The sequence below is a fragment of the Shewanella sp. MF08487 genome, from assembly GCF_050848685.1.
GTDB lineage: Bacteria > Pseudomonadota > Gammaproteobacteria > Enterobacterales > Shewanellaceae > Shewanella > Shewanella glacialipiscicola.
On the sequence record NZ_JBOZPB010000004.1, the window covers coordinates 1 to 230,686 of the forward strand.

190 protein-coding genes, 18 tRNA genes and 4 pseudogenes (1 of these 212 cut by a window edge) are annotated in these 230,686 nt (G+C 44.7%); 76 read left to right on the forward strand and 136 right to left on the reverse strand.

The genetic code is table 11. The annotated features are described in order from the left end of the window. From ACRN9H_RS03800 to ACRN9H_RS03810, 3 genes and pseudogenes are all read left to right on the forward strand, one after another. A pseudogene (locus ACRN9H_RS03800) lies at positions 1-91 on the forward strand (IS5/IS1182 family transposase); the annotation flags it as partial. A gap of 173 nt (positions 92-264) precedes the next feature. Continuing rightward, positions 265-900 carry a DUF2913 family protein gene (locus ACRN9H_RS03805; protein WP_432312535.1) on the forward strand — a complete coding sequence of 212 codons (636 nt, stop codon included), beginning with the start codon at positions 265-267 and terminating at the stop codon, positions 898-900. 134 nt (positions 901-1,034) lie between these two features. Then, complete coding sequence (locus ACRN9H_RS03810; protein ID WP_432312536.1) at positions 1,035-1,787, forward strand: substrate-binding periplasmic protein; 753 nt, start codon at positions 1,035-1,037, stop codon at positions 1,785-1,787. A gap of 241 nt (positions 1,788-2,028) precedes the next feature. Here ACRN9H_RS03810 and ACRN9H_RS03815 read toward each other — a convergent pair whose 3' ends face one another. The 3 genes from ACRN9H_RS03815 to ACRN9H_RS03825 are packed head-to-tail and all read right to left on the reverse strand — an operon-like array spanning position 2,029 to position 5,339. Next, positions 2,029-2,550 carry a hypothetical protein gene (locus ACRN9H_RS03815; RefSeq protein ID WP_432312537.1) on the reverse strand — a complete coding sequence of 174 codons (522 nt, stop codon included), beginning with the start codon at positions 2,548-2,550 and terminating at the stop codon, positions 2,029-2,031. Positions 2,551-2,555: 5 nt separating this feature from the next. Then, complete coding sequence (locus tag ACRN9H_RS03820) at positions 2,556-4,679, reverse strand: aldehyde ferredoxin oxidoreductase (protein WP_432312538.1); 2,124 nt, start codon at positions 4,677-4,679, stop codon at positions 2,556-2,558. 15 nt (positions 4,680-4,694) lie between these two features. Beyond that, the gene (locus ACRN9H_RS03825) at positions 4,695-5,339 is read right to left on the reverse strand and encodes a 4Fe-4S dicluster domain-containing protein (RefSeq protein ID WP_432312539.1); all 645 of its coding nucleotides are present in this window, start codon (positions 5,337-5,339) and stop codon (positions 4,695-4,697) included. A gap of 354 nt (positions 5,340-5,693) precedes the next feature. On the opposite strand from ACRN9H_RS03825, the gene ACRN9H_RS03830 reads away from it, so the two are divergent. The 6 genes from ACRN9H_RS03830 to ACRN9H_RS03855 all read left to right on the forward strand — a co-directional run bounded on the left by ACRN9H_RS03830 (position 5,694) and on the right by ACRN9H_RS03855 (position 11,758). Continuing rightward, positions 5,694-8,048 (forward strand): OmcA/MtrC family decaheme c-type cytochrome, encoded by a 2,355-nt coding sequence (locus tag ACRN9H_RS03830; RefSeq protein WP_432312540.1) that lies wholly within the window; start codon positions 5,694-5,696, stop codon positions 8,046-8,048. Between the two features lie 385 nt (positions 8,049-8,433). Further along, a complete protein-coding gene (locus tag ACRN9H_RS03835) occupies positions 8,434-9,942 on the forward strand; it encodes a carboxypeptidase M32 (protein WP_432312541.1) in 1,509 nt (502 codons plus the stop codon). A 150-nt stretch (positions 9,943-10,092) separates the two neighbouring features. Beyond that, positions 10,093-10,590, forward strand: coding sequence for a GNAT family N-acetyltransferase (locus ACRN9H_RS03840; RefSeq protein ID WP_432312542.1), 498 nt, complete (start codon positions 10,093-10,095; stop codon positions 10,588-10,590). Next, complete coding sequence (locus tag ACRN9H_RS03845; protein ID WP_432312543.1) at positions 10,587-10,937, forward strand: DMT family protein; 351 nt, start codon at positions 10,587-10,589, stop codon at positions 10,935-10,937. The genes ACRN9H_RS03840 and ACRN9H_RS03845 overlap by 4 nt, the downstream gene beginning before the upstream one ends. 29 nt (positions 10,938-10,966) lie before the next feature. Then, complete coding sequence (locus tag ACRN9H_RS03850) at positions 10,967-11,224, forward strand: DUF2960 domain-containing protein (protein WP_432312544.1); 258 nt, start codon at positions 10,967-10,969, stop codon at positions 11,222-11,224. Positions 11,225-11,248: 24 nt separating this feature from the next. Next, positions 11,249-11,758 carry an RDD family protein gene (locus ACRN9H_RS03855; protein WP_432312545.1) on the forward strand — a complete coding sequence of 170 codons (510 nt, stop codon included), beginning with the start codon at positions 11,249-11,251 and terminating at the stop codon, positions 11,756-11,758. Between the two features lie 73 nt (positions 11,759-11,831). Here ACRN9H_RS03855 and lptG read toward each other — a convergent pair whose 3' ends face one another. Further along, complete coding sequence (gene lptG / locus ACRN9H_RS03860) at positions 11,832-12,890, reverse strand: LPS export ABC transporter permease LptG (protein WP_432312546.1); 1,059 nt, start codon at positions 12,888-12,890, stop codon at positions 11,832-11,834. Continuing rightward, positions 12,887-13,999 carry an LPS export ABC transporter permease LptF gene (lptF, locus tag ACRN9H_RS03865; protein WP_263187752.1) on the reverse strand — a complete coding sequence of 371 codons (1,113 nt, stop codon included), beginning with the start codon at positions 13,997-13,999 and terminating at the stop codon, positions 12,887-12,889. Before lptF ends, lptG begins: the two co-directional genes overlap by 4 nt. Positions 14,000-14,242: 243 nt before the next feature. On the opposite strand from lptF, the gene pepA reads away from it, so the two are divergent. The 3 genes from pepA (at position 14,243) to ACRN9H_RS03880 (ending at position 19,400) form a co-directional block, all read left to right on the forward strand. Continuing rightward, positions 14,243-15,751 (forward strand): leucyl aminopeptidase, encoded by a 1,509-nt coding sequence (pepA, locus tag ACRN9H_RS03870; protein ID WP_432312547.1) that lies wholly within the window; start codon positions 14,243-14,245, stop codon positions 15,749-15,751. A 236-nt stretch (positions 15,752-15,987) separates the two neighbouring features. Further along, a complete protein-coding gene (locus ACRN9H_RS03875; protein ID WP_432312679.1) occupies positions 15,988-16,491 on the forward strand; it encodes a DNA polymerase III subunit chi in 504 nt (167 codons plus the stop codon). 20 nt (positions 16,492-16,511) lie between these two features. After that, the gene (locus ACRN9H_RS03880; protein ID WP_432312548.1) at positions 16,512-19,400 is read left to right on the forward strand and encodes a valine--tRNA ligase; all 2,889 of its coding nucleotides are present in this window, start codon (positions 16,512-16,514) and stop codon (positions 19,398-19,400) included. Between the two features lie 587 nt (positions 19,401-19,987). Here the strand turns inward: ACRN9H_RS03880 and ACRN9H_RS03885 are convergent. From ACRN9H_RS03885 to ACRN9H_RS03995, 23 genes and pseudogenes are all read right to left on the reverse strand, one after another. Next, positions 19,988-20,064 (reverse strand) — tRNA-Arg (locus tag ACRN9H_RS03885). Positions 20,065-20,166: 102 nt separating this feature from the next. After that, positions 20,167-20,258 (reverse strand) — tRNA-Ser (locus ACRN9H_RS03890). Positions 20,259-20,303: 45 nt separating this feature from the next. After that, positions 20,304-20,380, reverse strand: a tRNA-Arg gene (locus ACRN9H_RS03895). A 49-nt stretch (positions 20,381-20,429) separates the two neighbouring features. After that, positions 20,430-20,506, reverse strand: a tRNA-Arg gene (locus ACRN9H_RS03900). A 49-nt stretch (positions 20,507-20,555) separates the two neighbouring features. Then, positions 20,556-20,632 (reverse strand) — tRNA-Arg (locus tag ACRN9H_RS03905). A gap of 87 nt (positions 20,633-20,719) precedes the next feature. Continuing rightward, positions 20,720-20,796 (reverse strand) — tRNA-Arg (locus ACRN9H_RS03910). A 38-nt stretch (positions 20,797-20,834) separates the two neighbouring features. Continuing rightward, positions 20,835-20,911 (reverse strand) — tRNA-Arg (locus ACRN9H_RS03915). Positions 20,912-20,933: 22 nt separating this feature from the next. After that, positions 20,934-21,025: transfer RNA gene (locus tag ACRN9H_RS03920), tRNA-Ser, on the reverse strand. A gap of 204 nt (positions 21,026-21,229) precedes the next feature. Beyond that, positions 21,230-21,427, reverse strand: a complete 198-nt coding sequence (csrA, locus tag ACRN9H_RS03925; RefSeq protein WP_076496509.1) for a carbon storage regulator CsrA — start codon at positions 21,425-21,427, stop codon at positions 21,230-21,232. 118 nt (positions 21,428-21,545) lie between these two features. Continuing rightward, positions 21,546-22,802: an aspartate kinase gene (locus ACRN9H_RS03930; protein ID WP_432312549.1), complete on the reverse strand. Its 1,257-nt coding sequence runs from the start codon at positions 22,800-22,802 to the stop codon at positions 21,546-21,548. A 9-nt stretch (positions 22,803-22,811) separates the two neighbouring features. Continuing rightward, a complete protein-coding gene (gene alaS / locus ACRN9H_RS03935) occupies positions 22,812-25,436 on the reverse strand; it encodes an alanine--tRNA ligase (RefSeq protein WP_432312550.1) in 2,625 nt (874 codons plus the stop codon). Positions 25,437-25,944: 508 nt separating this feature from the next. Beyond that, entirely contained in the window at positions 25,945-26,415 is a 471-nt protein-coding gene (locus ACRN9H_RS03940; protein WP_432312680.1) for a regulatory protein RecX, read from the reverse strand. Positions 26,416-26,432: 17 nt separating this feature from the next. Next, positions 26,433-27,311, reverse strand: a pseudogene (recA, locus tag ACRN9H_RS03945) (recombinase RecA); the annotation flags it as partial. Between the two features lie 453 nt (positions 27,312-27,764). Further along, entirely contained in the window at positions 27,765-28,472 is a 708-nt protein-coding gene (locus tag ACRN9H_RS03950; protein WP_432312551.1) for a hypothetical protein, read from the reverse strand. A gap of 176 nt (positions 28,473-28,648) precedes the next feature. Beyond that, positions 28,649-31,762: an HsdR family type I site-specific deoxyribonuclease gene (locus tag ACRN9H_RS03955; RefSeq protein ID WP_432312552.1), complete on the reverse strand. Its 3,114-nt coding sequence runs from the start codon at positions 31,760-31,762 to the stop codon at positions 28,649-28,651. 63 nt (positions 31,763-31,825) lie between these two features. Further along, the gene (locus tag ACRN9H_RS03960; RefSeq protein WP_319867732.1) at positions 31,826-32,827 is read right to left on the reverse strand and encodes a Fic family protein; all 1,002 of its coding nucleotides are present in this window, start codon (positions 32,825-32,827) and stop codon (positions 31,826-31,828) included. An 88-nt stretch (positions 32,828-32,915) separates the two neighbouring features. Then, complete coding sequence (locus ACRN9H_RS03965) at positions 32,916-34,163, reverse strand: restriction endonuclease subunit S (RefSeq protein ID WP_432312553.1); 1,248 nt, start codon at positions 34,161-34,163, stop codon at positions 32,916-32,918. Further along, entirely contained in the window at positions 34,160-35,731 is a 1,572-nt protein-coding gene (locus tag ACRN9H_RS03970; RefSeq protein WP_319867736.1) for a type I restriction-modification system subunit M, read from the reverse strand. The genes ACRN9H_RS03965 and ACRN9H_RS03970 overlap by 4 nt, the downstream gene beginning before the upstream one ends. Positions 35,732-35,786: 55 nt before the next feature. Continuing rightward, positions 35,787-35,984 carry a hypothetical protein gene (locus ACRN9H_RS03975; RefSeq protein WP_227257087.1) on the reverse strand — a complete coding sequence of 66 codons (198 nt, stop codon included), beginning with the start codon at positions 35,982-35,984 and terminating at the stop codon, positions 35,787-35,789. A 1-nt stretch (position 35,985) separates the two neighbouring features. Further along, positions 35,986-36,303 (reverse strand): PIN domain-containing protein, encoded by a 318-nt coding sequence (locus ACRN9H_RS03980; protein ID WP_227257086.1) that lies wholly within the window; start codon positions 36,301-36,303, stop codon positions 35,986-35,988. Then, positions 36,284-37,387 (reverse strand): helix-turn-helix domain-containing protein, encoded by a 1,104-nt coding sequence (locus tag ACRN9H_RS03985; RefSeq protein ID WP_014620969.1) that lies wholly within the window; start codon positions 37,385-37,387, stop codon positions 36,284-36,286. The genes ACRN9H_RS03980 and ACRN9H_RS03985 overlap by 20 nt, the downstream gene beginning before the upstream one ends. A 164-nt stretch (positions 37,388-37,551) precedes the next feature. Next, on the reverse strand, positions 37,552-38,145 hold the full coding sequence (locus tag ACRN9H_RS03990; protein ID WP_012588474.1) for a tyrosine-type recombinase/integrase: 594 nt from the start codon (positions 38,143-38,145) through the stop codon (positions 37,552-37,554). A 225-nt stretch (positions 38,146-38,370) separates the two neighbouring features. Beyond that, positions 38,371-38,577, reverse strand: coding sequence for a helix-turn-helix domain-containing protein (locus ACRN9H_RS03995; protein ID WP_432312554.1), 207 nt, complete (start codon positions 38,575-38,577; stop codon positions 38,371-38,373). A 131-nt stretch (positions 38,578-38,708) separates the two neighbouring features. On the opposite strand from ACRN9H_RS03995, the gene ACRN9H_RS04000 reads away from it, so the two are divergent. The 3 genes from ACRN9H_RS04000 (at position 38,709) to ACRN9H_RS04010 (ending at position 41,174) form a co-directional block, all read left to right on the forward strand. Continuing rightward, positions 38,709-39,254: a response regulator gene (locus ACRN9H_RS04000; RefSeq protein WP_432312555.1), complete on the forward strand. Its 546-nt coding sequence runs from the start codon at positions 38,709-38,711 to the stop codon at positions 39,252-39,254. Then, positions 39,255-40,664 carry a DEAD/DEAH box helicase gene (locus tag ACRN9H_RS04005; protein WP_432312556.1) on the forward strand — a complete coding sequence of 470 codons (1,410 nt, stop codon included), beginning with the start codon at positions 39,255-39,257 and terminating at the stop codon, positions 40,662-40,664. A gap of 135 nt (positions 40,665-40,799) precedes the next feature. After that, positions 40,800-41,174 carry a hypothetical protein gene (locus ACRN9H_RS04010; RefSeq protein ID WP_432312557.1) on the forward strand — a complete coding sequence of 125 codons (375 nt, stop codon included), beginning with the start codon at positions 40,800-40,802 and terminating at the stop codon, positions 41,172-41,174. A 323-nt stretch (positions 41,175-41,497) separates the two neighbouring features. Here the strand turns inward: ACRN9H_RS04010 and ACRN9H_RS04015 are convergent, their stop codons facing one another. The 6 genes and pseudogenes from ACRN9H_RS04015 to recA (ACRN9H_RS04040) form a co-directional block, all read right to left on the reverse strand. Further along, positions 41,498-42,889 carry a hypothetical protein gene (locus ACRN9H_RS04015; RefSeq protein WP_432312558.1) on the reverse strand — a complete coding sequence of 464 codons (1,392 nt, stop codon included), beginning with the start codon at positions 42,887-42,889 and terminating at the stop codon, positions 41,498-41,500. A 9-nt stretch (positions 42,890-42,898) separates the two neighbouring features. After that, positions 42,899-43,441, reverse strand: a complete 543-nt coding sequence (locus tag ACRN9H_RS04020; protein WP_432312559.1) for a hypothetical protein — start codon at positions 43,439-43,441, stop codon at positions 42,899-42,901. Positions 43,442-43,446: 5 nt separating this feature from the next. Beyond that, positions 43,447-45,657 (reverse strand): hypothetical protein, encoded by a 2,211-nt coding sequence (locus ACRN9H_RS04025; RefSeq protein WP_432312560.1) that lies wholly within the window; start codon positions 45,655-45,657, stop codon positions 43,447-43,449. After that, entirely contained in the window at positions 45,654-47,762 is a 2,109-nt protein-coding gene (locus ACRN9H_RS04030) for a hypothetical protein (RefSeq protein WP_432312561.1), read from the reverse strand. Before ACRN9H_RS04030 ends, ACRN9H_RS04025 begins: the two co-directional genes overlap by 4 nt. Before the next feature lie 73 nt (positions 47,763-47,835). Then, entirely contained in the window at positions 47,836-48,897 is a 1,062-nt protein-coding gene (gene recA, locus ACRN9H_RS04035; RefSeq protein WP_432312562.1) for a recombinase RecA, read from the reverse strand. 134 nt (positions 48,898-49,031) lie between these two features. After that, positions 49,032-49,283: pseudogene (gene recA, locus ACRN9H_RS04040) on the reverse strand (recombinase RecA); the annotation flags it as partial. 399 nt (positions 49,284-49,682) lie between these two features. Between recA (ACRN9H_RS04040) and mutS the strand changes: the two are divergent. Continuing rightward, positions 49,683-52,253, forward strand: coding sequence for a DNA mismatch repair protein MutS (gene mutS / locus ACRN9H_RS04045; protein WP_432312563.1), 2,571 nt, complete (start codon positions 49,683-49,685; stop codon positions 52,251-52,253). 152 nt (positions 52,254-52,405) lie between these two features. On the opposite strand, the gene rpoS is transcribed toward mutS, so the two are convergent. The 11 genes from rpoS to mazG all read right to left on the reverse strand — a co-directional run bounded on the left by rpoS (position 52,406) and on the right by mazG (position 62,835). After that, a complete protein-coding gene (rpoS, locus tag ACRN9H_RS04050) occupies positions 52,406-53,383 on the reverse strand; it encodes an RNA polymerase sigma factor RpoS (protein WP_220773576.1) in 978 nt (325 codons plus the stop codon). 80 nt (positions 53,384-53,463) lie between these two features. After that, positions 53,464-54,360, reverse strand: coding sequence for a peptidoglycan DD-metalloendopeptidase family protein (locus ACRN9H_RS04055; protein WP_432312564.1), 897 nt, complete (start codon positions 54,358-54,360; stop codon positions 53,464-53,466). A gap of 91 nt (positions 54,361-54,451) precedes the next feature. After that, positions 54,452-55,087, reverse strand: a complete 636-nt coding sequence (locus ACRN9H_RS04060; protein ID WP_432312565.1) for a protein-L-isoaspartate(D-aspartate) O-methyltransferase — start codon at positions 55,085-55,087, stop codon at positions 54,452-54,454. After that, complete coding sequence (gene surE, locus ACRN9H_RS04065; RefSeq protein ID WP_432312566.1) at positions 55,084-55,833, reverse strand: 5'/3'-nucleotidase SurE; 750 nt, start codon at positions 55,831-55,833, stop codon at positions 55,084-55,086. Before surE ends, ACRN9H_RS04060 begins: the two co-directional genes overlap by 4 nt. Beyond that, a complete protein-coding gene (gene truD, locus ACRN9H_RS04070) occupies positions 55,830-56,963 on the reverse strand; it encodes a tRNA pseudouridine(13) synthase TruD (protein WP_432312567.1) in 1,134 nt (377 codons plus the stop codon). Before truD ends, surE begins: the two co-directional genes overlap by 4 nt. Positions 56,964-56,983: 20 nt before the next feature. Continuing rightward, on the reverse strand, positions 56,984-57,469 hold the full coding sequence (gene ispF, locus ACRN9H_RS04075) for a 2-C-methyl-D-erythritol 2,4-cyclodiphosphate synthase (RefSeq protein ID WP_432312568.1): 486 nt from the start codon (positions 57,467-57,469) through the stop codon (positions 56,984-56,986). Positions 57,470-57,506: 37 nt separating this feature from the next. Continuing rightward, a complete protein-coding gene (ispD, locus tag ACRN9H_RS04080; RefSeq protein WP_432312569.1) occupies positions 57,507-58,253 on the reverse strand; it encodes a 2-C-methyl-D-erythritol 4-phosphate cytidylyltransferase in 747 nt (248 codons plus the stop codon). A 12-nt stretch (positions 58,254-58,265) separates the two neighbouring features. Continuing rightward, on the reverse strand, positions 58,266-58,565 hold the full coding sequence (gene ftsB / locus ACRN9H_RS04085; protein WP_432312570.1) for a cell division protein FtsB: 300 nt from the start codon (positions 58,563-58,565) through the stop codon (positions 58,266-58,268). A gap of 99 nt (positions 58,566-58,664) precedes the next feature. Further along, positions 58,665-59,960 (reverse strand): phosphopyruvate hydratase, encoded by a 1,296-nt coding sequence (gene eno / locus ACRN9H_RS04090; protein WP_432312571.1) that lies wholly within the window; start codon positions 59,958-59,960, stop codon positions 58,665-58,667. Positions 59,961-60,184: 224 nt separating this feature from the next. Further along, on the reverse strand, positions 60,185-61,822 hold the full coding sequence (locus ACRN9H_RS04095) for a CTP synthase (protein ID WP_432312572.1): 1,638 nt from the start codon (positions 61,820-61,822) through the stop codon (positions 60,185-60,187). Between the two features lie 116 nt (positions 61,823-61,938). Beyond that, the gene (gene mazG / locus ACRN9H_RS04100; RefSeq protein WP_432312573.1) at positions 61,939-62,835 is read right to left on the reverse strand and encodes a nucleoside triphosphate pyrophosphohydrolase; all 897 of its coding nucleotides are present in this window, start codon (positions 62,833-62,835) and stop codon (positions 61,939-61,941) included. Between the two features lie 544 nt (positions 62,836-63,379). Here mazG and aguA point away from each other — a divergent pair. Continuing rightward, a complete protein-coding gene (gene aguA / locus ACRN9H_RS04105; protein WP_432312574.1) occupies positions 63,380-64,492 on the forward strand; it encodes an agmatine deiminase in 1,113 nt (370 codons plus the stop codon). Between the two features lie 73 nt (positions 64,493-64,565). Beyond that, complete coding sequence (locus tag ACRN9H_RS04110) at positions 64,566-66,272, forward strand: amidase (protein WP_432312575.1); 1,707 nt, start codon at positions 64,566-64,568, stop codon at positions 66,270-66,272. A gap of 193 nt (positions 66,273-66,465) precedes the next feature. Here the strand turns inward: ACRN9H_RS04110 and ACRN9H_RS04115 are convergent, their stop codons facing one another. After that, positions 66,466-67,545: a methionine synthase gene (locus tag ACRN9H_RS04115; RefSeq protein WP_432312576.1), complete on the reverse strand. Its 1,080-nt coding sequence runs from the start codon at positions 67,543-67,545 to the stop codon at positions 66,466-66,468. 55 nt (positions 67,546-67,600) lie between these two features. Beyond that, positions 67,601-68,575, reverse strand: a complete 975-nt coding sequence (locus tag ACRN9H_RS04120) for a DUF1852 domain-containing protein (protein ID WP_432312577.1) — start codon at positions 68,573-68,575, stop codon at positions 67,601-67,603. 859 nt (positions 68,576-69,434) lie between these two features. Here ACRN9H_RS04120 and ACRN9H_RS04125 point away from each other — a divergent pair. Beyond that, a complete protein-coding gene (locus ACRN9H_RS04125) occupies positions 69,435-71,033 on the forward strand; it encodes a hypothetical protein (protein WP_432312578.1) in 1,599 nt (532 codons plus the stop codon). 531 nt (positions 71,034-71,564) lie between these two features. Here the strand turns inward: ACRN9H_RS04125 and relA are convergent. Together relA and rlmD are read right to left on the reverse strand one after the other, a co-directional pair. Then, positions 71,565-73,778, reverse strand: a complete 2,214-nt coding sequence (relA, locus tag ACRN9H_RS04130) for a GTP diphosphokinase (protein WP_432312579.1) — start codon at positions 73,776-73,778, stop codon at positions 71,565-71,567. Between the two features lie 149 nt (positions 73,779-73,927). Next, positions 73,928-75,280 carry a 23S rRNA (uracil(1939)-C(5))-methyltransferase RlmD gene (rlmD, locus tag ACRN9H_RS04135; protein ID WP_432312580.1) on the reverse strand — a complete coding sequence of 451 codons (1,353 nt, stop codon included), beginning with the start codon at positions 75,278-75,280 and terminating at the stop codon, positions 73,928-73,930. Positions 75,281-75,380: 100 nt separating this feature from the next. On the opposite strand from rlmD, the gene barA reads away from it, so the two are divergent. The 3 genes from barA (at position 75,381) to ACRN9H_RS04150 (ending at position 79,133) form a co-directional block, all read left to right on the forward strand. Then, entirely contained in the window at positions 75,381-78,185 is a 2,805-nt protein-coding gene (gene barA / locus ACRN9H_RS04140; protein ID WP_432312581.1) for a two-component sensor histidine kinase BarA, read from the forward strand. After that, positions 78,160-78,759: a YjaG family protein gene (locus ACRN9H_RS04145; RefSeq protein ID WP_432312582.1), complete on the forward strand. Its 600-nt coding sequence runs from the start codon at positions 78,160-78,162 to the stop codon at positions 78,757-78,759. The genes barA and ACRN9H_RS04145 overlap by 26 nt, the downstream gene beginning before the upstream one ends. Positions 78,760-78,899: 140 nt before the next feature. Continuing rightward, positions 78,900-79,133 carry a DUF3319 domain-containing protein gene (locus tag ACRN9H_RS04150; RefSeq protein WP_432312583.1) on the forward strand — a complete coding sequence of 78 codons (234 nt, stop codon included), beginning with the start codon at positions 78,900-78,902 and terminating at the stop codon, positions 79,131-79,133. 17 nt (positions 79,134-79,150) lie between these two features. Here ACRN9H_RS04150 and ACRN9H_RS04155 read toward each other — a convergent pair whose 3' ends face one another. Next, positions 79,151-80,050, reverse strand: a complete 900-nt coding sequence (locus ACRN9H_RS04155; RefSeq protein ID WP_263187729.1) for a LysR family transcriptional regulator — start codon at positions 80,048-80,050, stop codon at positions 79,151-79,153. A 318-nt stretch (positions 80,051-80,368) separates the two neighbouring features. Here ACRN9H_RS04155 and ACRN9H_RS04160 point away from each other — a divergent pair, with 318 nt between their 5' ends. Next, positions 80,369-81,331, forward strand: coding sequence for an AEC family transporter (locus ACRN9H_RS04160; RefSeq protein ID WP_432312584.1), 963 nt, complete (start codon positions 80,369-80,371; stop codon positions 81,329-81,331). A 128-nt stretch (positions 81,332-81,459) separates the two neighbouring features. Beyond that, positions 81,460-83,118, forward strand: coding sequence for a DNA repair protein RecN (recN, locus tag ACRN9H_RS04165; protein ID WP_432312585.1), 1,659 nt, complete (start codon positions 81,460-81,462; stop codon positions 83,116-83,118). 69 nt (positions 83,119-83,187) lie between these two features. On the opposite strand, the gene ACRN9H_RS04170 is transcribed toward recN, so the two are convergent. The 9 genes from ACRN9H_RS04170 to glyA form a co-directional block, all read right to left on the reverse strand. Beyond that, positions 83,188-83,682, reverse strand: a complete 495-nt coding sequence (locus tag ACRN9H_RS04170; protein ID WP_432312586.1) for a phosphatidylglycerophosphatase A family protein — start codon at positions 83,680-83,682, stop codon at positions 83,188-83,190. Positions 83,683-83,697: 15 nt separating this feature from the next. Further along, positions 83,698-84,654, reverse strand: coding sequence for a thiamine-phosphate kinase (gene thiL / locus ACRN9H_RS04175; protein ID WP_432312682.1), 957 nt, complete (start codon positions 84,652-84,654; stop codon positions 83,698-83,700). A gap of 78 nt (positions 84,655-84,732) precedes the next feature. Beyond that, complete coding sequence (gene nusB / locus ACRN9H_RS04180; protein WP_076496480.1) at positions 84,733-85,137, reverse strand: transcription antitermination factor NusB; 405 nt, start codon at positions 85,135-85,137, stop codon at positions 84,733-84,735. Between the two features lie 11 nt (positions 85,138-85,148). Further along, positions 85,149-85,628: a 6,7-dimethyl-8-ribityllumazine synthase gene (gene ribH, locus ACRN9H_RS04185; protein WP_006082639.1), complete on the reverse strand. Its 480-nt coding sequence runs from the start codon at positions 85,626-85,628 to the stop codon at positions 85,149-85,151. 130 nt (positions 85,629-85,758) lie between these two features. Continuing rightward, entirely contained in the window at positions 85,759-86,862 is a 1,104-nt protein-coding gene (gene ribBA / locus ACRN9H_RS04190; protein ID WP_432312587.1) for a bifunctional 3,4-dihydroxy-2-butanone-4-phosphate synthase/GTP cyclohydrolase II, read from the reverse strand. Between the two features lie 66 nt (positions 86,863-86,928). Next, positions 86,929-87,585, reverse strand: coding sequence for a riboflavin synthase (locus ACRN9H_RS04195; RefSeq protein ID WP_432312588.1), 657 nt, complete (start codon positions 87,583-87,585; stop codon positions 86,929-86,931). Between the two features lie 11 nt (positions 87,586-87,596). Beyond that, on the reverse strand, positions 87,597-88,751 hold the full coding sequence (gene ribD / locus ACRN9H_RS04200) for a bifunctional diaminohydroxyphosphoribosylaminopyrimidine deaminase/5-amino-6-(5-phosphoribosylamino)uracil reductase RibD (RefSeq protein WP_432312589.1): 1,155 nt from the start codon (positions 88,749-88,751) through the stop codon (positions 87,597-87,599). Between the two features lie 132 nt (positions 88,752-88,883). Beyond that, entirely contained in the window at positions 88,884-89,333 is a 450-nt protein-coding gene (gene nrdR, locus ACRN9H_RS04205) for a transcriptional regulator NrdR (protein ID WP_076496475.1), read from the reverse strand. Between the two features lie 269 nt (positions 89,334-89,602). Beyond that, positions 89,603-90,856: a serine hydroxymethyltransferase gene (gene glyA / locus ACRN9H_RS04210; protein WP_432312590.1), complete on the reverse strand. Its 1,254-nt coding sequence runs from the start codon at positions 90,854-90,856 to the stop codon at positions 89,603-89,605. A gap of 189 nt (positions 90,857-91,045) precedes the next feature. Between glyA and ettA the strand changes: the two genes are divergently transcribed. Then, the gene (gene ettA, locus ACRN9H_RS04215) at positions 91,046-92,713 is read left to right on the forward strand and encodes an energy-dependent translational throttle protein EttA (protein WP_107948641.1); all 1,668 of its coding nucleotides are present in this window, start codon (positions 91,046-91,048) and stop codon (positions 92,711-92,713) included. 204 nt (positions 92,714-92,917) lie between these two features. Here the strand turns inward: ettA and ACRN9H_RS04220 are convergent, their stop codons facing one another. Then, complete coding sequence (locus ACRN9H_RS04220; RefSeq protein ID WP_432312591.1) at positions 92,918-93,859, reverse strand: LysR family transcriptional regulator; 942 nt, start codon at positions 93,857-93,859, stop codon at positions 92,918-92,920. Positions 93,860-94,132: 273 nt separating this feature from the next. Here ACRN9H_RS04220 and ACRN9H_RS04225 point away from each other — a divergent pair, with 273 nt between their 5' ends. From ACRN9H_RS04225 to ACRN9H_RS04260, 8 genes and pseudogenes are all read left to right on the forward strand, one after another. Beyond that, positions 94,133-95,056 (forward strand): MBL fold metallo-hydrolase, encoded by a 924-nt coding sequence (locus ACRN9H_RS04225; protein WP_432312592.1) that lies wholly within the window; start codon positions 94,133-94,135, stop codon positions 95,054-95,056. Between the two features lie 219 nt (positions 95,057-95,275). Next, the gene (locus ACRN9H_RS04230; protein WP_432312593.1) at positions 95,276-95,968 is read left to right on the forward strand and encodes a DsbA family protein; all 693 of its coding nucleotides are present in this window, start codon (positions 95,276-95,278) and stop codon (positions 95,966-95,968) included. Positions 95,969-95,970: 2 nt separating this feature from the next. After that, a complete protein-coding gene (locus tag ACRN9H_RS04235; protein ID WP_432312594.1) occupies positions 95,971-96,441 on the forward strand; it encodes a nuclear transport factor 2 family protein in 471 nt (156 codons plus the stop codon). 311 nt (positions 96,442-96,752) lie between these two features. Continuing rightward, positions 96,753-97,955 carry a metallophosphoesterase gene (locus ACRN9H_RS04240; protein WP_432312595.1) on the forward strand — a complete coding sequence of 401 codons (1,203 nt, stop codon included), beginning with the start codon at positions 96,753-96,755 and terminating at the stop codon, positions 97,953-97,955. Positions 97,956-98,157: 202 nt separating this feature from the next. Next, positions 98,158-98,364, forward strand: a pseudogene (locus ACRN9H_RS04245) (hypothetical protein); the annotation flags it as partial. Between the two features lie 195 nt (positions 98,365-98,559). Further along, a complete protein-coding gene (locus ACRN9H_RS04250) occupies positions 98,560-99,687 on the forward strand; it encodes an efflux RND transporter periplasmic adaptor subunit (RefSeq protein ID WP_432312596.1) in 1,128 nt (375 codons plus the stop codon). Continuing rightward, entirely contained in the window at positions 99,687-102,827 is a 3,141-nt protein-coding gene (locus ACRN9H_RS04255) for a multidrug efflux RND transporter permease subunit (RefSeq protein ID WP_432312597.1), read from the forward strand. Before ACRN9H_RS04250 ends, ACRN9H_RS04255 begins: the two co-directional genes overlap by 1 nt. Positions 102,828-103,037: 210 nt before the next feature. Continuing rightward, entirely contained in the window at positions 103,038-103,511 is a 474-nt protein-coding gene (locus tag ACRN9H_RS04260) for an NYN domain-containing protein (RefSeq protein WP_220773339.1), read from the forward strand. A gap of 89 nt (positions 103,512-103,600) precedes the next feature. Here ACRN9H_RS04260 and ACRN9H_RS04265 read toward each other — a convergent pair whose 3' ends face one another. The 5 genes from ACRN9H_RS04265 to ACRN9H_RS04285 all read right to left on the reverse strand — a co-directional run bounded on the left by ACRN9H_RS04265 (position 103,601) and on the right by ACRN9H_RS04285 (position 112,057). Beyond that, entirely contained in the window at positions 103,601-104,056 is a 456-nt protein-coding gene (locus ACRN9H_RS04265; RefSeq protein WP_432312598.1) for a group I truncated hemoglobin, read from the reverse strand. Beyond that, positions 104,053-104,919 carry a DUF3034 family protein gene (locus ACRN9H_RS04270; protein ID WP_432312599.1) on the reverse strand — a complete coding sequence of 289 codons (867 nt, stop codon included), beginning with the start codon at positions 104,917-104,919 and terminating at the stop codon, positions 104,053-104,055. The genes ACRN9H_RS04265 and ACRN9H_RS04270 overlap by 4 nt, the downstream gene beginning before the upstream one ends. A gap of 77 nt (positions 104,920-104,996) precedes the next feature. Further along, positions 104,997-107,303 carry an EAL domain-containing protein gene (locus tag ACRN9H_RS04275; protein ID WP_432312683.1) on the reverse strand — a complete coding sequence of 769 codons (2,307 nt, stop codon included), beginning with the start codon at positions 107,301-107,303 and terminating at the stop codon, positions 104,997-104,999. Positions 107,304-107,646: 343 nt separating this feature from the next. Next, positions 107,647-110,805, reverse strand: a complete 3,159-nt coding sequence (locus ACRN9H_RS04280; protein WP_432312600.1) for an efflux RND transporter permease subunit — start codon at positions 110,803-110,805, stop codon at positions 107,647-107,649. 13 nt (positions 110,806-110,818) lie between these two features. Next, a complete protein-coding gene (locus ACRN9H_RS04285) occupies positions 110,819-112,057 on the reverse strand; it encodes an efflux RND transporter periplasmic adaptor subunit (RefSeq protein ID WP_432312601.1) in 1,239 nt (412 codons plus the stop codon). Between the two features lie 392 nt (positions 112,058-112,449). On the opposite strand from ACRN9H_RS04285, the gene ACRN9H_RS04290 reads away from it, so the two are divergent. Continuing rightward, positions 112,450-113,076, forward strand: a complete 627-nt coding sequence (locus tag ACRN9H_RS04290) for a TetR/AcrR family transcriptional regulator (protein ID WP_220773345.1) — start codon at positions 112,450-112,452, stop codon at positions 113,074-113,076. Positions 113,077-113,190: 114 nt separating this feature from the next. Here the strand turns inward: ACRN9H_RS04290 and ACRN9H_RS04295 are convergent, their stop codons facing one another. Together ACRN9H_RS04295 and ACRN9H_RS04300 are read right to left on the reverse strand one after the other, a co-directional pair. Then, positions 113,191-113,619 carry an OsmC family protein gene (locus ACRN9H_RS04295; protein WP_432312602.1) on the reverse strand — a complete coding sequence of 143 codons (429 nt, stop codon included), beginning with the start codon at positions 113,617-113,619 and terminating at the stop codon, positions 113,191-113,193. A gap of 383 nt (positions 113,620-114,002) precedes the next feature. Continuing rightward, positions 114,003-114,893, reverse strand: a complete 891-nt coding sequence (locus tag ACRN9H_RS04300) for a LysR family transcriptional regulator (protein ID WP_432312603.1) — start codon at positions 114,891-114,893, stop codon at positions 114,003-114,005. A 140-nt stretch (positions 114,894-115,033) separates the two neighbouring features. Here ACRN9H_RS04300 and ACRN9H_RS04305 point away from each other — a divergent pair, with 140 nt between their 5' ends. Together ACRN9H_RS04305 and ACRN9H_RS04310 are read left to right on the forward strand one after the other, a co-directional pair. Continuing rightward, complete coding sequence (locus ACRN9H_RS04305; protein ID WP_432312604.1) at positions 115,034-116,290, forward strand: adenylosuccinate synthase; 1,257 nt, start codon at positions 115,034-115,036, stop codon at positions 116,288-116,290. A gap of 132 nt (positions 116,291-116,422) precedes the next feature. Further along, the gene (locus tag ACRN9H_RS04310) at positions 116,423-116,854 is read left to right on the forward strand and encodes a thioesterase family protein (protein ID WP_263187713.1); all 432 of its coding nucleotides are present in this window, start codon (positions 116,423-116,425) and stop codon (positions 116,852-116,854) included. Between the two features lie 59 nt (positions 116,855-116,913). Here ACRN9H_RS04310 and ACRN9H_RS04315 read toward each other — a convergent pair whose 3' ends face one another. After that, positions 116,914-118,407 (reverse strand): putative bifunctional diguanylate cyclase/phosphodiesterase, encoded by a 1,494-nt coding sequence (locus ACRN9H_RS04315; RefSeq protein WP_432312605.1) that lies wholly within the window; start codon positions 118,405-118,407, stop codon positions 116,914-116,916. A gap of 87 nt (positions 118,408-118,494) precedes the next feature. Beyond that, entirely contained in the window at positions 118,495-119,337 is an 843-nt protein-coding gene (locus ACRN9H_RS04320; RefSeq protein ID WP_432312606.1) for an HDOD domain-containing protein, read from the reverse strand. 299 nt (positions 119,338-119,636) lie between these two features. Here ACRN9H_RS04320 and yegQ point away from each other — a divergent pair, with 299 nt between their 5' ends. Together yegQ and ACRN9H_RS04330 are read left to right on the forward strand one after the other, a co-directional pair. Then, complete coding sequence (gene yegQ, locus ACRN9H_RS04325; RefSeq protein WP_432312607.1) at positions 119,637-121,004, forward strand: tRNA 5-hydroxyuridine modification protein YegQ; 1,368 nt, start codon at positions 119,637-119,639, stop codon at positions 121,002-121,004. 4 nt (positions 121,005-121,008) lie between these two features. Next, on the forward strand, positions 121,009-121,263 hold the full coding sequence (locus tag ACRN9H_RS04330; RefSeq protein WP_432312608.1) for a YfhL family 4Fe-4S dicluster ferredoxin: 255 nt from the start codon (positions 121,009-121,011) through the stop codon (positions 121,261-121,263). Between the two features lie 71 nt (positions 121,264-121,334). Here the strand turns inward: ACRN9H_RS04330 and ubiT are convergent, their stop codons facing one another. Next, positions 121,335-121,868: a ubiquinone anaerobic biosynthesis accessory factor UbiT gene (ubiT, locus tag ACRN9H_RS04335; protein WP_432312609.1), complete on the reverse strand. Its 534-nt coding sequence runs from the start codon at positions 121,866-121,868 to the stop codon at positions 121,335-121,337. A gap of 137 nt (positions 121,869-122,005) precedes the next feature. Here ubiT and ubiU point away from each other — a divergent pair, with 137 nt between their 5' ends. Together ubiU and ACRN9H_RS04345 are read left to right on the forward strand one after the other, a co-directional pair. Beyond that, the gene (gene ubiU, locus ACRN9H_RS04340; protein WP_432312610.1) at positions 122,006-123,007 is read left to right on the forward strand and encodes a ubiquinone anaerobic biosynthesis protein UbiU; all 1,002 of its coding nucleotides are present in this window, start codon (positions 122,006-122,008) and stop codon (positions 123,005-123,007) included. Between the two features lie 35 nt (positions 123,008-123,042). Beyond that, entirely contained in the window at positions 123,043-123,924 is an 882-nt protein-coding gene (locus ACRN9H_RS04345) for a U32 family peptidase (protein ID WP_432312611.1), read from the forward strand. 125 nt (positions 123,925-124,049) lie between these two features. Here the strand turns inward: ACRN9H_RS04345 and ACRN9H_RS04350 are convergent, their stop codons facing one another. Continuing rightward, positions 124,050-124,751, reverse strand: a complete 702-nt coding sequence (locus tag ACRN9H_RS04350; RefSeq protein WP_432312612.1) for a DUF998 domain-containing protein — start codon at positions 124,749-124,751, stop codon at positions 124,050-124,052. Between the two features lie 696 nt (positions 124,752-125,447). Here ACRN9H_RS04350 and ACRN9H_RS04355 point away from each other — a divergent pair. Together ACRN9H_RS04355 and ACRN9H_RS04360 are read left to right on the forward strand one after the other, a co-directional pair. Next, positions 125,448-126,806, forward strand: a complete 1,359-nt coding sequence (locus ACRN9H_RS04355; protein ID WP_432312613.1) for a YjiH family protein — start codon at positions 125,448-125,450, stop codon at positions 126,804-126,806. 383 nt (positions 126,807-127,189) lie between these two features. After that, positions 127,190-127,621, forward strand: a complete 432-nt coding sequence (locus ACRN9H_RS04360; protein WP_432312614.1) for a CBS domain-containing protein — start codon at positions 127,190-127,192, stop codon at positions 127,619-127,621. A gap of 41 nt (positions 127,622-127,662) precedes the next feature. On the opposite strand, the gene ACRN9H_RS04365 is transcribed toward ACRN9H_RS04360, so the two are convergent. After that, complete coding sequence (locus tag ACRN9H_RS04365; RefSeq protein ID WP_432312615.1) at positions 127,663-129,015, reverse strand: NCS2 family permease; 1,353 nt, start codon at positions 129,013-129,015, stop codon at positions 127,663-127,665. Between the two features lie 479 nt (positions 129,016-129,494). Here ACRN9H_RS04365 and torE point away from each other — a divergent pair, with 479 nt between their 5' ends. The 4 genes from torE to torD all read left to right on the forward strand — a co-directional run bounded on the left by torE (position 129,495) and on the right by torD (position 134,142). Next, positions 129,495-129,671: a trimethylamine N-oxide reductase system protein TorE gene (torE, locus tag ACRN9H_RS04370; protein ID WP_220772877.1), complete on the forward strand. Its 177-nt coding sequence runs from the start codon at positions 129,495-129,497 to the stop codon at positions 129,669-129,671. 44 nt (positions 129,672-129,715) lie between these two features. Beyond that, entirely contained in the window at positions 129,716-130,894 is a 1,179-nt protein-coding gene (torC, locus tag ACRN9H_RS04375; protein ID WP_220772876.1) for a pentaheme c-type cytochrome TorC, read from the forward strand. A 15-nt stretch (positions 130,895-130,909) separates the two neighbouring features. After that, positions 130,910-133,399 (forward strand): trimethylamine-N-oxide reductase TorA, encoded by a 2,490-nt coding sequence (gene torA / locus ACRN9H_RS04380; protein WP_432312616.1) that lies wholly within the window; start codon positions 130,910-130,912, stop codon positions 133,397-133,399. A gap of 122 nt (positions 133,400-133,521) precedes the next feature. Next, positions 133,522-134,142, forward strand: a complete 621-nt coding sequence (gene torD, locus ACRN9H_RS04385) for a molecular chaperone TorD (RefSeq protein ID WP_432312617.1) — start codon at positions 133,522-133,524, stop codon at positions 134,140-134,142. Between the two features lie 143 nt (positions 134,143-134,285). On the opposite strand, the gene torS is transcribed toward torD, so the two are convergent. Then, entirely contained in the window at positions 134,286-137,339 is a 3,054-nt protein-coding gene (torS, locus tag ACRN9H_RS04390) for a TMAO reductase system sensor histidine kinase/response regulator TorS (RefSeq protein ID WP_432312618.1), read from the reverse strand. Between the two features lie 58 nt (positions 137,340-137,397). Here torS and torT point away from each other — a divergent pair, with 58 nt between their 5' ends. After that, positions 137,398-138,489: a TMAO reductase system periplasmic protein TorT gene (torT, locus tag ACRN9H_RS04395; RefSeq protein ID WP_220772872.1), complete on the forward strand. Its 1,092-nt coding sequence runs from the start codon at positions 137,398-137,400 to the stop codon at positions 138,487-138,489. Here the strand turns inward: torT and torR are convergent. After that, positions 138,486-139,196, reverse strand: coding sequence for a two-component system response regulator TorR (torR, locus tag ACRN9H_RS04400; protein WP_220772871.1), 711 nt, complete (start codon positions 139,194-139,196; stop codon positions 138,486-138,488). The genes torT and torR overlap by 4 nt on opposite strands. A 208-nt stretch (positions 139,197-139,404) precedes the next feature. Between torR and ACRN9H_RS04405 the strand changes: the two genes are divergently transcribed. Continuing rightward, positions 139,405-139,776 (forward strand): PilZ domain-containing protein, encoded by a 372-nt coding sequence (locus tag ACRN9H_RS04405; protein WP_432312619.1) that lies wholly within the window; start codon positions 139,405-139,407, stop codon positions 139,774-139,776. A 74-nt stretch (positions 139,777-139,850) separates the two neighbouring features. On the opposite strand, the gene radA is transcribed toward ACRN9H_RS04405, so the two are convergent. Continuing rightward, positions 139,851-141,215, reverse strand: a complete 1,365-nt coding sequence (gene radA, locus ACRN9H_RS04410) for a DNA repair protein RadA (RefSeq protein ID WP_263187697.1) — start codon at positions 141,213-141,215, stop codon at positions 139,851-139,853. Positions 141,216-141,315: 100 nt separating this feature from the next. On the opposite strand from radA, the gene ACRN9H_RS04415 reads away from it, so the two are divergent. Continuing rightward, the gene (locus ACRN9H_RS04415; protein ID WP_432312620.1) at positions 141,316-143,688 is read left to right on the forward strand and encodes a PilZ domain-containing protein; all 2,373 of its coding nucleotides are present in this window, start codon (positions 141,316-141,318) and stop codon (positions 143,686-143,688) included. Positions 143,689-143,693: 5 nt separating this feature from the next. On the opposite strand, the gene ACRN9H_RS04420 is transcribed toward ACRN9H_RS04415, so the two are convergent. Together ACRN9H_RS04420 and serB are read right to left on the reverse strand one after the other, a co-directional pair. Further along, positions 143,694-144,689, reverse strand: coding sequence for an alpha/beta fold hydrolase (locus ACRN9H_RS04420; protein ID WP_220772867.1), 996 nt, complete (start codon positions 144,687-144,689; stop codon positions 143,694-143,696). Positions 144,690-144,815: 126 nt separating this feature from the next. After that, positions 144,816-145,799, reverse strand: a complete 984-nt coding sequence (gene serB, locus ACRN9H_RS04425; protein ID WP_432312621.1) for a phosphoserine phosphatase SerB — start codon at positions 145,797-145,799, stop codon at positions 144,816-144,818. Positions 145,800-145,863: 64 nt separating this feature from the next. Here serB and ACRN9H_RS04430 point away from each other — a divergent pair, with 64 nt between their 5' ends. Then, entirely contained in the window at positions 145,864-146,874 is a 1,011-nt protein-coding gene (locus tag ACRN9H_RS04430; protein WP_432312622.1) for a YtjB family periplasmic protein, read from the forward strand. A 124-nt stretch (positions 146,875-146,998) separates the two neighbouring features. Here ACRN9H_RS04430 and deoD read toward each other — a convergent pair whose 3' ends face one another. The 11 genes from deoD to pnp form a co-directional block, all read right to left on the reverse strand. Next, a complete protein-coding gene (deoD, locus tag ACRN9H_RS04435; protein WP_006086929.1) occupies positions 146,999-147,709 on the reverse strand; it encodes a purine-nucleoside phosphorylase in 711 nt (236 codons plus the stop codon). Positions 147,710-147,801: 92 nt separating this feature from the next. Then, complete coding sequence (locus tag ACRN9H_RS04440) at positions 147,802-149,016, reverse strand: phosphopentomutase (RefSeq protein ID WP_432312623.1); 1,215 nt, start codon at positions 149,014-149,016, stop codon at positions 147,802-147,804. 9 nt (positions 149,017-149,025) lie between these two features. Further along, entirely contained in the window at positions 149,026-150,357 is a 1,332-nt protein-coding gene (deoA, locus tag ACRN9H_RS04445) for a thymidine phosphorylase (protein WP_220772863.1), read from the reverse strand. A gap of 183 nt (positions 150,358-150,540) precedes the next feature. Further along, positions 150,541-151,311, reverse strand: a complete 771-nt coding sequence (gene deoC / locus ACRN9H_RS04450; protein ID WP_220772862.1) for a deoxyribose-phosphate aldolase — start codon at positions 151,309-151,311, stop codon at positions 150,541-150,543. A gap of 420 nt (positions 151,312-151,731) precedes the next feature. Next, entirely contained in the window at positions 151,732-152,571 is an 840-nt protein-coding gene (locus ACRN9H_RS04455; protein WP_432312684.1) for an outer membrane protein OmpK, read from the reverse strand. Positions 152,572-152,903: 332 nt separating this feature from the next. Next, a complete protein-coding gene (locus tag ACRN9H_RS04460; protein WP_432312624.1) occupies positions 152,904-154,202 on the reverse strand; it encodes a NupC/NupG family nucleoside CNT transporter in 1,299 nt (432 codons plus the stop codon). Positions 154,203-154,378: 176 nt separating this feature from the next. Further along, positions 154,379-155,143 carry a TatD family hydrolase gene (locus ACRN9H_RS04465; RefSeq protein WP_432312625.1) on the reverse strand — a complete coding sequence of 255 codons (765 nt, stop codon included), beginning with the start codon at positions 155,141-155,143 and terminating at the stop codon, positions 154,379-154,381. Positions 155,144-155,152: 9 nt separating this feature from the next. Then, a complete protein-coding gene (locus tag ACRN9H_RS04470) occupies positions 155,153-155,353 on the reverse strand; it encodes a hypothetical protein (protein WP_432312626.1) in 201 nt (66 codons plus the stop codon). Positions 155,354-155,434: 81 nt separating this feature from the next. After that, positions 155,435-157,015 carry a peptide chain release factor 3 gene (gene prfC / locus ACRN9H_RS04475; RefSeq protein WP_432312627.1) on the reverse strand — a complete coding sequence of 527 codons (1,581 nt, stop codon included), beginning with the start codon at positions 157,013-157,015 and terminating at the stop codon, positions 155,435-155,437. Between the two features lie 99 nt (positions 157,016-157,114). Further along, positions 157,115-158,017: a lipoprotein NlpI gene (gene nlpI, locus ACRN9H_RS04480; RefSeq protein ID WP_220773228.1), complete on the reverse strand. Its 903-nt coding sequence runs from the start codon at positions 158,015-158,017 to the stop codon at positions 157,115-157,117. A gap of 192 nt (positions 158,018-158,209) precedes the next feature. Next, positions 158,210-160,306: a polyribonucleotide nucleotidyltransferase gene (pnp, locus tag ACRN9H_RS04485; protein WP_076496420.1), complete on the reverse strand. Its 2,097-nt coding sequence runs from the start codon at positions 160,304-160,306 to the stop codon at positions 158,210-158,212. A 370-nt stretch (positions 160,307-160,676) separates the two neighbouring features. On the opposite strand from pnp, the gene ACRN9H_RS04490 reads away from it, so the two are divergent. Beyond that, complete coding sequence (locus ACRN9H_RS04490) at positions 160,677-162,722, forward strand: EAL domain-containing protein (protein WP_432312628.1); 2,046 nt, start codon at positions 160,677-160,679, stop codon at positions 162,720-162,722. 188 nt (positions 162,723-162,910) lie between these two features. Here the strand turns inward: ACRN9H_RS04490 and rpsO are convergent, their stop codons facing one another. The 14 genes from rpsO to rlmE form a co-directional block, all read right to left on the reverse strand. After that, a complete protein-coding gene (gene rpsO / locus ACRN9H_RS04495; protein ID WP_006082713.1) occupies positions 162,911-163,180 on the reverse strand; it encodes a 30S ribosomal protein S15 in 270 nt (89 codons plus the stop codon). 145 nt (positions 163,181-163,325) lie between these two features. Beyond that, positions 163,326-164,291: a tRNA pseudouridine(55) synthase TruB gene (gene truB / locus ACRN9H_RS04500; RefSeq protein ID WP_432312629.1), complete on the reverse strand. Its 966-nt coding sequence runs from the start codon at positions 164,289-164,291 to the stop codon at positions 163,326-163,328. Then, the gene (gene rbfA, locus ACRN9H_RS04505; RefSeq protein WP_432312630.1) at positions 164,291-164,749 is read right to left on the reverse strand and encodes a 30S ribosome-binding factor RbfA; all 459 of its coding nucleotides are present in this window, start codon (positions 164,747-164,749) and stop codon (positions 164,291-164,293) included. The genes truB and rbfA overlap by 1 nt, the downstream gene beginning before the upstream one ends. A gap of 57 nt (positions 164,750-164,806) precedes the next feature. Next, on the reverse strand, positions 164,807-167,449 hold the full coding sequence (gene infB, locus ACRN9H_RS04510) for a translation initiation factor IF-2 (RefSeq protein WP_432312631.1): 2,643 nt from the start codon (positions 167,447-167,449) through the stop codon (positions 164,807-164,809). Positions 167,450-167,475: 26 nt separating this feature from the next. After that, a complete protein-coding gene (gene nusA, locus ACRN9H_RS04515) occupies positions 167,476-168,975 on the reverse strand; it encodes a transcription termination factor NusA (protein WP_432312632.1) in 1,500 nt (499 codons plus the stop codon). 26 nt (positions 168,976-169,001) lie between these two features. Beyond that, on the reverse strand, positions 169,002-169,457 hold the full coding sequence (gene rimP, locus ACRN9H_RS04520) for a ribosome maturation factor RimP (protein WP_220773221.1): 456 nt from the start codon (positions 169,455-169,457) through the stop codon (positions 169,002-169,004). A gap of 172 nt (positions 169,458-169,629) precedes the next feature. After that, a tRNA-Met gene (locus ACRN9H_RS04525) sits at positions 169,630-169,706 on the reverse strand. 81 nt (positions 169,707-169,787) lie between these two features. After that, positions 169,788-169,874 (reverse strand) — tRNA-Leu (locus ACRN9H_RS04530). A gap of 11 nt (positions 169,875-169,885) precedes the next feature. Further along, on the reverse strand, positions 169,886-170,221 hold the full coding sequence (gene secG / locus ACRN9H_RS04535; RefSeq protein WP_220773220.1) for a preprotein translocase subunit SecG: 336 nt from the start codon (positions 170,219-170,221) through the stop codon (positions 169,886-169,888). A 1-nt stretch (position 170,222) separates the two neighbouring features. Continuing rightward, positions 170,223-171,005, reverse strand: a complete 783-nt coding sequence (gene tpiA, locus ACRN9H_RS04540) for a triose-phosphate isomerase (RefSeq protein ID WP_432312633.1) — start codon at positions 171,003-171,005, stop codon at positions 170,223-170,225. Between the two features lie 194 nt (positions 171,006-171,199). Further along, positions 171,200-172,537, reverse strand: coding sequence for a phosphoglucosamine mutase (glmM, locus tag ACRN9H_RS04545; RefSeq protein ID WP_432312634.1), 1,338 nt, complete (start codon positions 172,535-172,537; stop codon positions 171,200-171,202). A gap of 80 nt (positions 172,538-172,617) precedes the next feature. Next, positions 172,618-173,451, reverse strand: a complete 834-nt coding sequence (gene folP / locus ACRN9H_RS04550; protein ID WP_432312635.1) for a dihydropteroate synthase — start codon at positions 173,449-173,451, stop codon at positions 172,618-172,620. A gap of 217 nt (positions 173,452-173,668) precedes the next feature. Beyond that, positions 173,669-175,642 (reverse strand): ATP-dependent zinc metalloprotease FtsH, encoded by a 1,974-nt coding sequence (gene ftsH / locus ACRN9H_RS04555; protein ID WP_432312636.1) that lies wholly within the window; start codon positions 175,640-175,642, stop codon positions 173,669-173,671. Between the two features lie 29 nt (positions 175,643-175,671). Next, positions 175,672-176,301: a 23S rRNA (uridine(2552)-2'-O)-methyltransferase RlmE gene (rlmE, locus tag ACRN9H_RS04560; RefSeq protein WP_432312637.1), complete on the reverse strand. Its 630-nt coding sequence runs from the start codon at positions 176,299-176,301 to the stop codon at positions 175,672-175,674. Positions 176,302-176,391: 90 nt separating this feature from the next. Between rlmE and yhbY the strand changes: the two genes are divergently transcribed. Further along, on the forward strand, positions 176,392-176,691 hold the full coding sequence (gene yhbY, locus ACRN9H_RS04565) for a ribosome assembly RNA-binding protein YhbY (protein ID WP_076496407.1): 300 nt from the start codon (positions 176,392-176,394) through the stop codon (positions 176,689-176,691). Positions 176,692-176,784: 93 nt separating this feature from the next. On the opposite strand, the gene secF is transcribed toward yhbY, so the two are convergent. The 7 genes from secF to ACRN9H_RS04600 all read right to left on the reverse strand — a co-directional run bounded on the left by secF (position 176,785) and on the right by ACRN9H_RS04600 (position 183,478). Further along, the gene (gene secF, locus ACRN9H_RS04570) at positions 176,785-177,714 is read right to left on the reverse strand and encodes a protein translocase subunit SecF (protein ID WP_432312638.1); all 930 of its coding nucleotides are present in this window, start codon (positions 177,712-177,714) and stop codon (positions 176,785-176,787) included. 2 nt (positions 177,715-177,716) lie between these two features. Next, positions 177,717-179,531 carry a protein translocase subunit SecD gene (gene secD / locus ACRN9H_RS04575; RefSeq protein WP_432312639.1) on the reverse strand — a complete coding sequence of 605 codons (1,815 nt, stop codon included), beginning with the start codon at positions 179,529-179,531 and terminating at the stop codon, positions 177,717-177,719. Between the two features lie 224 nt (positions 179,532-179,755). Continuing rightward, positions 179,756-180,373 carry a hypothetical protein gene (locus ACRN9H_RS04580; RefSeq protein WP_432312640.1) on the reverse strand — a complete coding sequence of 206 codons (618 nt, stop codon included), beginning with the start codon at positions 180,371-180,373 and terminating at the stop codon, positions 179,756-179,758. A gap of 373 nt (positions 180,374-180,746) precedes the next feature. After that, positions 180,747-181,223, reverse strand: coding sequence for a transcription elongation factor GreA (gene greA / locus ACRN9H_RS04585; protein WP_076496403.1), 477 nt, complete (start codon positions 181,221-181,223; stop codon positions 180,747-180,749). A 265-nt stretch (positions 181,224-181,488) separates the two neighbouring features. Beyond that, positions 181,489-182,307: a DUF4198 domain-containing protein gene (locus ACRN9H_RS04590; protein WP_432312641.1), complete on the reverse strand. Its 819-nt coding sequence runs from the start codon at positions 182,305-182,307 to the stop codon at positions 181,489-181,491. 45 nt (positions 182,308-182,352) lie between these two features. Next, entirely contained in the window at positions 182,353-182,865 is a 513-nt protein-coding gene (locus ACRN9H_RS04595; RefSeq protein WP_263187675.1) for a DUF2271 domain-containing protein, read from the reverse strand. Between the two features lie 16 nt (positions 182,866-182,881). Then, on the reverse strand, positions 182,882-183,478 hold the full coding sequence (locus ACRN9H_RS04600; RefSeq protein ID WP_432312685.1) for a PepSY-associated TM helix domain-containing protein: 597 nt from the start codon (positions 183,476-183,478) through the stop codon (positions 182,882-182,884). Positions 183,479-183,941: 463 nt separating this feature from the next. Between ACRN9H_RS04600 and ACRN9H_RS04605 the strand changes: the two genes are divergently transcribed. After that, positions 183,942-184,730 (forward strand): hypothetical protein, encoded by a 789-nt coding sequence (locus tag ACRN9H_RS04605; RefSeq protein WP_432312686.1) that lies wholly within the window; start codon positions 183,942-183,944, stop codon positions 184,728-184,730. Positions 184,731-185,119: 389 nt separating this feature from the next. Here ACRN9H_RS04605 and ACRN9H_RS04610 read toward each other — a convergent pair. From ACRN9H_RS04610 to ACRN9H_RS04655, 10 genes are all read right to left on the reverse strand, one after another. Then, a tRNA-Gln gene (locus ACRN9H_RS04610) sits at positions 185,120-185,194 on the reverse strand. 40 nt (positions 185,195-185,234) lie between these two features. Then, positions 185,235-185,319, reverse strand: a tRNA-Leu gene (locus tag ACRN9H_RS04615). A gap of 75 nt (positions 185,320-185,394) precedes the next feature. Next, a tRNA-Met gene (locus ACRN9H_RS04620) sits at positions 185,395-185,471 on the reverse strand. Between the two features lie 2 nt (positions 185,472-185,473). Next, positions 185,474-185,548: transfer RNA gene (locus ACRN9H_RS04625), tRNA-Gln, on the reverse strand. A gap of 26 nt (positions 185,549-185,574) precedes the next feature. Next, positions 185,575-185,649 (reverse strand) — tRNA-Gln (locus ACRN9H_RS04630). A 58-nt stretch (positions 185,650-185,707) separates the two neighbouring features. Continuing rightward, positions 185,708-185,792: transfer RNA gene (locus ACRN9H_RS04635), tRNA-Leu, on the reverse strand. Positions 185,793-185,881: 89 nt separating this feature from the next. After that, a tRNA-Met gene (locus ACRN9H_RS04640) sits at positions 185,882-185,958 on the reverse strand. Positions 185,959-186,166: 208 nt separating this feature from the next. Next, positions 186,167-187,258 carry a redox-regulated ATPase YchF gene (gene ychF / locus ACRN9H_RS04645; RefSeq protein WP_432312642.1) on the reverse strand — a complete coding sequence of 364 codons (1,092 nt, stop codon included), beginning with the start codon at positions 187,256-187,258 and terminating at the stop codon, positions 186,167-186,169. A gap of 128 nt (positions 187,259-187,386) precedes the next feature. After that, positions 187,387-187,974: an aminoacyl-tRNA hydrolase gene (gene pth, locus ACRN9H_RS04650; RefSeq protein ID WP_432312643.1), complete on the reverse strand. Its 588-nt coding sequence runs from the start codon at positions 187,972-187,974 to the stop codon at positions 187,387-187,389. A 165-nt stretch (positions 187,975-188,139) separates the two neighbouring features. After that, the gene (locus tag ACRN9H_RS04655; RefSeq protein ID WP_432312687.1) at positions 188,140-189,372 is read right to left on the reverse strand and encodes an FAD-dependent monooxygenase; all 1,233 of its coding nucleotides are present in this window, start codon (positions 189,370-189,372) and stop codon (positions 188,140-188,142) included. A 367-nt stretch (positions 189,373-189,739) separates the two neighbouring features. Between ACRN9H_RS04655 and miaB the strand changes: the two genes are divergently transcribed. The 6 genes from miaB to ACRN9H_RS04685 all read left to right on the forward strand — a co-directional run bounded on the left by miaB (position 189,740) and on the right by ACRN9H_RS04685 (position 195,927). Further along, a complete protein-coding gene (miaB, locus tag ACRN9H_RS04660; protein WP_263189631.1) occupies positions 189,740-191,164 on the forward strand; it encodes a tRNA (N6-isopentenyl adenosine(37)-C2)-methylthiotransferase MiaB in 1,425 nt (474 codons plus the stop codon). Between the two features lie 252 nt (positions 191,165-191,416). Next, positions 191,417-192,466 (forward strand): PhoH family protein, encoded by a 1,050-nt coding sequence (locus tag ACRN9H_RS04665; RefSeq protein WP_432312644.1) that lies wholly within the window; start codon positions 191,417-191,419, stop codon positions 192,464-192,466. Further along, positions 192,456-192,917 (forward strand): rRNA maturation RNase YbeY, encoded by a 462-nt coding sequence (gene ybeY / locus ACRN9H_RS04670; protein WP_432312645.1) that lies wholly within the window; start codon positions 192,456-192,458, stop codon positions 192,915-192,917. The genes ACRN9H_RS04665 and ybeY overlap by 11 nt, the downstream gene beginning before the upstream one ends. A 39-nt stretch (positions 192,918-192,956) precedes the next feature. Further along, complete coding sequence (corC, locus tag ACRN9H_RS04675; RefSeq protein WP_220772992.1) at positions 192,957-193,832, forward strand: CNNM family magnesium/cobalt transport protein CorC; 876 nt, start codon at positions 192,957-192,959, stop codon at positions 193,830-193,832. 6 nt (positions 193,833-193,838) lie between these two features. Continuing rightward, complete coding sequence (gene lnt / locus ACRN9H_RS04680) at positions 193,839-195,413, forward strand: apolipoprotein N-acyltransferase (protein WP_432312646.1); 1,575 nt, start codon at positions 193,839-193,841, stop codon at positions 195,411-195,413. 10 nt (positions 195,414-195,423) lie between these two features. Further along, positions 195,424-195,927, forward strand: coding sequence for a type II secretion system protein (locus ACRN9H_RS04685; RefSeq protein ID WP_432312647.1), 504 nt, complete (start codon positions 195,424-195,426; stop codon positions 195,925-195,927). A 109-nt stretch (positions 195,928-196,036) separates the two neighbouring features. On the opposite strand, the gene ACRN9H_RS04690 is transcribed toward ACRN9H_RS04685, so the two are convergent. Continuing rightward, positions 196,037-196,537, reverse strand: coding sequence for a zinc ribbon-containing protein (locus tag ACRN9H_RS04690; RefSeq protein ID WP_432312648.1), 501 nt, complete (start codon positions 196,535-196,537; stop codon positions 196,037-196,039). A 121-nt stretch (positions 196,538-196,658) separates the two neighbouring features. Between ACRN9H_RS04690 and leuS the strand changes: the two genes are divergently transcribed. The 14 genes from leuS (at position 196,659) to lipA (ending at position 210,752) form a co-directional block, all read left to right on the forward strand. Then, positions 196,659-199,238 carry a leucine--tRNA ligase gene (gene leuS / locus ACRN9H_RS04695; protein WP_432312688.1) on the forward strand — a complete coding sequence of 860 codons (2,580 nt, stop codon included), beginning with the start codon at positions 196,659-196,661 and terminating at the stop codon, positions 199,236-199,238. A gap of 19 nt (positions 199,239-199,257) precedes the next feature. Continuing rightward, positions 199,258-199,752, forward strand: coding sequence for an LPS assembly lipoprotein LptE (gene lptE / locus ACRN9H_RS04700; RefSeq protein ID WP_220772995.1), 495 nt, complete (start codon positions 199,258-199,260; stop codon positions 199,750-199,752). Between the two features lie 17 nt (positions 199,753-199,769). Then, entirely contained in the window at positions 199,770-200,801 is a 1,032-nt protein-coding gene (holA, locus tag ACRN9H_RS04705; protein WP_432312649.1) for a DNA polymerase III subunit delta, read from the forward strand. Positions 200,802-200,825: 24 nt separating this feature from the next. After that, positions 200,826-201,467, forward strand: a complete 642-nt coding sequence (gene nadD, locus ACRN9H_RS04710) for a nicotinate-nucleotide adenylyltransferase (protein ID WP_432312650.1) — start codon at positions 200,826-200,828, stop codon at positions 201,465-201,467. 107 nt (positions 201,468-201,574) lie between these two features. Further along, entirely contained in the window at positions 201,575-201,904 is a 330-nt protein-coding gene (gene rsfS, locus ACRN9H_RS04715) for a ribosome silencing factor (protein WP_220772998.1), read from the forward strand. After that, complete coding sequence (gene rlmH / locus ACRN9H_RS04720; protein ID WP_220772999.1) at positions 201,904-202,374, forward strand: 23S rRNA (pseudouridine(1915)-N(3))-methyltransferase RlmH; 471 nt, start codon at positions 201,904-201,906, stop codon at positions 202,372-202,374. The genes rsfS and rlmH overlap by 1 nt, the downstream gene beginning before the upstream one ends. Positions 202,375-202,435: 61 nt before the next feature. After that, positions 202,436-204,292, forward strand: coding sequence for a penicillin-binding protein 2 (mrdA, locus tag ACRN9H_RS04725; protein ID WP_432312651.1), 1,857 nt, complete (start codon positions 202,436-202,438; stop codon positions 204,290-204,292). After that, entirely contained in the window at positions 204,289-205,395 is a 1,107-nt protein-coding gene (rodA, locus tag ACRN9H_RS04730; protein ID WP_432312652.1) for a rod shape-determining protein RodA, read from the forward strand. Before mrdA ends, rodA begins: the two co-directional genes overlap by 4 nt. A 16-nt stretch (positions 205,396-205,411) precedes the next feature. Beyond that, complete coding sequence (mltB, locus tag ACRN9H_RS04735) at positions 205,412-206,488, forward strand: lytic murein transglycosylase B (RefSeq protein WP_432312653.1); 1,077 nt, start codon at positions 205,412-205,414, stop codon at positions 206,486-206,488. After that, complete coding sequence (locus ACRN9H_RS04740) at positions 206,472-207,338, forward strand: septal ring lytic transglycosylase RlpA family protein (RefSeq protein WP_432312654.1); 867 nt, start codon at positions 206,472-206,474, stop codon at positions 207,336-207,338. The genes mltB and ACRN9H_RS04740 overlap by 17 nt, the downstream gene beginning before the upstream one ends. A gap of 141 nt (positions 207,339-207,479) precedes the next feature. After that, the gene (locus ACRN9H_RS04745; protein WP_432312655.1) at positions 207,480-208,655 is read left to right on the forward strand and encodes a serine hydrolase; all 1,176 of its coding nucleotides are present in this window, start codon (positions 207,480-207,482) and stop codon (positions 208,653-208,655) included. Between the two features lie 121 nt (positions 208,656-208,776). Continuing rightward, a complete protein-coding gene (gene ybeD / locus ACRN9H_RS04750; protein WP_432312656.1) occupies positions 208,777-209,043 on the forward strand; it encodes a DUF493 family protein YbeD in 267 nt (88 codons plus the stop codon). Between the two features lie 93 nt (positions 209,044-209,136). After that, positions 209,137-209,790 (forward strand): lipoyl(octanoyl) transferase LipB, encoded by a 654-nt coding sequence (gene lipB / locus ACRN9H_RS04755; RefSeq protein ID WP_107884126.1) that lies wholly within the window; start codon positions 209,137-209,139, stop codon positions 209,788-209,790. Further along, entirely contained in the window at positions 209,787-210,752 is a 966-nt protein-coding gene (gene lipA, locus ACRN9H_RS04760) for a lipoyl synthase (RefSeq protein WP_432312657.1), read from the forward strand. The genes lipB and lipA overlap by 4 nt, the downstream gene beginning before the upstream one ends. 133 nt (positions 210,753-210,885) lie before the next feature. Here lipA and ACRN9H_RS04765 read toward each other — a convergent pair whose 3' ends face one another. Next, positions 210,886-211,431 (reverse strand): GNAT family N-acetyltransferase, encoded by a 546-nt coding sequence (locus tag ACRN9H_RS04765; protein ID WP_432312658.1) that lies wholly within the window; start codon positions 211,429-211,431, stop codon positions 210,886-210,888. Between the two features lie 46 nt (positions 211,432-211,477). After that, entirely contained in the window at positions 211,478-211,843 is a 366-nt protein-coding gene (locus ACRN9H_RS04770; protein ID WP_432312659.1) for a hypothetical protein, read from the reverse strand. 253 nt (positions 211,844-212,096) lie between these two features. On the opposite strand from ACRN9H_RS04770, the gene dpsA reads away from it, so the two are divergent. Then, positions 212,097-212,564 (forward strand): DNA starvation/stationary phase protection protein DpsA, encoded by a 468-nt coding sequence (gene dpsA / locus ACRN9H_RS04775; RefSeq protein ID WP_076496359.1) that lies wholly within the window; start codon positions 212,097-212,099, stop codon positions 212,562-212,564. An 87-nt stretch (positions 212,565-212,651) separates the two neighbouring features. On the opposite strand, the gene ACRN9H_RS04780 is transcribed toward dpsA, so the two are convergent. The 4 genes from ACRN9H_RS04780 to ACRN9H_RS04795 form a co-directional block, all read right to left on the reverse strand. Further along, on the reverse strand, positions 212,652-213,908 hold the full coding sequence (locus ACRN9H_RS04780) for a DUF1624 domain-containing protein (protein WP_432312660.1): 1,257 nt from the start codon (positions 213,906-213,908) through the stop codon (positions 212,652-212,654). Then, on the reverse strand, positions 213,898-216,069 hold the full coding sequence (locus tag ACRN9H_RS04785; protein WP_432312661.1) for a TonB-dependent siderophore receptor: 2,172 nt from the start codon (positions 216,067-216,069) through the stop codon (positions 213,898-213,900). Before ACRN9H_RS04785 ends, ACRN9H_RS04780 begins: the two co-directional genes overlap by 11 nt. An 86-nt stretch (positions 216,070-216,155) precedes the next feature. Further along, a complete protein-coding gene (locus ACRN9H_RS04790; protein WP_432312662.1) occupies positions 216,156-216,446 on the reverse strand; it encodes a DUF2946 domain-containing protein in 291 nt (96 codons plus the stop codon). A 423-nt stretch (positions 216,447-216,869) separates the two neighbouring features. Further along, positions 216,870-216,946, reverse strand: a tRNA-Trp gene (locus tag ACRN9H_RS04795). Positions 216,947-217,283: 337 nt separating this feature from the next. Between ACRN9H_RS04795 and ACRN9H_RS04800 the strand changes: the two genes are divergently transcribed. Beyond that, on the forward strand, positions 217,284-217,622 hold the full coding sequence (locus ACRN9H_RS04800; protein ID WP_012089999.1) for a PBPRA1643 family SWIM/SEC-C metal-binding motif protein: 339 nt from the start codon (positions 217,284-217,286) through the stop codon (positions 217,620-217,622). Between the two features lie 106 nt (positions 217,623-217,728). Here ACRN9H_RS04800 and ACRN9H_RS04805 read toward each other — a convergent pair whose 3' ends face one another. Genes ACRN9H_RS04805 through ACRN9H_RS04820 form a run of 4 tightly spaced genes read right to left on the reverse strand, consistent with a single transcriptional unit; the run spans position 217,729 to position 220,826 of the window. Next, a complete protein-coding gene (locus ACRN9H_RS04805) occupies positions 217,729-218,691 on the reverse strand; it encodes a hypothetical protein (RefSeq protein WP_432312663.1) in 963 nt (320 codons plus the stop codon). A gap of 48 nt (positions 218,692-218,739) precedes the next feature. Continuing rightward, entirely contained in the window at positions 218,740-218,898 is a 159-nt protein-coding gene (locus ACRN9H_RS04810) for a hypothetical protein (protein WP_432312664.1), read from the reverse strand. Then, positions 218,895-219,842: a 3'-5' exonuclease gene (locus ACRN9H_RS04815; RefSeq protein WP_432312666.1), complete on the reverse strand. Its 948-nt coding sequence runs from the start codon at positions 219,840-219,842 to the stop codon at positions 218,895-218,897. Before ACRN9H_RS04815 ends, ACRN9H_RS04810 begins: the two co-directional genes overlap by 4 nt. A gap of 48 nt (positions 219,843-219,890) precedes the next feature. Continuing rightward, positions 219,891-220,826 carry a DUF808 domain-containing protein gene (locus ACRN9H_RS04820; RefSeq protein WP_432312667.1) on the reverse strand — a complete coding sequence of 312 codons (936 nt, stop codon included), beginning with the start codon at positions 220,824-220,826 and terminating at the stop codon, positions 219,891-219,893. A gap of 237 nt (positions 220,827-221,063) precedes the next feature. On the opposite strand from ACRN9H_RS04820, the gene rpiA reads away from it, so the two are divergent. Then, entirely contained in the window at positions 221,064-221,726 is a 663-nt protein-coding gene (gene rpiA / locus ACRN9H_RS04825; protein ID WP_432312668.1) for a ribose-5-phosphate isomerase RpiA, read from the forward strand. Positions 221,727-221,854: 128 nt separating this feature from the next. Here rpiA and ACRN9H_RS04830 read toward each other — a convergent pair whose 3' ends face one another. The 6 genes from ACRN9H_RS04830 to dapB form a co-directional block, all read right to left on the reverse strand. After that, complete coding sequence (locus ACRN9H_RS04830; RefSeq protein WP_432312669.1) at positions 221,855-223,045, reverse strand: class I SAM-dependent rRNA methyltransferase; 1,191 nt, start codon at positions 223,043-223,045, stop codon at positions 221,855-221,857. Positions 223,046-223,263: 218 nt separating this feature from the next. Then, positions 223,264-224,427, reverse strand: a complete 1,164-nt coding sequence (locus ACRN9H_RS04835) for an endonuclease/exonuclease/phosphatase family protein (RefSeq protein ID WP_432312689.1) — start codon at positions 224,425-224,427, stop codon at positions 223,264-223,266. 158 nt (positions 224,428-224,585) lie between these two features. Beyond that, the gene (locus ACRN9H_RS04840; RefSeq protein ID WP_432312670.1) at positions 224,586-225,323 is read right to left on the reverse strand and encodes an RluA family pseudouridine synthase; all 738 of its coding nucleotides are present in this window, start codon (positions 225,321-225,323) and stop codon (positions 224,586-224,588) included. A 124-nt stretch (positions 225,324-225,447) separates the two neighbouring features. Next, positions 225,448-228,672: a carbamoyl-phosphate synthase large subunit gene (carB, locus tag ACRN9H_RS04845; protein ID WP_432312671.1), complete on the reverse strand. Its 3,225-nt coding sequence runs from the start codon at positions 228,670-228,672 to the stop codon at positions 225,448-225,450. 21 nt (positions 228,673-228,693) lie between these two features. Next, positions 228,694-229,842, reverse strand: coding sequence for a glutamine-hydrolyzing carbamoyl-phosphate synthase small subunit (gene carA, locus ACRN9H_RS04850; RefSeq protein ID WP_432312672.1), 1,149 nt, complete (start codon positions 229,840-229,842; stop codon positions 228,694-228,696). A gap of 178 nt (positions 229,843-230,020) precedes the next feature. Continuing rightward, on the reverse strand, positions 230,021-230,686 hold the 3' portion of the coding sequence (gene dapB, locus ACRN9H_RS04855) for a 4-hydroxy-tetrahydrodipicolinate reductase (RefSeq protein WP_432312673.1). It continues 147 nt past the right edge of the window; 666 of the gene's 813 nt are visible here — the last part of the coding sequence; its start codon lies beyond the right edge, outside the window; it ends in the stop codon at positions 230,021-230,023.

Here is a 230,686-nt window from a genome sequence, read left to right on the forward strand (position 1 = left end):
AATATCAACAAGATATGACAAGCTAGCAAGAAATTACGCCAGTATGGTGTCACTGGCGTTTATGTTAATGTGGCTGCCGATGTATTGCTGAGCAACATTTGTACAGCAAAGATCAACAGACCCTAGTCATTGCAGAATAATCAATATCGGTTTTAGTGGCACTTTGCTAAACTAGCCCCGCCGCAATCCAAGCGTTCGAGCTCAGCATCATTTATGCTGATGGTTCAAACAGATAACATCACTTCAGCCCGCGGCGGAGCCATAATGAATTCTCAAACCTATAACCAAGTTGTGCTAGAACTCGCCATGGCGGGCCTTGCCGATTTAGCCACCTCAGCACAAACGAAAAAAGCCCAGCGCACACCTGCGCAGGAAAGCCATTTTTTGTGTAATTGGATGGTCGAATCCTTAAAAGAAAAACGTTTTTCTAAACTGGTTGCTGACGACCTAACAGCGTGGATCCGCTTAGCCCGCAGCCAAGGTGCTGGCGCTGAACTCAAACATTTATTAGAAAGAATTGTGTATCAATATCAGGCTATTGAACAAACTGAGCCCGCCTTAGGAATAGGTTTGAATGCCATGATTGAGGAACTAAAACAGGCACAATGGCTAGTCTTTACGGATACTGACATTACTGCAAAACTTAAGCTCGATGGCGATGGTCAATCCAGCTTAGTGATTGATGCAAAAGAATTTAGCCAACATATCAAAGATAATCAGCTGGTAAAGCCAATTAACTTATATGTCCGTGCCGACGAACAACAACTGACGCGAATTGCGTTATCCCATGGCTTACTGCTTAGCCAAAGCAATAAGAAAACCAGCTTAATTAAACATCATAAAACCTATCGAATTTATCCCCACAATCAACAACCTGCCCTATGCCAACTATTAGCGTAAAGTACAATTGCTTAACCTGTTGAACTGCTTGAATATGACTTGTGTGACTTAATAAACATTTTAATCACATAAGTCAGGTAAGATAGCCACAAAATAATGCTGAGAGACATCAAGATAACAGGGATGAGGACAAGATGGTTAAGCGAGGTTTACAGTATAAACACCTAATTCAATTCGCTTTATTGATCCTTTTTTTGACTCAGCAACAGGCCTTCGCACAGTCGCTTAAATACAATATCACTGGCTCTTACTCTTGGTATCCTTACTTTATTGATCATCAAGCAGAGGCACCGGGGATGATCGCAGAACTGATCCCAATGATTTTATCATTAGCTAAAGTTGAAGCTGAAATCCTCGACTTACCACCTAAGCGCACCAATAAGGCCCTCGAAACGGGTCTACTCGACTTTGATATTGTCAGTCCGAGCTGGTTTGCAAAACAAGATTTGGGGCCGCTATTTGTTAAATCTACGCCCATCATTCAAATCACCGAATATGTGGTCACATTGCCCGAAAACGTGAGTCAATATCGTGATATCAACCAGATAAAAGGTAAAGAAGTGGGTACAGTACGCGGCTACTTATACCACGACGCTCAACATTTTATCCGTACCGACTTTGCTTCCGAACAGGAGCTAATCAAGGCGTTAGGCAAACACAGAGTTAAAGCCATTATTGCGGGTAATTATCCTGCTCTGTATTGGTCTGCTCAGCTAGGGATCCCTGTGGCACTTGCGGCGGTACATTCCGATGGTGATTTAGTATTTCGATTACGTAAAGAACACGCAGCTCTACTTCCTGCTATCAATCAAGCTATAGCGACCCTTAAGGCCAATGGTAATATTGACGAGATCATCAAAAAGTACACTCAACCCCAGATAAGTTAATATAAACAAATGAATAGGGTGAAAGATAAGGCTAGCTCACCCACAATATCTGGCTCAAATTGTAGGTTAAACCACTCACGATAAAAGCTATTTGATATGTTAATAGCCAAAATATACCCACGATAAGATTATCCCAGCAATGCTGCATCAATAACGTTATCGATTCATGTACCTTTGAGTACAACGTTCTCTTAATAACAAAAAAGCGCCCGAAGGCGCTTATTAGTAGAGTAATTTAACCTTAGTTTGACCATTCACAGGGATCGTAATTGGCAAGCACGGCTGCATAGCTATGACTTAACCCTTGAGTCGAGTAATAGTAACCTTGCCCCTGGTTATCCTGCGCATAATGGATATCCTCAGCACCTGGCTGCTGGGGTAATTGTTCCCGTAAATGGCATAGTTTCGGCTCATCATAAAAATAAGGCGCAAACGTTAATACGCTCTCTAGGTATACCTCAGTATGGCGGCAACTATTGCGACGAATTTGCGCGATAACCGCCTCAAAAGCCTCACCTCGCTCGAGCGCCAACCACTGCTCCGCATAGCGTTCAACAATACTCCTATCAGAATAAAAGAAATGTTTTTCATCCGATAAACGCATCTGCACATCCACATAATCTTCTGTAAGGATGAGGTTAATATAGCGATGAATCGTCTGCTCGCTATCCCACTCCAGTCCAGCTACGGCGGCGATTTGCTCCGCCGTAACCAAACGTCCGTGTTGACTAAATACCCTGATATAACCCACTAGTTCAATCATTGTTTTCAACCGGGTAATAGGCCTCGCGCTGCTAATCTATCAGCGACAAACCCTAAACTAAACTTATCAAGCGTGGCTCGAGTCGGCGCACCAGTCTGGATATCCCAACCAAAGGCTTCATAGAACATATCTAATGAAGTTTGCATATCCGCACGATCCATCTTGATGGTGCCCTCTTGGCCAAAGTTTTTATCTGGATCCATATCATAAACCCAGTCGCTGAGCACATCGTGTTCTTCACGCATATTACTTTCATTCATCTGCAATATGGTTAAGGCACGGTGTAAATGTAAAACTCTCTCGGCCTTGAAATCTAACTCAGCCTCACTGGTTTCAATCCCAGTGACTAAGCTAAACATTTGCGACTCGATAGTACTATCACCCTCATAATTCCGGTTTTTATCGGGCGAGGCTAATAACGGGAACATCCAGTTACACAGTGTCAACGAATCATGTAATACGTTTTTCACCAAAGACCATTTGGCAAAACGCACCTTTGCAGCATTGATTGGGGTATACCAGTTAACCTTATCAAAGGCACCCTCGCCCCATTTTTTCTCGGCAATAGCAGCCGTCATATCATGGGGTAGCCCACTGTTAACAATGTTAATGTGGGAATGGCACTGAGCATCACGGTTAAACACTACGTTGATTAATGTGCCTACCTGCCCCGCGGTTTCACTCGCATGGTGCACCGCTGCGTTAGTTTTTTTATTAAAAACCTTGGTTTTACTTTCTTTATGTATGTCCCAATAACCTAATGCGGGATTAGTACCATCCAAGCCCCAACGTTCAATTAAGTCATATAAACCATCGGCCATGTGAGAGATTTCACCTTCTTTAAAGGCAATTCGGCGATAAAAATCGATCAAAAAAGCAGGGTCTTGATTATCCCAAAGCGCCCAAGGAATGCTGTTGTATTCCTCTTCTGGTAATAAATGTTTAAACATATCATGAGTTTTTAAAAACTTAAAAATATGAGAAATCAAACCGTAGTTACACCAAATACCATAATCATCGAGAATTTGAGCCCCCAACACACCCGCCATCGCATGTGCTTCAGTGCCATTCTTGGTTCCCATCAAATATTGAGGCACAAGGAATCCCATGCAAACATTGGAGATATGCTCAGATTTACGATTGTATTTGCTTTTTAATTCAGGAACTTTAAGCTCACAAAAACAACGAATAGGGCATGAATGGCAACCGCCGGTACGCTTCATCCATTTGTTGGCATATTCCACTCCGATATAGCTTTCTGCCATTGAAGTACGAAATCCAATACGATTACGCTCATTCCACGGCACTTCACCCAAGTCGATTTCTTGATCGGCGGCGCCCCACTTAAGGCCTGGTCTAGATTTCCAACGGCTGATTGGTGCTGAGTATTCGGCCCAAGATTGTGGAGTAGAAGGCACTACACCGTTATTATTGGCACCGATCACACCTAAAATATGGTCATCTAAAGCGCGCATTTTTTCATTACTGGCGGCGATTTTGACCGCGCCCGTGCCAATAATGCCAATCCCTTTACAATTCTTTGAGCCCATAACCGAGCCATGACCACCAGCAGAATGCCCGCCTTGAGTCATGATGACGGATAGGGGAACTTGATTTTCACCGGCTTGACCAATAGCTGCAACCTGCGCATTAGGCCCCATCATTTGAGCTATCATGGCGTGGGTATCAAAAATACCTTTTCCCCACAGAGTATCAGCAGGTTCGATGGTGACTTTGTCATCGACAATTTTCAGCCACACAGGACGGCTCGCCTTGCCTTCTATTGCTATCGCATCGAAACCAGCAAATTTCATCGCTGGCGAAAAATGTCCACCAAAGTGGCCATCGGCAATAAGATGTTTTTCAATGACGGGGCTACGGGAAGTAATAGTAGTACGGCCAGTACAAATAACACCTGAGCCCGATAATGGTCCAGCAGAGAACACTATTATATTTTCAGCATCAGTAGCTTTAATATCATCCTTATGATCATCCCATAGTATTTTATAACCAATACCCATGCCGCCAATATAGTCGTAATATTGTTCAATGGGTTCATAAACAATAGAGCTAGTCGTTAAATTAACGCGAAGTACTTTACCTGCCCAACCACCTATTTTATTACTCATTATATTTCCCTCAATTTAAGAAACTAAGCCGGTATATTTTTCATATTGTTCTAATGCAGCTTCGGCTTCTTCCCAAGGATAAAATTTAATTGCCCCTGTTGGACAAACTTGAGCACAAGCAGGATTTCCATTGCATAAATCGCATTTAACGGCTTTCATTTTACTGCGAACAACTTTAATCACTTGCTGCGGACATTTATCAGCGCAATAGCCACATCCAACACAACGCTCTTCATCAATAATTTTGGCGCCTGTGAGCGGATTTGTTGAAATGGCCTGTTGCGGACAGACTTGGGTACAGACTTCGCATTGACGACAAGTTGCTGGTACTACAGTGCCATCACCACACTCACCGTGTTGTGTCTGGTAGTCAAATTGCACGCCATGTGGGCCAAAGTTCATATTACGTTCGACTTTTACCCGCGCCAGTGTGGGGCTGCAATCTCCCTCATGGTTCCAACTACAGGCGATTTCACAACGGCGGCAACTTACACACATCACGGGGTTGACGACCATTAATCCACCCGCCATGACCTCTACAACTTCTGGACTGCTATTATCACTGCCACAACCAGTAAGAAAACTAATCAGTGTTCCGTGATAAACAGTACCGACAGCAACGCCCATACTGCTTTTAAGTATTCCTCTTCTAGTTATCATATTCGATCCTTTATTAGTCAAAGCAATATAATTAAAATATGCATACACTTTGATTCCCGACAACTTATGCTAGAGTAATATCTGTAATTATTTTATATCTGCGTCACACTTACCCATATTGGGTAATGATTAGTTTGAGTTGCGTGACTTTTATCATAACCCTGTTATTAACAATTAATAATTACCAATTTCAAAAACTGAAATAACACCCCACTTCAAACTAAGCCAATATAATTAGATGTTGCTATTAAAAATGATTAGTTTTATATCGTTAGACTAATAACTGAGTTAATATTTTAAACGCATACATTCCGATTAGAGTCCCGACAGAATCTAATTAAAAAGGAATGGAAAATGATAAAAATGAATAACCGTTCTCAATGGAAGGTTTTTACTCCCATTGCCATTGCCGTTTGTCTAATGACAGCGTGCTCCGAGGGCGATGATGGTAAAGAAGGCCCACCTGGGACTGTCAGTATCAGCATAGAAAAGGCGGATACGCTCCAAGCAACAATCGACAAAGTCACTATTGATGCTCAAACTCAAGTACAGGTTGATTTTTTCCTCAGTAATGCCAATGGTATTGCCGTCACTGGACTCGAAAGCCTTAAGGAATTAGATACCTTAAGCTTAGGTATCGCCAAACTGGCACCGCCGCAAGATCACTATAAAGCCACTCAGACTACAGTAGGCTTAGCCACTGAAAGCCTGCCTGTCACGGGCTCTACCGATGCTGCGCTACAATGGACCAGCTATATTAATAACCAAGTTGAACCTGCGATTAATGCACAGGCCAACGCCAAGACTCAATTTCAAGCGGGTATCGAGAGCAATTGTAAAACGACGTGTTTAATCTCACTCGGTGAAGGTTTATACCGTTATACATTCAGCAAGCCACTGACGGGCTACTCTCAATTTGCAGGGCTCGATACGCAATATACGCCAGAGCTTACCCACAGGATTTATCTAGAGTTAAAACCATTGGCGACCAGCCTAGCCAACACTCAATTGATCAACAGCGTATATGATTTTGTGCCCGCAACAGGACAAACCGTTGCGGCAGATATGGGTCGTAACGTGATAGCGCCTGAGCAAGCGTGTTTTCGTTGCCATAGTGACAATCTAGCAAATACCGATACTCGTTTGTTGATGCACGGTGGGAAACGTTTTGCCTATGAAGGTTGCGTTGTTTGTCACACGACTTACTCTGGCGATCCTGAAACAGGCAATAGCTTAGATATGGCCACGTTGACACACCAAATCCACCAAGCTAAATACCAAGTTGTAGGTTACAAGGGACAGCTGTATGACTACTCAAATGTGACCTTTCCCGGCGATATGAGCCAGTGTCAGCAATGTCATATTCCCGGCGCAGCGGCTCAAAGCGACAATTACAACATCCCCAGTAAAACGGCCTGCCTTGACTGTCACAAAGCGCAAATTCCCGCTAACTGGAATGACACTGTGGCAGGGTTATTCCACGATAGAGAAATCTTCGCCAACGCTTGGTCAATGAGTTGTAGCGGTTGCCATCCTGATAGCAATAATCCCCAAGGGGTCGGTCTATTTCACAATGCCGCAGTCAATACAGCCTCTAAACTGGCGAGCGATTACCAAGTCAAGTTACTCAATTCGCAGCTCAGTGTTGAAACTCAAACCCTTGAAGTTACATTGCAAGTGCTGCAACTGGATCAACTTCCCGCGACTCAAGCGATGATTAAATCTTTCTGGTTGATTGCAACGGGTGAAAACCATCGCACCGACATGCCTGTTAATAATGGTCAACGCAAAGTGTGGGATTTATTGGCAACCACAGCCGATGTTGCTTTAAAAATTACTGGACCTAATCAAATAACCGTCACAATGACAAACCTGTCGACAGCTGATTTTGGCGATTTAAGCCAGTCGCAGCTCTACAGTAAACTGGTACTCTGCGCCGATAAAAACACCGGATTTACCGTTAACTGTAATGTGGCGAATCAAGATGTGAGTCTTAGTGCAGTAAATACATTAACTCTGCAAGGTCAAGCCGTTACGGCAAAAACCAAAGTGAATGAATCAGCCTGTCGTCAGTGTCATGACCAAGGGTTAGAGGATAGAGTCCTATCTGCGCATCAAATGAAAGGGATTTTTGAGCCCAATAGCAGCTGCGGTACCTGCCATGCTCCGCAAACGTCAACGGCGCTCACAGATAGGCAATGCCAAAGTTGCCATACTAATGATGCAGTTATGTATCTCAATGCTAATGTGATGCATACCTCTGGGGCTGACCAAATCAAACCCTATCGCACTATCAACAATACCTTGAGCTACAGGGAAATGGTGCATTCACTGCATGCAGGAACCCGCACTGTGGTCGGTTTTGGCAATCCACGCCCTGAACTGACCTACCCTAATGCGAAAAATAATTGCAGTGCTTGTCACAGCGCTGGGCAACTCGACCTTGCCGAACTGAGTACGCAACAATCCCTGTTAGTTGCAGCGCCGGGGGCTGCCAACAATGGCCAAATTGCAGAGTATTCACCGACATTGGCAACCTGCACAGCTTGCCACGCTCAACTAGATAGCTTAGTAGTTCATGCGCGTAGTTTTGGCGGGGTGTATCAAAGCGATGCCAGCGGTGGTCGAATTTATCAATCGGGACAAGAGTCATGCGCTACCTGCCATGCAGAAGGTCGCTCATCGGGGGTCGATAAGGTACACCAATAAGCTATTAAGTTTTATCTAGCCCCAAAAGGCGCTCGTTATAAAGCGAGCGCCTTCGCCTTGAGTCAAAATATTTTATTTATCATGCCCTAATGATCACATCAAATGACGACGTTTTAAGCCTCAAAACAATAACGGCTAAAATTTAATATTTGGTTTTAACACTGTTAAGCAGGCCCGACTCCCATCTATCAAGGTTTAAGCGTTATTAACGCTAAACGGTTCATCAATTAATCAGCCTACGTCTACTACCAAAGCGATAGCAGTGAGTGTCTAGCGCAGTGCTACCTTTAAGGTTTTAGTGTTATATGATTTTGCCTCCGTTGTATTATCATTCTGTTATTGTTATTTATTTGCGCAGGGTTTTATGCCCTTGAAGGAAAATCCAATGGGCACACAGCTTAAGCCTCAAGTACCAACGCCACGTTACGATAAACTGACAGCACATTTCCAAAAAATCTCTCACTTTGAACATTTCAGCGCTTTAGGTGATTGGGATCAAGCGGCCATGATGCCCATTGGCGGCGGTAATGATCGCGGTAATGCAATGGCAGAACTGGCGCTGCATATCCACACACTCAAAACCTCAGACACCTTAGCCGAAAATTTACATGGCGCGGCAGAAGAAGTACTCACAACTGAGCAACAAGCTAACCTGCGGGAAATGCAGTACCAGTATCAACAGGCAAACCTAGTGCCAGGCTGCCTTGTACAAGCCAAAACCAAAATGGCCTATCAATGTGAAAATGCATGGCGTGAGCAGCGTAAAAATAATGACTGGCAGGGCTTTAAACCCAATCTAAAAGCGGTTATTGAGCTTGCTAAGGAAGAAGCGCAGATCCGCGCAAAAGCCCAGAATATTTCTCCCTATGATGCCCTGCTCAATAAATTTGAACCGGGAATGACCACCGCAAAATTAGAGCAAACCTTTGGTGGACTTAAAGATTGGCTACCAACACTCATCCAAGAGGTACTCGTTAAGCAAGCAAACGAGCCAAAGCTCACGCTTAATGGCCCCTTCGATATGAATGCACAGCAAATCCTTGGCCGCGAGGTGATGAATTTACTGGGTTTTGACTTTAATCACGGTAGATTAGATACCAGTAGCCATCCCTTCTGTGGTGGGGTGCCGAGCGATGTGCGCATAACGACTCGCTACAATGAGGCCGATTTTAGTAGTGCTATCATGGGTATAGTTCACGAAACTGGCCATGCCAGATATGAGCAAGGCTTACCTCTTGCGTGGCGAGGCCAACCCGCGGGGCTTGCACGTTCTATGGGAATTCACGAAAGCCAAAGTCTATTTTGCGAGATGCAACTCGGGGCAAATCCGGCCTTTTTACGTCAATTGCAACCTAAAATCGCGCAGCATCTTAATTGTCATTTTAGCGCCCAAGAATTAGCCCAGCATTACACTCGCGTAAATCCCGGACTTATTCGCGTTGACGCCGATGAAGTCACCTACCCCTGCCATATTTTACTACGCTTTGAGGCAGAAAAAGCCTTTATCGACGGCAGCTTAACGGTGGATAACTTACCTGATTTTTGGTCGGCGCAGATGCAACAATTATTGGGGATCAATACCGATGGCAATTATCGCGACGGTTGTATGCAGGATATTCATTGGGCTGTGGGCGAGCTAGGATATTTCCCTAGTTACACCTTAGGCGCCATGTATGCAGCCCAATGTCGCTTTGCGATGGAAAAAGCCTTAGGGCCAATTGAAGCCCTAATCGATGCAGGCAAGCTGGACTCGGTATTTCAATGGTTGAGCAAACATATTTGGTCTAAGGGATCTTTGCTCACGACCGATGAACTGATTCATCAAGCAACGGGCGAAACCTTAAATAGTCAATATCTTGAACGTCACCTGCGCCAACGATACTTAGGTATTTAGCCGTTATGTATGAAAAAGCGCTGAAAGCTCAGTTTTAATGGTTTTTTCAGCGTTTAATATTGCCGCTGAAACCTGCATTTGAAAGACATTTGAGGTTATAATGCCGGGCTTATTTTGAGTGAGATATATTGAACGGGATAAATATCGGCCATGTTACTGCGAGCAATCACCCCACAGGATTGGGACGCTATTTTAAACATCCAAGACGAGTGTTACTCGCAACTGGATCCTGAGCCATTGCACGTGCTGCAAAGCAAATGGCGGGTATCACCTCAGTCTTGTTTTGTGTTTGAAGTCGATGAAGCGGTTGTCGGTTATTGTTTAGCGCATCCTTGGGCCGTCAATATGCCGCCCGCACTCTATCAGCCCATTACCCATTTGCCCAAGGCTGATACTCTGTATCTGCACGATATTGCGATTTCGGCCAAAGCCCAAGGGTTAGGTGCAGGCACTAAGGCGCTCACCCGCTTAATACAACTGGCAGATCGCTTGAATCTCAATTCCTTATCCCTCGTTGCAGTACAAGGCGCCGACAGTTATTGGTTTAAGATGGGCTTTAAACCTCAGAGCATAGATAAATGTCTTGGCAGCTACACTGACGACGCCATACATATGATTTATAAGCTTAATAATAGAGATGAAAGATGAACCCAACCCTGACCACTATCGGTTTACTCTGCCTAAGCAATGTCTTTATGACCTTTGCTTGGTACGGACATTTAAAAACCTTAGGCTCAAAACCTTGGATTATCGCCGCCTTAGTCAGTTGGGGTATCGCCCTCTTTGAATACTTGCTGCAAGTGCCTGCTAACCGTATCGGTTACACAGTCATGAATCTCGGCCAGTTAAAGATTTTACAAGAAGTCATCACCTTAAGTTTGTTTGTCCCCTTTGCCTATTTCTACATGAAAGAGCCATTGAAGCTCGATTATTTGTGGGCAGGACTGTGCATATTAGGTGCTGTATATTTTATTTTTAGAAGTGAATTTAATTAATTTCAGACTTATTTCAGGAGAGCTCCCCCATGGCCCGTCAAGTCACTTATACCTTCAAAGGTAAGACTAAAACCATCGCCTTTAGTTACGACAAACACCATGATTTATATGAAGCGGTTGCCGAAGCTGAAGGCATAGATCTGACCCAATTTTTGGCTATGGAACAACAGGTCGCCATGACGTCACGCAAAGGTGCAAAGGCAGAAAAAGAATTCCGTAAGGTAGAATTTACTCGCTTTGGCTTTAGTAATATCCACTTTGTTAGAGATGAAGAACCCGAGGCTTAAGTCTTTTAATAACAGGACATTGTAATGTTAAATACTGAACATGCTAATTTTCCCCGTGCGGGGTTCTTGCGCCGCTTAGGCGCCGCTGTTTACGATTCAATGTTAGCCGTGGCCGTTTATATGGTTGCTGGGGCAGTAGGCTTTGGGATTTTCTACGGTTTAACCGCTTCAGGGCTGCTTAACATGAACGGCTTTGAGCATATATCAGACGCCCTAAATGGCACGCCGATTTACCATGGCATTTATCAACTCTGGCTAGTCTTGTGTGTAGGCACTTTTTACGCCTTATTCTGGAGCAAAGGTGGACAAACCTTAGGTATGCGTGCTTGGCGCCTTAAGGTGCAACATCCTAATGGCCAAAATTTAAGCCTGATCACCGCCTATGCGCGTATTATTTGGTCACTGCTTGGTATAGGTAATCTGTGGATTTTAATCAATGATAACAAACTTGCCCTGCAAGATAGTATGACTCGCTCAGAAGTGGTTGTGTTGTCTAAAGAAGCCAACCAAATGCGTAACTGGCATGGCGCTTAAGCTCAATACTCAGTAAGTTCACCTATAAAAAAACGACGCTAATGCGTCGTTTTTTATAGGTGAATTGTCGTTATTATCGCCGAATAAAGTAAAAAGCAACGCTGGTAAATAACAAGCTGGGGGCTACTGCTCCCACATAGGCGGGTAGCTCATACACTATACTCATTGGGCCAAAAATTTCGTTACTAATATAAAAGCTGAAACCTGCCACGACCCCAAGTAATACCCGCGCGCCCATAGTCACAGTTCGTAGCGGGCCAAACACAAACGACAGCGCCACTAACATCATTACTGCAACGGTCACTGGCTGCATGATCTTGCGCCACAAAGCGAGCTCATAACGGCTAGGATCTTGACTGTTGGTTTTAAGATAATCGAGATAACCGACCAGACCACGAATCGATAACGCTTCAGGTTTAACCGATACCACACTGAGCTTATCTGGGGTTAAACTTGATTGCCATTGTTCTTCTTCGTGGTGTTCTAGAATGACTCTGTCATAGCTTAAGTCGGTACGTTTTACATCAAATAGACGCCAACTGTTCTCAACAAAAACCGCGCGTTCAGCATGCACCACGTTAGTGAGTTTTAACTCACTATTAAACTTATAGAGTGTAATATTGTTGAGTTTGTTGATCTTTTCAACTTCACCAATATTAACGAAAAAATCACCATCTTTAGCCCAAATCCCACGGTGGGATTTAATTAAACTCCCGCCAGAAAGTTTAACCGCTTGTAGTTCATTGGCCTTTTGCTCCGCAATGGGCGCGCCCCACTCACCTAATGCCATAACCAATAACATTAATGGCACAGCGGTTTTCATCGCCGACAGAGTGATCTGCAAACGTGACATGCCAGAAGCTTGCATCACCACAAGTTCCGAGTTCGATGCTAACATTCCCATGCCAATCAACGCACCCAGCAACACAGCCATCGGGAAAAACATTTCAATATCCCGTGGCACTAAAAACAGCACATAGATGCCCGCATCCATCATGCTATAGGTGCCGCGCCCCACTAAACGCAGTTGGTCAACCCATTTAATAATGCCCGATAACCCCGTCAATACCAGCAAACAAAGCGCCGAAGTGCTTAACAATATCCGCGCGATATAAAGGTCTAAAATCTTCATGCCGCCACCTTCTTATGGGCGAGCAGGATCGATATCCGACTAAAAATAGGTCTGTCTTTACCGAGTAAAAATATTCCCATTAATAACGCCGAAATATGGATCCACCACATGCCTAAATACAGTGGAATAATGCCATCTTGTAATGCCTTACGTCCCGCGACCATCAAACCAAAATAGCCAAGGTACAGTAGTATTGCGGGGAACATTTTAGCGAATTTACCTTGGCGTACATTCACTCTAGCTAGCGGCACAGCAATCAAGGTCATGATCGGAATAGCCAGCGGAATCGCTAAACGCCAATGAAACTCTGCAACCGCTTCCGCGCCTTCAATTTTAACTAGCTCATCAACGGGCAGTGCCGATAATTTACGCCGACGCTCATCGATTTGCTGCTCTTTGATTTGCATGTTGTAGCCAGCAAATTCAAGCACTTGATAGTCTTTCAAACGAGGGCTACCCTGATAACGCACGCCATCGTTCAAATTCAGTTGTTGCGCACCAAAACTGTCTTCCTGAACACGTCCACCCTTAGCCACGACTACGTTAGCGACCCCAGTTTCGTCATCGGGATCGGGTAGCTGTGCGACAAACACTTTCTCTAGCTCGTTATCTTTGCCAATACGCTCTACAAACAATACAGCGCGGCCATTGGGACTCGCTTGAAAACGCCCTTGCACTAAGGCCGCAAGCCCAGCTTCAGATTGGGCTTTTTCGAGCACTTGGTTTTGCCGCTCTTCAGCCCAAGGCGCGACATAAAGGGATAAATATCCAGTAAGTAACATATTGATTACAGCAAGAATTAAGGTCACTCGGGTGACATACCACTCGCTAACACCAACACCGTGGAGAATGACCATCTCATTTTCAGAATACATACGGCCGTGGGCCAGTAAAATTCCCAAAAATAAACTTAAAGGTAGGACTAAAATCACCAGATAAGGCAAGTTAAGCCCGATCAGAGTCATAATTAAGGAGGCAGGGAAATCACCATCGGAGGCATCGGCCAATATACGTACGAAATGTTGGCTAATAAAAATAGTTAACAGCACTAAAAGTACCGCAACTTGTGCCTTTAAAACTTCTCGAATTAGGTATTTAAATACAATCACAGGCAGGTTCCGGTCTCTAAACTTATCTTTTTGCTGGTAACAGACTAACTTTCATGTAAACTGACTACTTTTGATAGTTTTCTGACCAACTTCAGGGGTTATAGGTAAACTTAACGTCACTAAATACGTGGCTTAAGCGCCGAGAATAAATCACCTTTGGAGTAGTAACTTAGGCCCTTTTCGGGACAAGCAGACATTATCTAATAAATATAAAAATTTGTCTTTAAGAATCTAGGAGTGCTCATGGAGTTTAGCGTAAAAAGCGGTAGCCCCGAAAAACAACGCTCAGCCTGTATTGTGGTCGGTGTTTATGAACCCCGACGTCTATCAGGTATCGCTGAGCAATTAGATAAAATTAGCGAAGGTTACATCAGTAACTTGTTGCGCCGCGGCGATCTGGAAGGCAAACCTGGCCAGATGCTATTGCTGCACCACGTTCCTAACGTATTGAGTGAGCGTGTATTATTAGTGGGTTGTGGCAAAGAACGAGAACTAGACGAACGCCAATACAAGCAAATCATCACTAAAACAATCAACACCCTTAACGAAACGGGTTCAATGGAAGCCGTATGCTTCTTAACTGAACTGCACGTGAAAGGACGCGATACGTATTGGAAAGTACGTCAAGCGGTTGAAACCACTAATAGCAGTCTTTATAGCTTTGATGCCCTGAAGACCCGCAAAGGTGAAACTCGCCGTCCACTGCGTAAATTAGTTTTCAATGTCCCGACTCGCCGTGAATTAACCTTAGGTGAGCGCGCCATCGAGCACGGTATGGCAGTGTCTGCAGGCATGCATTTATGTCGCGATGTGGCCAACATGCCACCTAACATCTGTAATCCAGCCTATTTAGCTTCTCAAGCTCGCCAAATGGCTGAAATACACGACACTCTGCATGTCACCACTATCGGTGAAGAGCAAATGGCCAAACTGGGCATGAACTCATACCTTGCAGTCGGTCGCGCCAGTGCCAACGAATCCATCATGACTGTGATGGAATACAAGGGCGCTGTCGATAGCACTGAAAAACCCATCGTATTAGTCGGTAAAGGGTTAACCTTCGACTCGGGTGGTATTTCATTGAAACCTGGCGAAGCCATGGACGAAATGAAATACGACATGGGCGGCGCAGCGGGTGTTATTGGCACCATGAAAGCCATTTGTGAAATGAAGTTACCTATCAACGTAGTAGGTATTCTGGCGGGCTGTGAAAACATGCCATCAGGTAACGCTTACCGTCCAGGTGATATTCTGACCACTATGTCGGGCCAAACCGTTGAAGTGTTAAATACTGATGCTGAAGGTCGTTTAGTGCTATGTGACGTTTTAACCTATGTTGAGCGTTTCAATCCTGAACTGGTGATTGACACAGCAACGCTAACAGGCGCCTGTGTGATTGCCCTTGGTAAACATGCCTCAGGTCTGTTCTCATCACATAATCCACTAGCACACGAGCTATTAAGCGCCGGTGAGCAAAGTGGTGACCGCGCATGGCGCATGCCATTATGGGATGAGTATCAAGATATGCTCGATAGCCCATTTGCTGACATGACCAACTTAGGTGGCCGTCCAGCAGGTGCAATTACGGCAGCGTGTTTCCTTTCGCGCTTTACTAAAAAATACAACTGGGCTCACCTAGATGTAGCCGGCACTGCATGGAATAGCGGAGCGAATAAAGGCTCTACGGGTCGTCCAGTGCCAATATTGACTCAGTTCTTGATCAATCGAGCTGGCGTTGAAGTAGGCGAATAGCCGACTATCTGGTCTTAGCTTGTTAAAGGCTCGATGAATCAAAGGCGAAGATAACAATCTTCGCCTTTTTTATTTCATGCTGAAAAGCAATTTCTGACTTGAGTTAAGAAAACTGAAAAATAATGATTAATAAAACCTAAGCCCGAAGCTAAGCCAAGCATTAACCCATACTGGCTTTTAGTGTAAACTGCTCCTCTGGTTCGCCACGAAAACAAATGAAGCAAGGCATTGAAATCATGACTCAAGTGTTATTTTATCTTATGCCGCCGGTGGCATCGTCTGCCAGGGCTACGACAAATTCACCCGTTGTAACAGCGAATACAAACCCTGCACTTTACGCAATGCACCTTCTAGCATGCCAACTGGCGCAACAGGCTTTTGTAAAGCAACAATGGGTGTATATTCATTGCCAAGACAAGCAGCAAGCCCATGCAATTGATGAACTTTTATGGCAGTTTGAACCCAGTGCGTTTGTGCCACATAACCTCAAAGGTGAAGGTCCGATGACGGGATCGCCAGTTGAAATTGGTTTTGATCGCCTCGGCGCCAACAAAAGTCGCCAAGTTCTGATTAATCTTGCAGACCAAGCGCCCCCATTTGCGGTAAACTTTGGCCACATTATCGATTTTGTTGCCAATGACGATCAGCATAAAGCGGTCGCTCGCGAACGTTATCGACAGTATCGCGGCTTAGGGGTCAATCTACAGACCCAAGACTTAGCAACACATCCACTTAATTAGTTTGAGACAGACACGTTCCCATGGAAAAAACATACGATCCGCAGTCCATCGAGCAAACGCTTTACCAAAACTGGGAAGAGCAAGGTTACTTCAAGCCACACGGCGATGAATCCCAAGGCAATTATTGCATCATGATCCCGCCACCCAACGTGACGGGCAGCTTGCACATGGGCCACGCTTTCCAAGACACCATCATGGATACCTTGACCCGTTACCAACGGATGAAAGGCAAAAATACCCTATGGCAAGTAGGTACTGACCATGCGGGTATCGCCACCCAAATGTTGGTTGAGCGTAAGCTTGAGGCCGAAGAAGGCAAAAATCGCCATGACTTAGGTCGCGATGCCTTTATGGATAAAGTGTGGGAATGGAAAGCGCAATCGGGCGGCACTATCACTAAGCAGCTACGTCGTATGGGCGCTTCTGTTGATTGGGACCGCGAGCGTTTCACTATGGATGAAGGCTTATCCAAAGCCGTGCAAGAAGTGTTTGTACGTCTGTACGAAGACGAGTTGATTTATCGCGGTAAGCGTTTGGTCAACTGGGATCCAAAGCTGCACACGGCTATCTCTGATTTAGAAGTGGAAAGCAAAGAAAAGCAGGGTCACATGTGGCACCTGCGTTATCCACTGGCCGACGGTGAACTGACGGCCGATGGTAAAGACTATTTAGAAGTCGCTACCACGCGTCCAGAAACCATGCTCGGCGACAGTGCTGTTGCAGTGCATCCCGATGATGAACGCTATCAAGCGCTAGTCGGTAAGTTTATTCTATTGCCGATTGTTAACCGCCGCATTCCTATCGTGGCCGACGATTACGTAGACATGGCCTTTGGTACAGGGTGTGTGAAGATCACCCCAGCCCATGACTTTAACGACTATGAAGTCGGTAAACGTCACAACCTGCCCATGTTCAACGTACTGACCTTAGATGCCGCCATTCGTGCAAGTGCCGAAGTGGTGAACTCTGACGGTACCTTTAACAAAACGCTCGATGGCAGCCTGCCTGAACGTTTTGCCGGACTTGACCGTTTTAAAGCCCGTGATGCTATCGTCGCTGAATTTGACACTTTAGGGCTGCTCGAAAAAATCGCGCCGCACGCCTTGAAAGTGCCTTATGGCGATCGTTCAGGTGTGGTTATCGAGCCTATGCTAACCGACCAATGGTATGTGGCTGTTGCGCCAATGGCGAAAACCGCTATCGAAGCCGTTGAAAATGGCAGCATTAAATTTGTTCCGCAGCAATACGAGAACATGTACTTCTCGTGGATGCGTGACATTCAAGACTGGTGTATTTCGCGTCAATTGTGGTGGGGTCACCGCATCCCAGCATGGTACGACGAAAACGGTAAAGTCTATGTTGGCCGCAACGAAGCCGACGTCCGTGCTAAGCACAATATCGCCGACTCAATGACACTGCGCCAAGACGAAGACGTACTGGACACTTGGTTCAGCTCAGCCCTGTGGACTTTCTCTACACTCGGCTGGCCTGACAATTTAGAAGATTTAAAAACCTTCCACCCAACCGACGTGTTGGTGACAGGTTTTGACATCATCTTCTTCTGGGTTGCCCGTATGATCATGATGACCATGCACTTCATCAAAGATGAAGACGGCAAGCCACAAGTCCCGTTCAAAACTGTCTACGTAACCGGCCTTATCCGCGATGAAGCGGGTAACAAGATGTCAAAATCTAAGGGTAACGTACTCGATCCATTAGACATGATCGACGGTATCGGACTTGAAGATTTAGTTGAAAAACGTACTGGCAACATGATGCAGCCACAGCTGGCGGCCAAGATTGAAAAGAGCACCCGCAAAGAATTTGCCGACGGTATCGAAGCCCACGGCACAGATGCACTGCGCTTTACGCTTGCAGCAATGGCATCAACGGGACGTGACATCAACTGGGACATGAAGCGCTTAGACGGTTACCGTAGCTTCTGTAACAAGTTATGGAACGCCTCACGCTACGTGCTGATGAACACAGAAGATCAAGATTGCGGCCCAGGCTCACCAGAGCACAAAGGCGGCGAAATGGAACTGTCGTTGGCCGATCGCTGGATTATTGGCTTGTTCAATCAAACCGTTAAGACCTTTGACGATCACATGACAGCCTACCGTTTCGACTTAGCAGCCAATACCCTGTATGAGTTCACTTGGAACCAGTTCTGTGACTGGTACTTAGAGTTAACTAAACCGGTATTACAAAACGGCAGCGAAGCGCAAATGCGCGGCACCCGTCACACCTTAGTGACAGTGCTCGAAGCGATGCAACGCCTGATGCACCCTATGATGCCGTATATCACTGAAACCATTTGGCAACGCGTTAAACCGCTGGCTGGCGTATCAGCACCTAAAGGTGGGGATACCATTATGCTTGCGCCGTTCCCTGCATTTGATGCTGCAAAAGTCGATAGCGTAGCGATGGCCGACTTAGAGTGGGTTAAGCAAGTGATTACCGCGGTACGTAACATTCGCGCCGAGCTCAACATTGCTCCTTCTAAGCCGCTAAATGCCCTATTACGTGGTGTTAGCCCGCAGGATAAGGCCCGTATTGAAGCGAATCAAACCTTCTTCACCACCCTTGCCCGTTTAGAAAGCATGACCATTTTAGCCGATGGCGAGACTGCGCCTATGTCGACTACAGGTTTGATTGGCGAAATGGAGCTACTTATCCCTATGGCTGGTTTAATTGATGTGGCCGCCGAAATGGCGCGTATCGATAAACAGCTTGAAAAACTCGGCCAAGAGATCGCTCGTATCGAAGGCAAGTTATCTAACGAAGGCTTTGTGGCTAAAGCGCCGCCAGCCGTTATCGATAAAGAACGCGCTAAGATGGGCGAGCTAAAACGCGATATGGACAAACTCAACGAACAAAAAACTGAGTTCGCTAAGTTAGAAGCTTAAGCTTCTCATTTACTCTGATTCACTTGTTATGATTGGTTCTAACTGAATGAAGGGCAGCCACTAGGCTGCCCTTCTTGTATCTATATCGCTGCAATCTATGAGCAATTATGAGCCTTAATCTACGCTCTTGAGCCAGATGCTGCCTTTAACCCGAGTCAATTCTAAACACTACAACCTACTGCACTGTATTGGAACCACCTCACCATTCATTCTCATCACCCCCGTGATCTATCACTCATGAACTCACACGTAGCCCATCACTGTCGACATAAGTAAACACCACACATGTACACTAAAGAACAGCTAATACCTGCTGAGACAGCACTGAGAGACTGACATGGGTATCCAATGTCATCATAGACTCTCGACACAGGCAAAGCAGATTCTTCTGTGAGTTGAACCTAAGAAAGAGAAGTGTTTAAAGCGAAATGGCTAAGCCATAGAATGATCAGCAGACAAGATAAGTAAGGCAAAAGATAATGATGCAAAGTTAAGGTTAAACCTAAGCGGGTAAAAATATAATGAGTTAAACCATTACAGATTAAAAAATAAAAAAGCCCTGCAATTACTTGCAGGGCTTATCTATATGGTGCGCGTGGAAGGAGTCGAACCTCCGACCGCCTGGTTCGTAGCCAGGTACTCTATCCAGCTGAGCTACACGCGCAAAATCGTGTTCTACTTGCTAAAGTAGTTTTCAAGATTAAGTCTACACTAGCACTTTTTATCTTGTAAAATCATTCTATTCATCTCGACTAAAAGAATAGAATGGCGGAGAAGGAGGGATTCGAACCCTCGATGGGAGTTAAAGCCCATACTCCCTTAGCAGGGGAGCGCCTTCGGCCACTCGGCCACCTCTCCGCATTTAACGCTGTACATTAACAAGAATTATCTCATTAACTGTATTGGTGCGCGTGGAAGGAGTCGAACCTCCGACCGCCTGGTTCGTAGCCAGGTACTCTATCCAGCTGAGCTACACGCGCATGTTAAATGGTAAAACATCAGTACAACCGCAATCATACTAACTTAAATTGGTGCGCGTGGAAGGAGTCGAACCTCCGACCGCCTGGTTCGTAGCCAGGTACTCTATCCAGCTGAGCTACACGCGCATGTTGAACGGTAAAACATTAGTACTATCGTAATCATACTAACCTAAATTGGTGCGCGTGGAAGGAGTCGAACCTCCGACCGCCTGGTTCGTAGCCAGGTACTCTATCCAGCTGAGCTACACGCGCATTTTAATACTTTGCTATAAGCAACTATTTACAAAATTTCTAATTGAAATTCAAAACTGATGAGTTAAAGATTAACTAATGCAGAGATGGTGCGCGTGGAAGGAGTCGAACCTCCGACCGCCTGGTTCGTAGCCAGGTACTCTATCCAGCTGAGCTACACGCGCGACTTGTATCTAATCTTATATCACACTTGAATAAAAAATGGTGCGCGTGGAAGGAGTCGAACCTCCGACCGCCTGGTTCGTAGCCAGGTACTCTATCCAGCTGAGCTACACGCGCATTATTTTCTATCGGTAAGAAATGGCGGAGAAGGAGGGATTCGAACCCTCGATGGGAGTTAAAGCCCATACTCCCTTAGCAGGGGAGCGCCTTCGGCCACTCGGCCACCTCTCCGTTTTCTTGGCGCACATATTACTGTTTGACGAAAATAAGTCAAACCCTTTTTCTGAAACAGATTCCATTTGAACTGTTTTTAATCACATTGCTGTTATATCAAGCCAATGTATTGATTTGCGCCAATCTTTTAAACTTAAAAATAAAAAAGCCAGCTAAAAACTGACTCTTCTGTTACCGCTATACTCTTGCCTGAACAAAGTATTAAAAGTTTCCATCTTCCGACGGTGTACCTGATTTTTCAGATTGGATGCGTTGGTAGATTTCTTCACGATGAACTGAAACCTCTTTAGGTGCATTAACACCGATACGCACTTGATTGCCTTTTACACCTAGCACTGTAACGGTGACTTCATCACCAATCATCAATGTTTCGCCAACACGACGAGTCAAAATCAGCATTCGATAGCTCCTTTATTTCTTAATTCAGCTTACACACGGCACTCATCCGGTAGATGGGCTTATTATAAGGTCAGCTTAGTACAAATTAATAGTATTCAATACGCAAACGGTTATTTAATTACACCTTATTTAGCTCGAAAGCGTGATGCAACGCTCGTACCGCCTTCTGTAAGTCCCTTTCATCGATAACGGTTGACAATTTACTCTCTGACATCGTGAGTAACTTAGCATGAATAGTTTCATTACCCAAGACTTCTAACATCTTAGCTAACAATCCTATTTTCGCCTGTAAACCTTTGCCAACTAAAGATACTTTTGCACGTTGCCGTTCAATAATCAATGGTCCAAGAGCAAGGCTTTCGCTTAATCCTTCGAGCTCATTAAGCAAAGTCTCCACCTTTGCTTCAGCGAGCATAAAACTCACTCGACCAGAGGGAGAGTCTTCATGTATCCGCAATGGCGAGATAAACTCTACATCGATTTCTAACCGAGTTAAGCAGCCTAACAAGGCTTGATAGCGCTCACTTGTAGTAAATAATCCTTCTATCGTCAGTGTCGCCAATGCTTTATTCACTGCAATGCCTTGGACTAACGAGGCCATACTTAATTCTGACTCATCGCCAAATTGAATTAACGTACCCTGCCCAGCTTCAAAGCTTGACAAAACCCGCAGTGGCACCCGAAAACGTTCAGCGTATTCAACCGAATCGGGATGCAGCACTTTAGCGCCAAGTCTGGCCATTTCAAGCATGACATCAAAACCAATCACATCGAGGCGGCGGGCACTGCTATCGATATTAGGATCAGTGGTAAATACCCCAGCAACATCGGTAAAGATTTGACACTCATCGGCGCCTAAAGCGGCTGCTAATGCAACGGCTGTGGTATCTGAACCGCCACGTCCTAATGTTGTAACATCACCGTGAGGATCTATCCCTTGGAACCCAGCGACGATTGGCACTACACCCTCATCAAGCAGAGATTGCAGACACTCAGTATCGACTCGCTCAATGCTGGCGCGGCCAAATTGACTATTAGTATGAATTTTCACTTGATCGCCGGTCAAAGATTTAGCCTTAATACCGCGGCGCTGCAGCGCCATCGACATCAGGGCAATACTCACTTGCTCACCGGTTGACACTAACATATCTAATTCGCGCGCACTGGCGCGTGGATTAATTTGTGCAGCGAGGGCAAACAGGCGATTGGTCTCTCCTGCCATAGCAGATAAGACTAATACTTGTTGTTCGCCACTGTGAGCTGACTTTGTAATTTGCTCAGCGACCGCTTCGATACGTTCAATAGAACCCACCGAAGTGCCGCCAAACTTTTTCACAAAAAGCTTGCTACCACTAAGCTTTCGTTTTTGGGGCACAGCAACCTCTTAAGCTAGACGCTCAGTAATCCAAGGTAATATTTGAGCCAATGCCGCATCCAGATTTTCTGGTTGGCTACCGCCCGCTTGAGCCATATCAGGACGACCGCCGCCTTTACCACCGACTTGTGCAGCGACCATAGCAACCAACTCACCTGCTTTCACTTTGCTGATTAGATCATTACTCACGCCAGCGATCAGGTTTACTTTACCTTCCTGCGCAGTGCCAAGAACGATAATGGCCGATTTCAATTTCTGTTTTAATTCATCTTGCAAACCGCGCAATGAACTTGCCTCAACGCCGTCTAACTTTTTGATCAGTACGTTAACGCCATTAACTACAACGGCATCGCCCACTAAGTCTGCACTCGCTGCAGCCGCTAGCTTGTCTTTCAGCTGCGCCATTTCTTTTTCGAGTTGCTTCATCTTATCGAGTTGGGCTTTAAGTTTAGCCACCACAGAATTAGCATCGCCTTTTAATAAGGCTGCCGCTTCTTCAAGCTGCGCTTGCTGCTGCGCCACATAAGCCATTGCTGCTGCACCGGTAACGGCTTCGATACGACGCACACCCGCTGCAATACCCGCTTCTGAAGTGATCTTGAACAAACCAATATCACCAGTGCGGCCAACATGGGTACCACCGCACAATTCGATGGAGAAATCCCCCATAGTCACAACACGCACTTGCGAGTCATATTTCTCACCAAAGAGTGCCATAGCGCTTTTCTCTTTGGCTTCATCTATACCCATTTCAGCGGTTTTCAGCTCATGATTACGGCGAATTTGTGTGTTAACTAATTCTTCAACTTGTTTTAATTCATCCGCTTTAACGGCTTCAAAATGAGAGAAGTCAAAACGTAAACGTTCAGGGTCAACCAAAGAACCTTTTTGCGTGACATGTGTACCAAGCACTTGGCGCAGCGCAGCATGTAGCAAATGGGTAACTGAATGATTTAATTGAGTACGATGACGCAGCTTTTTGTCAACTTTAGCTTCAACCACTTGGCCAACGCTTAAACTACCCACAGATAAAGCACCTTGATGACCCGTGGCTTGACCATACTTTTGCGTATCGTTTACTGTAAACTCAACACCGTTCGCAACCAATTGGCCTTTATCGCCCACTTGACCGCCAGATTCAGCGTAGAAAGGTGTTACATCAAGCACCACAACCGCTTCATCACCCGCCTTGATAGCCGTCACTGACTCACCGTTTTGATAAATCGCTGTAACTTTAGCTTGGCCAGTTAATTCGGTATAACCACTGAATGCGGTTTCAGCATCAATTTTCAGCGCCGCGTTATAATCTGCACCAAAGTTACCGGCAGCTTGTGCGCGGCTACGTTGCTCAGCCATGGCGACTTCGAAACCTGCTTCATCGACAATGATGTTGCGCTCGCGACATACGTCAGCAGTCAAATCCATTGGGAAGCCATAGGTGTCATACAGCTTAAATACAGTTTCGCCGTCTAAGGTGTCACCTTTCAACTCGTTTAAGGCCGTATCTAAAATACCTAAACCACGTTCAAGCGTACGGGCAAATTGCTCTTCTTCTGCTTTTAATGCTTTTTCAACAATGGCTTGAGTTTCAGCGAGCCCTTTTGCTGCATCGCCCATCACAGCGATCAAAGACGGCACTAGCTTATAGAAGAATGCTTCAGTCGCGCCTAACTTGTTACCATGGCGAACAGCACGGCGAATAATGCGGCGCAGCACATAACCACGGCCTTCGTTCGACGGCATAACGCCATCGGCAATTAAAAAGGCACATGAACGGATATGATCGGCAATCACTCGCAGTGACTTTTCAGATAAATCGCTGACGCCGATGATTTCTGCCGCTTTAGCGATCAAAGTACGGAATATGTCTATTTCGTAGTTAGAGTGAACGCCTTGCATAATCGCGGCAATACGCTCAATCCCCATGCCAGTATCAACTGATGGCTTAGGTAAAGGAAGCATCTCGCCTGAGGCTTGACGGTTGTACTGCATGAAAACGATATTCCAGATTTCGATGAAACGGTCACCATCTTCTTCAGGACTACCAGGACGGCCGCCCCAAATGTGATCGCCATGGTCATAAAAAATTTCAGAACATGGACCGCAAGGGCCAGTATCACCCATTTGCCAGAAGTTATCTGACGCATAAGCTGCGCCTTTGTTATCGCCGATACGGATAATATTTTCGGCAGCAACACCAATCTTTTTATTCCAGATTTCAAAGGCTTCATCATCGGTTTGATAAATAGTGACGCACAGACGTTCTTTCGGCAGCTTTAGCGTTTCGGTCAAGAACGTCCAGCCAAAACGAATCGCTTCTTCTTTAAAATAATCACCAAAACTGAAGTTACCCAGCATTTCAAAAAAGGTGTGATGACGTGCGGTGTAGCCTACGTTATCTAAATCGTTATGCTTACCACCAGCGCGTACACAACGTTGAGCAGTGGTCGCACGCTTATAATTGCGTTTGTCCATGCCAAGAAACACGTCCTTGAATTGGTTCATACCCGCATTGGTAAATAAAAGTGTCGGATCGTTGCTTGGCACTAATGAACTGCTGTCCACAACTTGATGGCCATTGCTGCGGAAAAATTCGAGGAAAGCGCTTCTTAGCTCTGCTGTAGTTTGATACATGAAATCGTCCTGAATTGGGTAAGCATTACCAGCTAAGCCTTAGGCTAGCCGCATTTCTATTTGCCCAGCATTATAAGCAGACTGAGAAGCAACGACCAGTGTTGATTAGGGATATATATCGCCAAACCAGCCCAAAACGGCGGATTTAACGGGAATTTAACCCACTATTTAACGCGCTTTATGTAAGCTCATTAATCGTCCTGCACAAATGGGATTCACGCTATATGTCTAGATTGCGGCCATTTACAAAACCTAACGGGATAAGTGACCCATTGCCAATGCAGCACTCAGTGTTTTATTAGCGAGTGAACACCAGCTGTCAGGATAGGTGGGGAGAAGCAAAACATCCAAAAAATGCTAATCGAAGACTCTGTCATTTTAGTGATAACGGCAATGTTTAAGCGAATAGATATACTGCAGGATGAGGTGAGAAAGTCTAAAAATGTGAATATTTGGGGATGAGCTTTTTATACTGCTATTTTGTACTGCTATTTTTTAAACTGGGCGACTAATCATTCTCGTCAAGATCATTAGGATCTACAGCTAATGCATAACTAATTTGATCGTAGCTAAAACCTTGTCCCATTAAAAAACGTACCCGTTTAGCTTTCTCTTTGGCAATAAGATCGCGAGCCGTTGAGCCCTTAACCTCTGTGACGCGTGGAATACCGTATTTTTTTATCGCTTTGTCTTTTGCAAGCTCAAACCAATCACAATCACTATTCGTCAAAGCCGCTTCAATACAATCTTTAGATAGGCCTTTCTGTGCAATAGCTTGGCGGATTCGAATGGCTCCGTGGCCTCGACTAATGTGGCTACGCACTAATAGCTCGGCATAACGATTGTCATTGATAAAACCTGATGATTCACAAGCATCGAGTGCGGGTTCGATATCAATGAGCTCGAAGCCTTTTTCAAGCAGTTTATCGCGGACTTGTCGGCGGGAATAATCGCGGCGCGCTAACAGCGCGACCGCGATTTGACGGGCAGACTGGCTCAGAATACTTCGCCTGTCTCTAAATCAACATTATCATCGCTATGTGATACTTTATCAGTAGCAGGTATGCCACCTTTGCTGAGCAACAATTCACGTAAAGTAGCGTCAATTTCAGCAGCAATGGCTGGATTTTCAGTTAAGAAACGGCCTGCATTGGCACGGCCTTGACCAATTTTCTCACCTTTATAACTATACCAAGCACCCGCTTTCTCAACCAATTTATGCGCTACGCCTAAATCGACTAACTCGCCTGTACGGTTAATACCTTGGCCATAGAGAATTTGGAATTCGGCTTGCTTAAAGGGGGCTGCAATTTTGTTTTTAACGACTTTAACGCGTGTTTCGTTACCAATAACTTCATCACCATCTTTAATCGCGCCAGTACGGCGAATATCTAAGCGTACAGAAGCATAGAACTTCAGTGCGTTACCACCCGTGGTCGTTTCTGGGTTACCGAACATCACACCAATCTTCATACGGATTTGGTTGATGAAAATAAGTAACGTATTAGATTGCTTTAAGTTACCCGCAAGCTTACGCATCGCTTGGCTCATCATACGCGCCGCTAAGCCCATATGAGAATCACCAATTTCGCCTTCAATTTCAGCTTTAGGCGTTAAGGCAGCCACTGAGTCGACAACAATAACATCAACAGCGCCAGAGCGAGTTAATGCATCACAAATTTCCAGTGCTTGCTCACCGGTATCTGGTTGTGAACAAAGTAGGTTATCAATATCTACACCTAATTTTTTTGCATAAATAGGGTCTAGTGCATGCTCAGCATCGATAAAAGCACAGGTTTTCCCCTGACGTTGCGCTGCGGCAATCACTTCTAACGTCAATGTCGTTTTACCCGATGATTCAGGGCCATAGATTAAAGCCAAACTTTGCATAGCAGCCTTTATCAGTTCATGTCGTTAAAATAATATTAACTCAAATCGATACCTTTAAGTGAATAATTATACAGTAACAATATGATGTATGTAGATCATAAAATTTCATCTTATTCCTATTCAATTTTTTATAAAGCATAGTCAAGCTAATCATTTGACCGGTGTAATTGCTAAAGCTTGATCATTTTCATTAGCACACAAGCCTTCCTTAATTATTTTTATGCCAATTAAATTTGATCAATTTCTAGTTAACTTTTGGACATAAGCTTGTTAGATTGTTAGCTCTAATTTGAGATTTTCGGATAAAAATTTCTATGGATTAACGCCCTGTTAAGGTGTGAGCAACGCAATACTGATGCTTCCGCATACCAACCTTAAACACTAAGCGCAACGCATAGTAAAAATACTACGCGTTGCAAATCACTCTTAAACAGTTTGTCAAGCGACATAGCCCCTGAATTTAAGAGCTTTTTCAATGATTTTCTGATTATCCAAAAGGCTAACTTTACATGTTGGTAAATCTAAGAATCTATTAGCATCTTGAATTTCATCAAAGTTGCCAGCGTTATGAATATGGAACAACAACAATTTCTTAAAATACCTTTGAATTTGAAATCCATGGTTTTTAGCTACTTTACTTTCTTCTCCGGCATGTACATTTCGGTTCCGATATTCGCGTACATCTTCAAGAATCTGTTTGTGGTACTCGTGCTCATCAAATAGGAATGCGCAGCGCCTAGTTACTGAGTCACAATTGCTTTCATTTGGAGCAGCTACACACTCTAGTGCTCCCCAAGCTCTCATAACAGCGGTGTTCTGGTTTTGTTCATCAAACGCACGGACGTAACGAAGAAGCGACTCTATTAAAGTATCTTTATATTTCCTATCAAGTTTTCCTAATCTAGTGATCACATACTTAATGCTTTTGACTATGATACTTATATCACCTGAGCTAACAGGTCTTGCATATTTGTAAGTCGGGTCATACCAAAACATGTCTGGATAAATGGTCCCGTCTTCTCTGTGAACAGTATGGTACTCTCCTAACCTAACTCGATTTATCGGTTCCCACTGATTACTATTGTGGCCAACGAAAAAAGGCCACTGCTTTAGAGCTAATCTAGCTAATTTCTGGACAGAAATCATTTAGTAGCTTTACTTATTAGCTCCATTTGTGGGCCAATGACCTATCCAGAAAATGCATAATAATTAAACTAATTTGAATATTCATATCTGCTATCTCGAAAAAAAACAGCACTAATTTAAAAATATCGAGCTCTTTTCATCAAGCATTAACTACGTGAAAAGAGCTCTTCATATCACTACAACTGCCCACCCACACCTTTGAATTTTTCAACAAAAGCGGCAATTTTCTGAAAAACCGTTTGCTTCTGGGTTCGGTACTGTGGGTTCAATGGGCTAAGTTTGGGCAGTGCCTCATTAAGTGCTGTGCCATTTTCAGAGGCGTACTCACGTTTGAGTGATGACGCAATATAGCGTTTGGCAGCATCGATATTGAGCTTTTCAGAGGCAATAATGGCATCGGCTTCGCGCTTCTGCTCCGCCTGGGCGAATTTGAAGAAAGCGTCGATAATGCTGGCTTTGTCATTGATCTCATCTAGGTTTGTCTGGTTAATAAAATCAACCACCAAGCTCTCTTTCGCTCTATTGCCAAGGCTACCGCGGATCATACGACGAACTTCTTCAATCAAGCCTTCTTTGCTCTTGTTCTTCTTATTGTGATCAAAAATCAGTTCAAGAATGTAATCGAGGTTGATTTCTTGCGATTTAAGCAAATCAATTTCAAAGACCACATCGTCCCAGTCTACCGTTGACTTATCTTTATCCTGACCTTCTTTATCGCGTCGCAACCAGTCGCGGGTATCGTTGTAGGTAGAGCGATAATCTTGGATAGCACGTTCGCTCGGCATATCGATGGTTTGCATTGCCTCGATGTCAGCATCGTCCAGATAGTACTTTGACTTAAACTCTTCAACAGCTTGTTCATCACTGGTATCTAAGCTTTGCAGTGCTTTTAATCCAGCAAACTCATCGTAGTTTTGTAGAATATTTTCTGCTTTTAGGTATTCACCAAACAGCTTGGCAAACTCTTTTTTATCTTGTTCTTTTTCAATATTTTCTGGGTTTGGAAAGCGTTCTTGCAGCTCTTTGACGATATCAACAAAACCTCGACGCGCTTGGCCAGTAGCAATATCGTTAAAGCCTTCCATGTATTCTTTGTAGCTCTTCTCCAACACCACGTTTTTGGTGTTTTTGTCACCAAACAAGGTGATTGCATCAATGGTTGCCTGTTCCAAATCACGGAAGGTAACAATATTGCCAAAGGTCTTCGTCGCATCATAAATGCGGTTAGTGCGAGAAAATGCCTGCATCAAGCCGTGATAGCGCAAATTCTTATCAACAAACAGGGTATTAAGCGTAGGCGCATCAAAGCCCGTTAAAAACATCCCCACCACTATGAGCAGATCTATTTCTTGATTCTTCACGCGCTGAGCAAGGTCACGGTAGTAGTTCTGAAAGCCATTACTGTCCACGCCATAGTTAGATTTAAACATGGCGTTGTAATCTTTAATCGCGGCGCTCAAAAACTCTTTTGTGCTGCTGTTCATGGCACTGACTTCAAAACTCTCATCTAAAATATCACCAATGGCGTCCTGCTCTTCATTGGCAGCAAATGAGAAGATAGTTGCAATGCGCAGAGGTTTACTTGTAGGTCCATTCTCAGCCTCGGCCTGCAATGTTTTGAAGGTTTCATAGTAGGCTTTCGCCGCATCAACACTACTGACCGCAAACATGGCGTTAAACCCTTTGGCGCCAGAATAGGCTCGATGTGTTTTCTGGTTAAAATGGCTCAGAATATACTGCGAGATTTCACCAATGCGCATTGGATGTAAGAAGGCTTTCTTATTCTCCGCCGCACTAAGCTTCTTATCATCCTGCTCAGTCTCAATGCTCTTAAATTGCGGACGAACATCGTTATAGTCCACTTTGAACTTGAGTACTTTTTCATCACGAATGGCATCGGTGATCACATACGTGTGCAACTGCTGGCCAAACACGCTACCCGTGGTTTCTGCGCCCAGTGCATTTTCTGGGAAAATGGGCGTACCTGTGAAGCCAAACTGGTAGTACTTTTTGAATTTCTTCTTCAGGTTTTTCTGCGCCTCACCGAACTGGCTTCGATGACACTCATCAAAAATAAAAACGACTTGCTTGTTGTATATAGCTAAATCGCTTTCGCTTTTGATTAAGTTGTTGAGCTTTTGGATTGTGGTGACGACAATCTTGTTATCGTCTTTATCCAGGTTACTCTTAAGCCCTGCGGTACTGTCTGAACCGTTCACACTATCAGGCGAGAACCGCTGATACTCTTTCATCGTCTGATAGTCGAGGTCTTTTCGGTCCACCACAAAGAAGACTTTATCGATACAGTCTAAATCGGTGGCCAAACGTGCCGCTTTAAAGCTGGTGAGTGTTTTGCCTGAACCCGTAGTGTGCCAAATGTACCCACCGCTCTCGGTGCTGCTCCAGTTCTTAGCGTTAAACGCGCTCTTTATCTTCCATAAAATGCGCTCAGTAGCCGCAATTTGGTAAGGGCGCATTACAAGTAAGGTATTGCTGACGTCAAACACCGAGTAACGCAAGATCACTTCAAGCAAGGTCTCTTTCTGGAAAAAAGTGGCGGTAAAGTCTTTTAAATCCTTGATCAGCGTATTGTCTGACTTCGCCCAGTTCATCGTAAAATCGAAGCTGTTTTTGTCGCGCTTGGTGGTATTGGCAAAATAGCGCGTGTCGGTGCCATTAGAGATCACAAAAAGCTGCAAGAACTTGTACAAGGAGTGATCGCTATTAAAGCTTTCTTTGCTGTAGCGATGTATTTGATTAAACGCCTCACGGATCGCCACACCACGCTTTTTCAGTTCGATTTGCACCAAAGGCAAACCATTGATCAAAATCGTCACATCGTAACGGTTGGCATGGCTTCCCGTTTGCTCAAACTGCTTAATGACCTGCACTTTGTTACGAGCAATGGTCTTCTTATCAAACAGGTAGATGTTTTCTATATGGCCATCATCAAAGACAAAATCGAAAATATAGTCACTGTGCACTTTGCGAGTTTTATCAAGAATATTGTCGCTTGGTGTGTTCAGGTATTGCTCGCAAAAGCGAGCCCACTCGGCATCGGTAAATTCGACCTTATTAAGGGCTTGTAGCTGCTTGCGCACATTCGCCAGCATGGCATCGGGCGTGGTTAGTGCCGATAAATACTCATAGCCCTGGTTGCTTAGGTCCTGAATCAGCTCACGTTCTAAATCACCTTCGCTTTGAAAGCTTTCGTTAACCTGCCACTCTTTAGTGTATTTATCTAACACAATAAAGTTATTGGATTCTGCCACCGTTTTATACGTTGTCATTCGTTTACATCCTTTTTTGTTAGCCGTGGTGTTTTCCAAAATGGAAATAGCCACCGCATCGCATTATTCAGTGACTTGCCAATGGCCGGTTTTATCTGAACCTACCCGAGTTAACCTGCCTTCTTTTTGTAGTTTGCTAATGGCACGGCCAATGGTTCTAACGTCTTTATTCAAGGTATCAGCGAGCTGTTGTCGGGTTAGCTCGGGCGTGCTAGTAAGCAAGGCTAAAATGGCCTCAGGCGTTTTAAGGCCCGTTACATTGATAAGGGCATTTACAGGGGCGTTTTCACCTTCATTTAGAAGGGCGTTTACAGAGGCGTTTTGCGCCAGCGTTTGCTGAATAACCGACAACATAAAATGAATAAACGGCGTACTGTCTGCTTGGTTATCGGCCTGCTCAAGGGCGTGATAATAGGCTTGCTGATGGTCTTTAATCACACTTTCTAGCGGCAAAGATAAAAACAACGGATGCCACTTGGATAAAATCAGCGTTTGCCATAACCGCCCCATACGACCGTTACCATCGGCAAAGGGGTGAATAAACTCAAATTCGTAATGGAATACACAACTGGCGATCAATGGGTGATCTTTTGTTTGCTTAAGCCATTGGAGTAAATCTGCCATTAAACCAGATACTTGATGGGCAGGCGGCGCAACATGGTGCACCACACCACCTTTATGGATACCCACGCCTTTACTGCGAAACTCACCGGCATTCACAAGAATATCTGACAGCATTAAACCGTGAGCCGTGAGTAAATCGTCAATGGCGCTAGGTGTAAAGGTAGGCAGTGCATCATAAGCGGCAATCGCGCCTTTTACCTCGGCCAGCTCGCGCACGCTACCCAGCACAGGTTTACCTTCAACAATCGCGGTGATTTGTTCTTCAGTTAAGCTATTGCCTTCAATCGCCAGCGTACCGGTAATGGTTTTAATGCGGTTTTGCTTGCGCAGTTGCGGCGAGGCATTGAGCTGGCTGGCGTTTAATTCACCCACCTGCTGGCTGATTTGTGCCACTAAATTCAAAATATCGGTGGTAATGGTAAACGGCGGTTGGTAGACCATTAGGCTGCCTCCTTATGCTTGCCATCTTTGGCAGTTATTCGACAATCTCGAATAACTGGCGCTGCTATTTCCGTTAGCATTTTACTCATTAAGCTGCCTCATCTGAATGAGATTTCGGCCCGCCTGCCGGACTGGCAGGGAAGCTCAACAACAGGTCACGATAATACTCGTATTGCTTTTGGCGGAGTTCTATTTCGCGGGGCAGACCTTCTTTAATTGAACAGGTCAAAGAATCAAATTTATCTAAGATAGCCACAATGCGTTCTTTTTCTTTAGGCGCTGGATTTGGAATATTTATACTTTCCAAGTTCTTCTTATTCAACTTTGGTTGGGCTGCTCCAGAAATGTAAGGAGTTAGGTCGATACTGTTCAGATAGTATTCAACGTACTTCCTCTCCGCGTAAGTTTCAAATTTAAGCACGTGAGCATGATTGTTTACCCATGTTTTACCACTAATACTAAATGCTATAGGCGTATTACGGGCTAATAAATTTGCGCCATCCTCAGAGACTAATAAGTAATCACCGTCAAATATGTAATCCTTGACATAATCGACGATACCAGATGCACCGTAGTATGGAATTTCGCCAGCTTCTCTCAGACCACTGGTTATAGGCTTACGCTTTGAGTCCAGATTTTCTGCAAGGTCACCTAACGTCTTCCACTCAACTTCACCTTCTTCAAAACTTAGCAACTGGTCGCGGTAGTAGTTGTATTGTTTTTTCCGCATGTTAAGCTCGGCGGTCAGCTCGGCGGTCATGGCGGTGAATGCGTCCAGAATGCGGACGATTTCAGCTTGTATTGCCAGCGATTTTTCTGGGTTATCTGGGCATGGGATAGGGACTAGGATTTTTTTAAATCTGGCTTTGGATACATTGAAGCGGGTCACTCCACTTGCCGATTTGGCAATATCTGCCCGCATGAACCTGCTACGGAATAAGTACTTTGAGAACTCAGGCATCAGCTTGACATCATCATTGAACCTTACACCAAACGAGAAGCTGTTTAGGTAGACAGGTTCTTTGAAATCGATTGTAACCGCAGAAGACATCCCAGCTTCTACTGCAATTTCGGATGATCCTGTAAATAAAATATCACCATATCGAACCTTATGTTGACGCTCATTCTCGCTCACCTTTACGAGTTCCAGCTGGCCAGGGTCAACATCAATGTTATTGAAAATATTTTTATACGAAATGTATTTAGCATTCCCACTCTCAAAATCAGCCTTGCTCTTACCGGTAAGACCACCGTAAATATCAGCAATATCAGCAATAGGCTTCCACTCTACTTCTACGCCTTCAAGTAGCTTCTCCATGTAAGTCAATTTGCTCATGCCTCAACCTCCTCACCTTCAATTTCCGCGACAATGGCGTCAATATCACTGCGCAGCGCATCAATTTTAGCAACGGTAGTTTTAAGTTCGGCATTAAGCTCTGTAATGTCCACTAACTCGCGGTTGTCTTTCGCTTCAACATAACTGCTCACCGAAAGGTTGTAGCTGTTGCCTGCGATAACATCCAAATCAACGGATTTGGCAAAGTGATCCACGTTTTCTTTGTTGGCAAACACCTTGATGATCTGCTCAATGTGCTCATTGCTTAGGGTGTTGTTATTGGTTTCTTTTTTAAACAGGCCGCTAGCATCAATAAACTGAGTGGTAGTGTCGGTTTTGTGTTTAGACAGCACTAAAATATTTACCGCAATGGTGGTGCCAAAAAACAGGTTTGGAGCCAATGAAATCACGGTTTCAACGTAGTTGTTATCTACTAGGTATTGGCGAATTTTTTGCTCAGCGCCACCACGGTAAAAAATACCGGGGAAACAAACAATGGCAGCGCGGCCTTTGCTTGATAGGTAACTTAGGGCATGGAGCACAAAGGCAAAGTCGGCTTTTGATTTAGGCGCGAGCACACCAGCGGGCGCAAAGCGGTCGTCGTTGATTAGGGTTGGGTCGTCGCTACCAATCCAGTTAATCGAATAAGGCGGGTTAGAGACTATCGCATCAAAGGGTTTGTCATCGAGAAAATGCGGTTCGATTAAGGTATCGCCCAACTGAATATTAAACTTGTCGTAGTTAATGTTGTGCAAAAACATGTTCATACGCGCCAAGTTATAGGTGGTGTGGTTGAGCTCTTGACCAAAAAAACCATCTTCAATGATATGCGCATCAAAGTGCTTTTTAGCTTGTAACAGCAACGAGCCCGAACCCGCCGCAGGGTCATAGATTTTATTGACACTGGTCTGGCCGTGCATGGCGAGCTGCGCGATCAATTTTGAGACGTGCTGAGGCGTGAAAAATTCGCCACCGGATTTGCCCGCATTTGCGGCATAGTTTGAAATAAGGAACTCGTAGGCGTCACCGAATAAATCAATCTGATTATTTTCAAAACCGCCTTCAAAATTACCGAAGGTTAAACCTGCTACACCTTTTAACACAGCGGCTAGGCGCTTGTTTTTTGCCTCTACTGTATTACCCAGACGATTACTGGTGGTATCAAAATCCGCAAACAAGCCTTTGATGTCTTTTTCTGAATCATAGCCATTGGCTGAGTTTTCAATGGCAGCAAAAATAGTAGCTAAATCGGTATTTAAGTTTTCGTTTTTGTGTGCATTAGCCGCCACATTGCTGAACAGCTGGCTAGGAAGAATAAAATAGCCTTTTGTACGAATAGCATCATCTTTTGCCGCTATGATATTTTCATCGCTGTCGTCCATTGCTGTATAGTTAACGCTTTCGTCACCACCAGTAATGTAGACTTCAAAGTTCTCACTGATAAAGCGGTAGAACAGCGTACCCAATACATACTGCTTAAAATCCCAGCCATCCACTGAGCCTCGCACATCGTTGGCAATCGCCCATATTTGGCGTTGAAGTTCGGCACGTTGTTGTAAACTTGTCATTATTAGAATTCCTGATCGTTCTAAATTGCACTTTATGAGGGCAACCTATTAATTATTAATTTACTTGCTCTAGTTCTACTAAAGCTTGTTCTGCGATATGCCAAGGTAGACGCCTGCCATTGGCTTGCATCTGCTTATAGGCTGCTCGCGCTTGTTCGGTATTGATTTGCTGATGAACCACCAGTTGGCTTACTAGCCAAACTGTGCCTTTAACAATGGCAGCTTCTTTTTCTGCTGCTTTTCTCAGTGCCATATCACCAGTCAGTAAGTGCCATATCACCAGTCAGTAAAGGACACTGTTCTTGCTTTGCTAAAGCAAGGGCAAAACAATCGTTTCGGCTCGCTTGGGTATATGTCCCCGTTAGCTGCATGGCATACATCATTGATTCTGCAGAAACCTCTTTTAGCGCTAACCCTAAATCCTGAAGGTGGGGATGATCTTCTTCAAGTTCTTCAACAAAAAGAATATCTGGCGTTGCAAAGTCATAGGGCAACTGAAACATTGCTTCCAGTAAACCACCTTCTTCCATGTCAATGAGGATATTGGCATCACTAATTAGCAGCTGCTGCACGGCTAGCCTCCTGAGCTAACTGTGCTTGAGTCGGCACCTCCAACTTTCGTTCTTTACGAAAGCTAGAAACAGACATGCCAAGTAACTCTGCAGCTTTTGACTCCCCTATGTATTCTTCACCTAAAGCACGATATACCAACTGCTTATCTAGATAAGTCGATTCATGAGGGTATGCTTTTCCTGGCTCCTCCGTTCGCCAGCCATTTTTGCTAAACAGCATAAATAGGTTTTTCTGAGTCGCAGGCGTAATTATTCCACATTGGCCAGCTCGAAACAGTGCCGCTAGCATGCTAATACCGTATTCGTGCTTTAGCATCAGTAATTCACGCGGTTCAATATGACGGCGCTTTTCACCCAAGTGTTCAATAAGTGATTGGGTAGGTAAAAGAAATGCACCAGCAAAGGCATTACAAGCCTTCTCCTCATCAATCCCTTCAGCTAAACGACCATGCACGACTAAGTGCCCAAGTTCATGGGCCAAGGTGAAGCGCTGACGGTCACCACTTTGGGCGGTAGAGATCACCACTACAGGAGTGCTACCAATCTTGCCCGCTAAACCGTCAAACTTCTTATCTGTTTCCACATCCGTGGTAATAATCATCACGCCCTTAGCTTCGAGGGTATCGATCATATCGTGAATAGGGTTTAGCCCTAGCTCCCAAGCATGGCGCATTTGAATAGCTAAGTCTTCAACTTGTTCTATGCTAGTAATTTGTTCAGGAAGCTCATTTGGTAAAGTAAACTCAGGGATAGGCTTCACTGAGTCGGGATACAACTCTAAAAGCTCTTGCCAACGTTCAGCTTGTTCTAAAACATCGCCATTAATTCGGTCTAAAACTTTCTTTGGTGTACTAGCACGCTTGCGGTACTCTACGCCCTCTAGTTTCACCTTCGTTGGACGAAAGAAGTACTCAGTGCGCACATCGAGCGCTTTCGCGAGTTTTAGTAGGTTTGAAGAAGAAGGCATAGCCGTGCCATGTTCATACTTTTTAATGGCGTTAGCGGACAGTCCTACCTCGTTGGCTAATGCATTCATGGATAGCCCGGCAGCCTTACGGGCTCGTTCTAAGCGTTCTGCAAACATGGAATCCTCTCAAGCAATAGCTCGGTTTATAAAGTCATTAAAATTATGTTTAATATAAACCTTATAAATAAGATTTTCTATCTATTTTGCAGCGCAGGGTTCTCCATTTTGCTCATGCCTAACCTTACAACCTACCGATGTATATAGACTTATTACGGGTAACGTCAAAACTCTATATCTTCAGATATATTTAATGCATCTTCCATTTCTACCCCTAGATAGCGAATGGTACTATCCAACTTGACATGGCCTAGTAGTAGCTGCACGGCTCGTATGTTCTTTGTTCGAGCATAGATCAACGTTGCTTTTGTTCTTCGCATAGAGTGAGTTCCATACAGGTGAGAGTCATAGCCAAGTTGTGATGCCCAACGACGAATGATTGTTGAATAACAGCTATAACTCATTGGTCTGCCCGACTTTCGAGGACTTGGGAAAAGATAGTCTGAAATGGCTAATTGGCTGTGTATAAACCACTGGGTTAACGATTGTGCCGTGCGTGACGTGATTTCAAATTGTACCTCTCTACCCGTTTTACTTTGGCTATAAAGGACACGATTTTGGATAATACCACCTGACGAAATATCCCTTACTTTCATCCTGAGTAAATCACACGAGCGTAACTTGCAATCAATAGCGAGATTAAGTAACGCTAGCTCCATGATATTACCTTCGATTTCGAGTCTAGTGCGGATACGCCAGATATCCTCGAGCTTAAAGGGCTTTTTCTGCCCAGTTCGATGGCCTTTTTTCGTCCACATAACTGACCCCTAAATGACTTTAGAAATGTCCTTATTTATTTTAGCTTGAGATTGAGGTCAATGAGTTGAATAGATATGCAATTTAGGAAATTGTGACAGATTTGAAACTCAAAACTGTAGTGTATTTGGTCTAACTGATAATGGGGCAAAAATTGTTTAGATCAAACTGAACCGGATCAGGTGACCCCGCTCGGAATGGCCATTAGAAATCCATTAGTGAGCCCCCTAGGGCAAGAGTTGCCTGATATCGCAATCTAATACTTCCGCCAACTGATAAGCCTTTTCAAGCGTGATATTGACTTCTCCACGCTCGATTCTCCCCGCATAACTGCGATCAATCTCAGCTAAAAGCGCCAATTTATCTTGAGAAATACCCAATTCTTTCCGTTTTTGCCGTAATTTCAAGCCAAATTGGATTGCTAAGTCTTTCATTTTTAATCTCATTAAAAATGAAAGACTATCTAAAGTTGCGGCTTACAAAGCCACGGACTATAATCCGCAATTGTTTTTTATGTCCATCTAACGCTCAGAAAGAGTGAGCAATAGAGCCTTGTGAGAACGTCATGTCTAAAGCTTCAATCAAAATATGCACGACATTGCATACTATTCTCCAGGACGAGAGCTTCAACAATTTCCAAATAACGGATTTAAGAGACACTTATCTTGCTGATTCAACTAGCAGTCCTAGTGTTGGTGATACGTACAATTTCATTTATCGTCAGATCCACAGACTAGTGAAAAAGGGGATCTTTGATAAGAATGTGGATGAACAGACGAGGGGAATAACTTATAAAAAGACAGAGAAATTTTCCCAAACAAACTTTATCCTGCAGAACGCAGAAGAAGCTGCACCTACAGAGGCGCCAACAAGAAACACGGAAAAAGGTAATGCCATTCAGCAATTAGAAGAACGCCTCAAGCAATCCGAAATCGATTTACTGGCGAGCATCGGGGAGTCCGAAGAGTATATGCGTTTATATCAATCCTTTCCTGACATGAAGGCACACCTCGAATCCCAGTACTTACAGGCTCGAGAAACAAGCTCAAAGCTACTTGGACAAATCAAAGCGATCAAATCAGCTATCACCCATCTTCAAAAAGTAACCTAGATGCAACTTAGACAATGGCAATCAGAGTGCGTTAAACGCGCTCTAAGACACTTTCGTGCTATAGACAGACATTTCCTTTGCTTAGCAACACCAGGTGCTGGTAAATCTATTATGGCAGCCGAAGTTGCTGCAAAACTATATGAAAAAAACTTGATCGACTTTGTCTTGTGCTTTTCCCCTTCAGTAAATATCTCTCAAGGGATGAAACAGACCTTTTCAAATCGTTTAGGATGCCGATTTGATGGTGTTATCGGTTCGATTGGTTGCTCTTATACTTATCAAGGAATGTTGGCCTTTAAAGAGGACTTCTGGCAGCTACTAAAAAGAAATCGAGTACTCGTAATCTTTGATGAAATTCATCATTGCGCGGGGAGTTCTCTCGAAGATACGAATGCATGGGGGGAAGAAATCCTACTCAACATACAAGACCAAGCGCAATACACCCTAGCGTTGACAGGTACGCCTTGGCGTTCAGATCAAGCTCCGATTGTCCTGTCTCGATATACAGATCCTGACAATCAAATACAATGTGACTATGTTTATGGCCTGAAGGAAGCTGTTGCAGACGGTGTATGTCGTAGACCTCAAATTGTATTAATCGATAATGACAAAATTTCAGTTACAGACGAAGAAAATGAAACTAAGACGTTTAATAGCCTAGATTCTCTATTCAAAGGTTCACTTGTTTCTTACCAATCGATCATCAAAAATGATGTAGCCATTCGGCATGCATTAACGCTAGCGACCAATAAACTTGACGACATCAGACAACACAACCCTAATGCTGCAGGACTTGTCGTTGCATCATCGGTAGAGCATGCTGCATATATTCTGAGCATACTCAGAAATGAATATGGAAAAACCGCCGAAATAGTCACCTATAAAGAAGATCTACCTTCACTTAAAATCAATGAGTTTCGTAGCAGCACAACGAACTGGATAGTCAGTGTAGGCATGATAAGCGAAGGTACAGACATCCCTCGATTGCAAGTGTGCTGCCACCTAAGTAGAGTCAAAACCGAGCTCTATTTCAGGCAAGTATTAGGCAGAATTTTAAGAGTGAATAATGCTATAAGCCAAGAAGCTTGGCTATACACTTATGCAGCACCAAAGCTTGTAGAGTTTGCGAATCGTATAGCTGAAGAGATACCAGATGTGCCAGTTATATTTAGGGGATCTGAAACTGTTGCGGTCTCCATAAAGCAAAGAGAAAGCGAAATATTACGAGCCAGTGCCCCATTTCAAGGTGCGAAAAAAGTTAGGCTTAGTACACGACACATAAATGAATCACAATTACCCAGTTTAGCACTACCTAACAATCGAGACCTCACTTGGGTGCATTCGCCTTCTTTTGAGATTTTAGGTGGCTTTAGAGAAAAGGTGGTATCTACTTTCAACTCACCTTTTTGATGTTAAGGCACATTTAATTGTATTTTTTCTTACGGGTGGCAATTCCTCCTAAAATGGTATTCTCATACTCGTTGGCTTAACGCCTGTTTAGGCTGAAGATACACAATTTATGAAGCAACAAAAACTGGGGACCATATGAAAGAGATTGATTGTATCGAATCAAGCGTTGTTAAGGTTGCGATGGGGACTGTATTGCGAATATTGGAAAAATGGAGCTGCAATCAACAGCAAGTTCAAGCAGTACTCAAGTTACCTGAAAACTATAGCGAGCTTGATTTTGAACAAGTAAGTTTTAGTCGAGAACAAGTTGAAAGAGTTAGTTATATACTAAATATTCACGCTAGTTTAAGTACGCTATTCAGTAATCCTGAAAATGTCTATGGGTTTATGAACATGGTCAATCTTAATAAACCATTTAATGGTACAAGGCCAATTGATTTTATCTGTAATAGTGAAACTGAGAGATTTAAAATACTTTTTGTACATATAGAGCAGCTGTTTAACCGCTAGATTACGTTATTTTCTCTTTGAGCTATTGCGGCAGTAGATATAACTGATGTCATTTAAATGTTTGTACATTTTAATGGCATTTACATCTGTCTAAAAATTAAGTGTCCGATGTAATTAAACCAGAACAGTTACTCCTATGCTGCGAATATTGACCGATAGAGGCACAGAGTATTGTGGTCGAGTTGAACAGCATGATTATCAATTATACCTTGCGATAAATGACATTGTTATAGTCGCTCTCTTGGTGGTAGTGTGACACAGAATTATGAACCGACTACTTTCTGAACATGGTGATGATGCATTAAATAGTTGAATCGGGTGCTCTATATTAATTCATTTTCTAAAGTCGCCAATATCTGCTTTTGATATTCGATTTCAGCTCTTGTAGCACCTAACTTACTCTTTACAAGCGATTGTGAGAGATCAAAATAGTATTGTAGTGTAGTATCTGCACTGTTATGACCAGCAAAGCGTTTTAACTTATTTAACATATTGTCGTAATCAGTATCAGACAACCTACCGATCGCGCGACTCCTCTGCTGCTCAATCTCTAACAATAAACAGCCATAGCTTGTTATTGCATATCGACGTAAAGCATGAGGGGTGATTTTAATCGGCTTACTTATCTTTCCCCCCATCACTCTTTTCTTTGTATCATTCACAGAGAGCTCAAAAGTTACAATCGATGATATATAAGTATCTGACATCCTGGCAGAGCTATTCTTGCGCTTATTGGCCGTTGTTACAAACACCTCTCCACTATCCTTGCAGTGTCCCACTTTCAAAATCATTTTGCGTTCGAAGGATATATAACTCAATGTTCTTTCAAGCAGATCAGGAGTCACCTGCACCATACGCTGTTTATCATTTTTAGCTCCATGCTTTACCAGAACATTGAACATTTTGTTAATCGTTTTAGGTTCGTATTCAACTCCCTTGAGAATAGCCAACTGTTTTTGCAAGCCATCTGCTTCCGCCTTAGCTTGCTCTAACGCCTGCTCAATTGTTTCACATTGTAGTAATCGTGTCTCCTCACTGCGGAGACCGGCTTGCGACATCCAATCAAAAACGAGTAGATTACGAATACGATACATGTATTCCATGTCATCACTATTTTTAGGTGCTGCTTGACTAGCACGTTGAAGGACCAGTTCAGAAAGAAGGTTGATATGATTTCGAGTTGGTACAAACTGAGGCCCGCATGATGAGGCTACACGTTTTCTATAAGGACTACGGTATTCTCTCTCCCCTTCACCAGGTAACACTTTGATTTGATGAGCAGGAATGCCTCTTTCTGTGTCAGCCCAGCCGCATAAATATTTAACATCTGTTTTGGAGTTAATCTGTAACCACCAAAAAAAACCTACTACTGCACTTAAGTTTTGGTTTGCTGAGTCCACCTGAATTTTATATTTGCCCTGCTGAAGAAAGTCAAAATATTTATCTAAGTCGATTGAATTAACAGCATTAATTTTTCTTTCAAACGACTTACTATCGCTTTTTTCGTTCAGAGCTGTAATTCGAAATAAATAGTTGAAAAATTTGACAAGGTATAACGCATTGCAATAGCTGGTATCCTTCGATACTGTTTTGGCTCGACTCATTAAAAATTCGGTCGCCGGCCAATAAACGTGCCCATTGGGAAAACCCACAAGTAACCCATTGCTAAATTTATCAAAATACTGCTGGCTGGAGGTATGTAAAAAAAATCTCAAATTCCGCCCCTACAATTTGATCTGAGCTATTGTTGTTACTGAATAATTTGTCATCTTAGCCATCAATTCTCTTTTTTCGCATTCACACTTAGCAATCCGTTCTCTGAGATCACAAATTAAGGCATTTTTTCGGCTAAACTCTTCCTCACGCTGAATTATAAGCTCCTGTTGATTAAGTAAATCCTCAGTTAATGCGGCGTTCCTGAATAGCATCTCGCGATAAAGCGATTCGTAATCAATTTTATCACTTGCAGTGGACTTACTAAGGAGCCTAGTTGCATTTTTAAGGGATTCAACTTGATCCTGTATCCTGTTAGCATTCATTCTGTAAGTTTTAGATGACTTGCTAAAGGACTGTAGATTCCGCTTTTGACAATTCAAAGAACAAAACCAATTAACGCTAACTTTTCCATTTTTATCAGCAAGCTCTTCGAGAAACGATTTAAGTTCATCATCTTTTTGGATGACACTTCTGATGACGTCAATTTTGTTATCTATTTTAGCTTGAATTGCTTCCAAGTTAGCTCTATTGGCGGCTTCTGTGTTGCCCATTCTTGTTACCTATTAGCCAGGACGGCATTAAATATAACCGAGTCTTCAGGATTTAGTAGACACTGCTCTTCCAAGTTTTTATAGTTCCAGTTAGCTAAAGGTAGTTTGTTTGGGCATCCATGACACTGCTCACGATTGGCAGTTAAAGTGTGCGCCATTTCATTTCCGGAGATACACTTAGACTTGCTTTTTCTACCACTTGTATTTCCCACACAAAGACCTTCCTCAATCATTTCGAAGACAATATCATCCTCCTTGATAAATTGCTCATACGCCATCCTGACACGGTTCTCAGTAATTGATGTGATACTTTTTGCACATTCATTAAATTTCTCACCAATATCAGATGCTGAATCAAATAAGCCACTCTGCCTGTTGTGCTCTTCTAGCACATCAATCATAGCTATACGAGTAAAGGCCTCCTGCGTTGCATCTTCACTAGTAGAATTAAGATATTCAAATGTCATCGCAATATCAGTGTGCCGAAGATGGTACCTTAGTGCATCAACACTTCCGCCAAAATGGTTTACAAAAACGCCGGCGAAGAAGCGGCGAAATTGATGCTCACTAAACTGCCAAAGATAGTCATCTTTTATACCTATGAATTCGAAGTATGCGCTTCGGTGTACCTTAAACCAATACTGCGATACATCATCGTTGGTCATATTTTTATATTGCCACAGGTTATCGTCATCAGTTATTTCTCGGGCAGGACGACTAATCTCTTCAAGCAACTCAATGCATATTTTCATTAAATTAGTTGCGGGAAACTGGTCATTAACTTGGTATGTTTTCGCCACATACATATCAATCCAATGGCCAGACTCCGTCGTACTAATACATCCCGCTTTTAAAGACATAATTTCAGAGCTTCGACGAGCAGTAAAAAAGCAAAGAACGATTTCAATAGCCACCATCATATGACGGTATAAAAAAGTTGCTAAACCATAATTTTGCGCTTGTTTATCATGTGATTCATGATGTTTTTGAATCCAATTACTGATGGTGCTTTTGTATGTTTTATATTCATCTGCAATCTGTTTTAATGTCCAGCCACTAGCACGTAACTTAGCCACTTCCGACCACTTTTTTCGATCCGCTTCACTAGAGTTCTTTGCTGTGCTTCTATCGAAATTAGTGAACAGAATAGGAGGAAATGAATCTTTATACCCTTCAACTGCAATAGGGTTCTTTCGAAAGTATTCCTTGGCTAAATCAGCTGTATTATAGTGAGGTTTAAAAGACGCTAACTTAGCAAACTTCTCTAGTGCGTCATCGCGCTTTTCTAACAATGGCTTGCCATAATGAAGAATAAACTCAATAGAACGCTCTACTGCCTTTTTCATAATAAAAAAGGGAACATCTTTTGTTTTGACGTTTGAGCCAGCCTTTTTGTTAATTGCTCTGATTTCACAGTTCGATATCGGAGGAATATCCGAAGGCATCATAGGAAGCAGATCAGGGTAGCGAGTAGCAAGCCGTAGTGTTCTATTTAGCGCAGAGATTTGCTTAACAACCGTCCCCATTGTATTTAAGGCGTATACTGATTTTTTTTTGCCAGAATTCACCTGATTTGTGAAACCTTTCGAGTTATAATCAACTCTTAAATCATCCGAAATGTCAGCCAACTCTTTGAAATTACTCCAACTATTTGTTGGGATGCCAAGGTCAAACATTAAATGCTCAATATTAAAAAGGGTCTGTTGTCTCACTTTTGGATAGAGACTCATCTTGACATACCTGGATAGGTCGCCTCTAGACATATTTACATGCGCCTGGAATCTTTCCATAAACCCTAAGTTATGAGCTGTAGTTAGGTACAAGTTCTGAGCAAAATCACGAACCATTTCTGATGTCGCATTTTTAGGATTACGTATATCTTGCTGCCATCTTAAAAATCGAATGAAATACATTATTTTAGCTAAATACTTCTTGATTGACTGGTGACTATCCAATGGCTGATTGGTGGCTCTAGAGTCAACAACAGATAACAGCACTAGCCATTTTACGGTCTTAAGTAATTCAGGCTCGTCAACAAGTAATAATTGACAATCTAATACTAGCTCAAAATCAATTTCATCTTTTTCTCCATCAAGTAACAATATCCATTTATTGTCACTAAATGGACTTAAAAGTTTATCACAAACAGGAGCTTCGATATTGCTAAGGTCAATCACCACTTCAAGCTTCTTTAACGCGATTTTGTTCACTCTCACAAGTTGAAGACCTTCAAATATGGGTTTTCGTCTTTCTGCAGATTAAAAAGCGTCTCCGCACCAGATAATTCGAAGCGAACATCTTGGTTACGCCTGTATGCATCGATTGCGTAATTATTAAATACCTTCCACAACTGCCACTTCATCATCTCTGCTTCACTAAGTTGATCAAAGGCATACTCTAATGCAGCATTCCACAATAAAGTATTCAATATAGAGTGCTTGCTGGCAACAAGCACTGGTCGCCTATTGGTACAGGTAGGGCAAAACTCAACCTTATTACAGGCTTGGCCTTTTTTGGTATACGGCCCGTCGATTGGATCCGTACAATACACCCCACCGAACTGACTATTTAAGATTTTCTTGGCCCCTTCAACACTAGCAAGGTAGTCACTACGATCAATACCGGCAAAATCAACAAACTCATCAATCTGCATCGTTACTAGAGCCTCTAGTGAATTTTGAAACTTACGAATATCAAGTTCATAGTTGAAATTCAATGCTAAGTGCTGCAAGTAAGCTGAGGTTGAGGACATATTAGTATGCCTACCTTGTTTCATAACCCTAAGAGGATCTTTAGTTAATAGGGCCGTTAATTGCATACTGCTTTGCCTCATCATACTGGGGGGTACCTGAACGGCACCATGAGTCAAATCAGCTATGACTTTGGCAAAAGACTTTGTACTTGCTCCAGCACTTAAAGGGGCAGGAAAGTAACCACTATTATTTTTGTTTTGATTCTTGTACAAAGTTAAGAATAAACGATTTTGATTGTGATCTTTCGCCATATTCCTGTAGCGGCTTGTTGCGGACTGGAGATACCTTATGACTTTAGGGACACCGAGCCTCAATCGTTCGCAACCTTCAAACACTAGTACGTCAATACGCTCCTCATTCGGATCAGCTTTTGTTAGCCCTATACGTCTCTTTGACATATTCGCACGGTTTTTATTATCAATTAAATGATACACACCCTCATTTTCAACTAAACAATCACTGTTTAGGTAGCGAATACTAGACTCATTATTTGAAGTATCAATATACAAAATACATTGAGCTAAAATTTGTGCTTCTGAATGAAGGTTAAAATGGTTGTTAATATCAATGATTAAATTACCTCCCATAACTCGGCATCGTCGGCTTAAATAACTATAAAGCTTACGATTATGGTATCTTCGAGGTTCTTTTTTCTCAACGGAATCCCGAGGAACGACTCCTTCTTGATAGTGATATATATAAGCCGATAGGCCATCAATTCCGTAACTTTCAATTAATAAGGTTATTTCCTGAAACTTTAATGTTGAGCCAACTCCAGACGAGACCAGCTCTTCACGATAGAGCAATAATTCATGAATCTTGGCGGCTATCTCAATATTTTGTTTTTTATTCGCTGAGCGGATGGCAAGTAAATGCTTTGCAATAATCGTACGAAGCCGCTTTTCTGCGTTTATTCTAATAAGTTTTAGATTGTCATTTAAAAAAACACAGGTGGCTCTAATCAAATCATCAGTCGACTTAATTTTTACCCCTGTTGCGCTCATAACGCTGGATAGCATTGATCTAATTTGATTATTATCACTATCTAAACCTAACTCATTAATTACGCTTTCGACTTCAGGTATCCCTTCCTTAGGTCTAGCAACATTATTGGTGACCATAGAACGGGCTAGTCTGGGAGGTGATTTTAAACCTTTAATCCTAAGGCCGTGAGGCCAAATACCATTAGACGCGGAGTGTTTGAGGAAAGATGAGAGGATTGAAAGATAATTTTTGGCATTAGTACCTTTGCCATAAGTTTTTATTACGTGTTCTCTATATGCATCTAAGGAAAATTGCCAATCTAGATGAGCAACTTCTGCATGACCAACACTATTCAACTTCCTAATAAGTCTAATCGTAGATTGGGAGTTTTTACTCACTAGGAAGGTTAAGAAAGTGTATAATCTGCTATAGATAGCATCGTCACCTGTTATAGTAGTGTTCAGTGTTTTTGATACATACTCTTCAAATGACTCATCAAAACATCGCAAGAATGACTTATCTAAGGATTTTAACTCCTTTATATCAGAAAACTTTCTTGATTTTTTAGAGCGGTTTCGGTTCAAATTACTTTTGCTCTGTTATTAACTGAAAAAGGAGCTAATTGTTAGCCCCTTTTATACCACATCCAGTCTTAAATTAGAAAACTTCACCAGTTTCTAAATCAATATTTTCATCACTAGCAGATGAGCTAGCTGGCGCTTTTGAACTTAATAGCATCGCACGTAATGTCGTATCAATTTCTTGTGCCACTTCAGGATGTTCAAGTAAGTATTTACCCGCGTTAGCACGGCCTTGACCGATTTTATCGCCTTTATAGCTGTACCAAGCACCTGCTTTTTCAATCAATTTATGGGCAACGCCTAAATCGACTAACTCGCCCGTACGGTTAATACCTTGACCATAAAGAATTTGAAACTCAGCCTGTTTAAATGGCGCGGCAATCTTGTTTTTAACCACTTTAACGCGTGTTTCGTTACCGACAACTTCATCACCTTCTTTAATCGCACCTGTACGGCGAATATCAAGACGAACTGAAGCGTAAAACTTAAGCGCATTACCACCAGTGGTCGTTTCTGGGTTACCAAACATGACACCAATTTTCATACGAATTTGGTTAATAAAAATAAGTAAAGTATTTGACTGCTTCAAGTTACCAGCCAGCTTACGCATTGCTTGGCTCATCATACGAGCCGCTAAGCCCATGTGTGAATCACCAATTTCGCCTTCAATTTCAGCTTTTGGGGTTAACGCAGCAACAGAGTCGACAACAATAACGTCTACAGCACCTGAGCGAGTTAAAGCATCACAAATTTCTAGTGCTTGTTCACCTGTATCAGGCTGAGAACATAAAAGGTTATCAATATCTACGCCTAATTTTTTGGCATAAATAGGGTCTAAGGCATGTTCTGCATCAATAAAGGCACAGACCTTACCTTCTCGCTGCGCAGCAGCAATAACTTCCAATGTCAAAGTAGTTTTGCCACTACTCTCAGGCCCATACACCTCCACTATTCGACCTAAGGGGAGTCCGCCTGCACCTAACGCGACGTCTAATGAAAGTGAGCCGGTAGAGATAGTTTCAACATCCATTGTGCGGTCTTCGCCCAACTTCATGATCGAACCTTTACCGAATTGCTTTTCAATTTGACTTAACACTGCGGCAAGTGCTTTTTGTTTATTTTCATCTGTTTTAGACATGTTACAACCCTTGCATAATTTTTGACTCAAGGTGAATATTTATTCATCATCACCAATTATTAGTATATACAGCTCATATCACATTAGAATATTGGAAACGCTATGAACCGGTTCTTTGCGTCTAACTTGTTCTAGGCTGCCATTAAAGAGGGGGTTAATCTAGGTGAACCACTTAAAGTTTGGCTTTGGTAAATCTCAACAATACGACCCATAGGTAAACCACCCGCACCCAGAGCGACGTCCAAAGACAGAGAACCGGTAGAAATGGTCTCAACATCCATTGAGCGATCTTCGCCCAGCTTCATGATGGAGCCTTTACCAAATTGTTTTTCAATCTGGCTCAATACTGCAGCAAGTGCTTTCTCTTTATTTGGATCGACCTTCATTCCAGTTCCCTCATTAAGACAAGCCAATAAGCTGTCAAAAGTGATATTCAATTTAAAAACGGGTAATTCAAAAAGCAGGGCTTTTTGCCTTAATTCTGCTGACTAGTATACTGTACAATCATACAGTATCAAGACCTGTGGCTGAATTATTTTTAGCTTAGGATATTTTTCAATCTGGCTAAGGTTTTAGCGAATATAAAATCAGATAAGCTATCACTTTACCGAATATGCATGCTTAAGGGCGCAATTTTCGATAAATTATTGCTAAGATTGGCGTAACTAATTTTGAGTGAACTTTAAAGCTGAAACTTATACTGCGGTCTTCTGCTAACATAGCGCCTAATGACCCTAGCAAACTGATATCGCCTTTAGGCAGCCACAACGGACGATAACGATTTAATGAATGCAATTGATACCAATGATTTAGAAAAACATACCCCTATGATGCGTCAATACTTGACGATGAAAGCAGAACATCACGACATGTTGCTTTTCTACCGAATGGGTGACTTTTACGAGTTGTTTTATGATGATGCTAAACGAGCATCTGAATTATTGGGCATTTCACTTACTGCGCGTGGTAAAAGTGGTGGCGATCCTATTCCCATGGCAGGGCTCCCTTACCATGCTGTAGAAGGCTATCTTGCAAAATTAGTTCAAATTGGCCAGTCGGTTGCCATATGCGAACAAATTGGCGATCCTGCAACCTCTAAAGGGCCGGTTGAACGTAAAGTCGTGCGTATTGTCACGCCAGGAACATTAACCGACGAAGCACTGCTGCAAGAACGCCAAGACAACCTGTTAGCGGCAGTTTATCAAGGTAAAATCGGCTTTGGTTATGCGACGTTAGATGTGTCATCTGGACGTTTTGTTATTGCTGAACTTGACACTATAGAGTCATTAGAAGCTGAGTTACAGCGCACAAACCCAGTAGAAATTCTCTACAGTGAAGATTTTGGTGAGCTTAGGCTGCTCAGCGGTTTTAAAGGTAAACGCCGTCGCCCGGAATGGGAGTTTGATTACGACACTAGTCTTAAATTATTGCTGACCCAGTTTGGTACGAAAGACTTGCATGGTTTTGGGGTCGCTGACGCACGTCTATCCTTACAGGCGGCTGGTTGTTTGATGCAATATGTCAAAGATACCCAGCGCACAGCTCTGCCCCATATCAATGCCATTACTCGCTTCAATCAAAGCGATAGCATAGTACTGGATGCCGCAACGCGTCGTAATCTAGAACTCACCCAAAATCTTGCCGGTGGGCGCGATAATACCTTAGCCGCCGTTTTAGATAACACAGCTACGCCTATGGGCAGCCGCATGTTACAGCGCTGGATCCATCAACCGCTGCGAGATCCAAATCAAATTCGCGCTCGCCAACAGGCTATAACAGAACTGCTCGATAACGCCGCGTACGAGAGCCTGCATGAACAGCTAAAAGCACTTGGCGATATTGAACGTATTATGGCAAGACTCGCCCTGCGCACCGCGCGTCCAAGGGATTTCGCCCGTTTACGCCAAGCACTGAGTCTTTTGCCTGCGTTGCAACAGAGTTTAAGCACACTAAGCGCACCGCATACAGTCAAACTATGTCAATACTTGGGCGAATTTCCTGAGCAACAAACGCTACTCGAGCGCGCGATAGTGGATAATCCACCTATGCTTATCCGCGATGGCGGTGTGATCCGTGAAGGCTACAACGGCGAATTAGATGAATGGCGGGCACTGAGTGAAGGAGCGAGTGATTACTTAGTACAACTCGAAGCCAGAGAAAAAGAACGTACCGGTATCAATACACTTAAAGTAGGTTATAACCGCGTACACGGTTATTACATTGAAGTAAGCCGCCTACAATCAGCACAAGTACCGCTTGATTACCAACGCCGTCAAACCCTTAAAAATATGGAGCGTTATATCACGCCCGAACTTAAGGTGTACGAAGAAAAAGTGTTGTCGAGCCAAGGTAAAGCGCTGGCACTCGAAAAGCAGTTATGGGAACAGTTATTCGATCTAATCTTACCAAAATTACATGAATTACAAGCTTTTGCACGGGCAGCAGCTGAGCTTGATGTGTTAAGTAACTTTGCCGAGCGCGCAGAAACCTTAGGCTACACCTGCCCTGAATTAAGCCTAGAAATTGGCGTACAGATTAATGCTGGTCGTCACCCTGTGGTTGAGCGCGTCAGCCAAACACCTTTTATCGCTAACCCAGTAACCTTGCACCCACAAAGACGTATGTTGATTGTTACAGGCCCCAATATGGGTGGTAAATCAACGTACATGCGCCAAATGGCCTTGATTACGCTTATGGCACATATTGGCTGTTTTGTTCCGGCAGATTATGCCCTTATTGGACCAATCGATCGCATATTTACTCGTATTGGTGCATCAGACGATCTGGCATCTGGTCGCTCAACCTTTATGGTGGAGATGACTGAAACTGCTAATATTTTGCACAATGCAACGGCTAGCAGCTTAGTGTTAATGGATGAAATTGGCCGCGGGACATCCACCTATGATGGCTTATCGCTCGCTTGGTCAGCAGCAGAATATTTAGCCCAACAAGTCGGCGCCATGACATTATTCGCAACACATTATTTTGAGCTTACTCAGTTACCTGAACTTATTACCGGTGTTTATAACGTACACCTTGATGCTATCGAGCACGAAGACACCATTGCATTTATGCATGCTGTACAGGAAGGCGCGGCCAGTAAAAGTTACGGTTTGCAAGTTGCAGCGCTGGCTGGTGTCCCTAGTAAAGTGATTAAAGCAGCCAAACATAAGCTACAACAATTAGAGAGCCGAGATCATCAATCAGAAAGCGCAAAAATGCCAATTCAAAGCTTACTCGCGCTATCTGAGCCTCTTGAAAACCCAGCGTTAACGAAGTTAAGCAGTATCAACCCAGATAATCTAAGTCCAAAACAGGCACTTGATTTACTCTATGAGCTGAAACGTTTGAGCTAAACGGCTTGGTTGAATTAATGCGCTGGATAAGCCTGATATTGATGGAAATGTAAAAACAACAACGCCCACAATCGTGGGCGTTTTACTTCATTTACCGCATCAAGTGCCAATAGGATGGCTGGCGATTATCCAAAGAGAAGCAAAAACTGCCCTTAGTCTCTAAATAAAGCCTCAACCGATAGACCTTGTGATCCCAATAAGTCCCGTAAACGTTTTAGCGCTTCTACTTGAATTTGGCGCACGCGTTCACGAGTTAACCCAATTTCAGCCCCCACATCTTCAAGCGTAGAAGGTTCATAACCTAACAAACCAAAACGACGGGCTAATACTTCTCTTTGCTTAGTATTTAGCTCATTAAGCCACTTAACAATTGAGTTAGAAATGTCTTCATCTTGCACTTTATAATCAGGACCAACGCTATCATCATCGGCTAAAATATCCAGTAATGCCTTCTCGCTATCACCGCCTAATGGGGTATCCACAGAGGTAATTTTTTCATTCAATTTAAGCATACGACTAACATCTGAACTAGAAACCTGTAATTTTTCAGCGATTTCTTCGGCTGTAGGCTCGTGATCGAGTTTTTGTGCTAACTCGCGGGCAGTACGCAAGTACACGTTCAACTCTTTAACAACATGGATGGGCAAACGGATAGTACGAGTCTGATTCATGATAGCGCGCTCAATGGTTTGTCTAATCCACCAAGTCGCATAGGTTGAAAAACGGAAACCTCTTTCGGGATCAAACTTCTCAACGGCGCGAATTAAGCCTAAATTGCCTTCTTCAATAAGATCAAGCAGAGCTAAACCACGATTATTGTAACGACGTGCAATCTTAACTACCAGACGTAAATTACTTTCGATCATGCGATTGCGGGATTTGGCACAGCCTTTTAAAGCTTTACGGGAAAAGTAAACTTCTTCTTCTGCGCTTAGCAACGGGGAAAAACCGATCTCACCTAGATAAAGTTGAGTGGCATCAAGATTTTTTTGTAGGTCTTCTTGAACCTGTTGTTCTATACCTAGCTCTTGGACTAAATCAGGGTTCGCGTCTTTTTCCAGATCAATGTCTGTGGTTTCAATGGAAAAATCGACTAGTGCTTTTGCGGCAGTGCTATTTATGCGGCTCATGATTAAATCTCCCAAACCTAATTAAATTGCTGAATTATTACAATTTTATATCCTCCATTTGCCAACAAGGCCCCAAACAATCATTGTTTAGGTAAATAAGTAAGTGGGTTTACAGATTTTCCATGGTAACGAATTTCAAAATGTAGCATTACCCGATTAGCACCTGTATTACCCATTTTTGCAACGGTTTGTCCAGCGAGGACATGTTGCTTCTCTTTAACTAAGATCGTATCCGTGTGAGCATAAGCACTCAGATAATCGTCACTGTGTTTAATAATAACTAAATTACCGTAACCCCGAAGAGCACTTCCTGCATATACCACCCGCCCATCTGCAGCAGCTTTGATGATATCTCCTCGATTGCCAGCGATCTTAATTCCTTTATTTCCCTGCTCATTGGCAGAGTAAGTTCCTATTAATGTTCCTTGTACTGGCCACTCCCACCGACTCACGCTCGCTGGCAGTGTAGAAGTAGGTGCGCCCCGAACATCGTTAACAATTTGTTTTGAACTTGTTACAGAGTACGCAGACTTTACTTTCTGATCAAGTGTTATTTTTTGTTCTTGCTTTAACTGGGTATCAGCTTTAGAAATCGACTTAACAGACTGATCTGTAATACCTTTACCTCCCTGCCCCCCCTTAGCCGTCGTGGCTCCGCTATCTATAGTCGGTGGTTTTGACTTAACGCTGTTCTTAGCCGTTGTGAGAGATAACACCTGTCCGGGATAAATTGTATAAGCGTTATCTAATTGGTTTAATTTGGCTATTTCAGAGAAATCTTTTCCTGCCGCCCACGAAATAGAGTAAAGCGTGTCGCCTTTTTTAACTTTATATGAATTCGATTTAATGTGGCCTCTGCCATTTTTAGCATAACTATGGGAAGCATTTTCGACAGGTGCAGGACGGCTGGCCTGAAAGCTACAGCCTACAAGCAGAAATACAAAACATAGGTTTAAGAGTAAACCCGCATTTAACAATAAAAACTCCTTGGTAGGGTTGGATTACTGTTTATGATGAGAAAAGTGCGGCCGACAAAATATTGATATAGGACAAGGCCATAATGCCAGATTAAGCCAACTCCCCGTTAATCAGTGGCACAAATTTAACCGTTTCGATAATTTCAGAGCTAAAGCGATCTGCTGTTCGGGTAATCCGCATCAATTGCTGGGTATCTTCCCCGACTGGTAAAACTAACACACCGCCCTCAGTGAGTTGTGACAATAGCGCCTCGGGGATTGTTGCCGCTGCCGCTGTCACCATAATGGCATCAAACGGACTACGATTAGACCAACCTAACCAACCATCGCCGTATTTGAATGATACATTATGTAAGTCTAAGCGCTTTAAACGCTGCCTAGCTTGAATTTGCAAGCTTTTTATCCGCTCAATGGTACACAGTTGCGGGACTAACTGCGCTAACACTGCCGCCTGATAGCCCGATCCTGTGCCGACCTCTAGCACACGCTGCGGCATTTTATGCAGCAGCAACTCCGTCATACGAGCCACAATATAAGGCTGTGAGATAGTTTGCCCTTGCCCAATTGGCAAAGCGGTATTTTCATAGGCTTTGTGGGCTAAAGCATTATCGAGAAACATTTCCCGTGGTGTACACGATATCGCCTTTAACACGGCTTGATTGCGGATGCCCGCATCATGAAGCTTTTTAGCTAAATTCACTGCCGATGTTAAGGCAACTCGAGTCATATTTTATCTACCCAATTTTGCAATGCCGATAATTGTCCATAAGCGGTCAAATCTACCGTCAAAGGTGTAATAGAAACATAACCATTGGCGATGGCATGAAAATCAGTGCCTTCACTCGCGTCCTGCTCTTGCCCCGGAGGTCCAAGCCAAAATATCTCTCGTCCTGCAGGATCTTGGGTGCGTACAACGCCCTCGGCCTTATCTCGAGCGCCAAGGCGAGTGACTCTTATGCCTTTGATTTGCTCAAGAGGCAAATCAGGTACGTTGACATTTAAAATCTGGTCCTTTGCCAAAGGATGAGCGAGTAATCCTTGTACTATCCGCCGTGCATATACAGCCGCAGTTTGATAATGCTCAAAATTTCGGCCATCAAGCGAAATGGCAACTGCAGGAAAACCTAAAAAACGCCCTTCCATTGCCGCAGCAACCGTACCTGAATACAAGGTATCATCGCCCATATTTGCCCCCGCATTGATGCCAGACACCACCATATCGGGCTCGCCATCATACAATTCTCGAATCGCTAAATGAACGCAATCGGTAGGTGTACCGTGGACTGAAATATAACCATTATCTAACTTATTAATTCTTAATGGATTAGTCAAGGTTAATGAGTTACTTGCCCCCGAACAATTACGATCAGGCCCCACAGTCAATACAGTGGAAATTTCAGCCATTGCCTCGGATAACGCTTTGATACCCGGCGCATGAATTCCATCATCATTACTTACAAGGATACGGATCATGATGCAGCTTCAGTGCTAGATGATGCTTCAGTGTTAGGTGCTATCGTATTCGTCGCTATGTCAACACTCGTAGCCTCAGATGCAGGCTCTTGCACCAGTGTCGCTTGCCATTGCTGCTCTTTCACATCTTGATAATTAACTAATTCTCTCAATAACGATGTCGCGAAACTGCCAGCAGGCAACACAAACTCCAACACGAGACCATCGGCGGTTTGTTCGTATTTCAGGGCTTGGGGCTCAAGCAGTAATGGACGACGCTCCTGCTCTAATCCTGCATGTTCAAGACCATAACAATCTTCAGCTAACTCAGTCAAAGCCAAAGTTTCTACCGCAGCGGCTTCGCCTTGAGGCAACATCATGCCGCGGCCCCACAATGGCGCTGATAGTTGAATATCTTTTTCAATCAGACGTTTCAATACGATGAGATCCCATTCCGGCGTAACAAAAAAGCTTTTGCTGCCCGCTAACATCACACAATCACCCGCGAGAGGCTTAGTGCCATGGTTGGCTAAACGGTATGACACAACGGTATTAAATAAATTTGAGCGCACGGCAGACAAATACATGCTGCGCTTATTTCTATCTTTAACTTTTTTACCTGCCATCATTTGGCGACCCAACACTAAATTTTTACCATCGTGACCAAAGCGTTGCTCACCAAAGTAATTAGGCACGCCCACTTGAGCTACTTTTTCGATACGACTAATAATGTCTTCAACATGGGTGACATTTCGCAGCGTTAAAATAAAACGGTTGCCCAGCAAAGCACCAATACGCAGTTTTTTACTGTGGCGACTGCTTGATAAAATGGTCAAACGCTCGCTATTGAGATCGTTCCAAAGCGGTGTTTCTTTACCTGGTATACGTACACCAAACCATTGTTCCGTGATGGCATTTTTATCTTTTTGCCCAGCGTAAGTGACTTCTTTTGGATGCACTTTAGCGAACTTAGCGATCATCTCAGCCACTTGTACTGTATTAAGGCCTTCTTTACGCACATGCAGCATGTGATGTTCACCTTCACCTGTTGGGCTAAAAGGTAAAATCTCTTTCACGATAAAATCGCTATTTTGGGTTCTTAGATCTGCTGTACCTAAAGGTTTGCCATACAGATAATGTAATTCGCTCATGGGACGTTTTTACTCTTAAGTTAATCGTGTTTACGGGTCATCAATACCACGGCTTCTACCGCAATACCTTCTTTTCGCCCGGTAAATCCTAGCTGTTCAGTCGTGGTAGCTTTGACGTTAATGTCGTCAAGTTCCGCGGTTAAATCGGCGGCCAATATCTGGCGCATAGCCTCAATGTGCGGCGCTATTTTAGGAGCTTGGGCTATGATAGTGACGTCAAGATTGCCTAGCACAAAGCCTTTCTCCTTCGCTAAAGCATAACAATGACGCAGTAATACGCGGCTATCGGCCCCCTTATAGGCGGCATCGGTATCGGGGAAATGTTTTCCTATGTCACCAAGCGCTAAAGCACCGAGGATGGCATCAGAAATAGCATGCAGTACCACATCACCATCTGAATGTGCAACTAGGCCTGTTTCATAGGGGACTTCAACGCCACACAGAATTAAGGGTTGCGCCGCGCCAAACTTATGAACATCGAAACCATGGCCGATACGGATTTTCATTTAATATTCCTAACGTATTATTTTACTTTGATTATGACTATTTTACGGCACGCATCAAAAACAGTTCGGCTAGCCCTAAATCGTCGGGATGCGTTACTTTTATATTATCAGCACGGCCAGAAACCAGTCCTGGTGAGATGCCCGCCCATTCCATCGCCGAAGCCTCATCTGTCACTACTGCACCTGCGGCCATAGCGGCATTGAGGTAATCTTTTAGCTGCGCTGCCTGAAATAACTGCGGCGTCAATGCATGCCATAAATTATCGCGACATACAGTGGCACTGATTTCACCCTGTTTATTGGCGCGCTTCATGGTATCGCGCACAGGCATAGCCAAAATAGCGCCTTGGGGAAATTGCACTCGGGATGCGAGTAACTTATCGATATCCGTCGCGGTTAAACAAGGTCTTGCCGCGTCATGCACTAAAGCCCAACTGTTTTGCGGCGCCCGTTGCAAGGCCGCCAACACAGAATCGGCGCGCTCACCGCCACCTATTACTGTAATTAATTTGGGGTGCACGGCCTGTGGCAGGGTATCGAAGATAGTATCGTTCGAATGTAAGGCGACGATCACTTGAGAAATGTGCGGGTGAGACAACAGCTTATCTAAGGTATGAGCAAGAATACTTTGGCCACATACTTCAAGGTATTGTTTAGGTCTATCCGCGCCCATACGGCTGCCAATGCCGGCTGCGGGTACTATCGCTACCACAGCATGCTCAGATTGACGTGCAAGATCAGCTGATGTGGTTAATCCATGTTCGAGACATTCTAACGCTGTCATCCTAACTCCACATTACTGAGATGGATTAGATACTGAGCGATCACCACCCACGACGCGATAAAAGGTTTCACCTTCTTTCACCATACCGAGTTCGTTGCGCGCACGTTCTTCAATGGCTTCAGAGCCACTTTTCAAGTCGATTATTTCTTCCTTAAGCACTTGGTTACGTTCATTGAGTTTGGCATTCCCCTCTTGCTGAGCGGCAATTTGCTTTTGCAGGACGAAATATTCGGGCAGGCTATTATCTCCCGACCAAAGTCGAAATTGCAGTAAAGCGAGTAGCACTATGAGTGCAATGACAAAAAATTTCATGGAGGAATTAGCGTCAGTATCTTGGATTAAAAAAATATACAGCAGATAGTACAACAAAAAAGGCCACCAAGTGGTGGCCTTTTTACATCAAATATTAAATTACGCCTGACCTTTGATCTCTTTCAAACCACGGTATGGGGCTTTTTCACCTAATTGCTCTTCGATGCGCAGCAATTGGTTGTATTTAGCGACACGGTCAGAACGACACAGTGAACCGGTTTTGATTTGACCAGCAGCAGTACCCACGGCTAAGTCAGCAATGGTTGAATCTTCAGTCTCACCACTACGATGTGAAATCACTGCGGTATAACCCGCTTCTTTCGCCATACGAATAGCCGCTAAAGTCTCAGTCAATGAACCAATTTGGTTGAACTTGATCAGGATTGAGTTAGCAATACCGTTTTCAATACCACGGGTTAAGATTTTAGTGTTAGTAACGAATAAATCGTCGCCTACTAATTGGATCTTATCGCCCATGATTTGAGTTTGATAAGCCCAACCATCCCAATCTGATTCATCTAGTCCATCTTCAATCGATACGATTGGATATTGGTCAGCCAATGATTTTAAGAAATCAGAGAAACCGTGCGAATCAAACACTTTGCCTTCGCCCGCTAAATCGTATTTGCCGTCTTTATAGAATTCAGATGCGGCGCAATCTAGCGCTAACGTCACATCCGTTCCTAACTTGTAGCCAGCCAGTTCAACCGCTTCTTTGATAATGGCTAACGCATCAGCATTTGAGGCTAAGTTAGGTGCAAAACCACCTTCGTCACCCACAGAAGTGCTTAGACCTTTGTCGTGCAATACTTTTTTCAGCGTATGGAAGATTTCAGCGCCCATGCGCAGTGCTTCACGGAAACTTTTTGCGCCAACAGGTTGCACCATGAATTCTTGGATATCAACGTTGTTATCCGCATGCTCGCCACCATTTAAGATGTTCATCATAGGCACAGGCATAGAATATTGGCCTGGCGTGCCGTTCAATTCAGCGATGTGCGCGTATAAAGGAATGCCTTTAAATGCTGCAGCCGCTTTGGCAGCTGCTAAAGACACAGCCAGAATCGCGTTTGCGCCTAACTTGTCTTTGTTTTCTGTACCGTCTAAGTCGATCATGATTTGATCAAGCTCAGCTTGTGCAGTGGCATCTTTACCTAATAACGCAGTGCGGATTAAATTGTTTACGTTGGCAACAGCCGTTAATACGCCTTTGCCTAAATAACGACTTTTATCGCCATCACGTAATTCAAGAGCTTCGCGGCTACCCGTTGATGCACCAGAAGGCGCTGCTGCCATACCGACAAAGCCGCCTTCTAAATGCACTTCGGCTTCAACAGTAGGGTTACCACGAGAATCCATAATCTCGCGACCAATCACATTAATAATCTTAGCCATAACACCCTCGATTTAAGTTTAAAAATAAAAGAAAAAATCAATACCTATGGGAATAAGTCTCCCACATAGTGCAGAATAATAAACACACTATTTGTAGCTTACTTTCCATACTGATGTTGCTGATGCGCAAGGCGATACCCAGAGGTATTGAGTTTTATCGTTAACGAGTAGATGAGTGTAGCAAAAGGCCGGCCCCACTGTCGCGGGTCCGGCCTTAAATATTCTTATTTCAGATCACGTTTTTGATGCGCACTTGCCGCAGCAATAAACCCTTCGAACAGTGGGTGACCATCGCGCGGAGTTGAGGTGAACTCAGGATGGAATTGACCTGCAACAAACCATGGATGATCTTTTAATTCGATCATTTCCACCAGCTTACGATCAGAAGACAAACCGCTGAAGATCATGCCAGCTTGTTCTAAACGCTCTCTGTATTTGTTGTTCACTTCATAACGGTGACGGTGACGTTCTACACAGCTATTGCCTTTGTAGGCTTGAGCCGCTTTCGAACCCTCGAGTAAATGACACAATTGAGCGCCTAAACGCATAGTGCCACCTAAGTCAGACGCTTCATGACGCTGCTCAACATTACCTTCTTCGTCAATCCATTCAGTGATCAAACCTACCACTGGGAATGGTGTTTCTTTATTGAATTCAGTTGAATGTGCATCAGCCATACCTGCAACATTACGCGCAAATTCAATTAGAGCCACTTGCATACCTAAACAAATACCGAAATACGGCAACTTGTTTTCACGGGCAAATTTTGCCGCTAGAATCTTACCTTCAACACCACGCTCGCCAAAGCCGCCTGGTACTAAGATACCGTCTAAGCCCTGTAAGACTTCTTCGCCTTTAGCTTCTACGGTTTGTGAATCAATGTACTTGATGGTCACAGATACGCGGTTTTTAAGGCCTGCGTGTTTTAATGCTTCGTTAACTGACTTATAGGCATCTGGCAGTTCGATGTATTTACCCACCATACCAATAACGACTTCGCCGTTTGGATTTGCTTCTTGGTAAATCACATTTTCCCACTCAGACAAGTCGGCTTCACGGCACTCTAAACCGAAACGCTTAACCACTAAATCATCTAAACCTTGTGAACGTAACAAGGCTGGGATTTTATAAATACTATCAACATCTTTTAATGAAATAACCGCACGTTCTTCAACGTTACAGAATAGCGAAATTTTGGCTTTTTCATTAGCAGGTACCGCACGATCACCACGACAAACTAACACGTCTGGTGCAATACCGATTGAACGCAGTTCTTTCACAGAATGTTGCGTTGGCTTAGTTTTCACTTCGCCAGCAGCACCTAAGAAAGGCACTAAGGTTAAATGCATGAACAGAGTACGATCGCGACCGAGCTCAACACCGAGCTGACGAATAGCCTCAAGGAATGGCAAGGATTCGATATCACCCACAGTACCGCCGATTTCGACGATAGCTACATCATGGCCTTCGCCACCTGCTAATACTTTTTCTTTAATCGCATTAGTGATGTGTGGGATAACCTGAATGGTTGCGCCCAAATAATCGCCACGACGTTCTTTACGTAATACTTCTTCGTAAATACGACCAGTAGTAAAATTGTTACGACGATTCATCTTAGTACGGATGAAACGCTCGTAGTGACCCAAGTCGAGATCTGTTTCTGCACCGTCTTCAGTAACAAATACTTCGCCATGTTGGGTTGGGCTCATGGTACCCGGATCAACGTTAATGTAAGGGTCCAGTTTCATGATGGTTACATTGAGACCGCGGGCCTCTAAAATTGCAGCTAATGATGCTGCTGCAATGCCTTTACCTAGTGATGAAACAACGCCACCAGTAACGAAGATATACCTTGTAGTCATGCTGAACCTGAGAAAATGAGTTTGAAAATACGTGCTTGTAAGAAAGCACTAGGACGGGGCAGTAGTATACCAAAGGCGGCGCGATTCGACAAACACCAATCGGGATAATTTGCCGTTTATCTCGTCTCTGTCGCTTTTACTTGGTCCCAATAGGCATCGAGCTCCATTAATGTGTGTTCTTCCATGCTTTTACCGCTGTCACTCGCCAACTTTTCTACACCGCGAAAACGGCGTTCAAATTTAAGGTTAGCTTGGCGCAACGCTTGTTCTGGATCGACCTTAAGATGTCGAGCTAAATTCACCACGGCAAACAGCAAGTCGCCCATTTCGGACTGCACTTTAGCTTGGTCTTGCTCGGGTTGATTCACTTCATGCAAGACTTCATCGATTTCTTCGTGGATTTTAGCGACCACGGGCTCAAGCTCGGCCCAATCGAAACCGACTCGTGCCACCCTTTGCTGAATTTTGATTGAGCGCGACAGCGCAGGTTGGGTACGCGGAATATTATCTAACGCTGAAACCACAGTATCAGCTTGGGTTTCACCCGCCACTTGCTGCGCCTTTTGTTCACGCTCAGTAGCTTTAATCGCCTCCCAATTGGCTTTCATCGCTTGGGCACTATCGCCTATTTGCGGATTTTGTTCGCCAAACACATGGGGATGACGGCGCGTCAACTTGTCGCTGATTTTCTCAATCACAGTAGCAAAATCAAACTTGCCTTGCTCTTTACCAAGCTGACAATAGAATACGATTTGAAATAACAAATCCCCAAGTTCATCGGGTAACTCATCCCAAGCTAAACGCTCTATGGTATCGGCGACCTCATAGGCTTCCTCTAAAGTAAAAGGCACTATGGTTTGAAACGTTTGTGCTTTATCCCACGGGCAACCTGTTTGTGGGTCGCGCAGTTTTTCCATTATCTTAAGCAACGGCTCTACATCTGTTATAGAAAATCCCGTTGTAGAAGGTTCCGTGGTTGAAAATGAAGTTAATGGCGCAGTGTGGGAAGTCATGCTTACCTCCTTTAAAGATAAATGCTAAAACAGGCTAATACTGAAGAAGAACAAAAGGAATACGCCTCAGCAGCGCTGATTAGCGAAAGGCTATAATAAAGCGATGATGATAAGCTAGGTAACATAAAAGCGCTATTTTGATGTTGAGATCAGATCTTAGGGTTCTTATTTAATAGGTCTTATTTTAACTAAAAGTGCATTCGCGCCATGTAGTGATGATATTCACCCAAAGAGTAATAAACTGACGACTTAACGACCCAACAAATTCTCATCTATGTCCTGCATACAAGTATTTAGCGCAAGCCATCTTAAATGATAAGATACGCAGCAATATTTCAATGAAGCTAAAACTCACTGAGTGAAGACCTAACAATTTCGGCCTAACTATATATGTGATGGATGCATGTGATAAATGCTCGTGATAAGTACCGCGTAATGAATGCGGTCATTCGATCTATTTGATTATGTTAGGTGTATTTCTATTCTGTCGCCCAAAATGGGGCGTACTCCCTTATAGATTTGAGCATTACTGGAGACAAAATTCATGACAAACGCGAATGTGGATGCCACGCCGTTAACGACTAAGCCATCACAAGATGGTTTTTATATGCCCGCCGAATGGGCGGCGCAGCAAGCCGTATGGATGATTTGGCCATATCGTCCTGATAACTGGCGCTCTGCAGGCGCTTATGCTCAAGCGACCTTTGCTAAAGTGGCCGATGCCATTGGTGGTGCAACGCCCGTGTATATGGGTGTACCTAAAGCCTTTTTAGCGGAAGCTCAAAAAGTGATGCCATCGCACGTCACCTTGGTCGAAATGGACAGTAACGATTGCTGGGCTCGTGACACTGGTCCAACTGTGGTAATCAATGCCGAAGGCGAATGCCGTGGCGTTGACTGGGGTTTTAATGCTTGGGGCGGCCATAATGGTGGTTTGTATTTCCCATGGGATAAGGACGAGCAAGTCGCGCAGCAAATGCTTGCGCAGCATGGTTTTGCCCGTTACAGCGCACCGCTGATCCTCGAAGGAGGTTCTATCCATGTTGATGGTGAAGGCACCTGTATGACGAGTGCCGAATGTTTGCTCAACGCCAACCGTAATCCTGAACTGACAAAAGAACAGATTGAAGACTTACTGCGTGACTATTTGAATGTTAAGCAGTTTATCTGGTTGCAAGATGGCGTGTATATGGATGAGACCGATGGCCATATCGACAATATGTGCTGTTTCGCGCGCCCTGGTGAAGTCATTCTGCACTGGACCGATGATGAAACCGACCCACAATATCCTCGCTCAAAAGCTGCGCTGGACGTGTTGCAAAACACTGTGGATGCACAAGGTCGTAAGTTAAAAATCCATCTATTGCCACAACCTGGGCCGCTATATTGCAGCGAAGAAGAATCAAAAGGTGTGACCGAAGGCACTGGTGTACCACGCACGGCGGGTGAACGTTTAGCGGGTTCTTATGTGAACTTTTTAATCACCAATAATCGCATCGTGTTCCCGCTGCTTGACCCTGCAACCGATGATATCGCAGCCCAAAAACTGCAGGAAATTTTCCCCGAGTATGAGATTGTCGGTGTGCCAGCCCGTGAGATTTTATTAGGTGGCGGTAATATCCATTGTATTACTCAGCAAATCCCGTCTGGAAAGTAACCCAAGGAGAACAGCATGACGATTGATGTCACTGTTAATGCACCACAATTGGCTTTCAGCGGGAGGGCGTAAGATGTTTGAAGTCACTGAAGTTTCTATTGCCGAGCTGCGTGCTGCGCTCGAATCTGGCCGCACCACCGCAGTGGAGTTGGTGAAGTCGTATCTCGCGCGAGTTGAGGCGTATGACGGCCCTGCGACAAAGACTAAGCTCAATGCGTTAGTGGTGCACAATCCCGATGCACTCAAAGAAGCCGAGGCTTCCGATGCGCGCCGCGCCCATGGTGAAACACTGAGCCCACTTGAGGGTATTACGTATACCGCCAAGGATAGCTATTTGGTGAAGGGACTAACGGCGGCGTCTGGCAGCCCAGCCTTTAAGGATTTAGTGGCGCAATATGATGCCTTTGCTGTTGAGCGCCTACGCGCCGCAGGAGCTATTTGCTTAGGCAAAACCAATATGCCACCTATGGCCAATGGTGGCATGCAGCGTGGTCACTATGGCCGCGCTGAAAGCCCATACAATGCTGAGTATCTTACTGCACCATTCGCTTCGGGCTCTTCCAATGGAGCGGGCACGGGCACGGCGGCAAGTTACTCTGCTTTTGGTCTTGCTGAAGAAACTTGGTCAAGCGGTCGAGGTCCTGCGTCCAATAACGGTTTGTGTGCTTACACTCCGTCACGGGGCGTGATTTCGGTGCGCGGTAACTGGCCGTTAACGCCGACCATGGATGTCGTCGTGCCTTATACCCGCACTATGGCCGATATGCTTGAAGTGTTGGATGTCATTGTGGCCGACGATCCTATCACCCGTGGCGACCTCTGGCGTCTACAACCTTGGGTCGAAATTCCTAAAGCATCAAGCGTCCGTCCAGCATCTTATCTGGCGCTGGCCGCTAGCGCAGACACGCTTAAAGGTAAGCGTTTTGGCGTGCCGCGCATGTACATCAATAAAGATGAATTGGCGGGAACCAGCGAAAACCCAGGTATCGGTGGCCCAACGGGCCAACGTATCCACACTCGCCAATCGGTTATCGATTTGTGGGAAGCGGCTCGTAAAGCCTTAGAAGCCGCTGGCGCCGAAGTGATTGAAGTCGATTTTCCGCTGGTATCAAATTGTGAAGGCGACCGCCCAGGTGCGCCGACCGTGTTTAACCGCGGTATCGTTACGCCTCAATTCCTCCATGATGAATTATGGGAACTCTCGGGTTGGGCATTCGATGAATTCCTGCGGGCTAACAATGACCCTAAACTCAACAAGCTTGAAGATGTTAACGGCTATCTGATTTTCCCACACGATTTAGGCACCTTGCCAAACCGTGAAGGTGACTTAGCGGCAGGCATGGAAGAGTACGTCAACATGGCTAAGCGTGGTCTTAAATCCTATGACCAGATCGACAGTATTCCCGATGGTCTGCGTGGCTTAGAGAAGACGCGTAAGCTAGATCTCGAAGACTGGATGGACGAGCTTAAGCTCGATGCCGTGTTGTTCCCAACCGTGGCCGATGTCGGCCCTGCCGATGCGCATGTGAATCCGGCTTCTGCCGATATCGCTTGGAGCAACGGAGTTTGGGTGGCAAACGGAAACCTCGCGATTCGTCACTTAGGGGTACCGACTGTGACTGTACCTATGGGCGTGATGGCCGATATTGGCATGCCAGTCGGTTTGACCTTCGCGGGCCGTGCCTATGACGATAATAACCTGCTTAAATTTGCAGGTGCATTTGAGTCGACAGGTGAAAGGCGCATGATCCCGCCGCGCACGCCAAAGCTTGGTGAATAAGCGCCAAGACAATGCATAAACCTAAGCATTAAATGTAAGTACTAAATGCATGAGCTTAGAAATGAAAACGGGATTGGCATCAATTTGCCAATCCCGTTTTTTTAATACCGACGTCGATACCCTTTCAACAAAGCTGGATTCATGCTGCTATAAAACATGCTGCTGTAAAACAGACAGCAGCACTTATCGCGTCTTATCTTAATGCCAAGAGTTCTTTTCTGACGATCTCTGCGCCTGCACTTAAGGCATTGAGTTTACCTCTTGCGACTTGATGAGATAAAGGCGTCATGCCGCAGTTGGTACAAGGATAGAGCTTGTCGGCATCGACAAATTTAAGGGCTTTTCGTAGGGTGTCAGCCACTTCCTCTGCGGTTTCAATCGTGTCGGTGGCAACATCAATCGCGCCGACCATGACTTTTTTACCGCGAATGAGTTCAAGCAGCTCCATCGGCACATGGGAGTTGTGACATTCTAGCGAGATAATATCGATATTAGACTTTTGCAGTTTAGGAAACGCTTCCTCATATTGGCGCCACTCTGACCCTAAGGTTTTTTTCCAATCAGTATTGGCTTTGATGCCATAACCATAACAAATATGCACCGCCGTTTCGCATTTAAGCCCTTCAATGGCTCGCTCTAAACAGGCAATCCCCCACTCGTTTACCTCATCAAAAAACACATTAAAGGCAGGCTCATCAAATTGGATAATATCAACACCCGCCGCTTCTAATTCTTTGGCTTCCTCATTTAGAATTTTGGCAAATTGCCACGCAAGCTTTTCGCGACTTTTATAATGGTCATCATAAAGCGTATCTATCATGGTCATAGGGCCTGGCAGCGCCCATTTAATTGGTTGTGTAGTTTGCTTGCGTAAAAATTTGGCATCTTCAACAAACACGGACTTTTGGCGGCTCACTGGGCCGACAACCGTGGGTACACTAGCATCATAGCGATCACGAATTTTAACGGTTTTACGTTTTGAAAAATCAACGCCGTTGAGGTGCTCAATAAAGCTAGTGACAAAATGTTGCCGCGTTTGCTCGCCATCACTGACAATATCAATCCCTGCTAGCTGTTGATCCTGTAATGACAAACGCAGTGCATCGTGTTTACCGGTAATTAATTCCTCACCTTGCAATTTCCAAGGAGACCAAAGTGTTTGAGGCTCTGCCAGCCACACAGGTTTAGGCAAACTGCCTGCCGTTGAAGTCGGTAACAGGATTTTATTAAGCAATGTTTGGTTAAGCGGTGTTTTATTAAGTTGTGTTGTCATGATAATGATGCCGTATTGGATTAATTATTGAGCGTGACGATTAAGTGCAGAGCGACTAAACGAAATTAGCAGACCATTGTTCAAAAAACGTTTGATAGGGTTTGATAAAGTACTCCGCGGCAAATTTGCCTTGCTCATTAGCCAATTGGCTACGTTCTGCTCGATCATAAACAATTTGAGTCAGTGAATGATCCAAGTTTTTCAAATTAGGTTGATAGCATTTCCCTGCAACAGCATTGGCATTATAAATCTCAGGGCGATAGATTTTTTGAAAAGTTCCCATAGTGCTGATGGTGCTTATCAACTCAAGATGGGTGTAATCATTCAGTAAATCACCAACGAAATAAAAAGCTAACGGCGCCACACTATTTGGTGGCATAAAATAGCGCACCTGTAAGCCCATTTTTTTGAAATATTGCTCAGTTAAAGACGATTCATTTGGCTGATATTCAACCCCTAATACGGGATGCTGATTCTCAATTCTATGGTAGGTTTTATTATCCGACACACTGAGACAGATAACCGGTGGCTTATTAAAATTCAGTTTATAAGCATCAGAATGAACAAAAGACTGAAATAGCTTGCCATGTAGACCACCAAAATCATCTGGAATACTAAATTTGGCTTGGCCCTTATTATGTTCTGCCAGTAACACGCTAAAGTCATAATCGCGTACGTAAGATGAAAAGTTATTGCCGACAATACCTTCAATACGTTTATTGGTTTTATGATCAACAATATTGGTTTTCAAAACTTCAATCGATGGGAAGGTTTGACCGCTGCCGTCAATATCCAAATTAACGGAGATAATTTCAAGTTCGACAGTATAACGATCGCCTTTAGGGTTATCCCAATGCGCTAAGGCATTAAAACTGTTATCAATCATCTTTAACGCGTTGCGTAAGTTCGCTTGGCGATGACTTCCTCTGGCCAAATTAGCAAAGTTGGTGGTGATACGCGTCTTGTCTGAGGGATGATAATTTTCATCAAGACAAATGCTGTTAATCGTAAATGTAAAATGCTTATTCATAGTGATCCAGTATCCCATTGTCTGATTTCAAACCTGAGTTTTATGCCCTGCGCTTCTAGCTTCTAGACCCGACTCTGATAGACATTATTCGTGTTCTGTCTGAGGTTCTATTTAACTTAAGTGCCGATGACTTAAGTCCTAATGGCTTAGCTAGGGTGCAACTTCAAGCTTGTCTAATATTTCGCTTGGAGTCATTTATACGTGGTTCGGCACATGAACAAAAACGGTTTTATTTCACATACAACATGAGCCATATTCATGATCAATTAGCATGGCGTTGATTACCCCTCTAGCTGTCAGTCCAGCTAAAAAGCTATTTCCCCAAAGCGCGTTAGCAAAGTGACATCCCGTTAACTCCAACATCATAATAAATATAAAAAATAAGTATGACATCATCAGAGCTAGTTGGACTTATCGTTTCTATAGCGTCACTGATTCTTGTGGATAGCGCTGGCCAATGACTAATCGAGTAGTTTCGAGCTTAATCGCTGCGCTATATCGTGCACGTTTACTTTTATTCATTGTGTCACCTAAATTCGCTATGAATGAGATCATAATATTTCTTTCTAGGTAGCCAAACTCACTATACCACTTCAATCAAACCATTGAGTTACAAAGAGTATTAATGTCACGACTACCATGTATAATGCAGCAAGAGTTTTAGGGGCGGTAAAATAGATAACTTATTAAGTAGCGTATAAATAACTCGACCGATGGGCTTTAAGCCCATGCAATCAACCTAAAATAAAAATTACAACGCTAAGGATATGAAAGATGCACTTACACAAAACTAAATTAATAACTGCAATGGCTTTTGCTATGGTAACTTTTAATTCGTCGGCTAACTCAGTTGCCGAGAATGAAATCATGTTCTTTGATAAGGTCATATCCGCTGATATCATTCAATTATGAAATTGAAAAAACAGCAAAACTACACAAAAAATTACTTAATGCTGGCATATCTCCTGCAATCACTGCACAGGCAATGTCGAAATATATCAGTTTCGCAATGTTACAAAATGGGGATAGTGAAAATCGTGAGATCGATTGCCGCACTTATCCATTTCGCAATTATGCTTCTAACTTCGGTTGCTCAGCTTTTATTCCCGATTATTCACATACAGAAGCTGATGTTTTATTCTTTTACCATCCTAAATGGGCTAATAAGCAGAAATCTATTGGTCAGGCATATAAAGCCATTAAATCAGAAATTGATAAGGCTAACGCTATTTTCGCTAAAAATACCCCTGTCAAACTTCGTTTAGTTGGGTTTGAGCAGCCAACGTTTTCTGGATATCGGGATTTTGAAAAAGCACGATGGGGTCAGGAGTTATTCGATGAACTCGTTGCTTTGGGGGCCATTGATGTACCTAACTCTATTGATTTCTCAACTGCATTAAGCAATGACTCAACTAAGACAGATGGAACTACTATAATCGGCTTAGATACAATGCTTGGTTATAGTTCTAGTTATGTTAATAGTGCTTTCAAGGGTGATGTTGACCCTACAATTTTACCGTATGACGCCAGTTTAATGTATCGCTATGGTTCTGATATCGATAGTTGGGGAAGGCTACAAGAAACGGAAACTTCACCTCATGAAGCATCTGTTTGCGGCTTCGCAGGAAATAATAGAGCTGTATTACTTCTTAGTGCTAACACATTAACTAGCAGCCACTGCCCTTTAGTGTTAACTCATGAGATTGGCCATGTCTATCTTGCAAATCACGACATCGCCCATAAAGGTGATATTGACTCTGCACATGTCTTGACTCGTGCTGCTGCTGCCCCCTGCGGTAATAGTCACACTGTAATGTACTATGCCTCTGTTAAAGGCTTAAAAGAAATATTTTCAAGTCCAGATGCATTTATAGATGGTGATGTTTGTGGCGATGAGCGCACTATGAACAATGCAAAAATGGTTACAATTACAGCCCCATTTGTTGCTAACATTTCAAATACAATGGAAGTATATGGTGACGTTTGGTTTAGTTCAGAAGCAATTAACACATCTCAATCGGCTAAACAATTCACCATTACAGTGCAGCGAAATGGCGATTTAACAAAACCGACAAGCGTAAAAATGTTTATCGATAACGGTTACTTACTGCTTGATAAAGACTTCATTGATGTGCAATTCGCGAACGGTGTAGATACACAGACAGTTACTTTTAATATCATTGACAATACAAGTACAACCGCTAACCCAACGCTATTAGCGGAACTGGTGACACCTTTGCAGCTTTCAGTCAGTAAAGACAAAGCCTCAATTAGTATCGACATTGTAAATGATGATGTAGAAATCACTCCACCTGTAACTCCACCTGTAACTCCACCTGTAACTCCACCTGTAACTCCACCTGTAACTCCACCTGCTGATTCTAGTTCGTCTGGTGGTGGTTCGTTAGGTCTATTTAGCTTATTCGGTATGTTGTTACTACGCAGATTTAGAGTTTAAGTTATTTAACTATAAGGGTCGTTAATTAACGACCCTTTCCTTCTTTTATACTTAATTCATAACCCCTACTTAACAGATTAGTTTCTCGGCCTGCAAAAGAAACCGTGCTCACTATGCGACTTTAAGTATTATTTTTACTTATCAAAAATGAAAATAATCACGCAAAAACTCAGCTCGATTTTGTCCAAAAATTTTTTATGTTTAATCAAATGACTTCGCTCAAACCTAATCCGGTTTAACAATTAAGCTAAATACTCATGACTTAATTTTTGAACCTACTGGTTACGCTAATACGTGAAAGGTGCCCCATGGTGATTTGCGAGACGACCGTCCGCCCCACGGACGGGGCGGTCGAGCATCCACGGATGGACTGGCTGCGTGTCGGGGAGCAAGTGCCATGGCAAACCTGTTATCCATGGACATAAGCACACGCTAAGCTCTCAATAGCTGAAATGCCGTACCATTACCCATAAAATAAAAAAGCGGCAGGCGAAATTCGCCCTACCGCTTTTTTACTGTAGTGAATGATACCTAAAGCCGTCTTGCCTCGATCACGCTATCGACCTGGGTCAGTTTCGATAACACTCGCGATAAACCATCGAGGTTATAAAGCTCCAGTTCCAACTCAATCGCGGCTGTCTGATTTTTAGTGTCCGATGACGAACTCATGGCCAATACATTGGATTTTTCGGCTGCCAGCACTGAGGTTAAGTCACGCAATAAACCGCTGCGATCGTGGGCTAATACCCGCAAACGCATGCGGTAGCCACCAGAGTAATTTTCGCCCCAGACCACATCGACACCGCGCTCGGGGTGAACCCGCATCAACTCTTTAACTTGTTCACAATCAGCGCGATGCACAGAAATGCCACGCCCCTTGGTGATAAAGCCGAAAATTTCATCACCGGGAACAGGCTGACAACAACGGGCGATATGGTTAAGCAAATTACCGACACCATTGACCTCAACTTGGCCTTGACCACGGCTGCTCGAAATAGGTTTGTTTTGACCTTTCTTAACGAGCTCTTCGACGGCATCTTCTTCCGATACTTCGTCGAGTCGCAATCGGCTTTGAATATGGTTAACCACTTGATGCAGACGCACATCACCGCCGCCAATGGCTGCCAGTAAGTCTTCCATACTCGCCATATTAAAGCGCTCAACTGCAATGGCGGCGTCTTTAATTTTAAGGCAAACCCGAGCTAATTCAGTTTCCAGCATTTCTTTGCCAGCGATAATATTTTTATCTCTGTCTTGCTGTTTAAACCAATGCTGGATTTTCGAACGCGCTCGCGAGGTACGGATATAACCTAAATTGGGGTTGAGCCAGTCGCGCTTAGGGTTAGGCTGTTTCGAGGTAATGATCTCGATACGCTCGCCCGTTTCAACCTGATAGGTGAACGGCACAATACGGCCATCGACCTTAGCACCAATACACTTATGTCCAACTTGGGAATGGATATAGTAGGCAAAGTCGAGTACGGTTGAGCCTAGAGGTAAGTCAACTACCTCACCACTTGGGGTGAACACATAAACTCGGTCTTCAAACACTTGGCTGCGAATTTCTTCAACCAAGTTGCCACTTTCGACCACGTCCTCTTGCCATTGCAAAATTTTACGCAGCCAATTAATTTTATCTTCGTAGCCACTTTGCTTACCAGAATGATGGCCTTCTTTATATTTCCAGTGCGCCGCAACGCCGAGCTCTGCATCTTCATGCATGTCTTGGGTACGGATTTGAATTTCAACGGTTTTACCCTCAGGCCCCACCACTACGGTGTGAATTGATTGGTAACCGTTAGGCTTAGGGTTAGCCACATAGTCGTCAAATTCCCGCGGAATATGGTGCCAAAGCGTATGCACAACACCTAATGCACCATAGCAATCCTGCAAACGCTCAGTCACGATACGCACGGCGCGCACGTCAAACAACTCATCAAATTTGAGGTGTTTGCCCTTCATTTTGCGCCAGATACTGTAGATGTGTTTTGGCCGACCATAGACCTTAGCGCGAATTTGATCTTCATCAAGGCGTTGTTGTAGCTGACTAACAAACTTGTCGATAAAGACTTCGCGATCGAGCCGTTTGCCATCTAGCTGCTTGGCGATATCTTTATAGATGTCTGGGTGCAAATAGCGAAACGAAATATCTTCCAGTTCCCACTTTAATTGACCAATACCTAAACGATTGGCCAGTGGCGCATAAATGTCGGCAATTTCGCGGGCCAACAGAACGCGAGTTTCTTCATCGGCATTTTTAACCGCCCGCAGCAAACACACACGCTCAGCCAGTTTGATGACAACGGCGCGCACATCTTCAACCATAGCCAATAACATGCGGCGGATATTGTCGATTTGCGGCTCGGTTGAACGACTATTAGGATTGATTTTCAACGCGCCAATCGCGTTCATGGTTACGACACTCGCGACTAAACGCGCCAGCGGCTCACCAAATTTCTCTTGGATGGCTTCTTCGGTCAGTAACCCAGCATCGAGCACCACAAACAAAATTGCCGCCTGTAGGGTTTCAATGTCCATGTTTAGCGGTGCGAGGATTTCGACCATCTCGCGGGCACGTTCGAGCAGTTCTCTCTTCGCTGCAGGGCTTTTAGCGGGCAAGGCATCAATCTGCCCTATCAAAGAGAGCAGCATCTGTGCTTCATCGGCATGACCAACATAGCGAGCCACCCAATCTTCTAATTGAAAGTCAGGATCATTAAAATGCGCTTCGCGAACAGAGACCATCTACTTTATTTCCTTATCTGTGCTCAGAGAAAGTGGGCACCACTTCAGCTCTTCTATCTTCAGCATTAGCGTGAACTTGTCAAACCTAACGGGGATAAATACTTCATTTTATATTTTTTCAAACGATTTATTTACCTAAATGCTTCAATTTACTTGGTTAACTCGAACAATGCCATCGCTTCAATATGATGTGTCTGTGGGAACATATCAATAAGCCCCAACTGTTGTAGTTTATAACCACGCTCTAACAACACGGCACTGTCGCGGGCCAAACTGGCTGGGTTGCAAGACACATATACCACTTTGCGCGGTTTCATTTTTTTCAGCCATTGCAAGCTTTCAAAAGCGCCCGCACGGGCGGGATCGAGCAGTAATTTATCGATTTTACCCATCCAAGGTTCAAGGGATAAATCCGCACTTAAATCACCGTGATAAAAGGTTAAGTTATCAAGATTATTGGCTTTTGCGTTGACGCGAGCCTGCGTCACCATTTCAGCAACCCCTTCGACGCCAATCACATCGCTGCCCATTTTTGCTAAGGGCAAACTGAAATTTCCCATACCGCAAAATAAATCTAAAATGCGCTCACCCGTGGTGGGGGCAAGCCAATCCATCGCCTGAGCGACCATCGCCTTGTTTATTTGTCCGTTCACTTGCACGAAGTTACCGGGCGTAAAGCTTAAACTCACCGCATTGGACGGTGCATTTTCATCTAACAACTGATAAACCGGTAACACTAACTCAGCGCCAATAGCTTGGAACTGGCCTTCATTGTCCTGCAGACAAATATGAATTTGATGTAACTCAGCAAAAGCTGACAGCTTAGCGATATCTTTATCGTTTAAGGCCTTAGTCACACGCAGCACAGCGAAATGACCATTATCGGCAGCAATCAATTCAAGATGGCCTAAGCTCGCTTTAGCTGATAATTGATTCAGCAACTTAGCAAACGGCACAATTAAATCGGATAACGGTTTAGCTAACACTGGACACTGGCTAATAGGCACCACATTGCTACTGCTAGCAGCACGGAAACCTAAACTTAAGTGCTTGGTATTTTTATCAAATAAGGTTGCAAGTCGGGCGCGGCGACGATAATGCCAGCCCTCACCCGTTAATGCCGGCGATAAAGCGCCATCTTCAGCGCCAGCAAACTTAGCCATAATATCCAACAGCGCGGCTTCTTTATGCTCACGTTGACCCGCTAATGACATATGTTGCAAGTCACAACCACCACAGGTGTGATAGTGTGGGCATTCGGGCGTTACTCGCTCAGCGCTGGCTGTATCTATGTTGATAAGCTTAGCGCGGGCATAATTTTTCTTTTGCTCAGTAAACTGAACAGTCACCACTTCATTAGGTAATGCGCCAGGGATAAACACGACTTTACCCTGATGTTGTGCGATACCCGCCCCTAAGTGATCAAGCTGATTTACGCTCAACGACAACTTAGCTGACAACTGTTTGGAACTATTGGGTTTTGCTTTGAAAAATTGCGCCATTTCGGTCTCTAAATTAATAAAATACTGGCAAAGACCGCCCTCTTTCTGGCAGTCTTATAAAATTATCTTCATCTATATCATGGGAAAAACCGCCGCTGCTATGAACCCTGTAAAAAACATGACCAAATACAGCCTACGTTCTTGGGTTCTTATGCTGGCGCTGGCGCCAACAATCTTGGTCGGTATCCTTTTAGGGAGCTACTTTACCATAAACCGCTTTTATGAGCTCGAAGATACGCTCATCGAACAGGGCAGCAATATTATTGAACCGCTGTCTATTGCCAGTGAAGTCGGTTTAGCGGCAAAGGATCGCGAGGCAACCAAGCGCTTACTCGCCGCGGCGCAACTTAATAAGTCGACGTTAGTAAAATCCATCGCCATTTTTGATATCAATAACCAACTCTTTGTGACCTCACACTACCACAAAGATTTTGAAACCATGCGCTATAAAGAAGCCCTCAATACCCTGCATAAAACAGAAGTAGAACAGGTGGGCGACAGCCTTATTTTACGCACACCCATTTTTGCTATTACGCCTTCACCCATGGTTCCCGCAAGTTTCGATGTCACCACAGATAATGGGCCGTTAATAGGCTACATTTCAATTATTATCAATAAAGAGCGCGCCTTACTCGAACAACATAGAGCCGCCGTTGCGGCCTTTATTATCGTGTTGATTGGCGTGCAATTGAACTTACTCTTTACTTTCCGCCTAGTGAAAAATGTGACTCGCCCCATTACTGAAATGGTGCGCGTTGTCGCGAAAATCCGTGAGGGTAAATTAGATGCGCGCTTAAACGGTAATTTGATTGGTGAACTCGATTTACTCAAGCGCGGTATCAATGCCATGGCGGGTTCGCTGTCGGAATACCATGATGAAATGCAACAAAATATCGACCAAGCTACCTCAGATTTACGCGAAACCTTAGAGCAGATTGAAATCCAAAACGTCGAGTTAGATTTAGCCAAAAAACGCGCCTTAGAAGGCAGCCGGATTAAATCTGAGTTTTTAGCCAATATGTCACACGAGTTACGTACTCCGCTTAATGGCGTTATCGGCTTTGCCCGGCAACTGATTAAAACGCCTCTGCATTCAAGCCAATTGGATTACATTAAAACCATCGAGCGCAGTGCCACTAATCTTTTAGGCATCATCAATGATATCCTCGATTTCTCTAAGCTTGAAGCCGGTAAAATGGTGTTAGAAAACATGCCCTTTGGTCTTAGAGAAACCATAGGTGATGCAATAACATTGATTTCAACAAGCGCTCAGGCTAAGGGCCTAGAACTGGTCGTCGATATTGCTGCCGATGTTCCTGATAGCGTCCATGGCGATGCTATGCGTGTATGCCAAATTATTAATAACTTAGTCGGTAACGCCATTAAATTTACTGACTCTGGCAGTGTGATGGTTAAAATCGAACTGCAAAGCCAGTCGGATGAGCAAGTGGTACTGCGCTGTGATGTGGTGGACACGGGTATTGGTATTGATGAGAGCCAACAAGACTTTTTATTCCAAGCTTTTGGTCAAGCCGACTCCTCCATTTCGCGCCGCTTTGGCGGTACAGGGCTTGGTCTTATCATCACTAAACGCTTAGTTAATCAAATGGGCGGCCATATTGGTTTTACCTCATCGCCAGAGAAAGGTTCTAACTTCTGGTTTAGTTTGCCACTCGGCTTAGGTCAGTTTCAAATGGTGGATTCCCTGCCGCTTGAAAAACTCAAAAATAAAACCGTGTTGCTTTACGAACCCCGCATACTGACTCACTCAGTATTAAGTCGCCAACTCCAACAATGGGATACCAGTGTCACCCATCACCAACATATTCCAAGCCTATTAGCTACGCTCAACACTGTTGAAGGCAAATATGATTATGTGCTGCTAAGTTGTCATGGGTTCAGTAATCCAGCGCAATTAGTGGACACTTTAACGTTTGCAAAAACTAAAACAGATTGTCTCGTGGTGTTATTCGATTGCCAAGAACAAGACATCTTGACCCAGTTTATTCGTCCCAATGCCGATGTGGTGCTATCGCTACCAATAAGTGAGCACCAACTTGCCCACAACTTAATTTACCCGCCGATGGAGTACAACATTATCACTCCCGTTACAATAACTGCGCCGGCAGCACGCCAGTCCTTAAGCGTATTAGCGGTGGATGATAACTTTGCCAACTTAAAACTAATTGATACCTTATTAAGCGAACTGGTGACAACTGTGGTCGCAGTCAACAATGGTAATGAAGCGGTTAAGCAAGCCAAAACCCGTACTTTCGATCTGATTTTTATGGATATTCAGATGCCGGGCACCGATGGTATCAGTGCGACAAAACTCATTCGTCAAGGCTCGATGAACCGCAACACACCGATTATCGCCGTGACAGCCCATGCAATTGCAGAAGAACGCGAGCTGATATTAGGCAGTGGTATGGATGGATACTTACCCAAACCGATTGATGAAGCTGCGCTTAAAGACGTTATCCATCGCTGGATCACCAGGCCTAAGTTTACCCATTTTGATCTGCATACTTTAAACTGGGATTTATGCTTAACTCAAGCCAATCATAAGGCTGGCCTCGCCTTAGATATGCTAAGAATGTTACTCGACTCTCTGCCAGAAACCGTAGAAACAATCCAAACGACATTAAATCAAAACGATCATGCCGTTATGCTTAGCACGATTCATAAGTTACATGGAGCGAGCTGCTATTGCGGCGTGCCTACCACACAAAGATTATGCCAAGAAATTGAATCAGCACTAAAACGGGGAAGTGCAGTCGAAGATCTCGAACCCGAAATACTAGAGTTACTTGATGAGTTAACTAAGGTAGAATCGGCGGCAAATCAAGTGATATCACAGCTATCAGCGGAAATAACAGATGACCAAAAAAACGGGCTTTTTTAAACGTCTAAAGGCGTTAACACTGCCACAAAAACAACTCTTTGCTACTGCACTTTGCCAACGCATGCTGCCTAACTATCAGCTATTTTCCGAAGTCTGTGAGTTTGGCGATCCTACAGTGTTGAGTACCGCATTAGAACTATTGTGGCAATCCCAGTATGACTCTAAGCTCAAATTTAATATTGATGTGCATTTACAGCGCCTAGAGGATAACACCCCAGATCCTGCTAATTTTGAAGCCTATGGTGCTCACCCCGCGATGGATGCTGTGGTTGCGATTTCAACATTATTGAGTGCGATTCAAGATAAACTTGAAGAAGATATCATTAATATCAGTAAACTTTCTTCAAGCACTGTGGCTCACTATATTGAAGCTATCAGTGATGTCGATTTAGTCGACGAGGCATTAGATGATTTTGTTTTTGCCCACGAAGTCATGGAAGAAGAGAAAGAGCTACAAAATTCGCTACTCGAAATTATCGAAGAAAATCCTAAAATTACCGCAGAACTGGTAAAGGGTTTACGCAAAGATATTATTGAGGCTGGTGTATCGAATATCGGTATTAGCATCGCTTAATTAAATCAGTGCTTGGGGCAACTCAAGCACTGATTACAAAACCATCTATGCCCTCACTACCACATCCTGTTGTAAAGAAACCTCATAACGAATAAGTACCATCGCTCACAATGACCCTCGGCTAATTTGGAGTTATTTCAATGAGAAAACTGATTTATCAAGGATTTATCTTCACTAATAGCGAAGGACATACCGACAGTTGGAAACTAACGATTAAAGATCAACACCGTATTGGTTCTTTATTCGAATTACGCCGTTTAGTCGCGTACTACTTGGAATTAGGCATATTACCTGCGACACGTTCGAGTCTTCAAGATGCGAAACAAATACAAAACACTATGACTAAAAATACCGTAAAGCCCCGAAAAGGCTAGCAATATTGGTTACATTCTTAACACATAGAAAATAACTCTGGTGCCTTTGACTGCATAAACTCGATAAAGACTCTTACCTTGAGTGGCTGTTGACTGCGCTGATGATACAAAATCGAAATTCGTCTCTGCTCTCCCACCCATTCGGGTAATAACACTTTTAGCAGCCCATCTTTAATCTGCTGTTTAACAAAGAGTTCTGGGCCATACAAAATACCGCCATGATCCAATGTAGCCTGAATCGCCCCGTGTAAATCTGTTAAGGTTAACTTAGTCGAACCATTAAAATAAAAAGAGTCACCGTTTGCATGCTTTAGATGCCAATTAAATAAGGGCCAAACTTTAATCAGTTGATGGGCCTCAAGATCATTAGGATGCTCAAGTTTAGGTGACTGAGCTAAATATTCAGGCGTGGCGAACAAGCAATAATCGAGCTCACCTAAGGTACTGGAAACCCAAGAGGAATCGGGCTGCGCCCCACCAACAATCGCCACATCAATACCTTTATCAATTAAATCCACTAACTCATTGCTCTGGGAAATATGCAAATTGATATCGGGGTACAAACGGCCAAATTCATTTAAGGCTTTAATAAAGACGATAGAAATAATCGAAATTGGCGCTGCGATACGTAAGGTTCCCTCAAGTTTATCGCTGCCTAGGCCACTTAATTCATCAAATTGAGTCACCACACTCTGGTAGCGCTTAAATAGCGCAAGCCCCTCTTCAGTCAATCGCAGTTTACGGGTGCTGCGCATAAAGAGCTGCTTATCGAGTTTCTCCTCCAACTTAGCTAATTTACGACTGACAGTGGCGATGGGCATGTCTAAATCCTTCGCTGCCAACGAAAAACTGCCCGCATTGACTAAGTGGACAAAAAGATAAATAAGTTGGAGTTCAGCCCCTAAGTCATCACGCATTTCATGTCCTCTTTTTTAATAACGGCCGCTTAGGGCACTCAGGGAAACAGTAGCAGCTGATCAAGTTCATTAAGTGATTAAATGGCTAAGTAATTGTGTTTTAAACGGCAAATTATTACTTCTACGACCATAGCGCAATAGCTTTGCGCTAAAATGATATGTTATTTTGTAGCAAGTTTTGCTGCTCTGGCACTCACTTTGGATTTAGCGTAACAGACAAAAAATCAAATACTGCAATATAGCGATTAAGAATTAATGCGCCAGTAAAAATAACCGCAGTGAGTTTATCACCATTTAATTGTAAGGATGAGTGAGGGAATGACGATTTTAACCCCTCTGTTTGCCGTATTCGGGATCATGTTGCTCGGCACGCTGGTACAAAAAATAAAACTCTTGCCCGTGGATACGGATCAAGTGTTAAACCAGTATGTTTATTATATTGCCTTCCCTGCAATCATGCTTATCGCCCTTGCTCAACAACCGATTAACGAGATTTTACAATGGGGATTTATTGCCGGCTACAGCACAGCTATGGTCATCACTTATCTTATTTGTCTTGGGCTTTCGCTGATAGTTAATCCTCAACAGCATGCTATTGCCGCCATTCGAGCACTGAATGCCACCTTCGGTAATACGGCTTTTATTGGTATCCCGCTGCTTATCATTCTGTTCCCGCAACAACAAAGTGCTTTAGTCGCGGCGGCAATTGCCAGCTTATTATCTGTGCTGATGTTTGCTGTGGCTTTAGTGTCAATGGAACTGGCGACAAATACGCAAAGACAACACCACGCTTTGATAATCATAGCAATGGCGATAGGTAAAAATCCTATTGTAATAGGCAGCTTAATTGGCGTGGGTATTTCAGCGTTAGAAATAAATTTGCCCTCAGGACTCGCGCTGATGATCCAGCAGATAGGCAATACCTCAAGCCCTTGTGCACTATTTGCTATCGGCATGGTACTCGCCAAAGCCATGCGCTACCAAAAAGATAGCAAGGTATTTAGTCTTAAAAACGTTATAGAACTCAGCCTTATCAACCTCTTCAAGCTAGTTGTCCAACCGGTACTCGTCTACTTTATGCTTACCCGTTTTGGCGTGAGCGGCGACTACCTAATCATGGGCGTGATCTTGAGCGCACTGCCCACTGCGGCGAGCGTTTACTTGCTCGCCCAGCGCTATAATACTCAGGCTTCAACCAGTGCTCAGGGCATTCTATTTGGCACCTTAGTCACTTTCATCAGTTTGCCTATCTTAGAAAGCTTAGTAAGAACCTACGCATAATCAGTAAATTAAAAATATTTACTGCCGATAATGACGATTATTTACCCAAGCCACTTTACTGTATATAAAATCAGTATATACTGTTTATCAATACAGTGGTTTGGTATGTTTTTCGACAGGAATTCACTATGCTTTGCCAACTCAGCATTAATAACTTCGCTATCGTCCGTTTTTTAGAACTGGATTTTCGCCCCGGTATGACCAGCATCACAGGTGAAACCGGTGCAGGTAAATCGATTGCCATCGATGCGCTAGGCCTGTGCCTAGGCAATCGCGCCGATGCCAGCAGTATTCGCCCCGGAGCCAATAAAACAGAGGTCAGTGCGCGCTTTTCTTTGGATGATATTCCACTGGCCAAACGTTGGTTAGAAGATAACGATCTTGAACTAGATGATGAGTGCATCCTACGTCGAACGATTGGTAGCGATGGCCGTTCACGCGCCTACATCAATGGTAATCCAGTACCACTGACACAACTCAAATTACTGGGTCAGTTGCTTATCGGTATTCACGGCCAACATGCGCACCATGCGATGTTAAAGAGTGAACATCAACTCACCCTGCTTGACAGTTATGCCAACCACAGATTGCTCATCGATACGGTCGGCACCAGCTTTCAACGCTGCAAACAAATTGAGGCTGACCTAAAGCAACTGGAAGCTTCTCAGCATGAACGTATTGCCCGTAAGCAATTAGTGCAATATCAAGTAGAAGAACTCGATGAGTTTGATCTTAAAGTCGATGAGTTTGATGAAATTGAGCAAGAGCACAAACGTCTGGCCAATGGTACTGAGTTGATTGATACCTGTCAGGCAAGCTTAGACATACTCACTGAAGCCGAAGAGAGCAATATAGAATCACTACTCAACCGAGTCGTTTCCCTCGCCGAAGATTTGCAAAGCTACGATCCGGCATTAAGTAATATCAGCACTATGCTGAATGATGCACTGATCCAAGTACAAGAAAGTGCTGGTGAATTACAGCACTATTTGAGTAAGCTTGAACTCGATCCAACCCACTTTGCCTATTTAGAAGAACGGTTATCAAAAGCCATGCAACTGGCGCGTAAGCATCATGTCAGCCCAAATAAACTGGCCGAACATCATTTGTCATTAAAAGCAGAGCTGAGCACCTTAGACAGCGATCAAAGCAAACTCGAAGAAATTCAGTTACAAGTCGATGCCAGCAGAGCCGCTTATCTTAGCAATGCACAAAAGCTAAGCCAAAGCCGCGCAAGATATGCCAAAGAGCTTGATAAACTCGTTACTCAGTCAATCCACGAACTGAATATGCCCAAGGGAAAATTTACTATCGAAGTCAATTTCCACCCAGAGCAGATGTCCATCAATGGCAGTGACAATATCGAATTTATGGTGACAACTAACCCAGGCCAGCCTTTACAACCCATTTCTAAGGTGGCTTCAGGCGGTGAACTTTCACGAATAGGCTTAGGTATTCAAGTTATTACGGCGAAAAAAGTCGCCACACCAACGTTGATTTTTGATGAGGTAGATGTGGGTATCTCTGGCCCAACCGCCGCAGTGGTTGGCCGTATGTTACGTAGCTTAGGCGAGTCGACCCAAGTATTGTGCGTAACTCACTTACCCCAAGTTGCAGGCAATGGACACCAACATATGTTTGTCGATAAGTTTAATAAAGCGGGCAGCACTGAAACAACCATGAAGTCACTCGATCGTGAGCAGCGCATACAAGAACTCGCCAGACTATTAGGCGGCGATACTATCACCAGCAATACCCTCGCAAACGCTAGAGAACTGCTGCAATAGTTGGAAAAAAGAGAGTCTGGGATAACACGACGAAAGAACTAAATTGACATCAAAACAAAGGGCTAGCTGTTAGCTAAAACACCACACTAGCCCTTGCAAACAAATAAAGGCAAACACGCCGGCTAAAACATCATCAATCATAATGCCAAAACCGCCTTCAACTTTGGCATCGAGCCAACGAATCGGCCAAGGCTTAATGATATCGAAAAAGCGAAATAGACCAAACCCGACTAATAGCCAAACCCAGCCTGCTGGCGCTGCTATCATAGTGATTAGTAGCCCAGCCACTTCATCCCACACAATGGCACCATGATCGTGTACACCCATGTCATTTGCGGCTTTACCACAAATATAAAATCCTGCTAAGACACTGATTAAGGTTAGACCGAGATACCAAGTCAGCGGTAATGGCGCCATAAGCAAATACAGGGGAATTGCTGCCAAGGTACCGAAAGTGCCGGGCGCTTTAGCGGCGAGTCCACTACCAAAACCGAGTGCTAAAAAATGCACAGGGTTCTTTAATGACAGACGAGTTAACGCCTTATCCTTTGACAACCATTTCATGAACATGATCTTCGCTTAAAAGTGCTCGAAACCGTAATATGGTGGGGTAAAGGGCTCACCATTGAGTTGTAATTTGAGTTTACTGCCGGCACAAATTTGTCCTACACGGACAAATTTAGTCCCCGTATGGTTCAACGTTGTTTCAAGAGCGCCTTTTTGGGACTCTGGCACCGTAAACAGCAATTCATAATCTTCGCCGCCCGTCAGTGCATAGCCCAGGGCTTGCTCCTCACTCACAGTCTCTCTCATCGCCTGTGATAACGGAATGCAATTAACATCAACAATCGCTCCTACCGCTGCAGCTTTAAGAATATGGCTAATATCTGAAATCAAACCGTCAGAAAGATCAATCGCACTAGAGGCTAACGATCGTAACGCTTGGCCCGCTAACACTCTTGGTGTCGGACAATAATGACGATTGACAAGAAATGCTTTGTTTTCTGCGCTAGCTTGTTGAGCGCCTCGGATAATATCTAGACCTAGAGCTGAATCGCCAAGCGTGCCAGTGACATAAATCCAGTCACCCGCTTTAGCACCATGTCGCGTGAGGGCCTTACCCTGCGGAACCTGGCCGTGCACGGTAATATTAATCGCGCGTGGACCGCGAGTAGTATCGCCACCAATCAAAGCAATGCCATAGTAATCGGCGGCTTCAAATAAACCCTCGCTAAAACCACTGAGCCAAGTTTCATCGACGTCAGGCAGCGTTAAAGCAAGCGTCATCCATGCGGGCTCTGCGCCCATGGCTGCCAAATCAGATAAATTTACCGCTAAGGCTTTGTAACCTAAGGCAGCTGGAGGCATATCGGGGAAGAAATGGACATTTTCGACTAAGGTGTCACAGGAGATAGCAATCGACTTATTTTCTGCCGGTTGCACTAAAGCGCAATCGTCGCCGATGCCTAGCTTGACATCACGGCGAGTGGGGCCGCGATTGCTAAAATAACATTCAATTAATTGGAATTCTTTCACTGTACAGTTTGGCACGACTCACATCGGCCACCTTTGTTAGCAATGAAAAACGGTATCCTAAGATACCGTTTGTCTTTGTTACTTACGTGCAACCAGTTTGTCGAGCAGTCCGTTCACAAACTTATGGCTCTCGTCCGCACCGAAAGATTTCGCCAATTCGATCGCTTCGTTAATCGCAACCTTATACGGCACATCTTTGCGGAAAGTCAGCTCATAGGTCGCTAAGCGAACAATGGCTTTCTCAACTGGAGACACTTCATCAATCGGGCGTTCCAGATGCGGGATGATCAGATCATCCAATTGAGTTTTCTTCGTTGCAACGCCTGAAAATAGCTCACGAAAATAAGCTACATCAACACCGTCGAGACTTTGTTCAGTTAAAAACTCATGCTCGACATCGGCAATATTATTCCCGCTTAGTTGCCATGAATAAATGGCTTGAACGGCTAAACGGCGGGCCTTGCGGCGCTCAGAAGGCTTCATTATTTTTCCTACTATAACAACTGTTGTTCAAGTTCTTGCAGAACATTGACCATTTCAAGCAGGCTTAGAGCAGCTTCGCCGCCTTTGTTACCCGCTTTGGTACCTGAACGTTCAATCGCTTGTTCTATGGTATCTGTGGTCAAAACACCGAAAGCAACAGGCAGATCAAATTCTAAAGCAACTTGAGCTAGCCCTTTATTACATTCGCCTGCAACAAAATCAAAATGAGGAGTACCACCACGGATCACCGCACCTAATGCGATAATACCGTCGAATTTACCACTGGCAGCTACGCGACGCGCAGCTAGCGGCAACTCAACCGCACCAGGTACACGGACAACAGTGATATTGTCGTCGCTGACTTGGCCAAAACGTTTCAGCGTGTCAAGTGCACCTTCAAGCAAGCTCTCAACTAAAAAGCTGTTGAAACGCGAAATTACAATCGCAACTTTGGCATTTTTCGCTTCGATATTACCTTGAACTACGTTCATTATCTTACCTAATTTAGCTAAAGCACCCAGCTCGGGGCGAAAAGTGGCGACATGATATCACAGCCCATTGCCCAGAGCCCTATGCAAATTATCAGAAATTGTTAATTTTACTTCAGTGTAACTTTGGGTTTTAGTCCGCCACATACTCGGTCACTTCAAGGCCAAAGCCCGAAAGTGAATGGTAACGTTTAGGCGAGCTGAGCAGGCGCATCTTAGTCACGCCAAGGCTAGCGAGGATTTGCGAACCCACACCAACACGGCGCGAAGTCCCCTGCCATTTTGCAGAAGCAGGCGCTTGGCCTTGATCTTCGGCTTCAAAGGCTTTCACCTTAGAGAGGATTTCACAGGGATGTTCTTGATTCCCTAATAAAACCAATACGCCACCTTCTGCAGAAATACGCTCCATCGCCTTTTCGAGGGGCCAGCTGCGTTGCTGATCGCGCTCTGAATGGAGTAAATCGTTGAAGGTGTTTTGCAGATGCACGCGCACCAAACAATCACTCTTCACCTCACCTTTGACTAAGGCAAAATGCAGTTGATTGTCGATGGTGTCTCTAAAGGTCACCATATCGAACTCACCGAAACGGGTGGGTAACTTGCATTTAGCCTCACGCACAACCGTGGTTTCTTGGGTATTGCGATATTCAATTAATGCCGCGATAGTACCAATTTTAATACCGTGCAACTCAGAGAAAACCTCTAAATCTGGGCGACGTGCCATGGTGCCGTCTTCGTTCAAAATCTCAACGATAACGCCCGATGGCTCAAGTCCCGCAAGACGGGCTAAATCACAACCGGCTTCAGTGTGGCCTGCACGGGTTAATACGCCGCCATCTTGTGCCATTAACGGAAAGATATGCCCAGGTTGCACTAAATCAGACGCTTTAGCCTCTTTAGCGACAGCCGCTTTGACTGTTACAGCGCGATCGTGGGCCGAAATACCCGTAGTGACACCTGTCGCCGCTTCAATAGACACAGTAAAGTTAGTCGAGAACTGGGCGTTATTGTTTGTCACCATTAAAGGCAGATTCAATTGCTGACAACGGGCTTTAGTCATCGTTTGACAAATCAATCCACGGCCATATTTCGCCATAAAATTAATTGCTTCTGGCGTTACCATTTCGGCCGCCATGATCAAATCACCTTCGTTTTCTCTATCTTCGTCATCCATCAAAATAACCATTTTACCTTGACGAATATCTTCGATGATCTCTTCTATACTGTGCAGCGCCATTGTAGGACCTTATGATTTTGCTGTTGTTATGAAATTTTACACCTTAGCAGTACGATTGCCAGTGCACTAACGCACAAAGCCGGCACGGGCTAACATGTCCATCGTTACGCCACCGCTCTTGTTGTCTTTACCATCGTAATTCATCAAGCGCTCAAGATAACGGGCAATTAAATCTACTTCGATATTCACCTTATCACCCGCTTGCAGGCTAATTAAGGTGGTTTCTCCTGCGGTATGCGGCACTATGGTTAAGCGAAAACGACTGCCGTCAACTTCATTCACCGTTAGGCTCACGCCATCAATGGTGATCGAACCTTTATGGGCAATATAGCGCCCTAACTCTGCGGGTGCCGCTAACCAAAACTCAATGGCTTGACCGCGAACAAGACGCTGCTCAACCGTAGCAATACCGTCCACATGGCCACTGACCATGTGTCCCCCTAAACGCGTAGTAGGGGTGACGGCTTTTTCTAGATTAACCTTAGAGCCTACTTTATAGTTCGCAAAACCCGTTAGGCTTACAGTTTCGGCTGAGACATCAGCCACATAACCGTCAGCTAATTGCTGCACCACTGTTAGGCACACGCCATTAGTAGCAATACTGTCGCCTAAGCGTACATCGTTTAAATCCAATTTGCCGCTCGCCACGGTAAGACGAATATCATCGCCTTTACGCTCCAGTTTGCGCAGGGTGCCAACGGCTTCAATAATCCCAGTAAACATGGTTAACTCACTTAGTTAGATAAAGAGGGATCTGGCATAAGGCTCAAGGTCAAACGGGTATCTGGCCCTAATTTACGCTCATCGACCACGGTTAATACCGGAATTTGCGCCATGGTTTGATAATCGGGCAATTGTAATAAATTACGCCCTTGCCCACCGAGGATTTTCATCGCTTGGTATAGCACTAACTCATCGGCCAGCCCCTGCGCTAAAAACGCGCCCGCTAAGGTTGCACCCGCTTCCACCAGCACTTGATTACAACTTTGGCCTAAATAGCGTAATAGATCAGGTAATGACACGCGACCTGCCATTGCCGGTAACACAAGGCAACTCACATGGGAGGGCAATTGTGTTTGAAACGCTGCGGGATATGCCACGGTCGACACCAACAATATTGGCGATGCGATAGACAAAAAAGCGGCTGTTGACGGCAAACGGGCACGACTGTCGAGTATCACTCTTAATGGCTGTAGTAATTGCGCCTCAGTTACCCTGTCTTTTAAACTGCCCAGCTCTTGATAACGCACATTGAGCGAAGGGTCGTCCGCCAGTATGGTTTCAATCCCCGTTACCAGCGCGCAAGCACGTAAGCGTAAGCGCTGCACGTCGCGGCGTGATTCAGGGCCAGTGATCCATTTAGATACACCGTTAGACAGTGCTGTTTTACCATCAAGACTTGCCGCTAATTTGACTGTAACTCTTGGCAGTCCTAATTCCATACGTTTCATAAAGCCCGCATTTAAAGCATAAGCTTCATGGCGATGTAAGCCGACATCAACCTCGATGCCAGCGTCGCGTAGCATTTGAATACCGCGCCCACCGACTTGTGGATTAGCATCTTCCACCGCTACCACCACACGCTTAACGCCAATATTGATCAGCGCTAAGGCGCAGGGCGGCGTGCGGCCATAATGGCTACAGGGCTCTAAAGTCACATAAGCCGTTGCGCCGCGTGCTTCTTCACCCGCCATACGCAGCGCATGGACTTCAGCGTGGGGCTCTCCCGCTTTTTGATGATAACCTTCGCCGACAATGTGGTTATCTTTAACAATAACGCAGCCCACACTGGGATTAGGTCTCGTGGTGTAAAAGCCTTTGCGCGCCAATTGAATCGCGCGGCTCATCATTTGAATATCCAGCACCGACCAACTTATGTTCAAGCTCATGTTTAACCCTATTGTTAAAGGTTTCGTCTTTCACCTTGCTAATAAAATCAGTCTGTTAAAGCTATTTAATAAAAGCCATCTTTCAAATCTATGTGACCAAACGCCTAACCTAAAGGCTGCAAAGCTGAATAACTACTTTTGCAGTTTGGCTATCGCTTCGCCAAATTCGGATACATCTTCAAAGGCGCGATACACAGAAGCAAAGCGTATATATGCTACTTTATCGAGCGTCATTAATTGCTCCATCATCAAGTTACCAACCATTTCTGACGGCACTTCTCGCTCACCTGTCGCGCGCAGGGTCGATTTGATTTTACTGAGCGCTTGTTCAATTTCATCCATAGACACGGGGCGTTTTTCAACGGCACGCAGCATGCCACCTTGGAGTTTTTCTTCATCGAAGGGTTGGCGTGAACCATCGCGCTTAATCACCCGCGGCATCACTAACTCAGCGCCTTCAAAAGTGGTAAATCTCTCATGGCATTCGGTGCATTCTCGGCGACGGCGCACTTGATGGCCTTCTGCCACTAAACGGGAATCGATAACTTTAGTATCTGTCGCGCTGCAAAATGGACAATACATTGAACCTCCTGCCTGTAGATAAAGATAAAGCCGTAAATAGCCTTGTTTGCTAAGTATCAGCCAAACTCAATTGATTTAGGCCTAAGATTTTACCAATAAAAATGGCCGCTAGATGCGGCCATGGGATTTTATCCTATTTATGGGCTGAGGTTAACTACCTGATGTAAGTACCTAGCGCTAAGTACCTAATGTTAAGTACCTGATGCTAAATATAAGTCTCAGTAGTCGATCTCAGCCTGTCATCTAATTAAGCGTAGATGACGGGCAAATTAGCCGTAAACAGGGAAACGTGCGCACAGTGCCAACACTTGGCCTTTCACACGCTCAATCACGGCAGGGTTATGGGCATCATCGAGGATGTCACAAATCCAACCTGTCAGTTCTTTTGATTCTGCTTCTTTAAAGCCGCGACGCGTAATCGCTGGCGTACCGATACGCACACCTGAGGTCACAAAGGGTGAACGTGGATCGTTTGGTACTGAGTTTTTGTTCACGGTAATGTTAGCGCTACCTAAGGCGGCATCGGCTTCTTTACCGGTTAAGTCACGACCAATCAGATCAACTAACATTAAGTGGTTACTGGTTCCGCCAGAGACGATTTTGTAACCGCGCTCAAGGAACACTTCAACCATCGCTTTAGCGTTATTAACCACTTGCTGTTGGTACACTTTAAATTCTGGCTCTAGGGCTTCTTTGAACGCAACCGCTTTACCGGCGATAACGTGCATTAATGGGCCACCTTGACCACCTGGGAATACCGCTGAATTCAACTTCTTGTACAAGTCTTCATCGTCAGCAGCAGACAGGATCACACCACCACGAGGACCGGCTAAGGTTTTGTGAGTCGTTGAAGTCACAACGTGTGCGTGTGGTACTGGATTTGGATAAACGCCCGCAGCGATAAGACCGGCAACGTGCGCCATGTCGACAAATAGGTAAGCACCTATTTTATCTGCAATTTCACGCATTTTTGCCCAGTCAACGATACCAGAATAGGCAGAGAAACCGCCGATCATCATCTTAGGCTTATGTTCTACGGCCAGACGTTCCATTTCGTCGTAGTCAATTTTACCTGACTCGTCGATACCGTAAGGAATGATGTTGTACAGTTTGCCAGAGAAGTTAACCGGTGAACCGTGGGTCAAGTGACCACCGTGGGCTAAGTTCATGCCCAGTACGGTATCGCCAGGTTTTAACAATGCCATGTAAACCGCGCTGTTTGCCTGTGAACCTGAATGAGGTTGTACGTTAGCGTAAGTTGCGCCAAACAGTTCTTTCGCACGTTCAATCGCTAAGGTTTCAACTACGTCCACATACTCACAACCACCGTAGTAACGCTTGCCTGGATAGCCTTCAGCGTACTTATTGGTTAACTGTGAACCTTGCGCTTCCATCACGCGTGGACTGGTGTAGTTTTCAGAAGCAATCAGCTCAATATGCTCTTCTTGACGCAGAGTTTCATTCTGAATTGCCTTAAACAGTTCCGGATCATAATCTGCGATATTCATATCTTTTTTCAGCATTGCTTACTCCAGCTGCCAATTCTTATAGGTAGGGTTGCGCGGTATTCTACTCGGAACGCGGTCACAATCCCAGTATTTGAAACATGAAATTCCTGCAGAGAGTGCTTGAACTTGGCTCATTGTCGAGTTGAGTTCGGCGCGCAATCGAGTAGAATTAGCCGCATCATTAGTCACTTAAGATAGAGAAAAATGGCTCAGTTTGTTTACAGCATGCTGCGGGTGGGTAAAATTGTTCCGCCTAAGAAGCAGATCCTTAAAGATATTTCTTTAAGCTTTTTCCCCGGCGCCAAAATTGGCGTACTCGGCCTCAACGGTTCAGGTAAGTCGACACTACTGCGCATTATGGCGGGTATTGACACCGAAATTGAAGGTGAAGCGCGCCCAATGCCGGGATTGAAAATCGGTTACCTGCCGCAGGAACCTAAACTCGATCCGAATCAAACCGTGCGTGAAGCGATTGAAGAAGCGGTAGCAGAGGCAAAAAATGCCCTGACTCGCCTCGATGCCGTTTATGCCGCCTACGCCGAGCCGGATGCCGATTTCGACGCCCTTGCAAAAGAGCAAGGCGAACTCGAAGCCATTATCCAAGCCCAAGATGCCCATAACTTAGAGTACGTCCTTGAGCGCGCCGCCAACGCCCTGCGTCTGCCAGATTGGGATGAGAAAATCGAAGTATTATCCGGTGGTGAACGTCGCCGCGTGGCGATTTGTCGCTTGCTGCTTGAAAAACCAGAAATGCTGTTACTGGACGAACCCACCAACCACTTGGATGCTGAATCTGTGGCGTGGCTTGAGCACTTCCTGCAGGAATATGCTGGTACTGTGGTCGCGATTACCCACGACAGATACTTCCTCGACAATGCCGCTGGCTGGATTTTAGAACTCGACCGCGGTGAAGGTATTCCGTGGGAAGGTAACTATTCTTCATGGCTTGAGCAGAAAGATGCCCGTCTGAAGCAAGAATCTGCCACCGAAAGCGCTCGCCAAAAGACCATTGCCAAGGAATTGGAATGGGTACGTCAAGGTGCGAAAGGCCGCCAGTCAAAGGGCAAGGCCCGTATGGCGCGCTTTGAAGAACTGAACACTAACGATTACCAAAAACGTAACGAAACCAACGAGCTGTTTATTCCGCCCGGACCACGTTTAGGCGACAAGGTTATTGAAGTGAATAACCTGACTAAATCTTATGGTGACCGCGTTTTGATCGACAACCTGTCGTTCTCTGTGCCTAAGGGCGCGATCGTCGGCATTATCGGCGCCAACGGCGCGGGTAAATCGACCCTGTTCCGCATGTTATCCGGCGCTGAAACGCCTGACAGCGGCAGCATTGAGCTGGGTGAAACAGTGCAATTGGCATCAGTTGAGCAGTTCCGCGATTCAATGAATGATAAGAACACCATTTGGGAAGAAATCTCCGGTGGTCAAGACATCATGCGTATCAATAACATGGAAATCCCGAGCCGTGCCTATGTAGGCCGCTTCAACTTCCGTGGTGGCGATCAGCAAAAAGTCATCGGCACCTTGTCTGGTGGTGAGCGTAACCGAGTACATTTAGCCAAACTGCTGCAAGCAGGCGGTAACGTCTTATTACTCGACGAACCCACCAACGATTTAGACGTTGAAACCCTGCGCGCACTGGAAGAAGCGATTCTGGAATTCCCAGGTTGCGCTATGGTGATTTCGCATGACCGTTGGTTCCTCGACCGTATCGCGACCCACATTCTGGATTATCGCGACGAAGGTCAAGTGAACTTCTACGAAGGTAACTACACAGAATACTCGGCATGGTTGAAGAACACCTATGGCGCCGATGTGGTTGAGCCACACCGCTTGAAATACAAGCGGATGATTAAGTAGATCTAGAATCTAGAATCTAGAATCTAGAATCTAGTCAAGCATGTATCTGAGGAGTTTAACTCGAAAGGGTTAAGCTCCTTTTTTATGGCATCCCGTTACGCTATAAGTGCCGCAAGCTTTGGCACTATTTCAAGCTAACACTATTTTAAACTGGCACTATTTCAAACTAGCACTATTTCAAACTAGCACTGTTTCAAACTAGCACTATTTCAAACTAGCAAAATAGGCCACCAGCATATCCATCATTACCCTAAGTGCAGGCTGCATGTGTTTGCGTGATTGATACACTCCATATACACCGAGGGACTGAGGTGTAAACTCAGTTAATAAAGGCACTAGCTGACCCGAGTCTAAATAGGGTTTCGCCGCCCAAACCGGCTGCATAGCAATTCCCTCACCAGCCAGCGTGGCATTAAGCACCACCATGGAATCATTGGCGCTGAAATTACCATTCACAGGCACATTAAACGCCTGGCCTTGGTTTGACTTAGGATCGGAGTTCAACGCTTGAGCCTGTTTCGCCCCTACATCGGTTTTATAAAAGCGCCACATCACATCGCCAAAATAAGAATAGGTTAAACAGTTATGCTGAGTTAAATCCTCGGGATGCAGCACGGCGGCGCGCGCTGCAAGATAACTCGGTGCGGCGCACACCACAGATTCGCATTCACCTAAGCGCCTTGCGATAAGATTGGGATCGAGTTCATTGGTGATGCGAATAGCCAGATCAATCCGCTCGGCGACCAGATCGACGGTTTGGCTGCTCACGTGGAAATTCACACTCGCCTGCGGATAACTGGCTAAGTATTGGCGCACCACGGGCGCTAAAATCTGATGCGCCAAAAACTGGGAGCAGCTAATACGCAACAAGCCGCGCGGAATCGCCACAGCGGCATGACTCACCGCAGGCACTTCATTAGCCAATTCGAGCAGTCGATGGCAATAATCCAACACTTGCTCACCCGCTGGCGTTAAGCTGAGGCTACGCGTCGAGCGATGCAGCAACCTAGCACCGGACCATTCTTCCATTTCGCTCAAGTAACGGGTCACCATAGAACGCGACATATCTAAAGCATTGGCGGCGCTTACCATGCTGCCGCGCTCAACAATAGTCACAAACACCTTAGCCGCTTCGAGTCTATCCATGATTTATCTCCACTCACGTTCAATCAATAACGTTTAATCACTCACTTTCAATCACTCGAAGGCTCACTCACATACTCGCGCCCCACATGAATAATAACTAATAGTACATCCGGCTATTCGTCCGATTAATGCAACAAACATGGGCAGATACTCGCATTTATCTATTGATTATTGCAACCTATACTTAACTCACTTTTTGCAGCAGCTGCAAATCAATGAATGCTAAATCGAACCTTTTTACTCTTTCATCTTGTGACTATAAGTGAGCCAAAAATGAACACATCGACCTATGCTATACGCAACACAGTTAACGCCACATTGAAGGCCTCGTCTAACATCAGCCTAGCCGCTACCTTACTGCTAGCGGGACTCGGCGTGGTCAATGCTGCACCATTGCAAGTGAGCCATTTTAATCCGGGCGAAAACAGCATCTTTGCCGTGTCATCGAGCTTTATCAGCGGCGAACACGAAATGATGCTAGTCGATGCGCAATTTCAAAATAACGATGCCCAAACCTTGGTTGATACCATTAAGGCCAGCGGTAAAAAGCTGACTCAGGTGTATATCAGCCATAGCGATCCTGATTTCTATTTCGGCTTAGCCGTGATTAAAAAGAATTTCCCCGATGTACAAATCGTCGCGACTCAAACCACAATCGATGCCATTAAAGCCTCAATGGAAGGCAAACTCGCCTACTGGGGGCCGATTTTAAAAGATAATGCGCCAAGCGAATTAGTGTTACCTAAGGCGATTCACAGCGACACTTTCACTATCAACGGTGAGCAAGTGATTATCAAAGGTTTTAATGATAAACACCCTAAACACACTTTCCTGTGGGTGCCATCGGCAAAAACCATTACAGGTGGCGTAGAAGTATTTGATAACACGCATGTTTGGATGGCTGACACTCAAACTACCGCAGAGCGTCAGGAATGGTTAACTCATTTAGATGCGATGGAAAAACTGCTGCCGACCACAGTGATCCCAGGGCACTATTTAGGCGAAGCGCGATTTGATACCCGCGCCATCGGTTTTACCCGTGAATATGTAAAAGCCTTTGAAGTCGCAGCAAAAGCCTCGAAAGATTCAGCCGAATTAATCCAAAAGATGCTGGCGCTATACCCACAAATGCCAGCCGATGCAGGGCTTGAAATCAGCGCCAAAGTTTACATGGGCGAAATGACCTGGCCTATGTAAGCCCAGTACTAATATCTTAGCGATAAGGGACAGCTAGTTAGGTGTAAAAGATAGTTAAGTGCAAACAGTTAAAGACAGGCACGTGTTCGATTGCGTGCCATTTTTTTAGCTAAATGACTGCACCTAAATAACGGTACCAAACTAACGATTTTAATCGATGTTCTCAAAGGGCTTAAGTCGCTAATGTCGCGACGAACTTAAGCCAAAAGGTTTAATACTATGACTCAGCCAACACCTCATCCAACTAGCACAACCAGCAGCACAGCAACGGCCAAAGAGCGCACTCTGCACGCCATTATCGACCCTTTATGTGGTTGGTGTTATGCCGCAGCGCCTTTACTCGATGCCGCTGCAAAAGCAGGCTTTACCATTAAGCTCCACGGCGGCGGTATGCTCACGGGCCCAAGACGTAAACAAATCGATGCTAACTGGCGCGACTATGTTATGCCCCACGATCTGCGTATTGCCGAGCTAACAGGACAACCTTTTGGGGAAAACTATTTTGATGGTCTGCTGCGCGATACCGCAATCGTACTCGACTCGGCGCCTCCTATTAAAGCCATGCTCGCAGTCGATGCTATGGGTGGCGACAGTTTGGCCTATCTACACTCAGTACAACTGGCCCATTACCGCGATGGTCACAGCGCCAGTGATGAAGGTAATCTGGCAAAGTTAGCCGCTGAACTTGGGCTCGACCCTATGAGCTTTGCGCAGCATTATGCCCAAGGTGAAGACAAGCTATATGAGCATATTGTTGAATCCAGAGCATTACTGAATCTGATGGGTGCCCAAGGCTTCCCTTCAATGGCTATAGAGGATGATGACGGCAACATAACCGCCATTAATATCAACCGCTTTTATGGCCAACCCGCCCAGTGGTTAAGCCATCTTGAAGCACAGTTTGAGTCGTAATCATGCCAACGCTTAATAGTGTTCCAACAAGCTCTTTAGTGAGTGAGCCTGCTCAGTTAAATCTCATTGAAACAGCAAGGCAAACTGATGCGAATCTTGCTCTGGTTAAAAGCACCTATGAGGGAAGTAGCTCAGCCGAGAACGCCAAAAATCTTCAGCATGCCTTAGCGAGTGACGCGCGCTGGACAGAGGCCGCGGGGTTTCCCTATGCGGGCACTTACGTAGGCTTTAGCGCGATAGCCGCCAAGGTGTTCGCCCGCCTCGAAACTGAATGGGATAACTATCGCGTCGATATCGAAGACTATGTCGCCCAAGGCGATAAGGTTTTTGCCTTCGGCACTTATTCAGGTACCTATGTCAAAACGGGCAAGTATTTTAGCGCCCGAGTCGCCCATTTGTGGAAGATACACAGCGGCAAAATCGTCAGTTTCGAACAGTTTGTCGATAGTCATACCGTCGTCAATGCCATTTAAGTGTCAATGCATGCAACGTTTAATGCCATGCAACTACAGTCATCAGCTATAGACATACAAGTATGAAATAACTAAATAATGTGGCGGGCAAGTTTAATTTAGCCCGCATCGCGACTTGTCGACCCTAAGCCTTATCCGTATGATTTAGTGTTTTCAATATGTTGAGCGCTTGACATTAAGTACTTGAGATTAAGCGTTTGAAGTTGAACGCTTGAGATTAACTTCGTAAAGTTACACATTCGAAGACTCATCAACTCAAGTGTCTAAAATGACAGAATGAATAACTAAAACAAGAACAAGGATGCGGTCTAATGCGAATCAATTCGATACCAGTCGGGGCTCACCCCATCACACACTCTAATACCCGACTGAGCCGAGCCAGCCAATGGATACTCAAGCAACATAGAAAATTCACGCCCCTGTTATGGCTTGTCACCGCACTCTCTTTCTCCTCACTCTCTTTTACCTCTCTGGCGGCCAATGCAAGTGATGCCGAGCCAGAACTAAACATTCAAGAAAGTAGTGTCACCGATGGCCCTTATGTGTTTTTAAACGATGCTCAAAAAGACACGGCCTATTGGATTTGCCAAAGCGAGCTAAAACAAACGCAGATTGCGAAGGCGCAGTTAACTCGCCCTGCCAGTTGCGGTGAATTACCCCAACCGCACCTTCATACACAAGCTGTCACGGTTGAGCCAGACACCTTTACTCATGTCAGCAAAATTGTCGCCCTTAGCGATGTGCATGGCCAATTTGATGTGATGATTAACTTGCTAAAAGCCCATAAGATTATCGACAAAAATAACCACTGGACCTTTGGTGACGGTCATATGGTGATGACGGGAGACATGTTTGACCGTGGTCATCAGGTCAATGAAGTATTGTGGTTTTTATATGCCTTAGATCAAGAAGCTCAAGCTGCAGGTGGACGCTTACATCTACTCATGGGCAACCATGAGCAAATGGTGTTTCGCGGTGATTTACGTTACGTCAATGAACGTTATCAAGTTTCGGCTGACTTACTCACTCGTAGCTACGATGCGCTCTATAATAAAGACACTGAAATAGGCCAGTGGCTTCGCAGCAAACACACCTTAGTCAAAATCAATAATATCTTGTTTATGCATGGCGGCATCAGTCCTGAATGGGTCGAGCGTAAATTACATATCAGCGATGCTAACCAACTATTTCGTCAGCATTTAGATGATAAAAAAGCCGATTTGAAGCAAGATGATTTACTCAACTTTCTGTTTTTTACCAATGGTCCGACTTGGTATCGTGGCTACTTTAAAGATGAACTGAAAGAGTCGGATATCGATAGCATTCTGAGCTATTTCAAGGTCGAGCATATTGTCGTTGGACACACATCGCAGGAACAAGTGCTTGGTCTCTATCACAATAAAATCATTGCGATAGATAGCAGTATTAAGAATGGTCAATCCGGTGAACTCTTGTTTATCGACGCAGGCAAACTCACACGCGGTCTGTATCAGGGTGAGCAGGTTTCACTATAACCTGCCTCACTAATATCTTTTGCCCTAAAACGTGAATGCCCTAATGCATGAATAAGCGAGGGCAATAAGGCATGAATGAGCAAGGGTAAAACGGGCGCCCACCATGGTTCTAAATCTGTAGAGTTCTCATCTGCATGGCTCTAAATCGGCATAGTTCTAAATCTAAATGGCTCTCAACATGCACTCATCTTAATATCCAAATGAAGTGTTCCACTTAGGTATTTCGTTAGCGGTAGCCGACCACTCGCAACTGGTCGCTGAGTTTAATAAAGGTCTAGGGAGTATGTGTAAAGATGGTCGTTTAGCTGAAATATTAAGCCAATATTCTCAACATGATACCGTTCAACCTCCTATCGAAAAAAAGCCTATCCAGCCCATCATTAAAATTTCTCCCGAGTACCGCCCATAACGGTATTCATAATCAGCTGTCCAAAGGTGGCTAAATAGACGTTTTATGGCGTTTAATGCCTAAAAACACAATTTCTTTCATTTTCGTTCGCTAAAATTTACAAACTTTTACCCAACTCGCAGACGTTATTCACTAGAATAGCGGCATTAGAGCGATCGTCTTTTTTAACTGCCTTTGCACGAGATAATAATTACAATGAAAAAAACCATTATTGCCATTGCCCTGCTTGCAGTTATCACCACTGTAGTGAGTTTCAGTGATGTCCTGCAAGCGGCTAAACCAGAAAGTGCAGCACATTTAATGCGCACCGTCCCAGTGGTCACGGGGGAAGTGATTGAATATCCGCTGGCACAATCCGTTTCATTAATAGGCAAGCTTGCTGCCGAGCGCGCAGTGATCATAGCGCCGCAGGTGACAGGTAAGATTAAACAAATCGCGGTGACCTCAAACCAAGCGGTAAAAAAAGGTCAGTTACTCATCGAACTCGACGATATTAAAGCCCAAGCAGCAGTGGCTGAGGCTAATGCTTTTCTCAATGATGAAAAACGTAAACTCACAGAATTTCAAAAACTCATTAGCCGCAACGCCATTACCCAAACCGAGATTGATGCCCAAAAAGCCAGTGTCGATATCGCGCAAGCTCGTTTAGCCTCAACCCAAGCTGATTTACATTATCACTACCTCACAGCGCCGTTTGCAGGTAACACAGGTTTGATTAATTTCAGCGAAGGCAAAATGGTTAGCGTGGGGACTGAGCTAATGTCTTTGGATGACCTATCCAGCATGCGCCTTGACCTACAAGTGCCAGAGCATTTTTTGTCGCAGTTGAGTATTGGCATGCAAGTGTCGGCGACCAGCCGTGCTTGGACAGGTGAAACCTTTGCCGGCAAAGTTGTCGCCATTGATCCCCGTGTTAATGAAGAAACCTTAAACCTTAAAGTGCGAGTGCAATTTGATAATCCTAATAATCGCTTAAAACCGGGCATGATGATGTCATCGACTATCACCTTCCCCGCGATTTCAGCGCCTATGGTGCCGGTACAAGCGCTTGAATACTCAGGAACTAAACGCTATGTATACGTAGTAACTGCCGATCATATTGCTCACCGCACCGAAGTGACGCTCGGCGCACGTATCGACAACCAAGTCTTAATTGAAAAAGGGTTAAACGTCGGAGATAAAGTGGTGGTGCAAGGTCTGGTGAATATGCGCGATGGCTTACTTATTAATGAAGTGACGCTTGATACCAAAACATCAGCCAATGCCGCTACCCCCTCAAATACCGCCGAACTTTCAGGCACTAAAGCTGCGGAGACTAAATAATGTGGCTGTCCGATGTTTCAGTTAAACGCCCCGTCGTTGCCATCGTTTTAAGCTTACTGCTGTGCGTATTTGGTATCGTATCGTTCACTAAACTGTCGATACGGGAAATGCCCGACGTCGAAAGCCCTGTGGTCACTATCAGCACCAGTTACTCGGGTGCATCAGCGGCCATTATGGAAAGCCAAATTACTAAGACCCTAGAAGATGAATTAACCGGCATCAGTGGTATCGACGAAATCACTTCAACTACCCGTAATGGAAGTTCGCGTATCACAGTCCAATTTCTCCTTGGTTGGAACTTAACTGAAGGGGTCAGTGACGTGCGTGATGCGGTAGCCCGCGCCCAGCGCCGACTACCTGAGGATGCTAACGATCCTATCGTCTCAAAGGACAACGGCTCCGGCGAGCCCTCTGTCTATGTAAACTTAAGCTCGAGCGTCATGGATCGCACGCAATTAACCGACTATGCCCAACGTGTATTAGAAGACAGATTTAGTCTTATCAGTGGCGTAAGTTCTATTAGTATTTCCGGCGGTTTGTATAAGGTGATGTACGTCAAGCTCAGACCCGAGCAAATGGCGGGGCGCAATGTTACCGTAACTGATATCACCAACGCTCTGCGTAAAGAAAATATTGAGACACCCGGCGGCCAAGTACGCAACGACACCACGGTAATGTCGGTGCGCACTAAACGCTTATATTACACAGCAAAGGATTTTGACTATCTGGTTGTTCGCACCGCAAGTGATGGCACACCCATTTATTTAAAAGATGTTGCCGATGTTGCCATTGGTGCACAAAACGAAAACTCTACCTTTAAAAGCGATGGTATAGTTAACATCAGCTTAGGCATTATTTCTCAATCCGATGCCAACCCGCTACTCGTCGCCCAAGAAGTGCATAAAGAAGTGGAACGGGTACAGGACTTTCTACCGGAAGGCACGAACCTTATTGTCGACTTTGATTCAACTGTATTTATTGACCGGTCCATTAATGAGGTTTATAGCACCCTCTATGTGACGGGTGCTTTGGTTGTACTGGTGCTGTATATCTTTATCGGGCAAGCACGGGCGACCTTAATCCCTGCGGTCACAGTCCCTGTCTCGTTAATCTCGGCGTTTATCGCCGCCAATATGTTAGGTTACTCGATTAACTTGCTCACATTAATGGCATTAATCCTCTCAATTGGACTGGTGGTCGATGATGCAATTGTGGTGGTTGAGAACATTTTTCACCATATAGAAAAAGGCGAAGAGCCCTTACTCGCAGCCTATAAAGGTACCCGTGAAGTTGGCTTTGCCGTTGTTGCAACCACGGCAGTATTGGTCATGGTGTTTCTACCGATTTCCTTTATGGATGGCATGGTCGGCCTGCTATTTACCGAGTTTTCGGTGATGCTAGCAGTTTCAGTATTGTTTTCATCCCTTGTGGCTTTAACGCTTACACCGGTACTCAGCAGTAAACTACTAAAGGCCAACGTCAAACCCAATCGTTTTAACCGCTGGGTTGACAGTGGTTTTGCCCGCATGGAAAGAGTCTATCGCGTGGCGGTAACCAAGGCGATTAAACTACGTCTACTCGCGCCTTTGGTCATCCTCGCCTGTATTGGTGGTAGTGCTTGGTTAATGCAACAAGTACCGGCGCAACTCGCACCACAGGAAGATCGCGGCGTATTATATGCCTTTGTTAAAGGAGCTGAAGGCACCAGTTATAACCGTATGACCGCCAATATGGACATAGTCGAAGACAGGCTTATGCCATTATTGGGACAAGGCGTACTGCGCTCTTTTAGCGTGCAAGCCCCCGCGTTTGGTGGCCGTGCCGGCGATCAAACTGGTTTCGTCATCATGCAGTTAGAAGATTGGGAAAATCGTGATGTTACGGCTCCGCAAGCCCTCGGCATTGTGAGTAAAGCTTTAAAAGATATTCCCGATGTGATGGTCCGCCCTATGATGCCCGGCTTTAGAGGCCAATCGAGTGAACCCGTACAGTTTGTACTCGGCGGCTCTGATTACGCTGAATTGTTTAAATGGGCGCAGGTATTAAAAGAAGAAGCCAACGCCAGCCCCATGATGGAAGGCGCTGATTTAGACTACGCCGAAACCACACCAGAACTGATTGTAACTGTCGATAAAGAGCGCGCAGCAGAGCTTGGGATCAGTGTGGATGACGTGTCACAAACCTTAGAAGTCATGCTGGGTGGCCGTACAGAAACTACCTATGTCGATCGCGGTGAAGAATACGATGTGTATTTACGCGGTGATGAAAACAGTTTCAACAATGTCGGTGACTTAAGCCAGATTTATATGCGCTCAGGCAAAGGTGAGCTCATCACCCTCGATACCGTTACCCATATTGAAGAAATCGCCTCGGCGCAAAGACTAAGCCACACCAATAAACAAAAATCTATCACCCTTAAAGCCAATATCAGTGAAGGCTACACCTTAGGGGAATCCTTAACGTTTCTCGAAAATAAATCTATCGAGTTGTTACCTAAAGATATTTCGATTGGTTATACGGGTGAGTCTAAAGATTTTAAAGAAAACCAGAGCAGTATCTTTATTGTATTTGGTTTAGCCTTGTTGGTGGCTTATTTAGTACTAGCAGCGCAATTTGAGAGTTTTATCAACCCATTAGTGGTGATGTTTACTGTGCCCATGGGCATATTCGGTGGTTTTTTAGGCCTGCTGATTACCAGCCAAGGGATTAACATCTACAGCCAGATAGGCATGATCATGTTGATTGGCATGGTGACCAAAAACGGTATTTTAATTGTCGAGTTTGCTAACCAATTACGTGACAGAGGCTTTGAACTCGATAAAGCCATTATCGACGCCTCATCACGCCGGTTACGGCCTATTCTCATGACTGCCTTTACGACATTAATTGGCGCGGTACCGTTAATATTTTCAACCGGTGCAGGTTCAGAAAGCCGTATTGCCGTGGGTACTGTGGTGTTCTTTGGTATGGCATTTGCCACCTTTGTAACCCTACTCGTTATCCCTGCTATGTATCGATTAATTTCAGCAGCGACCCATTCCCCAGGTTATGTTGAAGCTAAGCTAGACGCGGCAATTAAAGCCCAAGAATTAGCGGCGCAAGAGGCAGCGAAACAGCAGGAGCTCATGCCTAAAATGTAAACCGCTGTGATGTCATAAAGCCAAGGTATTGATGCCTTGGCTTTTTTTTGGCTTAGAGTCTTAACGCCCTGCAAATTTTTGAGTAAACAATGCCAAGTGCATATGCTTAGTTTATATCTGCAGACGGATCCAAGTGATAAATGCTCCCTTAGCCTTTGTAATTATATTTGTATGTTATAGTGATTTTCTCAACCAAGGTGGGACACTCTATTGAAAAGAATAGCTTTATTTGTCGATGTGCAGAACATCTATTACACCTGCCGTGAAGCCTATGGCCGCCAGTTTAACTATCGTAAATTGTGGCAACACTTAGGTTATGAGGGCGATATTGTATTGGCCGTGGCTTATGCCATCCACAAGGGCGACGATGGTCAATTAAAATTTCAAGACGCGTTAAAGCATATCGGTTTTGAGGTAAAGCTAAAACCGTTTATTCAGCGCAGCGATGGTTCGGCCAAAGGCGACTGGGATGTAGGGATCACCATAGATATTATGGAAGCCGCGGGTGAAGTGGATTCAGTGATCTTGCTGTCTGGTGATGGTGATTTCGATTTATTACTGCAAAAAATTCATCAAAAATATGGCGTTGAAACCCAAGTCTATGGCGTACCTACCCTAACGGCTAAATCCTTAAGGGATTCCGCATCTCAATTTCATCCTATCGATGCAGCGTTATTACTCTAGAGCACATAAAAAAATGCTGCTATCAATCATGACAGCAGCATATGAAGTTCACTATTTTGGTCGGCGATTTTTTGAGCGTTACAACATGCCTAATGATAGGTAATGTCTGAATACATAGGCGCAAGCCTTTTTAGTAGTGCATTACGGGTCGCTAATGGTATGTGTTGCTCTTTCATCGATGCGATCAAATGCCCCACTAAGGCATCAAAATCCGCTTGGGTAATATTTAAACCTTGGTGTGTTTTTTCCATGCTTTCACCGTGATATTCACAATCACCATCGGCAACCCAACAAATATGCTCAATTAATCGCTCACGAAATAACGCAATATCGGTTGCATCAAAGTGATGTACGATACGCGTGTCTGTTGAGATACGTTTTAATAATCCATCAATGATCGCACTGACGCCCGCATCATTACCTAAAGCTTGATATAGGCTTGTAGTATCCGCTTGCAAAGGGGCGGGTTGAACCGATTTGTCGGCGCATCCGCTACTGAGTAGCACAAAGGTTAACGCCATCATTGTTATCCATAAACGGCTCATAAACTGCCCTCAACCGAGACATACCAGCCTTGCTGATCATCAAAACCCGCAATACTGCCTAATTTGGTATAAGCGGTAACAACGGAAAGATGTTTATTGATAAACCATGCTAAAAATACATCCTGCCAATCGTCCTCACGGGCAAAGCCGAGTTCATTGGGTTTCTGCCGATACTCAATACCCAGCGCTAAATTATCCGTTAACAACACAGCAGCAGATGCCTCAAACATCCATTGATAGTCATCAAAGGTTTGGCTGCCAAAACCTAATAAACCAGTTTGATTCGCCTTGGTCGCGCGCACTGTGCCATTGAGTAATAGGTTACGTCCCGCCAGCGCATCAAAAAATATTTTACTGGCAGCAACATACCAATCAATTCCCCAATCATCTCGCGCGCCGACTGCCTGAGGGAGAGTAAAGTCGTCGACTTTTTTATACTGTGCGCCTAAGGTAATTTGTGGCATTGCAGTATAAAGCAGTTCTCCTGCCACCTTATATTTAACGCCAACGATATCTTGGCCTAACTCGCCGCCCATGGTATCCAAATCAAAGGTTTGTCGCGCCACGCTGAGTTCAAATCGATTATCAAAACTCAAAGATGCGCCAATGACCTTAAGCGTAAAATCATCGACATAAACACCCGTTGCCATTGCCGTTGCCGACCATTCGCCGCTACTCGCATAACCATTAATCACGGCCCATGGCACTATGCCGCCACCAGCACTGCCCTCTATGGTCGTCGCGCCGCCCGTTGCCACTACACGGCTACCTTCGGCTAAAGCAGCCGTTGAGCCCAGTAAAAAACACAGGTAAGGTAAAGCCTTTACATAATTCAAAACGAATGAATTTATGGCAATGCTCACTGGATACTCCGCAGTTATTTTGAGCGAAGACAAAGCTTCGTTTAATGTCTTTTTAACGTTACTTTGAACGAATTAACTTAAGCTTCAGTGGTTTTTGGATGATTAAACGCTTCAAACCACACATCAAAATCGGCCACTTTTAACGGTTTTGAAAACACATAGCCTTGAATCATATCGCAACCTAAATGACGTAGAACCTCAACACCCTCCTGCTCTTCAACGCCCTCAGCCACGACGGTAAAACCTAAGCCGTGGATTAATTGAATGCTGGTATTGACGATCATCACATCTTGACTGTCGGTCAGCATATCTTTAATAAAGCTACGATCAATTTTCACTTCATTAACGGGTAAAATTTTCAAATAAGCTAGCGATGATTGACCTGTGCCAAAGTCATCAATGGCAACTGATACACCAATGTCACGAAAGCGCTGCAACACACTCACCACTGTCTGTGCATCTTTCATCACAGCGCCTTCGGTGACTTCAATGCATAGCGCCCCGCTCGGCAGATTATTATCCTTTAATAAACTGGCGATTTGATTCGGTAAGCGGGTATCGGCTAAGTCGTGGGCCGACAGGTTTATCGCCAATTTAAGTACTAAGCCCTGTTGTTGCCATAGAACTAATTGTTTGATGGCCTGCGTGAGCACCCATTGGCTGACAATATCAATGTTGCCTGAGTTTTCAGCGAGTTGAATAAATTCATCGGGAGAGATAAACCCTAATGTTGGATGTTGCCAACGGATTAAGGCTTCAGCGCCAGTGCATTGATATAAATGCAAATCCACTTTTGGTTGAAAAACGAGATAGAGTTGGTTTTGTGCCAAGCCTATCGGTAAATCACGAATAAGCGTGAGTTCGCGCTGGTATTTCTCATCATCGCCCTGACGATAACTCACCACCCGTAGCTCTTCGAGACAGGCTTGATTAAGGGCAATTTCGGCGCGGCGCACTAACACATCGACATCGGTACCATTACCATCGATTACTAGTAACCCAGCCCTTACCGTCAAAGATATATTCGAACCTTGAACAGGAAATGGTGCTTCGAGCATATCCAGCGATTTAAGTAAGTGTTCGGGGCGTATTCCTTGGTTATAAAGCAGTAAAAACGAATCGCCATCTAAACGCGCAAGTAAATCGGGCGTCGGTGCTAATTGCTCTAAACGGCGCGCAAATAAGATTAATAAGTTATCCGCATTGGCAAACCCAATAATGTCGTTAATATGACGAAAATGTTTAATATCCAGTAATACCATAGCACCGGATAAACCTTGCCCAAGCTCAGCCAAACACTGCTTCGCGGCAAAACGATTAAGCAAACCCGTTAAGCTATCGTGGCGAGATTGATACACTAAATCCTTTTCACGCGCCTCTATATCTTCACGCATTAACGATAAACTGCTGGCTAACACTTCTAACTCAGCGGGAGCACCTTGGATTTTATTAGGTACTACGCCTTGGCCTATTTTACGCGCATAGGTCACCAATTGGTGCACCGGTGCCATTAAGCTACCCGATAACCAGATGGCTATCGCGATCGCTAATGCTAAGGTTAAGGCAAAAATAAACAGCATGTTATTACGTAACTGCTGGTAACTTTGTTGCCATTTAAGGTTCGATTGATGCAACAACGCTAACTGGCTACCATTGCGGTCGTACAACTTGAGAGCCATGGTCAGATGATCTACCGGAATCGTTTCACTGGGTATGGTGAGTAAATTAGGTAACAAGCTCGCTTGCGTTAATACACTCAATTTTTCATCATCGGATAAAGTGGAAGCTATTTCGGTGCGGCCGGTATCTTGATTGACAAAACTGACATCGATACCCGTAATCGCTTTAGCTTGCTGAGCCACTTTCTCATCTAACACAAAGCCCATGCCAACCCACGCGATTAACGTCGGCGCTTTAACCGGTTGCAGTACAAACTGATAACTTACATGGTCAAAGTTTAATATCGCCAAGGCATTATTACTGCTAGTGGTCATATCAAATAAAGACTGAATATCCTCTTGGTCAAGCCCAGGAATACTCGAGGTTAATAATGCCCCTTTAGGTGATAACAACACCACGGCATCGGCGCCAATACGCGAGCCATGATTAGATAATACCGACTCAATGGTTTCTTGCTCACCCGTTGCAATCGCCCGTTTAAAACCAAAATCCGCACTGAGCACAGAGAGACTCTGGCTTAGCTGTATACCGCGATTAGATAACACCTCGAGAAATACGTTAGCGCCAATATCGAGGCTTTTCTGTTGCTGTAAAAAGTTGTCTGTTTGCGTCGCCGTTAACACAGAAAATGCGGTAGCAAACTGCACTAAGGTCAGCACAATAAAAAAGACTAAAATGAGCCGCGCGCGAAAACTATTCAGCATGTAATGCATTGCCTCAAATATTAACAATGCCATGCCCACCAGTATTAGCTAAAAATGCCATACAGAGTTAACCTTTTCCTTTATATCGCGTTTAACATCCATCACTTAACATTGAACACAGAGCAATATTCAACCCAATCATGCAGCAGTACATCATAACAGCCATTTAGCATTATGGTACTGCGGCTAATTTTAGTAACAAAAATCTAATCTAGAGGCGTTAATAGCGCGGTCCTAATCTAAAGAGTTTAAGGCTGCTTCTCATACTGTTGTACCGCAAATAAAAAAGGGCTTACATAATGTAAGCCCTGATTTAATTCATCATTCAATAAAGGGGCACAACCTAAGTTGCTTTAGCCTCATTATCGTCATCGACTTTTTTGCTGCCGCGCTTTGCCAATGCGTAGTAAAATAGCGGCGTTAAGATAAGGCCAAACACTGTCACCCCTATCATACCGGCGAATACTGCCACCCCCATAGCTTGGCGCATCTCAGCGCCAGCTCCCGTGGAGAACACCATAGGCACCACACCCATGATAAAGGCGATAGATGTCATCAAGATAGGTCGTAAACGTAATCTTGCCGCCTCTAATATCGCCTCCATAGGCGCCATTCCATGATCTTGCTTTTCTTTTGCAAACTCGACGATCAAGATGGCATTCTTAGTCGCCAGCCCCACCAGCACTATGAGGCCAATTTGGGTGAAGATATTATTATCACCACCGTAAATTAACACCCCACTGAGCGCTGAGAGTAAGGTCATTGGGATGATTAAGATAATCGCCAATGGCAAGCTTAAGCTCTCGTACTGGGCTGCGAGCACCATAAACACCAGTAAAATCACCAACGGGAAGACGAATAAGCCCGTATTGCCCGCTAAGATTTGCTGATAGGTCAACTCAGTCCACTCATAACTCATGCCGTTTGGCAGTGTCTCGGCGAGAATTTTCTCAATCGCCGCCTGCGCTTGGCCGGTACTGACACCCGCGGAAGGACTCGCATTGATTTCTGCCGTGGTGAAACCGTTATAGTGCATTACTCTGTCAGGACCTGAACTTTGGCTGACGTTAATGAATGACCCTAGTGGGATCATGTCACCATTCAGATTGGGCACCTTCAGCTGACTGATTTGCTGCGGACTTTGACGGAACGCCTCATCGGCTTGCATATTCACCTGATAAGTTCGACCAAAACGATTGAAATCGTTGACATAGGTCGAGCCCATATAGGTTTGTAATGTCTGGAAGATTTGATCGAGCGATACGGCCTGCTGTTTCGCTTTAGTTCTGTCAATATCCAGTTCAAGTTGTGGTACGTTCACCTGATAGCTAGAGAACACTCCGGCTAATTGAGGATCGGCCCACGCCTTGTACATCACTTGTTGGGTCACCTGATACAAAGCCTCATAACCCAGGTTGGCTCTGTCTTGAATTTGCAGACGGAACCCTCCTATGGTGCCAAGGCCTTGCACAGGTGGCGGCGGGAAGATGGCAATAAACGCGTCTTGAATACCGGCAAACTCTTGATTCAATTGCCCAGCGATGGCGTTAGCCGACAGCTCTGGACTCTTGCGCGCGTCAAAATCATCAAGCGCAACAAACACCACGCCTGAGTTAGGACTATTGGTAAAACCGTTGATGCTAAGACCAGGAAAAGCAATCGAGTGCGCCACACCAGGATGATTAAGTGCTATCTCAGACATCTTTTTGATAACTGCATCAGTACGCTCAAGGGATGCAGCATCGGGCAACTGAGCAAACGCGACTAAATACTGCTTATCTTGCCCTGGTACATAACCCGTTGGAGTGTGAGCAAATTGCACGCCTGTTAGCGCTACCATACCTAAATACACTAGGCCGATAATGCCGCCAAAACGGATCACTTTACGCACTAACCAACCATAACCATCGGATGCACGGCTAAATAAGCGGTTAAAAGGGGCAAATAACCAGCCACCGAGCAACTTATCCATTAAACGGGTTAAGCCATCCTTTGGTGCATCATGGCTCTTGAGCAATAATGCGGATAATGCTGGGCTCAAAGTGAGTGAATTAATCGCCGAAATAAAGGTTGAGATAGTAATCGTCAAGGCAAACTGTTTATAGAATTGCCCGGTTAAACCACTCATAAACGCCGTTGGAATAAACACCGCTGCTAGCACTAAGGTGGTTGCCACAATCGGGCCTGTGACTTCCTTCATCGCCTTTTGCGTCGCCGCAACAGGGCTTAAACCTTCGGCAATATTTCGCTCGACGTTTTCGACCACCACAATCGCATCATCGACCACAATACCGATGGCGAGCACCAGTCCAAACAGCGACAGCGCGTTGAGCGAAAAACCCAACAGATGCATAAAGGCAAAGGTACCGACTAACGACACAGGCACAGCCACCAAAGGGATAATAGAAGCGCGCCACGTTTGCAAAAATAGCACCACCACTAATACCACTAACAGCACGGCTTCAAGCAAGGTTTTGATCACTGCCTCAATCGAGCCACGCACGAACACTGTAGGGTCATAAACGATGTCGTATTCTAAGCCTTCAGGGAAAGACTGAGATAATTCCGCCATTTTGGCGCGTACATCGTCAGAAATCTGAATCGCATTTGAACCCGATGCTTGGAATACCGGAATCGCCACCGCGTCTTTATTATCCAACAGTGAACGCAGCGCATAGCTCGTAGCGCCAAGCTCGATGCGAGCCACATCCTTCAAACGATTCACTTCACCGTTTTGGCCGACTTTAATGATGATATCTTCAAACTCAGACAGCTCAGTTAAACGGCCTTTCACGTTGATCAATAACTGAAAATCAGCACTACCACTAGGCTGAGCACCTAAGCTACCAGCGGCGGCTTGTTGATTTTGCTCACGTACGGCGGCAATAATATCGGCGGGCGATAAGCCCAGCGCCGAGACTTTATTCGGGTCGAGCCAAATTCGTAGACTATATTCACCAGCGCCAAATAAACGTACTCCGCCCACGCCTTTAATGCGGGCTAACTCGTCTTTGACGTTCAGCGCAGCGTAGTTAGACAAATACAACATGTCATAACGGTTATCCGGTGACAGTAAATGCACCACCATGGTCAAATCAGGTGAGGATTTTTCAGTGACTATGCCTAAGCGTTGTACTTCCTGCGGCAAACGCGGCATAGCGCGATCAACACGGCTCTGCACTTGAGTTTGTGCCCTATCGACATCCGTACCAATGGCAAAGGTAACCGTTAGCGTCATGCGCCCATCAGACGTTGCCTGCGATGACATATACAACATGTCTTCAACGCCATTGATTTCCTGCTCCAGCGGCGAAGCCACGGTTTCGGCAATCACTTTAGGGTTCGCGCCAGGATAGTTAGCAGTCACCACTACTGTGGGCGGCACCACTTCTGGGTATTCTGTTATCGGTAACTGCCAAACGGCAATCGCCCCAGTGATGAAAAACAGCAGTGACAGTACGGCTGCAAATATCGGTCTTTTAATGAAAAACTGCGACAACATTGTGTGTTATTCCTTAACCGCGACTAGCCGTTTCAACCGCTTGCGCCGTCAAATGATCTTGGTTTTTATCGAGCATTAACTGAGCTTGGCGTATTGCTTCCAGTTTATCGCTGTCGACCATTTCAACCATGTGCGGAGTAATCTGCATTTTAGGTCGCACGCGCTGCATGCCGTTAACAACGATATGGTCTTCTGCCACCAAACCTTGAGTGACTATGCGTAACCCTTGTACTTTTTCGCCCAAGGTCACGCCGCGATATTCAAGCGTGCCATCGGCGCCAACCACTAACACAAACTTATTATTAAGATCTGTACCAATGGCTTTATCATCAATCAAAATACCTTCGTAGGCGCCGCTACCGGCAGTGCGAAGGCGAGCAAACAAGCCTGGCAGCAAGTTATTGTCTTCATTATTAAAGATAGCTCTAACTCGAATGGTGCCGGTTTGCTTATCCATCGCATTATCAACAAAGTCGACCATGCCGATATGTTGGTAATCGCGCTCATTGGCTAAAGCCATATACACAGGATTGTCACCCGCGCGCGGATCATTACGCTTATTCTGCGCGGTTAACTTTACGTATTTAAGGTAAGTTTGTTCATCCACATCGAAATAGGCATACATGCTGGCGGTAGACACTAAGCTGGTCAGCACGCTCTGCCCTGCGGTCACATAGTTACCCGCGGTCACATTGGCGTAGGACACGCGGCCATCAATCGGTGCTTGTACTTGGGTATAAGCTAAATCAAGCTCGGCGCGCATCAACGCGGCTTTTACTGAGGCAACAGCGGCGGCAGTTTGGCGCTTATTTGAATTACGGGTATCGAGCAACTCGGCCGACACCGCCTTTTGATCAAACAACTTATCTGCCCGTTCAAAGTCATTTGTGGCCAGTTGCTCAGCAGAGATAGCGCTAGCAAGATCTGCTTTTAACCGGGCCACTTCAACCTCAAACACGCTCGGGTCGATGCGAAATAACACCTCACCCTTTTTCACTATCGCGCCTTCTTTAAAATTGACAGAGTCGATATAACCCGACACGCGCGGAATCAGCGTGACACTTTCTGGCGCTTGTAAACGGCCGGTAAACTCATCCCACTCGGTGACTCGCTCGTGTAAGACTTGGGCAACATCAACCATAGGCGCACTCGGTGCTTGCGCCTGCGGTGCGGTTTGCTCACCACAAGCAGAAAGAACGAAAGCGGCTATAGCCGTTAACGTCATTATTCGTAAAAAGTTATTCGTTATCATATTGCAATCCTTAAAGTGGCGGGCATTTCACGCTATTCGAACTCAAAAAATACATACCGATTGGTAAAGAATGTTCTGTACTGAGCGGTAATATATAGCGTAAAATAACGTTGTCAATAATTTTATGTACCAATCGGTACAAATTTAATTGACGAACGGATTATTACAAGGTATTGCATGAGCAGGTCTTAGGAAGAACAATTGATTTTTTATAGCTTATTAGTGGGTGTGAAGGCGTTTAACGGCTGTTATACATTGAACGATGAACTTAGCTGCCATCTAGGATGACTAAGTAGACATATTCACTTGTATCTGTGATGAGTCAGCAAGAGTGGCTTTACACCAGCTAAACCCATGTCTATCCTAGGGACAATTGAGAATTAAGGAGCCTAATGATGTCAACCGTCACCCAGACGCCCTGTGTAGGTCGCCCACGCGCTTTCGACACTGAGGATGCATTAGCAAAAGCTTTAGAAGTTTTCTGGCGCAAAGGTTTTGAAGGGACGTCATTAACGGACTTAACCCAAGCAATGGGCATTAATAAACCTAGCCTCTATGCCGCGTTTGGTAATAAAGAGCAGTTATTTATCAAAGCTATAGAATTATATGAACAACGTCCCTGTGCATTTTTCTACCCTTCATTAGAACAAGAAACCGCCTATCAAGTTGTTGAAGCGATGTTATTAGGTGCAGCCAGCTCCTTAGTTGATGAAAGCCACCCCCAAGGCTGCTTGATTGTTCAAGGTGCCTTGGCCTGTAGTGAAGCGGGGCAAGCCATCAAACAAACCTTGATCAATCGTCGCCGCGACGGTGAAATAGCACTTTGTGAGCGCTTGCAACGCGCTAAAGATGAAGGGGATTTACCCGCACATGCCGATCCTTTACTGCTGGCACGCTACATAGGCACTATGTTGCAAGGTATGGCCGTTCAAGCAACCAATGGCATTTGTCCAAAGGAACTGCGTAGCGTGGCTGAGCTGGTTCTGACACATTTTCGGGACGCTTTTTCTAAAAACTAACCCTGTATTTCCCTATATAAGTGCTAAGAAGAATATAATCCTAATCATATCCCCCCGATAAGACAATTATCTAACAAGGGGGATATGCAAACGCTAAATATTAACGCTAATGACTTAATTTTTAACGGCATGGGTCACTAGTGTAGGATTCAATAAGTTGTCATGCACAGGACAACGGTGGCATACCACATCTAAAAATGTGCGCTTCTGCTCCTCAGTAAGATCGGCATCTATACTCACATTAATGGCAATATCTTTAAAACCCACAGGGTCATCCGAAGGCTGACCAAGCAAACCAGCACTATTCATCACAGCGCGAACATGTACGTCAAACTGGCGCAACTCAATCTTCTGTTCGCGAGCAACCATCCTAGCAATCGCAGAAATACAACCACCCAAAGAAAATAAGAACGTCTCTAAAGGGTTAGCACCTTCATTTGTTGCTGTGGGCTGATCAATCACTAAAAGATGCTCACGGATCTGAGCCGTGACTTTCCAGTCACCTGCCATATGTGTTGTTACTTCAATTACTTTTTCGGCCATTGACAAACACTCCATTAGATTTTATTCAATCAGAATATACTAATGGTTGATTAGGTAAAAATCACCGCCTAAGATCACAATACTAATGAGTAATGTCATCGTAGATAAGGTTTCCCAACATACTCCTATAAAAGCACAACTAAATATTGTTACCGTCGCCAGCTGATTAACCTATTACTAATAGGTCGTATCGATACAGCATTGATGTTTGATGTAGTCGCAAAGGAAAATCTGCAAAAATGCAGATTGATGATGAAGTTCCCCCCGAGTTTGCTAAGCAAAGTCCGCTGGCACAGAACTTATCTAAACAGCCTTGTGAGGAATTATTACAGCTAAAAGCTAGCAGTCAGTATACAAAGTTACCCTCAACAGCTCACTAATAGCTACCGTTGCGAGCGAATAATCTCTTGATTTACCCAATATAACAATTGTTTGATAGCTTTAGATAGGACCTGATTCTGCCGCACAATATAGCCTAAGCTCGTTGTCGGGAATTGTGGGAGAGGAGTCACTGTGGTGGTGAGGTTCGTCTTAGCATAAACAGAAAACTCTGGCACAATCGCCACGCCAAACCCTGCTTCAGCCCAATCGATTTGAGCATCAACACTGCCGACTTCCATAATCCTGTAATTCGGTAAATTAAGTGAGGGCAATGCGGGATCTAACAACTCACGGGTACGAGTATCATGACCGAGTAAAATTAACGTCGGTTGCTCGGTTAAACTCACATTGATAGGTCGTTTTGCCTGCTGCCATTGCTGTAAGTTATCCCCTAATGCACACCATTTAATTTGTTGTAACTCTGTAAAATGCAGTGGTTGGCTCTCTTTTTGCGCAATAACAAAACCAAGATCTGCTTCAGCATTAGTCACTAATTCAGAAGCTTGTGATGACGTGGTATTGAGCAATGAAAAATCAATTCCCGGAAACTCTGACTTAAAAAGCTGAAATGGCTGGATTAATAATAACCGCGAGATGATATCGCTTGCGGCAATCGTTAATGTACCTTGGCTAAGATTATTAATCGCATTGAGATCCGCCTGACAGATTTGCAACTCCATTAACGTCCTTTCGCTGCTTTCCAATAAACGAAATCCCGCCTGCGTTAACTTAAAAGGGTTACGCTCAATTAACTTTACCCGAGTCGTTTGCTCCAACTGCTTAATATGCAAGCTGACATTAGGTTGTGTCATATGCAGCGCAATGGCAGCCTTACCAAAGTGTTTGTGCTGCGCTAAGGTGACAAAGGTTTTTAACCAATGAATATCGAGCATTTTTCACCACCAAAGTAGAACTATAGTTAATAACAACCAATGATATATGAAATCCTTATTGAGATGATAACTATAATTAATTTCTCTTATTCAAATGACAGGTCTAGCATAGCCTCTTAATCCAATGAGGAGATGTTGTTATGCCGTCGATCGTGGTTGTGGGTGCAAATTGGGGTGATGAAGGCAAAGGCCGCATCGTAGATTATTTAGCCGCTAATGCTGCAGCGAGTATCCGCTTCCAAGGCGGTAACAACGCAGGCCATACTGTAGTCAATGATTATGGTACCTTTAAATTACACCAATTACCCAGTGGCATATTCAATCCTAACTGCATTGCAGTATTAGGCCCTGGCATGGTGATAAGCCCAGCTGCACTGAGCCAAGAAATTGCTGAAGTACAAGCAACGGGTGTTGACGTTAAATTATGCGTTTCAGACCGTGCAACACTGTGCTTACCTTTACATGCATTAGAAGACACCTTAGAAGAACAGCGTCTGGGCGATTTAGCCTATGGTTCAACCCGTCAAGGGATTGCACCAGCCTATGGCGACCGCGTGATGAAAAAAGGCATTTTAGTCGGCTGGTTAAACCAACCTGAAGTGCTACAAGAGCGTATTCAATTTATGCTCGATTGGAAGATGCCACAATTAAAGGCACTTTATCCAAGCTGTGATTTCAAGCAAACTGCCGCTGAAATGACCGCATGGTTATTAGAAGTGACCGCTCCTTGGCGTCCATTTATTTGCAACGTGACTGAACCGTTAAAAGCATTGCAAAAACAAGATGCTCACTTACTATTTGAAGCGCAATTGGGTGCTGGCCGCGATTTAGTCTATGGCGAATATCCTTACACCACGTCATCAAACGTCACTGCAGCTTATGCCGGTATCGGCAGTGGTTTACCTGCACTGCGTCCTGAGCGCGTAATTGCTGTCGCAAAAGCCTTTAGCTCGTCTGTCGGTACAGGCACTCTAGTAACGGCAATGGAAGAGCAAGACGCATTCCGTGAAAGCGCTAACGAGTTTGGTGCAACTACTGGTCGTCCACGTGATATGGGTTATTTTGATGCTGTTGCGACTCGTAACGGTGTTGAATTACAAGCGGCTACCGAAATCGCCTTGACCAAGATTGATTGTTTATCTGGCATGAAAGATCTCAAAATCTGTGTTGCCTATGCAGGCGAGCACACTGAGAATCCGATTTGGCCGCAAACTGCTGCACTAACGCCAGTGTATGAGCAAATGCAAAGCTGGAGCGAAGACATTACCGGTTGTCGCACCTTTGAAAGCCTGCCTATAGGTGCCCAACAATATGTTGAACGTATCGAAGCCCTAATGGGTGTACGTGTTAGCATGGTATCTGTTGGACCTGAGCGCGATCAAATGATCATTCGCTAACATAGCGTCAATGATTCGAAAAAGCCATATTCGCTTAAGTGAATATGGCTTTTTGCTTGTTATGGTGTTGTTCAAGCCGATAAACCGCTAAACTGGCGCGCTACGCTAATCACCCAAACTGATGTAAATTCTATGCCACAATTTAGCCCTATGTTTTCCTTTCCGGTTCAAATTTACTACGAAGATACCGATTTTTCTGGCGTGGTATATCACCCTAATTTTTTAAAATATTTCGAGCGTGCCCGTGAGCATGTGATTGGTGCAGAACGGCTAAGTGCCTTATGGCAACAAAACCAGCTCGGTTTTGCCGTATATCGTAGTGATATGCTGTGCCATGAAGGAGTGGAGTTTGCCGATATTATCGATGTACGCACTCAGTTTTACTTCGAGAGTAAGTACCGCACGGTATGGCAACAGGAAATTTGGCGACCTCGCGGTAAAAAGCCCGCAGTAACGGCAACCATTGAAATGGTATGCATGAATCAAGCTCGTCAATTAGCACCTATGCCGGCAGAGTTGATTGCTGTATTAAGTCGCGGATTTGTAGCCATCACGCAGGAATGATCTTGCCATTGTATGCAATCAAGTCATAAAAAGGCTCAATGACTGGGTGTAGGCTCTATTTAAGCGGGATTATGTAGCTGCTCCCAAGTGGTTTCTAGCTCAGCAGCACGCATTGGCTTGGCGTAATACATGCCTTGTAAGGTATCAACCCCCATATCCACGAGCATGTTTTTAATATCAAGTGTTTCAATTCCCTCTACCGTCACCTCATAGCCCAGTTTTTTGGCGATATTAATGCTAGCCTCCAGAATATATTCCGACGGTTTATCCTGCCCAAGATCCTGTAAAAATGCCTTATCAATTTTGACTTCATTAACTGGTAAATGTTTTAAATAAGCTAAAGATGAATGGCCGGTACCAAAATCATCAATTGCGAGTTTAACACCTAGCGCTCGGATCTCCGTTAGCGCTTTCACCGCTTTATTTAGGTCGGCCATCAAGGTACTTTCAGTAATTTCAATCATCAAAGACTCGGGGGGCAACTGATAATGAGCTAGCCTTGTTGCGATGTCTTGGGGGAGTGTTTCGCAATCAAGATCACGGGTTGATAGGTTAACCGCAACACAAAGATGCATTCCTGCGGCTCTCCATTTGGCTTGCTGCGCTAACACCTGATCGAGTGCCCACTGACTGACTAAATCAATCATGCCAGCGTATTCGGCTAAGGGGATAAATTCACTTGGAGAGATAGAGCCCAGTTCGTCATGCTCCCAGCGCATTAACGCTTCGACCTGAAAACATCGTCCTGTGGCAATATCCTGTTTGGCTTGATATACCATATAGAGCTGATCGCGCTGCAGACCTTTGGGTAAACTATCAATAATTTTCAACTCTCTGAGCTGACGAATATCATCATTATCGGCATAAAACGCAATGGCGCTGCGAGTGTTTCGAGCTTTCTTGAGTGCTAAATCGGCTCGACGTAACATTTGGCTCGTATCGGCATTGTGTTGTTGTAAGTGCACACAGCCAATTTGAAGTTTTACGCTCACAGGAATACCCTTAATGTTAAAAGGTACTTGTAAACGCCCGCGTAAATGAACCAGCTGATCTTCCGTTAACGTTTGCTCGTAATACAAAAAGAACTCATCGCCATTGAGTCTTGCCACTAATCTTGGCGCTAAACTTAAGCCATTTAAACGCTCAGCAAATTGCTTTAGCAGCATATCTCCAAAAATGAATCCAAACAGATCACTCACATAGCGAAACCGATAAATATCAATCAACACTATGGTGCCGTGAGTCAGCGGCATCATTGCAGTTAATGCGCGTTTAAGTCCCACACGGTTAGCTAAACCGGTCAGTTTGTCTTTACCGACATTGGCTGGTAGCGCCGTTAATAATTCATCAAGGGTGTGATAAAGCGCGGCAAATTCCTGTGGGACAATGGTGATATTTAACGCTTTGCGTTCAAGTTTTTGTTGTTCTAACTGAAAGCAGAGTTGCGCTAAGAACTGTTGTTGTGATCGTAGGGCGCTGAATTTGGCTTGTAAAAGATAAAGTAAAACAATCAATAAAGTGAGGGAGGCTACAAACAATCCTATTATGAGCATTTCAACCTCATCTGATTTATAACGTTTAAAAATGGCTTTCTAGTGCAGTGATATCAACATCACTTATATTCCATGAACGCCAAATAATTATTGGTAACTTTCTCTAATCGAATGGAATTTTTCCATAAATTCTTCACTGGCTAAATTATCCGTTGTCACAGGTAATCCACGGGCAACAAACACGCCTAGACGTTGCTCTAACTCAGTACCTGCACGTAATTCACCCGTGTAAAATGCCGCGGCGCGGATAAAATCAAGATAGGTCACTTGCTCGGGTAAATAAGGTAAATCGGCCCAACGTTCAACCACTTCCATCACTTCGCTAGAAAAGTCCCAGCTTTTTAACACTGCACGGCCCAAAGGGCCTTGCATTTTTCTAACCAGTGCCCGTAATTGATCAATACTGGCAAATAAGTGCGGCTGCGCCTCGGCCTCAGTCAATACTGGCAAGGCGCCAATATTGTGCACCAATCCTGCAAGGGTCAAAGTATCCACATTTAATTTACTGCTGGAATGGCGTTTGTTATACATCTGTAACATAGCGCAAGCAGCAGCCGTAACATCAATGGAAGTACGCCAGACTTCATCCATCACTTCCCATACCATTTCATTGGTAGAAATAAACAATTGCTCCATTGCCACTGACGTCGCAATGCTTTTAATCTGGAATAAACCAATACGTGAAACGGCACTGTTAATGCTTTCAGCCGGGATACCACGGCTATACAAGGCACTATTGGCCACCTTAATGATACGTGCTGAAATCGCCGCATCTTGACCAATCACTTCAGCCACTTGTTTAAGGCTTGTATCCGAGCGCCCTACAACCTCTTGCACCCGCATTGCCACTTCAGGCAAGGTAGGTAAAACTAAGGCATCATCTTTTAGTTTTTTTAATAAACTGACTAATAGTAGATGTTCGGTAGACATCTTAGCTCCCACAATATGTAAACATGAACACGGTATAATGGCAGTATATCAGTTGCTTGTAATTAGATGCGTACAAAAACCAGCAGATATTAATAATTTGTATGATTAGGTTAATTAATTTACCTCAAGCACTGAGTCCGTCAAATACTGACCTCCCCTTGGCTAAAGTCAAACAGGCTATATTCATAAAGTGTGAAGTACCACTAAAGTTAACCAAGGCAATTTGCACAAGCTGACCGCTATTATGTAAAATTCGCCCCCCGCGCACTGCGTCAATATTAATCAATTTGAGAGTTATTATGTTTAAACCTGAGCTGTTGTCTCCAGCTGGAACCTTAAAAAACATGCGCTACGCCTTTGCCTATGGTGCAGATGCTGTGTATGCCGGTCAGCCGAGATATAGTTTAAGGGTACGTAATAATGACTTTAAAATGGAAAACCTTGCCACAGGGATTGAAGAAGCCCATGCGCTTGGTAAAAAACTCTATGTGGTGAGTAATATTGCGCCGCACAATGCCAAACTTAAAACCTACATCAAAGACATGGAGCCCGTAGTGGCGATGAAGCCTGATGCGCTGATCATGTCAGATCCCGGTCTTATCATGATGGTGCGTGAAGCCTTTCCCGATCAGGTAGTACATTTATCCGTACAGGCGAATGCCATTAACTGGGCCTCGGTCAAATTTTGGCAAACCCAAGGGATTAAACGGGTGATTTTATCCCGTGAATTATCTTTAGATGAAATTGAAGAGATTCGCCAACGTTGCCCAGATATTGAGCTTGAAGTGTTTGTTCACGGCGCCTTGTGCATGGCCTATTCTGGACGCTGTTTGCTCTCGGGCTATATGAATAAACGCGATCCAAACCAAGGCACTTGTACTAATGCCTGCCGCTGGAAATACGATGTGCACGAGGCACAGCAAAACGACAGTGGCGACATTATAGCGATGCCGAATGCAGTGCAAATTGAAACCCCAACAACCTTAGGCGATGGGGCACCAACGGACCAAATATTCCTATTACAAGAAGCCAATCGTCCGGGCGAATATATGCCCGCCTTTGAAGATGAGCATGGCACTTATATTATGAACTCCAAAGATCTACGGGCGATTCAGCACGTAGAGCGCCTGACTAAGATGGGTATAGACTCGCTCAAAATTGAAGGCAGAACAAAGTCTTTCTATTATGTTGCACGTACCGCGCAACTTTATCGCCGAGCGATTGAAGATGCCTCATCGGGCAAAGATTTTGATCGCAGCTTAATGAACCAATTAGAGGGCTTAGCCCATCGCGGTTATACCGAAGGCTTTTTGCGTCGCCATGTGCATGATGAATATCAAAATTACGATTATGGCTACTCTATCAGCGATACCCAACAATTTGTCGGTGAACTGACGGGTAAACGTAATCTTGCGGGCCTTGCTGAAATTGAAGTCAAAAATAAATTTTTAGTGGGTGATAGCGTCGAGTTGATGACGCCGCAAGGCAATATCAGCCTGACAATTAAGCAGCTTGAAAACCGAAAAGCGGAATCAGTTGAAGCCGGACTCGGCTCTGGACATACCGTTTATTTACCTGTACCTAAAGAGGTGGATGTCAGCCACGGAATTTTACTGCGTAACTTGCCACAGGGCCAAGATACGCGTAACCCACATGAACTAGGTTAACCAGATGGCACTTCTGATCGACGACAGCTGCATTAACTGCGATATGTGTGAGCCTGAATGCCCTAATCAGGCGATCACGCTCGGTGAGGAGATCTATGAAATCGATCCTGACCGCTGCACTGAATGCGTTGGCCACTACGATAAGCCCACTTGTGTTTCGGTCTGCCCGATTGATTGTATCGATCCTGATCCTAACCGCGTCGAATCCAACGATGAGCTATTAGTCAAATTTGCCGTGTTGACGCAAAAAGCCGAATAACACGCTAAGACAACAGCCCTATACGTAATAGGGCTGTTGACAAGTTCCATAGTGAGCACCAGTCACTTACATTAAAAACTCGCTGATTTAGACAGAATGCTCGTTGGTTTAGCTTCGATTTGTAACCGCTCAATGGCTGCGGCTAATTTTTCAACGCTAAGACGAATAGGTGCAGGCATAGAGGCAAACTCTATGCTTAACAAAAGGTTTTTCACTTCGAGCCCTAATTCTGTATCACCTTGAATACTCAGTTTACGTTGAAAAAATAAACTATCGGGATCTTCCTTCGCTGCTGCCACTAAAATCAACTCTGCCGAATTAGCACTAAAAGTGACCTGCGCATCAGTTAACGGTCTGACTTGCCATTGACCATCAAAACTCACCTCAAATGCCAACTTTAAGTCTTCTACGCAAATAGCCACCCATTTATTAGCCAAAAAATCGAGCTCATCGGTTTGGGTTTGTGGCGCTAATAACACCCCAAGTAATTGGCTGATGGCTTTTGCCTTAAAGCTAAACGGTACCTTAGCAAGGGGGAAGCCTATAAATTTAGGTGTAAATTCAAGAAGTTGCTTTGCTAAATTTGCAGAGAAAACAGCAGGCATGGGCGCTTACCTAGTAAAAATAAATACATATATCGCAGTTTAACGAGATTTTATGATCTTAAACCTGTTTTAAATCAATTCACCGCCATTCAATCTTCCCTAAACTCTGCGACTATCTTTTTATCGGGAGCATCATTATGGAACTGTTGTGTCCAGCAGGAAATCTCGCCTCGCTAAAATCGGCTATACAAGCCGGAGCTGACGCTGTGTATTTAGGATTAAAAGACGATACTAATGCGCGTTCATTTGCGGGATTAAACTTCACCCCAGACAAATTACAAGAAGCCGCTGAGTTCACTCAAACCCGTGGTAAAAAAATCTTTTTAACTCTCAATACCTTCCCTAAGCCGACTGAAGAACACCGCTGGTATCAGGCCATTGATTTAGCTGCAAAACTCGGTATGGATGCCCTAATTGTCGCCGATATTTCCTTACTCGATTATGCCCATAAACATTATCCGCAACTGCCGCTACATCTTTCGGTACAGGCCAGTGCCACCAATCTTGGCGCACTGAATTTTTATAAAGAAGCGTTCAATATTGCCCGCGTTGTATTACCAAGGGTGTTATCGATGAAGCAGGTGCGCGATCTTGCTAAGGTGAGCCCTGTTGATCTTGAGGTATTTGCCTTTGGTAGCCTCTGTATTATGGCCGAGGGCCGCTGTCATCTGTCTTCCTATGTGACGGGGCAATCCCCCAATACGGGCGGCTCATGCTCACCCGCTAAACATGTGCGCTGGCAAGAGGAAGGCCAAGATAGATTAACCCGCCTCAATGATGTGTTGATTGATAAATCGACCCTTGATGAACAAATGGGCTATCCTGTTGTTTGCAAAGGTCGATATCTAACAGATGAGCAAGATTCTCCTAGCTATTTACTCGAATCCCCCACCAGCTTAAATACACTCAGTTTGCTCCCTGAGCTCGCCAAAGCAGGCATTGTGTCGCTTAAAATTGAAGGTCGCCAACGCAGTCCAGCCTATGTTGAGCAAGTCACTAAAGTGTGGCGCCAAGCAATAGACACCTATTTGCAGCATCCCGATAAATTTCAAACTCAATCACACTGGGAACAAGCCCTCGCTAAGGTCTCTGAAGGCCAAATCACCACACTGGGTGCCTACGAGCGCAACTGGCAATAATCGGCAATCACACCTAATGAGAAGAAAGGACACACATGAACATTTCCCTAGGCCCATTGTTATATTGCTGGCAGAAACAACAGGTATCAGATTTTTATCAGCAAGTCGCGGCCAGTAACATTCCGTTAGTTTATCTCGGTGAAGCCGTTTGTAGCCGTAGACGAGAACTCAAATGGGGCGATTATCTTGAGCTTGCGCAGATGCTCAAACAAGCGGGTAAAGACGTAGTGATTTCGACGCTGGCACTTATTGAAGCGCCATCTGAATATACCGAGCTTAAACGTCAAGTCGATAATGGCGAGTTTATTATTGAAGCCAACGACATGGCAGCGGTTTATCTGGCCAAAGAACATAAGCTACCTTTTGTGTGTGGTGCAAGTATCAACAATTATAATCGCGCCAGTTTAGATATTTTAGCGCGTTTTGGTATGCAACGATTTGTGATGCCGATTGAATTATCCAAGGCATGGCTTAGCCAAGTGATCCAAGATAAACCAGCGTTTGAAGTAGAAGTCCTCGGGCACGGTTATCTCCCGTTAGCCCATTCAGCGCGCTGTTTTACTGCCCGCCATAAGCAACTCACCAAAGACAGTTGCGAAACCATTTGCCGTCAATACAGCAAAGGGCTGCTCGCGCAAACCCAAGAACAGCAGCCACTATTACGCTTAAATGGTATTCAAACTCAATCGGCAGCCTGTTTAGATTTACGTAGTGAACTCGCCGCCATGACGCAAATGGGAGTAGATGTATTTCGAGTATCGCCCAGTGGCATGGAGTGCATTGCCAAAGCCAGTGCCTTAGTCGATAGCATTAACACGCCATCAGCGCTTCAGTCTAATACAGTGCCGTTAAGTGCAGAACAATGTAATGGCTATTGGTTTGGAGAGGCAGGATTAACCATGCACCTCAGTGAATAAACCATGTATCCAGTAAAAAATCATGCCGCTATCAAAGGACAATATTGAAGTAATGGATACGCTAAACAGGCTATTAGCGCAAAGTTGCTGATCGTATAGAGTATAAATAGAAGAGAGAGGCAGGGTTACGATCTAAGCTTGGTCCTTAACTGACTGAACAATAATACGCTTGTCCAAGTTAATAAACTCCCCAGCCCTATCCATTCTAATAGGGCTGGCCACCACAATCGTGGACGAGGTAACTGCATCACCATCTCTTGATAAAATGGTCTATCACCCTCGGTTAAACCTAACTGTAATTGCGGTGCGTATAAAAATGTCATCATACTGCACAATACGATCAGAGCCAGTAACCCTGTCCAACGGCTAAACTGAGACTGACCAAAACAAATTAAACTTAAGTGTAAAAATGCACTTAAGCTCCCTAAGTAAAAAAACCATTTCAGCCCCAAAACATGTAAGTGGTACACGTTTACCGGAAATAATCCCATACATGCCAGAGCCAAAAACGTTAATGCCAAACAAATAAAGAAGGGCGACTCCCATGGCGAGCTCAAGTGCGGTAAGGAAGATAAGCAATATAAAACCACGCTTAAACTGCCAAAAAACAAGCCACCGTTAAGGATAACAGCCAAAGAGGAATGACCATAAGTGCCTAATTCACTTAAGGTATGATTTAAAAAATTGAAGCCCTGAGATTCCAAACCCGCAAACCCCAAAACCCCAACAATAATCCCGACTAGCAACCCATAAATCCCCATAAACCCAAATTTAATGGCTAATGTTGAGGCGCCTTTTGTCGTCATCTGCTCTACTTTATCAATCATGAATACGGAAGTTAGATAACAATATGACTAAATTACATGTAAATAAGAAGATTTAAAGCGGCGGACATCCTGTTTATGAATAAAAATTTTTACTTTCTTCATTATTAACGACTTTTTAGTCAGGCCATCTAGCGGAAGCGTTGCTTGCAACAACCTATTTATATACATAAAGACTAAAATCTTTTACGCATAAAAATGTACCCTATACGCCAAAGTATGTTGAATATCACGGCAATATCCATAAACCATCCTAAACATGGCCCTTCAACCATAAACATCAGATTAGCAGACAGTAATCGAGCAATAACCCAACAAATACTGCTACTAGGCCATATTACGGGCGTTTTTCTGTTCAAAAAAAGCTGGCACATGGCTTCAATAAAAAAATATAACATCATAAAAGCACTTCGATAACAAGTTGAGTCAAGCCATTGTTTTAAATGACTTATAAACCTCTACACTTAATAATGCTGCACAAATATCATCAACAACTTAAGCAAAATAACTATGCTGTTTTGCTGCTTATATCAAACTAACTAGCGAATCGTTTTACATAGCAAGGCTAAGCGAGTAATCTTCCCCCTTCTCATTTTTGAGTTGAATTTAAATGCATCTAAGTGGACAGTAAAAACCTGCTAGATACGGCTAAAAATTTCAAATTTATCATGTACGACTCGTACTTTAAGGTGTACAAAATTGGCTACTGAAAATAAAAACCGCAATATAAAGACGATACTCACCTTTATCGTCCCTTCGTTGATCGGCCTGTTATTATTTATGACACCTATCAGCTATAACGATGCGATTACTATTCCTATCGCGATCATTTCTAAAGCATTACAAAGCGCATTAAGCGGTGTATTAACCCTGATTGTGACCATTATTGTGGTGGCAATGGCGCTGGCATCTTTACTGTCAAAAGCACTTAAACCCAAGTTTGTGACTCAGAGTCACTTCCTAAATGGCTTACTAAATGTCAGTCCTTTATGGTTGACGGCCCGTATCGTAGGAGCAGTATTTATCGTACTGACGTACTTAGGCTTAGGCCCAGAGGTGATTAACTCATCAAGTACTGGGGCTTTAGTCTTAAACGATTTACTGCCGGTATTGTTTTCGGTATTTATCTTTGCTGGCATGTTACTGCCACTCCTACTTAATTTTGGTCTACTTGAACTATTTGGCACGCTGCTAACTAAAATCATGCGCCCAGTATTTAATCTACCGGGTCGTAGCGCCATCGACTGTATGGCATCCTGGTTAGGTGATGGCAGTGTCGGGATTTTACTAACCAGTAAACAATATGAAGCACGCTTTTATACCCAAAGAGAAGCCGCCGTTATCGGCACGACGTTCTCGGCGGTATCGATTACCTTCAGCTTAGTGGTTATCTCGCAGGTTAAGTTAGAGCACATGTTTGTGCCCTTCTATTTAACCGTATGTTTAGCCGGTTTTGCTGCAGCAGTGATTGTGCCTAAGTTGCCACCACTATCGTGGAAGAAAGACAACTACATCGACGATACGCCACGTACGCCAGATGATGAGCTGATCCCGGCTGGACACAGCGCGTTATCTTGGGGTTTTGATAAAGCCTTAGAGAAAGCGGCCAACGCTGGTGGCATAAAAGCTGTTTTAAATGAAGGGATTAAAAACGTTCTCGATATGGTGTTTGGTATTCTCCCCGTGGTCATGGCCATTGGCACCATGGCGCTGATTATTGCCGAACACACACCTATCTTTAACTATCTCGGCATGCCATTTATTCCATTACTGGAATTACTGCATATTCCAGAAGCCACTGCAGCCTCTAAAACGATCGTCGTCGGTTTTGCGGATATGTTTATTCCGTCAATTCTTGCCAGCTCGATTGAGTCGGATATGACCCGCTTCGTGATTGCAGCTTTATCGGTAACTCAATTGATTTACATGAGTGAAGTCGGCGCACTGCTGATTGGCAGTAAAATCCCAGTAAACTTTGTTGAGCTATTTGTGGTGTTTATTCTACGGACGTTAGTCACACTGCCAGTTATCGCGGGTGTAGCGCATTTACTCTTTTAATGCTCCTAAAATATAAGCTCAATACGTCAAATCAAGGTTAACAGATAGCCGTAAAAACCATTAAAAAGGAGTCCATTCTACTGGGCTCCTTTTTTATGTTTACGTTTCAAGACTCATCATACCCAATGCCTATCGCCTTTGAGGTACATAGCGTACTTATCTATCGACCGCCATTATTTCTAACAAAAACCATCATGACATTATTGAACCCGACACTGAAAGTCGCACGGCTACTGAATAGACTCATAATTTGGAGTAATGAACATTAAGTTAATAGTTTGTAATGGGGTTAGCTTATTAACTAGCACTCTGTTATAAGTAGCTGTAATGAAGCGAATTAAATCAATCAGCCTTAGGGCGGATAAGTCATGGAGGGGAGTATTATGTCGATTGTTGTCGCCGATATTATGAGCACCCGCATCGTCACGATAGAAATGGACGATCGCCTCAATGTGGTAAAAGATATATTCGAACAGGCAAATTTCCATCATTTATTAGTGGTTGATAATAGTAAACTGGAAGGTGTACTTTCAGAGCGAGATTTATTACGTGCCATTAGCCCACACATTGGCAGTATCGGCGAGACAGTTAAGGACTTAGAAACCTTACAAAAACGTGTACATCAGGTAATGACCCGTAACCCTATCACTGTTGCCCCAACGGTGTGTTTAGACACCGCCGCCCATCTCATTCTGGAGCACAATATTGGCTGCTTACCAGTACTCGATAACGGTCGTTTAGTGGGTATTATTACTTGGAAAGACTTGCTTAGGGCTTATTCAGAACACCTTTTATTGGCAGAAAGCGAATGCTAACCCTGAGTTAGCACTCGCTTTTTAATATGACGTTTAGGTATTTAAATTGCCCAACCACCCATATAAAACACCACTAAACCTAAGGTAATAGCTAACACGCCTACTTTTAGTTTGCGCCACTCACCGCTACAAATACGACCCACCACCAGCGTGATAAAACCCAACATAATACCGGTGACGATATTACAACTTAAAATAATAAATACAGCGCAGGTTAAGCCTGCCATGGCATCGACTTTATCGTTAAAGTCGAGTTTTGCTACATTACTCAGCATCAATAGTCCTACATACATCAACGCTGGCGCTGTCGCATAAGCTGGCACTAAATAGCTTAACGGTGCTAGAAACATCATCAATAAAAACAGTACGCCAACAATCGTCGCCGTTAACCCCGTTTTACCACCCGCAGCAGTACCCGCCGCCGACTCGATATATACCGCCGCCGGTGCGCCGCCAACCAAGCCAGCCACCATGCTGCTAACAGAATCTGAGGTTAAGGCTCTGCCACCGCCGACAATATTGTCATCTTTATCAAGTAGATTTGCTTGCCCTGCCACGGCGCGGATAGTCCCTGTGGCATCAAAAATCGCCGTCATAACTAATGCGAGCACGATAGGCAATACCACAGGATTAAAAGCGCCCATAATATCAAGCTGACCAATCAGGGAATGTTCAGAGGTTAAGTCGGGTAAGGCAAACAAACCTTGGTATTTAACGCTCGGGTCAAACACTAAGCCAAATAGCGACAACACAATAATCACGAGTAAAATCCCACCAGGTACGCCGCGACGCTCTAAACCGATAGTCGCCGCCAAACCTAAAACAGTCGCGATAACAGGTAAGCTATTAATATCACCTAACTTCACCGGTAAACCCGCGCTATTGGCCACAATCAACTGCACGCTATTAGTGGCAATCAAGAGTAAAAACAAGCCAATACCGATACCTGTACCATGGGCTATCCCCTTGGGCAAATTAGCCAGTACCCATTGGCGAATCCCCGTCACACTCACTAATGTGAACATCACCCCCATCAAGAAGATGGCGCCTAATGTGACCGGAATCGACATGCCCTGACCGAGCACTAAACTAAAAGCAGTAAAGGCCGTCAGCGAAATAGCGCAACCAATGGCCATAGGTAAATTAGCCCATAAGCCCATCAGCAATGAACCAAAGGCCGCGATTAAACAGGTAGCAATAAACACGGCGCCAGGATCAAACCCCGCTTGGCCTAGCATGTTTGGCACCACAATGACGGAGTAAACCATCGCCAAAAAAGTGGTCAATCCCGCAATCACTTCTTGGCGAACACTACTGCCACGTTGTTGGATAGAAAAATAACGGTCCAGAAACGAACCAGAGGGTACGGCTGTTGAACTCAATTGCTCAGACATAATAGGGTTATACCTTGTGATCTCTTAAAATAGGGTCGATACCAATTGGCTTAAAATGCAATTGGCGACACGGACTGCGGCAGATTAGAGCCCTAAATCTCAGTAAGACTTAGGTGAGAGATCCATATCATTTTCCTATTATGGGAAAAATCCATGATCTGCAAGCTGTATGCTTTTCGAGAGTTAACCGTAGTTAAGCTAATAAACACAGCCGTTGTTGGCCGCGGATAATACGGGAAAAACCCGAAAAAAGCTAAGGCACAACAGAGACTTTGGTAAATAATTAGCAGTAAAAACAGAACTCTGTTGTTTGAAAAAACAACCTAGATGAAAGTTATCACCAACAATAAATCGTCATTACAAATTTTCATAATCTTTCATATTTTATCAAATCTCGTTCATGCCTACACGCAAGCCTATTCACACCTACACTTTATAGTAACCCTATCAAAAATCGCTTTCGATCGGAGACTATCCCAATGGCAAAGTCCAATATGCAAGCACAAACACCAGAATCATCCACGCGCGGCCGTGAATTAAAAGCGCTTGGGTTCATCATATTCCTACTCTTCCCCGCGCTCACCATCGCTGGGATCGGTTTTTATGGGCTCGTCATTTGGATGATCCAAGCCTTCGGCGGCGTTGTCAGCCACTAATCCAAAGCTATTTAACATGCAGTTACTTTTTTGAGGACGCGATTATGAAGTGGTTAACTAACCTCTGGCGCACACTAAATCAACCCACCAAAGCGCTCACCTTAGGCGCCGTGAGTATCAGCGCTTTTATCATGGGCATTATCTTCTGGGGCGGATTTAACACTGCGCTCGAAGCCACCAACACAGAAGCTTTTTGTATCAGCTGTCATAGTATGGAAAGCAAACCGTACCAAGAGTTACAAGAAACCGTGCATTGGTCGAATCATTCTGGTGTGCGCGCCACCTGCCCCGATTGCCACGTGCCGCATAACTGGAGCCGTAAAATCGCCCGAAAAATGGAAGCCTCCCACGATGTCTGGGGCTGGTTATTTAACACGGTTAACACCCCTGAAAAATTTGAAGCTAAACGTTTAGAAATGGCGAGTCGTGAATGGAAACGTTTTGATAGGGACAATTCCTTAGCCTGTAAAAACTGCCACAACTACAACTCGATGAAATGGGAAACCATGTCACCGCTGGCCCAAAAACAGATGAAACGTGCCGCCGAAATCGACCAAAGCTGTATCGATTGCCACAAAGGTATTGCTCACCATTTACCTGAAATGGGTACTGCTCGAGCGCCAGAACTGATTGCCGAAGTTGGCTCAGGTGTTAGCTCAGTCGAAACCAATCAAAGCTATTACAGTGCTCTGACTAAGCCTTTATTCTTCACTGATAAGGGCGATGTGGAAGCAGGCACACTCAATGTAGCGACTAAAGTCAAAGTGCTTGATACCCAAGGTAAGCGCATCAAAATTAGCATTGAAGGTTGGCGTAAAAAGATTGGTGCTGGCCGCGTGATCTACATGGACTTTGGCGTGAATATTTTGTCTGCACAGTTGACCAAAGATGCCGCTGAAACCGAAGGCGTTATCCAAACCTTTGAAGAAAAAGAAGATCCAATGACAGGCCTAAAATGGCAGCGGGTTGAAGCGCAAATTTGGACCGAGAAAGATTACCTGCTGACCGATCTGCAACCGCTTTGGGGTTATGCCAAAACGACCTTCCGCTCAAGCTGTAGTGTGTGTCATACCCAACCCGATGAAGCGCACTTTGATGCCAATACTTGGCCGGGGATGTTCCAAGGCATGTTGGCCTTTGTGAATATGGATCAAGACACCCAAGCGTTAGTGCAGAAGTATCTGCAGGAACATTCATCTACTTTTGTGAAAAAAGAGCACTAATTCGGGAGTAATACCATGAACAGACGAGATTTTTTAAAAGGCATCGCCTCATCCTCTTTCGTCGCCTTAGGTGGCAGCTCAGTGTTAGCGCCCTTAAATGCCTTAGCCAAAACAGGCATTAATGAAGACGAATGGTTAACTACAGGCTCACACTTTGGCGCCTTTAAAATTAAGCGCAAAAATGGCGTAATTTCCGAGGTAAAACCCTTTGACCTCGACAAGTACCCAACGGACATGATTAACGGTATCCGCGGCATGGTCTATAACCCATCTCGCGTGCGTTACCCTATGGTGCGTTTAGATTTTTTACTCAAGGGCCATAAAAGTAATACTTTGCAACGGGGTGATTTTCGCTTCGTTCGGGTCACATGGGATAAAGCATTAAGACTGTTTAAACATTCACTCGATGAAGTACAAACCAAATATGGTCCATCGGGCCTACATGCGGGGCAAACGGGTTGGCGAGCCACGGGTCAACTGCATTCTTGCACCAGCCATATGCAGCGCGCTGTGGGTATGCACGGCAATTATGTGAAGAAAATTGGCGACTATTCGACTGGCGCTGGCCAAACCATCATGCCTTATGTATTAGGTTCGACGGAGGTTTACGCCCAAGGTACTTCTTGGCCGCTGATTTTAGAGCACAGCGATACTATTATCCTCTGGTCAAACGATCCGTATAAAAACCTACAAGTGGGTTGGAATGCTGAAACTCACGAATCATTTGCCTACCTTGCGCAGCTAAAAGAAAAGGTCAAACAAGGCAAGATTCGGGTGATCAGTATCGATCCCGTGGTATCAAAAACCCAAACCTATTTAGATTGCGAGCAACTTTACGTCAACCCACAAACCGACGTGACGTTAATGTTGGCTATCGCCCACGAGATGATTAGTCAAAAACTCTACGACGATAAATTTATCCAAGGTTACAGCCTAGGCTTTGAAGAGTTTGTTCCCTATGTTATGGGCACTAAAGATGGCATAGCCAAAACCCCTGAATGGGCCGCGCCCATCTGCGGTATTGAGGCCCATGTTATTCGCGACCTGACTAAAACCTTAGTTAAAGGCCGCACCCAATTTATGATGGGTTGGTGTATTCAGCGCCAACAGCACGGCGAACAACCCTATTGGATGGCAGCGGTGTTAGCGACCATGATTGGCCAAATTGGTCTGCCAGGTGGTGGCATTAGCTATGGTCACCACTACTCAAGTATTGGTGTACCTGCATCGGGCGCCGCGGCGCCGGGGGCTTTTCCACGTAACTTAGACGAAAATCAAAAACCGCTTTTCGATAGCACTGACTTTAAGGGCGCTAGCAGTACCATTCCGGTTGCCCGTTGGATTGACGCGATTCTCGAACCCGGTAAAACTATTGACGCCAACGGCTCAAAAGTGGTCTATCCCGATATTAAAATGATGGTGTTCTCAGGTAATAATCCATGGAACCACCATCAAGATAGAAACCGCATGAAGCAGGCCTTCCATAAGTTAGAGTGCGTGGTCAGTATCGATGTGAACTGGACAGCGACCTGTCGTTTCTCGGATATTGTGCTCCCTGCTTGCACGACTTATGAGCGCAACGATCTTGATGTTTATGGCGCTTACGCCAACCGCGGTATTTTGGCCATGCAAAAAATGGTTGAGCCGCTATTTGATAGTTTGTCTGACTTTGAAATTTTTACTCGTTTTGCCGCCGTGCTTGGCAAAGAAAAAGAATACACGCGTAATTTGAGCGAAATGGAATGGATCCAAAACCTCTATAACGACTGTAAAGCCGCTAATGCAGGCAAATTCGACATGCCAGACTTTGCCACCTTCTGGAAACAAGGTTATGTACATTTTGGTGATGGAGAAGTATGGACGCGCCATGCTGATTTTAGAGACGATCCTGAAATCAATCCACTAGGCACGCCATCAGGCTTAATTGAAATATTTAGCCGTAAAATAGACCAGTTTGGTTACGACGACTGTAAAGGCCACCCAACCTGGATGGAAAAAGCCGAGCGTAGCCATGGCGGACCTGGCTCAGACAAACACCCAGTGTGGTTACAATCTTGCCATCCTGATAAACGTTTGCACTCGCAGATGTGTGAATCGCAAGAGTACCGCGAAACCTACACAGTTAATGGCCGCGAGCCTGTGTATATCAGCCCTGTCGACGCAAAAGCGCGCGGCATCAAAGATGGCGATATCGTACGAGTCTTTAACGACCGTGGCCAACTGTTGGCGGGCGCAGTGATATCAAACAATTTCCCTAAAGGCGTTGTGCGTATTCACGAAGGCGCCTGGTATGGCCCTGTGGGTAAAGATGGCAGCGTTGAGGGCGGTGCTGAAGTGGGCGCCCTGTGTAGCTATGGCGATCCTAACACTCTCACCTTGGACATAGGCACATCAAAGCTTGCCCAAGCTTGCTCTGCTTATACTTGCTTAGTTGAGTTTGAGAAATACCAAGGTAAAGTACCTAAGGTCAGCTCCTTCGATGGCCCACTGGAAGTTGAAATCTAAGCTTAAACCCATCACGCTGGGTGCGCCGAATATGGCGTATCCTGCGTGTAAAAATCTAATCCCCAAAATCTAAGTATTCAATCTTAGCGCCAAACTTAAGCATCAACATTGAGGAATATACAATGAGCCAAGTCGATATCAACCATGCCAGAGCCTTGGTTTATCAACTATTATCGTCACTGTTTGCCCGCGAAATTGATGAGAAAAGGCTTAAAGAGCTTACTAGCGAAGCGGCGCAGCAATTCTGGATCCAGCTTGGTAGCGACACTCAGTTATCGCCATCTGTAGATAAAATACGCTGCAGACTCAATGGAATACAAGACCATGAGGCACTGCTCGAACTCGCTGCCGATTACTGCGGTATCTTCCTTGTCGGCACTAAGCACAGCGCTTCACCCTATGCGAGCCTGTATTTAAATACGGAAGAGGAGCCACTCTTGTTTGGTCAGCAACATCAACAAATGAGTGAGTTTTTGCACCAAAGTAAATTACAGGTACAAAGCCATTTTCCAGAGCCTGCAGACCATTTGGCCGTTATGCTCGCCTATATGGCGCACTTATGTTGTCACAGTGATGACAGCACCCAATTGCGTTTTTTGGAAACCTGCATCAATTCTTGGTTAGCCACGTTTACAGCACAACTGATCAAATGCGACAAAAATGGTTTTTATAGCGCGGTGGCAATACTGACTCTCGAGTGGGTGAAGCAAGATACCTTACAGTTTGAACCACAGCTGGCATAAATTGGCTCAAGCTTGCATTAATCCGTTAGTGTTGAGTTAACCAACCAAGCGAATATCATGCCGATGACATTCGCTTTTTGCCTTTATTAACCCACTTTAACTCCGGCTATCGACCATAAATAGCCAACAAACCGATAAGTTAACTAACTCTGCGGTTCTAACCATTGCTGTAAAGCGGCTATCGATGCCCGCCAGCAAGACTCTAGTTGCTGATACTGGGTAAGTTCTAACACATTATCAGCACTGCTTTTTGGCACTACTTCTAATCTCTTCGCTAATTGCGCTAACGCTATCAACCCCATACTGGCACTACTGCCTTTAAGTGCATGTAGCAGTTTTGCTGCGTCACAATTAGTTGCAGCGGGTGACAAACTGGCAATTTGTTCAGCACTGGAATCACTAAATAACTCAAACATAGCAATAAGCGCATTGACACCAAGCACCTCTTTATCTTGCTCTAACTGTGTTAAATCTAATAATGGTTCATCATCAATAGCCTGCGCTGTAGACGCTAATGCCATTGGAGCCAATACCGAGGCTTGCGCGTTATTGGCCGCCGATGGCACTGTCAATGCGGCACTGGGTGATAGAGCGACAGCAACGCCTAACCATTCTATTAAGGTTTGTAGGCTCAGAGGTTTAGCGAGTACGGTATCAAATCCTACCTTATGGTAAAGCTGTAAATCCTCACTCTGCATCTGCGCGGTGAAGGCGGCAAATTTAACCTTAGGCGTGGCGAACAAGCTTTTTAATTGCGGTAATAAATCGATACCTGAACCGTCACTGAGCTGGATATCCAGCATCACAGCATCAAAGTTTAAGCCGCTTGATGAAGCAAGCTCAAGCGCCTGCTGGCAGCTGATAGCAAGCACTGACTCATGGCCTAAATGCGCTAAAAAACCCTGCGCCACCATAGCATTAACGTTATTATCCTCTACCACCAGCACTCGCCTAATGGGGACTAAGGCGCTCTCTTTTACTCCTATAGCATGGGTCATATCGCATTCGCTAAAGGCCAGCGTAAAGCCAAACTCACTGCCCTTTTCAGGCTGACTTTTAACCCAAATCCCCCGACCACTACTATCCATCAACTCAACTAATTGTTTACAAATAGCGAGCCCTAACCCCGTGCCGCGGCTACGCCCGGGGTTAGGCGAAGCGGCGTAGGGAACAAACAGAGTCTCTAGTGCAGCAGGCGTAATACCTACGCCAGTGTCCTGCACGACAAAAGACAATTTAGCCCCTTGCAGGCTGACATTTAGCGTCACGCCGCCCTTCTGAGTAAATTTAATGCCATTACCAATTAGGTTAAACAGCACTTGACGCAATTTAGGACCATCAATATTGATACAGCGGGGTAATTTAGGCTTGTTCACTGTTAGGCTAAGCCCTGCCAAATTGGCGCCCGCCACCATGATCGCCAGCACTTCATCAAGTAAGTTATTAATATCGGTAGGCCTTGGCTCGTGGGTTAATTTTCCTTGCTCTAAACGCGAAAAATCCAAAATATCATTCAACACAGTTTGCAGTAACGTGCCGCTATATTGCGACAGAGCTAACATTTGCTGCTGTGCGGGAGGCAAGTGACTGTGGCCGAGCAAGGTTAAGGTGCCAAGTAAACCATTTAGCGGTGTACGAATTTCATGGCTCATAGTCGCAAGAAACTGAGATTTTGCCTGACTTGCATCTTCGGCTATTTGCCGTGCCTTAGCATGGCCTTTAGCTTCGGCGTCAAGGCGGATATTCGTCTCAGCAAGTTGTTGCGTACGAGTGGCAACGGTCTGTTCTAACGCCTTTTTGTGTTCAGTCAATTCATCGGCAACCTGACGTAAATCTGCCTGTAATTTAAGATTATGGGCTGTTTTCCGTTTAAAGGCTTCGATAGCATTCGCCATTGCAGTCAATTCATCATCGCCATGGGCATCTAAGCTCACATCTGTGTCGCCTAAGCTCAAACGCGACATAGCTTTAGTTGCCTTATTTAATCTTAGTGCGATACCACGATAAATCACCCGATAAATCACCAACCCCATTACGACAAACATCAAGGCACCCGTGCCCCAAAGTCCAAGCCGAGCGAGGGACATCTGCTGTAAATAATCGCTGCGTGCCACTTCAGCCTGCTGTTGTTGCTGATTGAGCGCACTATCTACCAAGGTATTGAGCCCATAAAGCTTTTCGGCTAACTCCTGCTGTTGCCGCTGCTGTTGCTGTAGCGTTAAGCTCAATTTCCGTTGCAGTTTAATGATTTGCGGGGTTTCTGCCAGTACGGCTAATTTGGTTTTTAAGGCCTGCAATCGACCAGGATCGCGAATAATTTCAGGCACATTATCAAGTGCCATTAAATCGATGCTCACGCCACTTGGCTCGGTATCCTCTATTTTATGGACTAACGCCCTGTCCATTGCACTCGCCAGTGTGGGCTCAGCAATGTTATGACGATACATAGGGTTAGTGCTGGCAAAGGTTGCCAGTAAACTTGGCACACTTAATTGCAATTGGGACTGCAACTCGGAGGATTCAAATAATTGACCTAACAGGGCTATTTGATGGACTAACTTAAGGGCTCGATTAAGTTGCTCTTGAATATCTAACTCGCGGTCAATGACATCATCGAGCAGTTGGCCGCTACGACTCATGCCAGCCATATCGGGATAGGCCTGACTTAACTTAGCCAAGATAGCCGAGTCAACAACCGCCAGTTCAGACTGAAGTAATTCGGAGGTACGCCCTGCCGCGATGGATAATTTACCCGCGGCAAGTTGTAGCTCACTGCCCATCGTCAACCGGTGGCCAACACTGTTCCCTAGCGAGGTTAATTGACTGATGATTTGCTTAGCCAGCTCCGATAAATGTTGTGTTTCGTTAACATCTAAAGTGGTTAATATTTTGATGCCATTTAGCATATTGGCACTTTCAATATTTAGTTTACGGCCAATAAACTCACGTTGGCGTTCATTCTCAACCCGTACAAGTTGCTGTACGCCATCGGATAACGCATTAGAGGCTTGTACAAGCTGGCGTGCGGCCTGAGATGCTGGCAGGGATTCTTCGTATAAATAACTATCGGCCTGTTTTAGCCAATGCAAACTCAAGCTACCTAGGCTCACAAGCAGCAACAACAATATGCCTAACACACTAAAGGCGAGCATTAATCGACCGGTTAAACTGGTGCGCGATAAAGATAAAGGAGTCACACATCTTCCTTAAACTGTTACAATATCACCCCAAATAACGCTAAATGGATACTACGGGATTATGCAAAAATATTGGCGGCGATTACACCTATTTGCCACGCTCACACTCGCCACCTTTAGCCTGATATTTTCAAGCATTACGGCTAGTCAAACAATCACTTGGCCATTAGAGCAGCGTACGCCATTCAATGTTAAAATCCAGCAAGCTCAAGCGTTAGCTTACTTACCGCTGACAACAGCACAAAAGCCTTGGCATCTGTGCGCCCTAGTACCGCACCTTAAAGATGCCTACTGGATTGGCATCGACTATGGATTAATTCACCACGCTAAAACGCTCGGCATCTCCCTTGATCTTTTCGAAGCGGGCAGTTATTACCACCAAGAAAAACAACTCGAACAGCTCAAAACCTGTATGCAAGGCAATTATGACGCCATACTGCTTGGCGCCGTGAGCCCAGATTTATTAGCTCAATTTACACTACCGCTCAGCAAACCCGTCATAGCCTTAGTTAATCGGCTCAATAGCAACCAAGTGCAAACCCATATTGGGGTAAATTGGTATCAAATGGGGCTAACTGCAGGTCAATTCATTAAAGCCGATGCCAAAGCAACACACACCAATAAAACAGCAACCTTAGCGCTCCTTGCTGGGCCAGAAAACCTAGGTGGCACTGATTGGGTTGAACAAGGTATTCGTCAAGCACTCGAAGGCAGCCAAGTCTCGATTAGTGCCATTCAGCATGCCGATAATAATCGCAATCTTTATCGCGATCAGCTGCAAATACTACTTAAAGCCCAGCAGCCAGATTATATTCTCGGTAGCGCCGTGGCGATTGAGTCTGCCATCAGCACCTTGAAGCAAAAAGGATTAAGCCAACAAATTAAACTCGTGAGCAGTTACTTGTCCCCTGCCATTTTACGCGGGCTTAAACGACAAAAAGTCATCTACAGTAATGATGACTTAGTCGTGCTGCAGGGAAAACTGGCTATCGATATTGCCGTAAAGCAACTCGAAGGGGCTAAGCCGTTCGGAGATATCGGCCCAGCGATTATAGCGCGGACGCCGTCTAACGCTTTATCGACATTAACCTTCAGCCTAGCAGAAGCCGATTTTTATCCACTGTATAAAGTCAGGCCTGTAACCGACTAATCATCCACTTTTGCGGCAAAAAGATAACCTTCACCATGAATGGTCACAAATAAGTCTGCGTTGAGTTTATTACGTAAGCGGCGAATAATCACATCTATAGTTCTGTCATTCACATCTTGATTACGATGACTGGTTTGCTGCATCAAACGCTCGCGGGATAACACCTGTTGCGGATGCAAGGCAAACACGACCAATAACTCAAACTCTGCTTTCGTCAGTTTAATTACATGCTCGCCATCGCGTAATTTACGACTATTTAATTCAAGCTGAAACCCATCGAAACAAATCACATCATCTGGCTGAGATAAGGCTTTTGCAACCGCTAACTCAGCTTGTTTCACCAGTGAAATTCGCCATAAGAGGTTTTTAACCCGTACCAGCAACTCCCTCAACTCGAAAGGTTTAGTCACATAATCATCAGCGCCCATTTCAAGGCCAATAATTTTGTCGATAGACTCATCTCGCCCCGATACCAAAATAATACCCACATGGGAGCGACTACGCAGTTCACGGGTTAAACTCAAGCCATCAACACCGGGCAAATTAATATCCAGCATAATCAAATCGATATGTTGACGATTAAACTCGTACCACATTTGCTCGCCATCCGCGGCCTCAATAACGCGATACCCTTCTTTTTCAAAATATCCTTTTAATCTCGCACGAATAACCGCTTCATCGTCGACAACCAGCACACTATAAGCCATTTTCAATTTCTCTTATTTTTCTTATTTTTCTTAAGTGAATTATTCATACTTTTTCACATTTGCATATCAGTGATAGGTGAAATATGCGATCTAGCTAACCTTATTGCCTAAAAAATAACTGCGCTTTTACAGTCTCATCAATATGACTTATGCTTAGGGCACTGATGGGGCTACTCTTTAGCTGACTATGAAAGAAAAAGGATTGGGTATGGACGAAAGACGCATGTTTTCGCGGATTCTATTTGCCACAGATGCTCGTCTGACGCAGGGCGAAACGAAATGGGAGACGACCATTCTCGATCTGAGTCTAAATGGTGCTTTGGTCGAAGAGCCACCACACTTTAGCAACTCAGGTGAGGCTATTACACTCTGCTTTACTCTGCCAGAATCTGATATTGAAATTCGTATAGAAACTGAGTTAGTACATCAAAAAAATGCCCAACTCGGGCTTAAGTGCAACTTCATCGATGTTGACAGTATTAGCCACCTAAAGCGTATGGTAGAACTCAATCTAGGTGATGCTTCTTTGCTTAATCGTGAACTGATGTTATTTATTAAACAACATAATACGACTGATTAAAATACACGATAATAAACACAAACAGCGCCTAATGGCGCTGTTTGTGTTTAAGGCGTTTATATCCTTAATGATATTTAGATTGCTTCTAGCGCTTCAGACAACTTAGAAACACCCACTACTTCCATACCTGCTAACGGTTTTTTGGGTACATTAGCCTTGGGCACAATCGCCCGTTTAAAGCCATGTTTCGCGGCTTCTATTAGGCGTTCTTGCCCATTAGGTACTGGGCGAATTTCACCAGATAAGCCCACCTCACCAAAGGCAACTAAGTCACTCGGTAAAACATCGCCACGAAAACTCGATACCATGGCCAACAATAGCGTTAAGTCGGCACTGGTTTCTGTCACTTTTACGCCGCCCACCACGTTAACAAACACATCTTGATCCGACATTTGTAACCCGCCATGGCGATGCATTACTGCAAGTAACATGGCTAAACGATTAGCGTCCATCCCCACAGCCACGCGCCGCGGGTTAGACATCGCCGAGCTATCCACCAACACTTGCAACTCCACCAGCAGTGGCCGAGTGCCTTCCCACACTACCATGACTAAAGAGCCCGAAGACTCTTCTTCACCACGGGACAAAAAGATTGCCGATGGATTCGCGACTTCTTTTAAGCCGCGCTCGGTCATGGCGAATACACCTAATTCATTAATGGCGCCAAAACGGTTTTTGTGGGAGCGCAAAGTACGGTAGCGACTATCACTATCACCTTCAAACATCACCGAACAATCGATACAGTGCTCCAACACTTTAGGACCGGCGAGGCTACCATCCTTAGTCACATGGCCAACCATAATCACGGCAATGCCGTTTTCTTTGGCGAAACGCGTTAAATAGGAGGCAGATTCGCGTACCTGCGACACACTGCCAGGGCTTGATGCCACATCGCTCATGTGCATCACCTGAATCGAATCAACAACGATGACTTTGGGTAATTCTTTAAGGGCAACTTGGCAAATTTGCTCGACACTGGTTTCAGATAACATCCGCAGTTTATTGGTCGGGAGTCCAAGACGATGGGCGCGCATGGCCACCTGCTGCAAAGACTCCTCACCAGTGACATACAACGCCGGCATGTGCTCGGCTAAATGACAGAGGGTTTGCAATAATAGCGTACTCTTACCCGCCCCAGGATGGCCACCGATCAAAATGGCTGAGCCAGGCACAATCCCGCCGCCAAGCACACGATCGAGTTCGCCGAAATGGCTCAATATCCGTGGCAAAGCATTGAGATCGATTTGATCTAATGTCTTTACTTCATTACTGCTGGCACCGGCATAACCGACAAACTTAGTGCTCTGTCCAGGTGAAGCCGCACCGAGTCTGACCTCAGTAATCGTATTCCATTCTTGACACGCGCTACATTGCCCCTGCCAACGGGGGAAATCTTGCCCACACTCATTACACACGTATGCTGTTTTATTCTTTGCCATAACTCATTAAAATCTGTATAAAATCAATTTAAGTAACTGCGAATACTGCCGACATAAGACTAACAGTCCAATACAAAATAAGCATTAAAAAGAACCCTAAATGAGTTTAGATAACCACAACGCGATAATCGAACAGCTCAAGCCTCTGGTGATGGAACCTAACTTCCAAGAGATATTTCAACAGCTGACGATTGATGAATCCAATTCGACCCGTTTTCTATTAAAAATGGAACTCAATCGTTTGGCCTCACCTTGCACACGGGTTATCGACCTCAGGGATAAATCTGAGTTGCCCTGTACAGAAGTAAAACTAGGCCAACAACGACATTTTTTAGATGAGCCCGCCAAACATAGTTTGCATCAAGCTATCTCTTTATTTCGAAACCAGTATACCTTGGGTGTATATGAAAATGTCCTTGCTGAACATCAACAACGTCGCCAAAAATTACGCCAAAGCGCACCACTAATTGAAATAGTTGAGCCAGAACCTTTTATGGTGCCTGGCGTAGTATTAGGCAGCTATTTTAACCGCGCCGAAGAGCGGATGAACTACAGTATTCGCATTAGCGCATCGCAAGGGGGCCGCAGCGAAGTCCTTGGGATCACCACGGATTTATCCATTGGAGGCGCCCGCATTCGTGTTGCGGCAAATCATCCCTTTAATCTAGACCAGCCACTTAAAATTAAATTACTGGAACTCAGTGAAGAGTTTTATTATCCCGATCTGCAGCTCGGTGTTGACTATGAGATAGTCGATAGCCAAACCAATAGCGAATATATTTGGTTAAGACTGAGGCGCATCGGTGGGACTGACGCGTTAGCTGAAATGCTAGGTAATCTTATCCGTGGCTATAAGTTAAGATATAAAGTCGATGTGAATGATGTGGTAGTCACAGCATCGGGGCTCGGGTTTGAACGCCACTATTTACCGCACCTACCGCACTTACCCTTATATTTTAATACTCAAACCCAAGGCTTGAGCCATATGCTGCTCAGTCGCGATAACCAGCAAATAGTACATTATTTTCAAGATGAAAATGATATAAGCCAAATACCGGCTATGCTAACGCCAGAGCGGTTATCGGCATTATTTAATCATCCGCAAAACCCCGACCATGGGCTATTTTTTAGCTTTACCTATAATGCCCAAGGTAATCTGTATTTCTACTCGGCCACTTTAGCTGAGTTAAAAGCTAAGGGCATGATGCCGTTATTCTTAGGCTTTGCTTCCACCAAACCCAGTTGGCGAATATTTAAATTAACCGCAGATAAAATTTATCATGGCAAAGGGTATCGCCACGCCACTTTACCGGGGGATGAAGCAAAATTTAGCCCATTGGTCGAGCAGCAATTATCACAACTTAGCCATTTACTTCAGCTTATTGATATCAGTAATGAAGATGCCAGAGGGCATTACAAAGCATGGCAAGATGAAAGCGATGCCAACGCTCTAAAAACCTTTGGCCAGCAGCGCTCGACCAGCCATCAAATTAAATCAATCGCGATGCAATTTAGTGAACGACGCCAAGAAGCCCGTTTCGCCTTTAAAACCTTAGTCAATGTTTCTCAAGGCGAACTGACCTGCGCAGGGATCACGTTAGATATTTCTAGCCGAGGCATGCAGCTGACGCTAGATAGTGCGACAGACTTTTCATCCAATAAGCCCTTGATACTCAGCTTTCCCAAGCTACAAACCATTGCAGGTAAAACTCAACTAGAGAATCTGCCCTATCGTTTAGTTCGTACCCGAAAAAATGGAGTGACACTGCATCTAACGGCTGTAATGGGCCATACCCCCCATGTTGGGGTCGAGTTTTTAAATAAACTCATTAGCCATAATAGAGCGAAATTAGAACAACTAACGGAAAGCAATGGCGAAAATAAAGAGCTTGCCGACGGCTTAAAAAATATTTTGATGCGTACATTAAATTCGGTGCCCTATTTTATTGAGAGAACGACAAAGTCAGCGCAAATTGCCTGCTTGGGTGTCAGCACCCAACAAGACGATATATGCGATATTTTTGCTGCTGGCACTTCTGATACGCTGCAATATGACTTAACGCCGCTGTTAAAGGACGGCCTATTTAAGCGAGATATTCTCGATCCCATTCGTAAAATGAAACCACAGCAAGAAATGGATTTTATTGAAGTATTTATTCAACTCACGCGCCAGTCGCGCGGGAAAATCCATTTAAAATGTGTGTTAGCAACCAACGTCGGCGATAAGCAAAGTCAAATTGCTTTTATTAAACAAAGTAAAGTTGCGGGTCGTTTCATTGCACTACGTATTTTCCGCGGTGCAACAGAAAAGCCAGATATGAATTATCTGCGCCATGAGCTTGAATACATTAATATTCATGCAAACCACAAAGCAAAACAATTAGAAGATCAGTTGTGGCGAATTATTGGTGTCGGAGAACTGCTCGATATCACCCAAGCAGTTGAATTAAGATATCCAGCGTTATATCAATAGCGGTATTAACGGTTTAATACTGCAAGATCAAAGCTTAAGTACCAATCGCGGATTTTAGGGAAATGATCGGTTGGCGCATCCCAATGCGTCAACATATCCGCATGGCCGTAATCATGTTTAAAGCCATTCGCCTTAGATAACAAAGTCGATTTTATCCGCTTAAAGCCACACTCACTAACCATATCTGCGACATCTTCTGGATGCCCTAACACGTTATCATTTTGCCCTGAAATGAACCAAGCAGTGGGCCAATCAGCGCGCTTTGCCGCTTTTGCATAATCAAAACCATCGTCGTGATCACGCCAATCACCTCGCACCCAATCAATGCTCTGCACTAACGAGGCTCGGCTTTCGTTGTCCATACCGATACGCAACTTATCAGCAGCGAGGTAACCTTGCCCCATCGCTAAGCCCGGCGCTAGGCGGTTCCAAAAAACATCAACCATCAACCACTTTTTAAACGACTTCACTCGAATAGTGCGCTTGCTGCCAAAAGTCAGCAGTGAGCGAACGCTTTGCTGCAAAGTAGGATAACGCGCCAGACTACTCGCCATTAACACGCCACCCCAAGAATGGGCGCACCAATGCACTTGTGAGGGCGCGACGATTTTTTTCGCTTGAGCCATTGTTTGTTGTTGGCAGGCTGTTTGATGTAAATCGAGAATGGCTTGTTGCACTAAAGGTAGCTGCTCACGGATCACCTCCCCCTGCCCAAGGGTAAAATCACGATTAATCTTAGGCAAGCTAAGCCCTCTTCCTGCGGTATCGAGTACATATACCACAAATCCCGCTTTAGCGAGAAAACAGCCAAGACCGCGGCCACTCTGGCTATAGAACACCCGTCCATTAGACATAGCGCCATGGAGCATTAAGATAGGGGTTTTAGAAAAATCAGCCGCTGCCGGTAATAACTGGCGTAAATGCAGCTGACCATCGCGATACGGCAGATAGATTGAGGACTGTGAAAGGGTCGAAATAGCGTTTGAGGTCAGCGGAGTCAAAATAAGTCACAGGTAGTTTATCAATTTATCTAAACTACCAGCTCATTAATAAAAGACAAGAGCCATTACTCTAATCATTGCCTTAGCCTTATGCCAAAAGCATTATTCCAACTGATATCTAACGGTTTACATTTGTAAAAGGTATGGCAAAACCCGCAAATCTAAATGACGAATATTCGCATCTGCCGCCGCCGCAAGCTTAGGTTTGGCATGAAAAGCAATACCAAAATCAGCGGCCATCACCATAGGAATATCATTAGCGCCATCGCCAATAGCAACTCTCTGGCCTTTGGCTATGTTCCACTGCTCGCTACAACGTTCAACCACATCTGCTTTAAACTGCGCGTCCACCACTTTGCCCGTCACTTCTCCAGCGAGTTTTCCGTTAGTAATCACTAACTCATTCGCAAAGGCGGCATCGAGTCTTAGCAGCTGCTTTAAATGACCAACAAACGGTGTAAAGCCACCAGATGCAACAACTAAACGCCAGCCATGGGATTTGAGTTCCACTAACATAGACTCAAGCCCTTGCATCAAAGGCAAGTTAGCGCACAAGGTCAATATAATATTGGCATCGGCACCTTTAAGCTGCGCCACACGTTGACGCAGGCTCTGCTCAAAATCCAGCTCGCCTTGCATGGCGCGCTCCGTTATCGCCGCTACGCGCGCTCCTACGCCCGCCATTGCCGCTAATTCATCAATACACTCTATTTGAATTGCCGTTGAATCCATGTCCATGACCAGAAGGCCGGGATGATTCAAACGGGGTAAAGCCAACGTGATCACATGTAGCTCAGCGACAGACAGGGGAAATGCCTCGAGTTGCGCCTGTGATAAAGGGCTGACCAGTGCCAACTCGATACAATGTAAACCTACTTGGCGATCAATATCGCTAATGCCGATAATTTGGGAGGACTGAGCCAGCAGGGCTATCCACGCCGATAAACTCGCCTGTGCTGATATCTCTTGGTAGATAATCCTTAAACGTGCGGAATCTGCTGGTATCGCTGACTCCTGATAACGTTCAAACACTTGCCCTTGGCGTTCAAACCTAAGGGAATGATCAGCAGCTAACCACAAAAAAAGCGCATCTTGATTCAAGCTTTCCATCTGACTTAAATTCTCCAACTATCGGGCTTACTCAGAATCAATTATGATGAGGTAAGCGCTCTACATGTTAAGGGTCAAAGTGTTATATCTTAAAGGGCTAAAGAAAAGCCATAAAATCAGTAGGCTGATCCAAATAGCTGTGGCATTCGCCCTCATCATCGGCCTAGTGCAGCTGTGGCAAACAAGCCTACTACAAGGTCAGCTGCTTCTAAAGAGCCAAACTCAAAAGATGGCAAGATTACTGGTGCAACAAACCGCCTATGGCGCTGCGCCCGCACTACAACTACAAAATGATGAGCAGCTGCAATGGCTTGCTAGCGCTTTGGTGGAAGATCCTAAGGTGATGTCTGCCGCTATCTTCAGTGACCAAGGCATACGGCTATCCTTCGCCCAAAGCATTACTAAGGATGTGATCGACCCTGACTCCGAAGAAATGAATTTGCTGCTCAGCAAATACCCTCCTTATGTGGAGCCTGTGCTGCAAGAGGGTAAAAACTTAGGCTATGTCGAAGTTAGGCTGGATACCAAATTATTTTTCAACGAAATCAAAGAAGCTCATAATTTAAACATGGAGCAGCAACAAATTATGCTGCTCGTTGCAGGCTTGATTGGTATGTTGCTTTCACGCTCATTATCTTTCAAACGCGCCGACTTCGATCGCCGCCGCACCCGCGTAAAGTTACGTAAAACGCCGAAAAAAGCAAAGAAATCGAAGAAAAAAACCGTAGTGAAAGAGCCTACTGAAAAAACCACTCATGAAGCGGCGCAAGTGTCAACCGAGGGTCAGCCCATAGCAGCAAAAGCCGCTGAGCATACTGAAACGCCAAAAGCTGTAATAGATGCTATAGATGAGATAAACGTACAAAAAAAGGCGACTAAAGCGTCAACAAAAGCACAAACGTCACAAACGAGTGCCCAAGTTGAAAACGCCAATGATGATGCGAGTCAAGCAGCCCCCATTAAGGCGAAACCTAAAGTGAAAACGGTCCGCCGCATAACCCATGCAGCGAAAGCTAACGTAGAAGCTCAAGCCTCAATAAAGCCCAACGATATCGATACCGATCCAACGGGTTAAGCGCTAAATAACCTAGACAAAACCTAGACAAATAGATAACACGCTAAAATCGCCATAAAAAAAGGTTCGCAATGCGAACCCTTTTTTTATAGTACATTGTTACAGAGTAACAACTACCTCATAATTACAGCGTAATCGCCGCTTCTAATGTCATGATAATCATGTCATTGAATGTGGTTTGACGCTCTTCAGCAGAGGTTTTTTCACCCGTACGGATATGGTCAGATACAGTCACAACGCACAGGGCACGTGCACCAAACTCATGGGCAACGCCGTACAAACCAGCCGCTTCCATTTCTACGCCTAATACGCCCATCTTCTCCATCACGTCAAACATTTGTGGATCAGGAGTGTAGAACAGGTCCGCAGAGAAAATGTTACCTACGCGAACTTTAGTGCCACGAACTTTCGCAGATTCGATAACCGCATTCATCAGCTCATAGTTAGCGATAGCGGCAAAATCTTGGCCTTTAAAACGTAAACGGTTAACCGCTGAGTCAGTACATGCCCCCATACCGATGATCACGTCACGTACTTTAACGTCAGTGCTAATCGCACCACAAGTACCCACACGGATCAGGTTCTTAACGCCGTAATCACGAATTAATTCAGTTGCATAGATAGAGCATGAAGGAATACCCATGCCAGAACCCATTACTGAAATACGTTTACCTTTGTAAGTACCAGTAAAACCTAGCATGTTTCGAACATCAGTCACTTGCTCAACATTTTCTAAGAATGTTTCAGCAATATATTTTGCACGTAATGGATCGCCTGGAAACAGCATTGTCTCAGCGAATGCGCCCTCTACAGCATTAATGTGTGGTGTTGCCATCGAAATAACCCCTGTTTATTTTATTAAGACTTAAGTCTTTGTTTACTGGCGGCAAATCTTAGCCGCCAAATCGAACTCAATACTAATCTTGCTTATAAAAACGATTCGCCATAGGCCATAGGCTCAAGCTTAAAGTGACTCGCAATAGATTGGCCAATATCGGCAAAACTTTTACGACGACCCAAAGAGCCTGCTTTCAATCCAGCGCCAAAGGCTAATACTGGCACATATTCACGGGTATGATCGCTACCCGGCCATGTTGGATCACAACCGTGATCCGCGGTTAAAATCAGCAGATCGTCTTCACCTAATAATGCTAGCATTTCAGGTAAACGGGCATCGAAATATTCCAGCCCCTTAGCATATCCCGCTACATCGCGGCGATGGCCATAATGAGAGTCAAAATCGACAAAGTTAGTAAACACGATAGTGTTATCGCCAGCATATTTAACTTCGGCTAACGTCGCATCGAAAAGAGCTTCAAGGCCATTGGCCTTCACTTTTTTAGTGATACCGCAATATGCATAGATATCGGCAATCTTGCCCACACTCACCACTTCACCACCCGCTTCTTTTAGCTTATCTAAGACGGTTTTTGCTGGTGGCTCAAGCGAATAATCTTTACGGTTACCAGTACGAGCAAAGTCACTTGGGCCAGTACCATCAAATGGGCGGGCAATGACGCGACCTATGTTGTAAGGTTCTAACTCTTCACGGGTAATTTCGCATAAACGGTAGAGGTTTTCTAAACCGAAGGTTTCTTCATGACAGGCGATTTGGAATACTGAATCGGCTGATGTGTAGAAAATAGGCATGCCAGAGCGCATATGCTCTTCGCCTAACTCTTCTAAAATAGTAGTACCTGAGGCATGGCAGTTCCCTAAGAAACCTTCTAGGCCAGCACGGGCTAAAATTTTATCGGTTAATTCTTTAGGAAAAGAATTTTGATGCTCACTAAAATAGCCCCACTCGAATAGTACGGGTACACCCGCCATTTCCCAGTGACCGCTCGGAGTATCTTTACCTGAGCTTAACTCTTGGGCATGACCATAAGCACCAATCAGCTCAACATTATCGCTAAACCCAGGAGCAAAGGCACCCGTACTTTCCATCGCGGCATGGCCTAAGCCTAAGCGCGATAAATGAGGTAATTTAAGTGGACCTTCGCGGCCAATATCAGCTTTGCCTTCAGCACAGGCCTTGGCAATATGACCAAAAGTATCGGAACCGACATCACCAAAGCTTGCTGCATCTGCAGAAGCACCGACTCCAAAGGAGTCCAACATCATAATAATGGTACGTTTCATAATCTTTCCTTAAAGATCCGATGCACGAATATAGGCATAGATCTCAGGTGTTTTTTCTGGAGCGGTTTCACCAATGTGAATCGCTTTTTTCACCGCTGCTTCTGCTTCAGCGAAGGCGGCTTCAGACTGTGCGTGGATAACCGCAATCGGAGTCGATGAATCCACTTTATCGCCTAAGGCGCACACTTGGGTTAACCCAACACTATAATCGAGTGCATCACCAGGCTTACGGCGGCCACCACCTAAGGTCACCACAGCTAAACCAAGCTCGCGAGTATCCATGCTATGGGCATAACCTTGTATATCAGCAAAAACAGGACGAATGATTTGTGACTGAGGCAGGTATTTACTGTAGTTTTCAACAAAATCGACCGGTCCGCCCAGACCCGATATCATCTTGCCAAAAATTTCAGCTGCGCGGCCATTATCGAGTACACGATTTAATTTAGCGCGAGCGTCAGCTTCATTACTTGCAAGACCGCCAAGCAGCAACATTTCAGCGCAAAGGCCCATAGTGACTTCATACAAGCGTGGATTACGGTAAACCCCCGTTAAAAAGTCGATGGCTTCTTTCACCTCAACGGCATTACCAGCACAAGATGCAAGCACTTGATTCATATCAGTAAGCAAAGCTGTCGTTTTAGTACCCGCGCCATTAGCAACGGCGGCGATACTGCGAGCTAATTCTTCAGATGCCTCATAGGTCGGCATGAAAGCCCCGCTGCCGACTTTTACATCCATCGCCAGTGCGTCTAAATTACAAGCTAATTTCTTAGACAGGATCGATGCTGTGATGAGGGAGATAGATTCAACAGTGGCAGTATTATCGCGGATAGAATAGAAGCGTTTATCAGCAGGCACTAGATCGCCCGTTTGACCAATAATGGCCACACCGACCTCTTTAACCACTTTGCGGAACAACTCACTTGAAGGCTCAGTTTGATAGCCGGGAATAGCATCAAACTTATCTAAAGTCCCGCCCGTATGACCTAGACCACGCCCAGAAATCATCGGCACATAGCCACCACAAGCCGCAGCCATGGGGCCAAGCATCAGGCTAATCACATCACCCACACCGCCTGTGCTGTGCTTATCGATAACAGGGCCGTTGAGCCCTAATGATTGCCAATTAAGCACAGTGCCAGAATCACGCATTGCAGTTGTTAAAGCGATTCTTTCATCCATATTCATGTCATTAAAGTACACTGCCATGCCTAGTGCGGCAATCTGACCTTCTGACACGGTATTGGTAGTGATACCTTGAACAAAGAACTGGATTTCTTCAGAACTTAGCGCTAAACCATTACGTTTTTTACGAATAATCTCTTGAGCTAGAAACATGATACTGCCTCCAAGATAGGCACCAGCAATAGGATTACCAGTGCTTATCTTTGCAATGAAACATCAAAACGGTAGTAATGTTACAAGTTGATACTATCGAAGTTTTGAGTTCGTCAAATAGATTTAGGTCACACTTAATTAGATTCGCTTTACGCTGATAGTATTAATCAGCGCAATATACGATTAATAGCCTTGAGTTGGCTTAGGTGCATCGGCTAATTCTAAGGTATTTAACAAGCTATTAAGTAAGCTTGATGCGCCGAATCTAAAGGTACGTGGAGTGATCCAATCAGCACCTAAAATACGTTCCGCAACACCCAAAAACTCTGCCGCTTGCGCCGCATCACGAACACCACCAGCAGGCTTAAATCCTACTTGGGTATTCTTCTCGCTAATCACGGTCAACATGATTTCAGCCGCTTCAAGCGTGGCATTTACAGGTACTTTGCCGGTAGAGGTTTTAATAAAATCCGCACCCGCATCGATTGATAGTTCAGACGCACGACGGATAAGCGCGGGATCGGCTAACACGCCAGATTCGATAATGACTTTAAGTAACACTTCACCACAGGCTTCTTTACAGGCTTTAACGAGTTCAAATCCAACTGTTTCATTGCCTTCCATCAGCGCGCGATAAGGGAATACCACGTCAACCTCGTCAGCGCCATAGGCGACTGCTGCGCGAGTTTCTAGCACTGCAATAGCGATATCATCGTTACCATGGGGGAAGTTGGTCACAGTCGCGATTTGAATATCTTCAGCACCGAGTTCATCTAAGGTTTTACGTGCAATAGGGATAAAGCGAGGATAAATACAAATAGCCGCAGTATTGCCTGCAGGTGTTTTCGCTTTGTGGCATAGGTCGATGACTTTTTGATCGGTATCGTCATCATTCAACGTCGTTAAGTCCATTAACTCAATGGCGCGTTGTGCCGTTTTTTTTAAATCAGTCATAATTGCTCTCCAAAATAAAAATAAAATGAATAGAAATGAGTTGCACAAAAGCAACGCTTAAGAGGTGGCATTATTTGATTATTGTTATATGGCCGAGCCTTCAGGCGGTGCCGAGTAATTTGCTGTTACAAACTATCTTGTTGTAGGTATTCAATCTTGCCTAACTCCCTAAGAGTATAAGCATCCTGACACTTAAATAACATATAAGTGACCACGACTTGAATCCTTGAAGACCGGAAGAGAGGATACGAATAAAGTCTTGTTCCTACTTTTCCGCGAAAAATCCGTTTTAGCGCGAGAAAAACATAAACCTTTACATAAACACATTTTTTAGGGTAATAAGTTTAGATAAAGACTCAGGGTAAAACAAAAATGGAGCCGCATAATGCGGCTCCAATAAGCAACAATTATTACAAGAAATTAGAACTTGTAAGTTGCTGACAGGTAGTGTGACCAACCTGTTGATTCTAGAGCTAGTGCACCAGCACCATCTTCTAACAGATAAACGTCTTTAAAGCCTTTCAAACCATATCCAAGAGCGTAACGATCTGAGTGCCAGTATAGACCAAAGAATGCGTTACCACCGTTAGAGGTTTTTGGTACGAAAGCAGTTTTATCTTCGTCAGCGCCGAATTGATAATCGACATAACCTTGGAATGCTAAGAAGCTCTTATTGTCGAAAAAGTAGAAAGGCTTGAACCAGTTAGCAGAGAACTGATATCCATTCCACTCTTTTTCGTTCATGTCATAGAAACCGTACAGGTTCATACCTGTTTTGCCTAACCAAGGCACGTTTACATCAGCACCCACACCCCAGAACGTAGAGTTAACACCTTCACCGACAAGGCCATCCCAGTTGAACAGAGTAGAGAAATACACTTCTTGGATTGGACCAAAAGATAAATCTTTACCAGTCACTGCATCAATAGAAACACGTGGTGCAAACTTCATGAAAATTTTGCTTGAACCAGAGCCTGGATTTTTATCACCGTTGCTAGTCTTTTCATTTGCTAGGTTAAATATATCTACATAACCATACAAATCAAATACACCTGAACGGCCGCCAAATTCCATTTCTAAATAGTTATGTTGATCGCCTGATGCTGGGTTATCTGGCTTTTCACCAATAGAGTACATAGCATTGAACTGCATCCACTTGTAATCAGTACCATGAAGATCAGTACGATCAGCGGCAAATGCGCTACCAGAGATTGCTGCTACGGCAGTAGCAACTAAAGCTAAAGTTTTAACGTTTTTCATCATCAACCCCATTTATCTTATTTACTACCATCAAGGGTAGCGTTCTTTTTGTGGCGTCTGCATTTTACCTAAATTAAAGAAAACCTCAATAATCTAGCGCAAAATCACAAACACAAAATTCTTAATTGTGAACAAAGTCGCGACTTTTAAATAATGATTAATTAACTTAATCGAGTCATCACAACATTTAACACAGAATAACAGCGACATTGCAGTGGTATTCTGTTTGCTTCAATTGGAGAAATATTCACTACTGGAAAATGGTTGAATTAACTTAGGTCCTGCCCTGCATGGTCAGGACCTAGTTAGTGGGGTATTACCCCAAGTCTGTCTTAAATTAGGCTTAAGAACAGACCGGCAATTGTTGCACTCATTAAGTTAGCAAGAGAGCCGGCGATAACCGCACGGATGCCCATTCTCGCTAAATCATGACGACGATTAGGAGCCATTGCACCTAAACCGCCAAGCAAAATCGCAATTGAAGATAAGTTAGCAAAGCCACACAGTGCAAACGAAATAATCGCTTGAGTTCTATGTGACATCACAGCCTGCGTTTCAGCAACACATAGCGGCAGACCTTTAACGACATCAGCAGCTACCGCTGTACAAGCCGTTGCAGCATCAGAAATGTAAGGTGCAAAGTTCAAGTAGGCAACGAATTCGTTAATAACGATTTTTTGACCAATGAAAGAACCGGCAACTAATGCTTCGTTCCATGGCACACCGATTAGGAATGCTAAAGGCATAAACACATAGCCAAGGATCAATTCTAGTGTCAATTGTGGGAAACCTACCCAGCCACCGATACCACCAATGATGCCATTGATCATTGCAATTAAACCAACGAAGGCTAACAACATAGCACCAACGTTAAGCGCTAAATGCATGCCAGATGAAGCACCGGCTGCAGCTGCGTCTAACACGTTTGCTGGTTTATCAGGATCTTCTGGCAAATCGCTCATGTCATTTTTAGCAACTTCAGTCTCAGGGTGCATCAGTTTAGCCATTAATAGACCGCCTGGTGCTGCCATGAATGATGCGGCAACTAAATACTCGATAGGTACACCCATCTGCGCGTAACCAGCCAATACTGAACCCGCGATTGATGCCAAACCACCCACCATGATCGCAAATAATTCAGATTGCGTCATTGTAGGAATGAATGGGCGAACCACTAGTGGAGCTTCAGTTTGACCGACGAAAATGTTAGCTGTTGCTGACATAGATTCAGTACGGCTGGTACCTAATGCCTTTTGTAAACCACCACCGATAATACGGATGATCCACTGCATAACACCTAAATAGTAGAGAACCGCAATCAAAGAAGAGAAGAACACGATAACTGGCAATACGTTAACAGCGAAGATAAAGCCAAGTTTGAAGTTAGCTAAATCGCCGAACAGGAAGCTAATACCGCTTTGTGCGTAACCAATTACGCTAGATACAGCATCAGACACACTTTTCAGAATGTCTTTACCAATTGGAACATACAATACAAAACCACCGAAGGCAGCCTGAATGGCTAACGCGCCACCCACTGTACGCACATTAATTGCTTTTTTGTTATTCGATAGGAGGAAACCTATCAAAAGCAGGGTGACCACCCCTACTAAACTCATTAATATATTCATTAACCATCACCCTATTGTTAACACTTTTTAATTATGTTGTTAATCAACCTATTTCCGAGTCAGATTATACCCGAGGCAAAGTCGAAAATCGTCGTTTTGATCATATTTTTGGAGTTTAATTTCAACCGCTTAGTACTCTCCCCAAGTGCGATCAACACCTGTTTATTTAAAAACTACTAAAGGTCAAACAGTTGCACTGAATTTGACATCAAGTGTTCTGATATTAGAACACTTGATTTTTTTTGCAAAGTTGCAATTTTGTCTATAAATAGTACAAGGTTAGCGGGTTCATTACGTTTTTCAATTACATTTATCGGTGTCATTGCGGGAGAATCAGTCTCAAGTATGAAGCTATCGAGAGGTAGATCACATACGGTTTTGAGCAATTTTTTGGCATTAGGATTCATGATCAAGCCACCAATACCTAACTTAAAACCTCGTTTAATATACTCAAGTGCGATTTCTGTGCTACCAGAAAAAGCATGTATCACACCGCCTCTAGGTAATGGATGCTTTTTTAGACAGGCTAAAACCTCAGCATGGGCTTTTACACTGTGGATGATAACCGGTAAGTTTAATGACTGGGCAAGCTGAAGTTGCGCCTCGAAAAAAGCTAATTGTCTTGGCCAAGTTGAAACATAAAGCTTATCTAAGCCACATTCACCAATAGCAACAAAACGAGGACATTCGAGCAACGCCGACACTTGGGATGTTAATGCAAAGATACTCGCATCAACATCTTCTGGGCAGAACCAAGGATGTATGCCCAGTGCGTAATAAAATTGGTATTGTTTTGCGACTGCGAGTTGTTTTTGCCAATGGCTAGGTGATATGCCAGGGATGATTAAATTATTAATACCGACACTGTGCATTCGCTGCACAACATCACTGCGGTCAGCATCAAATTCCGTAAAATCGATATGCGCGTGGGTATCTATCATAGAAATATCTCACTCGGATGGCGTTTTACCGCTCAAATGCGCTTTGCAGAGCGGAGTGCTTTGAGCCTGTGCAGTAATTTTAGGAGATTTAATCACTAGTGGTGGATCTTCAAGACGCGGCATACAACAATGACGATTTTCAGGCGTGAGTCCCATATGGTCACACCACTGAATATAAGCTCGCCATGCTTTAGCAACCCAATTGGCCATAAGAGTGTCCAGTGCAGTCAATCAGATACAAAAATGGCGGTAAATTACCGCCATTTCACCAACCACAATAAATTAAAGAGATTAATGTTCGCGGGTTTTAGTAAACTCTATATCAGGGTAACGTTCCATAGCGAGGTTCAAATTCACCATCGTTGGCGCAATGTACGTTAAATTATCGCCACCATCGAGTGCTAAGTTTTGGCTGCACTTACGGCGGAACTCTTCAAGTTTACGCTCATCTTTACAGTAAACCCAACGTGCAGTTGAAACGCTAATGCCCTCGTAGATCGCCTCGACATTATATTCACTTTTTAAACGTCCTACGACCACTTCAAACTGTAGTACACCCACGGCGCCGACAATTAAATCGTTGGTATCGAGCGGACGGAATACCTGCACAGCACCTTCTTCTGATAACTGCATTAATCCTTTGAGCAATTGTTTTTGCTTAAGAGGATCGCGCAAGCGAATACGGCGGAACATTTCAGGGGCAAAGTTAGGTACACCAGTGAAGCGAAACTTTTCACCTTGAGTAAACGTATCACCAATACGGATCGTACCATGGTTATGCAGGCCTATGATGTCACCAGGATAAGCCTCTTCAGCTCGTTCGCGATCGCCGGCCATAAAGGTCAATGCATCGCTAACGTTAACATCTTTACCAATACGCACGTGGTGCATTTTCATGCCCTGCTCGTAGCGGCCTGAACACACTCGCATAAAGGCGACACGGTCACGATGTTTTGGATCCATATTTGCTTGGATTTTGAACACGAAACCAGTGAATTTTTCTTCGTCAGGCATCACCTTACGTACATCACTGTCACGCGGTAATGGCTTAGGAGCCCATTCCACAATCCCATCGAGAATATGATCCACACCAAAGTTACCCAAAGCGGTACCAAAAAATACTGGCGTCAGCTTACCTTGAAGAAAAGCATTATGATCAAATTCATGTGATGCGCCGCGCACTAATTCCATCTCATTACGCAGATCAACGGCATAACTGCCAAGAACCTTATCCAGTTCAGGATTATTAATCCCTGCAATCACGCGGCGTTCTTGGATGGTATGGCCCATACCACCTTGATACAACACCACTTCATCACGCAGTATGTGGTAAATACCTTTAAATTCTTTACCGCTGCCAATAGGCCAAGTAATCGGTGCACAGGCTATTTTAAGTACATGTTCGACTTCATCCATCAAATCAATAGGATCACGGATATCACGGTCGAGTTTGTTCATAAAAGTCACAATCGGCGTATCACGCAGACGAGTCACTTCCATCAACTTGATAGTACGATCTTCCACACCCTTCGCAGAATCTATCACCATAAGGCAAGAATCAACGGCAGTCAGAGTACGATAGGTATCTTCAGAGAAGTCTTCGTGGCCAGGCGTGTCGAGTAGGTTAATGAGGGCGCCACCATAGGGAAATTGCATTACGGACGTCGTGATAGAAATACCACGGTCCTTCTCCATTTCCATCCAATCAGACTTAGCGTGCTGACCCGATTTTTTGCCTTTAACGGTACCCGCCTTTTGCAAAGCGTTGCCGAATAACAGCACTTTTTCGGTAATGGTTGTTTTACCCGCGTCGGGGTGCGATATGATCGCGAAGGTGCGACGTTTATCGACCTCTACTTTATTGCCTGACATGTTAACCTATGCACTAGTATCGCTAAAAAGGCGCAAATTATAGCGCCTCAGTTCAAGCTTGGCTAGGCAAAGCCCGAGATGAGCTCGGGCGAAAGAGGGTTATTTTGTAGCTTCGAGTAAATCTTTGACTTTAGCTAGCTCAATTCGCGCGTATCGGTGTTCAACAAAATCATGAATATTGGTTGCCAACGCCAGACGGAAATAGTTAGCAGCATCTTGGTATTGCTTCATCTCTATCGACATTTTAGCGAGATAAAAATAAGCCTCACATAAACGTTCAGCATATTCTTTAGGATGGGTAAGCCCTTCCTTAGCCGCAGTAAACACCTGTTCGCGGCTTTTTTGACCTAAATAATAATCAACAATTACACTAGACCAAGCATCGTTATCTAAATTCTGGCGATGCGCCATAAGTTGTTGTTTAGCCTCAACTGCATCATCTTTTGATGCTATTAAATACAACCATAATGCGCGATAACCGTCGGTATTATCGCCTGCGTAAAATGCTTGCATATCTTTAGTGGCTAAATCATTACGACCACCATAATACAAGGCAATGCCACGATTTAAATAAGCATAATCATAATTAGGCGCGAGCTCTAATACACCATCGAACGCTTCATAGGCACTGTCATACTCGCCTTCTTGAGTGTAATAAATCCCAAGAAAATTATAGGCGTCGGCGAGATCTGGTTGCAGTTTCAGCGCTTGAATAAAATCAATCCGTGCAAGTAATCTTAAACCTACACTGTCGTAGATCACACCGCGATCGTAGTGAAACCTTGCTCTTTGTTCATTACTTAATTCGACCGCAGACAAAATCTCATTAAGCTTAGCTAACGTGACTTCCACTTTATAGTCTGGCATCACGGGGGCTATAACCAATTTACCTTCAACATCATTTTGGTTATCTAAAGGAGACTGGGTGGTAGCGCATCCGGCTAACAACAGACTGGCGCCCGCCAGCACAGCAACGACAGCGGTTCTAATTTTAAGACTCATCCATTTCTACCTTTTTAGATTCCCAACATACGCAGAAGAATGTTCATGATAGCAATCCCATCACAGGACTGCTATTGGGGAATTGAGATTAATACTGAGTTTCTGAATATCAAAAACAAAAAAGGAGATCATTCGATCTCCTTTTTATGCAATCACTTAAAAAGTGTCTGCCGATACTAAGTCAAAGACTCACTATTCAGCGGCTTCTTTAGTTTGTGCTTCTTTGATTGATAGACGTACGCGACCTTGACGATCCACTTCCATTACCTTAACGGCCACATCTTGGTTCAATACAAGATGATCAGACACGTTAGCTACACGCTCATCACTGATTTGTGAAATGTGCACTAAACCGTCTTTGCCTGGCAGAATGTTAATGAAGGCTCCGAAATCAACGATACGGATAACCTTACCCGCGTAGATACGACCTACTTCAACTTCTGAAGTGATTTCTTCGATACGACGAATCGCTTCTTTCGTTGCTTCGCCATTTGAAGATGCGATCTTCACAGTACCATCATCTTCCAATTCAATCGTAGTGCCTGTTTCTTCAGTTAAAGCACGGATAACTGCGCCGCCTTTACCGATAACGTCACGGATTTTCTCTGGGTTGATCTTGATAATAGTAATACGTGGAGCGTGATCAGAAATATCGTCACGGTGTGAACCAATCGCTTGATCCATCACGTTCAGGATATGCACACGTGCGCCATAGGCTTGTTGCAGTGCGATTTCCATGATTTCTTTAGTGATACCTTCGATCTTGATATCCATCTGCAGTGCAGTAATACCACCACGAGTACCGGCTACTTTAAAGTCCATGTCACCTAAATGGTCTTCATCACCTAAGATGTCAGAAAGAACAACAAAATCATCGCCCTCTTTTACTAGACCCATAGCAATACCGGCTACAGACGTTTTGATTGGTACGCCCGCATCCATCAGTGCAAGTGAAGTACCGCATACTGATGCCATAGAGCTTGAACCGTTAGATTCAGTGATTTCAGATACAACGCGCACACTGTATGGGAATTCGGCTGCTGAAGGCATAACGGCTTTCATACCGCGCCAAGCTAACTTACCATGACCGATTTCGCGGCGCTTAGGTGAACCAACCATGCCAGTTTCACCGACAGAGTATGGAGGGAAGTTATAGTGCAGCATGAAACGGTTAGTACGTTCGCCCATGATGCTATCAATCTTCTGTGCATCACGCTCAGTACCTAATGTACAAGTCACTAGCGCTTGAGTTTCACCACGGGTGAACAATGCACTACCATGAGTACGTGGCAATACGCCCGCTAATACACTTAAAGCGCGGATCATATCAGGTTCACGACCATCGATACGTGGCTCGCCACGGATGATGCGACCACGAACCACTTTCTTCTCTAGGCTACCCAGTAAGTTGTCTACTTCACGTAAATCAACATTGGGATTGCTCGCTAACAAAGCTTCTTTTGCTGCGGCTTTAACCACAGAAACTTGAGCATAACGATCTTGTTTAACTTGGATTTTATACGCATCACCTAAACCCGCTTCAGCAAGCGCTTTGATTTGGGCAACTAAATCGGCATCTTGTACTGGTGCAGTCCAATCCCAAGTTGGTTTACCGGCTTCTGCTTTAAATTCAGCAATCGCTTTGATAACCACTTGTTGTTGATCGTGACCGTAAACAACAGAACCTAACATCACTTCTTCTGGTAATGCTTGGGCTTCTGATTCCACCATTAATACTGCGCCAGCGGTACCAGCAACCACTAAATTTAGTTGGCTAGTCGCTAATTGCTCAACACTTGGGTTCAACACGTATTCGCCATCAATGTAACCCACACGTGCAGCCCCTAAAGGACCGCTAAATGGAATACCAGAAATAGCCAGTGCAGCAGAAGTACCGATCATAGAGATGATATCTGGCTCGATTTGTGGGTCGACAGATACAACAGTAATGATAACTTGAACTTCGTTTTTGAAACCATTAGGGAAAAGAGGGCGAATTGGACGGTCGATCAGACGAGCGATTAATGTCTCATCTTCTGAAGGACGGCCTTCACGCTTAAAGAAACCACCAGGAATTTTACCGGCTGCGTAGGTTTTTTCTTGATAGTTAACAGTCAGAGGGAAAAAGTCACGACCAAGATCGGCTTCTTTTTTACCGACAACAGTGACTAACACTGTTGTGTCACCCATACTGGCTAAAACGGCTGCATCAGCTTGACGCGCGATAACACCTGTTTCCAGGGTGACTGTATGTTGACCATACTCAAAACTCTTTACAATAGGATTCACGTGACCCATTCCTTAATTAATGACCTTGAATTACGCGCGTAAGTATACTGCAATTCGCGGCAATAGATAAAGGGTAGATAATGGTCAGGGTGAGATTATGCTTTGTAAATTCTCTTAACATTTAGCTTTTTTGTTCTTTAATCGACTTAATGCGACAGTATTGATTTATATAAATCATCCATAATTGAATGAAATTCGTTCGACTGGATAGGTTTGTTAACCAATCTAACAATGTATAATCCGGCCCTGAGATAATGGTGACAAGGGCTTATCTTTTCACTAAAGTGGTTAAATCAACAAAGAGTTGCGCTTTAAGCTGAAATAAAAAAATAATTATCTCCTACGGCGAAAATAATAAAAGGCTAGCTTAATGACAAGTCGTTTTAAATCGTTGACCTGGAAACAAACAAACCTCGTTGTTTTCACAGCATTATTTTTTGCCATCGTGATTTTTATTGTAGAAATAGCACTCGTCGTTGTTTCGACGAAACAACAACTCACAGCAACTCAGCAAGAACTCCTTAACTCAGTAGAACAACCCGCCGCAAATGCTGTGTGGGCTTTGGATGATAATTTAGCGCGTCAAACCTTAGAGGGAGCAATAAAAGTTGAGCATGTCAGTTCAGCCGTAATTGAACTCGATGACGGGTCGATGTTTGTTTCAGTCAGCAATAACAAAAAAAATGATTCCCTTACCTTCATCAGTATTAGTAATAAATTGTTTAATAATCTTAAAGAGATTTCTCGCCCGCTTTATCGACCCTTTTATTTTGAAGGCACTCAAAAAAAACAACTAATCGGCACGTTAACGGTTTTTTACGATACCCAAGAGCTCACTAATAGTCTTTTTTCTCAGTTACGACTTAGTTTTTTTGCCACCCTCATCCGTGCACTATTACTGACCTTAGTCCTCTCAGTGGTATTCCACCGCTTCTTGACTCAGCCGATTGCTCGAATAAGTGAAGCCATCGATAAGATTGATCCTAACTCACCAGATGAAAACCTATTACCGATATCCGCTGCCCATAAGGACGATGAGCTCGGTTTAGTAACCTCAAAATTTAACCAAATTCTTATTCAATTTAGCCAAACCCAATCTAAGCTGCGAAAAATGGCAACACGAGATCCCCTTACCGGATTGCCGAACCGCACACTATTACTCGAAACTATCGCAGTCACAATTCAACGCTCGCGCCTACAAAAACGCAGTTTTGCGTTAATGTTTATCGATTTAGATCGTTTTAAAAATATTAATGATTCGCTTGGACATACTTTAGGCGATCAATTCCTCGCGCGTATAGCTAGGATACTGGAGCGTTTTGTGGGTGATAAAGGCACAGTATCGCGCTTAGGAGGTGATGAGTTTGTTATTTTAGCCTATGCCGTTCACACCCCAGATCAAGCTGCTGATTTTGTGGGTAAGTTACTGATGCAGATTAACGTACCAATACAACTCAATGAACATGCGATTCATCCAGCCGCGTCTATTGGCATCTCTATTTATCCCGAAGACGGCAGCAGTGCTGAGGATCTTATTCGTCATGCAGATATTGCCATGTATAGCGCTAAAGCCGCGGGCTCTAATCAATGGGCTTTCTTTAAGCAAGACATGACAGAGCGTGCTGCAGTGCGTTTACGAACCGAAGCATCATTACACGATGGCTTAAAAAACAATGAGTTCTTACTCTATTTTCAACCCAAACTCGACTTACAAACGGGTAAAGTCGTCAGCTGTGAAGCCTTAATTCGCTGGCAAAAAGATGGCCGACTCATTAGCCCAATTTCTTTTATTCCCGTTGCTGAAGAAACGGGGATCATTATTCCAATTGGTCGCTGGGTGATAGAGCAAAGCTGCAAAGTATTGCGGGAATGGCAAAAGAAATATAACTATGCCATACCGATTGCGATTAATGTTGCCTCGCAACAATTTGCGGATGCGAGCTTAGTTCCTGATATTAAACAGATGGCGCTGCGCTATCAAATCCAACCCGAGCTACTGGAAATTGAAATTACTGAAACGTCATTAATGAACGATATTGAGCTGGCGATTGTTAAGCTTGAACAACTCAAGTCTGCTGGTTTTGGCATCGCCATTGATGATTTTGGCACTGGCTATTCTTCACTATCTTACCTGCGTCACTTACCTATAACAACGATGAAAATCGATCGTTGTTTCGTGTCAGACTTACCAGAAGATAGTGCCATTGCTTCGACGATTTTAATGTTAGGTAAACAGCTTAATTTAAAAGTGGTGGCCGAAGGGATTGAAAATGAGCAACAATTAGATTGGTTAAAAGAAAATCAGTGTCAAATTGGTCAAGGGTTCTATTTCAGTCAGCCATTGCCACAAGCAGAGTTTGAAGCTTTATATATCGCAACGCAAACAGCGACTATTAGAGGATTACACCACATCTAGACCAAGTTTTAACGCACCCTTCTATGATAACGCGGGTGATGACGTTTTCTGAGAGGACTGCACTGCTATAGCTTTGTATAAATTCGATTATGGATATGCATAAACAATCTTGCTCAGGTTGTTTATGCTGATTTTAGGATATAAAAAAGGAGGCTTAAGCCTCCTTTTTTATATCAATCGACGCGATATTAACGACGCAGACCTAATTTTTGGATCAGAGCAGTGTAACGTGCTACATCAGTACGCTTCAGGTAAGCAGTTAACTTACGACGTGAGCTAACCATACGTAACAGGCCACGACGTGAATGGTGATCGTGGATGTGCTCTTTGAAGTGAGCTTGTAAATGGTTGATTTGTGCAGTTAACAAGGCAACTTGAACTTCAGTTGAACCTGTGTCATTTTCACAACGGCCAAAATCAGCCAAAATTTTTGCTTTTACTTCAGTACTTAGTGACATGTATATCTCCAAATAAATAATATGAATCTCTAGCCGATCACTAACTCAGCCAGAGGGCGCGCTATTCTACCCATAAACCGCCCATAGCGCAATAAAGGGCGGGAACTATTCCAAAAACAGAGTTGAAATTGTAAGAGGAAGCGTACTACAGAATTTCTGCAGGCTCATCATGGATAACGATGAGTCGTTTCGGCGCTAATAGGCCGTCTTCGTTCAGAGTACCAATACCCACAAAACGGCGAATATCACCTAAAGTGATACGTACCAGTTCATCGGTTTTCAAGTCAGCATTAACCGGTACTCTAACTGCTTGACCTTGCATTAAGTATGGAGCTATGGCATCGGGCACATTCACCTCAGGGAAATCGGCCACAGCCGTATCCATGGGTAATAACAGTGGATCGAGTAATACACTCGGATCTATCAGCTGTTCATGTGCTTGGGCAACAAGTGCTTCAAGCTGATCTAAAGTGACCATTCTAGCATACGGATATTGTGCAACTTGAGTGCGGCGCAACATGATCACATGGGCACCACAGCCGAGCATTTCACCTAAATCGTCAACGATGGTGCGAATATAAGTGCCCTTAGAACAATGAATGTCTAAGGTCAGCTCATCGCCTTCAAGACCGATAAAATTTAGTTCAAATACCGTAATAGGACGAGATTCACGCGGCACTTCAATGCCTTCACGGGCATATTTATATAGGGGCTGTCCCTGATATTTAAGCGCGGAATACATAGAAGGGATTTGCTGAGTCTCACCACGGAAGAAATTAAGTGCGGTAAGTAACTGCTCCTGCGTAAAATCAATAGCGCGGGTTTGCACCACTTCACCATCGGAATCACTGGTATCAGTACGCTCACCCAGCTTAGCAGTAACTAAATAGCGTTTATCAGCATCTAACAGATGCTGGGAAAACTTAGTCCCTTCGCCTAAGCACACAGGTAACATACCTGTTGCTAACGGATCGAGTGCGCCAGTATGGCCAGCTTTGTTCGCATTAAAAAAGCGCTTTACCCTTTGCAATGCAAAGTTAGAACTCATGCCAGTGGATTTATCCAGCAGCACTATCCCATCGATAAAACGACCTTTTGGACGACGAGCCATTAATCTTTACCTTCCGTTTCATCTGCATCATCGGCAACATCATCACCTAAGACTTCATCTTCAACCGATGCGTCTTCGCTGCCAAATTGCTGCTGCTTCGCTTTGTCTTGGTTGATCACTTGGCTAACTAAGTTAGACATGCGCATACCTTCAACGAGCGAACTATCATAGATAAAACGCAGTTCAGGCATCACACGTAGCTTCATACGGCCCGCCACTAAAGTGCGGATATAAGGAGCTGCGCTGATTAGAGCATTGAGTTTTTCTTGCACAACGTCTTTGTCTTCCTCGAAGAAAGTCACAAAAACTTTGGCGTAGCTTAAGTCCCGAGAGACGTCGACGTCATTTACGGTTACAAAGCCAACACGCGGATCTTTCATGTCGCGCTGTACTACTTGAGCAAGTTCTTGCTGAAGCTGCTGAGCGATTCGACGAGTACGACTGAATTCTTTTGCCATAATATTTCTTACCATAGCTTAAATTGATAAGGGCGGCTAATGCCGCCCTTTTTATCATTACAGAGTACGAGCAATCTCGACAGTTTCGAACACTTCGATTTGGTCGCCTACGCGAACATCGTTGTAATTCTTAACGCCAATACCACATTCCATACCATTGCGAACTTCCGCAACGTCATCTTTAAAGCGACGCAGCGACTCAAGTTCACCTTCGTAGATCACCACGTTATCACGTAGTACACGAATTGGTGCGCTACGCTTGATGATACCTTCGGTAACCATACAGCCAGCAATCGCACCCAGTTTAGGCGACTTAAATACGTCACGTACTTCTGCCAGACCAATAATCTGTTGCTTGAATTCTGGTGATAGCATACCCGTCATCGCAGCACGAACTTCGTCAATCAAGTGATAAATAACGCTGTAGTAGCGTAAATCTACACTTTCGCTGTCGATTGTCTTACGGGCTTGTGCATCAGCACGCACGTTAAAGCCAACCAGAATCGCGTTAGACGCTGCAGCTAAAGTAGCATCTGTTTCAGTAAGAGCACCTACACCGCGAGCGATGATGTTCACTTTCACTTCGTCAGTAGACAAGCCGGTTAACGAATCAGTAATCGCTTCGAGTGAACCTTGTACGTCTGCTTTAAGAACTATGTTCAGTTCTTTCACTTCACCGTCTGTCATGTTCGCAAACATGTTTTCTAGCTTAGATTTTTGCTGACGTGCTAATTTCACATCGCGGAACTTACCTTGACGATACAGGGCAACTTCACGAGCTTTACGTTCATCACGAACCACTGTTGCTTCATCACCTGCAGACGGTACGCCTGACAGACCCAGTATTTCAACAGGGATAGATGGACCCGCTTCAGTGATTGAGCGACCGTTCTCATCTTTCATTGCACGGATTTTACCGTACTCAAGACCACAAAGAACGATGTCACCTTGGCGTAGCGTACCTTGTTGAACCAGAATCGTAGCAACTGGGCCGCGACCTTTGTCCAATTGTGATTCAATAACCACACCAGCAGCCATACCATCACGTACTGCTTTCAGTTCGAGAACTTCAGCTTGTAGTAAGATACCTTCTAACAGTTCGTCAACGCCTTCACCTGTCTTAGCTGAAACGAAGGCAAACATGTTGTCTCCACCCCAATCTTCAGACATAACACCGTGTTGTGACAATTCGCTCTTAACGCGATCGATATCCGCTTCCGGTTTATCCATCTTGTTCACTGCCACGATTAATGGCACGTTACCGGCTTTAGCATGTTGAATTGCTTCGATAGTTTGCGGCATTACACCGTCATCAGCAGCAACAACTAACACAACGATATCTGTTGCCTTGGCACCACGGGCACGCATAGCGGTAAACGCGGCATGACCTGGAGTATCAAGGAAAGTGATCATGCCGTTTTCGGTTTCTACATGGTATGCACCGATATGCTGCGTGATACCACCGGCTTCGCCAGCAGCCACTTTAGCGCGGCGAATATAATCAAGTAACGACGTTTTACCGTGGTCAACGTGACCCATGATAGTCACAACAGGTGCACGAGACTCTAATTTGATACCATCTTCATCGTCACGATCTTGCATCACTTGATGCTCAAGTTCGTTATCGCGAATCAGCACAACTTTATGGCCCATTTCTTCAGCAACCATTTGGGCAGTCTCTTGATCCAACACTTGGTTGATCGTGACCATAGTACCCATTTTCATCATTTGCTTGATGATTTCGGTCGCTTTAACCGCCATTAAATGCGCCAGTTCAGCTACTGTCACAGTCTCACCGATACGTACATCACGACTAACGGCTGCCACAGGCTTATTAAAGCCGTGCGCCATAGATTCTGGTGCAGTACTGCGGTTACGCATGTGTTTTTCACGGCCGTCACGGGCATCTTTGCCGCCACGTTTCTTCGCATTTGTCTTGTTACGAGCACGACGTCCGCGTTTTTCTTCATCTAAATCAGACGTATCTTCGGCAGCACGAGCCACTTTAGATGTCGTGATATGATGATCACCATTCTTCTCGGCTTCTAAACGTTGGCGCTCTTCTTCGGCCCAACGCTTAGAGTGTTCTTCAGCCAATAAACGGGCTGTTTCAGCCGCTTTAGCCGCATCTTCGTCTTGCTTACGTTTAGTCGCCGCTTCTTGAGCCGCCTTTAAACGTTCAGCTTCTAGACGAGCGGCTTCTGCTTCTGGTGACACATCTTTAGCCACTTTCACTTCAGCTGCCGCTTTGGCTTTTGCCTTGGCTTCTGCTTCGGTCTTGGCTTTTGCATCTGCTTCAGCCTTGGCTTTAGCTGCCGCAGCAGCTTCCGCTTCAACCTTCGCTTTTGCCAAAGCTTCTGCTTCGGCTTTCGCTTCTTCTTCAGCCTTCAGAGTAGCCTCATTAGCATCACGCTTGACGAAAGTTCGTGTTTTACGAACTTCAACTTTAACATCTTTAGATTGACCACCACTACCAGCCACACTTAAGGTCGATACGGTTTTACGCTGCAGCGTCATTTTCGTTGGCGCATTTTCTCCACCGTGCTGCTTTTTCAGATAATCCAATAACTGCTGCTTTTCAGTTTCAGTTACGTTATCAGCTTGGTCTTTCTTAATTCCAGCCTGAGAGAATTGCTCAATCAGACGTTCAACACTTTTACCCACTTCCGTGGCCAATTTCTCTACGGTCGTATCTGCCATCAGTTAAATCCCCTCTGTTGATCGACTTATGCTTCTTCGCCAAACCAACAGATATTGCGGGCTGCCATGATGAGCTCACCTGCTTTTGCTTCTGTCAATTCTTCAATTTCGATCAAATCATCTATGCCTTGTTCAGCCAAGTCTTCTAGAGTCACAATACCTTTGCTAGCAAAAACATAGGCTAAGTGTCTATCAATACCTTCAAGTGCAAGTAACTCTTCACTTGGCTCCACACCATCGAGTGCTTCTTCAGTAGCGAGAGCTCGAGTCGAGATCGCCGCTTTTGCACGCTCACGTAAGGCTTCAACGAGATCTTCGTCAAAACCATCAATCGCCAATAATTCAGACACAGGTACATAAGCAACTTCTTCGAGCGACGTAAAGCCCTCATCCGCTAGTACTTGTGCAAAATCTTTATCGACATCCAGTGAGTTAACAAATAAATCAACCACCTTGGCGCTTTCGGCCTGGTGTTTCTTATTCATGTCTTCCACTGTCATTACGTTCAACACCCAACCTGTCAGTTGTGTCGCTAAACGTACGTTCTGGCCATTACGTCCAATGGCTTGTGCCAAACTATCAGGTTCAACGGCGATATCCATAGAATGGTTATCTTCGTCAACAATGATAGAGGCCACATCGGCTGGCGCCATAGCATTGATCACATATTGCGCTGGATTATCATCCCACAATACGATGTCAACACGCTCGCCACCCAGTTCATTTGATACAGCTTGTACACGTGCACCACGCATACCCACACACGCACCGATAGGATCGATACGGCGATCATTTGACTTAACGGCGATCTTAGCGCGCGCACCTGGATCACGGGCTGCGCCCATAATCTCAATCAGTTCGTCAGCAATTTCAGGTACTTCTACACGGAAAAGCTCGATCAGCATTTCAGGCTTAGTACGGCTTAAGAATAACTGTGCACCGCGAGCTTCAGGGCGTACTGAGTACAGTAATGCACGTACACGGTCACCTGGACGGAAAGATTCACGTGAAATTAAATCTTCACGGAATAATACGCCATCAGCGTTATTACCTAAATCAACTACAACACTTTCACGTGTCGCCTTTTTTACGATACCAGTGATTAACTCACCTTCTTGGTCTTGGAATTGTTCCACTACCTGAGCGCGCTCAGCTTCACGTACTTTTTGTACGATAACTTGCTTAGCGGTTTGAGTGGTAATACGGTCAAATACCACTGACTCGATATCGTCTTCAATAAACTCGCCCGGCTGAATATCCGGATTTTCGTAACGTGCCGCTTCTAATGTGATTTCGCGATAAGGATTTTCTAATGCTTCACCGTGATCATCAACCACCATCCAACGACGGAATGTTTCATAGCCACCAGTTTTACGATCGATAGCAACACGTACGTCAATATCACCTTCGTATTTTTTCTTGGTTGCTGTGGCCAGAGCAGTCTCTAGCGCTTCAAAAATTTTCTCGCGAGGAACGGCTTTTTCGTTTGAAACCGCCTCAGCGACTAGCAGAATCTCTTTATTCATCTCTTGCCTCGTTCACCTTGAAACTATCAAAACTTAGCGATTAAGTTGCCTTTACGGATGTTATCCAGGGCGACAACCAACTCTTTACCATTCGCTTTCAGTGACAGCATTTGCCCGTCAACTTTAGTGATGGCGCCTTTTAAATTACGACTGCCGTCAACCGGCATAGTCAATTGAAGCTTTACATCCTCGCCTACATAGCCCGCATACTGCTCAGCAGTAAATAGGGGTCTATCAACGCCTGGCGAAGAAACCTCTAGGGTATATTCTGTAGGAATAGGATCTTCAACATCAAGTACAGCACTGACTTGGCGACTTGCACTGGCACAATCTTCGATATTGATACCATTTTCGCCATCAATGAACACTCGCAGTGTGGAATGCTTACCCGCTTGAACATATTCAATGCCCCATAGCTGAAAGCCTAATGCTTCCACAGGTACTTTGAGCATTTCTGCCAGTCTGAATTCTAATGTTGCCAAGATTGACTCCCGAAAAAACAAAAAAGGGCTAAAAGCCCTAGTACAACGCCACATACGATGTATGCGACAAATTTAAAAGTCCCAGATAACAAAAAACCCCGTAATGACGAGGTTATTAATTTCAAGAACCTGTAAACCATAACGAATCTGAACAGCATTCGTTACTAGGAGCTGGTTGCGGGGGCCGGATTTGAACCGACGACCTTCGGGTTATGAGCCCGACGAGCTACCATGCTGCTCCACCCCGCGTCAACTGTATGCAAGTATATTGACTATCGTTGTTTCTTGCAATAACTAAGAGAAAATTGATCACTTTATCTTAGCTATATTTGGTGCCGAGAGCGGGACTTGAACCCGCACGACCGTTAGGTCACAGCCACCTCAAGGCTGCGCGTCTACCAATTTCGCCACCTCGGCGACACCTTTTACTAGTCAGGAATTTTTGTTTCTGACTTTTCGGTTGCTTGCTCAACAGGTTGTGTAACCTGTTCAGTATCTGAACCTAAATTTTTCCATGAATCTTCACTTTTGGTATGATTAGCACTTAAATTGCCGATTAGCAGACTTAAGGTAAAAAAACCAATGGCTAATACAGCCGTAGTACGAGTCAGAAAATTACCTGAACCACTCGAACCAAATAGAGTACCTGATGCACCGGCGCCAAAAGAGGCTCCCATGTCAGCTCCCTTTCCTTGTTGAATTAATATTAGGCCAATCAAACCTAACGAAACCAACAAGTATACAACTACTAGAACTTCATACATATTATGCGCTCATCGCTATGGTACACAGACTTAAAAACTCGCTAGAGTTTAAGCTAACACCGCCAATCAGTCCACCATCAACATCAGGTTGGGCAAATAAATCTGCAGCATTACTCGGTGTTACACTACCACCGTAGAGAATCCTGATATTTTCTCCAATAAATGGAGATACTTCAGAGAGACGCTTGCGAATAAACGCATGTACTTCTTGTGCCTGCTCTGGTGTAGCGCTTTTACCGGTTCCTACAGCCCAAAGTGGCTCATAGGCGATAATGGCGTTATCAAAAGCCATAGTGCCATTTTTCTGGATCACTATATCCAACTCTTCCGCAATCACCTCAAAGGTGCGTCTTGCTTCACGTGCTGGACCAGACTCACCCACACATAAAATGGGAGTTAAGCCATGCTTTTGTGCAGCGGCGAATTTCTCCGCTACGATATTACTCGTCTCTCCGTACATACGGCGACGTTCTGAATGTCCGATAATCACATATCGACATCCTGAATCTTTTAGCATCTGACCTGAAACTTCTCCGGTATAAGCGCCAAAGTCATGCTGACTTAAATTTTGCGCGCCCATCCTAACAAGTGAACCGTCTAACGCTTCCTTGTTTGCTTCTAGCAGTTGCCTAACGCTTTCTAGATATATAGAAGGCGGGCATAAAACCACTTCAGCTGAATCATTTTGGAGCTTAGAAGCAAATTTCTTGAATAGCTCTTCGGCGAGTGCCGCACTACCATTCATTTTCCAATTGCCAGCAACCATAGGACGTCTGAGTGCCATCACTGTCTCCTTTGAAAGCGGCGTGAATAATAGCGAACCACTTATTAAGTTACAATAGCTAAAGTCGAATATTTTCAGATATCAGGTTGGAGTGCTGTTTTTTTACACGCCAAAACTGATATCTGTTCAAATGTGCAGCTAACACCTTAATTTTTAATCGGTATCCACCGCCGCCATAACAAAATACATCATTACTAACTTGCTGTTCTAACAGCATCAGCAATAAAATTCGCGTGGGCTAATACTGCACTATGATCGTCCCCTTCCACCATGACACGGATCAAAGGTTCTGTTCCAGACTTACGCAATAATACGCGACCACGGGCGCCCAGTTGTAACTCAACCTGTTTTTGAGCATGTTTAACGCTATCAGAATCCAGTGGATTATTTCCCCCCTCAAAGCGTACATTCACTAATACCTGCGGTAACATTTTCATCGCAGAGGTGAGTTCGTCTAATGTCGCATTTTGTCGACGCATAGCCGCTAACACTAAAATCCCCGCGACGATGCCGTCACCCGTTGTACCGTGATCGAGGTTTAAAATATGCCCAGAGTTCTCACCACCGATACGCCAATCGAGTTCTTTAAGCAGTTCCATTACATAACGATCGCCCACTTTGGAACGTTCAAATGGAACATCAAGTGCTTGTAAGGCTAAATCAAGCCCAAGATTTGACATGAGTGTGCCAACGACCCCTCCGCGTAATACACCGCGTAATTTAGCATCACAAGCCAAAATATACAGAATTTGATCGCCGTCGATCACTTCGCCTTTACTGTTGACCATCATAATACGGTCACCATCGCCATCGAGTGCGATGCCAAGATCGGCATTTTCTGAAAGAACCGTCTCACAAATCTTGCCCATGGACGTAGCGCCCACTTTATCGTTGATATTCATGCCGTTTGGTTGATCACCAATAGCAATCACCTCTGCGCCTAATTCACGAAATACCGCCGGTGCAATGTGATAAGTGGCACCATGGGCACAATCCACCACAATTTTTAGGCCCATTAACGTGTGTTCAGCAGGAAAATTACCTTTGCAATATTCGATATAACGGCCACGGGCATCTTCAATACGAGACACCTTGCCCAGTAGATGCGACTCAACACACACGAGGGGCTTTTCAAGTTCTGCTTCGATTTCTAGCTCTAAGTTATCATCTAACTTACTACCATCAGTGGAGAAAAATTTAATACCATTATCGTAATAAGGGTTATGTGATGCACTGATCACCACCCCTGCTTCAGCACGAAAGGTTCGCGTTAAATAAGCTACGGCGGGCGTTGGCATCGGCCCCATTAATAAAACATTAAGACCTGCGGCTGAAAACCCCGCTTCCAATGCCGATTCAAACATATAGCCCGAGATACGAGTATCTTTACCTATTATTACTTTTTTAGTGCCATTACGGGATAAAACGCGCCCCGCAGCCCAACCTAACTTAAGCGTAAGTTCGGGTGTCATTTGACCTGAACCGACCTTGCCACGAATACCGTCGGTTCCAAAAAATTTACGTTCTTTCATATCGCCCCATAAACTGAAATGTGTCCCAATTATTTGGGATCATAATATTAATTAAATGCTTAACCAGAGCATAACGGTGCTTAAAAATACACTTGTGTGGCTTGTAACACTTTGAGCATATCCACAGTTTCAGCAACATCATGCACGCGAATAATGTGTGCTCCCTTTTGCGCCGCAATCATAGCTCCCGCAAGACTCCCAGCAAGACGTTCTGAGGTCGGTTTTGCTAAGAGGTCGCCTATCATGCTCTTACGAGATAATCCTATCAATACGGGTAAATCAAACTGGGCAAAACAGTCGAGCTTTGCCAGTAATTCATAGTTATGTTCTACGCTTTTACCAAAGCCAAATCCTGGATCAATTACTAACAACTCCCGAGGGATCCCTGCTTGTAAGCAAGCTTCAATCCTTGCAGTTAAAAAGCCAGCAACCTCTTCAATTACATCATAATAAGTCGGTGAAGATTGCATGTTTTTTGGCTGGCCCTGCATATGCATCAAACAAATAGGGACTTGCAACTCAGCTGCAGCGTCGAGCGCACCAGGCTCCATTAAGGCACGTACATCGTTAATAAGGTGCGCACCCGCAGCAACCGCTTGGCGCATTACCTCAGCTTTACTGGTGTCGATTGAAATCCACACATCATGATGAGTAGCCACATATTTAACTAATGGGATGACCCTAGCAAGTTCATCGGCTAGGCTCACCTCGGCGGCGCCAGGTCTGGTCGATTCACCGCCAATATCGATCATTCCCGCGCCTTGAGCCACCATGTCATCGGCATGCTGGCAGGCAAGATCAAAGGAGGAATATTGACCTCCATCGGAAAAGGAATCGGGAGTAACATTAAGAATTCCCATCACAATGGGCGAAGATAACGCGAGGCGTTTAGTGCCAACAATCAGTTCAAACACACTTTTACTCCAGTAATACCACTATCAATGATTTTATCCATGGACAGAACTGCCGTCATCTATTTTAAGACAAGATGGAAAATGACAAAAAAATTAAACATTATTGGTGCATATATTCAATGACAGTGGAGCATGTATTTAATGACAGCGCAGTCAAATAGCTAACAAGATAAAACAAGAAAACCCCTTTCGGGGTTTTCTTTAATATCACTAACTATCACTTAGCAGGTGATTCATCAGCATCTTTCAGCTCTGGCTCAACAGGCGCAGTAGTAACACTGTCTTCCGTCTTCACTGCAGGTTCGCCATGACCACTGCCTTTATCGTTAGAACCATTATCATCGACTTGCCAATCGGCAGGCTGACGTACTTCTCGACGCTTCATTAAATCGTCAATTTGAAGTGAATCAATGGTTTCATACTTCATCAAGGCTTCTTTCATTGAGTGCAGAATATCAAGATTATCGGTCAATATCTGTCTGGCTCTTGCGTAGTTTTTGTCGATGAAAACTTTTACTTCGGCATCAATTAGTGTTGCAGTTTCATCGGACATTGCCTTGGCTTTACCCATACTGCGACCTAAAAAGACTTCACCTTCTTCTTCTGCATACAGTAATGGACCTAACTTGTCCGAGAAGCCCCATTGAGTCACCATGTTACGCGCAATTGATGTCGCGTATTTGATGTCCTGTGATGCGCCAGTCGACACTTTATCACTACCGTAAATCAGTTCTTCCGCTAAACGACCGCCGTAAGCGACCGAAATTTGGCTTTCTAATTTACGACGGCTCTGGCTCACTGAGTCAGCTTCGGGTAAGAAGAAAGTCACACCTAGAGCACGGCCGCGAGGAATAATAGTGACCTTATGCACAGGATCATGCTCTGGAACTAAACACCCCACAATTGCGTGGCCCGCTTCGTGGTATGCGGTCATTTCTTTTTCAGCTTCAGACATAACCATAGAACGGCGCTCAGCACCCATCATGATTTTATCTTTAGCACGCTCAAATTCTTCCATACCTACAACTCGGCGATTGCCACGAGCCGCAAACAGCGCCGCTTCGTTGACTAAGTTCGCTAAGTCAGCACCAGAGAAGCCAGGCGTACCACGGGCAATTACGCTTGCCTTCACATCATCAGAAAGTGGCACTTTACGCATATGCACTTTCAAAATTTGCTCACGACCACGCACATCGGGTAAGCCCACGACCACTTGACGGTCAAAACGACCTGGACGCAATAACGCAGAATCGAGCACGTCTGGACGGTTAGTTGCCGCAATAACAATAACGCCTTCATTACCTTCAAAGCCATCCATCTCAACCAGCATTTGGTTCAGTGTTTGCTCACGTTCATCATGACCACCACCTAAACCGGCGCCACGTTGGCGACCGACCGCATCGATTTCATCGATAAAGATGATACAAGGGGCAGACTTTTTCGCTTGCTCGAACATGTCACGCACACGGGATGCACCGACACCAACAAACATTTCAACGAAATCAGAACCAGAGATAGTGAAGAAAGGCACCTTAGATTCACCTGCAATGGCTTTTGCCAGCAAGGTTTTACCTGTACCTGGTGGTCCCACCATCAGTACGCCCGTTGGAATTCGGCCGCCCAACTTTTGGAATTTAGTCGGGTCTCGCAGATAATCAACCAGTTCTTTCACTTCTTCTTTTGCTTCATCACAACCAGCAACATCAGCAAAAGTTGTTTTAATCTGATCTTCACTCATCAGCTTGGCTTTGCTCTTACCAAAGGACATAGCGCCTTTGCCGCCGCCGCCTTGCATCTGGCGCATGAAGAAAATCCATACTCCGATAAGCAGTAACATCGGGAACCAGGAGATAAAGATTTGGGTTAGGAACCCTGACTCTTCGGCTTCTTGGCCCTTCATAGTGATACCTTTACGATCAAGATCATTAATTAAATCTTGGTCATATAACGGCATGATAGTAGTGAACTTTTCACCGGTTCGCTTAGCACCTTCAATAGTGCGTTGGTCGCTTTTAACTTCAACCGTTGCAACCTGCCCATCACGAACATTATCTAAGAAGGTAGAATAATCCATCTTCTGCGATGACGAAGAAGAGGGGGAGTAACCCTGAAACACTGACATCAGCACAACGGCGATGACAACCCAGAGTATTAGATTTTTTGCCATGTCACTCAAATTACTAGACCTCATTAAGTCTTGCGATTATTAACGCTAGATTACTACAACTTGTAACCAGTCGCCACAAGATAGACTTCACGGGAACGCGCCCGCGAAGAGTCCGGTTTACGTGTTTTAACTACTTTAAACGCTTCTTTTACCGCTTTCATGTATTCGTCAAAGCCCTCCCCCTGAAAGACTTTCACCGCAAAACAGCCGTTGGGTGTCAAAACTTGATGACACATATCTAATGCTAGTTCCACCAAATACATGGCGCGCGGTTGATCGACACCGTCTGAACCACTCATATTGGGCGCCATGTCAGACAACACAACGTCAACCTTAGCGTCACCGACCCGGGTAAGCAATGCTTGAAGGACTTTATCTTCACGAAAATCCCCTTGCAAAAAGTCTACCCCAACGATGGGATCCATTGGCAAAATGTCACAGGCGATGACCTTGCCTTTATCTCCTGCTAACTTAACCGCCACTTGAGACCAGCCTCCCGGCGCGGCCCCTAAGTCAACTACTGTCATACCTTGGCGAATAAGTTGATCCTTTTGTTGGATCTCCTCAAGCTTAAACGCAGCGCGAGATCGTAATCCCATTTTTTGTGCGAGTTTAACATAATGATCATCAAAGTGTTCTAGCATCCAGCGATTAGAACTGGCCGTACGTTTTTTACCTGACATTTAAAATCCGCAACAATTGAGAGTTACACAAGGGTTATATAAGGGTAGAATAGCCGCTTTTCAACAGTAACTCAGCAAAAGTTGGTAGAAATGAACTTAACAACCAAACAAAAACAGCATTTAAAAGGCTTAGCACACATGCTAAAGCCAGTGGTGCTGCTTGGTGCCAATGGATTGACTGAAGGTGTACTCGCTGAAATTGAAAGCGCACTCGCTTATCATGAATTGATTAAAGTGAAAGTAGCCTCTGCCGACAGAGAGCTAAAAAATGCCATCGTTGATGCCATAGTACGTGAAACTCAATCTGCAAAAGTGCAACTTATTGGTCATATTCTGGTGATTTATCGTCAATCACCAGAAATGAAAGTTGCTTTGCCAAAGGCAAAGTAATTTTTCTTGATTTTTATTGTGTAAACAAAGAAGCCACTTATTTGAGTGGCTTCTTTGTTTTTGTAGCTATCGGTATTACCTTCAATTTAGGTCCTAAGGCGTATCAGCAATGACTTGTTCCTTATAATGCTCAGGTGTTAAGCCTAAAAACTCAGGCAATGAGGTACCAATAGCAATAGAAGAAAACGTACCGGTTAAGATACCAATAAACATCGCAATTGAAAAACCTTCCAATGGATCACCGCCCATAATCCACAATGCCCCCACTGTAATTAAGGTTGTCCCAGATGTCACCATAGTGCGAGAAAATGTCGCCACTATCGCTTGATTATTAATCTCTTGAATCGCCAGACTTGGCTTAGCGATCAATAATTCACGAATACGGTCGGCAATAATAATCGAGTCATTTAGGGAGTAGCCTAAAATGGCTAGCACTGCGGCCAATATCGTTAAATTAAATTCCATTTGCGTCAGTGCAAAAAATGCCAATACAAATACCACGTCATGCAATAGCGCAAACAAAGCGCCAGATGCAAGTCGCCATTCAAAGCGATAACTTAAGTAACCTAAGATACACAGCATAGCGACCAGCAGCGCCAAACCACCCTGCTCCGCCAGTTCTTGGCCAATCTGCGGCCCTACAACGCTGCTGTTGAGGACTTGCACTTCAGAGTTAAGCGGCGCTAATACTTGCTGGATATCGACATGAATTTGCTCGGTATCGACACTTTTTATATCGGTACCCCTTATATCAGCGTAACGCAGCACCCAACGCCCCGGCTCGCTGGCCGAAATAACCGTGACATCCTGCTGATAGGCAGCATTTAGTAAAGGTTGTAACTCACTACTGGTAATTTTTTTATCGAGCTGAATTTCAGTGACTACGCCACCGGTAAAATCTAGCCCCCAGTTAAATCCTTTCACACCTATAATCGATAATGACATTATCATCAGCAAAATAGAGATAGCGCTACAGGCATAGCGCCACTGAGTTAAATGACCCGTTAAATTGATATTTTTCATACTTATACCCTCACATGACGACTAGCATCACGTCCATAAACTAAGTTAATCAAGGCTCTTGAAGCAAAGATACCGGTAAACATGCTGGTTAATAGGCCTAGACCTAAGGTCAAGGCAAAACCTTGGATTGGACCATTACCGATGGAATACAGCACCACTGCGGTGATCATAGTGGTGAAGTTAGCGTCAAAAATAGTAGAAAACGCGCTATCAAAGCCCGTATCAATTGCCAGTGCAAAACTGCGGCCTTCTTTTAATTTGTCTTTTATCCGTTCGAAAATCAGTACGTTGGTATCTACCGCCATACCAACTGTTAGCACCAAGCCGGCAATACCGGGTAATGTTAATACTGCACCAGGGATAAGCGCCAGTAGGCCAAACAAGATCACCATGTTAGAAATCAGCGCTATGTTTGCCACCCAACCAAGACGGCGATACCAAAGTGCCATAAACAACAAGGTAATGCCCATACCTAAACCCAGCGCGGCAAAGCCGTTTTCAATGTTTTCAGCCCCCAGTGTTGGGCCAATGGTGCGCTCTTCAACAATCGTTACTGGCGCCGTCATTGAGCCCGCCCTCAGTAACAGGGCTAATTGCTGCGCTTCTTGATAGGTGCCAGCGCCAGTGATGCGGAAACGATCGCCCAGCTGGGATTGAATGGTCGCAACGCTGATGATTTCTTGAGTTTGCTTGGCCTTACCTTGCTCATCACGGCTATATTCGCTGTAGGATGTCGCCATAGGCTTGCCAATATGAGAACGGGAAAACTCAGACATTTTCTGCCCACCGACACGATCAAGATTAATATTCACCTCAGCCATGCCCATCTCACCTAAACTCGCCCTCGCATCAATAATATGATCGCCGCTAAGCACAGGTGTACGGCTCACATAAATAGGCTTACCCGACTTGTCATTGAGCACCATTGCATTTACCGAACCAGAGCCTTTCACCTCGAAAAAAGCCAAGCTCGCCGTTGCACCAATCACATTTTTTGCAGCTGCGGGATCTTGTATGCCGGGTAACTCAATCCGAATTCTATGGTCACCTTGGCGCTGCACTAATGCCTCAGTAATGCCGAGCTCTTCAATACGGCTACGCATTACCTGCAAGTTTTGCTGCACAGTCAAATTGCGCAGTTTTATTTGTTCCTCTTGGCTCAACTTAATCTGTAAACCTGCGTCATCGACGTTAGATAATAGCCAATTAGGATAAGACTCTTTCATCATCTGCCGCACAGCGGCGCGGGCATCGTTATCAGGCAAAGTGAGGTTTAACTGGTTATCTTGATTTAAATGGACACTCGCGCCACGCATTTTCTGTTCACGAATAAATTGGCGTAGCGAATCGACCAGAGCCTCAGCCTGTGTTTGGTACACAGGCTCAATATCCACATCAAGTAAAAACTGTACGCCACCGCGTAAGTCGAGTCCGAGTTTAATCGGCTGAAAACCTAAGTTTTGCAACCAACTTGGCGCTGCACTGGCAAGGGATAAGGTCAACTCTTTTGGCTCGGCGACCATAGATGAAAGTAATGTTTTAACAAATGTCTGTTGATTATCCTCATCGAGGACAATCAGGGTTTCACCATTCCTCTGGTCGATACGTTTTACCGTCACGCCTTCCGCTTGCAGCTTATCTCGAAGAGCTACTGGCGTGAGTGTTAAGCCCGCCTTAGCCCCCACTTGCACCGCGGCATCCTCACCATAATACGTAGGCAACGCACTGAGTAACATCACTATGATAGTGACAATAAGGACTAGATATTTCCAAGCTGAATAATGATTTAGCAGCCGTTTATTGGGTTTTATTTCCATGGGATTAACTCGCTATTTATCGCCTCGCATTTAATTCAAATAGCTCGGCGAACATATTGATATCAGTCCGAAACATGTGATTAAGCACTCGCAAGCTAAGCTCGATATACTCAAAGCATCACGGCAAATTAAGCCGTAAAAAAAGTTTCGGTAAGAAAAAAATGCACGGGTATGGAACATCAATGAGAGCGGACTCCCGTTGACGACATACCTAAATAGGCGAGTTAAGCGGCTTGTTGGCTAAATCGATATTGAAGATTTGAGACTTTCCAACCCGATATACGGGCGGGGGAAGAAATAGCAGAAAGTGTCCAATCTGATGTGATACTAACATCAATCGATTCAATTAGATTAGGCGTAGGCTCAACAGTAAAGTCTACTGCGAGTAGATAAAGAGGTTTAACCTCACGCACATCATGCTGGGCAAGACTGATAAATCGTGACGAATTTATGGGAGCAAAATTTAAGTCATCAGAATGGCTGATATAATCGGAGCTTGGGCATGGTGTTGGCAAGGAGGTTGCAGAATCGACACTGCTGGCATCAGTAACATTGTTGTTCAATGCGCCGCAACTTTTTACGATATGTGCATCCGATTGAGCGATCACGTTTACATCAGGCGAGCTCAGAGCATCAACCTTTGATTTTGCATTGGGCGTTAAGTTATCAAGCTTAACCGAGTGCTCCTGAACACTATGGCTAGCGGCATCACTTTGCTGTACATATGTTTTGGGGCTATAGATTTTTGGAGCATGGTTTTTTGGGGTATAGCTAGTCGAGTGCGCAATCAACATGATCGCCACGCAAACTAACATCAATCCCGTACGCCAATGTTTAACCAAAACGTGTCCTCTTAATAAAAAAGATAAACCCATATAACTTAACTGTTTGGCGCTCAACCGTAGCTCTAGATAAATGGTTCAGATTAAACTGCTTAATTGTCGTAAAACCAATAATATGCAACCCAAATACAGTCAGCACAATAATTTTACTGCTTTTTACTAAGATTGCAGCTTAGGTAAAAGTCCATCTAGAGACAAATGAATCTTTGTCCATCTTATCTAAATGCGCTCTGCATCCCTAACCAATCTTAAATTAAGACATTAAGCACAAACCTTAAACTCAAGCTTTAAGCCACCTTAGCTTGCCAATAACAAAAAACCGCCCGAAGGCGGTTTTGGATAGTTCGTAAGTCACAATCACAACATCAGCAAATTATAAATATTGTACTGAGATGATTTCGTAATCGGTCACGCCACCTGGGGTCGTGATAGACACTTCATCACCTTCATTTTTACCCACTAAGCCACGGGCTATTGGTGAATTGACCGAAATCAGATTTTCTTTAATATTGGCTTCGTCATCGCCCACTATGCGGTAGGTGACTTCAACATCAGTATCGAGGTTTAAAATCGTCACAGTTGCACCAAAAATCACTCGGCCGTTATTCACCATTTTAGCCACATCGATAATTTGTGCGTTAGACAACTTACCCTCAATATCACGGATACGAGCTTCACAAATCCCTTGGTCTTCGCGAGCAGCATGATATTCCGCATTTTCTTTTAAATCGCCAAGCTCTCTCGCTGAGGCAATCGCTTCAGTGATTTTAGGACGGCGCTCAAACTTGAGAATATCTAACTCTTTACGCAGCTGCTCTGCACCGACAACTGTCATAGGAACCTTAGTCATAGCTTCTTTCGTCTCCTTTAAAACAAAAGCAACCCGTGTCGACGCTAAGGTCAACACAGTCAAATGGGATGTGGAATTGCGCTATTCTAATCGTTATGCGCTTTTGATGCATCAACAACAATGCAGTTAAGCAGCTTACCCAACCTTAAACTCAGTTACCAGTAATGAAATCTAAATCCGCGATCCAGATAAAATAAAAAATGCCCACTCGCTATGAAGGTCTGTGGGCATAAAACAGAATCACGTTATAAAAATCAATAGCTAACTATTCTAAGCCAGCCTCAAACGTTAAAAAGATTTCACTAACTATTTTATCGGCCAGAGCTTTATCTGAACTTGGGCGTTCAATTGATGCATGTAAAAGATAACGTCCCGCGGCAGGTAAGGTCATCGCCACTTTACCGTCTTTATCAGATGTTAATTCAATCTCTTCAGGTTTGTTGCGATACACACTGCCATCTTTAATAATCGCGACACTGACGCCTGCCACGGGCTTACCATCATACACAAACTGCAAAGTAGCCGGTTCATTTTCGACGATATCGGCAGGATGAGTCACTGGGACTAATTCTAAAAATTCGCCCTTTGCAGCTAATACTTTGTCAGTTGGTTTATTTCGAGTGACGTAGGTTTCCACTCGTGACACGTTTAAAGAGCCTTCTAACTCATAGGCATCTTTAGGCATTATGGCTGCCGTTGCTTTTTTATCTAAACGACTACGCACAAAACCTTCTTTTCCTTTCACTTTATAGCGAGAGAAGTAGCGCGGTGTGACTTCTTTTTCAAACTTATAAGTCCCCTCTTCAGTCAATTGCACATCAAATACCGATTTACGTCCACCGGTGTAACTTGAGCTAGGGGAGGTTGAATCACCACTTGGCAGTAATACACGCACGTCGCTTGCAGTGACAGGCTTATCCATCATAAACACTTGATTGCTGGCCGATACATCAGAGGTGATCCACACCGTTTCTTGGCTTTCTGCAGACACGTTAAAATGACTAGGTAAAATCCATCGATCATGGCTGCTCGCCAATGGACTAACACACAGAGTACCTAATAATGCCACAAGACGTAATTTCATCTTTTTCCCTTAAATTAAAGAAGTTAAACAATCAATTGCAGTGGCTTAATGAGCCATACCGCTTAAGCGTATGTCGATAACGCCCGTTTCTGTGGTCGCGGGTAACTGTGCAGCAAAGTCTCCCGCAGTTAAATCAATGTTTTGCCGCACTAAATCACGGCCACCGTGCTCACGTACTACCTCAATAAATACTGTGTAAGTACCTAGTGTGACTGATTTCCCTGACTCATCCTTTAGATCCCAATCGATTTTATAGTGACCTGCTGGACGGGTAGCCGATGCAATGCCATCGACAAAACTCATATCTTCGCGACCCGCTTTACGCCACCAACGGCGGATATCTTTTAACCATTTATGGCCTTCATCCCACACCCAAAGGCTTAAGGTTTTAACTGGTTGCCCTTTAGCGTCCTCAACCCAAACGGCCACATAAGGTCTATGGTATTGGCCTTCAGTAATCTCAGGTAACGCCAAGTCAACGGTCAGTTTTGGGGCTGCCAATACCGCAGAACTAGCAAATAAAGCACTCACTGCAATAATACGAATAAGATGACGCATACTCGATTTAAACTCCTTATGGAACAAAATAAACATATACAAGCCCACAACTGCTGCTAACCAACACCATATATAGCAATGACTTTTTAAGGCGCTTGGTTTGAGGTAATAACAAATAAGCGCCTGTAAGCGAAAATAGAACAATTAATACCGCGCTAAGATCCAGTACCCAAGCCCAAGCAATGCCGGTATTACGACCTTTATGTAAATCATTGAGCACGGCTACAGCGCCGTAATCTAAGGTTTCGACATAGGCTTTACCGTCGAGTAAATCCAGTGTCACGCTACGGTAGGTACCTGGCCCCTTACTGACTAAGCTAATTTCATCTTCTGCAATATCGGCGGTAGCGATATCCATCGCCCACTCACTCTTTAACCAATGCCCAGCAGCTAAGCGCCACTGCGGGTCCTGTGTATCAAAAGGTTGTAAATAGCTCGGAATAACGGTTTGCTCGCGTACTGGCTCCTGATCAGATTGGGAAAACCAATTTGGATGATTCAGCGTAATGCCGGTTACTGCGAAAAACAGCATTAGTAACAACAAAGCCATAGACACGTACACATGGATGATACGGGCAAAAGATAAAGACGACTTACTGACTCTTAATTTCAATGGCGCTATCTCAAAGGCAACCATAAACATGCGTAATGCCTGCTTGGTTACTTTTATCTATACAGCCTATGGGTTTAGATAAGCCGCATTAACCTAATTTAATGCGATGAGATTAAATGAGATCGATTATCAAATAGAACAAACTTTACAAACTTTACATATTCGATACTGAAAAATAAGTTAGTAAATAAGCATTAAAAATAAAGCGCTTACAGATAACTCGACATTTAGCATTCACAAAGCATAACCTTCGATTAAATTAGCAACAGATTATTTACTATTACATCTATAAATATTGCTTAAATTGAAAGAGATAAATTTTAATATGCGCGTAACTTTTTAATCTAATATTTACTTTTCGCTCCCTCTCGTTTACCTCATGCCAATCGGCTACAATCCGCCGCCGGCGACTTGCTGGTACTCCCAAGGAATTATTATCTTGAGTAAATCACTGCTCAAAAAAATGCGTTGTTTGCACATTGTGTGGTTAGCGTTAATGCTCAATGCCTGTGTTGCTCCGCTATTATTAATGTCACCCCAAGGTCAACTAATGTGGGCCTTACTCAAACCGCTTGTTGGTTTAGACCCCAATGATGTCGGCTTATTTGAACAACCGCTGATCAAAAACCGTATGCGAGAATTACTGGGTAAAAATTACGATACCACAGTATCGCTGCTCAAAACGGCCGACAAAATTCAGCAGGAAGGTCCGCTCATCTATTTAGTATCTACTTATACTCCGGTACCCGAGATGGCTGAAAAAGCAGGCCTAGTATGGAACTCAGATACCAACCAAATGGCTATCATGCTTATGCAGGGCGGCGCTCCATTAATCATCTCTGAACAATTGAGTAATCAAACAGAAAAATTGGTTCCGAGTTGGCCAAAAGAATTAGCCGACTATACCGATCCACAGAAGTTACAACAAAAAGCATTAGAGGCTGGCTCCAACCAAGTGCAACAACAGTTAGCAATACCTGACGCGGTTAGCGCCATCGCCACCAGCGGTGTTAACGGAGCTCAAGGTGTTGCTGATGTAAAAGAGACAGTAATGGAGGGAGTAGCAATGCCAACCAATATTACTGAAGCAGCGGCAAAAGTCACTGCACCTGCAATGCCTGTGATTCCAGCGGTTCCAGCAGTTCCAGCGGTTCCAGCGGTTCCAGCGGTTCCAGCGGTTCCAGCGGTTCCAGCGGTTCCAGCGGTTCCAGCGGAAATAAAATCTCTATCTGTTGAAGTTAAAAAGCCATAAAACGAATAACCACAGTGCCGAATAGAAAAGGTACTGTGGTTTTTGTTGTTTTATCTCAGTACCTATTCATCTATCAATATCCGTATTTGGCCATCAAACTCTCTATTCTACATTTACTGGCGAACTCCGTTCCCTGAAGTCTTTACTTATCCCTGCACTAACCTGTATTCAAATTCTAGCCATACTCGATATATTCTCTATTGAGCATCTATGGACCCGGTAAAGGTGGCATAAACATAACAACAGAGAGGAATAATCTATTAATAAATGTTGGTAAAGGAGGCGGTTAAACAAATGAAAACGGCAAAACAAAATAGTAGAATAAAATGGTAGTAAATAGTGAAAAGCCAGAAAGCAAAAAGCCTGTCCGAAGACAGGCTTTTTAACTTTGGCTGGGGTACAAGGATTCGAACCTTGGAATGCTGAGATCAAAACCCAGTGCCTTACCACTTGGCGATACCCCAATAAACTGTTTTTAATCTTCTATCGAAGATTGCATTTTGATGGTACGGGAAGAGAGACTTGAACTCTCACACCTCGCGGCACCAGAACCTAAATCTGGCGTGTCTACCAATTTCACCATTCCCGCATCAAAATGTACCAAAATTGTTTACTCAACAACTTTGGATTTTTCTCTGTCAAATGAATTTAACAGAGTTAAATATGGTAGCAATGGCGGGATTTGAACCTGCGACCCCAGCATTATGAGTGCTGTGCTCTAACCAACTGAGCTACATTGCCAATGGCTGGGGTACTAGGATTCGAACCTAGGTATGCTGAGATCAAAACCCAGTGCCTTACCGCTTGGCGATACCCCAAAACTACTTGGAAACTGAGAAAAAAATGGCTGGGGTACTAGGATTCGAACCTAGGTATGCTGAGATCAAAACCCAGTGCCTTACCGCTTGGCGATACCCCAACTAACTCTGTTTCAAACATTCGCTATTGCCAATGTTTCTAAATTATATTTTAAAAAATGGTACGGGAAGAGAGACTTGAACTCTCACACCTTGCGGCACCAGAACCTAAATCTGGCGTGTCTACCAATTTCACCATTCCCGCACTGCTCTGTTTTACATCTAGAAAGATGGACGTAACCGTCAATGTGTAAAATCTCATTAAATGAATAAAGTGAAACACTATTCAGATAATGGTAGCAATGGCGGGATTTGAACCTGCGACCCCAGCATTATGAGTGCTGTGCTCTAACCAACTGAGCTACATTGCCACTTCAACATTACACGCCCCTCTCAGCGAGGAACGGGGCGTATTATGCTTATTCGATGTATCTAGGTCAACAGCTTTTTTCCGCTATTTTCCTTAGGCTAAGCTGTTCGGCTATTACTTCACCAAACTGAGCAACAGATGTGCTAAATAACACACGATTACTCATACTTAGCTTAACTTTTCAATACTGCGAGCTTATACAACCGCCGTTATACGTTAAATAGGAAATGCATTACATCGCCATCTTTAACGATATAGGTTTTACCTTCTACGCGTAACTTACCCGCTTCTTTCGCGCCAGCTTCGCCTTTGTGAGCAATGAAGTCATCAAATGACATCACTTGGGCACGAATAAAACCACGTTCAAAATCAGTATGGATCACACCAGCGGCTTGCGGGGCGCTAGCGCCAACGGGCACAGTCCAAGCACGCACTTCTTTTACACCCGCGGTAAAATAGGTTTGTAGATTAAGTAATTCATAACCAGCACGAATAACGCGATCAAGACCCGGTTCTTCTAAACCTAAATCTGCCATAAACTCTTCGCGTTCTTCACTTTCCATTTCGGCAAGTTCAGATTCAATCGCGGCGCATACTGGAACGACAATCGCGTTCTCAGTTGCAGCAATTGCACGCACGGCATCAAGATGTGGGTTGTTTTCAAAACCGTCTTCAGCCACGTTAGCAATATACATGGTTGGTTTTAAGGTTAAGAAGTTCAGGTAAGCCACAGCGTCCAGTTCTTCTTTAGTTAAATCCATTGAGCGCAGCATTTTTGCTTCATCTAAAATGGGGCGCATTTTTTCTAATACTTCCACTTCAAACTTAGCGTCTTTATCGCCGCCTTTGGCACGTTTTTGCTGGCGCTGAACGGCACGCTCTAAGCTATCTAAGTCAGCCAAAGCTAATTCAGTGTTGATCACTTCGATATCGCCAGCGGGATCAACCTTGTTAGCAACGTGCACAATATTGTCATCATCGAAACAACGTACGACATGACCAATCGCGTCAGTTTCGCGGATGTTAGCGAGGAATTTGTTACCTAAGCCTTCTCCTTTAGATGCGCCAGCCACTAAACCTGCAATATCCACAAATTCCATGGTTGTTGGCAGCACTCGTTGTGGATTCACAATCGCAGCTAACGCATCCAGACGTGGATCAGGCACAGGCACTACGCCAGTGTTAGGTTCGATAGTACAAAACGGGAAGTTAGCCGCTTCGATACCTGCCTGAGTTAACGCATTAAAAAGCGTCGATTTGCCTACGTTAGGAAGACCAACAATGCCGCATTTAAAACCCATATGCTTACCTTTCTCTCAATTATTGGCTGACAAGTCACACTCATCAGCGAGTTTTAGTTGTGCAACCCTATAGCAGCACATTACTTAATGATTCAATCACTTAATACAAGTTTCACCTAACGCAAAACCTATTCCGCTTTAAAAGCGTGTAATCTGTTCATGGCTTTAACCATGTCTTGTTTAAACAATATTTCGGTGGCACGCACCGCTTCATCTATCGCCGCCTCGATAAGCTCTTGCTCTTTGGCAGGCGCTTTACCCAGTACATAACCACTCACTTGGTTTTTATCACCAGGATGGCCGATACCTAAGCGTAAACGGTAGAAGTTTTTCTCATTAGCCAGTTTAGCAATAATATCTTTCAAACCATTATGGCCGCCATGGCCACCACCGAGTTTGAACTTAGCGACGCCGGGTGGCAAATCGAGCTCGTCGTGAGCGACGAGAATTTCTTCGGGCAAAATGCGAAAAAAATTCGCTAATGCGCCAACCGCTTTACCGCTTAGATTCATATAAGTGGTTGGGATCAATAAACGGACATCTTTACCGTGCAACACGACTCTAGCAGTTAGGCCAAAGTACTTACTATCGGCCACCAGAGTCACACCGCAAATTCGAGCCAACTCAAGTACGTACCAAGCGCCCGCATTATGACGAGTATGTGCATATTCGGCGCCTGGGTTAGCCAGACCCACGATTAATTTTATTTCGCTCATGGCACTCTATATCGTTATTTCGTCAACACCCGCCGCGCAAAGCGCCAACAGAACTGACTATAGCTGCTAAAAACTCGGCATTTTAGCACTCAAAGCCCAAGTCAACAAATGTCATGTCATCCCACAGAGAGAGAACTCAGAGTAACCACTCAAATTAACCAAGGTTTAATTCAGTCCCATCGCGTACTTGAGTACGGTCTTTTTGATAGGAGAATTAATATTTGCCAACTTTAACGCGCCATTGCGCAGCAGTTTAAGCGGCAAAATATCATTACTAAACCCCGCATAGAACAAGTCCATCGCCGTCATCATCAGTTGGTTATCGCGATAACGCTTGCGCTGATATTGGGCAAGCACTTCATTTGACCACCACATTTTATCTTGGGCTAACGCCTCTTTTATGACCGCTACAAATGCTTCTACATCCTTAAAACCTAGGTTTACCCCTTGGCCTGCTAGCGGATTAATAGTGTGAGCTGCATCGCCTAAAATTACGATATTATCGCTGTAGTAGCGCTGAGCATGGCGACGAGTGAGGCCAAAACTGCCTTTGTTTTCAACGGTAAAATCAGCATCCAGACGCGCGGGGAAATGCACTCTTATCTGCTCTGCGAGCTGCTTATGATTAAGCTGCATGAGCTGCTTAATTCGATTGGCATCGTCGTACCACACCAGCGAAGCATTATTGCCGGGCAGCGGTAATAAGGAACGCGGTCCTTGAGGCGTAAATTGTTGCCAAGTCACATTCTGCTGGCCTTGCGCGGTGCTGATATTGATAAGCATCGCCGACTGGGCATAGTCCCAACCAGAAATACCAATTCCCGCCCATTGGCGCACTTGCGAGTTGGCACCATCGGCGCCCACTAGGAGCTTAGCCGCGAGTTTGATACCCGATTGTAACTGCACACTGACGCCGTCACTATCGCGGCTAAACGCCGTTACCTTATCTGGACAATATAAGGTGATGCCATTCAATTGAGCCATCTGTTGCCAAAGTGCAAGTTGAACTAAGCGGTTTTCTACTATGTGACCTAAGTGACTAGCACCAATTTGCGCGCTGTGGAATTGAGTAATACAGCCATCAAGTTCCCAGGTTTCCAAGCCAAGATAAGGCACATTGCGCATTTTAAGTAGGGATTCTAAGGCGCCGAGACGTTCAAGCAGTGTTTCAGAGGCAACACTAATTGCCGATACGCGCACATCTAATGGCTGCTCAGCATGGTAAGCCTCTGGCGCAAAAGATTCGATTACCGCCACTTGCAAGCCCTGTTGAGCTAAACCAATCGCAGTCGCTGCGCCGACCATACCACCACCGACTAAAATCACATCGAAACGGATGATGTCAGAATGCAGCGCATCGGATACCAACGCTGCACTGGTCTCTTTAATCTGGCTCATCTTAGTTGCCACTATAATTTCCTTCTTTTATATGTGCTCAAGCGATTTATCCCACACTGTCTACACCCATGTTCGATCGCACCAGTTAGATTATGCCTTAGTTCAAGATTTCACGGAAATGTTGAGTGGTTCGAGTATGAAAATCCGTGAGATGAACACAATTTTTGCCTCTATTAAAGCGGAAAGCCTTAATGCTCAGCAAGTTATAACAACAGCGTCGCAGTCAGCATATCAAACCTAGTGTTTATAGGGGTATTACGCACTATAAAAGCCAACGGCTAATATTGCGGACAAAGCTAGTCAGCAGCCGTAACTGCAGGTAAAATGTCGCGCTATTTTTATTGGTCATCTTAGGGCGACAAAACTGATGAGTAAGAAACTCCATATCAAGACTTGGGGCTGTCAAATGAATGAGTATGACTCATCCAAGATGGCTGATCTATTAAACGAATATCAAGGTTACACCTTGACGGACGAAGCGTCTGAAGCAGATATCCTTTTGCTTAACACTTGTTCTATCCGCGAAAAAGCGCAGGAAAAAGTGTTTCATCAGCTAGGACGCTGGAAAACGCTTAAAGATAAAAATCCCAATTTGATTATTGGCGTGGGCGGCTGCGTTGCCTCACAAGAAGGCAAAGCCATTAAAGACAGAGCCCAATGTGTTGACATTATTTTTGGCCCACAAACTTTGCACCGTTTGCCAGAGATGATCGATCAAGTTCGCCGTGGCGACAAAGTTGTTATTGATATCAGCTTCCCTGAAATCGAAAAATTCGATCGCCTGCCAGAACCTCGCGCCGAAGGCCCAACGGCGTTTGTATCGATCATGGAAGGATGCAGTAAATATTGTTCATTCTGCGTCGTACCTTATACGCGCGGTGAAGAAGTCAGCCGTCCATCAGACGATATTATTCTTGAAATCGCCCAATTGGCGGAGCAAGGTGTGCGCGAAGTGAACCTGCTTGGCCAAAACGTGAACGCATATCGCGGCGCTACCCATGATGGTGCTATCTGTACATTTGCAGAATTACTGCGTTATGTCGCGGCAATTGACGGTATTGACCGACTGCGTTTTACCACTAGCCACCCAATTGAATTTACGCAGGATATTATCGACGTTTACGAAGATACCCCTGAGCTAGTGAGCTTTTTACACTTACCAGTACAATCGGGTTCTGACCGTATTCTAACGGCAATGAAGCGCGGCCATATGGCGATTGAATATAAATCAATTATTCGCCGCCTGCGTAAAGCCCGCGAAGGTATTCAAATCAGCTCTGATTTCATCATTGGTTTTCCTGGCGAAACCAAAGAAGACTTTGCCGATACCATGAAGTTGATTGAAGACATAGGTTTCGACCACAGTTTTAGTTTTATCTACAGTGCACGTCCGGGTACGCCAGCAGCAGATTTACCCGATAATGTTGATATGGAAGAGAAAAAGCAGCGCCTCGCTATTTTGCAAGACCGTATTACTCAGCAAGCTATGCGCTACAGCCGCCATATGATGGGCACAGTACAGCGTATTCTGGTTGAAGGTCCGTCGGTAAAAAATCCAATGGAACTGCGCGGCCGCACCGAAAATAGTCGAGTAGTAAACTTCGAAGGCCAGCCAAAACACATTGGCACGTTTGTAGATGTGGAAATTGTTGACGTTTACACTAACTCATTACGCGGTAAATTTATTCGCGGCGAAGATGAAATGGATTTACGCCGTAACTTACGCCCATCGGATATTTTGGCCAAGCACAAGCAAGATGATGAGCTAGGTGTGACGCAATTTAAGCCATAGGCTTTAAATTAGCGTGCACCGTACCCATATACAAAAGGGCGACTTAGTCGCCCTTTTGTTTTGCTGTACTTTAATTTAGCTTACGCATCAATTGCGATTTTCCGTTAGCAATTATCGATTATGGCTCGTAAACTGGGTCGATACTCGCATCCTCAAAATAGCGGTTTTAGCATGTTAAGCTGGTTTGAGGATGTATAACGATGGTTAACCAACATCGTGCCTTATTTTCTTATTTGCGATTGGGAGTACTATTTGTCCAGTAAATTAACCACCATGAACTTGTATCTCGAACCCGCAGAAACTCGCCGTTTAGCCTCTTTGTGCGGTCCACTAGATGACAATATTAAGCAGATAGAGCGTCGTGTCGGTGTTGAGATTGTCCGCAAGAATAATCATTTTCAGATAACCGGTCTGCCGCGCAATTGTTTAAGCGCTAATAACTTGCTCAAAGAACTCTATATTGAAACCCAAACGGTTAAAGGCAGTACGCCCGATATTGAACCTGAGCAAGTGCATATCGCCATTCAAGAAGCTATCGCCTTAGAGCAAGCAGACGACAGTGATGGTAGCAGTATTAATATCAAAACCCGCCGTGGCGTCATTAAGCCACGCAACCCCAATCAAAGCTTATATGTGGCCAATATCACTCGCCACGACATTACCTTTGGTATTGGCCCTGCCGGAACCGGCAAAACCTACCTTGCGGTAGCGGCGGCAGTCGACGCCTTAGAGCGCCAAGAAGTACGCCGTATTCTGCTGACTCGCCCAGCGGTAGAGGCCGGTGAAAAGCTCGGTTTCTTACCCGGCGATTTAAGTCAAAAGGTCGATCCTTATTTACGTCCGCTTTACGATGCGCTGTTTGAAATGCTGGGTTTTGAGAAAGTGGAACGCTTAATCGAGAAAAATGTCATCGAAGTGGCACCGCTCGCTTACATGCGTGGTCGCACATTAAATGATGCCTTTATCATTCTTGATGAGAGCCAAAACACCACCATAGAGCAAATGAAGATGTTCTTAACTCGCATAGGCTTTAATTCCCGTGCAGTGATCACCGGTGACATCACCCAAACTGACTTACCTAAGCATCAAAAATCAGGCTTACGCCACGCCATTGAAGTATTAAGCCAAGTTGAAGAAATCAGCTTTAACTTTTTTGTCGCCCAAGATGTGGTACGCCACCCTGTGGTTGCTCGTATTGTTGAAGCTTACGAGGCCTTTGATTTAAAAGAACAAACCTTAAAAGCAAATAAAGAAAATCAGTATCAAAAACAACAGCAGGAAGTCGTAACACATGAGTCTTAAGTTAGCCTTAGATATCCAACATGCCGCCACATCTGACTGGTTGCCCACCGATGAGCAGTTCACACTCTGGGCTCGAACTGCGATTGGCAACAGTATGGATGAAGCTGAACTCACCATACGAATCGTTGATAACCGCGAGAGCCAAATGCTCAATAATACCTATCGCGGTAAGGATAAACCGACTAATGTATTATCGTTTCCCTTTGAGGCTCCGCCAGAAATTGAACTTCCTTTACTCGGAGATCTTGTTATTTGCGCGGCTGTCGTTGAAAATGAGGCTCGTGAACAGCAAAAAACCTTAGAAGCACACTGGGCACACATGGTTATACATGGCTGCTTGCATCTATTAGGTTATGATCACATTGAAGATGAAGAAGCTGAAGAGATGGAATCTTTAGAGATCCAACTCGTTGAAACATTAGGTTTTACCAACCCATATAAGGAACAGTAAATTAGCCAAGATAATCCTATCAACGCTAATGAGAAAACTATGAGCGACGACACCCCCCCTAGTACAAACGCCCACAAAAAAAGTTGGTTTGATAGAGTAAGTCAGCTATTTCAGGGCGAACCTCAAAATCGCGAAGATCTAGTCGATGTGATTGATGGTGCAGAAATGCGCGATTTGATCACCCAAGACACCCGCGAAATGATAAAAGGTGTATTAGATGTTTCTGATATGCGTGTTCGGGATATTATGATCCCACGAGCTCAAATTGTCGCCCTCCAGATAGACAACTCTGTCGAAGAATTACTGGCTACTGTGATAGGTTCTGGCCACTCACGTTTCCCCGTGGTGAACGAAGATAAAGATCACATCGAAGGCATTTTACTGGCAAAAGATTTGATCCCTTATGGTTTCTCTAACAGTGACGAGCCGTTCTCTCTCTCTCGTGTTATCCGTCCTGCTGTTGTAGTGCCTGAAAGCAAACGTGTTGATGTATTACTCAAAGAATTCCGCTCGCAACGCTACCATATGGCAATCGTCGTCGATGAATACGGCGGTGTATCGGGACTGGTGACCATCGAAGATATTTTAGAAGAAATTGTCGGCGAGATTGAAGATGAATTCGACCACGATAGCACCGAAGAAACCGAGATCCGTAAAGTAAGCAACTCGGTTTATATGGTCAAAGCTTTAACGCCAATCGAAGATTTCAACGAAGAATTCAACACTGAATTTAGCGATGAAGAGTTTGATACGGTCGGCGGCTTAGTCTCACACGCCTTTGGCCATCTGCCTGAGCGCAACGAGAGCATCATCATTGAAGGCATAGAATTTAAAGTCATTAATGCTGATACCCGACGTTTGATCCAACTCAGAGTTAAACTCCCCGATTCTAATACTAACCAAGACATAGACTAATCACTCGTGCTTAAACAAATTCGGGCTTTTGCCCAACAAAAGTCCCGACCTTGTGCTTTGAGACTCGTACTGGCATTTGCCCTTGGCGCCAGTACGGCGCTTTCATTTGCGCCCTATTCCATTTGGATTATCTATCCGTTTGCTATGGCAATCGCCCTCTGGCATAGCCGAACGCTTAGCGCTAAGGCGAGCTTTTACTACTGGTTAAGCTTTGGCTTTGGCTGTTTTGCCGTAGGGATCAGCTGGGTGCATGTGAGCATGGATGTCTTTGGTGGCATGCCGCTCATCGCCTCTATTGGCTTGATGGCTCTGTTAGCCTTGTATTTAGCCTTGTATCCCGCGCTAACCGGCTTAGCACTGGCTTGGTTAAGCAAAACGCTCAACAATGATGGTGAAGCCAAGTTAAGCCTTTGGCGTCATCTCGCCCTATTTCCCGCGCTGTGGACCTTAACCGAGTGGGCTCGCGGCTGGGTGATGACCGGTTTCCCCTGGTTATGGGCGGGTTACTCGCAAACTCAAGGGCCGCTAAAACCCCTTGCGAGTATCATAGGCACACTGGGAATAAGTTTTGTATTAGCCATGCTTGCTGGTGCATTAGCGCTTTGTTTTACTAAGCGTTATAAGAGCTTACTGCTTTTACTGCCGCTCAGTATTCTGGCCGTTTGGGCTGCGCCTAAACTTTGGGACATTCATCCTACGGGTGAAAATGTTAAAGTGGCACTGGTGCAAGGCAATATTCCCCAAAGCATGAAGTGGGAACCTGACGCCCTGTGGCCGACCCTATTAAAATACATGGATTTATCCCGCGAACATTTTGATGCAGATATTATTATTTGGCCAGAAGCTGCCGTCCCCGCGCCAGAATCTATGGTGCAGGACTTTTTAGATAACGCCAATAAAGTCGCCAATCTAAACCATACCTCAATTATCACTGGCATTATCAGCCATCAAAATAATGAGTTTTATAATTCATTGATTGTGCTTGGTAATCATAATCAAAAACAACAAGCAGGCCCAGATTATGCGGGCGATGGCAGTAATCAATTTAAGAAACATCACCTGTTGCCTATAGGCGAATTCGTGCCCTTTGAAGCACTGCTACGCCCGATTGCGCCTTTCTTTAATTTACCCATGTCTTCCTTTAACAGAGGCGAATATCAACAGCCAAACTTAACTGCCCTTGGGCATAAAATCGCGCCAGCCATTTGTTATGAAATCGCCTTTCCTGAGCAGTTGCGTGATAGCGTTAATTTAGGGACAGATATCCTATTAACGGTTTCAAATGACGCTTGGTTTGGTAGCTCAAACGGTCCATTGCAGCATATGGAAATTGCCCAAATGCGCGCCGTAGAATTAGGACGGCCTTTATTGCGGGCAACCAATAATGGCGTGACTGCTGTAGTTGATGAGCATGGTAATATCACAGCATCATTACCCCAGTTTGAAACCGGTGTGCTGAGTGCAACCATTGCGTTGGTCACTGGCCAAACTTGGTTCGCAAAAATAGGCCAAAAACCGTTACTGATATTCTGCGGCCTACTGGTTTTACTTGGCCTTGGCCGACGTTTTAAAGCGCAATAGGATTTAAACCATGCATTACCAAGTCAATAAAAAATATACGGCAGGCTTTACCTTGATTGAACTTGTCGTGGTGATAATTGTGCTTGGGATCTTGGCGGTCATTGCCACGCCTAAATTTATCGGTTTAAGTAAAGAAGCGCGGATACAAACCCTAAGCCAATTGCAGGCCAGCGTTAAAACCGCCAACACGCTAGCTTATGCAAAAACCCAAATGCCTAGCTTGCGTAGCCAAGCCGTTGCCGGTCGCGATGATATTATTGATATTGACCTTAATGGTGACGGCACAGCAGATACCAGGCTTAAATGGGGTTATCTTGATAATACTGATGTAGAAAAATGGATCACTTCCGATGACAAGCTCATCATTCAATATCAAGGCGTTGATATCACTTACATAGGTTACGATCTTAACAACAATACCTTAGTGAATGACGATCAATGCTATTTCCGCTACACCCAGGCCAGCGATGCCAACACTGCACCACAATATGATATCAATGACCAAGGTTGTTAGAACCGATGATGTGTTTTTTGCAGGTAAAGTAGCTAATGAGTCCTAGCGTCGAGTTCCCATATAAAAAACGACGCAAATGCGTCGTTTATGCAGCAACACATTAAGCTCGTTAAGGCGTGAGGGGTTCGCGGGTAAATTCTCCATTATCACATTCAGGGCAATCCGGAATAGTACCTGGAAATTCAATGCTCATTTCATTGCCACAATTGGTGCACACCATAATGCCTTGGTTCACAATCTCACCACTCTGGTAGTAACCATGATGCTTAAAGTCTTGCGTTAGCTCATGCCATTCCACTTGGCTGCGGTCGGTTATTTCGCTGAGCCAATGCCAAAGCGTATTCTCTAAAGTGATGACCGTTGGGCTGTGACTCAAACTATTCGCGTTTTGTTCACGCAAAAAGCTCGCAATATCACGCTTTAAAAATTGTTCGACTAAAGCAAGTTCATCCTCACCTGCCTGTTCTTTAAGGCGTAAAAATTCTTTTCCTTGAGTGACAGAGTTAAATAAGTTCTTTACAGTCAGCGTGTTATCTTCTGCAAATTGAGCTTTCACTTCGGTAATTAAGGCTTGATACAGTCCTAGTAACACGTTACTTCTATCATTCATAACCAATACTCCTTCATACGAACCTTTTTAATGCATCGCTTCTAGTTTATTCTATGCAGATCTTACTCGCGCTGATATGGCGTTAGATCAAATAATAGGCGGCACTGCCGGAAATAGAGTGATGCAAGAGCAATATAATCCCTCAGAAATTGAAGCCTTAGTGCAAAAGCACTGGCATGACAACAAAACCTTCGAAGTCACTGAAGACGCAAACAAAGAAAAGTTTTATTGCCTTTCGATGTTTCCGTACCCTTCTGGCAGACTCCACATGGGACACGTACGCAACTATACCATAGGTGACGTAGTTGCACGCTTTCAACGTCTTCAAGGCAAAAACGTGCTCCAACCTATCGGTTGGGACTCATTTGGTTTGCCAGCAGAAAATGCCGCAATCAATAATAAGACTGCGCCTGCGCCATGGACCTATGAAAACATAGAGTACATGAAAAACCAGCTGAAACTATTAGGTTTTGGTTACGATTGGAGTCGTGAAATCGCCACTTGTACCCCAGAATATTATCGCTGGGAGCAATGGTTCTTCACTAAGTTGTACGAGAAAGGCCTAGTCTACAAAAAGACAGCTTCGGTCAACTGGTGTCCAAACGATGAAACCGTACTGGCGAACGAGCAAGTTCAAGACGGTTGCTGCTGGCGCTGTGATACCCCTGTGGAACAAAAAGAAATTCCACAGTGGTTCATTAAGATCACTGATTACGCCGAAGAATTATTAAACGATCTGGATACCTTAGATGGCTGGCCTGAACAGGTTAAGACCATGCAACGTAACTGGATTGGTCGCAGCGAAGGCGTAGAAATGACCTTCGGCGTCACAGGCCACGATAAAAGCTTCGATATCTATACCACGCGTCCTGATACCTTGATGGGCGTGACTTATGTGGCGATTGCTGCAGGTCATCCATTGGCTGAAATCGCCGCGCACACCAATCCTGAGCTTGCCGCCTTTATCGATGAGTGCAAAAACAGCACAACATCAGAAGCTGAACTCGCGACCATGGAAAAACGCGGTGTCGCTACAGGGCTTTTCGCCATTCATCCTATCACTGGTAAGCAAGTCCCGATTTGGGCAGCTAACTTTGTGTTGATGAACTATGGCACAGGCGCTGTGATGTCGGTTCCTGGCCACGATCAACGTGACTTCGAATTTGCGAAAAAATACGGCCTGGCGATTGACGCGGTGATCAAGCCAGTTGATGGCGACGTCGATATCAGCGAAGCCGCTTATACCGAAAAAGGCATCCTATTTAACTCGGGTGAATTCGACGGCTTGGACTTTGAAGCGGGCTTTAATGCCATCGCTAACAAGTTAGTCGCCGAAGGTAAAGGCAAGCGCCAAGTTAACTATCGTTTGCGCGATTGGGGTGTTTCACGTCAGCGTTACTGGGGCGCACCGATTCCTATGGTGACCTTAGCCGACGGCACTGTGATCCCTACGCCAGAAGATCAACTGCCAGTCTTGCTGCCAGAAGATGTGGTGATGGACGGTATTCAAAGCCCAATCAAGGCCGATAAAGAATGGGCGAAAACCCAAGTCAACGGTCAAGATGCGCTGCGTGAAACCGATACCTTCGATACCTTTATGGAATCGTCTTGGTATTACGCACGTTACTGCAGCCCGCATGCAGACGAAATGTTAGATCCGGCTAAAGCCAACTACTGGCTACCAGTGGATCAATACATTGGCGGTATCGAACACGCTTGTATGCATTTGTTATATTTCCGCTTCTTCCACAAGTTGCTGCGTGATGCAGGTCTGGTTAACTCTAACGAGCCAGCCAAACAACTGCTGACCCAAGGCATGGTGCTGGCAGATGCGTTTTACTACATCAACGAAAAAGGCGCCCGTGTGTGGGTTTCGCCTTTAGATGTAGCGACCACAGAAAAAGACGACAAGGGCCGCATTACTAAAGCTATCGACAAAGACGGCAACGAGCTGGTTTATACTGGCATGAGCAAGATGTCTAAGTCGAAAAACAACGGTATAGATCCTCAAGTGATGGTCGAAAAATACGGCGCCGATACCGTTCGCCTATTTATGATGTTTGCATCACCTCCAGAACTAACCCTGGAATGGCAAGAGTCTGGCGTTGAAGGCGCACACCGCTTCATTAAACGTCTGTGGAAACTGGCAAGCGAACATGTTGCCCAAGATAACAGCGAAGCCTTAGATGTCAGCAAGTTAACAAGCGAGCAAAAAGCGCTGCGCCGTGAGGTCCACAAGACGATCGCGAAAGTAACCGACGATATCGGCCGCCGTCAGATGTTCAACACTGCGGTTGCCGCGGTGATGGAACTGATGAACCATCTGCAAAAAGCGCCACAAACCACAGGCCAAGACAACGCCATTATCGGCGAAGCCTTATCCGCGATCGTGCGTTTGCTGTACCCTATCATTCCGCATGTCTGCTTTAACCTGTGGAACGAGTTAGGTAATGCAAACAACATCGAAGACAGCCAATGGCCAGTCGTTGATGAAGCTGCGCTAGTTGAAGACAGCAAGCTCATCGTTGTGCAAGTCAACGGTAAAGTTCGCGCAAAAATCACAGTAGCCGCCGACGCTGATAAAGAATCAGTAGAAGCCTTAGGCATGAGTGATGAACACGTGATCAAATACCTAGACGGCCTGACCGTACGTAAAGTGATTTATGTACCGGGCAAACTGCTCAGCATAGTGGCAAATTAATAGGAAACTGCGAAAACTTATGCTAATCAAACGCATATGCTTCGCAATCATGGCACTGGTCATTATGACCAGTGCTGGTTGCGGTTTTAAGCTTCAACGTAACTATCAGATCCCTGATGCCCTCCATCAGCTAAGTTTGAGTAGCGCGGATGAATACAGCGAACTCACCCGCTTAGTGCGTGAACGCCTACGCTTGAACAATATAAAGGTTGTTGAGGCGGCTGATGACGTTCCGGTATTAAGGCTAATCACAGACTCCTTAGCGCGCTCGACCTTGTCTTTGTATCCCACAGGTAATGTTGCCGAGTATGAGCTGATTTATTTAGTCGAATTTGCAGTGGCACTGCCGGGCAAAGAGGCGCAGCCTTTCAAGGTTGAAATCCGCCGCGATTACTTGGACGATCCACGTACCGCACTGGCCAAAAGTCGCGAAATGGAATTGCTGACCAAGGAAATGCGTATCCAAGCTGCCGATCAAATTCTGCAAGCAATGGCCGGCACCGAGGTTAATTAATGCGGGGCTACGATTAAATGAGAGTCTATCCCGATCAACTCTCCCGCCACCTTAGCCAGCTACTACCTTGCTATATGATTTTTGGCGATGATCCTTGGTTAATAGAAACCAGTAAAGACCAGATCCGCCAATTAGCAAAACGTCAGGGTTTTGATGAAAAAATCCAACTCACCCAAGAAACGGGGTTTAACTGGCATGACTTAACTCAGGAATGGCAGGCCATGAGCCTGTTTTCTAATAAACGCCTGATTGAACTTACGCTTCCCCAAGCTAAACCCGGCGCCGAGGGTTCTAGCACACTGCAAGCACTATTGCAGACGCCTAATCCCGATATGTTGTTGATTATCGAGGGGCCAAAACTCGCTACCGAACAAACCAATAGTAAATGGTTTAAAACCTTAGATGCCCATGGCATGTATTTGCCCTGCGCTACGCCCGAGGGCGAACAGTTTATGCGCTGGCTCGATGGCCGCATTAAACACTTTAAGCTCAACCTACAGGCTGATGCCCGCGCTATGCTGCATGCCTTGTATGAAGGCAATTTACTGGCCGCAGACCAAGCGATGCAGTTACTGCAGCTCTTAAGCCCGACACAACCCATCAGTGCCGATGAACTGAATCACTATTTTGAGGATCAGTCACGTTTCACTGTATTCCAGCTTACGGATGCATTACTGAATAATAAACAAGATAGCGCCCAGCATATGCTGACCCAGCTCAATAGCGAAGGCACTGCCTTACCTATTCTGCTGTGGGCCTTGTTTAAAGAGCTCGGCTTGTTATTCCATTTGAAATGCGAGCAAGCCCAAGGCGTTGCGCTGAGTGCACTCTGGGGTAAACATCGAATTTGGGATAAACGTAAACCTCTGTATCAAGCGGCGCTGCAACGACTCAGCCTTGAACAACTCGAACACATGCTCGCCCTTGCCTCGAAACTTGAGCTCAACTTAAAGCAGCAGGGTAAAGAGGATTGGACCAGCTTAAGCCACCTGTGTCTGTTATTTGATCCTCGAGCCCATCGGCATCTGGTACATATAGCCATAGACTAATCATCTACTAACCAGAGGGTTTATATGCGTATTGGTATTTTAGGTGGCACTTTCGATCCTATCCATTATGGACATATTCGCCCAGCAATGGAGGTTAAGCAGGCATTAGCGTTAGATAAAATTTTACTGATGCCCAACCATATTCCGCCCCACAAACAGCAACCTAATATCTCTACAGCGCAGCGCCTTAAAATGGTTGATGATGTTTGTCAGCAGCTCGATGGCTTTGCATTGTGTGATATCGAAGCTAAACGCAATGCCCCTTCTTATACTGTCATCACACTTGAAAAGCTGAAAAGCTTATATCCCGAAGACGAGCTATTTTTTATCATGGGGATGGATTCTTTTCTGCAATTGCAAAGCTGGTATGAATGGCAACACCTGTTTGACTTTGCTCATATTGTTGTTTGCCAACGTCCTGGCTGGCAGCTTGATGTGAGCCACCCCATGCAACAGATATTGACGGCTCGTAGTCAAGGTGTGTTAGAAGAGCCAGCACATTATAGACAGCAAAACAGTGGGCTAATTTTCCCCGTGACAGTTACGCCACAGGATATTTCATCGACGCGAATACGTGAACAACTGGCAAAAGGTGAAATCCCAACTGATTTACTCATGCCCGTCACGCTAGATTACATCCAAAATCAACGACTTTACCTACCTTAGCTCGAACACTAAGCAGATATCGCTCACTCAACTATCAATGGCAATGTATTCCGAGCCACAACACTGCTATACTACCGCGCTATTTAAAATTAATGAGGTACGCCAGCGTGCAGAGCGCGGAATTAAAACAATTTGTTGTCGACAAGATCGACGACTTGAAAGCCAGAGACGTTGTTGTTCTGGATGTCAGCAAGCAATCTAACATCACTGACTACATGGTCATATGTTCAGGTACATCAAAGACTCACGTTAAAGCTATCGCCGAAAACCTTGTGGTTGAAGCGAAAAAAGCCGGTATTCCGCCTTTAGGTGTTGAAGGTCGCGAAAGCAGCGAATGGGTTCTTGTGGACATGGGCGATGTGATCCTGCACGTTATGCAAGATCAAACCCGTGAATACTACCAGCTTGAAAAACTTTGGTCAGATAAGCAAGACTAATGAAGTTGCAGCTCATCGCAGTAGGAACACGGATGCCCGACTGGGTTACCCGTGGCTTCGAAGAATACCAGCGCCGCTTTCCCCGTGATATGGCGCTGGAGCTCATCGAAATACCCGCTGGAAAGCGGGGAAAAAATGCCGACATTGTCCGGATCCTACAAAAGGAAGGCGAACAAATGTTGGCAGCTATTCCCAAAGGCAATCATATTGTTAGCTTAGATCTTCCCGGTAAAAACTGGACGACTCCCGAGCTGGCAACCGCAATGACTAAATGGCAACTCGATGGTCGCGACGTCAGTTTACTGATTGGCGGACCAGAAGGGTTAGCGCCAGCCTGTAAAGAAGCGGCAAATCAAAGTTGGTGCCTATCGGCATTAACCTTACCCCACCCACTCGTGAGGGTTGTGGTCGCCGAAAGTTTGTACCGCGCGTGGAGCGTGAACACGAATCACCCCTACCATAGAGAATAGCGGGATCTTGATGTTAACGAGTGTCAACCACCCGTCATGGGATCAGCCGGAGATAGCATAAGTGTCGCCAAAAAAGCGGATAACAATGCATGATCACGCCGCAGAGGCGTCTCTTTTTAAGCGCCGAGCGCTATTCACTTTTTTTTCCGTTTTTGCTCTATTAAGCGTATTAGTGGTTAACCTTTATCACTTACAGGTTGAATCCTATAAAGATTATGCAACTCGCTCTAACGATAACCGTATCCGCGTTGTCCCGATTGCGCCTAGCCGTGGTCTTATTTACGATCGCAACGGTGTACTCTTAGCTGAAAACTTACCTTTTTATTCCCTCGATCTTGTACCTGAAAAAATCAGCAACATGTCAGAGACCTTAGATGAGCTCGGCAAGTTAATTGAGATCAGCGAAGATGAACGCGAAACCTTTACCGAGGCGCTAAAATTTCATCGCCGCTTCAAACCACTAACACTAAAAAATCAACTGACTGAAGAACAAGTCGCGATTTTTAGTGTGAACCAGCATTTATTTCCAGGTATTACAGTCGAAGCTGGCCTTAAACGTAACTATCCCTTTGGCCCGCAAATCACCCATGTACTAGGTTATGTTGGCAAAATTAATACCCGAGATCGTGCCCAATTAGAACGCAGTGATTTATGGAAAAATTATGCTGCCACCAAAGATATCGGTAAACAAGGCGTTGAAAAATTTTACGAATCCTTATTGCACGGTAAACCCGGGCATTTAGAAGAAGAAGTGAATAATCGTGGTCGCGCAATTCGTACCTTAAGAATTGTGCCACCAGAACCTGGCCAAGATATTTATCTCACCTTAGATCTCAAGCTACAGCAAAAAGCCGTTGAGTTACTTAACGGTTTACGCGGTTCTATTGTTGCCATCGATCCCCGTGACGGCGGTGTTTTAGCCATGGTATCGAGTCCAAGCTACGATCCAAACCAGTTTGTACAAGGGATTAATAATAAAGATTACAGTGCCTTGCTCAATGATAAATCGCGCCCTTTAATTAACCGTGCGACTCAAGGGCAATATGCACCTGCATCCACTATCAAGCCTCACCTTGCACTGCTTGGGTTAGATGAAAAAGCCATTACGGAACATACTCGCGTGTGGGATCCCGGTTTCTGGCAAATTCCTGGCGTTGAGCGTAAATACCGAGACTGGAAACGATGGGGCCACGGCTGGGTCAATGTTTACAATGCAATCACCGAGTCCTGCGATACCTTTTTCTACGAACTCGCTTATAAAGTTGGCGTCGATCATATTGCCCGCTTTATGGAGCAATTTGGCTTTGGTCAAAATACCGGTATTGATATTTTTGAAGAGTCGGCCGGTAATATGCCGTCTAAAGAATGGAAACGATTGAAATACAACCAAGCTTGGTATATTGGCGACACTATTTCAGTGGGAATTGGCCAAGGTTACTGGACAGCAACGCCATTACAACTGGCTAATGCTGTGGGGATTATGGCTAATAAAGGCCGCCGTTTTCCACCGCACTTGCTGAGGTCGGTTAAAAATAATACAACGACTGTAGATTCACCGATAAACGAATTACCGCCCATTGAGCTAAAAAATGCGCGTAACTGGAATATCATCAACGAGGCTATGCGCCAAACTGCTCATAAATCACGCTTTACTGATGCGCCTTATACTGCCGCGATGAAAACCGGTACGGCGCAGGTGATTGGTGTTGCTGAAAATACCAAATATGATGCTAGCAAAATTGCCGAACATTTTCGCGATAATGCCTTAGTTGTAGCCTATGCCCCCTTCGAAGACCCCAAAATTGTCATTTCGGTCGTGATGGAGAATGCGGGTTGGGGTGGTGCAAATGCGGGCCCAGTTGCCCGTGCCATACTCGATGAATATATGCTTAGAGATACTTGGAAAACTACACCATGAGCCGCCACAGCCAATATCAAACCATCTGGCAACGCTTGCACATAGACTTGCCATTATTGCTCGGACTATTGGCAGTGATGATCTTTGGCCTATTCGTTATCTATTCTGCCAGCGGTGAAGATTTAGAGATGATGGAGCGGCAGCTGTTCCGTATGGTATTGTCACTCGGCATCATGTTTACCATGGCGCAAATTAACCCTGAAGCATTGAAACGTTGGGCCTTACCGATTTATCTGGCAGGAATCGTTTTACTCCTTGGTGTACACTTTTTTGGCGAAATCAATAAAGGTGCTCAGCGGTGGCTAAACTTAGGCTTTATGGAGTTCCAACCCTCTGAGCTGATTAAACTCGCTTTCCCTATTACTATGGCTTGGTATATTAGTAAGTTTCCTCTGCCACCTAAAAAACGCTATCTTGCCGGCGCAGCGGTGATCTTAATGGTACCTACACTACTGATTGCTAAGCAACCCGATCTAGGCACCTCGATTTTAGTCGCCGCATCGGGGATTTTTGTGCTGTTTTTATCGGGTATGAGCTGGATAATTGTTGGCGGCTTTATTGCCGCGGTACTCGCCTTCCTGCCCATTCTTTGGTATTTCTTGATGCATGATTACCAAAGAACACGGGTATTAACCCTGCTTGACCCCGAGCAAGATCCCCTCGGTGCGGGTTATCACATTATTCAGTCAAAAATTGCAATTGGTTCCGGTGGACTCTGGGGAAAAGGCTGGCTTGATGGAACTCAGTCACAGCTCGAATTTATTCCTGAGCGCCATACCGATTTCATCTTTGCGGTGATAGGTGAAGAGTTTGGTTTAGTCGGTAGTATCTTACTGCTCATTATGTATCTTTACATCATAGGTCGCGGTTTAGTCATCGCCTCTCAAGCCCAAACCAGTTTCGCTCGTCTGCTCGCTGGTAGTATCACATTGACCTTCTTCGTTTATGTTTTCGTGAATATTGGTATGGTTTCAGGTATCCTGCCTGTGGTGGGTGTACCACTGCCCCTTGTGAGTTATGGTGGAACCTCCATGCTGACATTGATGACAGGGTTTGGCATTCTTATGAGCATTCATACCCATAGACGTTTTGTAGATCGATAATTTTAGGGACTTTTTTATGCCTACTCTTCGAGCTTATTTGGCTCCACTAGGTCTTTTTTGTGTCAGTTCATGCCTAGTTGCATGTACAACCGCACATGAACCCACACCCGCTAAAACCGTACAAGCAAGCACACCAACGGTTATTGCGGCGATGAATACTCCGGCTCCAGTAATCCCAGAATTACTAAAAGAAGAGTTTATTCAAGCGCAAATTAAACAAGGTTTTACTCGCACAGAAGTGCTCGTCTTTCTCAGCAAAGCAAAATATAACCAAGGTGTTATTGATGCGATGACTCGCCCTTGGGAAGCCAAGCCTTGGCATGTCTACTACCCCATTTTTTTAACTGAAAAGCGTCTTGCTGCTGGACTCGCGTTTTGGAAAAAACATGAGAAAACCATCGCTAAAGCCGCGGCTAAGTACCAAGTTGACCCACAGATTATTGTTGCCATTATCGGAATTGAAACCTTCTACGGCCAATACATGGGTAATTACCCTGTAATTGATGCCCTCTATACTTTAGGGTTCCACTACCCACCCCGTGCCACCTTTTTCCGTAAAGAATTTGGTGAGTTAATGGCCTTAATCAAAGAAGAACACTTAGATATTAATAACCTTAAAGGTTCCTACGCTGGTGCTATGGGTTACGGGCAATTTATCCCCTCAAGCTACCGCCATTACGCCGTGGATTTCGATAACAGTGGTAACCGCAATTTATTGAAAAGCCCTGAGGATGCCATTGGCAGTGTAGCCAATTATTTCCATGAACATGGTTGGCAAGCCAATGCTCCGGTTGCGCTACCTTTGGTCAATAACAGCAAAACTGCACCCAAAGCGAAAGTATGGGCAGGTGAAAAACTGAACTATAAAGTTGCCAATATTTTAACGCCGACTTTAGCTTTAGCAGATACTAGAGATATCGATATCTCACAAAAGGCTTTACTGATTGAACTTGAGCAAGCGGATCACAGTGACTATTGGCTTGGCTTAAATAACTTTTATGTGATTACTCGCTATAATCGCAGTCCTTTGTATTCAATGGCCGTTTATCAATTTAGCCAACAATTAAAGGAACAGCATGCGACTCAAAAATAGCCTTTTCGCGTTTGCGTCTTTGATTATCTGCTTTACCCTTACGGCGTGTTCTTCAAGCCCAGGTACAAGCACAAACAAGTCGAGTCCGAGTACCAAAGCAAGCAAAAAAAACATGGACCCCAATAAGGGGCGGTATTCGTTGAAAAACGACAAACTTCCTCTTAATCCACCCAATGTGGATCATGTACAAAACGCTGTGCCTAAGTTTGAATCCTATAGTCGCCGCGGTAACAAGCCCTATACCGTTTACGACGAGTCTTACACGGTAATGAATACCGGCCAAGGCTATAGTGATACCGGCCGCGCCTCATGGTATGGAGAGAAATTCCACGGCTACGAGACATCTAATGGTGAACCCTACGACATGTATTCTATGTCGGGCGCCCATAAAACACTGCCATTACCCAGTTACGCTAGGGTTACCAACTTAGATAACAATCGACAGGTCATCATTCGTATTAACGATCGAGGACCATTCCATTCGGACCGTATTCTAGATGTATCCTACGCCGCTGCCTATAAGCTCGGTATGCTTGGTACCGGCACAGCACGGATAAAATTAGATGTGATCTATATCGGAAGTGAAGCCGCAACCTATTCAGGCATGGCAAGTGCACAGGATACTGGCGGCCATCACTACGTTCAATTAGTCGCCTCAAAAGATAAACCGAAACTTAATGCCATGGCGAAAAGTCTTGAGCAAAAATATCAGGTTAAAACCCGTGTACAGGCGGTAAACAACATGTTTAGACTACAGCTCGGCCCTATAGGCCAGCCTGAGTTAGCCGAAAAATTGCTGAACAAAGTGCAGCAAAGTGGTTTTCCTCAGAGCTATATCGTCCATGAGTAATCCTTGTTTACTCTGACCAGAATTGATTTAAAAATAGAGATAAAGGAACCTTCACTAAAAACCACTGTCCGAAAGTGGTACACTACTGAAGATATTCTCGAATCCTTTCCATTTAATACAACCAAAAGACGTGCCCAGTTAATGATGAATTTTGTAAAAAGTCCCATTAAAACATTGCTGCTAATTTCCAGTGTTTCACTCCCCGTTTATGCTGCGCAGCCTGTTATTACACCTGATGCGCCAGCAGTTGCCGCCAAGGCTTACGTCTTGATGGATTATAATTCGGGGCAAATAATTGCTGAGAGTAACGCTTACGAAAGCCTAAACCCAGCCAGCTTAACTAAGATGATGACCAGTTACGTTATCGGTCAAGAAATGAAAGCGGGCAATGTCTCTGCTGAAGATGATGTAACGATCAGTAAAAATGCGTGGTCAAAAAACTTCCCTGATTCATCTAAGATGTTCATCGAAGTTGGCACAACGGTAAAAGTGGGTGATTTAAACCGCGGTATTATTATTCAGTCAGGCAACGATGCTTGTGTGGCCATGGCAGAGCACATTGCAGGTACTGAGGGTGCTTTCGTTGATATGATGAACTCATGGGCGAAGCAACTCGGCATGCGTGATAGTTACTTCGAGAACTCCCATGGTTTAGATGCTGAAAACCACAAATCGACCGCCTATGATATGGCGTTATTGGGCGCTGCGTTAATTCGCGACGTCCCAGAAGAATATCGAGTCTACAGCGAAAAGTTCTATACCTTCAATGGTATCAAACAATACAACCGTAATGGTTTGTTGTGGGATAACAGCATGAACGTGGACGGTATTAAAACTGGCCATACTTCAGGTGCGGGTTACAACCTAGTCGCTTCTGCCACTAAAGACGGTATGCGCTTAGTCTCTGTGGTTATGGGCACTCAAAGCGAGTCAGCTCGTAAAGCTGAAAGTAAGAAATTACTGACCTACGGCTTCCGCTTTTTTGAAACGGTAACGCCTTATAAAGCAGGCGACAGCTTTATCACTCAACCAATTTGGTATAGTGACAAGAGCACTGTCGACTTAGGCGTGGCAACTGATACACCTATTACGATCAGCCGTGGTCGTGCTAAAGACTTAAAAGCGAATTTTGAGCTCACTAAGCCATTAGATGCACCGTTAAAGAAAGGTGAAACCGTAGGTCGTTTATTCTTCCAACTCGACGGTAAGGATATCGCTCAATTCCCGTTGGTGACGTTACAAGAAATCAACGAAGGTAGCTGGTTTAGTCAGATAGTGGATTACTTTAAGCAACTGTTTTCTGGTTGGTTTAGCTAACTCTAAATACATAAATAAAGCCACCTCAGGGTGGCTTTATTTTTTTGGGGAGTGTATCACTCTTGAATCAGTTATAATCATCACCATATACACTCTATTCAAACAGCTAAGAGCACTGATAATGTTAGACACTAAATTTGATGAACTGATGGATTTTCCCTGCGCATTTCCTTTCAAGGTCGTCGGTGAAGCCCACGAAACGTTAACTGACAGAGTCGTGGCTGTGGTTCAAAAACATGCACCTGGTGATTACTCACCCTCGACTAAAATATCGAGTAAAGGTAGCTATCACTCCATTACTATCCGCGTGACCGTTACCAGCAAAGATCATATCGAAATTTTGTACACTGAACTTGCCGCAATCGATGGTGTACGCCGCGTACTATAGATATTTCTCAAGGCCATAAAATGTGATCTGTCTTACATTTATGGTCAAGAGGCGTATAATAGCGCCACTCATTTCTAAGGGGAGAGGTTGCCCTTGCAAGACACGACTTTGCATATTCGACATCTTGGAAAACAAGATTATGAATCAGTGTGGCATGCAATGCAGCATTACACTGATACGCGGGGCAGCGAAAGCCATGATGAACTATGGATTGTCGAGCATCCTCCCGTATTTACCCAAGGCCAAGCCGGTAAAAGCGAGCATATTTTAAATGCTGGTGATATTCCGGTTATCCAAGTGGACCGCGGTGGTCAAGTGACCTATCACGGCCCAGGCCAATTAGTGGTATATCCTCTTATTGATATTAAACGTAGTAAAGTCGGCGTACGTCAACTCGTCACCCATATAGAGCAAAGCATTGTTAATATGCTCGCCAAGTACGATATTAACGCTTATGCCAAGGCCGATGCGCCGGGCGTATATGTGAATGAACGCAAAATTGCCTCCCTGGGATTACGCATTCGTAAAGGCTGTTCATTCCATGGATTAGCCCTCAATGTCGACATGGACTTAGCCCCATTTCGCCGCATCAACCCTTGTGGTTATGCCGGCCTTGAAATGGTGCAATGTAAAGAGCTTGATGGACCCCAAACGGTAACCGAAGCCGGCGAACAACTCACCCTTACTTTTAGCCAATTACTGGGCTATCAACATCTAGTTCATCATCAAGGATTAGCCGCGTCATGAATAGGCCTGAACGTTTACAACCCGGAGTCAAATTAAGAGATGCCGATAAAGTATCTCGGATCCCAATTAAAATCGTCCCCTCAGAGCGCGATACTATGTTGCGTAAACCCGATTGGTTACGGGTGAAACTGCCAGCATCGAATCAACGTATTTTAGAAATCAAACAAGCATTGCGTTCCAATGGTTTGCACTCGGTATGTGAAGAGGCTTCTTGCCCTAACCTCGCGGAATGCTTCAACCACGGCACAGCAACCTTTATGATTTTGGGTGCGATTTGTACTCGTCGTTGCCCATTCTGCGACGTGGCCCATGGTCGTCCACTTAAGCCTGATGCCGAAGAGCCAGTTAAATTGGCACAGACTATCCGTGATATGAAGCTTAAATACGTGGTTATCACCTCAGTAGATCGTGACGATTTACGTGATGGTGGCGCACAGCATTTTGCCGATTGTATCCGCGAAATTCGTAAACTCAATCCCACGATCAAGATTGAAACCTTAGTCCCCGATTTCCGTGGTCGTATCGATGCAGCCTTAGATATCTTATCAACAGAGCCGCCTGATGTGTTCAACCACAACTTAGAAACAGCGCCAATGCATTATCGTAAAGCGCGCCCCGGTGCTAACTACCAATGGTCTCTCGATTTGCTCAAACGCTTTAAAGAACGTCATCCAAATGTGCCTACTAAATCTGGCCTGATGATGGGATTGGGTGAAACTAATGAAGAAATCGCACAGGTATTACGAGACTTACGCGCCCACAACGTTGAAATGCTCACCTTAGGACAATACCTACAACCGTCTAAGTTCCACTTACCGGTTGAACGTTATGTGCCACCAGCAGAGTTTGACGAGCTTAAAACCTTAGCTGATGAACTAGGCTTTACCCATGCAGCCTGTGGCCCGTTAGTGCGCTCAAGCTACCATGCGGATCTGCAAGCCCAAGGTAAAGAAGTGAAGTAACCTTATTACTGAGCGACGAATAACTCTTAATGCAGATATCTGGGTTATTCAAATAAAAAACAGCGCTTAAGCGCTGTTTTTTATTACTATGATTAACAAGCATCACCAAGATTTATGGCTGTTTGGGCAAAACTCATTCAGGCGTTATCGCTAAATCCATCAAAATAGCGTCTTCTTTACCGCCTGCTATTGGGTAGTAATCTTTGCGTCGACCCGATTCAATAAAACCGGCTTTTTGATATAAGGTGCGAGCGGTAAGATTAGACTCTCGCACTTCTAGCATTAATACCACAGCGCCAGATACTTTAGCCGAAGCCACCACAGTATTAAGCAATAACTTGCCGTAACCTTTACCCTGCAAGCTTGGTAATAAGCAAATATCTAATAAGGTTACTTCATCGATAATCTGCTGAACGATGGCAAAGCCTAAAAGCCCTTGGACTAGCTCAGTGTCCGCGTCAACATTAGCAGCACTACGTTTTAAACCCAGAACACGGTACAAATGTCCAAAACAGTCGGCGAGACAACCCTCGCTCATAGGATGCGTATGGGCCATAGATTCAAGCTGCGCCATTTGAGGAACATCTGTAAGCGTAAGAGCCACAAGCTCCACAGCTGGATTTGCAGCAAGTTGTGCCGTAGGTTCTACAAATAAGTTATTGTTAACTGAGGTATTCAAAGCATGTGTCCACAATTTTCATCATTAATACATTCACGGTTAAACGTTATGATTTATTAAAGGCTTGGCCACTGACCTGCTCATGCCATTGGTAAATTTGCTGCCACAGTGCACTTTTAGCCTCAAAACCCGTCAATAAATCCACTAACGGCTCAGACACTAACCATGCCGTGCGGGGTCTAACTTTATGACGTCGCAAATCCCAAACGATCTGCTTACCCGTATGGGGCTCGCTGTCGAAATCGCATTCTTCACGTTTGACGTCAATAAGCTTTAGTACCATATCGATCAGGGGTTCTGCCTCAGCCAAATCGCTGTTTTCGTCCCAAATGACTAAATAAGGTTTTACTTTAGTGTCGCGCACTCGCCAAGTTGTCACATTCATAGCGGCTAAATAGGCTGATTTATTCATTAGGGTCAGTTTTATTCAACTCAAGTATCGACTCATGATATGCAGCTAGAATAGCATTTTAACCAAGGTATTGTTACTGTCTCTAGGCTAAGGAAAGCGTCGTTAAACAATTCATCACACTAAAACCTACTAAACCTTGTTGATTAAAGTTCAATCGAATTTGTAGATTTTAAGAATCTATTTTACTCGTTTTACATTGAATCTCAGATCGCTAGACTATATATACTAAGTTAAACAATAGAAGGAGAACGCCATGATTAATATAGGTATCAATCAAGCTAACAGAGAAGAAATCGCTGCGGGGCTAAACCAACTATTGGCTGACAGCTATAGCCTGTATCTTAAGACCCACAGTTTTCATTGGAACGTAACAGGCCCAATGTTCACGAGCCTGCATTTATTGTTTGAACAACAATATACTGAACTGGCTCTTGCGGTTGACGTTATTGCAGAACGTATCAGAGCATTGGGCGCCAGAGCACTCGGTTCATATTCAGCCTATGCAGCACTGACCGAGATTAAAGAAGATAACGGCGTAGTAAAAGCTGAAGATATGATCCGCGAGTTACTGAACGATCAAGAGTTAGTCATTCGTAATGCAAGAGCCTTGTACCCGCTAGCTAATCAAGCAAATGATGAGGCGACAGCAGATTTACTAACCCAGCGTATTCAACAGCATGAAAAGAATGCTTGGATGCTGCGAAGCTTACTATCTGAATAATTTGTGAAAGAGTTATTTAACTCACAAAAAGTCGCCAAGCATAACTGCTTGGCGACTTTTTAGTTTAAAGCGCCACACTACGTTTTGTTACAAGTACTTAATCCAAGCCTGAGTGCTATTTTTTTTATATTGGCTAAACCGTTTAACAGGATAATAGAGTCCAACAGCTAACAACGCTGCAATCAACCAAATCCAACCGATACTATTCACACCAACAACCTCACCTTGATTCGCACCAAAAACATATTTTGCTAAGGTATAAAGCAGCAGTAACACGTACAAATGTAAGATATAGAAGAACATAGGGACTGAGCCAAACACAGATAACCCATGGCCGACTCGCGCTAATCTCCCACCCACTTTCCCACTAGATGCAAAATACCGCTCAAAGGCCACTAAGCAAAAGAACATGCCGCCTAAGGTCACCAGTAAAAAGCTTAATGATGGCGGGTATTTCGTTAAGTTAAATACCGACATCAAGGTTTCACCCAAATGTGCCCCCGACTGCCAAGGCAAGGTTTCGCCATAAAGGTTAAACCCACGTAGCACCGCAAAAAGTACCCAACAGCTGATCCCTAAAAACAACAGCTTTTGCTGGCGAGCCGATGCATCAAGATGGCTTCCGTTAGGCTTATTACTAAAAAGTGGCCCTGCAACATAACCCAGTAAAATCACCCCAATCCAAGGCAGCACGGGATAACTCACCTTAACCCTAAGCGCACCTTCGCTGACGAGATAACCGCGGTCGTGCAATAGGGTCCACAGACCGTAAGCCCACTCACTGGGCTGAAAACCAATTGGTGTCAACAGATTATGGCCAAAAACAATCGCAAATCCTAAAAGGGCCATCCAAGGTCTAGGCAGGTTTATCAGCGCAGCGAGCGCTAACATACTCAGACCAATCACCCAAATCACCTGTAACCAAAGGGTGTAATAGCTGACCATCCAAGAGAGGTTAGAGACGTTAATCACTAAAATTTCCAGCGCGATTAAAAACAGCCCGCGTTTAATCAAAAACATACGTGCTGAACGTGGCTCGCCATGGCTACGATTGGCATAAAGCCATGCAGAAACCCCGGTTAAGAACACAAAGACCGGCGCACAAAAATGGGCGGCAAAGCGACTCACAAAAAGCCCCCAAGAGGTCGAACTCAAATCCATAGGATCGCTCACCTGCATGTGAAAGAAAAATCGCTCCCGCACATGGTCGAGTAACATGATAAGCATCACCATGCCGCGTATCATATCGATACTATTAATCCGGGTGCGGCCAATAGAACGCCCCAGTTCTTGCTCGGCAAAACCTGAAGATAACGCTGGATTAACACTAATATTAGAATTCATAGCTGACACTCACTTTAATGCTACGTGGCTCACCCGGCACGGCCCAGAAAGCGGAATAACTACTCGCGATGTAATGTTCATCCAGTAAGTTATCCAGATTCACTCCAAGGCTTAAGTTGTCGCTTAAGTGGGTGTTCATAAACAGCCCAAGTAACTGATAAGAAGGCAATTGAAAACTAGGATCGGCAGAGTCACCAAGGCGCGAATCCACATAACGCCAGCTAAGTCCTAGATGACCATCAATAGAAACCCTATTCAAATCCTGTTTCAGAATCACACTCGCGGTATGCTTTGGCACATTTACCAGTGGACTGCCTGCAGGAATGAGCACGCCCCAATCGGGATTCAAGCTGTCATTGGCGGTACGGGTATTAAGATAGGCATAGGATAATTTTGCTTGTAAATCCTCCGTCAGTTCGGCGGCTAAATCGAGTTCAACCCCGCTACTTTTAGCTTTACCTAAGGTGGCAGAAAAACCAACATTGATAGGATCTGAGGTCAAGATATTGCTCTTTTGAGCATCGAACACGGCTAAACTAGCGTTTATAGGAAGATCGTTTAACCAAGTACCATTAAACTTCATCCCCAGTTCAACCGACTGACTCTCTTCCGCTTCGAAGGGCTTACCCACAAAGTCAGTTCCAGAAAGCGGTAAAAAGCCTTCAGAATAAGAGCTATAGAAACTTAAGGCATCGGACCATAAATACACCAGACCCACCTTGGGGCTAACCCTGCTATCGGTTTGATCTGACAGAGTATCTTTCGCGACTTCACTGATATCTTGCTGATAACTATCGAACCTTAACCCAAGGTGCAACTTCCACTTTTCAGTTAAATCCATTTGATCTTGCAAATAGGTTCCCCACGCCTTTTGAGTCTCGTTATTCTCATACAACAAACTCACCTCTGGCTGAGGCCCACCGTATTGAGGGGCATAGATATCGATGGCATATTCACCTTTTTGGCCCCGATAACGATACAGTCCCGTCTTCAAATTGTAGTGATAGGCATCGGCACCAAGCAGCAAATTATGACGAATAAAACCCGTATCCACATGACCACTTAACTCTAGACGCAGCGAATTGTCCTCAGAGGCGTAGTCACGATATCTGTGCTGCCTAGTCAGCGTGCGACCATCATCAAATAGCGATTGTCGCCCCTTTGCTAACTCGGCATCAGACGAATACCCCTTCAAGCTAGAGTCTCGGTAGTTATAGCCAGCAGTTAATGACCAATCATCATTTAATTCATAGTCATAGGTCAGCTGATGCCCTGTGGCATTCACCTCCGTTGCGCCATCATTAGGTTCACCTAAATAACGCGTGCGTGGTACGGTATTAATATCGTTATTGAGCACAATAATGCCGCGATCGAATAGCTGTTCCTGCTTGAGGTATTCCATTTCATACAGCAAGGAAGCTTTGTCGGAAATCTGCCAACGCACAGACGGCGTAACGATTTTTTTATCGCTAAACACATAATCACGAAAACTATCGTGTTCCTGCCAAGCGCCATTAATCCGAAATGCCAAGTTATCGGTTAAACCTGAGGTAACATCACCTTCTAACCGATATTGGTCGAAACTCCCCGCAGATGCTTTTATATAACCACTGGTTTCATATTGGGGTTTCTTAGTGACGATATTGACTGTGCCACCGGGCTCCGAGCGGCCATAAAGTGCCGAACCTGGACCTTTTAAAATCTCAACATAAGCAACGTTTGATAAATCTCTATGACCACTAAAACCTCGACCACCATTAAAGCCATTGATTAAATACCCCGATGGCATGTTTTCATTGCCCGGAAAGCCGCGCAGGGAAAAGCTATCCCATAAACCGCCGCCATTGTTTTGCCGCGCCACACTGGCGGAATAATCCAGCACATCTTGAAACCGCGTCAGCCCCGCATCTTTGATCAATTGCTCGTCTAACACACTGATCGCTTGGGGAAGTTCAGTTGAGGACACATTGCCACGATAGGCTTGGCGATAGTGGATACTTAAACGTTCAATATCAGTGTCAAGCACTGCGTCACTAACAGTATCAATAGCTTGTGAACTCAATTGACCGCTCTCTGAGGCCAACAGCATTGAAATAGGATTGAGCGCAAACAAGGCGCCCAGCAAAAGCGCAGCGCGCTTGGGAATATAAAAAGAGGTCATTTTCACTCCGAAAATAAACAGCATCGACGCCTTAGCTAAGCCAAGGCGCTCAAAGTTAATTAAGATAAAATTGAATAAACAGTAACTTATGCTGTTAAGGGCGGAGCACGACTATTAAAGAAACGACTAAAGGGTCGCTTAAAGGAGATGGCTTGGAACTCAACCGAGATATAACTCTGCTGAGCCAATTGAAAATGAAAGGGTGTACTGGTTATCGCATCTTGCAACTGGTGCTGATGTAAGCACAGCGAACAATTGGCCTTAGAGTCTTCACTAGCATGGGAAACACTGTGAACAGCAATGGTCACAGACAATAGCACCAATATGGCGGTAAGCCATATCGCTAGGGTGCGTCTTGTTTGTATCACACTATTCAAACCATACTTCCTCAACTCATTTGGCAGGCGATTGTATGTTAAGCACAACTAAAGTTGCAAACCGATTTAGCTAAGTCAAAGTGTTTAAATGTTACAAGAGGTATCGATAGTTTGTGAGATAAACTGATCACTACGATAAATAACCTGAGCTCGAGATAAGCTCTGCGTCTCTACAGGTTATTTTTCCCTTTATCTGCGTTAACTTTGCTACTAATAGCCCACTATTAGGTACGCAAACTTGCCTTGATAACGGAAAAACTACCTCTGTAGAGTTAATTTTGCGAATAAAGTAATAAGATTAATTAGTTACCACAGCCACTATCCCGAGTTCAGGTTAAATAGGAATAGTGCAGAATATATTGGAGCTAAATAGCAGATAAAATAAAACGGCTCGCATATTTCTATGCAAGCCGTTGTTTTATTTGGCAGGGGTGGGGAGACTCGAACTCACAACATGCGGTTTTGGAGACCGCCGCTCTACCAATTGGAGCTACACCCCTGTTGACGAGACGCATTATGCAAAAATCACCTGCAAAGGTAAAGTACTTTTTAAGACAAAACTCATTAACTGAAGGTTTTTCAAACAAGTTAGGCCATGACTGTTGATTTAACTGCCATTGAGATTAAAAAGCCGACATCTAAAGTATGCTATATCTCAGTGGCAGCGGCTCTTAATGATCGTGCTTTACCTCGATAGATTATTCAAATCAGGTCTTCTTCGACAGTTTAGCGACTAAAAATGCGCATTTATCGAAAAAAATGCTGAGTTAGATTTATAACATTGACGTTTTATAGTATAAGCATCATCAATTTCATACACAGCTCGACGGAACCATCATGTCTGACAAATTTTTCTTTAAAGGCCGTAAAACGCCTAAGCCAAAACACGAAAGTTTTGGCTATAACACTAAGCGTGCCGCTAAACCGGGTACTGAAGCCTTACCACTGCAGTTAATTGTTGCTGATGAAGCACGTAAACTCGAAGTTGCCGCGATAGTTGCCGAACACCAGCTATTTGCTAATATCGAAGTCAATGCCGACGTTGCTGAAGATATCCTTGAATTAGAAGGGTTATTGAATAAGCCTAAGACCACGACGTTCGAGAAAAAACCGAATCGTAACGAGCCTTGCGCTTGTGGTAGCGGTCAAAAATTCAAGAAGTGCTGCGGCAAGTAAGTGCTTTAATCAGCGAAAAATAGATAGGGACTTTTGCTGTGACGTTTTTGTACGTCGGGAATAGCCCCTTTTCTCCCCTCTTTTTAATTTCTCTCCCCAAAGCCAATTAATCTTCCAGCTTTGAGATAAAAATCCGCTGCAAGTCGTTATTCCACAGCTGAATAATTTTGCGGGTCTTGTCTTTATTCCAAAAACATTTTCCAAATAAAATCAAACCCGCACCTTCAAGGCAGCGTTTATCTTCTATTTCAAATTGCGCCAATAATGGCTGTTTTATCCCATCGATAGGAATGCCGATATCTTTACTGTCGGCCGGATTAAGCCAGCTCATGGTCGGGTCTGTATGGGATATCGTGCCCCAATACATGTGGGGTTTATTGTCGCTTGGGTCCGCATCGGCAAAATTGACAAACAGGTTCTTCGCCCGCCAACGGTATTTTCGCTCAGCGTCTGTGTATACCCAGAGATCCGATTTCGCCAAATCTGTACCGCGCAATAAACTGTGCAGTAATTTTTCGAGCCCTTGGCTTGGCACCCGTTTCTCGATTGTGCGCGCCGCAGTGTTAACTTGATAGTCTGTTTTCGACTCTTGCACTTGACCGTCCGCTGACGATGCAACAGGTACTGGTGACGACTCAGATATAGCAGATGACTCAGATATAGAAGACGACTTAGGCGTTGGCTCAGTCTTGCTGCTTAATGCCTGTGCAGTCGAAGCTTTGTTTACAGGCGTATGGCGACGAGATTTACGGCTAAAATCGATCATTAACGCATCGGCGTCCACCAGCTGTTGCTGCACTTCAATAGCATCTTGCTCCTCGCGGGATTTTTGCGCCGAGGGTTTAAACTCAATGCAATCAGCTTGATGATAGCGCGAGCCAAAACAGGCAGCCTTACCGTCCTTTGACGCTTTACGAAAATACGCTTTACCGCCGCATGCGGGGCAAATAAGCCGTTGCCGTAAACGCTCGATATCTTCATCGGATAATTGTTGGAACTTAAAAACACTATAAGAGGTTCTCGCGGTTAAATGCTCCTCGGTTTCGAGCTCACAAATGGCATCTAACATAGCGTTCTCCTTTATTTTTACCTGTTGGCACTGATGATCACAGAATGGCTAAGCCCAGGCATTCACCCCAAGGGAGAGCATCGCTAACAGGATCAACATACCTAGCACGCGGTAAATCAAACCTGAGGTACTGGTGCCCTGCGAGCTCATATCCGAGTGTGATGGCCTGATGTTTTCCTTTGCGGCATCTTGGGTTTTGCGCTTCATTCAACATTCTTAAAATATTTCGCTAATGGCGCCGCTAGACTCGAAGGGATTAACGACGCGGCTTTTGTGGCACTCGATACATGATAAAAGGGCGTCAACTGAATGATTAACGCATTGAAACACATGAGCGCAGCTAGGGCATCGGCGGCGGCATAATCGATTTGCGCGCCAGATAATGGCACATGTTGCCAATTTGATAGGGTAATTTTTTTCGGCTTATCAAAACGCGTGCCCAGTAAAGTTGCAACTAACTGACGGGTGCCCATCTCCTTTTCCGCTCCTAGTTGGGCTAATGCCCAGTTTAAATCTAATTTTGGGGCGACATTAATGCCCCATTGCCGGTTTAGAGCCTGTGCATCGCTACGTAAACCCACTCCGACTTTGAGTATGTTTTCATCTTCCAATACGGTTTTTAACTGAGTGAATTGCTCACCTAAAATGGCATGTTGAAATAAATAACAAGCATCCATTGTTGCGATTTGGATAAGGCTTAAAGGATATTGCACACCACGCTCAAAGCTAGCGCGGGTTTCAGTATCAAAACCCAAGATTTGCTCAGCCTGTAATCGCGCGACAACCGCATCGAACTCCGATGGTTGAACCACTTCAATGTGGATATGTTGCAATTCAAAGTCCGCTAATGCCACAAGCTCTGCATCATCGATACGAGTGGTTAAAGCAATACGCTGTTGCAACCATAAATAGGCTAACTTACGCTGCGCTTGCAGCTGTGGGTTAACGTTAACACTGCTTTTAGTCTTTGCTATACCCTTCTGAGTTTCTAACGCTTCATATTCTATTGATTCTGCCGAAGTATTAAGCTTATCCAGATAAGCGGTGCCCGCAGCATCCATTGCCGCAATGAGCCCATTAGTATCTTTACCAAACTCTTTACGTAACCAAGCCAGCTTACTCGAAGAGATACAGTGCCTCATTAACTTCATCGTCGCCCTTCCTTGTTCAGCCATTCCTTAATTGCCAATATTTGTCGCTCACTTGCTGCGTAGTTTCTGTATCCCAGTCATCACTGCAAGTGCCACAGCGCCAGCAAGCACACCAAATAATCCATTGAGCACTGTGGGCGTCAACAGGGCAAGCACAGGCCCGACGACATCAACCGCTGCAACTGCTTGTTCAGCATGGTGAATTTGCTCAGCCACCCAGTGCAAACCATGGGTTAAAATACCACCACCCACCATAAACATGGCTGCGGTGCCGATAATCGTTAAACTTTTCATTAATACGGGAGCTGCGCTCAATAAACCAAAACCTAATTTACGGTTCATTTGAGTTAATACAGAGGCACCTTCACGTTGACTCAAGTACAAACCCGCATCATCCATTTTCACAATCGCCGCCACTAAGCCATACACGCCTATGGTCATGACTATCCCAATGACAGCTAACGTAAAAAACTGTGTCGATAGGGATTTGTCCGCCACGATACCAAGGGTAATTGCGATAATTTCCGCCGATAATACAAAGTCGGTACGAATCGCCCCTTTGACTTTTTCGGCCTCGTAGGCAGCGAAATCTTTGATGTCGGGTAGCTCATTCTCTACTTGGGTTTCGTGTTGTTGCTGGCTTTTTCTATGGCTATAGCTGTGATGCAGTTTTTCAAACCCTTCGTAACATAAAAACAGTCCACCAAACATTAATAAAGGGGTGACAGCCCAGGGAATAAAAGCGCTGATAAGCATTGCTGCTGGCACTAAAATCAACTTATTGCGAAATGATCCCTTGGCCACCGCCCACACGACGGGCAATTCTCGTTCGGCACTCACGCCCGTCACTTGCTGGGCATTCAGGGCTAAATCATCCCCCAATACGCCTGCGGTTTTCTTTGCCGCTACTTTACTCATTACCGCAACATCATCTAAAATCGATGCAATATCGTCGAGTAAGGTTAATAAACTCGCACCTGCCATGTTAAATCCCTCTATAAATCATTCTGCTTTTGCCATAGTAGCTTAGTTAGATTAGTGGCGTATAGCGAAATGCTTTCCAACTTAACTGCTTAAGTTACTTAGATTATTAGTGCTACTTTTATTATCAAAAGCGCGGAAGATAGATCACATCACCAGTGTAATAGCGGCACATTTTTGTCGAAAAAGCGTATACTAAGCATAGAATTTTTTACTCATTTGCCGTTACAGGATGTCAACATGACTCAAGATGAAATGAAAAAAGCAGCCGGCTGGGCCGCACTCAAGTACGTTGAAAAAGACAGTATTGTTGGTGTGGGCACAGGTTCGACTGTGAATCACTTTATTGATGCACTGGCGACCATGAAAGCCGATATCGAAGGCGCAGTCTCTAGCTCTGAAGCTTCAACTCAGAAAATGAAAGCGCTGGGTATTCCTGTTTACGACTTAAACAGTGTTGATCGTTTATCTGTCTATGTGGACGGTGCCGATGAAATCAACGACCGTATGGATATGATTAAAGGTGGCGGCGCGGCATTAACTCGCGAGAAAATTGTCGCGGCTGTCGCTGAAAAGTTTATCTGTATCGTTGATAACACCAAGCAAGTCGACATACTAGGCGAATTCCCACTACCGATTGAAGTCATTCCTATGGCTCGCTCTTACGTGGCGCGCCAGCTTGTTAAGCTGGGTGGTGATCCTGTGTATCGTGAAGGTGTGGTGACGGATAACGGCAACGTGATCCTCGACGTTTACAACATGAAGATCCTTAATCCTAAGGAATTAGAGAAACAGATCAATGAGATAGTGGGTGTAGTGACTAACGGTCTGTTCGCTAATCGTGGCGCCGATGTGTTGTTAGTGGGTACACCTGATGGCGTAAAAACTTTTACTACCAAATAAGTTCAGCCTTAATTATTCCATCACAGCCATAAGCATTGATGTAAAAATGCCAGCCACTTTATACAAGAGGCTGGTATTTTTTATAGCTCAAGTCTTTTAAATCCAAGGCCTATAAAAATTCACTTAGGCTACCAAGCTCTAGCGACTAAACCTTTTAAGTAGAATCCTTCAGGGAAGGCGCTACCAATAGGATGATCACTTGCCTGACTTAAGCGTTCGATAAACTGAATTTCGCGGTTTGCATCCAACGCGGCATCGGCAACAATTTTTTGAAATAGATCCGCAGGCATTAATCCTGAGCAAGAGAAGGTCAATAACACGCCGCCCGGATTTAACAACTGCAATGCAATCATATTGATGTCTTTATAACCGCGGCAAGCCCCGTTCAACTGTGCTTTATTATCAGCAAATTTAGGTGGATCGAGCACAATTACATCAAAGGTTTTGCCTTCATCACGGTATTGGCGCAGCAACTTAAACACATCGGCTTCGTTGTAATGCACATTGTCATCGATCAAGCCGTTAATTTGCATATTATAGCGAGCATTTGCCAGCGCTAGAGAAGACACATCGACGTTTTCAATACTCGCAGCACCGGCTTTAGCCGCATACACACCAAAGGTGCCTGTGTAGCAAAAACAGTTTAATACCGATTTACCCTTAACAAAACGGGCAGCAATAGCGCGGTTATCACGTTGATCAAGATAAAAACCAGTTTTATGGCCTTTAATCACATCAACAGCAATCTTGATGCCATTTTCTTCAATAATTACCGGCATTTCAGGCAGAATGCCATGTAATAAACCGGTAACAGGCAGCAGGCCTTCTTTTTTGCGAGAATCTACGTCTGAGCGCTCGTAAATGGCACAACCTGGGTATTGTTCGGCCAATAACTCGACTAACGTATCACGCCAAAGCTCAGCACCCGTGCTTAATAGCTGACAAACGAACACATTGTCATATCTATCAATGGTAATTCCAGGTAAACCATCGGACTCAGCGGCCACTAAACGATAACCGGTTAAGCCTTGCTCACGGATGAGATCATTACGTCCAGCTTGGGCACGTTGCAAACGTCTAGCAAAAAAATCGCGATCAATTTCTTCTTCGCGATCAAACGTCCAAATCCGTACTTGGATTTGTGATTCAGGTGACCAAGCACCACGACCTAACCAATGACCATCATGGGCAACCACATCGACGGTCTCACCCGCTTGAGGTTTTCCCTTAATATTATGAATAGCATTGGAAAATACCCAAGGATGGCGGCGTTCGAGCGACTTTTCGCGCCCGGGGTGAAGTTTGATTCGGATAGCCATGATGTCGCCTTCTAAAAAATAGGACAGCGATAATATACCCAAAAAAGCCTGATTGCGAGAAACTAGCGCGCTCTAGTACGATTATTCTGCCTATTTCGATTTAAAAGCTCGAATTGACCAATATCACCTACTACGCGCGCTAGCGCCTGATTAGCACCACAACCTAAGCATGAACCACTTGAAAAATAGCCATAATAATGCCTCAGTATTAGGATGATTTATCGACGAAGTGCGAGGGCCACCACCACGGGCGCATGATCTGTACTGTAAGCATCACGCTCATACTCAGGTCTAACTAAATGTCTATCGCAGGTTTGATAATCCACGACTTGAGCTAAACTGCGGCCATGGCTGGCATCAAACTCGCTCGATAATAAAATGTAATCCAGCACCGAGCCTTTAGGACCATAGTAATGCGTCGCTGGCCTGTGCTCTTTATAATAAGCCGTATTCGTGTGTAAATTTTCCCTCAAATTCGCCTCAATAAATAACTCGTAGGCATCTTGTAACTGGTATTGAGCGAATACGCCTGCCAGTGCGGCATCAGACAGATGCCCTAATCCTGCGGCCTTAATATCGCCGCTGTGGATGCTATCGCCCTGTATTGTCAGTGCATCTAAGGCGCCCATCGAGAGACTGTCATTAAAATCGCCCATCACTATGACCGGATATTTGGACGTTTGTCTGCGTACTAATATGCTATTGAATAGTAATGCCGCTTCTGCGCCGCGCTGCATTGTTGACGCCCAGCGACCTAGTGCTTGCTCGGTGAGTAATTGGGTTTCGGCATGCAGTTTTATACAAGAGGCGCTGCCTATACCCTCCTCCTGCCCTAGAGGTTTCGATTCGAGCGCAAGCCCTGCGCGCTTAGACTTAAAGTGCACCACATAATAGTCACACTTACCGATATACGGCATTTCAACCGTTGCGCGCAGCACCTTACGGCTAAAGGCAAATTCACTCGACAATCCCATCGCCGCGACTAAGCGCGAGTCTGGCTCAACACTGCTCACCTCAATAATGGGATAACGTGATGCCAGCGCGACCACTGGGCTGCGATAAATGTAATCACTGACCAGCGTTGGCTCATCGATTACGGCAAAATGCACTAGGCCTTGCTCACTGGCGATGCGCTTTAGTGGTTCAGGGCTAAAGACTTCTTGAAACCCTATGATATCGGGCTGACGATGCGCTAAAAACTCACTCAGCCATTGACACTTTTTTTGCCACTGACCGTGACTATAGATATTTTCAAAATCGTAGTACGCCAAAGGCGGTTCAATAAAGTTAAATAAGTTAATGCTGGCAATCTTAATGTTACTGATTGGAGTGCTATTGATGGCGGTGCAGCTTAGCGCGCTGCTTGCCTTAGCCTCGATCATTGCGCCATGGGGTGATGTGAGCTCAGTCGGCCGCTCGGTAACGCCTTCTGCCGTGACTTTAGTAGACATAGTCGGCTCCTCAAATAACATTTAATAAAAATACTGGCATCGTAAACTATCGCAACGAAAATCCAAGCGTTTACATTACTCGTACAAGCTTAAAAAGGGGCGTCACACAGCCAGTCGATGGCTTCGCCTGTGATGGGATGCAAAAAAGCTAAACGCGTGGCATGCAACATTAAACGCTCAGCATGTGCATCTGGTATAAGTGTGTCAGATATCAGCGTATTGGCGCGATTGATTTCAAGCGCGCCGACGCCCCCATACAGATCGCAACCTAAAATCGAATGTCCAAATTGCTGGCTATGAATACGCAGTTGATGGGTGCGCCCCGACACAGGCGTAAATTCTACCCGCGTCGCAAAGGGATCACTAAGACGCTCTAATACCCGATACTGACTGATGGCAGGCTTACCAGTGCTATGGCAAATTTTTTGTAGCGGAAAATGTTCCACATCTTTAGCAATCGGCAGGTTAATCACCCCGCTGTCATCGACTAAATGCCCGTGGAGTAAGGCTGTATAACACTTCTCAATGGTACGCGCCTGAAATTGTTTTGTTAGCATGCCATTTACGGCTTTATTCAGCGCCACCAGCATGATGCCAGAGGTACCAAAGTCGAGTCGATGCAACAAGGTTGCCGTAGGAAAATCTTGCACTAAGCGATAATGCACTGAATCGAAGTTAAGCGGATTTTTACCTGACAAACTTAATAAACCACTGGGTTTATCAATCAGTAAAATATCGCTGTCTTGATAGAGAACACGGATTTCACCAAGGCAAGGCGGTGCAATAAAGGTATCAACTTTGGCAAGGCTATCGGCTGGCGCAGGCATAACAACTCTCGAAAAATGAGTAGAAAAAATAAGTGCATAAATTACAAAAAATAGATTACAGCCTAAATAATAAGGCCGCATAACCTAAGCTATGCGGCCTTAACGCGTACATCAGAATATTGGCTTATTTAGCCAAAATACGCTGGTGTAATTCTTGTAGTGAGATAACGTTACTACGGTCATCAGCAGTATGGGCCATACAGGTGGCAAATGCGCCGTTAATTGTCGTAGTGTAATTCACTTTATAACGCAGTGCTCCGCGGCGTAATTGACGAGAATCTTCAATCGCTTGGCGACCTTCTGTGGTGTTAACGATATAAGTATATTCACCATTCTTAATACGATCGAGAATGTGTGGGCGACCTTCGTGTACCTTGTTCACTAGGCGCGGATTAATACCTGCTTCACCTAGAATGATTGCAGTACCATGGGTCGCATCGATTTGGTAACCGAGCTCAATTAACTTAGCCGCCAAATCAGCAACACGTTTTTTATCGCTGTTACGCACAGATAATAATGCACGGCCAGATTTCGGCACCTCTGACGTCGCACCTAACTGCGCCTTAGCATAGGCTTCGGCAAAAGTATCGCCCACGCCCATCACTTCACCCGTTGAGCGCATTTCTGGGCCTAACAAGGGGTCAACACCGGGAAACTTGTTAAATGGCAACACCACTTCTTTCACTGAATAGAAAGGTGGGATCACTTCTTTGGTGAAGTTTTGCGATTTTAAGCTCTGGCCAGCCATAACACGTGCGGCAATCTTCGCTAAAGGCACACCGGTGGCTTTAGACACAAAAGGTACGGTACGGGCAGCACGTGGGTTAACTTCAATCATATAGATTTCGTTATCTTTCACGGCAAACTGCACGTTCATCAGACCAATAACACCGAGTTCCATCGCCAGCTTGCTGACCTGAACACGCATACGATCTTGGATTTCTTGGCTTAACGTGTATGCAGGTAAAGAACAACCAGAGTCACCAGAGTGCACCCCTGCTTGCTCGATATGCTCCATAATCGCGCCAATCACCACGGTTTCACCGTCACAAATGGCATCAATATCTACTTCAATCGCATCATCTAAGAAACGGTCAAGTAGTACCGGAGAAGCGTTAGACACACTCACCGCTTCGTTAAAGTAACGCAGTAAGTCTTGCTTATCGTAAACGATTTCCATCGCACGGCCGCCCAGTACATAGGATGGACGCACCACCAATGGATAACCGATACGTTCAGCGGCAATCACAGCGCCTTCAACGGTAGTTACCGTTTGATTCTCTGGTTGCTTCATCTCTAAACGCTGAATCGCTTGCTGGAAACGCTCACGGTCTTCGGCGCGATCAATCGCATCTGGGCTAGTACCAATAATGGGTACGCCAGCGGCTTCTAATGCACGCGCCAATTTCAGTGGCGTTTGACCGCCGTACTGCACGATAACACCCTTTGGCTTCTCGATACGCACAATGGCTAATACATCTTCCAGTGTCACAGGCTCAAAATACAAACGGTCTGACGTATCGTAATCAGTCGAAACGGTTTCAGGGTTACAGTTCACCATAATGGTTTCGTAACCGTCTTCACGTAACGCTAATGCCGCGTGCACACAGCAGTAATCGAACTCGATACCTTGCCCGATGCGGTTTGGCCCGCCACCTAACACCATAATTTTGTCACGGGTCGATGGGTTGGCTTCACATTCTTCTTCATACGTTGAGTACATGTAAGCGGTATCGGTGGCGAATTCAGCCGCGCAGGTATCGACACGTTTGTACACTGGGTGCAGGTCAAACTTATCACGCAGCTTACGTATTTCGGCTTCATTCACGCCTAATACATCGGCTAAACGCGCATCAGCAAAGCCTTTACGCTTAAGCTTACGCAGTAAATCGTAATCTAAACCTGCTAGACCCGCATCGGCAACGACGCCCTCAAGCTGGATAAGTTCTTCAATTTGCACCAAGAACCAAGGGTCGATATTGGTCAGCTTAAAGATTTCATCTAGGCTTAAGCCTGCACGCATTGCATCGGCAATGTACCAAATACGGTCACAACCTGGCTCTTTCAGCTCATGGCGAATAAGTTGCATCGCTTCAGGCTTAGACATATCAGTGATAGGGTCTAAACCGTTACGGCTAACCTCTAAACCGCGCAGCGCTTTTTGCAGTGATTCTTGGAAAGTACGGCCAATCGCCATCACTTCACCGACAGATTTCATCTGCGTGGTTAAGCGATCGTTAGCGCCAGCGAACTTTTCAAAGTTAAAGCGTGGCACTTTAGTCACAACATAATCGATAGCAGGCTCGAATGACGCTGGCGTGCGACCACCAGTGATATCGTTCATCAGCTCATCAAGGGTAAAACCTATCGCTAACTTAGCGGCGATTTTCGCAATCGGGAAACCGGTTGCCTTTGATGCCAATGCAGATGAACGCGATACTCGTGGGTTCATCTCGATGATAACCATACGGCCATCTTGCGGATTGATACCAAACTGTACGTTTGAGCCGCCCGTTTCCACCCCAATTTCACGCAGCACGGCCATAGAGGCGTTACGCATGATTTGGTATTCTTTGTCGGTGAGGGTTTGCGCTGGTGCTACAGTAATTGAGTCGCCGGTGTGCACGCCCATTGGATCGAAGTTTTCGATAGCGCAAACGATAATGCAGTTATCATTGCGGTCACGTACCACTTCCATCTCGTACTCTTTCCAACCGATTAAGCTTTCGTCGATTAAGAGTTCATTGGTGGGTGATAAATCTAAGCCCTGTGAACAGATCTCTTCGAACTCTTCCTTGTTATAGGCGATACCGCCGCCCGAGCCACCCATAGTAAAGGATGGACGGATAATACAAGGAAAACCGACTTGTTCGAGTACGCCGTAAGCTTCTTCCATGTTGTGGGCAATACCCGCACGTGGACAGTCAAGACCAATACTTTTCATCGCTTTATCAAAGCGGCTCCGGTCTTCAGCTTTATCGATGGCATCGGCTGTTGCGCCAATCATCTCGACGTTAAACTCTTTCAGTACGCCTTTGGCTTCAAGCTCTAATGCACAGTTCAGTGCGGTCTGGCCGCCCATGGTTGGCAGAATCGCATCGGGGCGTTCTTTAGCAATAATGTTACGAACCACTTCCCAGTGAATCGGCTCGATATAAGTGGCATCGGCCATTTCTGGATCAGTCATAATGGTGGCAGGGTTAGAGTTCACCAGAATGACACGGTAGCCTTCTTCACGCAGCGCTTTACACGCTTGTGCGCCAGAATAGTCAAATTCACATGCCTGACCAATCACGATTGGGCCGGCGCCTAGGATAAGAATACTCTTTATATCTGTACGTTTTGGCATTGCTGTTCTCTGCTCCTAGGGCTACTTAGCGGTCTGACGATAGTGCTCAATCAACTCAATAAAGTGATCAAACAACGGGGCGGCATCGTTCGGGCCTGGGCTCGCTTCAGGATGACCTTGAAAACTAAACGCAGCTTTGTCGGTCAGATGGATACCTTGCAATGAACCATCAAACAGCGACTTATGCGTCACCTTAATGTTGGCAGGCAGTGTGGTTTCATCAGCAGCAAAACCGTGGTTTTGGCTAGTGATCATCACAGTCCCTTGCTCAATATTGCTCACTGGATGGTTTGCACCGTGGTGACCAAACTTCATCTTTAAGGTTTTTGCGCCACAAGCCAGAGCCAACAGTTGATGGCCTAAACAAATTCCAAAAATCGGCGTGTCGGTTTTGAGTATTTGTTGAATCGCTTTAATCGCGTAATCGCATGGCTCTGGATCGCCGGGGCCGTTCGAAAGGAACACGCCATCGGGATTCATCGCTAATACGTCAGCAGCTGAAGTTTTAGCTGGCACTACGGTAACGTCACAACCGCGGTCCACTAACATACGCAGGATATTTTGCTTAACACCGAAGTCGTAGGCGACAACTTTGTATTTAAGCTCGCTTGCTGGCGTCTCAGCAGGTAAACCGCCCACTAAGCGCCAGCTACCTTTGCGCCAGGTGTAGGCCGTTTTAGTTGTTACCTCTTTAGCGAGATCCATACCTTTTAAACCAGGGAAGGCTTTCGCCGCAGCCAATGCTTTTGCTTCGTCTAAGTCAGCACCCGCCATAATACAACCGGCTTGAGCCCCTTTTTCACGGAGAATACGCGTTAACTTGCGGGTATCGATATCTGCGATGCCAACAACATTGTTCGCTTTGAGATAATCGCTGAGGGATTGTTGATTACGGAAACTACTTGCGATGAGCGGAAGATCGCGAATGATAAGACCACAAGCGTGAACCCCATCGGATTCCATATCTTCATTATTGGTACCAGTGTTGCCTATGTGTGGGTAGGTCAAGGTTACAATCTGGCGTGAGTAGGAGGGATCAGTTAAAATTTCTTGGTATCCTGTCATCGAAGTATTAAAAACAACTTCACCAACTGAGAGACCATCGGCACCAATTGCTATGCCAGAGAATACAGTTCCATCTTCGAGTACGAGTAAGGCAGACTTTGTCACGCGACCTCCATAAAGAGCCAAGCCACTGAAATATTATGTTTTTATGTTGTTTTAAAATACCAACTTCCGCTAATTCACGAAATTTTGACAAATTCAGACGATTCTATAGTAAACACGCCCTATCGTCCACCCATTGGTAACTGGGTGCAAAAAAAACGCCATATCGGCGTTTTTAATATTAATGTAAACCTAAAACCTGCTGCATATCATACAAGCCCGGTTTTTGCGCTGCCAACCAGTGGGCGGCGCGCATCGCGCCATTAGCAAAGGTCATCCGGCTCGAGGCTTTATGGGTGATCTCTAAACGCTCACCAATATCAGCAAACATCGCCGTATGTTCCCCGACTAAGTCACCGGCACGAATGGTCGCAAAACCTATAGTATTGCGATCGCGCTCACCAGTAATGCCTTCACGGCCATACACAGCACATTTCTCAAGATCGCGACCTAAGGTCTTAGCAATCACTTCACCCATTTTCAGGGCTGTGCCCGACGGCGCATCTTTTTTGTGCCTGTGGTGACCTTCGATAATTTCGATATCGGTGTAATCGCCCATGACTTCTGCAGCCAATTCGAGTAATTTCCACATCAAGTTAACACCCACAGACATATTCGGCGCCATCACGACCGGCGTTTGCTCGGCAAAGGCATTGATCTGTTCTTTTTGAGCATGATTGAAACCCGTTGTGCCAATCACCATAGCTTTCTTATGGCGAACACACCAATCTAAATGGACAATACTCGCTTCTGGCGCGGTGAAATCAATCAACACATCAAAATCATCGGTCGCGTAATCCAGCGAATCCATAATTATGACCTGTAATTTACCCACACCAGCAAGCTC

Bases quoted from the DNA above. Each gene is read 5' to 3' on its own strand.
- ACRN9H_RS03805 (WP_432312535.1), top strand. From the start codon at position 265: ATGAATTCTCAAACCTATAACCAAGTTGTGCTAGAACTCGCCATGGCG.
- ACRN9H_RS03810 (WP_432312536.1), top strand. From the start codon at position 1,035: ATGGTTAAGCGAGGTTTACAGTATAAACACCTAATTCAATTCGCTTTA.
- ACRN9H_RS03815 (WP_432312537.1), bottom strand. From the start codon at position 2,550: ATGATTGAACTAGTGGGTTATATCAGGGTATTTAGTCAACACGGACGT.
- ACRN9H_RS03820 (WP_432312538.1), bottom strand. From the start codon at position 4,679: ATGAGTAATAAAATAGGTGGTTGGGCAGGTAAAGTACTTCGCGTTAAT.
- ACRN9H_RS03825 (WP_432312539.1), bottom strand. From the start codon at position 5,339: ATGATAACTAGAAGAGGAATACTTAAAAGCAGTATGGGCGTTGCTGTC.
- ACRN9H_RS03830 (WP_432312540.1), top strand. From the start codon at position 5,694: ATGATAAAAATGAATAACCGTTCTCAATGGAAGGTTTTTACTCCCATT.
- ACRN9H_RS03835 (WP_432312541.1), top strand. From the start codon at position 8,434: ATGGGCACACAGCTTAAGCCTCAAGTACCAACGCCACGTTACGATAAA.
- ACRN9H_RS03840 (WP_432312542.1), top strand. From the start codon at position 10,093: ATGTTACTGCGAGCAATCACCCCACAGGATTGGGACGCTATTTTAAAC.
- ACRN9H_RS03845 (WP_432312543.1), top strand. From the start codon at position 10,587: ATGAACCCAACCCTGACCACTATCGGTTTACTCTGCCTAAGCAATGTC.
- ACRN9H_RS03850 (WP_432312544.1), top strand. From the start codon at position 10,967: ATGGCCCGTCAAGTCACTTATACCTTCAAAGGTAAGACTAAAACCATC.
- ACRN9H_RS03855 (WP_432312545.1), top strand. From the start codon at position 11,249: ATGTTAAATACTGAACATGCTAATTTTCCCCGTGCGGGGTTCTTGCGC.
- lptG (WP_432312546.1), bottom strand. From the start codon at position 12,890: ATGAAGATTTTAGACCTTTATATCGCGCGGATATTGTTAAGCACTTCG.
- pepA (WP_432312547.1), top strand. From the start codon at position 14,243: ATGGAGTTTAGCGTAAAAAGCGGTAGCCCCGAAAAACAACGCTCAGCC.
- ACRN9H_RS03875 (WP_432312679.1), top strand. From the start codon at position 15,988: ATGACTCAAGTGTTATTTTATCTTATGCCGCCGGTGGCATCGTCTGCC.
- ACRN9H_RS03880 (WP_432312548.1), top strand. From the start codon at position 16,512: ATGGAAAAAACATACGATCCGCAGTCCATCGAGCAAACGCTTTACCAA.
- csrA (WP_076496509.1), bottom strand. From the start codon at position 21,427: ATGCTGATTTTGACTCGTCGTGTTGGCGAAACATTGATGATTGGTGAT.
- alaS (WP_432312550.1), bottom strand. From the start codon at position 25,436: ATGTATCAAACTACAGCAGAGCTAAGAAGCGCTTTCCTCGAATTTTTC.
- ACRN9H_RS03950 (WP_432312551.1), bottom strand. From the start codon at position 28,472: ATGATTTCTGTCCAGAAATTAGCTAGATTAGCTCTAAAGCAGTGGCCT.
- ACRN9H_RS03955 (WP_432312552.1), bottom strand. From the start codon at position 31,762: ATGACAACGTATAAAACGGTGGCAGAATCCAATAACTTTATTGTGTTA.
- ACRN9H_RS03960 (WP_319867732.1), bottom strand. From the start codon at position 32,827: ATGGTCTACCAACCGCCGTTTACCATTACCACCGATATTTTGAATTTA.
- ACRN9H_RS03965 (WP_432312553.1), bottom strand. From the start codon at position 34,163: ATGAGCAAATTGACTTACATGGAGAAGCTACTTGAAGGCGTAGAAGTA.
- ACRN9H_RS03970 (WP_319867736.1), bottom strand. From the start codon at position 35,731: ATGACAAGTTTACAACAACGTGCCGAACTTCAACGCCAAATATGGGCG.
- ACRN9H_RS03975 (WP_227257087.1), bottom strand. From the start codon at position 35,984: ATGGCACTGAGAAAAGCAGCAGAAAAAGAAGCTGCCATTGTTAAAGGC.
- ACRN9H_RS03985 (WP_014620969.1), bottom strand. From the start codon at position 37,387: ATGTTTGCAGAACGCTTAGAACGAGCCCGTAAGGCTGCCGGGCTATCC.
- ACRN9H_RS03990 (WP_012588474.1), bottom strand. From the start codon at position 38,145: ATGTGGACGAAAAAAGGCCATCGAACTGGGCAGAAAAAGCCCTTTAAG.
- ACRN9H_RS03995 (WP_432312554.1), bottom strand. From the start codon at position 38,577: ATGAAAGACTTAGCAATCCAATTTGGCTTGAAATTACGGCAAAAACGG.
- ACRN9H_RS04000 (WP_432312555.1), top strand. From the start codon at position 38,709: ATGTCTAAAGCTTCAATCAAAATATGCACGACATTGCATACTATTCTC.
- ACRN9H_RS04005 (WP_432312556.1), top strand. From the start codon at position 39,255: ATGCAACTTAGACAATGGCAATCAGAGTGCGTTAAACGCGCTCTAAGA.
- ACRN9H_RS04010 (WP_432312557.1), top strand. From the start codon at position 40,800: ATGAAAGAGATTGATTGTATCGAATCAAGCGTTGTTAAGGTTGCGATG.
- ACRN9H_RS04020 (WP_432312559.1), bottom strand. From the start codon at position 43,441: ATGGGCAACACAGAAGCCGCCAATAGAGCTAACTTGGAAGCAATTCAA.
- recA (WP_432312562.1), bottom strand. From the start codon at position 48,897: ATGTCTAAAACAGATGAAAATAAACAAAAAGCACTTGCCGCAGTGTTA.
- mutS (WP_432312563.1), top strand. From the start codon at position 49,683: ATGAATGCAATTGATACCAATGATTTAGAAAAACATACCCCTATGATG.
- rpoS (WP_220773576.1), bottom strand. From the start codon at position 53,383: ATGAGCCGCATAAATAGCACTGCCGCAAAAGCACTAGTCGATTTTTCC.
- ACRN9H_RS04060 (WP_432312565.1), bottom strand. From the start codon at position 55,087: ATGACTCGAGTTGCCTTAACATCGGCAGTGAATTTAGCTAAAAAGCTT.
- surE (WP_432312566.1), bottom strand. From the start codon at position 55,833: ATGATCCGTATCCTTGTAAGTAATGATGATGGAATTCATGCGCCGGGT.
- truD (WP_432312567.1), bottom strand. From the start codon at position 56,963: ATGAGCGAATTACATTATCTGTATGGCAAACCTTTAGGTACAGCAGAT.
- ispF (WP_432312568.1), bottom strand. From the start codon at position 57,469: ATGAAAATCCGTATCGGCCATGGTTTCGATGTTCATAAGTTTGGCGCG.
- ispD (WP_432312569.1), bottom strand. From the start codon at position 58,253: ATGACAGCGTTAGAATGTCTCGAACATGGATTAACCACATCAGCTGAT.
- ftsB (WP_432312570.1), bottom strand. From the start codon at position 58,565: ATGAAATTTTTTGTCATTGCACTCATAGTGCTACTCGCTTTACTGCAA.
- eno (WP_432312571.1), bottom strand. From the start codon at position 59,960: ATGGCTAAGATTATTAATGTGATTGGTCGCGAGATTATGGATTCTCGT.
- ACRN9H_RS04095 (WP_432312572.1), bottom strand. From the start codon at position 61,822: ATGACTACAAGGTATATCTTCGTTACTGGTGGCGTTGTTTCATCACTA.
- mazG (WP_432312573.1), bottom strand. From the start codon at position 62,835: ATGACTTCCCACACTGCGCCATTAACTTCATTTTCAACCACGGAACCT.
- aguA (WP_432312574.1), top strand. From the start codon at position 63,380: ATGACAAACGCGAATGTGGATGCCACGCCGTTAACGACTAAGCCATCA.
- ACRN9H_RS04110 (WP_432312575.1), top strand. From the start codon at position 64,566: ATGTTTGAAGTCACTGAAGTTTCTATTGCCGAGCTGCGTGCTGCGCTC.
- ACRN9H_RS04115 (WP_432312576.1), bottom strand. From the start codon at position 67,545: ATGACAACACAACTTAATAAAACACCGCTTAACCAAACATTGCTTAAT.
- ACRN9H_RS04120 (WP_432312577.1), bottom strand. From the start codon at position 68,575: ATGAATAAGCATTTTACATTTACGATTAACAGCATTTGTCTTGATGAA.
- ACRN9H_RS04125 (WP_432312578.1), top strand. From the start codon at position 69,435: ATGAAATCATGTTCTTTGATAAGGTCATATCCGCTGATATCATTCAAT.
- relA (WP_432312579.1), bottom strand. From the start codon at position 73,778: ATGGTCTCTGTTCGCGAAGCGCATTTTAATGATCCTGACTTTCAATTA.
- rlmD (WP_432312580.1), bottom strand. From the start codon at position 75,280: ATGGCGCAATTTTTCAAAGCAAAACCCAATAGTTCCAAACAGTTGTCA.
- barA (WP_432312581.1), top strand. From the start codon at position 75,381: ATGAACCCTGTAAAAAACATGACCAAATACAGCCTACGTTCTTGGGTT.
- ACRN9H_RS04145 (WP_432312582.1), top strand. From the start codon at position 78,160: ATGACCAAAAAAACGGGCTTTTTTAAACGTCTAAAGGCGTTAACACTG.
- ACRN9H_RS04150 (WP_432312583.1), top strand. From the start codon at position 78,900: ATGAGAAAACTGATTTATCAAGGATTTATCTTCACTAATAGCGAAGGA.
- ACRN9H_RS04155 (WP_263187729.1), bottom strand. From the start codon at position 80,050: ATGCGTGATGACTTAGGGGCTGAACTCCAACTTATTTATCTTTTTGTC.
- ACRN9H_RS04160 (WP_432312584.1), top strand. From the start codon at position 80,369: ATGACGATTTTAACCCCTCTGTTTGCCGTATTCGGGATCATGTTGCTC.
- recN (WP_432312585.1), top strand. From the start codon at position 81,460: ATGCTTTGCCAACTCAGCATTAATAACTTCGCTATCGTCCGTTTTTTA.
- ACRN9H_RS04170 (WP_432312586.1), bottom strand. From the start codon at position 83,682: ATGAAATGGTTGTCAAAGGATAAGGCGTTAACTCGTCTGTCATTAAAG.
- nusB (WP_076496480.1), bottom strand. From the start codon at position 85,137: ATGAAGCCTTCTGAGCGCCGCAAGGCCCGCCGTTTAGCCGTTCAAGCC.
- ribH (WP_006082639.1), bottom strand. From the start codon at position 85,628: ATGAACGTAGTTCAAGGTAATATCGAAGCGAAAAATGCCAAAGTTGCG.
- ribBA (WP_432312587.1), bottom strand. From the start codon at position 86,862: ATGGCGCTGCACAGTATAGAAGAGATCATCGAAGATATTCGTCAAGGT.
- ACRN9H_RS04195 (WP_432312588.1), bottom strand. From the start codon at position 87,585: ATGTTTACTGGGATTATTGAAGCCGTTGGCACCCTGCGCAAACTGGAG.
- ribD (WP_432312589.1), bottom strand. From the start codon at position 88,751: ATGAGCTTGAACATAAGTTGGTCGGTGCTGGATATTCAAATGATGAGC.
- nrdR (WP_076496475.1), bottom strand. From the start codon at position 89,333: ATGTATTGTCCATTTTGCAGCGCGACAGATACTAAAGTTATCGATTCC.
- glyA (WP_432312590.1), bottom strand. From the start codon at position 90,856: ATGCTGAAAAAAGATATGAATATCGCAGATTATGATCCGGAACTGTTT.
- ettA (WP_107948641.1), top strand. From the start codon at position 91,046: ATGGCTCAGTTTGTTTACAGCATGCTGCGGGTGGGTAAAATTGTTCCG.
- ACRN9H_RS04220 (WP_432312591.1), bottom strand. From the start codon at position 93,859: ATGGATAGACTCGAAGCGGCTAAGGTGTTTGTGACTATTGTTGAGCGC.
- ACRN9H_RS04225 (WP_432312592.1), top strand. From the start codon at position 94,133: ATGAACACATCGACCTATGCTATACGCAACACAGTTAACGCCACATTG.
- ACRN9H_RS04230 (WP_432312593.1), top strand. From the start codon at position 95,276: ATGACTCAGCCAACACCTCATCCAACTAGCACAACCAGCAGCACAGCA.
- ACRN9H_RS04235 (WP_432312594.1), top strand. From the start codon at position 95,971: ATGCCAACGCTTAATAGTGTTCCAACAAGCTCTTTAGTGAGTGAGCCT.
- ACRN9H_RS04240 (WP_432312595.1), top strand. From the start codon at position 96,753: ATGCGAATCAATTCGATACCAGTCGGGGCTCACCCCATCACACACTCT.
- ACRN9H_RS04250 (WP_432312596.1), top strand. From the start codon at position 98,560: ATGAAAAAAACCATTATTGCCATTGCCCTGCTTGCAGTTATCACCACT.
- ACRN9H_RS04255 (WP_432312597.1), top strand. From the start codon at position 99,687: ATGTGGCTGTCCGATGTTTCAGTTAAACGCCCCGTCGTTGCCATCGTT.
- ACRN9H_RS04265 (WP_432312598.1), bottom strand. From the start codon at position 104,056: ATGAGCCGTTTATGGATAACAATGATGGCGTTAACCTTTGTGCTACTC.
- ACRN9H_RS04275 (WP_432312683.1), bottom strand. From the start codon at position 107,303: ATGCTGAATAGTTTTCGCGCGCGGCTCATTTTAGTCTTTTTTATTGTG.
- ACRN9H_RS04280 (WP_432312600.1), bottom strand. From the start codon at position 110,805: ATGTTGTCGCAGTTTTTCATTAAAAGACCGATATTTGCAGCCGTACTG.
- ACRN9H_RS04285 (WP_432312601.1), bottom strand. From the start codon at position 112,057: ATGATAACGAATAACTTTTTACGAATAATGACGTTAACGGCTATAGCC.
- ACRN9H_RS04290 (WP_220773345.1), top strand. From the start codon at position 112,450: ATGATGTCAACCGTCACCCAGACGCCCTGTGTAGGTCGCCCACGCGCT.
- ACRN9H_RS04295 (WP_432312602.1), bottom strand. From the start codon at position 113,619: ATGGCCGAAAAAGTAATTGAAGTAACAACACATATGGCAGGTGACTGG.
- ACRN9H_RS04300 (WP_432312603.1), bottom strand. From the start codon at position 114,893: ATGCTCGATATTCATTGGTTAAAAACCTTTGTCACCTTAGCGCAGCAC.
- ACRN9H_RS04305 (WP_432312604.1), top strand. From the start codon at position 115,034: ATGCCGTCGATCGTGGTTGTGGGTGCAAATTGGGGTGATGAAGGCAAA.
- ACRN9H_RS04310 (WP_263187713.1), top strand. From the start codon at position 116,423: ATGCCACAATTTAGCCCTATGTTTTCCTTTCCGGTTCAAATTTACTAC.
- ACRN9H_RS04315 (WP_432312605.1), bottom strand. From the start codon at position 118,407: ATGCTCATAATAGGATTGTTTGTAGCCTCCCTCACTTTATTGATTGTT.
- ACRN9H_RS04320 (WP_432312606.1), bottom strand. From the start codon at position 119,337: ATGTCTACCGAACATCTACTATTAGTCAGTTTATTAAAAAAACTAAAA.
- yegQ (WP_432312607.1), top strand. From the start codon at position 119,637: ATGTTTAAACCTGAGCTGTTGTCTCCAGCTGGAACCTTAAAAAACATG.
- ACRN9H_RS04330 (WP_432312608.1), top strand. From the start codon at position 121,009: ATGGCACTTCTGATCGACGACAGCTGCATTAACTGCGATATGTGTGAG.
- ubiT (WP_432312609.1), bottom strand. From the start codon at position 121,868: ATGCCTGCTGTTTTCTCTGCAAATTTAGCAAAGCAACTTCTTGAATTT.
- ubiU (WP_432312610.1), top strand. From the start codon at position 122,006: ATGGAACTGTTGTGTCCAGCAGGAAATCTCGCCTCGCTAAAATCGGCT.
- ACRN9H_RS04345 (WP_432312611.1), top strand. From the start codon at position 123,043: ATGAACATTTCCCTAGGCCCATTGTTATATTGCTGGCAGAAACAACAG.
- ACRN9H_RS04350 (WP_432312612.1), bottom strand. From the start codon at position 124,751: ATGATTGATAAAGTAGAGCAGATGACGACAAAAGGCGCCTCAACATTA.
- ACRN9H_RS04360 (WP_432312614.1), top strand. From the start codon at position 127,190: ATGTCGATTGTTGTCGCCGATATTATGAGCACCCGCATCGTCACGATA.
- ACRN9H_RS04365 (WP_432312615.1), bottom strand. From the start codon at position 129,015: ATGTCTGAGCAATTGAGTTCAACAGCCGTACCCTCTGGTTCGTTTCTG.
- torE (WP_220772877.1), top strand. From the start codon at position 129,495: ATGGCAAAGTCCAATATGCAAGCACAAACACCAGAATCATCCACGCGC.
- torC (WP_220772876.1), top strand. From the start codon at position 129,716: ATGAAGTGGTTAACTAACCTCTGGCGCACACTAAATCAACCCACCAAA.
- torA (WP_432312616.1), top strand. From the start codon at position 130,910: ATGAACAGACGAGATTTTTTAAAAGGCATCGCCTCATCCTCTTTCGTC.
- torD (WP_432312617.1), top strand. From the start codon at position 133,522: ATGAGCCAAGTCGATATCAACCATGCCAGAGCCTTGGTTTATCAACTA.
- torR (WP_220772871.1), bottom strand. From the start codon at position 139,196: ATGGCTTATAGTGTGCTGGTTGTCGACGATGAAGCGGTTATTCGTGCG.
- ACRN9H_RS04405 (WP_432312619.1), top strand. From the start codon at position 139,405: ATGGACGAAAGACGCATGTTTTCGCGGATTCTATTTGCCACAGATGCT.
- radA (WP_263187697.1), bottom strand. From the start codon at position 141,215: ATGGCAAAGAATAAAACAGCATACGTGTGTAATGAGTGTGGGCAAGAT.
- ACRN9H_RS04415 (WP_432312620.1), top strand. From the start codon at position 141,316: ATGAGTTTAGATAACCACAACGCGATAATCGAACAGCTCAAGCCTCTG.
- serB (WP_432312621.1), bottom strand. From the start codon at position 145,799: ATGGAAAGCTTGAATCAAGATGCGCTTTTTTTGTGGTTAGCTGCTGAT.
- ACRN9H_RS04430 (WP_432312622.1), top strand. From the start codon at position 145,864: ATGTTAAGGGTCAAAGTGTTATATCTTAAAGGGCTAAAGAAAAGCCAT.
- deoD (WP_006086929.1), bottom strand. From the start codon at position 147,709: ATGGCAACACCACACATTAATGCTGTAGAGGGCGCATTCGCTGAGACA.
- ACRN9H_RS04440 (WP_432312623.1), bottom strand. From the start codon at position 149,016: ATGAAACGTACCATTATTATGATGTTGGACTCCTTTGGAGTCGGTGCT.
- deoA (WP_220772863.1), bottom strand. From the start codon at position 150,357: ATGTTTCTAGCTCAAGAGATTATTCGTAAAAAACGTAATGGTTTAGCG.
- deoC (WP_220772862.1), bottom strand. From the start codon at position 151,311: ATGACTGATTTAAAAAAAACGGCACAACGCGCCATTGAGTTAATGGAC.
- ACRN9H_RS04455 (WP_432312684.1), bottom strand. From the start codon at position 152,571: ATGAAAAACGTTAAAACTTTAGCTTTAGTTGCTACTGCCGTAGCAGCA.
- ACRN9H_RS04460 (WP_432312624.1), bottom strand. From the start codon at position 154,202: ATGAATATATTAATGAGTTTAGTAGGGGTGGTCACCCTGCTTTTGATA.
- ACRN9H_RS04465 (WP_432312625.1), bottom strand. From the start codon at position 155,143: ATGATAGATACCCACGCGCATATCGATTTTACGGAATTTGATGCTGAC.
- ACRN9H_RS04470 (WP_432312626.1), bottom strand. From the start codon at position 155,353: ATGGCCAATTGGGTTGCTAAAGCATGGCGAGCTTATATTCAGTGGTGT.
- prfC (WP_432312627.1), bottom strand. From the start codon at position 157,015: ATGTCAGGCAATAAAGTAGAGGTCGATAAACGTCGCACCTTCGCGATC.
- nlpI (WP_220773228.1), bottom strand. From the start codon at position 158,017: ATGAGTCTTAAAATTAGAACCGCTGTCGTTGCTGTGCTGGCGGGCGCC.
- ACRN9H_RS04490 (WP_432312628.1), top strand. From the start codon at position 160,677: ATGACAAGTCGTTTTAAATCGTTGACCTGGAAACAAACAAACCTCGTT.
- rpsO (WP_006082713.1), bottom strand. From the start codon at position 163,180: ATGTCACTAAGTACTGAAGTAAAAGCAAAAATTTTGGCTGATTTTGGC.
- truB (WP_432312629.1), bottom strand. From the start codon at position 164,291: ATGGCTCGTCGTCCAAAAGGTCGTTTTATCGATGGGATAGTGCTGCTG.
- rbfA (WP_432312630.1), bottom strand. From the start codon at position 164,749: ATGGCAAAAGAATTCAGTCGTACTCGTCGAATCGCTCAGCAGCTTCAG.
- infB (WP_432312631.1), bottom strand. From the start codon at position 167,449: ATGGCAGATACGACCGTAGAGAAATTGGCCACGGAAGTGGGTAAAAGT.
- nusA (WP_432312632.1), bottom strand. From the start codon at position 168,975: ATGAATAAAGAGATTCTGCTAGTCGCTGAGGCGGTTTCAAACGAAAAA.
- secG (WP_220773220.1), bottom strand. From the start codon at position 170,221: ATGTATGAAGTTCTAGTAGTTGTATACTTGTTGGTTTCGTTAGGTTTG.
- tpiA (WP_432312633.1), bottom strand. From the start codon at position 171,005: ATGGCACTCAGACGTCCTATGGTTGCTGGCAATTGGAAAATGAATGGT.
- glmM (WP_432312634.1), bottom strand. From the start codon at position 172,537: ATGAAAGAACGTAAATTTTTTGGAACCGACGGTATTCGTGGCAAGGTC.
- ftsH (WP_432312636.1), bottom strand. From the start codon at position 175,642: ATGAGGTCTAGTAATTTGAGTGACATGGCAAAAAATCTAATACTCTGG.
- rlmE (WP_432312637.1), bottom strand. From the start codon at position 176,301: ATGTCAGGTAAAAAACGTACGGCCAGTTCTAATCGCTGGATGCTAGAA.
- yhbY (WP_076496407.1), top strand. From the start codon at position 176,392: ATGAACTTAACAACCAAACAAAAACAGCATTTAAAAGGCTTAGCACAC.
- secF (WP_432312638.1), bottom strand. From the start codon at position 177,714: ATGAAAAATATCAATTTAACGGGTCATTTAACTCAGTGGCGCTATGCC.
- secD (WP_432312639.1), bottom strand. From the start codon at position 179,531: ATGGAAATAAAACCCAATAAACGGCTGCTAAATCATTATTCAGCTTGG.
- greA (WP_076496403.1), bottom strand. From the start codon at position 181,223: ATGACTAAGGTTCCTATGACAGTTGTCGGTGCAGAGCAGCTGCGTAAA.
- ACRN9H_RS04590 (WP_432312641.1), bottom strand. From the start codon at position 182,307: ATGAAATTACGTCTTGTGGCATTATTAGGTACTCTGTGTGTTAGTCCA.
- ACRN9H_RS04595 (WP_263187675.1), bottom strand. From the start codon at position 182,865: ATGCGTCATCTTATTCGTATTATTGCAGTGAGTGCTTTATTTGCTAGT.
- ACRN9H_RS04605 (WP_432312686.1), top strand. From the start codon at position 183,942: ATGCGTTGTTTGCACATTGTGTGGTTAGCGTTAATGCTCAATGCCTGT.
- ychF (WP_432312642.1), bottom strand. From the start codon at position 187,258: ATGGGTTTTAAATGCGGCATTGTTGGTCTTCCTAACGTAGGCAAATCG.
- pth (WP_432312643.1), bottom strand. From the start codon at position 187,974: ATGAGCGAAATAAAATTAATCGTGGGTCTGGCTAACCCAGGCGCCGAA.
- ACRN9H_RS04655 (WP_432312687.1), bottom strand. From the start codon at position 189,372: ATGAGCCAGATTAAAGAGACCAGTGCAGCGTTGGTATCCGATGCGCTG.
- miaB (WP_263189631.1), top strand. From the start codon at position 189,740: ATGAGTAAGAAACTCCATATCAAGACTTGGGGCTGTCAAATGAATGAG.
- ybeY (WP_432312645.1), top strand. From the start codon at position 192,456: ATGAGTCTTAAGTTAGCCTTAGATATCCAACATGCCGCCACATCTGAC.
- corC (WP_220772992.1), top strand. From the start codon at position 192,957: ATGAGCGACGACACCCCCCCTAGTACAAACGCCCACAAAAAAAGTTGG.
- ACRN9H_RS04685 (WP_432312647.1), top strand. From the start codon at position 195,424: ATGCATTACCAAGTCAATAAAAAATATACGGCAGGCTTTACCTTGATT.
- ACRN9H_RS04690 (WP_432312648.1), bottom strand. From the start codon at position 196,537: ATGAATGATAGAAGTAACGTGTTACTAGGACTGTATCAAGCCTTAATT.
- leuS (WP_432312688.1), top strand. From the start codon at position 196,659: ATGCAAGAGCAATATAATCCCTCAGAAATTGAAGCCTTAGTGCAAAAG.
- lptE (WP_220772995.1), top strand. From the start codon at position 199,258: ATGCTAATCAAACGCATATGCTTCGCAATCATGGCACTGGTCATTATG.
- holA (WP_432312649.1), top strand. From the start codon at position 199,770: ATGAGAGTCTATCCCGATCAACTCTCCCGCCACCTTAGCCAGCTACTA.
- nadD (WP_432312650.1), top strand. From the start codon at position 200,826: ATGCGTATTGGTATTTTAGGTGGCACTTTCGATCCTATCCATTATGGA.
- rlmH (WP_220772999.1), top strand. From the start codon at position 201,904: ATGAAGTTGCAGCTCATCGCAGTAGGAACACGGATGCCCGACTGGGTT.
- rodA (WP_432312652.1), top strand. From the start codon at position 204,289: ATGAGCCGCCACAGCCAATATCAAACCATCTGGCAACGCTTGCACATA.
- mltB (WP_432312653.1), top strand. From the start codon at position 205,412: ATGCCTACTCTTCGAGCTTATTTGGCTCCACTAGGTCTTTTTTGTGTC.
- ACRN9H_RS04740 (WP_432312654.1), top strand. From the start codon at position 206,472: ATGCGACTCAAAAATAGCCTTTTCGCGTTTGCGTCTTTGATTATCTGC.
- ACRN9H_RS04745 (WP_432312655.1), top strand. From the start codon at position 207,480: ATGATGAATTTTGTAAAAAGTCCCATTAAAACATTGCTGCTAATTTCC.
- ybeD (WP_432312656.1), top strand. From the start codon at position 208,777: ATGTTAGACACTAAATTTGATGAACTGATGGATTTTCCCTGCGCATTT.
- lipA (WP_432312657.1), top strand. From the start codon at position 209,787: ATGAATAGGCCTGAACGTTTACAACCCGGAGTCAAATTAAGAGATGCC.
- ACRN9H_RS04770 (WP_432312659.1), bottom strand. From the start codon at position 211,843: ATGAATAAATCAGCCTATTTAGCCGCTATGAATGTGACAACTTGGCGA.
- dpsA (WP_076496359.1), top strand. From the start codon at position 212,097: ATGATTAATATAGGTATCAATCAAGCTAACAGAGAAGAAATCGCTGCG.
- ACRN9H_RS04780 (WP_432312660.1), bottom strand. From the start codon at position 213,908: ATGAATTCTAATATTAGTGTTAATCCAGCGTTATCTTCAGGTTTTGCC.
- ACRN9H_RS04785 (WP_432312661.1), bottom strand. From the start codon at position 216,069: ATGACCTCTTTTTATATTCCCAAGCGCGCTGCGCTTTTGCTGGGCGCC.
- ACRN9H_RS04800 (WP_012089999.1), top strand. From the start codon at position 217,284: ATGTCTGACAAATTTTTCTTTAAAGGCCGTAAAACGCCTAAGCCAAAA.
- ACRN9H_RS04805 (WP_432312663.1), bottom strand. From the start codon at position 218,691: ATGTTAGATGCCATTTGTGAGCTCGAAACCGAGGAGCATTTAACCGCG.
- ACRN9H_RS04810 (WP_432312664.1), bottom strand. From the start codon at position 218,898: ATGAAGCGCAAAACCCAAGATGCCGCAAAGGAAAACATCAGGCCATCA.
- ACRN9H_RS04815 (WP_432312666.1), bottom strand. From the start codon at position 219,842: ATGAAGTTAATGAGGCACTGTATCTCTTCGAGTAAGCTGGCTTGGTTA.
- ACRN9H_RS04820 (WP_432312667.1), bottom strand. From the start codon at position 220,826: ATGGCAGGTGCGAGTTTATTAACCTTACTCGACGATATTGCATCGATT.
- rpiA (WP_432312668.1), top strand. From the start codon at position 221,064: ATGACTCAAGATGAAATGAAAAAAGCAGCCGGCTGGGCCGCACTCAAG.
- ACRN9H_RS04830 (WP_432312669.1), bottom strand. From the start codon at position 223,045: ATGGCTATCCGAATCAAACTTCACCCCGGGCGCGAAAAGTCGCTCGAA.
- ACRN9H_RS04835 (WP_432312689.1), bottom strand. From the start codon at position 224,427: ATGATCGAGGCTAAGGCAAGCAGCGCGCTAAGCTGCACCGCCATCAAT.
- ACRN9H_RS04840 (WP_432312670.1), bottom strand. From the start codon at position 225,323: ATGCCTGCGCCAGCCGATAGCCTTGCCAAAGTTGATACCTTTATTGCA.
- carB (WP_432312671.1), bottom strand. From the start codon at position 228,672: ATGCCAAAACGTACAGATATAAAGAGTATTCTTATCCTAGGCGCCGGC.